The organism is Pseudooceanicola aestuarii, from assembly GCF_010614805.1.
In the GTDB taxonomy this organism is placed as follows: Bacteria; Pseudomonadota; Alphaproteobacteria; order Rhodobacterales; family Rhodobacteraceae; genus Pseudooceanicola; species Pseudooceanicola aestuarii.
In genome coordinates this window covers 2495336-2726021 of the sequence record NZ_JAAFZC010000001.1, presented here as the reverse complement: position 1 = coordinate 2726021, position 230686 = coordinate 2495336, and the positions used below count along the sequence as shown (strand labels likewise).

General features: G+C 66.5%; 201 protein-coding genes and 5 tRNA genes (2 of these 206 cut by a window edge). 95 read left to right on the top strand and 111 right to left on the bottom strand.

What is annotated here, in order from left to right; translation table 11 throughout:
• The 8 genes from G5A46_RS12890 to G5A46_RS12850 all read left to right on the top strand — a co-directional run.
• On the top strand, positions 1–76 hold the end of the coding sequence (locus G5A46_RS12890; protein ID WP_239520801.1) for an efflux RND transporter periplasmic adaptor subunit. The gene continues 986 nt to the left of window position 1, outside the view; the window shows 76 of its 1062 coding nt (coding positions 987–1062); its start codon lies beyond the left edge, outside the window; the stop codon is at positions 74–76.
• Positions 77–86: 10 nt separating this feature from the next.
• Positions 87–3143 carry an efflux RND transporter permease subunit gene (locus tag G5A46_RS12885; RefSeq protein ID WP_163849773.1) on the top strand — a complete coding sequence of 1019 codons (3057 nt, stop codon included), beginning with the start codon at positions 87–89 and terminating at the stop codon, positions 3141–3143.
• A gap of 316 nt (positions 3144–3459) precedes the next feature.
• A complete protein-coding gene (locus G5A46_RS12880; protein ID WP_163849772.1) occupies positions 3460–4401 on the top strand; it encodes a LysR family transcriptional regulator in 942 nt (313 codons plus the stop codon).
• A 65-nt stretch (positions 4402–4466) separates the two neighbouring features.
• Positions 4467–5438 carry an ABC transporter substrate-binding protein gene (locus G5A46_RS12875; protein WP_163849771.1) on the top strand — a complete coding sequence of 324 codons (972 nt, stop codon included), beginning with the start codon at positions 4467–4469 and terminating at the stop codon, positions 5436–5438.
• Positions 5435–7141, top strand: a complete 1707-nt coding sequence (locus tag G5A46_RS12870) for an ABC transporter permease (protein ID WP_163849770.1) — start codon at positions 5435–5437, stop codon at positions 7139–7141. The genes G5A46_RS12875 and G5A46_RS12870 overlap by 4 nt, the downstream gene beginning before the upstream one ends.
• Positions 7129–8205 carry an ABC transporter ATP-binding protein gene (locus G5A46_RS12865; RefSeq protein ID WP_163849769.1) on the top strand — a complete coding sequence of 359 codons (1077 nt, stop codon included), beginning with the start codon at positions 7129–7131 and terminating at the stop codon, positions 8203–8205. The genes G5A46_RS12870 and G5A46_RS12865 overlap by 13 nt, the downstream gene beginning before the upstream one ends.
• Positions 8206–8468: 263 nt before the next feature.
• Positions 8469–9854, top strand: coding sequence for an NAD-dependent succinate-semialdehyde dehydrogenase (locus G5A46_RS12860; protein WP_163849768.1), 1386 nt, complete (start codon positions 8469–8471; stop codon positions 9852–9854).
• A 542-nt stretch (positions 9855–10396) separates the two neighbouring features.
• Positions 10397–12835, top strand: a complete 2439-nt coding sequence (locus tag G5A46_RS12850) for a calcium-binding protein (RefSeq protein ID WP_239520799.1) — start codon at positions 10397–10399, stop codon at positions 12833–12835.
• A 504-nt stretch (positions 12836–13339) separates the two neighbouring features.
• Here the strand turns inward: G5A46_RS12850 and phnE (G5A46_RS12845) are convergent.
• The 6 genes from phnE (G5A46_RS12845) to G5A46_RS12820 all read right to left on the bottom strand — a co-directional run bounded on the left by phnE (G5A46_RS12845) (position 13340) and on the right by G5A46_RS12820 (position 18854).
• Entirely contained in the window at positions 13340–14152 is an 813-nt protein-coding gene (phnE, locus tag G5A46_RS12845; protein WP_163849767.1) for a phosphonate ABC transporter, permease protein PhnE, read from the bottom strand.
• Positions 14149–14958, bottom strand: coding sequence for a phosphonate ABC transporter, permease protein PhnE (gene phnE, locus G5A46_RS12840; protein ID WP_163849766.1), 810 nt, complete (start codon positions 14956–14958; stop codon positions 14149–14151). Before phnE (G5A46_RS12840) ends, phnE (G5A46_RS12845) begins: the two co-directional genes overlap by 4 nt.
• Positions 14955–15776, bottom strand: coding sequence for a phosphonate ABC transporter ATP-binding protein (phnC, locus tag G5A46_RS12835; protein WP_163849765.1), 822 nt, complete (start codon positions 15774–15776; stop codon positions 14955–14957). The genes phnE (G5A46_RS12840) and phnC overlap by 4 nt, the downstream gene beginning before the upstream one ends.
• Before the next feature lie 84 nt (positions 15777–15860).
• A complete protein-coding gene (phnD, locus tag G5A46_RS12830) occupies positions 15861–16817 on the bottom strand; it encodes a phosphate/phosphite/phosphonate ABC transporter substrate-binding protein (protein WP_163849764.1) in 957 nt (318 codons plus the stop codon).
• Between the two features lie 455 nt (positions 16818–17272).
• On the bottom strand, positions 17273–18145 hold the full coding sequence (locus tag G5A46_RS12825; protein ID WP_163849763.1) for a DMT family transporter: 873 nt from the start codon (positions 18143–18145) through the stop codon (positions 17273–17275).
• Positions 18146–18197: 52 nt separating this feature from the next.
• Positions 18198–18854, bottom strand: coding sequence for a DUF2238 domain-containing protein (locus tag G5A46_RS12820; protein ID WP_163849762.1), 657 nt, complete (start codon positions 18852–18854; stop codon positions 18198–18200).
• 37 nt (positions 18855–18891) lie between these two features.
• On the opposite strand from G5A46_RS12820, the gene G5A46_RS12815 reads away from it, so the two are divergent.
• The 10 genes from G5A46_RS12815 to G5A46_RS12770 all read left to right on the top strand — a co-directional run bounded on the left by G5A46_RS12815 (position 18892) and on the right by G5A46_RS12770 (position 30533).
• On the top strand, positions 18892–19632 hold the full coding sequence (locus tag G5A46_RS12815) for an endonuclease/exonuclease/phosphatase family protein (protein ID WP_163849761.1): 741 nt from the start codon (positions 18892–18894) through the stop codon (positions 19630–19632).
• 701 nt (positions 19633–20333) lie between these two features.
• A complete protein-coding gene (locus G5A46_RS12810) occupies positions 20334–21581 on the top strand; it encodes a cation:proton antiporter (protein WP_163849760.1) in 1248 nt (415 codons plus the stop codon).
• A 595-nt stretch (positions 21582–22176) separates the two neighbouring features.
• The gene (locus tag G5A46_RS12805) at positions 22177–23064 is read left to right on the top strand and encodes a DMT family transporter (RefSeq protein ID WP_163849759.1); all 888 of its coding nucleotides are present in this window, start codon (positions 22177–22179) and stop codon (positions 23062–23064) included.
• Between the two features lie 147 nt (positions 23065–23211).
• Positions 23212–24117, top strand: a complete 906-nt coding sequence (locus G5A46_RS12800) for a DMT family transporter (RefSeq protein WP_163849758.1) — start codon at positions 23212–23214, stop codon at positions 24115–24117.
• An 86-nt stretch (positions 24118–24203) separates the two neighbouring features.
• The gene (locus tag G5A46_RS12795) at positions 24204–25076 is read left to right on the top strand and encodes an ATPase (protein ID WP_163849757.1); all 873 of its coding nucleotides are present in this window, start codon (positions 24204–24206) and stop codon (positions 25074–25076) included.
• Positions 25077–25104: 28 nt separating this feature from the next.
• Positions 25105–26085 (top strand): homoserine O-succinyltransferase, encoded by a 981-nt coding sequence (locus tag G5A46_RS12790; protein WP_163849756.1) that lies wholly within the window; start codon positions 25105–25107, stop codon positions 26083–26085.
• Positions 26048–27028 (top strand): alpha/beta fold hydrolase, encoded by a 981-nt coding sequence (locus tag G5A46_RS12785; RefSeq protein ID WP_239520796.1) that lies wholly within the window; start codon positions 26048–26050, stop codon positions 27026–27028. Before G5A46_RS12790 ends, G5A46_RS12785 begins: the two co-directional genes overlap by 38 nt.
• Positions 27029–27112: 84 nt before the next feature.
• Complete coding sequence (gene ppk2 / locus G5A46_RS12780) at positions 27113–27982, top strand: polyphosphate kinase 2 (protein ID WP_163849755.1); 870 nt, start codon at positions 27113–27115, stop codon at positions 27980–27982.
• On the top strand, positions 27975–28595 hold the full coding sequence (locus tag G5A46_RS12775; protein WP_163849754.1) for a TetR/AcrR family transcriptional regulator: 621 nt from the start codon (positions 27975–27977) through the stop codon (positions 28593–28595). Before ppk2 ends, G5A46_RS12775 begins: the two co-directional genes overlap by 8 nt.
• 78 nt (positions 28596–28673) lie before the next feature.
• Positions 28674–30533: a methyl-accepting chemotaxis protein gene (locus G5A46_RS12770; protein ID WP_163849753.1), complete on the top strand. Its 1860-nt coding sequence runs from the start codon at positions 28674–28676 to the stop codon at positions 30531–30533.
• Positions 30534–30670: 137 nt separating this feature from the next.
• On the opposite strand, the gene rpsI is transcribed toward G5A46_RS12770, so the two are convergent.
• The 3 genes from rpsI to G5A46_RS12755 all read right to left on the bottom strand — a co-directional run bounded on the left by rpsI (position 30671) and on the right by G5A46_RS12755 (position 32237).
• Complete coding sequence (gene rpsI, locus G5A46_RS12765) at positions 30671–31171, bottom strand: 30S ribosomal protein S9 (protein WP_163849752.1); 501 nt, start codon at positions 31169–31171, stop codon at positions 30671–30673.
• 3 nt (positions 31172–31174) lie between these two features.
• A complete protein-coding gene (gene rplM, locus G5A46_RS12760; protein ID WP_163849751.1) occupies positions 31175–31633 on the bottom strand; it encodes a 50S ribosomal protein L13 in 459 nt (152 codons plus the stop codon).
• Positions 31634–31814: 181 nt separating this feature from the next.
• Positions 31815–32237 carry a PaaI family thioesterase gene (locus tag G5A46_RS12755; protein WP_163849750.1) on the bottom strand — a complete coding sequence of 141 codons (423 nt, stop codon included), beginning with the start codon at positions 32235–32237 and terminating at the stop codon, positions 31815–31817.
• Here G5A46_RS12755 and G5A46_RS12750 point away from each other — a divergent pair.
• The 6 genes from G5A46_RS12750 to gluQRS all read left to right on the top strand — a co-directional run bounded on the left by G5A46_RS12750 (position 32186) and on the right by gluQRS (position 38375).
• Complete coding sequence (locus tag G5A46_RS12750) at positions 32186–33076, top strand: enoyl-CoA hydratase (RefSeq protein ID WP_275585265.1); 891 nt, start codon at positions 32186–32188, stop codon at positions 33074–33076. The genes G5A46_RS12755 and G5A46_RS12750 overlap by 52 nt on opposite strands.
• A 240-nt stretch (positions 33077–33316) precedes the next feature.
• Positions 33317–34636, top strand: a complete 1320-nt coding sequence (locus G5A46_RS12745; RefSeq protein WP_163849748.1) for a cytochrome-c peroxidase — start codon at positions 33317–33319, stop codon at positions 34634–34636.
• Positions 34637–34677: 41 nt separating this feature from the next.
• Complete coding sequence (gene trmFO / locus G5A46_RS12740) at positions 34678–36036, top strand: methylenetetrahydrofolate--tRNA-(uracil(54)-C(5))-methyltransferase (FADH(2)-oxidizing) TrmFO (RefSeq protein WP_163849747.1); 1359 nt, start codon at positions 34678–34680, stop codon at positions 36034–36036.
• 139 nt (positions 36037–36175) lie between these two features.
• Positions 36176–36841, top strand: a complete 666-nt coding sequence (locus tag G5A46_RS12735) for a cyclic nucleotide-binding domain-containing protein (protein ID WP_163849746.1) — start codon at positions 36176–36178, stop codon at positions 36839–36841.
• A 69-nt stretch (positions 36842–36910) separates the two neighbouring features.
• Positions 36911–37522, top strand: coding sequence for a class I SAM-dependent DNA methyltransferase (locus G5A46_RS12730; RefSeq protein ID WP_163849745.1), 612 nt, complete (start codon positions 36911–36913; stop codon positions 37520–37522).
• 1 nt (position 37523) lies between these two features.
• Positions 37524–38375 carry a tRNA glutamyl-Q(34) synthetase GluQRS gene (gluQRS, locus tag G5A46_RS12725; protein ID WP_163849744.1) on the top strand — a complete coding sequence of 284 codons (852 nt, stop codon included), beginning with the start codon at positions 37524–37526 and terminating at the stop codon, positions 38373–38375.
• Between the two features lie 15 nt (positions 38376–38390).
• Here gluQRS and hisI read toward each other — a convergent pair whose 3' ends face one another.
• Entirely contained in the window at positions 38391–38750 is a 360-nt protein-coding gene (hisI, locus tag G5A46_RS12720) for a phosphoribosyl-AMP cyclohydrolase (protein ID WP_163849743.1), read from the bottom strand.
• A 57-nt stretch (positions 38751–38807) separates the two neighbouring features.
• Between hisI and G5A46_RS12715 the strand changes: the two genes are divergently transcribed.
• The gene (locus tag G5A46_RS12715) at positions 38808–39281 is read left to right on the top strand and encodes an iron-sulfur cluster assembly scaffold protein (RefSeq protein ID WP_163849742.1); all 474 of its coding nucleotides are present in this window, start codon (positions 38808–38810) and stop codon (positions 39279–39281) included.
• Between the two features lie 326 nt (positions 39282–39607).
• Here G5A46_RS12715 and G5A46_RS19865 read toward each other — a convergent pair whose 3' ends face one another.
• From G5A46_RS19865 to sciP, 5 genes are all read right to left on the bottom strand, one after another.
• Positions 39608–39730, bottom strand: a complete 123-nt coding sequence (locus G5A46_RS19865; RefSeq protein WP_275585258.1) for a hypothetical protein — start codon at positions 39728–39730, stop codon at positions 39608–39610.
• Positions 39731–39840: 110 nt separating this feature from the next.
• Positions 39841–41928, bottom strand: coding sequence for an ATP-dependent DNA helicase RecG (recG, locus tag G5A46_RS12710; protein ID WP_163849741.1), 2088 nt, complete (start codon positions 41926–41928; stop codon positions 39841–39843).
• Positions 41925–44243, bottom strand: coding sequence for an NAD-dependent DNA ligase LigA (gene ligA, locus G5A46_RS12705; RefSeq protein ID WP_163849740.1), 2319 nt, complete (start codon positions 44241–44243; stop codon positions 41925–41927). The genes recG and ligA overlap by 4 nt, the downstream gene beginning before the upstream one ends.
• A 245-nt stretch (positions 44244–44488) precedes the next feature.
• A complete protein-coding gene (gene ctrA, locus G5A46_RS12700; RefSeq protein ID WP_163849739.1) occupies positions 44489–45211 on the bottom strand; it encodes a response regulator transcription factor CtrA in 723 nt (240 codons plus the stop codon).
• 92 nt (positions 45212–45303) lie between these two features.
• Entirely contained in the window at positions 45304–45582 is a 279-nt protein-coding gene (sciP, locus tag G5A46_RS12695) for a CtrA inhibitor SciP (protein ID WP_163849738.1), read from the bottom strand.
• Positions 45583–45717: 135 nt separating this feature from the next.
• On the opposite strand from sciP, the gene mnmA reads away from it, so the two are divergent.
• On the top strand, positions 45718–46863 hold the full coding sequence (gene mnmA, locus G5A46_RS12690) for a tRNA 2-thiouridine(34) synthase MnmA (protein ID WP_163849737.1): 1146 nt from the start codon (positions 45718–45720) through the stop codon (positions 46861–46863).
• Between the two features lie 105 nt (positions 46864–46968).
• On the opposite strand, the gene lpxB is transcribed toward mnmA, so the two are convergent.
• The 13 genes from lpxB to pyrH all read right to left on the bottom strand — a co-directional run bounded on the left by lpxB (position 46969) and on the right by pyrH (position 59451).
• Complete coding sequence (gene lpxB, locus G5A46_RS12685) at positions 46969–48129, bottom strand: lipid-A-disaccharide synthase (RefSeq protein ID WP_163849736.1); 1161 nt, start codon at positions 48127–48129, stop codon at positions 46969–46971.
• Between the two features lie 13 nt (positions 48130–48142).
• Complete coding sequence (lpxI, locus tag G5A46_RS12680; protein WP_163849735.1) at positions 48143–48979, bottom strand: UDP-2,3-diacylglucosamine diphosphatase LpxI domain-containing protein; 837 nt, start codon at positions 48977–48979, stop codon at positions 48143–48145.
• Entirely contained in the window at positions 48976–49812 is an 837-nt protein-coding gene (lpxA, locus tag G5A46_RS12675) for an acyl-ACP--UDP-N-acetylglucosamine O-acyltransferase (protein ID WP_163849734.1), read from the bottom strand. Before lpxA ends, lpxI begins: the two co-directional genes overlap by 4 nt.
• Positions 49813–49817: 5 nt before the next feature.
• The gene (gene fabZ / locus G5A46_RS12670) at positions 49818–50282 is read right to left on the bottom strand and encodes a 3-hydroxyacyl-ACP dehydratase FabZ (protein WP_163849733.1); all 465 of its coding nucleotides are present in this window, start codon (positions 50280–50282) and stop codon (positions 49818–49820) included.
• Positions 50283–50392: 110 nt separating this feature from the next.
• Positions 50393–51112 carry an OmpH/Skp family outer membrane protein gene (locus tag G5A46_RS12665; protein WP_163849732.1) on the bottom strand — a complete coding sequence of 240 codons (720 nt, stop codon included), beginning with the start codon at positions 51110–51112 and terminating at the stop codon, positions 50393–50395.
• 9 nt (positions 51113–51121) lie between these two features.
• The gene (bamA, locus tag G5A46_RS12660; RefSeq protein ID WP_163849731.1) at positions 51122–53458 is read right to left on the bottom strand and encodes an outer membrane protein assembly factor BamA; all 2337 of its coding nucleotides are present in this window, start codon (positions 53456–53458) and stop codon (positions 51122–51124) included.
• A gap of 170 nt (positions 53459–53628) precedes the next feature.
• Positions 53629–53763: a hypothetical protein gene (locus tag G5A46_RS19860; protein ID WP_275585257.1), complete on the bottom strand. Its 135-nt coding sequence runs from the start codon at positions 53761–53763 to the stop codon at positions 53629–53631.
• A gap of 167 nt (positions 53764–53930) precedes the next feature.
• The gene (gene rseP / locus G5A46_RS12655) at positions 53931–55283 is read right to left on the bottom strand and encodes an RIP metalloprotease RseP (RefSeq protein WP_163849730.1); all 1353 of its coding nucleotides are present in this window, start codon (positions 55281–55283) and stop codon (positions 53931–53933) included.
• Between the two features lie 2 nt (positions 55284–55285).
• Entirely contained in the window at positions 55286–56473 is a 1188-nt protein-coding gene (gene dxr / locus G5A46_RS12650) for a 1-deoxy-D-xylulose-5-phosphate reductoisomerase (RefSeq protein WP_163849729.1), read from the bottom strand.
• A complete protein-coding gene (locus G5A46_RS12645; protein WP_163849728.1) occupies positions 56473–57279 on the bottom strand; it encodes a phosphatidate cytidylyltransferase in 807 nt (268 codons plus the stop codon). The genes dxr and G5A46_RS12645 overlap by 1 nt, the downstream gene beginning before the upstream one ends.
• Position 57280: 1 nt before the next feature.
• Complete coding sequence (gene uppS, locus G5A46_RS12640; protein WP_163849727.1) at positions 57281–57994, bottom strand: polyprenyl diphosphate synthase; 714 nt, start codon at positions 57992–57994, stop codon at positions 57281–57283.
• Between the two features lie 21 nt (positions 57995–58015).
• On the bottom strand, positions 58016–58579 hold the full coding sequence (gene frr / locus G5A46_RS12635) for a ribosome recycling factor (RefSeq protein WP_163849726.1): 564 nt from the start codon (positions 58577–58579) through the stop codon (positions 58016–58018).
• Between the two features lie 143 nt (positions 58580–58722).
• Positions 58723–59451, bottom strand: a complete 729-nt coding sequence (pyrH, locus tag G5A46_RS12630; RefSeq protein WP_163849725.1) for a UMP kinase — start codon at positions 59449–59451, stop codon at positions 58723–58725.
• 99 nt (positions 59452–59550) lie between these two features.
• Between pyrH and miaA the strand changes: the two genes are divergently transcribed.
• The 6 genes from miaA to G5A46_RS12600 all read left to right on the top strand — a co-directional run bounded on the left by miaA (position 59551) and on the right by G5A46_RS12600 (position 67849).
• On the top strand, positions 59551–60474 hold the full coding sequence (gene miaA, locus G5A46_RS12625; RefSeq protein ID WP_239520795.1) for a tRNA (adenosine(37)-N6)-dimethylallyltransferase MiaA: 924 nt from the start codon (positions 59551–59553) through the stop codon (positions 60472–60474).
• A 151-nt stretch (positions 60475–60625) separates the two neighbouring features.
• Positions 60626–61417, top strand: a complete 792-nt coding sequence (locus tag G5A46_RS12620) for an AraC family transcriptional regulator (RefSeq protein WP_163849723.1) — start codon at positions 60626–60628, stop codon at positions 61415–61417.
• Between the two features lie 254 nt (positions 61418–61671).
• Positions 61672–63324, top strand: coding sequence for an ABC transporter substrate-binding protein (locus G5A46_RS12615; protein ID WP_163849722.1), 1653 nt, complete (start codon positions 61672–61674; stop codon positions 63322–63324).
• A 120-nt stretch (positions 63325–63444) separates the two neighbouring features.
• On the top strand, positions 63445–64488 hold the full coding sequence (locus G5A46_RS12610; protein ID WP_163849721.1) for an ABC transporter permease: 1044 nt from the start codon (positions 63445–63447) through the stop codon (positions 64486–64488).
• A 12-nt stretch (positions 64489–64500) separates the two neighbouring features.
• Positions 64501–65697, top strand: coding sequence for an ABC transporter permease (locus G5A46_RS12605; RefSeq protein ID WP_163849720.1), 1197 nt, complete (start codon positions 64501–64503; stop codon positions 65695–65697).
• Between the two features lie 70 nt (positions 65698–65767).
• Positions 65768–67849: a dipeptide ABC transporter ATP-binding protein gene (locus G5A46_RS12600; RefSeq protein WP_163849719.1), complete on the top strand. Its 2082-nt coding sequence runs from the start codon at positions 65768–65770 to the stop codon at positions 67847–67849.
• Positions 67850–68122: 273 nt separating this feature from the next.
• On the opposite strand, the gene G5A46_RS12595 is transcribed toward G5A46_RS12600, so the two are convergent.
• Together G5A46_RS12595 and G5A46_RS12590 are read right to left on the bottom strand one after the other, a co-directional pair.
• On the bottom strand, positions 68123–68647 hold the full coding sequence (locus G5A46_RS12595; protein WP_163849718.1) for a hypothetical protein: 525 nt from the start codon (positions 68645–68647) through the stop codon (positions 68123–68125).
• Between the two features lie 219 nt (positions 68648–68866).
• Positions 68867–69451 carry a lytic transglycosylase domain-containing protein gene (locus G5A46_RS12590; RefSeq protein ID WP_163849717.1) on the bottom strand — a complete coding sequence of 195 codons (585 nt, stop codon included), beginning with the start codon at positions 69449–69451 and terminating at the stop codon, positions 68867–68869.
• A 203-nt stretch (positions 69452–69654) separates the two neighbouring features.
• Between G5A46_RS12590 and ssb the strand changes: the two genes are divergently transcribed.
• Together ssb and typA are read left to right on the top strand one after the other, a co-directional pair.
• A complete protein-coding gene (ssb, locus tag G5A46_RS12585; RefSeq protein WP_163849716.1) occupies positions 69655–70197 on the top strand; it encodes a single-stranded DNA-binding protein in 543 nt (180 codons plus the stop codon).
• Positions 70198–70427: 230 nt separating this feature from the next.
• Entirely contained in the window at positions 70428–72245 is a 1818-nt protein-coding gene (typA, locus tag G5A46_RS12580; RefSeq protein WP_163849715.1) for a translational GTPase TypA, read from the top strand.
• A gap of 141 nt (positions 72246–72386) precedes the next feature.
• Here the strand turns inward: typA and G5A46_RS12575 are convergent, their stop codons facing one another.
• The 5 genes from G5A46_RS12575 to recA form a co-directional block, all read right to left on the bottom strand.
• Entirely contained in the window at positions 72387–72653 is a 267-nt protein-coding gene (locus G5A46_RS12575; protein ID WP_163849714.1) for a hypothetical protein, read from the bottom strand.
• A gap of 193 nt (positions 72654–72846) precedes the next feature.
• Entirely contained in the window at positions 72847–73116 is a 270-nt protein-coding gene (locus G5A46_RS12570) for a hypothetical protein (RefSeq protein ID WP_163849713.1), read from the bottom strand.
• 326 nt (positions 73117–73442) lie between these two features.
• Complete coding sequence (locus tag G5A46_RS12565) at positions 73443–73730, bottom strand: DUF1330 domain-containing protein (RefSeq protein ID WP_163849712.1); 288 nt, start codon at positions 73728–73730, stop codon at positions 73443–73445.
• 3 nt (positions 73731–73733) lie between these two features.
• On the bottom strand, positions 73734–76394 hold the full coding sequence (alaS, locus tag G5A46_RS12560) for an alanine--tRNA ligase (protein WP_163849711.1): 2661 nt from the start codon (positions 76392–76394) through the stop codon (positions 73734–73736).
• Positions 76395–76555: 161 nt separating this feature from the next.
• Positions 76556–77623, bottom strand: a complete 1068-nt coding sequence (gene recA / locus G5A46_RS12555; protein ID WP_163849710.1) for a recombinase RecA — start codon at positions 77621–77623, stop codon at positions 76556–76558.
• 193 nt (positions 77624–77816) lie between these two features.
• On the opposite strand from recA, the gene G5A46_RS12550 reads away from it, so the two are divergent.
• A complete protein-coding gene (locus G5A46_RS12550; protein ID WP_163849709.1) occupies positions 77817–78416 on the top strand; it encodes a sulfotransferase family 2 domain-containing protein in 600 nt (199 codons plus the stop codon).
• A 13-nt stretch (positions 78417–78429) separates the two neighbouring features.
• Here G5A46_RS12550 and G5A46_RS12545 read toward each other — a convergent pair whose 3' ends face one another.
• From G5A46_RS12545 to G5A46_RS19645, 3 genes are all read right to left on the bottom strand, one after another.
• Positions 78430–80871 carry a hybrid sensor histidine kinase/response regulator gene (locus G5A46_RS12545; RefSeq protein WP_239520794.1) on the bottom strand — a complete coding sequence of 814 codons (2442 nt, stop codon included), beginning with the start codon at positions 80869–80871 and terminating at the stop codon, positions 78430–78432.
• Between the two features lie 120 nt (positions 80872–80991).
• A complete protein-coding gene (locus G5A46_RS12540) occupies positions 80992–82167 on the bottom strand; it encodes an RsmB/NOP family class I SAM-dependent RNA methyltransferase (protein WP_163849708.1) in 1176 nt (391 codons plus the stop codon).
• 276 nt (positions 82168–82443) lie between these two features.
• A complete protein-coding gene (locus tag G5A46_RS19645) occupies positions 82444–89799 on the bottom strand; it encodes an ExeM/NucH family extracellular endonuclease (RefSeq protein WP_204318734.1) in 7356 nt (2451 codons plus the stop codon).
• Positions 89800–90158: 359 nt separating this feature from the next.
• On the opposite strand from G5A46_RS19645, the gene hemP reads away from it, so the two are divergent.
• The 14 genes from hemP to G5A46_RS12450 all read left to right on the top strand — a co-directional run bounded on the left by hemP (position 90159) and on the right by G5A46_RS12450 (position 106988).
• On the top strand, positions 90159–90341 hold the full coding sequence (hemP, locus tag G5A46_RS12515) for a hemin uptake protein HemP (protein WP_420821358.1): 183 nt from the start codon (positions 90159–90161) through the stop codon (positions 90339–90341).
• Between the two features lie 10 nt (positions 90342–90351).
• Positions 90352–90894: a hypothetical protein gene (locus tag G5A46_RS12510; RefSeq protein ID WP_163849706.1), complete on the top strand. Its 543-nt coding sequence runs from the start codon at positions 90352–90354 to the stop codon at positions 90892–90894.
• A 25-nt stretch (positions 90895–90919) separates the two neighbouring features.
• Positions 90920–92194 carry an imelysin family protein gene (locus G5A46_RS12505; RefSeq protein ID WP_163849705.1) on the top strand — a complete coding sequence of 425 codons (1275 nt, stop codon included), beginning with the start codon at positions 90920–90922 and terminating at the stop codon, positions 92192–92194.
• Between the two features lie 23 nt (positions 92195–92217).
• Complete coding sequence (locus G5A46_RS12500) at positions 92218–92484, top strand: (2Fe-2S)-binding protein (RefSeq protein WP_163849704.1); 267 nt, start codon at positions 92218–92220, stop codon at positions 92482–92484.
• On the top strand, positions 92459–92944 hold the full coding sequence (gene bfr / locus G5A46_RS12495) for a bacterioferritin (protein WP_163849703.1): 486 nt from the start codon (positions 92459–92461) through the stop codon (positions 92942–92944). Before G5A46_RS12500 ends, bfr begins: the two co-directional genes overlap by 26 nt.
• Positions 92904–94475, top strand: a complete 1572-nt coding sequence (locus G5A46_RS12490; RefSeq protein ID WP_163849702.1) for a di-heme oxidoreductase family protein — start codon at positions 92904–92906, stop codon at positions 94473–94475. The genes bfr and G5A46_RS12490 overlap by 41 nt, the downstream gene beginning before the upstream one ends.
• On the top strand, positions 94475–95578 hold the full coding sequence (locus tag G5A46_RS12485) for an imelysin family protein (RefSeq protein ID WP_163849701.1): 1104 nt from the start codon (positions 94475–94477) through the stop codon (positions 95576–95578). Before G5A46_RS12490 ends, G5A46_RS12485 begins: the two co-directional genes overlap by 1 nt.
• A gap of 3 nt (positions 95579–95581) precedes the next feature.
• Positions 95582–96733, top strand: coding sequence for a DUF1513 domain-containing protein (locus tag G5A46_RS12480; RefSeq protein WP_163849700.1), 1152 nt, complete (start codon positions 95582–95584; stop codon positions 96731–96733).
• Positions 96734–96979: 246 nt separating this feature from the next.
• Positions 96980–99295 carry an acyl-CoA dehydrogenase gene (locus G5A46_RS12475; protein WP_163849699.1) on the top strand — a complete coding sequence of 772 codons (2316 nt, stop codon included), beginning with the start codon at positions 96980–96982 and terminating at the stop codon, positions 99293–99295.
• Positions 99292–100581 (top strand): acetyl-CoA C-acetyltransferase, encoded by a 1290-nt coding sequence (locus G5A46_RS12470; RefSeq protein ID WP_163849698.1) that lies wholly within the window; start codon positions 99292–99294, stop codon positions 100579–100581. The genes G5A46_RS12475 and G5A46_RS12470 overlap by 4 nt, the downstream gene beginning before the upstream one ends.
• Complete coding sequence (locus G5A46_RS12465; RefSeq protein WP_163849697.1) at positions 100581–102659, top strand: 3-hydroxyacyl-CoA dehydrogenase NAD-binding domain-containing protein; 2079 nt, start codon at positions 100581–100583, stop codon at positions 102657–102659. Before G5A46_RS12470 ends, G5A46_RS12465 begins: the two co-directional genes overlap by 1 nt.
• The gene (locus G5A46_RS12460) at positions 102656–104644 is read left to right on the top strand and encodes an acetyl-CoA hydrolase/transferase C-terminal domain-containing protein (protein ID WP_163849696.1); all 1989 of its coding nucleotides are present in this window, start codon (positions 102656–102658) and stop codon (positions 104642–104644) included. The genes G5A46_RS12465 and G5A46_RS12460 overlap by 4 nt, the downstream gene beginning before the upstream one ends.
• Positions 104645–104796: 152 nt before the next feature.
• A complete protein-coding gene (locus G5A46_RS12455; RefSeq protein WP_163849695.1) occupies positions 104797–105981 on the top strand; it encodes a phosphoglycerate kinase in 1185 nt (394 codons plus the stop codon).
• Between the two features lie 113 nt (positions 105982–106094).
• Positions 106095–106988, top strand: a complete 894-nt coding sequence (locus G5A46_RS12450; RefSeq protein ID WP_163849694.1) for a fructose bisphosphate aldolase — start codon at positions 106095–106097, stop codon at positions 106986–106988.
• Positions 106989–107254: 266 nt separating this feature from the next.
• On the opposite strand, the gene G5A46_RS12445 is transcribed toward G5A46_RS12450, so the two are convergent.
• Entirely contained in the window at positions 107255–108877 is a 1623-nt protein-coding gene (locus G5A46_RS12445; RefSeq protein WP_163849693.1) for an acyl-CoA dehydrogenase family protein, read from the bottom strand.
• Positions 108878–109151: 274 nt separating this feature from the next.
• Between G5A46_RS12445 and G5A46_RS12440 the strand changes: the two genes are divergently transcribed.
• A complete protein-coding gene (locus tag G5A46_RS12440) occupies positions 109152–109451 on the top strand; it encodes an FtsB family cell division protein (protein ID WP_163849692.1) in 300 nt (99 codons plus the stop codon).
• A 23-nt stretch (positions 109452–109474) separates the two neighbouring features.
• On the opposite strand, the gene G5A46_RS12435 is transcribed toward G5A46_RS12440, so the two are convergent.
• On the bottom strand, positions 109475–109780 hold the full coding sequence (locus G5A46_RS12435; protein WP_163849691.1) for an EthD family reductase: 306 nt from the start codon (positions 109778–109780) through the stop codon (positions 109475–109477).
• A gap of 255 nt (positions 109781–110035) precedes the next feature.
• Between G5A46_RS12435 and pdhA the strand changes: the two genes are divergently transcribed.
• From pdhA to G5A46_RS12420, 3 genes are read left to right on the top strand one after another with little or no spacing between them, the layout of a single operon-like run.
• Positions 110036–111064, top strand: a complete 1029-nt coding sequence (gene pdhA / locus G5A46_RS12430) for a pyruvate dehydrogenase (acetyl-transferring) E1 component subunit alpha (protein WP_163849690.1) — start codon at positions 110036–110038, stop codon at positions 111062–111064.
• Between the two features lie 14 nt (positions 111065–111078).
• Complete coding sequence (locus tag G5A46_RS12425; protein WP_163849689.1) at positions 111079–112467, top strand: pyruvate dehydrogenase complex E1 component subunit beta; 1389 nt, start codon at positions 111079–111081, stop codon at positions 112465–112467.
• A 12-nt stretch (positions 112468–112479) separates the two neighbouring features.
• On the top strand, positions 112480–113856 hold the full coding sequence (locus tag G5A46_RS12420) for a pyruvate dehydrogenase complex dihydrolipoamide acetyltransferase (RefSeq protein ID WP_163849688.1): 1377 nt from the start codon (positions 112480–112482) through the stop codon (positions 113854–113856).
• Positions 113857–114095: 239 nt separating this feature from the next.
• Here the strand turns inward: G5A46_RS12420 and cysE are convergent, their stop codons facing one another.
• The 24 genes from cysE to G5A46_RS12300 form a co-directional block, all read right to left on the bottom strand.
• A complete protein-coding gene (gene cysE / locus G5A46_RS12415) occupies positions 114096–114899 on the bottom strand; it encodes a serine O-acetyltransferase (RefSeq protein WP_163849687.1) in 804 nt (267 codons plus the stop codon).
• Positions 114900–114994: 95 nt separating this feature from the next.
• A complete protein-coding gene (locus tag G5A46_RS12410) occupies positions 114995–118918 on the bottom strand; it encodes a baseplate multidomain protein megatron (RefSeq protein ID WP_163849686.1) in 3924 nt (1307 codons plus the stop codon).
• A complete protein-coding gene (locus G5A46_RS12405; RefSeq protein ID WP_163849685.1) occupies positions 118918–119373 on the bottom strand; it encodes an NlpC/P60 family protein in 456 nt (151 codons plus the stop codon). Before G5A46_RS12405 ends, G5A46_RS12410 begins: the two co-directional genes overlap by 1 nt.
• A complete protein-coding gene (locus G5A46_RS12400; RefSeq protein WP_163849684.1) occupies positions 119370–120254 on the bottom strand; it encodes a DUF2163 domain-containing protein in 885 nt (294 codons plus the stop codon). Before G5A46_RS12400 ends, G5A46_RS12405 begins: the two co-directional genes overlap by 4 nt.
• Complete coding sequence (locus G5A46_RS12395; protein ID WP_163849683.1) at positions 120254–120895, bottom strand: DUF2460 domain-containing protein; 642 nt, start codon at positions 120893–120895, stop codon at positions 120254–120256. Before G5A46_RS12395 ends, G5A46_RS12400 begins: the two co-directional genes overlap by 1 nt.
• A gap of 17 nt (positions 120896–120912) precedes the next feature.
• Positions 120913–121575: a phage tail tape measure protein gene (locus G5A46_RS12390; protein WP_163849682.1), complete on the bottom strand. Its 663-nt coding sequence runs from the start codon at positions 121573–121575 to the stop codon at positions 120913–120915.
• Positions 121568–121804: a rcc01693 family protein gene (locus G5A46_RS12385; protein ID WP_163849681.1), complete on the bottom strand. Its 237-nt coding sequence runs from the start codon at positions 121802–121804 to the stop codon at positions 121568–121570. Before G5A46_RS12385 ends, G5A46_RS12390 begins: the two co-directional genes overlap by 8 nt.
• Positions 121801–122127: a gene transfer agent family protein gene (locus tag G5A46_RS12380; protein ID WP_163849680.1), complete on the bottom strand. Its 327-nt coding sequence runs from the start codon at positions 122125–122127 to the stop codon at positions 121801–121803. The genes G5A46_RS12385 and G5A46_RS12380 overlap by 4 nt, the downstream gene beginning before the upstream one ends.
• Complete coding sequence (locus tag G5A46_RS12375; protein ID WP_163849679.1) at positions 122127–122540, bottom strand: phage major tail protein, TP901-1 family; 414 nt, start codon at positions 122538–122540, stop codon at positions 122127–122129. The genes G5A46_RS12380 and G5A46_RS12375 overlap by 1 nt, the downstream gene beginning before the upstream one ends.
• 24 nt (positions 122541–122564) lie before the next feature.
• Positions 122565–122975 carry a DUF3168 domain-containing protein gene (locus tag G5A46_RS12370; protein ID WP_163849678.1) on the bottom strand — a complete coding sequence of 137 codons (411 nt, stop codon included), beginning with the start codon at positions 122973–122975 and terminating at the stop codon, positions 122565–122567.
• A complete protein-coding gene (locus G5A46_RS12365) occupies positions 122972–123307 on the bottom strand; it encodes a head-tail adaptor protein (RefSeq protein ID WP_163849677.1) in 336 nt (111 codons plus the stop codon). The genes G5A46_RS12370 and G5A46_RS12365 overlap by 4 nt, the downstream gene beginning before the upstream one ends.
• A complete protein-coding gene (locus G5A46_RS12360; protein ID WP_163849676.1) occupies positions 123304–123903 on the bottom strand; it encodes a head-tail connector protein in 600 nt (199 codons plus the stop codon). The genes G5A46_RS12365 and G5A46_RS12360 overlap by 4 nt, the downstream gene beginning before the upstream one ends.
• Positions 123904–124048: 145 nt before the next feature.
• Positions 124049–125236 (bottom strand): phage major capsid protein, encoded by a 1188-nt coding sequence (locus G5A46_RS12355; protein WP_163849675.1) that lies wholly within the window; start codon positions 125234–125236, stop codon positions 124049–124051.
• Positions 125236–125835, bottom strand: coding sequence for an HK97 family phage prohead protease (locus G5A46_RS12350; protein WP_163849674.1), 600 nt, complete (start codon positions 125833–125835; stop codon positions 125236–125238). The genes G5A46_RS12355 and G5A46_RS12350 overlap by 1 nt, the downstream gene beginning before the upstream one ends.
• Before the next feature lie 15 nt (positions 125836–125850).
• Positions 125851–126084, bottom strand: coding sequence for a GTA head formation protein, RCAP_rcc01685 family (locus G5A46_RS12345; protein ID WP_163849673.1), 234 nt, complete (start codon positions 126082–126084; stop codon positions 125851–125853).
• The gene (locus tag G5A46_RS12340) at positions 126077–127261 is read right to left on the bottom strand and encodes a phage portal protein (protein WP_163849672.1); all 1185 of its coding nucleotides are present in this window, start codon (positions 127259–127261) and stop codon (positions 126077–126079) included. Before G5A46_RS12340 ends, G5A46_RS12345 begins: the two co-directional genes overlap by 8 nt.
• 123 nt (positions 127262–127384) lie before the next feature.
• Positions 127385–128737: a DNA-packaging protein gene (locus tag G5A46_RS12335; protein ID WP_163850006.1), complete on the bottom strand. Its 1353-nt coding sequence runs from the start codon at positions 128735–128737 to the stop codon at positions 127385–127387.
• A 468-nt stretch (positions 128738–129205) separates the two neighbouring features.
• Positions 129206–130363, bottom strand: a complete 1158-nt coding sequence (gene mltG / locus G5A46_RS12330) for an endolytic transglycosylase MltG (protein ID WP_163849671.1) — start codon at positions 130361–130363, stop codon at positions 129206–129208.
• Entirely contained in the window at positions 130364–131623 is a 1260-nt protein-coding gene (gene fabF, locus G5A46_RS12325) for a beta-ketoacyl-ACP synthase II (protein ID WP_163849670.1), read from the bottom strand. It abuts the gene before it with no gap.
• A gap of 113 nt (positions 131624–131736) precedes the next feature.
• Complete coding sequence (speB, locus tag G5A46_RS12320) at positions 131737–132786, bottom strand: agmatinase (RefSeq protein ID WP_163849669.1); 1050 nt, start codon at positions 132784–132786, stop codon at positions 131737–131739.
• Between the two features lie 249 nt (positions 132787–133035).
• Positions 133036–133269: an acyl carrier protein gene (locus G5A46_RS12315; RefSeq protein WP_163849668.1), complete on the bottom strand. Its 234-nt coding sequence runs from the start codon at positions 133267–133269 to the stop codon at positions 133036–133038.
• A gap of 439 nt (positions 133270–133708) precedes the next feature.
• Complete coding sequence (fabG, locus tag G5A46_RS12310; protein WP_163849667.1) at positions 133709–134446, bottom strand: 3-oxoacyl-[acyl-carrier-protein] reductase; 738 nt, start codon at positions 134444–134446, stop codon at positions 133709–133711.
• A gap of 90 nt (positions 134447–134536) precedes the next feature.
• Entirely contained in the window at positions 134537–135478 is a 942-nt protein-coding gene (gene fabD / locus G5A46_RS12305) for an ACP S-malonyltransferase (RefSeq protein WP_163849666.1), read from the bottom strand.
• Between the two features lie 177 nt (positions 135479–135655).
• Entirely contained in the window at positions 135656–135847 is a 192-nt protein-coding gene (locus G5A46_RS12300) for a hypothetical protein (protein WP_163849665.1), read from the bottom strand.
• A 252-nt stretch (positions 135848–136099) separates the two neighbouring features.
• On the opposite strand from G5A46_RS12300, the gene rpsF reads away from it, so the two are divergent.
• Genes rpsF through rplI form a run of 3 tightly spaced genes read left to right on the top strand, consistent with a single transcriptional unit; the run spans position 136100 to position 137343 of the window.
• A complete protein-coding gene (gene rpsF / locus G5A46_RS12295) occupies positions 136100–136456 on the top strand; it encodes a 30S ribosomal protein S6 (RefSeq protein ID WP_163849664.1) in 357 nt (118 codons plus the stop codon).
• Between the two features lie 29 nt (positions 136457–136485).
• Positions 136486–136713, top strand: a complete 228-nt coding sequence (rpsR, locus tag G5A46_RS12290; RefSeq protein WP_008328567.1) for a 30S ribosomal protein S18 — start codon at positions 136486–136488, stop codon at positions 136711–136713.
• A 12-nt stretch (positions 136714–136725) separates the two neighbouring features.
• The gene (gene rplI / locus G5A46_RS12285; protein ID WP_163849663.1) at positions 136726–137343 is read left to right on the top strand and encodes a 50S ribosomal protein L9; all 618 of its coding nucleotides are present in this window, start codon (positions 136726–136728) and stop codon (positions 137341–137343) included.
• A gap of 171 nt (positions 137344–137514) precedes the next feature.
• Here the strand turns inward: rplI and G5A46_RS12280 are convergent, their stop codons facing one another.
• The 5 genes from G5A46_RS12280 to G5A46_RS12260 form a co-directional block, all read right to left on the bottom strand.
• Positions 137515–137958, bottom strand: coding sequence for a hypothetical protein (locus G5A46_RS12280; protein WP_163849662.1), 444 nt, complete (start codon positions 137956–137958; stop codon positions 137515–137517).
• Positions 137959–138125: 167 nt separating this feature from the next.
• The gene (gene tig / locus G5A46_RS12275) at positions 138126–139454 is read right to left on the bottom strand and encodes a trigger factor (RefSeq protein ID WP_163849661.1); all 1329 of its coding nucleotides are present in this window, start codon (positions 139452–139454) and stop codon (positions 138126–138128) included.
• A 121-nt stretch (positions 139455–139575) separates the two neighbouring features.
• Positions 139576–140283: a L,D-transpeptidase gene (locus tag G5A46_RS12270; protein ID WP_163849660.1), complete on the bottom strand. Its 708-nt coding sequence runs from the start codon at positions 140281–140283 to the stop codon at positions 139576–139578.
• Between the two features lie 54 nt (positions 140284–140337).
• Positions 140338–140784 (bottom strand): hypothetical protein, encoded by a 447-nt coding sequence (locus G5A46_RS12265; RefSeq protein WP_163849659.1) that lies wholly within the window; start codon positions 140782–140784, stop codon positions 140338–140340.
• A 140-nt stretch (positions 140785–140924) separates the two neighbouring features.
• Positions 140925–141009 (bottom strand) — tRNA-Leu (locus tag G5A46_RS12260).
• A 349-nt stretch (positions 141010–141358) separates the two neighbouring features.
• On the opposite strand from G5A46_RS12260, the gene G5A46_RS12255 reads away from it, so the two are divergent.
• Positions 141359–141847: a Hint domain-containing protein gene (locus G5A46_RS12255; RefSeq protein ID WP_163849658.1), complete on the top strand. Its 489-nt coding sequence runs from the start codon at positions 141359–141361 to the stop codon at positions 141845–141847.
• Between the two features lie 63 nt (positions 141848–141910).
• Here the strand turns inward: G5A46_RS12255 and G5A46_RS12250 are convergent, their stop codons facing one another.
• Complete coding sequence (locus G5A46_RS12250; protein WP_163849657.1) at positions 141911–143449, bottom strand: NAD(P)H-hydrate dehydratase; 1539 nt, start codon at positions 143447–143449, stop codon at positions 141911–141913.
• A 158-nt stretch (positions 143450–143607) separates the two neighbouring features.
• Between G5A46_RS12250 and G5A46_RS12245 the strand changes: the two genes are divergently transcribed.
• The 3 genes from G5A46_RS12245 to G5A46_RS12235 all read left to right on the top strand — a co-directional run bounded on the left by G5A46_RS12245 (position 143608) and on the right by G5A46_RS12235 (position 147047).
• Positions 143608–143946 carry a P-II family nitrogen regulator gene (locus G5A46_RS12245; protein WP_163849656.1) on the top strand — a complete coding sequence of 113 codons (339 nt, stop codon included), beginning with the start codon at positions 143608–143610 and terminating at the stop codon, positions 143944–143946.
• A 30-nt stretch (positions 143947–143976) separates the two neighbouring features.
• On the top strand, positions 143977–145383 hold the full coding sequence (glnA, locus tag G5A46_RS12240; protein WP_163849655.1) for a type I glutamate--ammonia ligase: 1407 nt from the start codon (positions 143977–143979) through the stop codon (positions 145381–145383).
• Positions 145384–146051: 668 nt separating this feature from the next.
• On the top strand, positions 146052–147047 hold the full coding sequence (locus G5A46_RS12235) for a hypothetical protein (protein ID WP_163849654.1): 996 nt from the start codon (positions 146052–146054) through the stop codon (positions 147045–147047).
• A 3-nt stretch (positions 147048–147050) separates the two neighbouring features.
• On the opposite strand, the gene G5A46_RS12230 is transcribed toward G5A46_RS12235, so the two are convergent.
• Entirely contained in the window at positions 147051–147824 is a 774-nt protein-coding gene (locus tag G5A46_RS12230; protein ID WP_163849653.1) for a heme-dependent oxidative N-demethylase family protein, read from the bottom strand.
• A 141-nt stretch (positions 147825–147965) separates the two neighbouring features.
• Between G5A46_RS12230 and G5A46_RS12225 the strand changes: the two genes are divergently transcribed.
• Positions 147966–149180: a bifunctional alpha/beta hydrolase/OsmC family protein gene (locus tag G5A46_RS12225; RefSeq protein WP_163849652.1), complete on the top strand. Its 1215-nt coding sequence runs from the start codon at positions 147966–147968 to the stop codon at positions 149178–149180.
• A 125-nt stretch (positions 149181–149305) separates the two neighbouring features.
• On the opposite strand, the gene G5A46_RS12220 is transcribed toward G5A46_RS12225, so the two are convergent.
• Positions 149306–150319 carry a LysR substrate-binding domain-containing protein gene (locus G5A46_RS12220; RefSeq protein WP_163849651.1) on the bottom strand — a complete coding sequence of 338 codons (1014 nt, stop codon included), beginning with the start codon at positions 150317–150319 and terminating at the stop codon, positions 149306–149308.
• Positions 150320–150511: 192 nt separating this feature from the next.
• Here G5A46_RS12220 and G5A46_RS12215 point away from each other — a divergent pair, with 192 nt between their 5' ends.
• Complete coding sequence (locus G5A46_RS12215; protein ID WP_163849650.1) at positions 150512–150766, top strand: DUF6552 family protein; 255 nt, start codon at positions 150512–150514, stop codon at positions 150764–150766.
• A gap of 93 nt (positions 150767–150859) precedes the next feature.
• Here the strand turns inward: G5A46_RS12215 and G5A46_RS12210 are convergent, their stop codons facing one another.
• Together G5A46_RS12210 and G5A46_RS12205 are read right to left on the bottom strand one after the other, a co-directional pair.
• Positions 150860–151453: a biotin transporter BioY gene (locus G5A46_RS12210; RefSeq protein ID WP_163849649.1), complete on the bottom strand. Its 594-nt coding sequence runs from the start codon at positions 151451–151453 to the stop codon at positions 150860–150862.
• On the bottom strand, positions 151450–151935 hold the full coding sequence (locus G5A46_RS12205; RefSeq protein WP_163849648.1) for a DUF6314 family protein: 486 nt from the start codon (positions 151933–151935) through the stop codon (positions 151450–151452). Before G5A46_RS12205 ends, G5A46_RS12210 begins: the two co-directional genes overlap by 4 nt.
• A 92-nt stretch (positions 151936–152027) precedes the next feature.
• On the opposite strand from G5A46_RS12205, the gene purB reads away from it, so the two are divergent.
• From purB to G5A46_RS12185, 4 genes are all read left to right on the top strand, one after another.
• Positions 152028–153335, top strand: coding sequence for an adenylosuccinate lyase (gene purB / locus G5A46_RS12200; RefSeq protein ID WP_163849647.1), 1308 nt, complete (start codon positions 152028–152030; stop codon positions 153333–153335).
• A 242-nt stretch (positions 153336–153577) separates the two neighbouring features.
• Positions 153578–154006, top strand: coding sequence for an OsmC family protein (locus G5A46_RS12195; RefSeq protein WP_163849646.1), 429 nt, complete (start codon positions 153578–153580; stop codon positions 154004–154006).
• A 397-nt stretch (positions 154007–154403) separates the two neighbouring features.
• Positions 154404–155087, top strand: coding sequence for a M48 family metalloprotease (locus G5A46_RS12190; RefSeq protein ID WP_163849645.1), 684 nt, complete (start codon positions 154404–154406; stop codon positions 155085–155087).
• 24 nt (positions 155088–155111) lie between these two features.
• A complete protein-coding gene (locus G5A46_RS12185) occupies positions 155112–156110 on the top strand; it encodes an LLM class flavin-dependent oxidoreductase (RefSeq protein WP_163849644.1) in 999 nt (332 codons plus the stop codon).
• Between the two features lie 160 nt (positions 156111–156270).
• Here the strand turns inward: G5A46_RS12185 and G5A46_RS12180 are convergent, their stop codons facing one another.
• Both G5A46_RS12180 and G5A46_RS12175 read right to left on the bottom strand, forming a co-directional pair.
• On the bottom strand, positions 156271–156825 hold the full coding sequence (locus G5A46_RS12180) for an RSP_2648 family PIN domain-containing protein (protein WP_163849643.1): 555 nt from the start codon (positions 156823–156825) through the stop codon (positions 156271–156273).
• Positions 156822–158021 carry an RSP_2647 family RNA methyltransferase gene (locus G5A46_RS12175; RefSeq protein WP_163849642.1) on the bottom strand — a complete coding sequence of 400 codons (1200 nt, stop codon included), beginning with the start codon at positions 158019–158021 and terminating at the stop codon, positions 156822–156824. The genes G5A46_RS12180 and G5A46_RS12175 overlap by 4 nt, the downstream gene beginning before the upstream one ends.
• Before the next feature lie 574 nt (positions 158022–158595).
• Between G5A46_RS12175 and edd the strand changes: the two genes are divergently transcribed.
• Positions 158596–160398, top strand: a complete 1803-nt coding sequence (gene edd, locus G5A46_RS12170) for a phosphogluconate dehydratase (protein WP_163849641.1) — start codon at positions 158596–158598, stop codon at positions 160396–160398.
• A gap of 59 nt (positions 160399–160457) precedes the next feature.
• Positions 160458–161099, top strand: a complete 642-nt coding sequence (gene eda, locus G5A46_RS12165; protein WP_163849640.1) for a bifunctional 4-hydroxy-2-oxoglutarate aldolase/2-dehydro-3-deoxy-phosphogluconate aldolase — start codon at positions 160458–160460, stop codon at positions 161097–161099.
• A gap of 98 nt (positions 161100–161197) precedes the next feature.
• Here the strand turns inward: eda and G5A46_RS12160 are convergent, their stop codons facing one another.
• The gene (locus tag G5A46_RS12160) at positions 161198–161467 is read right to left on the bottom strand and encodes a hypothetical protein (protein WP_338050032.1); all 270 of its coding nucleotides are present in this window, start codon (positions 161465–161467) and stop codon (positions 161198–161200) included.
• Entirely contained in the window at positions 161457–164276 is a 2820-nt protein-coding gene (locus tag G5A46_RS12155; RefSeq protein ID WP_163850005.1) for a bifunctional [glutamine synthetase] adenylyltransferase/[glutamine synthetase]-adenylyl-L-tyrosine phosphorylase, read from the bottom strand. The genes G5A46_RS12160 and G5A46_RS12155 overlap by 11 nt, the downstream gene beginning before the upstream one ends.
• 111 nt (positions 164277–164387) lie before the next feature.
• Between G5A46_RS12155 and G5A46_RS12150 the strand changes: the two genes are divergently transcribed.
• The 4 genes from G5A46_RS12150 (at position 164388) to G5A46_RS12135 (ending at position 167003) form a co-directional block, all read left to right on the top strand.
• A complete protein-coding gene (locus G5A46_RS12150) occupies positions 164388–164861 on the top strand; it encodes a YbaK/EbsC family protein (protein ID WP_163849638.1) in 474 nt (157 codons plus the stop codon).
• A gap of 101 nt (positions 164862–164962) precedes the next feature.
• Positions 164963–165421, top strand: a complete 459-nt coding sequence (locus tag G5A46_RS12145) for a DUF2852 domain-containing protein (RefSeq protein WP_163849637.1) — start codon at positions 164963–164965, stop codon at positions 165419–165421.
• A gap of 128 nt (positions 165422–165549) precedes the next feature.
• Positions 165550–166014: an RDD family protein gene (locus G5A46_RS12140; protein WP_163849636.1), complete on the top strand. Its 465-nt coding sequence runs from the start codon at positions 165550–165552 to the stop codon at positions 166012–166014.
• 173 nt (positions 166015–166187) lie between these two features.
• Positions 166188–167003: an arginyltransferase gene (locus G5A46_RS12135; RefSeq protein WP_163849635.1), complete on the top strand. Its 816-nt coding sequence runs from the start codon at positions 166188–166190 to the stop codon at positions 167001–167003.
• 249 nt (positions 167004–167252) lie between these two features.
• On the opposite strand, the gene G5A46_RS12130 is transcribed toward G5A46_RS12135, so the two are convergent.
• The 3 genes from G5A46_RS12130 to G5A46_RS12120 form a co-directional block, all read right to left on the bottom strand.
• Positions 167253–169607 (bottom strand): TRAP transporter large permease, encoded by a 2355-nt coding sequence (locus tag G5A46_RS12130; protein ID WP_163849634.1) that lies wholly within the window; start codon positions 169605–169607, stop codon positions 167253–167255.
• 14 nt (positions 169608–169621) lie between these two features.
• Entirely contained in the window at positions 169622–170515 is an 894-nt protein-coding gene (locus G5A46_RS12125) for a TRAP transporter small permease subunit (RefSeq protein ID WP_163849633.1), read from the bottom strand.
• 73 nt (positions 170516–170588) lie between these two features.
• Positions 170589–171674, bottom strand: a complete 1086-nt coding sequence (locus tag G5A46_RS12120) for a TRAP transporter substrate-binding protein (protein WP_163849632.1) — start codon at positions 171672–171674, stop codon at positions 170589–170591.
• A 202-nt stretch (positions 171675–171876) separates the two neighbouring features.
• Here G5A46_RS12120 and G5A46_RS12115 point away from each other — a divergent pair, with 202 nt between their 5' ends.
• The 4 genes from G5A46_RS12115 (at position 171877) to ilvN (ending at position 176707) form a co-directional block, all read left to right on the top strand.
• The gene (locus G5A46_RS12115) at positions 171877–173310 is read left to right on the top strand and encodes a cache domain-containing protein (protein WP_163849631.1); all 1434 of its coding nucleotides are present in this window, start codon (positions 171877–171879) and stop codon (positions 173308–173310) included.
• Positions 173311–173375: 65 nt separating this feature from the next.
• Positions 173376–174014, top strand: coding sequence for a response regulator transcription factor (locus G5A46_RS12110; protein WP_163850004.1), 639 nt, complete (start codon positions 173376–173378; stop codon positions 174012–174014).
• A 378-nt stretch (positions 174015–174392) separates the two neighbouring features.
• On the top strand, positions 174393–176132 hold the full coding sequence (locus G5A46_RS12105; RefSeq protein ID WP_163849630.1) for an acetolactate synthase 3 large subunit: 1740 nt from the start codon (positions 174393–174395) through the stop codon (positions 176130–176132).
• Positions 176133–176143: 11 nt separating this feature from the next.
• Entirely contained in the window at positions 176144–176707 is a 564-nt protein-coding gene (gene ilvN / locus G5A46_RS12100) for an acetolactate synthase small subunit (RefSeq protein WP_163849629.1), read from the top strand.
• Between the two features lie 166 nt (positions 176708–176873).
• Here the strand turns inward: ilvN and G5A46_RS12095 are convergent, their stop codons facing one another.
• Positions 176874–177272, bottom strand: coding sequence for a hypothetical protein (locus G5A46_RS12095; RefSeq protein ID WP_163849628.1), 399 nt, complete (start codon positions 177270–177272; stop codon positions 176874–176876).
• Between the two features lie 274 nt (positions 177273–177546).
• Here G5A46_RS12095 and G5A46_RS12090 point away from each other — a divergent pair, with 274 nt between their 5' ends.
• Positions 177547–178332: a helix-turn-helix domain-containing protein gene (locus G5A46_RS12090; RefSeq protein WP_163849627.1), complete on the top strand. Its 786-nt coding sequence runs from the start codon at positions 177547–177549 to the stop codon at positions 178330–178332.
• A gap of 151 nt (positions 178333–178483) precedes the next feature.
• Here the strand turns inward: G5A46_RS12090 and G5A46_RS12085 are convergent, their stop codons facing one another.
• Positions 178484–179626 (bottom strand): pyridoxal phosphate-dependent aminotransferase, encoded by a 1143-nt coding sequence (locus G5A46_RS12085; RefSeq protein WP_163849626.1) that lies wholly within the window; start codon positions 179624–179626, stop codon positions 178484–178486.
• 117 nt (positions 179627–179743) lie between these two features.
• Between G5A46_RS12085 and G5A46_RS12080 the strand changes: the two genes are divergently transcribed.
• Both G5A46_RS12080 and G5A46_RS12075 read left to right on the top strand, forming a co-directional pair.
• A complete protein-coding gene (locus G5A46_RS12080; RefSeq protein ID WP_163849625.1) occupies positions 179744–180484 on the top strand; it encodes a DsbA family protein in 741 nt (246 codons plus the stop codon).
• Positions 180481–181239, top strand: coding sequence for a hypothetical protein (locus G5A46_RS12075; protein WP_163849624.1), 759 nt, complete (start codon positions 180481–180483; stop codon positions 181237–181239). Before G5A46_RS12080 ends, G5A46_RS12075 begins: the two co-directional genes overlap by 4 nt.
• Before the next feature lie 120 nt (positions 181240–181359).
• Here the strand turns inward: G5A46_RS12075 and ispG are convergent, their stop codons facing one another.
• The 3 genes from ispG to hemA form a co-directional block, all read right to left on the bottom strand.
• Positions 181360–182490 (bottom strand): flavodoxin-dependent (E)-4-hydroxy-3-methylbut-2-enyl-diphosphate synthase, encoded by a 1131-nt coding sequence (gene ispG, locus G5A46_RS12070; protein WP_163849623.1) that lies wholly within the window; start codon positions 182488–182490, stop codon positions 181360–181362.
• 90 nt (positions 182491–182580) lie between these two features.
• Complete coding sequence (locus G5A46_RS12065) at positions 182581–183855, bottom strand: helix-turn-helix domain-containing protein (RefSeq protein ID WP_163849622.1); 1275 nt, start codon at positions 183853–183855, stop codon at positions 182581–182583.
• 264 nt (positions 183856–184119) lie between these two features.
• Complete coding sequence (gene hemA, locus G5A46_RS12060; RefSeq protein ID WP_163849621.1) at positions 184120–185346, bottom strand: 5-aminolevulinate synthase; 1227 nt, start codon at positions 185344–185346, stop codon at positions 184120–184122.
• Between the two features lie 322 nt (positions 185347–185668).
• Between hemA and G5A46_RS12055 the strand changes: the two genes are divergently transcribed.
• Positions 185669–187060, top strand: a complete 1392-nt coding sequence (locus G5A46_RS12055) for a M20/M25/M40 family metallo-hydrolase (RefSeq protein ID WP_163849620.1) — start codon at positions 185669–185671, stop codon at positions 187058–187060.
• A gap of 231 nt (positions 187061–187291) precedes the next feature.
• Here G5A46_RS12055 and G5A46_RS12050 read toward each other — a convergent pair.
• From G5A46_RS12050 to G5A46_RS12040, 3 genes are all read right to left on the bottom strand, one after another.
• Positions 187292–187368: transfer RNA gene (locus tag G5A46_RS12050), tRNA-Asp, on the bottom strand.
• Between the two features lie 364 nt (positions 187369–187732).
• Positions 187733–187809 (bottom strand) — tRNA-Asp (locus G5A46_RS12045).
• 234 nt (positions 187810–188043) lie between these two features.
• Positions 188044–188119, bottom strand: a tRNA-Val gene (locus G5A46_RS12040).
• A 48-nt stretch (positions 188120–188167) separates the two neighbouring features.
• On the opposite strand from G5A46_RS12040, the gene G5A46_RS12035 reads away from it, so the two are divergent.
• Both G5A46_RS12035 and G5A46_RS12030 read left to right on the top strand, forming a co-directional pair.
• The gene (locus G5A46_RS12035) at positions 188168–188950 is read left to right on the top strand and encodes an HAD-IIB family hydrolase (protein WP_163849619.1); all 783 of its coding nucleotides are present in this window, start codon (positions 188168–188170) and stop codon (positions 188948–188950) included.
• 51 nt (positions 188951–189001) lie between these two features.
• Complete coding sequence (locus G5A46_RS12030) at positions 189002–190222, top strand: glycosyltransferase family protein (protein ID WP_163849618.1); 1221 nt, start codon at positions 189002–189004, stop codon at positions 190220–190222.
• 138 nt (positions 190223–190360) lie between these two features.
• Here the strand turns inward: G5A46_RS12030 and G5A46_RS12025 are convergent, their stop codons facing one another.
• The 6 genes from G5A46_RS12025 to rimK all read right to left on the bottom strand — a co-directional run bounded on the left by G5A46_RS12025 (position 190361) and on the right by rimK (position 198545).
• Positions 190361–192109, bottom strand: coding sequence for a sugar phosphorylase (locus tag G5A46_RS12025; protein WP_163849617.1), 1749 nt, complete (start codon positions 192107–192109; stop codon positions 190361–190363).
• A gap of 180 nt (positions 192110–192289) precedes the next feature.
• The gene (locus G5A46_RS12020; RefSeq protein WP_163849616.1) at positions 192290–193588 is read right to left on the bottom strand and encodes an SEL1-like repeat protein; all 1299 of its coding nucleotides are present in this window, start codon (positions 193586–193588) and stop codon (positions 192290–192292) included.
• Between the two features lie 192 nt (positions 193589–193780).
• Positions 193781–193855 (bottom strand) — tRNA-Val (locus G5A46_RS12015).
• Between the two features lie 12 nt (positions 193856–193867).
• Positions 193868–194254: an HU family DNA-binding protein gene (locus tag G5A46_RS12010; RefSeq protein ID WP_163849615.1), complete on the bottom strand. Its 387-nt coding sequence runs from the start codon at positions 194252–194254 to the stop codon at positions 193868–193870.
• Between the two features lie 192 nt (positions 194255–194446).
• A complete protein-coding gene (lon, locus tag G5A46_RS12005; protein WP_163849614.1) occupies positions 194447–196858 on the bottom strand; it encodes an endopeptidase La in 2412 nt (803 codons plus the stop codon).
• Positions 196859–197147: 289 nt separating this feature from the next.
• Positions 197148–198545 (bottom strand): 30S ribosomal protein S6--L-glutamate ligase, encoded by a 1398-nt coding sequence (gene rimK, locus G5A46_RS12000; RefSeq protein WP_163849613.1) that lies wholly within the window; start codon positions 198543–198545, stop codon positions 197148–197150.
• A 94-nt stretch (positions 198546–198639) separates the two neighbouring features.
• Between rimK and tgt the strand changes: the two genes are divergently transcribed.
• From tgt to tpiA, 6 genes are all read left to right on the top strand, one after another.
• On the top strand, positions 198640–199770 hold the full coding sequence (tgt, locus tag G5A46_RS11995; RefSeq protein WP_163849612.1) for a tRNA guanosine(34) transglycosylase Tgt: 1131 nt from the start codon (positions 198640–198642) through the stop codon (positions 199768–199770).
• A 96-nt stretch (positions 199771–199866) separates the two neighbouring features.
• On the top strand, positions 199867–200229 hold the full coding sequence (locus G5A46_RS11990) for an SUF system Fe-S cluster assembly protein (protein WP_163849611.1): 363 nt from the start codon (positions 199867–199869) through the stop codon (positions 200227–200229).
• Positions 200230–200463: 234 nt separating this feature from the next.
• Positions 200464–202149 (top strand): mechanosensitive ion channel family protein, encoded by a 1686-nt coding sequence (locus G5A46_RS11985; protein ID WP_163849610.1) that lies wholly within the window; start codon positions 200464–200466, stop codon positions 202147–202149.
• 87 nt (positions 202150–202236) lie between these two features.
• On the top strand, positions 202237–202587 hold the full coding sequence (locus tag G5A46_RS11980; RefSeq protein ID WP_163849609.1) for a HesB/IscA family protein: 351 nt from the start codon (positions 202237–202239) through the stop codon (positions 202585–202587).
• A 3-nt stretch (positions 202588–202590) separates the two neighbouring features.
• The gene (locus G5A46_RS11975) at positions 202591–202998 is read left to right on the top strand and encodes a TfoX/Sxy family protein (RefSeq protein WP_163849608.1); all 408 of its coding nucleotides are present in this window, start codon (positions 202591–202593) and stop codon (positions 202996–202998) included.
• 226 nt (positions 202999–203224) lie between these two features.
• Complete coding sequence (tpiA, locus tag G5A46_RS11970; protein ID WP_163849607.1) at positions 203225–203974, top strand: triose-phosphate isomerase; 750 nt, start codon at positions 203225–203227, stop codon at positions 203972–203974.
• 830 nt (positions 203975–204804) lie between these two features.
• Here the strand turns inward: tpiA and G5A46_RS11965 are convergent.
• From G5A46_RS11965 to yajC, 5 genes are read right to left on the bottom strand one after another with little or no spacing between them, the layout of a single operon-like run.
• A complete protein-coding gene (locus G5A46_RS11965) occupies positions 204805–205158 on the bottom strand; it encodes an Mth938-like domain-containing protein (RefSeq protein WP_163849606.1) in 354 nt (117 codons plus the stop codon).
• A gap of 34 nt (positions 205159–205192) precedes the next feature.
• A complete protein-coding gene (locus G5A46_RS11960) occupies positions 205193–205933 on the bottom strand; it encodes a sulfite exporter TauE/SafE family protein (protein WP_163849605.1) in 741 nt (246 codons plus the stop codon).
• 7 nt (positions 205934–205940) lie between these two features.
• Positions 205941–206909 carry a protein translocase subunit SecF gene (secF, locus tag G5A46_RS11955; RefSeq protein ID WP_163849604.1) on the bottom strand — a complete coding sequence of 323 codons (969 nt, stop codon included), beginning with the start codon at positions 206907–206909 and terminating at the stop codon, positions 205941–205943.
• A 1-nt stretch (position 206910) separates the two neighbouring features.
• Complete coding sequence (gene secD / locus G5A46_RS11950; protein WP_163849603.1) at positions 206911–208554, bottom strand: protein translocase subunit SecD; 1644 nt, start codon at positions 208552–208554, stop codon at positions 206911–206913.
• 22 nt (positions 208555–208576) lie between these two features.
• On the bottom strand, positions 208577–208867 hold the full coding sequence (yajC, locus tag G5A46_RS11945; RefSeq protein WP_163849602.1) for a preprotein translocase subunit YajC: 291 nt from the start codon (positions 208865–208867) through the stop codon (positions 208577–208579).
• 304 nt (positions 208868–209171) lie between these two features.
• Between yajC and serS the strand changes: the two genes are divergently transcribed.
• The gene (gene serS, locus G5A46_RS11940) at positions 209172–210464 is read left to right on the top strand and encodes a serine--tRNA ligase (RefSeq protein ID WP_163849601.1); all 1293 of its coding nucleotides are present in this window, start codon (positions 209172–209174) and stop codon (positions 210462–210464) included.
• Positions 210465–210578: 114 nt separating this feature from the next.
• Positions 210579–211328, top strand: a complete 750-nt coding sequence (locus tag G5A46_RS11935; RefSeq protein ID WP_163849600.1) for a hypothetical protein — start codon at positions 210579–210581, stop codon at positions 211326–211328.
• A gap of 67 nt (positions 211329–211395) precedes the next feature.
• Here the strand turns inward: G5A46_RS11935 and der are convergent, their stop codons facing one another.
• From der to G5A46_RS11920, 3 genes are all read right to left on the bottom strand, one after another.
• Positions 211396–212886, bottom strand: coding sequence for a ribosome biogenesis GTPase Der (gene der / locus G5A46_RS11930; RefSeq protein ID WP_163849599.1), 1491 nt, complete (start codon positions 212884–212886; stop codon positions 211396–211398).
• 62 nt (positions 212887–212948) lie between these two features.
• Entirely contained in the window at positions 212949–214409 is a 1461-nt protein-coding gene (locus G5A46_RS11925) for a PQQ-like beta-propeller repeat protein (protein ID WP_338050031.1), read from the bottom strand.
• Positions 214410–214648: 239 nt separating this feature from the next.
• Positions 214649–215317 (bottom strand): hypothetical protein, encoded by a 669-nt coding sequence (locus tag G5A46_RS11920; RefSeq protein WP_163849598.1) that lies wholly within the window; start codon positions 215315–215317, stop codon positions 214649–214651.
• A gap of 260 nt (positions 215318–215577) precedes the next feature.
• On the opposite strand from G5A46_RS11920, the gene G5A46_RS11915 reads away from it, so the two are divergent.
• Complete coding sequence (locus G5A46_RS11915; protein ID WP_163849597.1) at positions 215578–216990, top strand: efflux RND transporter periplasmic adaptor subunit; 1413 nt, start codon at positions 215578–215580, stop codon at positions 216988–216990.
• Positions 216987–220607 (top strand): efflux RND transporter permease subunit, encoded by a 3621-nt coding sequence (locus G5A46_RS11910; protein WP_163849596.1) that lies wholly within the window; start codon positions 216987–216989, stop codon positions 220605–220607. The genes G5A46_RS11915 and G5A46_RS11910 overlap by 4 nt, the downstream gene beginning before the upstream one ends.
• 414 nt (positions 220608–221021) lie before the next feature.
• On the opposite strand, the gene G5A46_RS11905 is transcribed toward G5A46_RS11910, so the two are convergent.
• Positions 221022–222836 carry an ABCB family ABC transporter ATP-binding protein/permease gene (locus tag G5A46_RS11905; protein WP_163849595.1) on the bottom strand — a complete coding sequence of 605 codons (1815 nt, stop codon included), beginning with the start codon at positions 222834–222836 and terminating at the stop codon, positions 221022–221024.
• 78 nt (positions 222837–222914) lie between these two features.
• Here G5A46_RS11905 and G5A46_RS11900 point away from each other — a divergent pair, with 78 nt between their 5' ends.
• Positions 222915–223274, top strand: coding sequence for an ArsR/SmtB family transcription factor (locus G5A46_RS11900; protein WP_163849594.1), 360 nt, complete (start codon positions 222915–222917; stop codon positions 223272–223274).
• Positions 223275–223360: 86 nt separating this feature from the next.
• On the opposite strand, the gene G5A46_RS11895 is transcribed toward G5A46_RS11900, so the two are convergent.
• Entirely contained in the window at positions 223361–223843 is a 483-nt protein-coding gene (locus tag G5A46_RS11895; protein ID WP_204318733.1) for a hypothetical protein, read from the bottom strand.
• 97 nt (positions 223844–223940) lie between these two features.
• Here G5A46_RS11895 and G5A46_RS11890 point away from each other — a divergent pair, with 97 nt between their 5' ends.
• Positions 223941–225374, top strand: coding sequence for a hypothetical protein (locus G5A46_RS11890; RefSeq protein ID WP_163849592.1), 1434 nt, complete (start codon positions 223941–223943; stop codon positions 225372–225374).
• 115 nt (positions 225375–225489) lie between these two features.
• Here G5A46_RS11890 and G5A46_RS19760 read toward each other — a convergent pair whose 3' ends face one another.
• Entirely contained in the window at positions 225490–227280 is a 1791-nt protein-coding gene (locus G5A46_RS19760; RefSeq protein ID WP_239520791.1) for a LysM peptidoglycan-binding domain-containing protein, read from the bottom strand.
• Between the two features lie 120 nt (positions 227281–227400).
• Between G5A46_RS19760 and G5A46_RS11880 the strand changes: the two genes are divergently transcribed.
• Positions 227401–227943, top strand: a complete 543-nt coding sequence (locus tag G5A46_RS11880) for an LOG family protein (RefSeq protein ID WP_163849591.1) — start codon at positions 227401–227403, stop codon at positions 227941–227943.
• 98 nt (positions 227944–228041) lie between these two features.
• Here G5A46_RS11880 and G5A46_RS11875 read toward each other — a convergent pair whose 3' ends face one another.
• The 5 genes from G5A46_RS11875 to G5A46_RS11855 form a co-directional block, all read right to left on the bottom strand.
• Positions 228042–228503 carry a host attachment family protein gene (locus tag G5A46_RS11875; protein WP_163849590.1) on the bottom strand — a complete coding sequence of 154 codons (462 nt, stop codon included), beginning with the start codon at positions 228501–228503 and terminating at the stop codon, positions 228042–228044.
• Positions 228503–228733 (bottom strand): hypothetical protein, encoded by a 231-nt coding sequence (locus G5A46_RS11870; protein ID WP_163849589.1) that lies wholly within the window; start codon positions 228731–228733, stop codon positions 228503–228505. The genes G5A46_RS11875 and G5A46_RS11870 overlap by 1 nt, the downstream gene beginning before the upstream one ends.
• A 194-nt stretch (positions 228734–228927) precedes the next feature.
• The gene (locus tag G5A46_RS11865; protein WP_163849588.1) at positions 228928–229527 is read right to left on the bottom strand and encodes a superoxide dismutase; all 600 of its coding nucleotides are present in this window, start codon (positions 229525–229527) and stop codon (positions 228928–228930) included.
• A 111-nt stretch (positions 229528–229638) separates the two neighbouring features.
• On the bottom strand, positions 229639–230244 hold the full coding sequence (locus tag G5A46_RS11860; RefSeq protein WP_163849587.1) for a sarcosine oxidase subunit gamma: 606 nt from the start codon (positions 230242–230244) through the stop codon (positions 229639–229641).
• Positions 230237–230686, bottom strand: the final stretch of a protein-coding gene (locus G5A46_RS11855; protein ID WP_163849586.1) for a sarcosine oxidase subunit alpha family protein. It continues 2571 nt past the right edge of the window; only the last 450 of its 3021 coding nucleotides appear in the window; its start codon lies beyond the right edge, outside the window; the stop codon is at positions 230237–230239. Before G5A46_RS11855 ends, G5A46_RS11860 begins: the two co-directional genes overlap by 8 nt.

Sequence of the window (230686 nt, the reverse complement as noted above, 5' to 3'; positions counted from 1 at the left end):
CGAGATCGTCGCCGCCGGCGGCGCCGCACTGGAAGACGGCCAGGCCGTCCGCCGCTTTGCCGGTTTCGGAAACTGAGGCCCCTTCCATGAACATCGCACGTTTTTCCATCGGCAAGCCGTTGATCACATGGCTGATCATTCTGAGCTGCCTGCTGGGCGGGATCTGGGGCTTTGCCACCCTGGGCCGTCTTGAAGATCCGTCCTTCACCATCAAGCAGGTGGTGATTTCCACGCAATATCCCGGCGCCAGCGCCGAACAGGTCGCGACCGAGGTGTCCGAACCACTGGAATCGGCCATCCAGAAGATGGGCGAGGTCGACAAGATCACCTCTGTCAACCAGCCGGGGTCGTCGCTGATCACGGTAGAGGTCTATTCCACCTTCGGCGGCGACGAATTGCCGCCGATCTGGACCAAGCTGCGCAACCGCGTCTCCGACGCCGCGCGCGCCCTGCCCGACGGGGTGTCCGAACCCTATGTGAACGACAGTTTCGGCGATGTTTTCGGCATCTATTACGCCGTCACCGCTGACGGGTTCTCGGATGCGGAGAAACACCGGCTGGCCACCTACCTGCGGCGCGAGTTGCTGACCGTGGACGGCGTCGCCGATGTCGAGGTCAAGGGCCTGCCGGAAGAGGCGATCTTTGTCGAACCGGACATGGCCCAGGCGATCAACCAGAACATGCCGCCGCAAACGATTTCAAGCGCGCTGGCCAATGCCAATTCCGTGGTCGATGCCGGTTCCATCACCCGTGACGGGCGCGAAACCATTATCCAGGCCCCCGAAGGGTCCGACAGCGTGGAGGCCATCGCCTCCCTGTCCATCGGGTCCTCGGGGGAAGTGATCAACCTCTTCGACATGGCCCGTGTGCATCGGGACCGTATCGCGGATCCCGGCCTGCTGATGCGGTTCAACGGGCAGGATGCGTTCTCCATCGGAGTGGCCGGGCTGTCGACGGAAAACATCGTCGATGTCGGGCACCGCGCGGAGGCGCGGCTGGGCGAGATCGACAACAACATCCCCGAGGGCGTCACACTGCACCCGATCTACCAGCAGCACGAGGTGGTCGACGAGGCCTCCAGCGCCTTCCTGGTGAACCTGGCCATGTCCGTCGCCATTGTCGTGGTCGTGCTGGCCCTGTTCATGGGCTGGCGGGCCTCGGTCGTGGTGGGGGCGACCTTGCTGCTGACCGTGGTCGGCACGCTGTTCTTCATGGCGCTCTTTTCCATCGAGATGGAGCGGATCTCCCTTGGCGCGCTGATCATCGCCATGGGGATGCTGGTGGACAATGCCATCGTCGTGGCCGAGGGGATGCAGATCTCCATGCGGCGCGGCAAGGACAGCCTGTCGGCGGCTGATGACGCCGCCGGCAAGGCGCAGATCCCGCTGCTGGGGGCCACGGTGATCGGCATCATGGCCTTTGCCGGGATCGGCCTGTCGCCGGATGCGACCGGGGAATTCCTGTTCTCGCTGTTCGCGGTGATCGGGATCTCTCTGCTGCTGTCCTGGGTGCTGGCGCTCACCGTCACGCCGCTGCTGGGGCATTACTTCTTCCGCCAGGGCAGCGCCGATGACGGCGACGCCTATGGTGGCTGGATGTTCCGGGTCTATGGTCGTGTGCTGGACTGGTCGCTGCGCCTGCGCTGGCTGGTGGTGGTCGCGCTGGTGGGGATCACGGTGGTCTGTTTCGCGGGTTTCGGCCTGATGAAGCAATCGTTCTTCCCCGACAGCAACACGCCGATGTTCTTCGTCCACTACAAGCTTCCGCAGGGCACCGACATCCACACCACGTCGGACGATCTGCGCAAGATGGAGGATTGGCTGGCCAAGCGCGAGGAGGTGCAATCCGTCGCCGCATTCGTCGGCGAAGGCGCGTCGCGTTTCATGCTGACCTACGAGGCTGAGAAGGCGAACCCCTCCTACGGGCACCTGATCATCCAGACCGAGCGGCTGGACCAGATCCCGCCGCTGCGCAACGCGCTGGAGGAATTCGGCCGCAGCCAGTTCCCGGAGGCCGAGTTCCGCACCAAGCGGCTGGTTTTCGGTCCGGGCGGCGGCGCGCCGATCCAGCTGCGCCTGTCGGGCCAGGATCCCACCGTGCTGCGCCAGCTGTCGGTGCAGATGCGCGACGTGATGGAAGGCGCCTCGGACAACCTGCGCGACATGCGCACCGACTGGCGCGAGCAGGAGCTGGTGCTCAAGCCGCTTTATGCCACCGAACGCGCCCAGACCGCGGGCATCAGCCGGGAGGAGGTCGCCCAGACCCTGCGCCTGGCCACCGACGGCATCACCAGCGGCGTCTACCGGGAAGGCGATCGCCAGATCCCGATCATCACCAGGATGCCGCCGGACAGTAACCTGGGGCTGCTGGACCAGGTGGTGTTTTCCTCCATCACCGGGGCTGCCATGCCGCTGGAACAGCTTCTGGACGGGCTGGAGTTCGAACCTCAGAACACGCTGGTGCATCGCCGCAACCGGGTACCGACCCTCACGCTGGAGGCCGATATCCCCGCCGACATGACCGCGGCGCAGGTCCAGGCAGAGATCCAGGCCGCGGTTGAGGCGGTGGAGCTGCCCGTGGGCTACGACATGGAATGGGGCGGCGAATACGAAAGCTCCCGCATGGCGCAGGAGGCCCTGGGCGCGCAGATCCCGATCTCGGTGCTGATCATGGTGCTGATCTCGGTCCTGCTGTTCAACGCGCTGCGCCAGCCGCTGATCATCTGGCTGCTGGTCCCGATGTCGGTCAATGGCGTGGTGGTCGGCCTGCTGGGCACCGATACGCCCTTCACCTTTACCGCGTTGCTGGGACTGCTGTCGCTGTCGGGGATGCTGATCAAGAACGGCATCGTCCTGGTCGAGGAAATCGACCTGGTCCGCGCCGAAGGCGTGCCCCTGCGCCGCGCCATCATCCAGGCCTCGACCTCCCGTCTGCGTCCGGTGATGCTGGCGGCGGTGACCACGATCCTCGGGATGGCGCCACTGCTGAGCGATGCGTTCTTCCTGTCGATGGCGATCACCATCATGGGGGGGCTGGCCTTTGCCTCCATCCTCACGCTGGTGGCCGCGCCGGTGTTCTACTACCTGTTCTTCGCCCGCGAGGAACGGCGCGCCCAACAGGCCAAGGCGGCCCCGGCGGGGTGATCCCGCCAAGCGCCCGCGCCGCAGCCATAGGGCAAGGCCCGCGCCGACCGGGCCCGCCCGAACCGACCGGGCCGCAGGACATCCCTGCGGCCCGGTTTTTCTTGCCCAGGGGCTTCCCGCGACAGGGCAAAACCTTTGCCGACCCGCCCATCGTCGCGCGTGTTTGCGCCGCCCGCCCCGCGCACCGAGCCCGCGTCGCCTGCACCCATGCCTGTGCCTTCTGGCCCCCGTCTTTTCCACCGACCCCGGCACGCGCCGCTTGATCCCCGAGCGGAAATCGTCGATCCAAGGGGTCATTTCCCCCTCGGGACGGACCATGGATACCGACAACCTGCGCCTCTTTGTCCTTGCGGCGGAAAAGCTGAACATCAGCGCCGCGGGCCGCGCGCTTGGCATGGCGCCCGCCGCCGCCAGCGCCCGGCTGGCCAAGCTGGAACACGCCCTGGGCGCAGACCTGCTGCACCGCTCCACCCGCAAGGTGGCGCTGTCGCTGGAGGGGGCCGAATTCCTGCCCTTTGCCCGCGAAATGCTGGCCCAGGAGGACGCGGCGCTGGCCGCCCTGGGCCAGGGCCGGCTGGCCGCCACCGGCACCCTGCGCTTTACCGCGCCCAGCACCTTTGCCCAGCAATACATCGCGCCGATCCTGCCGGATTTCCTGGCCAGCCACCCCGAGGTGACGCTGGACCTGCGGCTGTCCGACGTGCGCTATGACCTGATCGAGGGCAGTTTTGACCTGGCGCTGCGCAATTCCATGCTGGAAGATACCAACCTCAAGTGCCGCAAGCTGGCCGAGGACAGCCGCATCCTGTGCGCTGCGCCCGATTACCTGGCCCGGCACGGTACCCCCCGGACCCCGGCGGAGCTGGACCGCCATGCCCTGCTGGCCTTCCGCGATCAGGCGCCGCGCGCGCTGGCAGGCCCTGAGGGCGCGCGCGCGCTCTTCGATCCGCGCGGACCGCGCGGGCGGATGATTCTGGACGACGGGATGAGCCAGAAGATCACCACATTGGCCGGGGCCGGGATCTCCATCAACTCGCTGTGGTCCGTACATCGCGAGCTGGCGGAGGGGCGGCTGGTGCGGGTATTGCCGGGCTGGACGCTGGCGGATCGGTCTGTGCTGTGGCTGGTCTATCCCAAGGCCAACGTGCTGTCGGCCAAGGTCCGGGTATTCATGGATTTCCTGCTGGATCGTATCGGCCGGGCGCCAGCCTGGCTTGAGGATCCAGACAATCACCAAACTGTCACGCAGACCCGATAGGGCAGGCCCCGTGCCTGTCGCCACCGCGCGGCCTGCCCCTGCAACCCAACCCGATCGGAGACGCCATGACCCGTTCCCTTCTCGCCGCTGCCCTGACCCTCGCCCTGCCCGGCCTTGCCGCCGCCGAGACGTTGACCCTCTACACCTCGCAGCCCAATGCCGATGCGCAAAAAACCGTCGATGCCTTCATGGCCGCCCATCCCGACATCGAGGTCGATTGGGTGCGCGATGGCACGACCAAGCTGATGGCCCGGCTGACCGCCGAAATGGCCGCCGGTTCCGCCCAGGCCGACGTGCTGCTGATCGCCGACACCGTGACGCTGGAAGGTCTGGCACAGGCCGGCGAACTGGCCGCCTACCAATCCTCCGAGGCCCAGGCCTATGACCCCGCGCTCTACAGCGCCGAAGGGTTCTACCACTCGACCAAGCTGATCACGACCGGCATCGTCTACAATACCGGCGCCGAGATGGCCCCCACCTCCTGGGCCGATCTGGCCAAGCCCGAGATGGCCGGGCTGGTTGCAATGCCCTCGCCGCTCTATTCCGGCGCGGCACTGATCCACCTGGCGACGCTGACCGAAACCGACGGATTGGGTTGGCCCTGGTACGAGGCGCTGGCCGCCAACGAGGCTCGTGCCGAGGGCGGCAATGGCGGCACGTTCAAGGCCGTCGCGGCGGGCGAGAAACCCTATGGTGTTCTGGTCGATTTCCTGGCCCTGCGCGCCAAGGCCGACGGCTCCCCCGTCGAATTCGTCTTCCCGGCAGAGGGCGTCTCCTACGTGACCGAACCGGTCGCGATCATGGCCGGCACAGACCAGATGGAGGCGGCGCAGAAATTCGTTGACTTCCTGCTGGGCGAAGAGGGCCAACAGCTGGTGACCGAGATGGGTTATATCCCCGCCCGCAACGGCGTCGCCAGCCCCGAGGGCTTCCCCAGCCGCGAGGAGATCACTCTGATGGCCTTCGATCCGGCGTCGGCACTGGCCAATGCCGACGCCAACAAGGAGAAATTCGCGGAAGTCTTCGGCGTCAAATGACCGCCGGCGCGACGAACACGGGTGGCAGCCGGTCCCGTGACCGGCTGCTGCCACTGCTTCTGCTGCCCGTGGGGCTGATTGCCCTGGGCCCGGTCCTGCGCCTGCTGCTGGAAGGGATCGGCCTTGGCAGCGGGCTGACCGGCGCCCATCTGACGGAGGTGCTGGGCCGCGACAGCACCCGCACCGCATTGGCCCATTCGCTGATTACCGCCGGTGGCGGCACGATCCTGTCGATCGCGATTGGCGGGCTTTTTGCGTTTCTCGTCGCGCTGACCGATATCCGGGGCAAGGCGGCGCTGGTTTTCTGCCTGATGGTGCCGATGATGATCCCGCCGCAGATCACCGCGCTGGCATGGATGCAGGTCACCGGCCCCTCCTCTGTCCTGCTCAAGATGCTGGGGTTGGCGCCGCCGCTGGGCAGTCCGCAGCCGCTCTACTCGCCCGGCGGGATCATCCTTCTGCTGGGCATTCAACATGCCTCTCTCGTGTTTCTGACCCTGCGGGCCGGGCTGCGCATGATCCCCGCCGACCTGGTGGAGGCCGCCCGCATGTCCGGCGCCGGTGCCCTTCGGGTCTGGGCGCAGATCGTGTTGCCGCTGTCGATGCCCGCATTGCTGGCCGGTGGGGCGATGGCCTTTGTCACCGCCCTGGGCAATTTCGGCATCCCCGCGATGCTGGGCATTCCGGCGCGGTATTCCACGTTGCCGACGCTGATCTATCAGCGGCTGGTCGGCATGGGCCCCTCTGTCCTGCCGGAGGTCGCGGTACTGTCGCTGCTGATCGGCACGGTGGCCATCGTGGGCGTGCTGGTGGCGCGCGCCGTGCTGAAACGGCAGGGCCATGGGCTGGCCGGTCTGTCAGGCGTACCGCTGGCCCTGTCGTTGGGCCGGGCGCGCGGGCCGGTGGAAATCGCGCTATGGTCCTTCATCGCGGCCATATTGGCGCTGCCGTTGCTGGCGTTGTTGGCGACCTCTCTGATCCCGGCCTATGGAGTGCCGTTGACCTGGGCCAGCGCGACATTGGACAGTTGGCGCGAGGCGCTGCTGGTGCAGCCCGTCACCCGCCGCGCCTATGGCAATTCGCTGCTGCTGGCGACTGCGGCGGCGGCAATCCTGATGGCTCTCTGTCTCCCCCTTGCCTGGCTGATGCAGCGCCGCCCCAGCCGCGCCAGCCGCCTGTTGGATACCCTTGTCGACCTGCCCTACGCGCTGCCCGGCGTGGTCCTGTCGATCGCCTGCATCCTGGCCTTCATGAACCTGCCGTTCACCGACCTGACGCTTTATGGCACGCTGTGGATCATCCTGCTGGCCTATCTGGCGCGGTTTCTGGTTGTGATGCTCCGGCCGATCCAATCCGCCATCGCCCAGCTGGACCCCGCGATGGAAGAGGCCGCCGCCAGCACGGGCGCCCGACTTGGCCGTCGCCTGCGCACCATCGTCCTGCCGCTGGCGGCGCCCTCGGCCGCCGCCGGGGCGATCCTTGTGTTCCTGACAGCGGTAAATGAATTGACCGTCTCGGCGCTGCTGTGGTCTTCGGGGACCGAAACGCTGGGCGTCGTGATCTACAACCTCGAAGACAGCGGCGAAACGGTCATGGCCTCGGCGCTGGCGATGTCCATCGTGCTGTTGATCGTGGCGCTGATGGGCCTGGTGCAGGCCGGCGCGCGACGCTTCCCCAAAGGAGTCATCCCGTGGCAGAGCTGAGCTTTTCCAACCTGACCAAGCGGTTCGACGGCGCCCCCGCGCTGGACGGGATCGACATGCGCATCGGCGCCGGTGAATTCGTCGCCCTGCTGGGCCCTTCGGGCTGCGGCAAGACCACGTTGCTGCGTCTGGCCGCCGGGTTCGAGATCCCCACCGGGGGCGAAATCCGGCTGGGCGGCGATATCGTCGCCGGGCCGGGCACCTTCGTCGCGCCGGAGGATCGCGGCATCGGCATCGTCTTTCAGTCCTATGCATTGTGGCCGCACAAATCGGTGCACGGCAATGTCGCCTACCCGCTGGAGGTGCGTGGCCTGCCCCGCGCCGAACGCGCCCGCCGCGTGGAGGAGGCACTGACCCTGACCGGGCTGGGCGCGCTGGCCGACCGGATGCCGGCGCAGCTGTCGGGCGGGCAACGCCAGCGGGTTGCCCTGGCGCGATGCCTGGTGTTCGAACCACGCGCCGTGTTGCTGGACGAGCCGCTGGCCAACCTCGATCTCGCCCTGCGCGGCACGATGCAGGAGGTCTTTTCCATGTTCCACCGCCGCACCGGCGCGACCATGGTCTATGTCACCCATGATCAGGGGGAGGCCCTTGCCCTCGCCGATCGGGTCGCGGTCATGGAGGCCGGGCGCATCCGCCAGTTCGCCGCGCCCGAGACGCTCTACGGGGAGCCGGCGGATTGCTTTGTCGCCGGTTTCGTCGGTGACGGTGCCGTGGTCTCCGCCCGGGGTCTGGGGCCTGCCGGGCCGGGCCGCATCCACCTGTCGGTGCTGGGCCAGGAGGTGACGGCCCGCAGCCGCACCGCCGATCCCACGCATGTCAGCCTGCGCCCTGAGGCGATCACCCTGTCCGACAGCGCCCCGTTGCGTGCCCGCGTCAGCGGCTGCACCTACCTGGGCGGGCGGTTCCGCCTGTCTCTGGAGGCCGAAGGCGAAACCCTGATCGCCCTGTCCCCGCAGCGTGCCCGCCCGGGGGAAACCCTGGGCCTGACCCTCCGCGACCCCTGGGCCTTTGCCGATCCGCTGGGCGGCGGCCTGCCGGCCCGCAGCCTCGCCCCCGCCTGATCTCCGGCCCCTCCGCGCCGGGGTGGTTGGGGGGGGCGGGTGCTGCCGCCCTCTGTCCTGCGCGCCAACGCAGCGCCCCGCCCCACACCAAGGGCGGAGCGAGAGCGCGCCACGCGGCACGTCCGGGCCGTGCCCTCGTCCATGCCCCCGGCCCCCGCGCTGCCGCCAGGGAAACCCCGTCCCCGTCACGCTTTCGTGCCCGCACGCCGTGGAACTTCGCCCCGCGTCCCACCGTTCCCTGCCCAAGAGAAAAGGAGTACGGAATGACCCAGATCACCACCCGCAACCCGGCCACCGGCGAGACGCTGCAATCCTATGACGTCCAGAGCGCCGAGGAGGCCTTTGCCGCGGTCGAAGCAAGCCACAGCGCCTTTCTCTCCTGGCGCGAGATCACCCATGAGGAACGCGCCCCTGTGCTGCGCAGCATCGCCGCCAAGCTGCGCGACAACGCTGACGAGCTGGCCGCGCTGATGACCCGTGAAACCGGCAAGCTGATCTCGGGCGGCAAGCAGGAGGTGGAGATCTGCGCCCAGATCTTCGACTATACCGCCGACAATGGCCCCCGCATCCTGGGCGACGAGGACCGTGTGCATGGCGATGGCCGGCGCGGCGTCGTCACCTATCAGCCGATCGGGGTGATCTATTCGGTGCAGCCGTGGAATTTCCCGCTATACCAACCCGTGCGCGTTCTGGCAGCCGCGCTGATGGCGGGCAATGGCTGTGTGCTGAAACATGCCTCCATCTGCACCGGCAGCGGCCTGCGCCTGCGGGAGCTGTGCATCGAGGCGGGCCTGCCGGAGGAACTGTTCCAGGTCGTGGTGATCGACCACGAGACATCGGACAGGATCATCGCCCATGACAAGGTGCGCGGCGTGACCATGACCGGGTCGGACACGGCCGGACAGCATATCGGCCAGCAGGCAGCCGCCGCGCTGAAGAAATCGGTGCTGGAGCTGGGTTCGAACGATGCCTACCTGGTGCTGGAGGATGCAGATATCGAGCTGGCGGTGAAAACCTCCGTCATCGGGCGGCTGTACAACAACGGGGAAACCTGCGTGAACGCCAAGCGGTTCATCGTCACCGAGAAGGTTTATGACCGTTTCGTCGATGCCTTTGCAGCGCAGATGGCCCGGATCCGCATGGGCGATCCCACCGATGACCGGACAGAGCTGGGGCCGCTCAGCTCGCAGGACCAGTTCGAAACGGTACGTGACCAGGTGGAGCAGAGCGTGAAGGCCGGTGCCACGATCCTGTGCGGCGGCCAGGTACCCGAGGGGTCCGGCGCCTTCTATCCGGCCACGGTGCTGGGCGATGTGAAACCGGGCATGCCCGCCTATGACGACGAGATCTTCGGCCCCGTGGCCGCGGTGATCCGGGCCCGCGACGATGCGGATGCGATGCGCATCGCCAATGACAGCCGCTACGGGCTGGGCGGCGGCATCTTCTCCAGGGACGAGGAACGCGCCCTGGCGCTGGCCCGCACCCATTTCGACACCGGCATGGTGCGCATCAACTCCTTTGGCGCCGCCGATCCCAACATGCCCTTTGGCGGGGTGAAGAATTCCGGCTATGGCCGCGAACACGGCGGGTTCGGGATGCATGAATTCGTCAATGCCAAGGCCGTCTACCTGACCTCCCGAGCGGCCTGACGGCCCCGGCGGGGACCGGGCGCCGCGCGGGCCACCCCCCGCGGCCCCCCCGCATCTTTGCGCCCCCCCCTTCGCGGCCCTGTGGCCGCCATCGCGCCGCGCGTGCCCCATCGGCCCGCGCGGCGTTTTTGCGTGGCACGGTGTCTTTTTGCCGCATGACCTTCTGCGTGGCGGGCCAGCCTGCGGGCGGCAGGACGCGCAGTTGCGGGACCGCCTGCGGCGGCGCGCCCCGATCCACGCAGCGGCGCGCGATTCACCCCGTGCCCGCCGACAGCCTGCACCGGCCCGACGCTGCCGCGCCAATGGCACAACATGTCGAAAACATGGCGAAATCCCGACGCAAGGAGGGCCACCCCACCCGTTTCAGGTGGGGTGGCCCCTCCCGATATGACCCGACCTATCCCTTTGGATTAGGCCAGTCGCCGCATGTGCGCGGGAAATGCAATTCCGGGTCTGCAATAACGTTTCCAGAAACGCATTCAGCGCCGGACACCATGGCAGACCGCTCCCCCCGGCCCCCGACAGAAAGTTAGGATTTCATCATGACCAGCATCTTCCGCACCTTTGAATTCATCGGCACCTCCGGCGACGACCTGATCCTGGACGGCTATGTCAACGAAAACGGCGAAGTCATCGTCGAGGCCTCGGACCTCGTCGATTTCGCAAACGGCCACATCGGCAACGACACGATCTCCACCGGTGCGGGCAATGACCTGGGCGCGGGCGACATGGTCGGCGACGAATGGAGCTATGACGGCGACCGCTGGGTTTATGACGCGGCCAAGGTCGTGGCCTCCGACGTGGCCGCGATGCGCGCCTTCGACGACCTGATCATCACCGGCGCGGGCAACGACGTTCTGCTGGGCAACGGCGGTCACGACCAGTTGTTCGCAGGCGCCGGCGACGACATCCTGAACGCGGGCTCCGGCAACGACCAGACCTTCGGCGGCGCGGGCGACGACATCCTGAACCTGGAGGCCGGCAACGACTACGCCGAGGCCGGTCAGGGTGCCGACATCGTCAACGGCGGCGCCGGCGACGACGTGATCTACGGCGACCTGAAGGGCGACAACCTGCTGGCCGACGGCGGCACGGCGACCACCTTTGACGGGCTGGCGCAACAGGGCGGCTGGACCGTCACCGATGATTTCGGCCAGGAAGTGATTTCCCAATCCGCGCAAACGGTTGCGGGCGAAACCTACACCATTTCCTTTGACCTGGCGGCCAATCTGTCCGCTGGCAAGTCCTCTGCCACTGTCGAGGTCATCTGGAACGGCGAAGTCGTGGAGACGGTGCAAACGTTCTCCGGCGCCTACCAGACCTTCGAGGTCGATGTGCAAAGCACCGGTGACGCTGGCGAAATCAGCTTCCGCACGGTGGAGGAAAGCTTTGACGCCACCTACGATTTTTCCGGGCCGATCGTCTCCTATGCCGGTACGTTGGACGTGGGCGGCGAAACGGCGGAAGTCGCGGCCTTCGCCGCCGGCCAGGCCAAGCTCTACCAGGTGATCGACGGCCACCTGCATGTCTTCGACACCGCCGCCAGCACCTACGAGGCGGTGGGCCAGGCGCCGGGCTTCAAGATCAACGCCACCGGCTTCAACGTGCAGGATGACCTGATCTACGGCGTGGCGAAATCGGGCGGCACCGACAGCCTGGGCAATGCCGTGTCCACCACCGATATCGTGGCCATCGACGCCACCGGCGCGACCTACCGCATCGGCGACGGCTTCTACGGCGATTACGTCGGCGATTTCGACGATGCCGGCAACCTCTGGACCTTCCATTCCGCGTTGAACCGCATCAGCATCGTCGATGTGGACAATCGCGACGCCGACGGCAACCCGGCCATCCAGCACCTGCATTTCGACAGCGCCATGTTCCAGGACCGCACCTATGACCTGGCCTACAACGCCGCCGAAGGCGTGTTCCTGGCGGTGGTCTCCCCCAGCTCCAACGGCGGTACCGGCAAGGTGGTGAAGATCGACGTCAGCGCCGTGGCCCAGGGCGGCCAGCCGACCTTTACCGAAGTCGCGATCACAGGCACGCTCTATGGCGCGGAAATGGAAAGCGGCATGGCCAACGGTGCCTATGGCGCGGTCTTCTTCGACGGCGAGGGGAACCTTTATTACGGGCTGAACAAGGGCGACCACGACCTGAACGGCGCCACCGACATCAGCGGCGCGATCTTCAAGGTCAACGTCGACTGGACCACCGGTCAGGCCTATTCGGAATTCATGTCCGAGGCCCCGGCCACCGGGTCCAACGACGGCGCCGTCGACCCCCGCTCGGCCGATCCCTTTGCCGAAATCGACGCCGATGCCGCCGTGCTGCTGCGCGAACCCGCCCTGGTCCAGGTCGAGGGCGGCAACGACACCCTGCGCGGTGGCGAAGGCAATGACGAGATCCACGGCAACGCGGGCGACGACGATATCAACGGCGGCACCGGCGCGGACAGCCTGTACGGCGATCAGGGCAATGACCTGGTGTCCGCCGGCAGCGGCAACGACCTGATCGACGGTGGCACCGGCAACGACAAGCTGCGCGGCGAGGCCGGCGATGACGCCATCCTTGGCGGCGAAGGCAACGATTTCCTGGACGGCGGCACGGGCAATGACCAGCTGTCGGGCGGCGCAGGCGTGGACAAGATCGTCGGCGGCACCGGCGCGGACATCATCGAAGGCGGCGCAGGCAACGATCAGCTTTGGGGTGGCAATTGGTCGGCGGATGGCGCGGCAGACACCTTTGTCTTCGCAGCAGGCTCCGGCAAGGATTTCGTCCATGACTTCGAGGCCGGCACCGACCTGATCGATTTCTCCGCGCTGAACACCGACCACGCCAGCGTCATGCAGGTCGCCGACGATCAGGGCTGGGCCACGATCATCGACATGGGCGATCTGGCCGGCGGCATGGAGGGCGACATTCTGATCCTGAAGGCCGTCGGGATCTCCGATCTGGACATGGACGCGTTCATCTTCTGATCGACCCGGACGCAAGCCCCCGTCCCCTGGCCATGGCGGGACGGGGGCTTTTGTCGTGCCGGGACTACCGGTGCGGTGGTCGCGGGCGCGCGGCCCGGTCAGCGCATGATGGGCGCGGTTTGTCCCGGCCCACTGATGGGTCACGGCGCCGCCGGTTGGTCCCTGGCAATCGTCCTCTTCGGCCTTGCGCCGCGCCTCAAGCCGGAGGCCGGGTCGGATGCCAGCGGGCGAATGCGGGAACAACCACAGGGAGAGGTCGCAGGCAGTGCAAGACATCGGCGGCGCGGGACATGGGTCGTGAAGGGCAAGCAGGGTGCCGCGGGGGCGATCGGCCAGCCCGGCGATCGGGGCGGCGGATGGCGTGGCTCCCGCACGACCGCCCGGCAAGACCGCATGCCGGATAAGCGCCCCCTCGCCTCGCCGGGGACAATACAGGGAGGCCATCGGAAGACATCAGGGAGGCCCCGAGGTGCCTGCGGGCCCGTCACCGGGCCCGCGCGCGGATCAGATGATGCCGTGGCGCACCTTGGCCGCGACCCATTCGCTGACCACTACCGTGCCCAGGATCAGCAGCAGGATCACCGCCACCTGGTCCCAGGCCAGAATGGCAAGGGAGGCATTCAGCTTCAACCCCAGCCCCCCGGCGCCGACCAGCCCCAGGATGGTGCTTTCACGGATGTTGATGTCCCAGCGGAAGACCGAAATCCCCCAGAAGGCCGGCATGATCTGCGGCACCACGCCATAGATCAGCACCTGAGCCGGGCCGGCGCCTGTGGCGCTCACCGCCTCGATCTGGCGGGGGTCCGTCTCCTCGATCGCCTCGTACAGAAGCTTGCCGACGAACCCGATCGACCGCAGCGCGATGGCCACGATCCCGGCCAGCAGCCCCGGTCCGATGATCGCCACCAGCAGCAGCGCCCAGATCAGCGAGTTGATCGACCGCGAGGCCACGATGATGAACAGCGCCACGGGCCGCAGGAACGTCACCGACGGTGTGGTGTTGCGCGCCGCCAGCAGCGCCACGGGCACCGCCATCAGCACCCCGCCGACAGTGCCCAGCGTGGCGATGTTCAACGTGTCCCAGAGCGGCTTCATCAGCTCCGGCAAGTAGCCCCATTCGGGCGGCATCATGCGCCCGCCGATATCGGCGGCCTGACGCGGCGCGTCCGAGACAAAGGCCCAGATGGTGTTTTCCGTCATGATCTGCCAGCACCAGACGAACAGCGCCACCAGCGCCAGCCATCCGGTCCAGATCATCAGGCGCAGACGCGCGCTGCGGTGGCTCCAGGCCGTGGGATAGGTGGTCAGATCGGTCATTGCAGGAACTTCCGTAGATAGCCGGAGCCGTATTCCGCCACCATGACGATGGCGATGACGATCAGCAGGATCGCCCCGGCACTGTCATATTCATAGCGGTCGATGGCGGTGTTCAGTGTCGCGCCGATGCCGCCGGCGCCGACAATGCCGATCACCGCGCTTTCACGGAAATTGATGTCCAGCCGGTAGAGCGACAGGCCCAGCAGGCGCGGCATCACCTGCGGCTGCACCGCGTAGTTCAGCAGCTGCACCCAGGAGGCGCCGGTGGCGCGGATCGCCTCGGCCTGGGTTTCGTCGATCTCCTCGATATCGTCGGCCAACAGCTTGGCGATGAAGCCTACGGTGGCGAATGTCAGGGTCAGAAACCCGGCAAAGGGGCCAAAGCCGAACATCGCCACCAGGAAAATCGCGACGATGACCTCCTGAAGAGACCGGCTGACAGCGACGATGGCGCGGCAGGTCAGGTAGATCGGGCGCGGCACCATGTTGCGCGAGGCGCCGATGCCCACCGGGATCGCGATCAGCACCCCTACCACGGTAGAGGTCAGCGTCATCGTCAGACTTTCGACCAGGCCCTGGCTGATGTCCTTCCAGCGGCTGGTGAAATCGGGCTGAAGAAAGCCCAGAACGAACCGCTGGCCGCGTTCCATCCCTTCGGCGACGCGGGTCCAGTTGACGTCGATGGTCGATCCGGCCAGCACCAGGTAGACAAGCACCCCCAGTTGCAGGGCCAGCCGCAGGCGGCGGTCCTGGATGATCTGCGGCGGGCGCCGCCAGGTCGTGGGATAACGGGTGGCGGTGGTCATGCGCCGACCCCGGCCAGCGCCTGCGCGGCGTCGCGCTCCGCCTCTGCCTGTTCCTCGTCCCCGCGGCGCATGGCGTCCCAATCCTCCGCCCCGTAGATGCGGGTCAGGGCGTCTTCCGTCAGCTTTGCGGGGCTGCCATCGAAAACCACGACCCCGGATTGCAGGCCAACGATGCGCTGCATGAATTGCTGGGCCAACGGCACGTCGTGGATGTTGACGATCGCGGGCAGCCCGCGTTCGGCGCAGATCTCCGTCAGCAGGCGCATGATCTGGCGGCTGGTCTTGGGATCCAGGCTGGCGGTGGGTTCGTCCACCAGCAGCAGGTCCGGATCCTGCGCCAGGGCGCGGGCGATGCCCACCCGCTGGCGTTGACCGCCCGACAATGCATCGGCGCGCTTGTCGGCGTGCTGCATCAGCCCGACACGGTCCAGCAATTCGTAGGCGCGCCGGATGTCGGCGGGTTCAAAGCGGCGCAGCCAGCTGCGCCAGAACGGCACGTAGCCCAGGCGGCCGGACAGGACGTTCTCCATCACCGTCAGCCGTTCGACCAGGGCGTATTCCTGGAAGATCATCCCGATCCTGCGCCGCTGCCGGCGCAACTCCACCCGGCCCAGCTTCACCAGGTCGACATCGCCAAGGCGGACTTCGCCGCTGCTGGGTTCGACCAGCCGGTTGATACAGCGGATCAGGGTGGATTTTCCGGCGCCCGACGGTCCGATCAGGCCGACGACCTGGCCCTTGGGAACCTCCAGCGACACGGCGCTCAGGGCCGCGTCACCTGTCCTGTATGTCTTGGACAGGTCAATCAGCTTCAACATGCACGTTCTCTCCGGATAAGCGACAGGCGGGATTTTCCCGCCTGTCCATGGTCTTGTGACCTGTTGTCCGAGCCTGGGCCCGGCTTATTGGCAATCGTAGGAGACGCCGTTGGCCTCGTCGATCTTGCGGATCACGGCCCAATCGTCCTTGAACCCGATCTCGATGAACTGGGCTTCGCCGCTCTTGCCGAATTCCTCGGCCAGCGCGGTGCCTTCCCAATCGAAGGAGAAGAACGCGTCCTTGATCTTGTCCTGCAACTCGGGGGTCAGGTTATGCGCCACGCCGTAGCCCGTCGTCGGGAAGGTCTGCGAGGTGTAGATCACCGAAAGCTGGTCCTCGGTGACGACCTCACGCTCCAGCATCCGGCCCTTGACCGAATTGGCGATGGCGGCGGCCGGGTAGTCCTTGTTGGCGACGCCGAGGATGGAATTGTCATGCTTGCCCGAGAAGACAGGTTCGAAATCGCGGCCCGCTTCCATGTCGAAATCCGCCTTGAGGATGGCGGAGGGGGCCTTGAACCCTGAATTCGACGTCTCGGAGGTAAAGGCCATCTGGTTGCCCTTGATGTCCTCCACGGCCTCGATGCCGGAGCCGGGGTAAGTGATGATTTCCATCTCGTAGCCGAAGGAGCCGTCCTCGGCCGCCATCATGGCAAAGGGGCGCAGACCGGCACAGGCCACGGCCAGCGGGTTGGAGCCGGTGTTGAACCCGGCGACATGCAGACGCCCGGCGCGCATCGCCTCGATCTGGGCGGCGTTGGACTGGACGGGGAAGAACTGCACCTTCTTGCCGGTCTTCTCGCCCATGTGGTCCAGGAACTCGGACCAGACCTCGGCATAGACGGCGGGATCCTCGACCGGGGTATAGGCGAAGATCAGCGTGGAGGGGTCGATCTGGTCCGCCGCATCCGAGGGGATATCCGCGATCAGATCGCCATCGGCATCGGTGTACCGGTCGCTCAGCGTGAATTCGGCGCTGGCGGGAACGGCCAGGGCCGCGGTCAGGGCGATCGCCGAAATGGCGTGGGTCAGGTAGGTCATGATGTCTCCAATATCTGCGCGCGCAGGTTCGGTATGCAGGTTGGTATGCTGGGGCACCGCCCCGAAAGATCGGGCCGGGTCATGTCTTCCCGATCGGCCCGGCACTATTTTCCTATTTCATAAATCCTTAAAGCGTCAATCGGACCGGGCGCTGTTTCACCCCGACAACCACAACATTTACGAAAACTTCACACAAGGCTTTTGAGGCCCGTACAGCCCGAAGTCGGCCCCAGACATACGCCGCCGTACGGAACACCCTACCGACGCTGCGGCCACGCATGGTCCGACAGTCTGTCCTGACCGAAGTGTCAGACGTGCCTGTGCGATCAGAACCTACGGTCCGTCCTGAAACTACAGTCGGGACTGGATGACCCGACGGAGCGGAATCGCCCGAGGGGTCTGATCCGCCCGTCCGACCAGAACCGCCAGACGGTTCGGAAACCTCCGCCGCCCCGCTATCCCCGGTTGATCAGGAATATCCCCGCCGCCACCAGCGCCAGCGCGGCCAACACACTCAGGTGCATCGGCTCGCCCAGCGCCAACCAGGCAAGTGTGACGGAGACCACCGGCGCAAGAAAGGAGAAGCTGGCAACGTTCGACGCCGGGTAGACCCGCAGCAGGTGAAACCACAACAGGAATACGAAGGTCGACACCAACAGCACCTGGAACGCCATCAACGGCAGATGGATCCAGCCAATGTCGCGCAGCATCGGCCCGAACAGCGGTGCCGCGATCAGCAGCAGCGGCGCGGAGACCAGAATCTGCCACATCAACTGCTCTTCGGGGTAGGCCTTCTGTAATGGCGAGATCCGCACCAGCAGCGCGATCCCGGCCCAGCCCAGCGCACCCACCAGCGCCAGCACATCACCCAGAAGCGAAGCCTCGCCGCCACCGCGATCGGCCATGACCACGACCACTCCCGCCATCGCCAGCACCAGACCCAGCACACGCTGGCGGGTCAGCCTTTCGCCGGGCAGAAGGAAATTCGCGGCCAGGCTCAGATGCACCGGCATGGAGTAGAAGATGATGGAGGCACGCGACACGCTGGTCAGGTCGAGCGCCAGGAACAACGCCACGAATTCCACCGCGAAAAACACGCCCAGCACCAGCCCCGGCCCCAGGGTCCGCCGGTTCACCCGGAACGGCACCCGCCGCCAGGCCATCCAGACGGCCAGCACCAGCACGGCCCCGACCGAGCGTAGCGCCACCTGGTAGACTGGCGCGATGCCACTGCCCGTCAGCTTGATCGCGATCTGGTTGGTGCCCAATATGACCGAAACCAGCACAAGCCCGGCCGCCCCGGCCAGGTCAATCCTGTCCTTGCGCATGTCTCCTCCCTCGGCGCCATGTGGACGCCGCCGCGCGCAGGAGGTCAAGTCGTTATTTCCGCTTTGCTTTCCGGCCCGTCCCGTGACGACGGAAGAACCGCGGGTTGCGTTTGACGAATTCGGCGATCAGCCCGGTCATCCCGCTCAGCTGCTGCCCCTTGAGATAGGCGAACCCCGTCAGCGCGCCCAGGCTGGCGCCGATCATGTCGACGATCAGGTCGCCCATCGTGTCCAGCAGCCCGGATTTCTGCATATTGGTGCCCAGCAGCTGGTCCATGCTGAATTCAAAGACCTCCCAGGCGGCGCCGATGGCGACGGCAAAGCAGAACGCGAACAGCGAGATCGCCCAGGGCGGCGCGGCGTAACGGTCGCCCTGAAACATCATGAACACCAGGACAAAGCCGATCAGCCCGAACCCCACGGCAGAGCCACCATGCATCGCGATGTCCCACCACCAGAACCGTTCGTAGAAATCGAATACCTCGCCCAGAAACAGCGTGCCGCCGACAAAGATCACCATCGCCGCGATGAAGGACGGCGGCACACGCACCTCTACCCAGCGCGCGACGAACAGCGGCGCCACCGACAGCCCCAGCGTCGCAAGCGACACGAAGGTCAGCGACCAGCGGCCAAGGATCAGCGAAACCGCCGCCGATATCAGCAACGCGGCCCAGATCAGGCGGGCGACGAGGGTCTGTTCACTGAACAAGATGACAACCTTTCCCAAGCATGCGAGGTCTCTCTCCATGAAAGCACCCCGCCTGCGGATCGCAACCTACAACTTGCAGAAATGTGTCGGGCTGGACCTGCGGCGCAACCCCCATCGCGCGCTGGAAGTGCTGGAGGATACCGGCGCCCAGATCGCGGTCCTGCAAGAAGCCGACAAGCGGTTGCCCCCCCGTCCTGCCGCCCTGCCGCCAGACCTTTTGCAGGCGGAGGGATGGCACGCCCTGCCCTTTGCCACCCCCGATGGCGCCGGGCCGGGCGTGTCGCTGGGCTGGCATGGCAATGCGATGCTGCTGCGGCCGGGGATCGCGGTCGAAGGGCTGGACACGCTGACCCTGCCGGGGATCGAACCGCGCGGCGCGATCCTGGCTGATCTGGACACCGTGCTGGGGCCTTTGCGCGTGGTCGGCGTCCACCTGTCGCTGCTGACCCGCGACCGGCTGCGCCAAGTGTCGGAGATCCGGCGCCAGCTGGAGCGTCACCCGATCCGCCCGACGCTGATCGCGGGCGATTTCAACCATTGGGGCGCCCCCCTGGCGCTGGCGGCAGAGCTGCGCGATTTTGATCTGCTGCCCTGCCCGCCCGGCTACCCCGCGCCGCGCCCCGTCGGCGCGCTGGACCGCTTCGCGCTCAGCAGTCAGGCCCAGGCCGCCGGCCTGCACGCCGGCCCGGTGCACGCCCACATCACCCGCCCCGCGCGCATCGCCTCCGACCACCTGCCGCTGGTGGTGGATCTGTCCCGGATAGCAGAGTCACCTTGAGGTCCGGCCACCGGAGGTGCGGTATGATCCCTACCACATCTCCAGTATCCCCGCCCGTTCCCCGACGTTCGACAACCCTTGAACGCAGGTAGCGCGATGGAGGGCAAGAAGCGGCAGGATCGCCCGACCGCTCCTCTCTCTCCATTATTCCGTCACGCCCCTTCCACACGACCTAACACCTGGTGGTGCCAGCGCATCTGGTGGGCGGCGGGATCGCCCGACACCTACCCGCCAGACCCGCCAGTTCCGATCCGTCCGCACCGGCCTGATCGGGCGCCCCCCAGGGCTGGCCTGCGTAACGGGGGAAAGGGCAATCGCGGGAAAGAAGCCTTACGACGCGCTGACATTCTTGACCCGGATCCCGCTCCGGGCCCCGCCAGCCTTGGGCCGGCTCATTGTTGCGCGGCGGGCGCGCGAGCGAGATACCGACAGGCATGGTTTGCCGTGGCGAAGTCTTCGGATCGAAGCCGCCCTTCGCCCTTCCCTGAATTTCCGCGCCCGGTCGCACCGCCCGCCTGAACGTCGCGGTCCCTTGGCGTCACAGCTCTTCCGCACCCCCAAACCGATCCGTGATGGCCCGGCGAGCCGAGGATACCTCTCACCCCTTCCCGCCCTTGTCTCTCCCCCAAACCGATCCGTGATGGCGTGACAGGGGGCGAGGTGCTATCGCGGGGCATCCTGTGCCCATGCGGAGCCTCCCGATGTCCCTGCTTCAGATCGCCTCTCTCCTGATTGTCCTTGCCGGTGCCTTTGGCGCGGTGAATTACTTCACGCTCAAGCTGCCCTCGGCCATCGGGATCCTGCTGGTGGCGCTGGTGTCGTCCTTCGCCGTGCTGGCGCTGGACCTGGTGGCGCCGGAGCTGGAGGTCGCGGCACAGGTGCGCGGGATCGTCATCGGCATCGATTTCTCCGAGGCGCTGATGGAGGGGATGCTGGGCCTGCTGCTGTTTGCCGGGGCACTGCATGTCAAGCTGTCGGACCTGCGCCGGCAATGGCGGCTGGTGCTGCTGATGGCCACCATCGGCGTCGGGCTGTCTACGGTGATCTTCGGCCTGGGCTTTGCGGCGATCTGCGGAATGCCGATCCTGGTGGCGCTGGTCTTCGGGGCTCTGATCTCGCCCACCGATCCGGTGGCGGTGTTGGGCGTCCTGCGGGAGGCCGACCTGCCCAAGACGCTGGAGACCAAGATCGCGGGGGAGAGTCTGTTCAACGACGGCGTCGGCTACGTCGTGTTCCTGGTGCTGCTGGGCATGGCCTTTCCCGGTGACGACGCCCATGGCAGCGGTCTGGCCGATGCAGCGATCCTGTTCGTGCAGGAAGCCGGAGGTGGCGCGGCCCTGGGGCTGGTGCTGGGCTGGCTGGTGTTCCGGGTGATGCGCCATATCGACGATCCCTCCCTTGAGGTGCTGATTACCCTGGGTCTGGCCTTTGGCGGCTATGAACTGGCGGTGGCGTTGCATGTCTCTGCCCCGATCATGGCGGTCTGCGCGGGGCTTCTGATCGGGGATATCGGCGCCCGCCATGGCATGTCCGAGGCGACGCGGCGTTATGTCGATGCCTTCTGGAAGCTGATCGACGAGATCCTGAATGCCGTGCTGTTCCTGCTGATCGGCTTCGAGGTCTTTGCCCTGGCCTTCGAGGACGAATACCTGCTGGCCTGCGTGCTGGCCATCGGCCTGGCGCTGGTGGCGCGGCTGGCGGCGGTGTCGGTGCCCGTGCTGCTGCTGCGCCCGTTCCGCAGCTTTGATCAGGGGACGATCCAGATCATGACCTGGGGCGGGCTGAAGGGCGGGATCTCCGTCGCGCTGGCCCTGTCGCTGCCCGAAGGGGAGTGGAAACCGCTGATCCTGACGGCGACCTATTGCGTGGTGATCTTCTCCATCCTCGTGCAGGGCCTGACGGTGGCCCGCGTGGCCAAGCGGGTCGGACGCACGCCGGAGCTGATGTAGGCCGCATCCCAGGGGCATCGCAGGGCGGGCGCGCCGTTGAACAAGCGCGCTGCTGGATGGGTCGGCACTCAGCAAAGGGTCTCGCCGGCAGGCGACACCGGGGGAGGCCAACACGGGGGAGGCCAACATGGCGGGAGACGCCGGGAACAGGTGGCGCCTGACAAGGTTGCCCCGGACAGGACAACATCGGGCGAAGCTGCCCCCGACAGGGCCAAACCGGAACGGGCGCCCGTCAGACCGGCGATGTGCGGGTCGCTGTGGCGCCGGGGCGCGCCCCGGACCGGCAGGCTGCGAACACCCCGCACGGCGCGGATCTGAGGCACACCTATCCGCCCCGCCCCCAGACCGTCCTGTCCGGGCCGCAACGCAGGGAGACACACCACCGCGCGACGCCCCCCCACATTTTTCAACCGCCAAACCGCCAAGGCGAAATGCGACGCGCCCGACCTCTCTTCTCCCGGCGGGAGGGGGTAGGCCATTGCACGGCAGCCCCCCCGGCCCCCTTCCGCCGCGCACCGCCTGCAACTGCGCCCGTGCCGCGAACGGGGCCTGAACCGGCTTGCCCTTTGGTGGCATTCGGCGCAGGACAGGTGGCATGACCGCGCTTGCCCAACCCGACCCCCGCCGCGATACGCTGCGCGCCGCCATCTGGATGATGGGGGCGGTGGTGTGTTTCCTTGGCATGGCCGTCGCCGGGCGCGCCGTTTCCGGGGAGTATGACACGTTCGAGATCATGACCTATCGCAGCCTGGTCGGGCTGGCTGTGATGATCGTGCTGATCACCGGGCGTGGCGGCTGGGGACAGGTGACGACGGCGCGGATGGGGTTGCATGTCTTGCGCAACGGGGCGCATTTCATCGGTCAGAATCTTTGGTTCTTCGCCATCACGGTGATCCCGCTGGCGCAGGTCTTCGCGATCGAATTCACCGGCCCGATCTGGGTTCTGGTGCTGTCGCCCCTGCTGCTGGGCGAGGCGATGACCCGCAACCGGATCCTGGCCACGCTGGCGGGCTTCGTGGGCATCCTCATCGTCACCCGGCCGGGGATCGAGACGGTGAATATCGGCGTGCTGGCCATTGCCCTGGGGGCCGTGTGCTTTGCCCTGACCGGCATCATGACCAAGAAGCTGACGCGGACCCTGACGACGCTGAACATCGTTCTGTGGCTGACCGTGCTTCAGACAATTTTCGGGCTGGTCTGCACGCTGTACGACGGGTCCATCGCGCTGCCCACCGCCGCAATGGCCCCCTGGCTGGTGGTGATCGGCTGCTGCGGTCTGGCCGCGCATCTATGCCTGACGCAGGCGCTGTCTCTGGCCTCGGCGGCGGTGATCATGCCGCTGGACTTCATGCGCCTGCCATTGGCCGCCATCGTCGGGATGAGCTTTTACGCGGAGCCGCTGGATATCTGGGTGGTGCTTGGCGCCTCGGTGATCTTTGCGGCCAATTACCTCAACATCCGGTACGAGACGCGCCCCAGCTAGCGCCTGTGCCGGCCGATGCCCGGGCGACCGCCGGGAGGGGGCGGCCGGGACCCCGTCCGCGCCCCCCTCTCTCATCCGCGCGCCCGGCCGCACTTTGGCGCAGGAACCGGGTTGCGCCGCACGGCGATCCGGTATCCTCTCCGCCGCATGACACCGCAAAAATCCATCTCCGGCGCCGCCTGGGGCCAGCTTCTACTGCTGGGCCTGATCTGGGGCGGCTCCTTCCTGGCGATCAAGATCGCGCTGCGCGAGGTCGGGCCGCTGACCTCGGTCCTGCATCGGACATTCTGGGCGATGCTGGCGCTGTGGATCTTCGTGCTGATCGCCCGGCTGCCGGTGCCCCGCGACACGCGGACCTGGGGCGCATTCCTGGTGATGGGGGTGATCAACAACGTGCTGCCCTTTGCGCTGCTGGCCTTCGGCACCCAGCACCTGGAAACGGGGCTGGTGTCGATCTTCAATGCCTCCACCGCCGTTTTCGGCGTGCTGATCGCGGCGTTGGTCTTCGCCGACGAGAAGCTGACCGCGCGCAAGGGCATCGGGGTCTCCCTGGGGTTCCTGGGCGTGGCCACGGCGATGGGGCTGGAATTCCTCGGAGAGATCGACCTGCGGTCGACCGCGCAGCTGGCCTGTATCGGCGCCGCCTTCTGCTATGGATGCGGCGGCAGCTGGGCGCGGGCAACGCTGGGCGGGCTGAAACCGCAGGTCGCGGCGGCGGGGATGCTGACCGGCGCGACCTTGGTGATCGCTCCGCTGGCCCTGCTGATCGAAGGACCGCTGACGCTGGACCTGGCGCCAGCGACCTGGGGGGCGATCGGCTATTACGCGCTGGTCTCCACCGCGGCGGCGTTCCTGCTGTATTACTCCATCCTGGCCAAGGCCGGATCGGGCAACCTGATGCTGGTCACGCTGCTGGTGGCGCCGGTGGCCATCGTGCTGGGCGCCGCGACACTGGGCGAGTCGCTGGAGCCGCGCCACTACGGCGGGCTGGCGCTGGTCGGGCTGGGGCTGGTGGTGCTGGACGGGCGCGCCCTGCGACGCATAAGCGTTTGACGCGGCGGGCCGGCTGACCTACCCAAGACGCCGCACGACCGGGCGCGACCGGCCGCGCCAGGACGCCCACAAGGAGACAGGCCCAGATGCGTTACCCCACCGCACAGGCGTGGCGCGACGCCCCGCACAAGCAGGTGCTGCTGTTCGGCATGTCCGGCCTGGGCAAGACCTACCTGTCCAACATGCTGCGCGACAGCGGCGACTGGTTCCATTATTCCGTCGATTACCGCATCGGCACCCGCTACATGGGCGAACATATCGCCGACAATGCCAAGCGGCACGCGATGCAGGTGCCTTTTCTGCGCGATCTGCTGATGTCCGACTCGATCTATATCGGCTCCAACATCACCTTCGAGAACCTCGCGCCGCTGTCCACCTATCTTGGCAAGCCGGGCGATCCGGCGCGGGGCGGTCTGCCCTTCGACGAATACATGCAACGCCAGGACCAGCATCGCACGGCGGAGATCGCGGCCCTGCTGGATACCGGGCATTTCGCGGAACGGGCCGGGCGGATCTACGGCTATCCGCATTTCGTTTGCGACACCAGCGGCTCCATCTGCGAGGTGGTGGACCCCGACGACCCCGACGACCCGGTGCTGGCCGCCGTCACCCGCGCCGCCCTGCCCGTCTGGTTGAAGGGCGACGACGCCCATACCGCCGAACTGGTGCGCCGGTTCGACCGGGCGCCCAAGCCGATGTACTACCAGCCCGCTTTCCTGGATGACGCATGGCGCGACTACCAGCAGGAGACGGGCCAGCGCCCCGAGGCGATCGACCCGGACGCCTTTGTCCGCTGGACCTATGCCCGGGCGCTGGCGCATCGCCAGCCGCGCTATGCCGCCATGGCGCGGCGCGGCGTGACCGTCACCGCCGACGAGGTCCAGCAGGTGCGTGACGCGGCGGATTTCACCGACCTGATCGCCCGCGCCCTTGAGCGTCGCGCCCAAGACCCTATCTGACCCCTTCCAATCAGCCGAGGCCCAGACCATGCCCATCAAGATCCCCGCCGACCTGCCCGCCTTCGAGGTTCTGACCCGCGAAGGCGTCATGGTCATGGCGGAGGAAAACGCGGCCCGGCAGGATATCCGCCCGTTGCGCATCGGATTGCTGAACCTGATGCCCAAGAAGATCCAGACGGAGAACCAGTTCGCCCGGCTGATCGGTGCCACGCCGTTGCAGATCGAATTGTCGCTGATCCGGATGAGCGAACATCAGGCCCGCAACACCGCGGCCGAACACATGGAGAATTTCTATCGCTCCTTCGCCGAGGTGAAGGCCAGCGGAGAGAAATTCGACGGCTTCATCATCACCGGCGCCCCGATCGAGCATATGGATTTCGAGGACGTCACCTATTGGGACGAGCTGCGGGAGGTGATGGACTGGACCCGCACCCATGTGCACATGACCTTTGGCGTGTGCTGGGGCGGCATGGCCATGGCCTGGCATTTCCACGGTGTGCCCAAGCATATCCTGACGGACAAGGCCTTCGGCTGTTTCCGGCACCGCAATCTGGCGCCGGCCAATCCCTATCTGCGCGGGTTCTCCGACGATTGCGTCATGCCGGTGTCGCGCTGGACGGAGATGCGCCAGGAAGATATCGACCGGGCCGGGCTGACCACGCTGCTGACCTCGGACGTGACCGGGCCCTGCCTGGTGGAGGATCCCGAAAACCGGGCGATCTACATCATCAACCACCTGGAATACGACAGCACCACGCTGAAGGACGAATACGACCGCGATGTCGCCGCCGGCACCGCGATCAAGGTGCCCGCCAATTACTACCCCGACGACGATCCCGCCCTGCCGCCGACCAACCGCTGGCGCAGCCATGCGCATCTGCTCTACGGTAACTGGATCAACCAGATCTACCAGACCACGCCGTTCGACATGGCGCGGATCGGGGCGCAACCCGGGGAGCCGGGCCAGGAAGATGGGCGCCCTGATGGCGGAGGCCGGAACATTGGTTAAGGCGCTGACCCTGCTTCTGATCCTGCTGACCGCCTTCGGTGCCGCAACCTGGTGGCGCGCCAGCCGCCGCGCGGCAGAGGCCGAGGCGGCATTCCCGCCCCAGGGCCAGATCGTGACGGTCAACGGCCACCCGGTGCATTTCCAGCAGATGGGAACGGGACCGGACCTGGTGCTGCTGCATGGCGCCTCCGGGAACACGCGGGATTTCACCTTTTCCCTCGCCGGCCGGCTGGCGCAGGACTACCGCGTCACGATCTTCGACCGGCCCGGTCTGGGCCACACACCCCGGCTGGCGCCGCGCGGCGTGACGATCCGCGACCAGGCGGCGCTGTTGCAGGCCGCCGCCGCCGCGCTGGACCTGCACCGGCCCGTCGTGGCGGGCCAAAGCTTTGGCGGCGCCGTGGCGATGGCCTGGGCGGTGGATCACCCCGGCACCCTGTCGGCCGTCGTGGATATCGCCGGAGCCACCTACCCCTGGCCCGGTGATCTGAACATGCTTTATGCCACCATGGCGCGGCCGGTGATCGGCCCGGCGCTGGCCTGGACCCTTGCCGCCTGGGTGACGCCCGGCTATGTCGCGCGCGCGCTGGACGGTGTCTTTGCTCCGCAATCCGCCCCCGAGGGCTATGCCGACCATATCGGCACGCCGCTGATCCTGCGCCCGCATTCACTGATGGCCAATGCCCAGCAGCGCACCGACCTGCGGGCCGAGCTGCGCGACCTGGCACCGCGCTATCCCGCCCTGACCCTGCCGATCGAGATCGTGCATGGCACCGCCGACACCACCGTCGATCTGGACATTCATTCGCGCGCGCTGGCCCGCGATGTGCCCTCGGCCAACCTGGTGGCACTGGACGGGATCGGCCACATGCCCCACCACGTCGCCCAGGAGGCCGTGATCGCCGCCATCGACCGCGCGGCCACCCGCGCCGGCCTGCGCTGACGGCGGCGCGGGGACCGTCCGCCACCCGCCCCCGATTGCGCAACGGCGTCCGCCTGCCCATATTGTACGAAAAGGATCGACCGCATGGACCTGCCCTTTGACGGCGCGATCAGCGCCTTCTACCGCAACGATGCCCCCGATGAGGTGCGCAACGCGATAAAACGCGCCGACAAGGGCGACATCCTGAACCCCGGCTACCCCTATGCCGAACGGATGCCGCGCAAGGCCTACGAAAAAGAGCTGGAGGCGCTGCAAATCGAACTGGTCAAGATGCAGGCCTGGGCCAAGGCCACCGGCGCCCGCGTCGTCTGTCTGTTCGAGGGCCGCGACGCCGCCGGCAAGGGCGGCACGATCAAGCGGTTTCGCGAGAACCTGAACCCGCGCGGGGCGCGCAACGTGGCGTTGCCCAAGCCCTCGGATACCGAGGCCGGGCAATGGTATTTCCAACGCTACGTGCAGCACCTGCCGACCGCCGGGGAAATCGTGTTCTTCGACCGCTCCTGGTACAATCGCGGCGTGGTCGAACATGTCTTCGGTTTCTGCAGCGATGCCCAGCGGGAGCATTTCTTTGCCCAGGTTCAGGATTTCGAGAAGATGCTGGTGGAGGACGGGATCCACCTGTTCAAGTTCTGGCTGAACGTCGGTCGTGCCGAACAGCTGCGCCGGTTCCTGGAGCGGGAGGGCGACCCGCTGAAGCAATGGAAGCTCAGCTGGATCGACGCCGAGGGGCTGAAGAAATGGGACGCCTATTCCGACGCCATTTCCGAGACTCTGCGCCGCAGCCACAGCGACCATGCCCCCTGGACCGTGGTCCGTTCGGATGACAAGCGTCGCGCGCGCCTCGCCGCGATTCGCCAGGTGCTGACCGCCCTGCCCTATGACCGCCGCGACGACAAGGCCCTGGGCCGGATCGACCCGGCCGTCAGCGGTGGCCCGGACATCTGGGATGCCTAAGAAACGCGGCTATCACCACGGCAACCTGCGACAGGCGCTGGTGGAGGCCGCGCTGTCCCTGATCGAAGCCAAGGGCCCCACCGGCTTCACCCTGTCGGAGGCGGCGAAACAGGCCGGCGTCACGCCCGCCGCCGTCTATCGCCATTTCGAGGGCCGCGAAGACCTGATCGCCGAGGCCGCGCGCCAGGGCTACGAGATCTTTGCCGACGTGATGGAATACGCCTATCACAAGGGCCAGCCTTCCGCGCTGGCCGCGTTCGAAAGCACCGGCCGCGCCTATCTCGCCTTTGCGCGCAAATATCCCGGCCATTACATCGCCATGTTCGAAAGCGGCGTGTCGGTGAACCGCAATCCCGACCTGGCCGTCGTCGCGCGCCGCGCCTGGGATGTGCTGGAACGCGCCGCCGAAGACCTGTCACAACAGATCCCCGAGGGAAAGCGCCCGCCGGCGTCGATGTTTTCAGCCCATATCTGGGCGATGTGCCATGGGGTGGTGGAACTTTTTGCGCGCAATTCGCCCGGTCGGCAAAGCCCGTTTCCGCCCGAAGAGCTGCTGGAAAGCGCGATCGGCGTCTACCTGCGCGGTCTCGGTCTGATCGAGGCGGATCGCTAGCTGCGGGTTTTTTGTCAGTGTTAAAGCTACGGTAAGACCTCTGGCATAGGAGGGATGTGGAACAGATAGGACCGCATCATGCCCCCCCTTGCTGACGCCACTGCCCCGCAGCCCGACGCCGCTCGCGACCTCGCCCGGCAGCCCGCCGATCCCCCCTCCGCGCCACATTCTGGCCTGGTCCATGGCGCCGCGCCCGACCCCATGGCCCGGCTGAAGGCGCTACAGGATTACAGCGGCCAGTTGAATTGCCATGCCTACGCCGTCTTTGGCGTGCTGCCCGGTCTGGCCGCCCTGGCCATCGGGCGACCGCTGCTGTGGCCGGCGGTCTTCGGATTGCTGCTCGCGGCCGTCGCGCTGGTTTCCGCTCGCCTGCCACGCGTCGCGCGCTGCTATGGTGGGGCGCTGGCGCTGATCGGGCTGACCTTCACCTTTCAGGCCACGCTGGCCGGACACCCGGCCCAGGCGGACAGTCACGTCATCTTCATCGTCGCCATGACCGCCATCGCCACCATGGCCCATCGCGGCGCGTTGCTGGCCAGCGCGGCGATGCTGTCGCTTCAGGTGCTGATCGCGGCGCTGGCCCTGCCCGCGCTGCCGGGGGGGCCACCGGCGCAGGGCGGATTGCTGCACGCGACTTTCCACCTGTTCTGGATCTGGTGTGCCACCGGCTGCCTGCTGCTGGCCGTATGGGTGCGCGAACGACAGACGATCACCGCCGGGCGGCGGCTGTTCCGCGCCCTTCAGGCCGAAGACCAGGCCCGCCGCGCCGGTGCAGATGCCCGCCGCGACCAGCTGGCCGCCGAACAGGCCCGCCAACGGGCGGAGGATGCGGTACATGCCGCCGCACTGGCCCGATCCGGCGCCGAATCCGCGCTGGAGGAGGCGCGCACCAACGCCGAAATTGCCCGCGCGGCGGAGGCTGATCGCGAGGCGCTGCGCCTTGACCATGCCCGCGCCGTGGAAGAGGTGATCACCCTTTTCCGCGACAAGTTCGCAGAGCTGGCACAGGGCAACCTGACCGCGCGGGTCGAAACGCCGCTGTCCCCCGACTACGCCGATCTCGCCCTCAGCTTCGACCGGGCAGTCGCCCGTCTGGAAACCACCTTGCAGCACGTTCTGGCCGAAACCCGACAGATCCAGACCCTGTCGGGCGATATCAACGACGCCGCCTGCGACATGTCCGATCGCACCGAACACCAGTCGGAGACCCTGACCGGCATCGCCGCCACGCTGAAGCAATCGACCGCCTGGCTGCACAGCGTCGCCGAAGACACCGCCCGTGCCCATTCCCAGGCAGAGGAGGCTCGCCAGAAGGCCGCGCGGGGGGGCGAAGTCATGGGCCGGGCGCTTGGCGCAATGGACGGGATCGCCGCCGATGCCGGCGTGGTACGCAAGATCGTTTCGGTGATCGAGGATATCGCCTTCCAGACCAACCTGCTGGCCCTCAACGCCGGGGTGGAGGCTGCCCGCGCAGGCGATGCCGGTCGCGGTTTTGCTGTTGTCGCGGCGGAGGTCCGGGCGCTGGCCGGCCGCTCTTCCGAGGCCGCGCGGGAGGTCGACGCCCTGGTCGCCGCCTCCTCCGCGCAGATTGTCGAGGGGGTGCAGCTGGTCAAGGATTCGGGCGCCGCGCTGGACGGGATCGGCGCCGCGATCGAGGATATCGCCATCCGCATGACGACCATCGCCGCTTCTACCGACCGCCAGTCCCGCGACGTGGAGGGCATCAGCCTGTCGATCGACCAACTCGACGATGTGACGCGCAAGAACGCCACGCTGTTCGGCGAGACACTTGATGCCAATGCCCGGCTGGCGCAGAAGGCGCAGACCCTGTCGCTCACCGTCGGTGGGTTCACCCTGTCACCGCTTCCCCCCAGTGACGACCTCACCTCCTTGCTGCCGATCAACCTGGCCACCCGGCGTGAACAGCGCACCGGATGACCGCGCCGCTTGGCCAGGCGGGGGTCTTGCCCTTGCGGCCAAGTTCCGAAAAATCCGCTGCATCCGGTCAAGCAAAAAGGCCGCCCCAGCGGGACGGCCTTTCCGAATTCCTGTCGCGAAACGCGATCCGCAGGGGATCAACGCTTGGAGAACTGGAAGCTCCGACGTGCCTTCCGGCGGCCGTATTTCTTCCGTTCCACGACCCGGCTGTCGCGGGTCAGGAAGCCGGCGGCTTTCAGCGCGCCGCGCAGGCTGGGATCGTAGAGTTGCAGGGCTTTGGAAATCCCGTGCTTGACCGCGCCGGCCTGACCGGACAGGCCGCCGCCCTTGACGGTCGCCATGACGTCGAATTCCCCTTCGACACCGGCAACGGTGAAGGGCTGGCGCAGGATCATCTGCAGAACCGGACGGGCGAAATACTTGTCCATTTCCTTGCCGTTCACGGAGACCTTGCCGGAGCCCGGCTTGATCCAGACCCGGGCGACCGCGTCCTTCCGTTTGCCGGTCGCGTAGGAACGGCCCAGCTCGTCCCGGACGGGATCGCGCGGTTCGTCAGCCTCGGCCGTTGCCGCGACGCCGCCGATATCCTCGGTCACGGCGCCCTTCAGCTCTTCGAGCGAATTGAATTGATCGGCCATCTATCAGCTCCGCGTGTTCTTGGAGTTCATGGATTTCACATCCAGCACGTCGGGCGATTGCGCCTCGTGCGGATGCTCGGCGCCAGCATAGACGCGCAGGTTGGTCATCTGTTGGCGCGACAGCCGGTTGCCCGGCAGCATACGCTTGACCGCCTGCGTGACCACGCGTTCGGGATGCGCGCCTTCCAGGATCTGGCCGGTGCTGCGGCTCTTGATGCCGCCCGGATAACCGGTGTGCCAGTAGTTCGGCTTGTCGCGTTTCTTGCCCGTCAGCTGCACCTTGTCGGCGTTGATGACGATGACATTGTCGCCCATGTCCATATGGGGCGTGAAGGTGGCCTTGTGCTTGCCACGCAGCCGCATGGCGATGATCGATGCGAGACGGCCCAGAACGATGCCTTCGGCATCGATCAGGATCCATTTCTTGTCGATATCCGCCGGGGTCGCAGAAAAGGTTTTCATATCGGGTGCCCTTTGAATTTGGCAGCCCGGCGATCCCATGGGGACACCGGGCGACGTGATGGGCGGGTTATACAGGCGACAGCGCGCCAGTCAAGCGCATCATATCCGAATAAATCACGCAAAAACAATAACTTGAATTTTCGGTATAATAATACCCCATTCTCGGAACGCCCCGCCTGCCCTACCCTTCGGGCGGGATCGCGTAGGTCAATGTCGCGCGGGCCACCGGGTCGGGAACGCCTTCGGAATGGATCAGCACATCGCCCACCGCCAGCAACCGCCCCAGCTTCAGCAGGCGGCAGGTGGCAAGCAGATCCGCGCCGTTGGCCGGTTTGCGCATGAAATCGATGGAGCAATTGGTCGTCACCGCCAGAGCGCGCGGGCCGATCATCGCCAGAACCGCCAGGTAGACGGTCACATCCGCCAGCGAGAACATCGTCGGCCCGGACACCGTGCCGCCCGGCCGCAGGTGACGGGTCTCGACCGCCAGACGCACGGTGACCTCACGCTCGGCCACCCGCTCGATCACGAAATCACTGTGCACCTGCGGGAATTCCCGTTCCAGAAACGCGGCCAGCGCCGTGGCATCCATGCGTACAGACATGCTTTCCTCCCTGTCATTCGGCGCCTAGAGTTCGGCAAACAGCGCGGAGGTACAAGATGGCAATTCTGGAACGGCACGACACCGGGGCGATCGCGCGGTTGCATCTGAATGCCCCCGCCAGCCTGAATGCGCTGAGCGATGCGATGCTGACGGCCTTGTCGGAGGCTTTGGATAAACTGGCCGGGGACCGCGCGATTCGGGTGGTGATCCTGTCCGGTGCCGGAAAGGCATTCTGCGCCGGCCACGACCTGAAGGAGATGCAGGCGGCGCGCCAGGCCGCCGATGGTGGTGCTGCCGCGTTCGGCGACCTGTTCGACCGCTGCACGGCAGTGATGCGCCAGATCCGCACTCTGCCGCAGCCGGTCATCGCCCAACCGCACGGCATCGCCACGGCCGCGGGCTGCCAATTGGTGGCCACCTGCGACCTGGCAGTGGCGGCGCAGGACACGCGGTTCGGGGTCAACGGGGTCAATATCGGGCTGTTCTGCTCGACTCCGATGGTCGCGCTCAGCCGGAACGTGCCGCGCAAGCAGGCGTTCGAGATGCTGACCACCGGCGCCTTCATCGACACCGATCGCGCCGTGGAAATCGGCCTGATCAACCGCGCCGTCCCGGCGGAGACGCTGGAGGCCGAGACGATGCAGCTGGCCGAAACCCTGGCCGCGAAATTGTCCAGCGCGGTGCGCGTCGGCAAAGCTGCGTTTTACGCGCAGGCCGAATTGCCGGTAGAGGAGGCCTATGCCCTGACCGGCCAGGTCATGGTGCAGAACATGCTGGATGCCGAAACCGACGAAGGCATCACCGCCTTCCTGGAAAAACGCCCGCCGGATTGGGGTTGAGGCAAACTTGCGCCAAACGGAATTCGGGCGGAAATGTGGCGGCAGACGTCAGATAGCGCCAGAAGTTCGCGAATTGACGCGAAATCGATATCGCCATTTCATCGGCGCACCTGAAGAAACCTGCTGAATCGCGTGGATTTGTTTCCGGATCGAGATCAGTCTGGTTCTAGTCCGGTCGCTTTTTTGCCTCATTTTCCTTTGCTAAACATATCGAATTAGAGTTAAAAGGTTTCAAAGACGATGCGAGCGTGGGTCACCGTCGGCATATTGTCCCTCCAGGCCAATCTCTCTCTGGCCGCCGACCTGCCTGATGCGGTGACCCCCTCGGATTTCTTCCCCCTCGATCCCGAAGTCGTGATGCTGGGCCGTGACCTGTTCTTTGATCCGGTCCTGTCGGGCAATCGCAACATCGCCTGCGCGACCTGCCATCATCCCAGCCTGGCTTCGGGCGACGGTGTCTCTCTCGGGCTGGGCGAAGGGGGGCGGGATCTGGGACTGAACCGGCGGCTGGACATGGCCACCGCCCCCAGCCACCGCATCCCGCGCAATGCACCGGCGCTGTTCAACCTGGGCGCGCGCGAATTCGGGGTGATGTTCCACGACGGGCGGGTGCAGACTGACAAGGACGCACCGTTCGGCATCCGCATGCCGGACCGCGCGGCGCTGGAACGGCCCGTGCCCTCGGCCCTGGCGGCTCAGGCGATGATGCCCGTCACCTCGGCCGAGGAAATGGCCGGGCATCCGGGCGAGAACCTGATCGCCGACCTGGCGCGGGACCAACGGTTCCAGGGCGCGGGCGGGGTCTGGGACGTGCTGTGCAAAAGGGTGGAGGCGATCCCCGGCTACAGCACCCGTTTCGCCAGGATCATCGGGCCTGACCGCAGCTTGCACTTCACCGATGTCGCCCGTGCTCTGGCAGAGTTCATCGCCTTTGAATTCCGCGCCACGGCCACGCCATTTGACGCCTACCTGGCCGGGGACGCCACCGCGCTGGATGCCGCGCAGCGACATGGGATGGATCTGTTCTACGGCCCTGCCAATTGCGCCAGCTGCCATTCCGGCACGTTCCAGACCGACCACGGGTTCCACGCCATCGGGGTCCCGCAGCTGGGTCCGGGGAAGGTCGCGGACAGCGCCTATGACTACGGGCGCGGCGCGGTGTCGGGCGACGATCCCGACCGCTACAGGTTCCGCACGCCGTCGCTGCGCAACGTCGCCAAGACTGCCCCCTATGGCCATTCCGGCGCTTTTGCCACGCTGGAGGGGATCGTGCGGCATCACCTGGATCCCATTCGCTCCCTGGCCAGTTATGATCCGGCAGAGGCGGTGCTTCCGGACCTGGGGGGCGACACCGGCGATTGGGCGGTACTGCACGACCAGGAAGAGCTGATCCGCATCGCCGCCGCCGTCGAAATCACCCCGGTAACGCTGAGCGATACGCAAGTGGCCGATATCCTGGCCTTTCTCGATGCTCTGACCGATCCACGCGCGACCACCGGGCGGCTGGGCGCCCCGGACAGCGTGCCCTCTGGCCTGCCGATGGACATGATCGCGCGCTGACCCCTCTTAACAACCGCGCGGCGATGGCCTAGATGCGCTGCATGAGTGACGAATTGCATATCATCGGCGGCGGAATGGCCGGATCCGAAGCGGCGTGGCAAGCGGCGCAGGCGGGCGTGAACGTGGTGATCCACGAGATGCGGCCCAATGTGGGCACCTTTGCCCATCGCACGGGCAACCTGGCGGAGATGGTCTGTTCCAACTCCTTCCGCTCGGACGACAACGAGCAGAACGCCGTGGGCCTTCTGCATTGGGAGATGCGGCAGGCGGACGGGCTGATCATGCAGACGGCCGACGCTCATCGCCTGCCGGCCGGCGGCGCGCTTGCGGTGGATCGCGATCCCTTCTCCGAAGAGGTGACCGCCCGGTTGCAGGCCCATCCGCGCATTCGGGTCGAGGCCGGAGAGATCGACACCCTGCCCGAGGACGGGCATTGGATCATCGCCACCGGGCCGCTGACCTCGCAAGGTCTGGGCACTGCCATCGCCGCCGAAACCGGGGCGGAGGCGCTGGCCTTTTTCGATGCCATAGCCCCCATCGTCTATGCCGACAGCATCGATATGGGCACGGTCTGGGCCCAGTCGCGCTATGACAAGGGCGAGACCGAGGCGGAGCAGAAGGCCTACCTGAACTGCCCGATGACCCGCGACCAATACGAGGCCTTTATCGATGCGCTGCTGGCCGCCGACAAGACCGAGTTCCACGAGGGCGAGACCGCCGGCTATTTCGACGGCTGCCTGCCGATCGAGGTGATGGCCGAACGCGGCCGTGAAACGCTGCGCCACGGGCCGATGAAACCCGTTGGCCTGACCAATGCGCACAAGCCCGAGGAAAAGGCCTATGCCGTGGTGCAGCTGCGCCGCGACAATGCGTTGGGCACGCTGTTCAACATCGTCGGCTTCCAGACCAAGATGAAATACGGCGCCCAGACCGAGGTGTTTCGCATGATTCCGGGGCTGGAAAACGCCAGCTTTGCCCGGCTGGGCGGCATCCATCGCAACACGTTCCTGAACTCTCCGACCTTGTTGGACGATCAATTGCGCCTGAAATCGCGGCCCCATATCCGCTTTGCCGGGCAGATCACCGGCGTCGAGGGCTACGTCGAAAGCGCTGCGATGGGTCTGCTGGCCGGGCGCATGGCCGCCGCGCAGATCCAGGGCCGGACCCTGCCGCCGCCGCCGCCCGAAACCGCGATGGGTGCGCTGGTTACGCACATCACCGGCGGCGCGGAGGCCAAGACCTTTCAGCCGATGAACGTGAACTTCGGCCTCTTTCCCCCGGTGGCGGGGCTCAAGGGTGGTCGTCGCGGGCGCAAGGACCGCTACAAGGCCTATACCGACCGGGCCAAGAGCCTGTGGGCTGACTGGCTGGCACTGGCACCCACCCTGCCGGCGGCCTAGGTCAGCGGCCGGGCGCGTCGCGGCACGATCCGCCGCGCCCCCGCCGGGATGAGAAACCTGTACACAGCAGGCGGTTTTTCCTTTCTTTTCGCCTCTGCCCTGCCCATCCTGCCAGACGTTTCAGGTTTGAAGGGATGTCATGACGTTGTTTATCGAAACGCTCGGCTGGCTTGCTGCCGGGCTGACCATCGCATCCTACGCGGTCAAGACGATGTTGCCGCTACGCGTCATGGCGATCCTGTCCAGCCTCTTTTTCGTCACCTATGCCATGCTGGAACAGCTTTGGCCGATGGTGCTGATGGAACTGGTGCTGCTCCCGTTCAACAGCTACCGGCTGTGGGAAATCCTGTCGCTGCGGCGCCGGCTGACCGCCGCCCCGACCGAGGGGCCGCCGGATTTCTCCGTCATCGCGGATTACGCCCCCGCACGCAATGTGGCCGCGGGCACCCAGGTATTTGCCAAGGGCGACGCCGCCGATGGGCTCTATTACATCGCCTCCGGTGAGATCCTGATCGAGGAAATCGGAATCACCATCGGCGCCGGGGAAATCTTCGGCGAAATCGCTTTTTTCACCGATGCCGCGCAGCGCAGCGCCAGCGTTCGCACGACCTGCCCCGCGCGGCTGCACCGGATCGACGAGAAGACCTTTCTCAGGCTGCATTTCCAGGATCCCGTTTTCGGCATGGCGGTGATGAAGACCCTGACCCGGCGGTTGATCGACGGCATGGCGCGCAACCCCGCCACCTATACCGACCTGATCGCCGTGTCCGAAGATGTGGCATCCGGCGCTCTCGCCGCAGGTTAGCCGCGCCCCACCGGAACATAACCCGCGCAGGCCCTTTGCCTTTGGCGCGGCGCGTGCTCTACTCCCGCCATGACAGAAGAATTCCTCAAGGGCGTCTACGGCCTGACCGACCCCAAGGCGCTGCGCGACCATTATGACCGCTGGTCGCATTCCTATGACGACGACCTGCGACAGGCCGGATATGCCACCCCCACCCGCGTTGCCCAGGCGTTGAAGGATGCCGGCGGCAGCGGCCCGGTGCTGGATTTCGGCTGCGGCACCGGCCTGTCCGGCGCCGCCTTGCACGCGGCCGGGTTCGACCGGATCGACGGGCTGGACGTCTCCGCCGAGATGCTGGAACGGGCGGCGGACAAGGGCATCTACCGGCGCGTGATCCACGTCCGCCCGGACGACGACCTGCCCGTTCAGCGTGGCGATTATGCCGCCATCGTCGCCACCGGCGTGATCGGCGCCGGGGCCGCACCGCTGTCGGTGTTCGATGCACTGCTGGCGGTGCTGGGCACCGGCGCGTTGCTGGCGTTCTCGTTCAACGATCACACTCTCGAAGACCCCGATTACGAGGCCCGCGTGACCGCCGCCTGCGAGGACGGCAGCCTGCGCCTGATCAGCCGCGAGGCCGGTCCGCACCTCCCCCAGGAGGGCATCGGTGCCGTGGTCTACGTGGCCGAAAGAACCCGCTGACGTGACAGTCACGCGTTTCGCGCCGTCTCCCACCGGACCGCTGCACCTGGGCCACGCCTATTCCGCGCTTCTGGCGCAAGATCTGGCCCAGACCGCCGGCGGCCGTTTCCTGCTGCGGATCGAGGATATCGACCGCGCCCGCGCCCGCCCCCATTGGGAAGCACAGATTTACGATGATCTTCAGTGGCTTGGCCTGTCCTGGCCGGAACCCGTGATGCGCCAATCCGACCGGCAGGCCGCCTATGACGCAGCGCTGCACCGGTTGTGGGAGGCCGGGCTGCTTTACCCTTGTCGCTGCGCCCGCCGCGACATCGCCGCCGCTGTCAGCGCCCCGCAGGAAGGGGCACCGCCGCCACACGGCCCCGATGGTCTTGTCTATCCCGGCACCTGCCGCCCGGCAACGCCCCCCACCGGCCCCATGCCGCAAGACGTCGCCCTGCGACTGGACATGGCCCGGGCCCTGGCGCTGCGTGGCCCTCCTGTCTTTGCCGAGGAAGGGCCCGATCACGCCGGCCAGATCACCCCCGGCACCGACCACATGGCAACCGCCATCGGCGATGTGGTACTGGCGCGGCGCGACATGGGCACCTCCTACCACCTGTCGGTCGTGGTGGATGACGCAGCCCAAGGCGTCACCCTGGTCACCCGCGGCGCCGACCTGTTCGAGGCCACGGCAATCCACGTCCTGTTGCAGGCCCTGCTGGACCTGCCCCGCCCGCGCTATCACCATCATCGCCTCATCCGCGACGCAGCCGGCAAGCGGCTGGCGAAGCGTGACGACGCCCGTGCCATCGCTCTCTACCGGGAGGGTGGGCAAAGCCCGGCGGATCTGCGCCGCATGATCGGCCTCTGATGCGGGTCGCGCGCCTCAGACCATGGGTTTCATCAGCTCGACCTCCGCCCCCTCCTGCACCTCGGTGTAGAAACAGCTGCGACGGTTGGTATGGCAGGCCGGCCCCTCCTGATCCACCAGGACCAGCAGGCAATCGCGGTCGCAATCCACCCGGAACGCCCGCAATTTCTGCACATGGCCCGAGCTTTCTCCCTTGACCCAGAATGCCTGCCGCGAACGGGACCAATAGGTCACGCGCTCCGTCTCCAGCGTGCGGGCAACGGATTCGGCGTTCATCCAGGCCATCATGAGGACCTCACCACTCTCCGCATCCTGTGCGATGGCGGGGATCAGCCCCTTGGCGTCGTATTTCAGCGTGGCAGGATCGAAGGACATCGGGCATAACCTTTTGCATCATGGCGGCTTGCGCCTATCTAAGGCATAACCCAGCGAATGACAGTGCCGAAAGGATCCGGTTTGGCCGATAGCGATCTCATCAAGCTTTACTCCGAACGTATACTGGCCCTTGCGGCGGATATTCCCCGCACCGGCCGGCTGGACAGCCCTGCCGCCAGCGTGAAACGCCGGGCGCCGCTGTGCGGATCGACCGTGACCGTGGATGTGCAGGTCGCCGACGGGCGGATATCGGATTACGCGCAGGACGTGAAGGCCTGCGCCCTGGGCCAGGCAGCCGCCAGCGTCGTCGGCGCGCATGTGATCGGCGCCAGCCGGGACGAAATTCACGCCGCCCGCGACGCGTTGAAGGCGATGCTGAAGGACGACGGCCCGACCCCGCCCGCCCCGTTCGGGGGGCTGGAAGTTCTGCGCCCGGCGCAGGAGTACAAGAACCGCCACGCTTCCATTCTGCTGTCTCTGGACGCCCTGTCGGAAGCAATGGATATCGCCGCCCGATCCGACTGCGCCTGAGCGCCCCGGCGCGGACTGCCCGCCCGCAATCCCAAAGATCGGCCACAATCCGCGCCGCAGGGCACACCCGTATCGCCAGCGGTTCAGCCGGCGCGCCAGGTGGCAGAGCATCGCACCCATTCGTCCCGGTCGGCTTCGAAACATTCCAGACAAGTTTTCACGAAAAAAACCGCCGCATCCGGGGAGGATGCGGCGGTCAGTAATAGCGTTCCAATGCGGGACTCCAGATCCCCGAACGGGGCATGAGGCAACCCCTAAAGCCGGATCAGGCAAGACCGGGCCGCTGGGACAGCGGGGGATCCAGTCACTGGAACGCGGGCAGAAACTCATCCGAAACCGGGAAGAAACAGACAGGCAAGCAGCAGTACCATCAGGGCGACAACGCCCAGAAGATCCTGCACCAACGTCCGGCGGGACCGGCTCGCCACGGTGATGATTTGTGTCAGCATCTGTTCGCCCTTCCTGTGTTCCGTCTCGTGTTGCCTCTTTGTTCTCATACCGCTTACGTCATGTAAAGAACTTTTTGGGAACATTTGCGAACAAACCGGATATTCTTCGGCTAACCCACTGATATCAAACGTATCGCTTCGTCCTGGCCCATCAGCCACAACAGCAGCCGCGCCGCCTTCCCCCGGGGTGTCTCCAGGGAGGGATCCTGTTCCAACAGCAAGCGGGCGTCCTGTTGCGCGATCTGCATCAGCCCACCGTGACGCTCCAGATCGGCAATGCGGAACCGGGGCAACCCGCTTTGCGCGGTACCGATCAGATCCCCGGCACCGCGCATGGCCAGATCCGCCTCCGCCAAGCGGAAGCCGTCCTCAGTTTCCCGCAGCAAGGACAGCCGCTGCTCTGCGGTCTCGCTCAGCGGCGGCTGGTACATCAGAAGGCATGTCGATTGCGCCGCGCCGCGCCCCACGCGGCCCCGCAATTGGTGCAATTGCGCCAGGCCGAAACTGTCCGCCCCCTCGATCACCATGATGGAGGCATTGGGCACGTTCACCCCGACCTCGATCACCGTGGTCGCCACCAGAACATCCGTCTCCCCGGCGACAAAACGGGCCATCGCGGCGTCTTTTTCCTGGGGCGGCATCTGGCCATGGACCAGACCCACGCGCGCCTCCCCCAGCACCCCGCGCAGATGTCGGAACCGCGTCTCGGCTGAGGTCAGTTCGCTGACGTCGCTCTCCTCGACCAGCGGACAGACCCAATAGGCCTGCTGCCCGTCGCGCGTTGCCCGGTCCAGATGGGCGGTCACCTCCGCGATCCGCGCGGCGGAGGTGACGGCCGTGTTCACCGGTTTCCGTCCGGGCGGTTTTTCATCCAGCACCGACAGGTCCATATCGCCATATTGCGCCAGCGACAGGCTGCGCGGAATCGGCGTGGCGGTCATCACCAGGATATCGGCCAGCCGGCCCTTTTTCCCCAGTTCCAGCCGCTGGCGCACGCCGAACCGGTGTTGTTCATCGACCACCGCCAGCCGCAGATCGGCAAAGACGACATCCGCCTGGAACACCGCATGCGTGCCGACCAGAATATCGATCTCTCCGGCGGCCAGACCGGCCAGCTTGCGTGCCCGGTCCGCACCCTTGTCCCGGCCGGTCAAGATCTCCAGGCGGACCGCCGCACTGGTGGCAAGTTCTTGCAACCCTTCGAAATGTTGCCGGGCGAGGATCTCCGTCGGAGCCATCATCACGCCTTGCCCCCCGGCCTCCACCGCAATCAGCAACGCGAGGAAAGCCACCAGCGTCTTGCCCGATCCGACATCGCCTTGCAGCAGCCGCGACATCCGGTCCGGCGCGGCCATGTCGGCGGCGATTTCCGCGACCGCCCGGTTTTGCGCCCCGGTGGGCTGATAGGGCAAGGCCGCCAAGACCCTGTCACGCCGCTGACCCGTGGCGCGGCTGGCCCGCCCCCGCGCCTTGCGCTCCCGGCGCCGCGCCAGGGCCAGGGTCAGCTGATGGGCCAACAGCTCGTCATAGGCCAAACGCTCCCGATCCGGCGCACCCGGCGCCGTCGCGGCAGTGCTGTCGGGGTCATGCGCGGATGCAAGCGCGGCGCGCCAATGAGGCCAGTCAGAGGTTGATTTCTGCACCGGATCCACCCATTCCGGCAGATCCGGGCAGCGGGCCAGCGCGGACTGCGCGGCCTTGAACATGGTTTTTTGCGTCAGCCCGGCGGTCAATGGATAGACCGGTTCGAATTCGGGCAGGTCGCCGGCCTCCTCCGGGGGCAGGACGTGATCAGGATGGGTCATCTGCAAGCGGCCGTCGAACAATTCCACCTTGCCGGACACGACCCGCCGCGCGCCCGGCGGCAGAAGGCGTTCCAGATACGGTGCGCGGGCGTGGAAGAATACCAGATCAAAGCCGAGGGCTGCATCCTCCACCAGCACCCGGTAGGCGCCCCGTCCGCGCGGCGGCCGGTGGGCCTGAACCTCCACAGTCACGGTTGCGGTGGCAGGCAGCTCCAGCCCTTGCACCGTCTCCCGGCGGCGCCGGTCCACCACCGCGTGGGGCAATTGGAACAACAGGTCGCGAGGATAGTGAATATCCATCTGTTCCAACAGCTTGGACGATTTCGGGCCGATCCCGTCCAGCGTTTCGAGCCCCGCGAACAGCGGGAACAATGGCTCAGGCCGGGTGCTCACCCCGCCGGTCCCGCACCGATCAGGGCCAGCCAGCTGTCTTCGTCCATGGTGGTCACCCCCAGATCCGCCGCCTTCTTGGCCTTGGCCCCCGCACCCGGCCCGGCGACAAGGATATCCGTTTTCGCAGAGACGGAGCCGGAGACCTTGGCGCCCAGGGATTCCGCCCGCGCCTTGGCCTCATCCCGGGTCATCTTCTCCAACTTCCCCGTGAAAACAACGGTCTTCCCGGCAACTGGGCTGTCGCTGTCCTGCGGCCCGGCCTCCTGCGCGATGCGCAATTGGGCCGCCAGGGCGTCGATGGAGGCACGTTCGGACGATTGCGCGAAACTCGCCGTGAGGGAGGCCGCCACCGTAGCGCCGATGCCATCGATTCCGACCAGGTCTTCCCACGCGGCGCGCGCGGCGGGCGGAATGTCAGGCGCCTCCGCCCAGATGGCGTCACGGACCGGTTTGATGCGGGCGCGGCGGCCCTCACTCTGCGCCGTTGCACGCTCCGCCTCCTCCGCCGCGTCGGCTGCGCGATGACGCAGGGCGGCAGGGGCGGCCTGATCAACGGCTTCCAACAATGCAGCCCAGGAACGGTAGTGCCGCGCAAGGTCGGCGGAGACGACCTCCCCCACGTGGCGCAGGCCAAGGGCAAAGATCAGCCGGCGCAGAGGGATGTCGCGCTTTTCCTCGATCGCGGCAAAGAGGTTGTCGGCGCTTTTCTCGCCCCAGCCTTCGCGGTTCTTGACCTGTTGCATGCCGCTGCCATAGCGCGTTTGCAGGGTAAAGATGTCGGCAGGTTCAGCGATCCAGCCGTCGCGGTAGAATTGCTCGACCTGCCGGGCGCCCAGCCCTTCGATATCGAAGGCGCCGCGCGACACGAAATGTTTCAATTTTTCAACAGCTTGAGCCGGGCAAATCAAGCCCCCGGCGCAACGGCGTATGGCGTCACCCGGCTCGCGCACCGCGTCCGATCCGCATTCCGGGCAAGTCGTGGGAAAGGAAAAGGGCACCGCCTCCTCGGGGCGCCGCGACAGGTCGATATCGGCGATCTTGGGAATCACGTCACCGGCGCGATAGACCTGCGCCCAATCGCCGACGCGGATATCCTTGCCGCCGCGAATGACCTCTCCGCGGCTGTCGCGCCCGGCGATGTAATCCTCGTTGTGCAGCGTCGCGTTAGAGACGACGACACCGCCGACCGTGACCGGGTGCAACCGCGCCACGGGGCTGAGCGCGCCAGTCCGGCCGACCTGGATATCAATGGCCTCAAGCCGGGTCCAGGCCAGTTCGGCGGCGAATTTATGCGCGATCGCCCAGCGGGGGGTGGTGGCGCGAAAGCCGAGCCGCTCTTGCAGATCCAGGCGGTTGACCTTGTAGACGACGCCGTCGATGTCATAGCCCAAGGTGGCGCGCTGATCCTCGATCCGGCGGTATTGGTCCAGCATCTCCTCCGGGCCGTCGCACAGCCGGGTCAGAGGATTGACCTGAAAGCCGAACGCGGCCAGGCGTTCGATCGCACCGATCTGGGTTTCGGCCAGCGGAGCGGAGGTCACGCCCCAGGCATAAGCGAAGAATTTCAAGGGCCTGGACCGGGTGATCGCGCTATCCAGCTGGCGCAGGGAACCGGCGGCGGCGTTACGCGGATTGGCGAATGTCTTGGCCCCCGCCTCCGCCTGGCGGATGTTGAGCGCGGCAAAATCCGCGTGGCTCATGTAGACCTCCCCCCGGACCTCCAGCCGGTCGGGCGCGCCCTCCAGCCGGGGGGGGATATCGGCGATGGTGCGGGCGTTGGCGGTGACGTTCTCCCCGGTTTCGCCATCGCCACGAGTGGCAGCGCGGGTCAGCTCCCCCCCCTCATAGAGCAGGGACAGGGAGAGCCCGTCGATCTTCGGTTCCGCGGTGAAGGGAAGCGGATCCAGCGGTGCCAGGTTCAGGTAGCGGCGGATCCGGGCGTCGAACTCGACGATATCGCTGTCCTCGAAGGCGTTGGACAGCGACAGCATGCGCTGCGCGTGCCGCACCTTGCCGAACCCTTCCGCAGGCGCGGCGCCGATCTGGTCACTGGGGCTGTCGGGTCGTTTCAACGCGGGGAACCGCGCCTCCACCGCCGCGTTGCGCCGTTTCAAGGCGTCATAATCCGCATCGCTGATCTCGGGCGCGTCATCGTGGTGGTAGGCGGCATTGGCGCGGGCGAGCAGGTCAGCCAGTCGGGCGAGTTCGGCACTGGCCTGATCCTCGGTCAGGGCGGCGGGATCGGTCTGCGCAATATCCGGCCCCGGCCGGGCCCCGGCCTGCCCCTGGTCCCTGCTGTTGTGCGATCCCGACATTCTGGCGCCCCCTTTTCCCTGCCGCCCGGCTGGCGGACGGGAAAAGTGATAGGCGCGCAACCCGCCATCGTCCAGCCGCGAAAGCCGCTCAGGCGGTTCTTCGTCCCGCTGCCGTGACGCCCCCTGCCCGCCAACCGGCCTGCCCGCCAACCGGCCTGCCAGGCTGAAAGACGACTCCTGTGGCAAGGCTGCCTTGGCCAGTGCCGGTCACAGCCCGGTCAGCCGCGCGGAAGGTTTGGCGCGCGTCAACCGATGACGCCGACGGCCAGCATCTGGTCATCCACCTGCATCGGCAGGGGATCGCGCAGCACGTAGCCCCGGCCCCAGACCGTTTCGATGAAGTTCTGCCCGCCAGTCGCGGTGCTGAGCTTCTTGCGCAGTTTGCAGATGAAGACATCGATGATCTTCAACTCCGGCTCGTCCATTCCGCCGTAAAGATGGTTCAGGAACATCTCCTTGGTCAGGGTCGTGCCCTTTCGCAGGCTCAACAATTCCATCATCTGGTATTCCTTGCCGGTCAGATGCACGGGTTGGCCGCCCACATCGACGGTCTTGGCGTCCAGGTTGACCTCGATCTGGCCGGTGCGGATCACCGATTGGGAATGCCCCTTGGACCGGCGGATGATGGCGTGAATGCGCGCGACAAGTTCTTCCCGGTGAAAGGGTTTGGTCAGGTAATCATCGGCGCCGAAACCGAACCCCCTGATCTTGTTCTCGGTATCGTCAGAGCCGGAAAGAATCAGGATCGGCGTTTCGATCCGGGCGAGGCGCAATTGGCGCAGAACCTCGTGCCCGTTCATGTCGGGAAGGCCAAGGTCCAAAAGAATAAGATCGTAATCATAGAGCTTTGCGAGATCGATCCCCTCCTCCCCCAAGTCGGTCGTGTAGACATTAAGGTTCGCATGGGACAGCATCATCTCGATGCTTTTGGACGTCGTCGGGTCATCTTCTACCAGCAAAATACGCATACCGTTCTCTCCGTTACGCCTTTCGTCAGAGACCAACCTGACCCCAAAAGGTTAATTGCAGGTTACCCATTCCCGCCCCGTTGTCCAACTGTTCACGAATGGCGGTAGCGTTTCAGGGAGGTGACCTTCAACGCCTCCTCCCCGTGGTTGGAGACGGCGCGGACCCATTCCAGGAATTCTTCCGCGCTCAGCCCATAGGTGGCCAGCGCCTCTTCGCGGGTGATGAGGCCGTGCTGCACCCCCTTGATCACCGCAGCCTTGCGCGATGCTACCCACCGGTGAGTCTCCGCAGGCGGCAGATCCGCGCGCGTAAGGATGCTGCCGTCGGGCAGGTTTATCGCCCTGGGACCGGGCACTTTCTTCAGATACATGGCCAAACCTCGCTTTCCCGGCCTTTCTGAGCCAAGGAATTTAACGAGGGATGAAACCGCCCCTTGAGAATAGATTGCATTTTCCTATATCTGGACCCCTTTCCCACGCCGCAATCTCCCCTGATCGGAGGCCCCATGGCGCTTGATGATACCAAAGGTTTGAATTCGCTCGGTTTTGCCAAACCACCCTCGGAGACGCGCGTGGTGGTTGCCATGTCGGGCGGGGTCGACAGTTCTGTCGTGGCCGCGATGCTGGCCGAAGAAGGCTATGACGTCGTCGGCGTCACGCTTCAGCTCTATGACCACGGCGCCGCCCTGGCCAAGAAGGGCGCCTGCTGTGCCGGGCTGGATATCCACGACGCCCGCCGCGTGGCCGAGGAGATGGGTTTCCCCCATTACGTCCTGGATTATGAAAATATATTCAAGGACGCCGTGATTGACGAATTCGCCGACAGTTATCTGGCCGGCGCCACGCCCGTGCCCTGTATCCGCTGCAATGAACGCGTGAAATTCAAGGACTTGCTGGAAACCGCGCGGGATCTGGATGCAGATTGCATGGCCACCGGCCATTATATCCAGCGCAAGATGGGCGAAACTGGCGCGGAATTGCATTCCGCAGCGGATGCCAATCGCGATCAGAGCTATTTCCTGTTTTCAACCACAGCGGAACAGTTGGATTACCTGAGATTTCCCCTGGGGCACTTGAAATCAAAGGATGAAACCCGCGCCCTTGCGGCGAAATACGGGTTGGCCGTGGCGGACAAGCCCGACAGCCAGGACATCTGTTTCGTGCCCAACGGCAATTATGCCTCCGTCATCGAGAAGCTGCGCCCCGGCGCCGCCGAACCGGGCGAGATCGTGCATTCCGACGGCCGCGTGCTGGGCCGGCATGACGGGGTGATCCATTATACCATCGGTCAGCGCCGAGGCCTGGGCATCGGCGGCCTGTCAGAGCCGCTTTACGTGGTGAAGCTGGACGTGGACAGCCGCCGGGTCATCGTCGGCCCCAAGGACTTGCTGGCCACGCGCACCATCCCGGTGCGGGAAATCAATTGGCTGGGCGACGGCTCCTTTGACGCCGGGGCGGAGCATCACGTCCTGGTCAAGGTCCGCTCTACCCGCCCCCCGCGGGAGGCGATCATCCGCCCCCTCTCCGCCACCGAGGCGGAGGTGGAATTGTTGACCCCCGAGGAAGGCGTTTCCCCGGGGCAGGCCTGCGTGTTCTACGAAAGCACCGGCAGTCGCATCCTGGGTGGCGGCTGGATCTGGCGCGGGCATTAAGGCCCCCGCGCGCGGGGGGGGGGCAATGCGCGGGCGTCCCGCGCCACGTTGCCCCGATGGGCCGTCCGACGCACGGTGCCGAAATCCGCAAGCAGCGGCCGGTTCCTAGCCTGTCGGAAGTCGGTCCAGGATGGCGCGGGCGGCGCGCAGGCCGGGGGCCTCGCCGTCGCGGCCCAGACGCGCCATTGTCAGATCCATCGCCTGGGCCTGAACCTGGGGCGCCTGCAACGTTTCTGCCACGGCGGGGGCGATCAGCTCGGCGCGGCAGCGTTCGCCCAGGAATTCAGGCACCGCGCGGGTGTCGGAGACCAGGTTGACCAGCGTCGTGGTGTCGGTGATCAGCATCCGGCGGATGATCTGCCGGCTCAGCCAGCTCATGTCATAGGCGATGACCATCGGCGTGGCCGCGGCCGCCAGCTCCAGCGAGACGGTGCCAGAAGCCGCGACCGCCACATCAGCCGCGCGAAAGGCGGCGCGTTTCTCCGCCGCGAAGGCCACCGGGATGGTCTCGCGCGGGTCGAGGATCAGCGGACGTTGGACCCAGTTCGCCGTCAGCTCCGTAACCAGCCCGGCCACCGGCGCGGCGGCGGGCAGCACGAACCGGGCGGCAGGCACATGCTGCAACAGCCGGGCACAGACATCGCCCAGCACCGGCGCCAGCCGCGTCACCTCCGCCCGGCGCGACCCCGGCAGCACCAGCACCAGCGGCACGTCGCCCAGCCCGTGCGCCAGGCGAAAGGCGGCGGCCTCGGCCTCGCTTGCCGCCGGATCGGCCACCACCGGATGACCGACGAAATCGCATTGCATTCCGGCGGCTTGCATCAAAGGCGGTTCGAACGGCAGCAGGGCCAGAACATGGTCGATGACCTGCGCCATCTTCGCCGCGCGCCCCGGACGCCAGGCCCAGACAGTCGGCGCGACGTAATGCACGGTGCGAATGTCCGACGCGGCTTTCACCTGCCGGGCGACGCGCAGACAGAAATCCGGACTGTCGATGGTCAGCAGCAGGTCCGGCGGGTCGGCCAGGACCGCGTCTGCGCATTCGCGGATGCGGCGCTTGAGGTGAAAATACTTCGGCAGCACCTCGGCGATGCCCATCACCGACAGCTCATCCATCGGGAACAGGCTGTCCATGCCCTTGGCCATCATGCGCGGCCCGCCGACCCCGGTGAAGGTCACGCCCGGCGCCAGCTGTTGCAGCCCGGCCATCACCGCCGCGCCCAGAGCATCGCCGGACGGTTCGCCCGCGATCAGAAAGACACGCATCCCCGGCCTCCCGTCATTGCGCCCAAAGGCTGATCCCGGCGGCCTGTGCCGCCGCCAGCGTTTCCGCCCGGTTCAGGATCACCACGCCGCGCGCCGCGATGCAGATCCCCGCCAATCCGGCGGCCCGCGCGCCGGCAATCGTGTCGGGCCCGATGGCGGGCATGTCGACGCGCAGATCCTGCCCGGCCTTGGGCCGCTTGCAGAAAACCCCGCCCTCTCCGCGCAGATGCGCCGGCGTCCGCGCCACGAAATCCAGCAGCGCGTCGGTGCCCTGCAACGTCTCGATCCCCAGGCACAGCCCCTGCGCCACCACGCAACCCTGGCCCACATCCACCGGTGCCAGCGCGTCAAGGATAGCGGCGCCGCGCGCGGCATCGGCAAGGGCGCGATCCAGGACCACCGGCCCGGCCAGGTGGCCGGCGGCTGCGGTCAGCTCAGGCAACAGCTCATGCGCGCCTAGCACGGCAAAGCCTTCGGCCTCGAATACGGCGACGACCAGCCGCAGCAGCGTGTCGTCGCCGCCCTGCATGGCCGCCAGCAGACGCGGTGCCAATGCCTGCATCACCGGGTCCAGCGCGGCGGGATCCAGCGCCGGGCGCGCCATGGCGCCGGCCAGCACCACGCGGGTCACGCCGCCGGCGCGGAGCGCGTCAAAGACGCCGCCCAGCCGTTCGATACGATGGCGGAACAGGCGGTCCTCCGGCAGGGCGACATCGGCGCCCTCGAAGGCGATGCACAGCGCCTGCGGATCGGCGGCGGCCAGCGCGGCGGGCAAGGCGCCCGCCCCCGCGATCACGCCCAGCCGCCCCGCGCCCGCGCCCCCAACACCGGCTTCGGGATCGGCGGTCACGTCCCGCCTGCCTTCCCGCCCGGCGTCAGGAACGACCGGTCGCTGGCTCCGGTGACGAAGGTCACGATCTCGCGGACGTATTCGCTTTCGGTTTCCTCGCCCAGGCGGCGGGCGCGATCCTGAAAGGCGCCCTCCCCCTGTGCCAGCATCTGGAACGCCGCGCGCAGGGCCGTGATGTCCGCCCGCGCCACACCGCGCCGTTTCAGCCCGACCAGGTTCAACCCGTCCAGCGCCCCGCGCGGCGCGGCGACCAGCCCATGGGGGATGACATCGTTGGTCACCATGGTGACGGCGCCGATGATCGCGCCGCGCCCGATGCGCACGAATTGATGCACCCCCGACAGCCCGCCTACGATCACCTCGTCCTCGATCACGCAATGCCCGGCCAGGGCCGAGTTGTTGACGATCACCACATGGTTGCCGACCTGGCAATCATGGGCGACGTGGCAGCCGGCCATGAACAGGCAATCGTCCCCCACGCGGGTGACCCCGCCGCCACCGTCGGTGCCGGCATTCATGGTGACATGTTCGCGGATCCGGTTGCGGGCGCCGATGACCAGTCGGGTTTCCTCGCCCTTGAATTTCAGATCCTGGGGAATGCCGCCGATCACCGCGAAGGGATGGATCAGCGTGTCTTCCCCGATCTCGGTGACGCCCTGCACCACCACATGGCTCATCAATTCGACGCGCGGGCCGATCACCGCCTTGGGGCCGATGTGACAGAACGGGCCGATCCGGGCGCCCGCCGCGATCTGCGCCCCCGGCTCTACCAGCGCGTGGGAATGGATCTCCGCCCGGGGCGAAATCGCGTCGGCATCATGGGCGTCGGTCATGGGCGTCACTCCTTGGGCAGGTCCATCATCGCGGTGAATTCGCATTCACAGGCCAGCTCACCCTCGACGGTAGCCCGGCCGCCAAAGCGCCAGACCTTGCCGCCCGGCTTGCCGCGCAGCGTCGTCACCTGCATTTCCAGCACGTCACCGGGGACGACCATGCGGCGGAACTTGCACTTCTCGATCGCCATGAAATAGACCAGCATGTCGCGGTCCTCCATGCCGATGGCGGTGCCGACCATCACGGCCGAGGTCTGGGCCATCGCCTCCACGATGGTGACACCGGGCATGATCGGCTTGCCGGGGAAATGGCCCTGGAAATGCGGCTCGTTCATGGTGACGTTCTTGATCCCCTTGGCGGATTTGATCCCGTCGATTTCCACCACCTTGTCGACCAGCAAGAAAGGGTAGCGATGCGGCAGGATGCGCTGGATGCGGTCGATATCGGCGCTGAGGAGGTCGTCGGTCATGTCATCTGTCCTTGGTCTCTGCCACGGGGGCGCGGTCACGGAGCGCGCACCGAAGCGGGCGCAGATCTGGATTGCCTAGCAACTCCCCCATGGCGGGGCAAGCGCGGGCCTCATTCGGTGGCGGATCCCGTCTCGCCGTCCGGGGCGTTGTCCTGGGTGGGGCGCGGCGTGGGTCCGGGCTGCGGCGGCTCTGCCGTGCCGGGCAGGACCGGCGCGTTGAACGGCGGCGCTGGAATGGCAGAGGGCGTGCCCGGCGTGGCGGGACCGCCTTCCGGGTCGCCCTCCGCCGGCGTCTCCAGCCCGGCGGCGGCGTCGATGCGGCGCACGGCCTCCTCGGTGATGTCGACGGAATCGACACTCAGGAAAGTGGTGCGCCGGTCCAGCACGACAGCGGCGCCGGCCTCCCGCATGATCGCCTCCAGCGCCGGCTGGGCGCTGACCAGGAACTCGCGGCGCGCGGCGTCGCTGTCGGCGCCAAAGGTCCGGGCCTTCTGCTGCTGTTCGTTGCGGATACGGGTGACCTTTTCGTCGAAGCGGTCGGCCAGCTCCCGGAATTCCGCCGCTGGCATCTCAGCGCGCCGGGCGGTCAGGGCCTTCTCTTCCTCGGCCAGCTCAGCCTCGATCCGGCGGTTCTCCGCCGCCAGTGCAGAGGCCTCCGCCTCGATCTGGCGGGCGATCTGCGCCCCCAGCCCGGAGCGTCCGAACAGCTGTTCGGTATCGACGACCAGCACCGGGCTGCGCGGCACCGCTGCGTCCTGCTGCGCAAGCACCGCCGGGCCCGCCGCGAACAACAGGCCCAGGGCAAGAGTGACAGATCGCCAGAGGCGCATGATCCCGACCTAGAAATCCGTGCGGATGGTCAGGTCAAAGGTCTGCTCCTGGTCGAAATCCTCCTTCTGGATCGCCTTCGACCAGTTGAACCGCAGCGGCCCGATCGGCGTCGACCAGAAGACCGACAGGCCAACCACCTGGCGCACCACGGAATTTTCGTAGATCACGTCGGAATTGGTCTGATCCAGACCCCAGACTGACCCGATATCGTAGAACAGACCGCCAGTGATCCCGTATTCCTCGGGCAGGCCCAGGGGGAATTCCGCCTCGAATTGCGCAACGGCGAAGTAATTGCCGCCAAGCGCATCATCGGAAGAGGAGGTGATTTCCCGCGGGCCGATCCCGTCCGGCTCGAACCCGCGCATGATCGAATTGCCGATCAGGTAGCGGTCGGTGACGCGGGTGTTGGATCCGTCCAGCGAATTGACCGCACCGCCCTGCAAGGTGGCGCGCAGGGTGACTTCCTCGTTCAGGATCTTCGTCTGGGCGATCGCCTTGGCCGAAGTGCGGATGTATTTCACATCCCCCCCCAACCCGGCGAAATCCTGACCGAATTGCAGCAGCACGCCCGCATTCGGGTTCAGCCCCGAGATCCGGCTGTCGTAGCTGTACTGATAGCCCAGGTAGGACGTGATCAGATCGCCCTGCGCCGCCTCCGCCGTGATCAGAGCCCCGGTAGAGCTGCCGGAGGGGATGGAGATATCCGTGCTTTCCAGCCCGTAGGTCAGCGACAGCGTCGAGCGTTCCGCCAGCGGGAAGGTGAACCCGTTCTGGAAATTGATGATCGTGGTGTCGTAATTGGCGTAATCGCTTTCGGTTTCTCGGTAGCCCAGGGCAAAGTTGTAGGCCACGTCCCGCCCGAGGAAGGCCGGTTCGGCAAAGGTGATGCCATAGACCTGGTTCGAATCCGCCCCCGAGAAGGAGAAGGAGAACCGCTGACCCCGGCCCAGGAAGTTCTCTTCCTTGAAGGTCGCGGCCAGGCCGAAACCACTGGTCGTCGAATAGGTGCCGCCAAAGGACAGCGACCCGGTCGTGGTTTCCTCGACGTCGACATCCACAACCACCTGATCGGACCGGGACCCTTCGCGCGCGTTCACCTCCGCATTGGCGAAGAAGCCAAGCGCCCGGATGCGTTCCGCGGCCTCGCGGATGGCACGGGGGTTGAAGGGATCGCCCTCGACACTGTCGAACTGGCGCCGGATCACGCGATCCATGGTGGTGGTGTTGCCCTCGATATCGATCCGCTCGACAAAGACGCGGGGGCCACGGGTCAGGACGAATTCCACATCCAGCGTCAGGTCGCGCTCGTTGCGGGTAATGCGCGGCTCCACCCGCAGGAAATCCAGCCCCTTGCGCAGGGCCAGCCGTTCCAGCCGGGCGATTTCGTTCTCGACCAGCGCGGGCGAATAGGTCACGCCCTCACGGATCTTCAGCACCTCCTGGAATTCCGCAGGATCGGCGCCGTCATAATCGCTGGTCATGGTGATCCGGCCGAAATCGAACTGCTGACCTTCCTGGATGTTGAAGGTGACGAAATAGCCGTCCCGCTCCTGCGCCAGCTCGGCGTTGACGCCGGTGGTGCGGAAATCGACATAGCCGCGGGAGAAGTAGAAATCCTGTAGCACCTGCTTGTCGAATTCCACCCGGCCCTCGACAAAGGTGTCGCGCTTGAACAGCACGCGCAGCAGGCCCGCCTGTTTCGATTCCAGCACGCGCCGCAGGCGCCGGTCCGAATAGACGGTGTTGCCGACAAAGGAGATCCGCTCGACCTCCGTATTGCCGCCTTCGAAAATCTCGAACACCAGGTCGACGCGATTGTCGGAACGGCGGATCACACGCGGCGTCACACGGGCGGACACGCGGCCCTGTTCGGCATAGGCCTCGGAGATCAGGGCGGCATCGGCCTCCACTTCGGAGGGGTTCAGCACCAGCCGCTGCTTGGTGTTGATCAGGCCCGACAGCGCCTCGTCATCGATGCGGCGGTTGCCTTCGAAATTGATGCGATTGACGGTCGGGAACTCGGTGACCTTGATCACCAGCGTGCCGCCCTGGGGCACGATATCCACCGTTTCGAAAAGGCCGGAGTTCTGAATGCGCTGATATGCGGCGTTCAGATCGCCCGCCGATACTGTCTGCCCCTGCCCGATTCCGGCGTAGGACGCGACGGTCCCGGCCTCGATCCGCTGGTTTCCTTCGACGCGCACATTGTTGAACCTGTAGCTCTGCGCCGAGGCGTCGCTGGCCAAGGACAGGAAAACAGATGAAAAAACTGCGACGGCAACGCCGCTCATCAGACGTGCGCGGCGGGTGCGGGTGGCAGCCCCGGTTCCGTGTTCTCTTGTCATGTTCCAGACCCTGTCAGACATCCCTTTCATGGGTGAGTATCTGGAATGCCACGGCTTGTCAAAATGGCAATGCGCGCAATCCCTTGTGGGTTGCGCGCATGGCTCTGCCTGATGTGGTGATTTATCCACAGATTTCCGCGCCCCTGGCAGCGGGGCCGCCGCAGGTCCGGTCAGACCAGTTGCAGAAGGACCGCCCCAGCCGACAGTCCCAAGGCAAGCACTCCGCCCATCAGAAAACGATCGAGGGTCATTTCGACCAGCAGCGCCATGCCACGATAACCATCAAGAAAAAGTTTCATATTCACGGCCTTTCTCCTCTCCCACGTCGGAATAAACGTGGGTGGATCGTAAGGTGGCAGCCGAATGCGCGGGTTTGAGGGCCGGACTTGGGCGAAAACGTGGCGCTCGTGCCACGTTCCACGGGACCGCCGCGCAAGGCTGCCCCGCGCTTCGGCGCCGCGCCGCGCCCGGATCAGGGGCAGAAGATATCGTTGGTCAGCGCAAACACCATCAGCGACAGGATCAGCGCCAGGCCAATCCCCATCAGCACCCGCAGCGCCCGGTCCGAAGGCGGGCGGCCGCGCACGGCCTCGTAGGCATGAAACACCAGATGGCCGCCATCCAGCACCGGCACCGGAAACAGGTTCAGCAGTCCCACCGCCGTGGACAGCGCCGCGACAAACCAGATGAAACTGGTCGCCCCCTGGCTGGCCATCGCGCCCGAAGTCTGGGCGATGCCGATCGGCCCGGTCATGTTGCAGGAGGAAATCTTGCCGGCGACCATGTGATACAGCCCCGAGATGGAAGAGGACACGATGCGCCCGGTCTGGGCGACCCCCTCTCCCAGGCTGGTCAACAGGCCGGCGCGTTCGGTCGCCAACTCGAACGCCATGCCCCCGGCGATGCCGATGCGCCATTCGGTGCGGAACCCGCCTTCGGGGTCCGGCTCGTCGACGCGGCGCGGGGTCAGGGCGAATTCCAGCGTCTCCGCCGTGGCGGGGCGCCAGACATCCAACAGCAACGGCGCGCCGTTGGAGGCCTCCACCCGGGTCTTCAGCTGGCTGAAGGCGATGATCGGCGCGCCATCCACTGCCGTAATCACGTCGCCCTGTTTCAGGCCGATGGAATAGGCGGCGGATTTTGGCGCCAGCTGGGTGATCAGCGGCGGGAAGGGATAGGGCCCGGTGACCGACACCGCCTGCCCGTCGCGCAGCACGTCATAGGGCAGCGTGGCGCGGATCGGCAGCGCCTCCGGGAAGGCGGCGGGGCTCTGCGCGCCCTCCCCTTCCGGCAGCGGAACCCCGGCGATGGCACGGATGGCGTCGCCCTCTTCCAGGGTCACCACCTGTTCGGCGGCGGGCAGCGGGCGCAGATCGCCTACGGTCAGCGGGTCCGCGACTTCGCCGCGCAGCTGGAAGATGGCGCCGAAAATCAGGATCGACAGGACAAAGTTGAATACCGGGCCGGCCGCAACCGTCGCCGCGCGCGCCCAGAGCGGGGCGCCATGCATGGTGCGGCGCCGTTCCTGCGCGGACATCCGGGCGATCGCCTCGCCATCCGTCCCGGCAGAGGCGGCATCGCTGTCGCCCAGAAATTTCACGTAGCCCCCGAACGGCAGCGCCGCGACCTGCCAGAGCGTGCCGCGCCGGTCACGGCGGCTGAACAGCACCGGTCCGAACCCGAGAGAGAAGACCTCCGCATGGATACCGGACCAGCGTCCGATGATGTAATGCCCGAATTCGTGGATCGCGACGATGATCGACAAGGCGACGACGAACGCCAGAAGTGTCCAGAGGACGCCACCGAACTGGGGCAAGAATTCCATGTTTACCTACCTGTATTGTCTCGGCTTGCGGACGCAACATCGTCCCGGGCCGTTTTTCGTGCGAACCGGTCAGCCCTTAACACGTTATCCAGCGAAAACGGGGCATCAATAAGGCCCGATTCGGCCTCTGCCACGTCAAGAACGCGTGAGACCGTGTCGGCCATCGCCGTGAATCCGATCCGGCGCGCCAGGAATGCGTCCAGCGCCGTCTCCTTGGCCGCGTTCATCACCGCGCCGGCCAGCCCGCCCCGCGCCATCACCGCGCGCGCGATGCGCAGCGCGGGAAACCGCGCCAGATCCGGCGCGCGAAAGGTCAGCGCCCCGGCCGCGGCGAGATCCAGCCGCGGCACCGGCAACGGCGCGCGGTCCGGCCAGTTCAGCGCATAGCCGATAGCATGGCGCATGTCCGGCGCGCCCAGATGCGCAATGGTGCCGCCATCGACATGGGTGACCAGCGCATGCACCAGGCTTTCGGGATGGATCACCGCGTCGATCCTGTCGGGCGGCAGGCCGAACAGCTCCCGCGCCTCGATCATCTCAAGCGCCTTGTTGAACATCGAGGCGCTGTCGATGGTGATGCGTTGGCCCATGTCCCAATTGGGATGGGTCGCCGCCTGTTCGGGCGTGGCGCGGGCCAGGTCGGCCAGCGGCCAGTCGCGGAACGCCCCGCCCGAGGCGGTCAGCGTCACCGACTCCACGCTGGAAATGTCCTCGCCCAGCAAAGCCTGGAAGATCGCCGAATGTTCGCTGTCCACCGGCAGGATCGTGGCCCCGCGCGCGCGGGCCTCCGCCATGATCAGCGGGCCGGCGCAGACCAGCGTTTCCTTGTTGGCCAGCGCCAGCACATTGCCCTGTTGCAGGGCGGCCAGCCCCGGTTCCAGCCCGGCGGCGCCCACGATGCAGGACATCACCCAGTCGGCGGGCCGTGCGGCCGCTTCGAGCAGGGCGGCGCGCCCGGCGGCCACGGCGACGCCGCTACCGGCCAGCGCGGCGCGCAGATCCTCCAGCAGATCGTCGCGGGCGGTGACGGCCACTTGCGCGCCCAGCCGCCGCGCATCCGCCGCAAGCTGCGTGATATTGGCCCCGCCGGTCAGCGCGACCACCGCATAGGCGCCGGGATCGCGGGCGATCAGGTCGATGGTGCTTTGCCCGATAGACCCGGTCGCCCCCAGAATGGAGATCCGGCGCATCAGCCGCCCAGCCCCGGCAGCGTCGCCGCCACCGGCAACGCACCCAGCGGCCGCGCCACCAGCAGCAGCAGCGAGGCGCCCAGCATCCCGTCAAACCGGTCCAGCAAGCCGCCATGGCCGGGGATCAGGGTGGAACTGTCCTTGACCCCGATGCGGCGTTTCGTGGCGCTTTCGGCCATGTCGCCCATCTGCGCGGCCATGGACAGGCCGACGGAAATCCCCACCAGCCAGACACCGCTGCCGGTCAGCGCCCCGAACAGAAGCCCGGTCAGCGCCGCCCCGACCCATCCCGCGACGGTACCCGACCAGGTCTTCTTGGGGCTGACGCGCGGCCAGAATTTGGGCCCGCCGATCAGGCGCCCGGCGAAATAACCCGCGATATCGGTCACCACGACCACGGCCACCAGCCAGGCCATCCAGACCAGGCCCATGTCGTTGCGCAGCTGGATCATGCCAAACCCCGCCAGCAGGATCATCGCGGTGAAGGTCAGGAACATCGTGCGCTTGTGCGGGACCAGCGACAGCCCCGCCATCGACGGCGCCAACAGAAGCGGCAGCGCGAAACTGGGCGGCACCAGCGTGGCGATCAGCAGACAGCCCGCCGCCACCGCCGCCAGTTGCCAGGCCACCGCCGGCCGGTCCGGCGCGATCAGGCGAAGCAATTCCCAGACCATGCCGCCGCAGATCAGCGTGATGCCCAGGCGCCACCAAAGGCCGCCCGCCCAGATCAGCGCCAGCCCCAGAGCCACCATCACCAGACCCGAGATCAGCCGGGGCGCCAGGTCAGACCAGTTTCGTCCCGCCATCTCAGCCCTTCACCGCGCCAAAGCGGCGATCACGCCCGGCATAGCTGGCCACGACATCGGCAAAGATCTCCTTGCTGAAATCGGGCCACAGCGTGTCGATGAACTCATATTCCGCATAGGCCGATTGCCACAGCAGGAAGTTCGAGATTCGCGCCTCTCCCGAGGTTCGGATCACCAGGTCAGGATCAGGCAAAACGTAAGTATCCAAATACCTTGGAAGGGTTTCTTCATCCACTTTGTGAGGATCAAGCCGCCCCTCGGCCACGTCCTGCGCCAGCCGGCGCGTGGCGCGTGCGACCTCGTCCCGGCCGCCGTAGTTCAGCGCGATGGTCAGGTTGGTACCGGTGCAATCCTCGGTCATCTCTTCCAACTCGTCCATCTGCGCCTGCAACTTCTCGTCCAGACCCGGACGGTCGCCGATGAACCGGACACGCACGTTCTGCGCCCGCAGCGCCCGCGCCTCCCGACGGATATAGGAGCGGAACAGCGACATCAGCCCGGCGACCTCGATCTGGGTGCGTTTCCAGTTCTCCGTCGAGAAACCGAATATGGTCAGATATTCGACCCCCAGATCCGGGCAGGCCTCCACGATCTCGCGCACCCGCCGGGCGCCGGCATGGTGCCCGAACAGGCGCGGCCGGCCGCGCATGCTGGCCCAGCGTCCGTTGCCGTCCATGATGATGGCCACATGTGCCGGGCCGCCCGATCCGCTCATGTCCCTGCGCCTCCTCCCGGCTCAGACCTGCATGATCTCCGCCTGCTTGCCCTCCAGGGCCTTGTCGACTTCGGCGATGTAATTGTCGGTCAGGTCCTGAACCTCGGTCTCCCAGAACTTCTGGTCGTCCTCGGACATGCCGTCGGATTTCGCCTTCTTGATCTGGTCCATGCCGTCGCGGCGCACATTGCGCACCGACACGCGGGCATGTTCGGCATAGCTGCCGGCAACCTTGGTCAATTCGCGGCGACGTTCCTCGTTCAGCTCGGGGATCGGCAGCATGATGATCGTACCGTTCATCTGCGGGTTGATCCCCAGGCCGGATTCGCGGATCGCCTTCTCAACCTTGTTGACCAGGCCCTTGTCCCAGACATTGATGGTCACCATCCGCGGCTCCGGCACGTTGACGGTGCCGACCTGGTTGATCGGCGTCATGGATCCATAGGCATCGACCATCACCGGCTCCAGCATGGAGGCCGAGGCCCGTCCGGTGCGCAGAGAGGCGAATTCCGTCCGCAGATTGGCCATGGCGCCATCCATGCGGCGTTTCAGGTCGTCAGTGTCCAGTTCGAAATCTTCAGACATGGGCTATCCGTTCGTTTCTTGGCCGTTCGTTTCCGTGATCAGCGCGGTTCTATGCCAGCGGCCCGCAATTGTATAGGGACGCCGTGGTACGCCGCCCCGTGCCCCGGATCGCGGCGGCGGCCTGCCCCCACCGCGCTGTGGGCTCAGTCATGCACCAGCGTATAGGTGCCCTTGCCCGCCAGGATACCGCGGAACCCGCCCGGCTCATCCAGGGAAAAGACGACGATCGGCTTGCGATTGTCACGCGCCAGCGCGATGGCGGAGGCATCCATGACATTCAGATGCTGGGCCAGGACCTCGTCATAGGTGACGCGGTCATAGCGCACGGCGTCATCATGTTTGGCCGGGTCCTTATCATAGACGCCATCGACCTTGGTTCCCTTGAAGATCGCCTCGCAAGCCATTTCATTCGCTCGCAAAGTTGCCGCCGTGTCGGTGGTGAAATATGGGTTCCCGGTGCCAGCGGCAAAGATGCAGACGCGCTTTTTCTCCAGGTGGCGGACAGCACGGCGGCGGATGTAGGGTTCGCACACCTGGTCCATCGGAATGGCGGAGATGACGCGGGTGAACACGCCCAGCCCCTCCAGCGAGGCCTGCATCGCCAGCGCGTTCATCACCGTGGCCAGCATGCCCATGTAATCGGCGGTGGTCCGCTCCATCCCCTGGGCGGACCCTTGCAGGCCGCGAAAGACGTTGCCGCCGCCGATGACCATGCAGATCTCCACCCCCAGGTCGTGAACCGATTTGACCTCCTGGGCGATCCGTTCCACCGTGGGCGGGTGCAGCCCGTAGCCCTGGTCGCCCATCAGCGCCTCTCCGGATATCTTCAGAAGGACGCGCTTGTACTTGAGTTCGGACGCGGCATCGGCCATGGTGCGTTCCTTCCGGCTGGGGCATGGGATTTCGCGCGCAAAATGTCGGAAAACGGTGCAAGGTTCAATGCGGGAAAGCGGCCAATTGGAGACAGCGCGATGATCCCGGCGCAAACCGCCCCCGCGATCGTCCGGACCGATGGCTGGGATGCCGTGATCCGGGGCCTCGGTCGCGACCGCCCGGTCCTGATCGCCGGCCCCACCGCATCGGGGAAATCCGCCCTGGCGCTGCGCATCGCCGAGAGGTTGGGCGGGGTGATCGTCAATGCCGATGCGCTACAGGTCTACGAGAATTGGCGCGTGCTGTCCGCCCGCCCCACAGCGGAGGACGAGGCCCGCGCGCCGCATGTGATGTTCGGCCATGTGGCACGGGATCACGCCTATTCGACGGGCGCATGGCTGCGCGCGGCCAAACTTCATCTATCACATGAAGAGCGGCCCATTTTCGTTGGCGGAACAGGGCTTTACTTTCGATCCTTAACAGAAGGCCTTGCCGAAATTCCGGCCATACCGCCGCAGGTCCGGGCAGAGGCCGACGCCCTGTTGCGGGACGCCGGCACCGGCCCGATGATCGCCGCGCTGGACCTGGCCACGCAGGCCCGTCTGGATCTGGCGAACCCGGCGCGGGTGCAGCGCGCCTGGGAGGTGCAGCGCGCCACAGGCCGGGGCCTGGCCGCCTGGCAGGCCGACACGCCGCCGCCCGCCCTGCCTCTGACGGCGGCGCATCCGCTGGTCCTGGATGCCGACCGCGACTGGCTGGCCGAGCGTATTGCCCGGCGGTTTGGCCAGATGCTGCGCGGCGGCGCGCTGGAGGAGGCGCGCGCCAACCTGCACGATTGGGATCCTGCCCGCCCGTCCTCACGCGCGATTGGCGGACCCGAGCTGATCGCTCATCTGCGTGGCGAGATCACGCTGGAGGAAGCAGAGCGCCTGGCCGTGATCGCCACCCGCCAATACGCCAAGCGGCAGCGCACCTGGTTCCGCGCCCGGATGACGGGCTGGCAGGCCGTCGCACGCCCGTGATCCCCCAGTGTCGGATGACACCGTGCCCCTTTCCCAAGGCTGAAGATCGCCGGAACGTGAAAAGATCTGTTTACGTTTGGTGACCTTTCGGTCAAGTTGATACACTATATTTGCTGAATTTCTTTACGTTTCTCGATCTTTCCAGGATGCGATGCCCACACCGGAAACCACCCGCTGCCTAACGCTGGCGCAATTCCTTCGCGGTGCCGATTGGCGCCTGTCCCTGCCCCATGGGCGCCCCTATGCCCTGTTCCTGTGGATCACGCGGGGCCAGGGACGGGTGACCTTGCTGGGACGGCGGCACGGCTTTGGCGCCTGGTCCGCCATCCTGATCCCCCCTGGCACGCTGGCGATGATGGATTTCGGTGCCCAGGCCCTGGGATACGCGGTCATGATCCCCGCCGATGCCGTCGACATCCTACCGGCAGAGCCGCATTTGCTGCGGGTGCGCGAGACCCTCTCGCAGGCAGAGCTGACCGCCGTGATCGACGCCATGCAGCGCGAGCAATCGACCCACCGTCCCTTCGGGGAGGAAGCGCTGCTCGCCCATGCCGGGCTGCTCTCTGTCTGGTTGCGGCGGGCCTTGTCCAACGAGGCGCCCGCCCCGCCGCCGCGCGCGGCCGAACGGCTGGCGGCGGCCTATTGCGCCCTGATCGAACGGGATTTCCGCAACGGCGACAGCATGGCCGACCACGCCGCCGCGCTGGGGGTCACGCCGACCCACCTGTCCCGCACCTGCCGCCAGACCGCCGGGCTGACCGCCGCCGACATCCTGACCGGGCGCGTCCTGCACGAGGCTCGCGTCCGCCTGGAGGACGGAGACGCCCCGGTGCGCGATGTGGCAGAAGGGCTGGGATTCTCCAGTGCCGCCTATTTTACACGCTTTATCCAGAAACATACCGGCGCTGCCCCTACGGCACTTCGACGTCGCGCTCATCAATAATGTGAAATTTGGCCCGCAGATCGGAATTCACCGTTGAACCCGAGGCCGATGTCGTTTTTGCTTGGGGAGAGTGTCGCTTTTTGACATCGCAACCGCGAAGTGAAGAATTGACGCAAGGCCCGGCTTCGTGCCGAATGAAGCGATGTTCCATCCACGCGCCGATCCACGCAGCAATGTTGCGGCAGGGCGCGCAGGGATAGATGCACGGATAGATCAAGGGTCCGGGTCGAACCCCGGGCCGGAGTCACAGGGAGATGACCATGAAGGACGAAATCCAAACTGGCGCGGGGGTCCACCCGGCGGCCAGGATGTATGCCCAGGAGTTCCGCGCGGGCAAGCTGAGCCGCCGCGAATTCCTGACCCGCGCCTCGGCGCTGGGGGTTGCCACGCCGATGGCCTACGCGCTGGGCGGGCTGGACGCCCCCGTCGCCGCCGAAAGCCACATGGAGCCGCAGCGCGGCGGCACCCTGCGGGTGCAGATGGAAACCAAGGCGCTGAAGGATCCGCGCAATTTCGACTGGTCGCAAATGGCGAATTTCAGCCGCGGCTGGCTGGAATACCTGACCGAATACAACCGCGACGGCAGCTTTGCCGGCATCCTGCTGGAAAGCTGGGAAGCCAACGAGGACGCCACTGAATACACCCTGAACGTCCGCCAGGGCGTAACCTGGAACAACGGCGATCCCTTCACCGCCGAAGACGTGGCCTTCAACATCAATCGCTGGTGCGAGACCAATGTGGACGGCAATTCCATGGCCTCCCGCATGACCTCTCTGATCGACGAGGAAACCGGCATGGCGCGCGAGGGTGCGATCACCGTGGTGGATGATCACACGGTGAAACTGGTCTGCGCCTCCCCCGACATTACCATCATCCCCGGCATGGCCGACTACCCGGCGGCCATCGTGCATCAATCCTATGCCGGCGGCGATCCGGCGGATGATCCGATCGGCACCGGCCCCTTCCTGCCGGAGGTCAACGAGGTCGGCGTGCGCCAGGTGCTGGTGCGCAACGAAGATCACCAATGGTGGGGCGAAGGCGCCTATCTGGACCGGATCGAATTCATCGATTTCGGCACCGACATGGCCGCCTGGGTCGCGGCGGCGGATGCCGACGAGATCGACATGACCTACCAATCCACCGGCGAGTTCATCGAAGTGCTGGACGCGCTGGAATGGACCAAGTCGGAGGCCGTCACGGCCTCCACGATCTGCGTGCGGTTCAACCAGAACCACGAGCCCTACAATGACGTGAAGGTCCGCAAGGCGCTGCAAATGGCCGTTGATCCCGCCATCGTGCTGGAACTGGGCTATGCCGGGCTGGGCACCGTGGCCGAACATCACCACGTCTGCCCGATCCACCCCGAATACGCCGAGATCCCCAAGGTCGAGGTCGATCCCGAAGCGGCGGTTGCCCTGCTGGAAGAGGCGGGCCATGCCGATACCAGCTTCGAGCTGATTTCCATCGACGACCAGTGGCAGTCGGAAACCTGCGATGCCGTGGCCGCGCAGGTCCGGGACGCGGGCATCAACGTGCAGCGGTCGATCCTGCCCGGCTCCACCTTCTGGAACGACTGGCTGGTCTATCCCTGGTCCGCGACGGAGTGGAACATGCGGCCCCTGGGCGTGCAGATCCTGGCGCTGGCCTACCGCTCCGGCGTGGCCTGGAACGAAACCGCGATGTCGAACGCGGATTTCGACGCCAAGCTGGCCGAGGCGATGTCCATCGCCGACGCCGACGCCCGACGCGAGGTGATGGCGGACCTGGAGCAGATCATGCTGGACGATGGTGTGATGATCCAACCTTATTGGCGGTCCCTGTTCCGCCATTACAAGCCCACCGTACACGGCACCGAGATGCACCCGACTTTCGAAATGCATCACTACAAATGGTGGAAAGAGGCCTGATCGGGCCCTGCTCCCCTCATTGACCCGGGGGGCCGCCATGGTGCGGCCCCCTTACCGATCTCAGCGGCGCGATTGCAGAGGCGGCGAACGCCCGGCCGCGCGGCCAGACAGGGAAAAGATATGCTCCTCTTCCTTCTGAAAAGGACAGGGACGATGATCCTGACGGCGCTGTGCCTCAGCTTCATCGTGTTCTTCTTCACCAATCTAGAGCCGAACCTGGAAAAGATCGCGAAGTTCGAAGGCAACAGCCGAATGAGCGACGAGCAGGTCGCCAACTGGCTGGAAAACAACGGCTTCAACCAGCCGATGCCGATCCGCTATGGCGAATGGCTGGGCGTCTGGCCGGGCTGGACCTCCGACACCGCCAACGGCTATCGCGGGCGCTGCGTCACACCCGGCATGACGGCCGAGGAATCCGCCACCTTCTGCGGCATTCTTCAGGGCCAATGGGGCGAAAGCCGCGTCTTCCGTGAAGAGGTCGTCACCATCGTCGGCACGCGACTGGCGCTGACGGGCAAGCTGATGTTCTGGGTCATGATCCTGATGGTTCCCATGGCGCTGACGATCGGCGTGCTGGCGGGTATGCGCGAAGGGTCGCGGCTGGACCGGGGGCTGTCGACCTTCTCCATCGCGACGACGGCGACACCGGAATATGTCTCGGGCGTGATCCTGATTGCGGTCTTCGCCTCCTCCGCCGTGGGACTGAAATGGTTCAAGGGCACGGCGACGGCGGCGATGAACGATGCCACCTTCGAGAACTTCTTTCTGCCGGTGCTGACCATTGCGCTATACGGCATGGGCTACATCGCCCGCATGACCCGCGCCTCCATGGCCGAGGTGATGACAGCGCAATATGTCCGCACCGCCCGGCTGAAGGGCGTGACCTTTCGAAACATCGTGCTGAAACACGCGCTGCGCAACGCGCTGATCGCGCCGTTCACCGTGATCATGCTGCAATTCCCGTGGATCCTGAACGGCGTCGTCATTGTCGAGACCCTGTTCAATTACAAGGGTCTGGGCTGGGCGCTGGTGCAGGCCGCGGGCAACAACGATATCGACCTGCTGCTGGGCATCTCGGTGGTGTCGGTCTTTGTCGTGCTGATGACCCAACTGATTTCGGATATCGGGTATGTCTACCTCAATCCGCGCATCCGGATCTCGTAAGGGGGAACAGGAATGGAACCGTTGACATGGGGGGAGATCATTCCCCGCGTTCTCTACCAGTTCACGCCGGTCTGGATCGCACTTCTGCTCACCTTTGCACTGTCGATCCTCTACAAGCGACGGCTGGGGCTTTACGGCAAACTCTTTGACAACATCATCGGCATGGTGGGCTTCGGCCTTGTCATGTTCTGGGTCTATACCGGCCTGTTCGTCGGATTGTTCGACTGGATTGTCACCCACGATCCGCTCAGCGCCGCGACGGGAATGAAGAACAAGGCCCCCGGCACCCCCCTGCGCGGGGCGGAGGCGGGCGATTATCCCTATTACCTGCTGGGGGGCGACACGCTGGCGCGGGACGTCTTTTCGCGCATGGTCTCGGGCAGTTGGGTGGTGATCCGCATCGCGCCGCTGGCCACTGTCTTTGCCTTCATGGTGGGGATCACGCTGGGCCTGCCGGCGGGATATTTCGGCAAGCGGCTGGATACGGTGCTGTCCTTCCTTGCCAACCTGATCCTGGCCTTCCCGGTGATCTTGCTGTTCTACCTGCTGGTGACGCCGGAAATGGTGGCCACGGGGATCCCGGGCTACATGGCGGTGGTGCTGTTCCTGTTCCCGATCATCTTCCTGACGGTGCTGATCAATTCGCGTTACCACACGCAGCCCGCGCGCCGCACGATATTGCTGTCGGTGCTGATCATCGGGCTGGGGTGGCTCTACCTGTCGTTGATCAACGATCCCGGCACGCCGATCAACTTCCTGCCCGGCGCGGTGGACCTGTTCGACATTCCCGGCGGCATCCTGATCGTGTTTGTCGCCGTCGTCTTCGTCAACGCGCCCACGGTGTTTCGGATCGTGCGGGGGCTGGCTCTGGACATCCAGACCCGCGATTACGTCGCCGCCGCCCAGACCCGGGGCGAAGGGCCGTGGTACATCATGCTGTGGGAGATCCTGCCCAATGCGCGCGGCCCGCTGATCGTCGATTTCTGCCTGCGCATCGGCTACACCACCATCCTGCTGGGCACGCTGGGCTTCTTCGGGCTGGGTCTGCCACCGGAAAGCCCGGATTGGGGGACGACGATCAATCAGGGGCGCAAGCTGCTGTCGATCTATCCGCATCCCGCGATCGTGCCCGCCATGGCGCTACTGTCCATGGTGCTGGGGCTGAACCTGCTGGCCGATGGCCTGCGCGAAGAAAGCCTGAAGGATTGACGCAGATGAACAACGCCTTGCACATCCCTGATTTCGCCAGCTTTTGGCCACGCCACGCAGGAGTCTCCGCATGAAACGTCCTGACCACGACGGCCCCATCCTGGAGATCGACCAACTGTCGATTTCCTTCTTCACCCGCCTGCGGGAGATCCCGGCGGTGATGGATTTCTCCGTTAACGTCCAACCGGGAGAGGCCGTCGGCCTGGTTGGGGAATCCGGCTGCGGCAAATCCACCGTCGCCCTGGGGGTGATGCAGGATCTGGGCGTCAACGGTCGCATCGTCGGCGGCAGCATCAAGTTCAAGGGCCGCGATCTGAACGAGATGTCCGCCGAGGAGCTGCGCGACATTCGCGGCAACGAGATCGCGATGATCTACCAGGAGCCGATGGCCTCCCTCAACCCGGCGATGCGCATCGGCAAGCAGCTGATGGAAGTCCCGATGATTCACGAGGGCGTCAGCGAGAAGGAAGCCTATGCCCGCGCTCTGGAGGTCGTCACCGATGTGAAACTGCCAGATCCCAAGCGGATGCTGCAAAGCTATCCGCACCAATTATCGGGCGGGCAGCAACAGCGGATCGTCATCGCCATGGCGTTGATGGCCAACCCCGCGCTGCTGATCCTGGACGAACCCACCACCGCGCTGGACGTGACGGTTGAGGCGGCGGTGGTCGAGCTGGTCCGAGACCTGGGCAAGAAATACGGCACCTCCATGCTGTTCATATCCCACAACCTCGGGCTGGTGCTGGAAACCTGCGACCGGATCTGCGTGATGTATTCGGGGGAAGCGGTGGAAACCGGCTCCATCGAAGATGTGTTCGACAAGATGCGTCACCCCTATACGCAGGCGCTGTTCCGGTCGATCCCGCTGCCCGGAGCGGACAAATCCGCCCGCCCGCTGGTGGCCATTCCGGGCAATTTCCCCCTGCCCCACGAGCGCCCGCCAGGCTGCAATTTCGGCCCGCGCTGCGATTATTTCGTCGAAGGCCGCTGCGACGCCACCGATATCGCGATGTTCGACGTACCGGGCGATGCGCGCCACCGCTCCCGCTGTTTGCGGTTCGAGGAAATCGACTGGTCCGCCCCGCCGCAGAATATCGCACGCAAGGAAAAGCCCCGGCCCGGCGCGCCGATCCTGCGGATCGAGAACCTGCGCAAATATTACGAGGTCGCGGCCTCTGCCCTGTTCAGCGGTGGCGAGAAGAAGGTGGTGAAGGCCAACGAGACCCTCACTTTCGAAGCGCGCGAAAGCGAAACGCTGGCCATCGTTGGCGAATCCGGCTGCGGGAAATCCACCCTGGCCAAGGTGCTGATGGGGCTGGAGACGGCGACCGACGGGAAGATTTTCCTCGACAATCGGGAGATTCAGGACATCCCGATCGAGAAACGCGGCGCCCGCACCATCGCCGACATTCAGATGGTGTTCCAGAACCCGTTCGACACGCTGAACCCGTCGATGAGCGTCGGCCGCCAGATCATGCGCGCGCTTGAGGTCTTCGGCATCGGCGACACCCCGGCAGAGCGCCGCGAGCGGATGCTGACCCTGCTGGACCTGGTTAAACTGCCCCGCGCCTTTGCCGACCGGATGCCGCGCCAGCTGTCGGGTGGCCAGAAACAGCGCGTCGGCATCGCGCGGGCCTTTGCCGGCGGGGCACGGATCGTGGTGGCGGATGAACCCGTTTCGGCGCTGGATGTGTCGGTCCAGGCGGCGGTGACCGATCTGCTGATGGAAATCCAGCGCGACGAGAAGACGACGCTGCTGTTCATCTCGCACGATCTGTCCATCGTGCGCTATCTCAGCGATCGGGTCATGGTGATGTACCTGGGTCACGTGGTGGAGCTGGGCACCACGGAGGAGGTCTTCTCTCCGCCTTATCACCCTTATACGGAGGCGCTGCTGTCCGCCGTGCCGATCGCCGACACCAGCGTGGAGAAGACGCATATCGTGCTGGAGGGCGACGTGCCTTCGGCCATGGCGCCACCGCCGGGCTGCCCGTTCCAGACGCGCTGCCGCTGGAAATCCGAGGTGCCGGGCGATTTGTGCGAGCGCGAGGTGCCACCGATGCGCGATTTCGACGGCCACCAGATCAAGTGCCACCTGTCGGACGCGAAATTCCGGGAGATGGCGCCGGTGATCCAGATCGCCGCCGAGTGACGGCGGGGCCATGGCCCCGACCTCGCCCAAGGCCCTGCCAGATTGCCCGGGCAAGCCGCGCGGACGGGTTATGCGAACACCAAAACGGCCCGCCGAGAGAGTGGCGGGCCGTTTTCACGTCCGGAGGGATGGACGTATTCGGTGACGGCGCGGCCCGCGCGTGGCGGGATCAGGATCGGGACCGGTCGCGGCGGCGCGCCTTTGGTTCAACCGTCAATTGACACCTGTGATCGCCCCCGGCCCGGTTCAACCCCGGTCCGGGGACAAGCACGATCAATTGTCCGACATGTTCGCTTCGGGTTCGGGGGCGGGCAGATCGGCCAGCTTGTTCTGTACCCCTTGGGCAAAGGCATCCAGCATGGCGACATAGTAGTCGCCCTCGCCCGGCATCAGGTTAACTGCACCCGCGACGCTGTCACCGGCACGCGCATTGACCGCGATCGGAAAGGTGCCGGCGGGATTGTCGGCGCCGTGGAACGTGTAGACGGCAATGCCTTCGATCTGGTTGAACTCGCCCTGGGCGCCCATTGGCCCGCCGTCTAGTTGCAGGGACGTCACCTTCACGTCGATCTCGAACCCGTTGGAGCCGTCGGTCATCGGGTTCTCCACCCGGTCCCAGATGGCGCGGGCCAGATCGTCATTGAAGGCGGGATAATATTCGGTCACGTCGCCGACTTCGACCCCTTCGATATTGGTGGTCACCTCGACATCGGAGACGGGATAGGGGGTGGTCAGGGCCAGCGCAGGGGCGGCCAGCGCCGCAAAGAGCGCCAGTGCGGCGGTGGTTGTCTTCAGCATGGTATCACTCGCTTTCCAAAACGCCCGTGCGCGACCTGGGGGAGGGCCAGTCGGCGGCACGGGCCGGACGTCGGGACGCGTCCGTCATTGGCAGAAGAACCCCGCAAGAACTGATTTGGTTCCGCGTCAATCCCGCGTCGGGTGGCGATAACCCGCCGGTTCGGTCCAAGCGCACCACGGAGCGCCCGGCGGACCGGTCCTGCGCGGCAGGGCCCGGGGCTATTCCCCCCAGATCACCCGAACGTAATCCTGCGTCTCGGCATAGGGGGGCACGTCGTTGTATTGCCGCACCGCGCCGGGCCCGGCGTTGTAGGCCGCCAGCGCCAGCCGCCAGGAGCCGAAATCGCGGTATTGCTTCGCCAGGTAGCGCGCGCCGCCGTCCAGGTTCTGAAAGGGATCCTGCGGATCCACGCCCAGCCGCGCGGCGGTGTCGGGCATCAGCTGCGCCAGCCCGATCGCCCCCTTGTGCGACAGGGCGGTGGGCTGCCAGTTGCTTTCCTTTTCCACGAGACGCAGGAAAATCCCCTCGGGCACCTCGTGGCGCAGCGCGGCCGAACGCGCCATGTCCAGAAACTCACCCCGGTAGCGCCCGGTATAGGCCGGATTGGACCATTTCGTTGGCGTGTTCACGCTGGGCGGCTGCAACCGCACGGAGGTGTTGTACTGCTGCGAGGCGCGCCGGTCCAACAGGCCGGTCTGGCTGCGAAACGCGGTCTTGCGCGCCTTTGATCCCAGCACATCCGCCTGCGCGTCCGTCAGGGTCACGGCCCCGATCAGCAGGGCGCCGAACGCCGCTTTGCACATGTGGTGTCCCCCGCCTTGCAACAACCGCAGGCAATATAGTCGGTCGCAGCGCGAAATGCACCCCCCGGCGGTGGCGGTCCTGCCCTGCGGTCAGCGGACCCGGCGCGCGCGGGAAAACTTTACCTTTTCCTCACGCTCTGCTGTAACCCTGCCTCACAGAGCGCCGGATTCGAGGCGCGCCACATTCAGACAGGGAGAGCATCATGGCAGGTTCCGTCAACAAGGTGATCATCATCGGGAATCTGGGCCGCGATCCCGAAGTCCGGTCCTTTCAGAACGGCGGCAAGGTGTGCAACCTGCGCATCGCCACCTCCGAGAACTGGAAAGACCGCAACACCGGAGAGCGGCGCGAACGCACGGAATGGCATTCCGTCGCCATCTTTTCCGAACCGCTGATCCGCGTGGCGGAGCAATATCTGCGCAAGGGCTCCAAGGTCTATATCGAAGGCCAGCTGGAAACCCGCAAATGGCAGGACCAGTCCGGGCAGGACCGCTATTCCACCGAGGTCGTGCTGCGCCCCTACCGGTCGGAGCTGACCATGCTGGATGGCCGCGGCGAAGGTGGCGGTGGCGGTGGCGGTGGCTCCTACGGGGGCGGCGGTGGCGGCGGCTACGGTGGTGGTAGCGGCGGTGGCGGCTACGACGATCGCGGCGGCTATGACGACCGGGGCGGCAATGGCGGTGGTCGTGACGGCGGCGGCGGCGGTGCGCCCTCCCGCGATCTCGACGACGAGATCCCGTTCTGAACCACGCGGCACGACAACCGGCCCCAGCGGCGCCCCCTTGCCCCGGCGCCCGGCGCGGGGCCTGATCCCGACGCCCCGGCGCATGGCCCAATGCGCCCGCCGCAAACGCGGGCCGCCTACGCCCGCTTCCTCCCCCCGGCAGAGCCTTTCCGCCGGGGGTTTGCCGCTTTGGACTGGTATTCCGGGCCGGACCGCGTTAGGCGGGCGCCGACCCCTGAACGAGAGATCCCATGGACCTGCGAAATATCGCCATCATTGCCCACGTCGACCACGGCAAGACCACGCTTGTCGACGAGCTTCTGAAACAATCCGGCGCCTTCCGGGACAACCAGGCCGTGGCCGAACGGGCCATGGACAGCAACGACCTGGAGCGGGAGCGCGGGATCACCATCCTGGCCAAGGCCACCAGCGTCGAATGGAAGGGCACCCGGATCAACATCGTCGACACCCCCGGCCACGCCGATTTCGGTGGCGAGGTTGAGCGGATCCTGTCCATGGTGGACGGCGTGGTCCTGCTGGTCGACGCCGCAGAAGGGCCGATGCCGCAGACCAAGTTCGTGACCTCCAAGGCGCTGGCCCTGGGGCTGCGCCCGATCGTGGTGCTGAACAAGGTCGATAAACCCGACGCCGAGCCCGATCGCGCATTGGACGAATGTTTCGACCTGTTCGCCAATCTGGGCGCCGATGAGGACCAGCTGGATTTCCCGCATCTCTACGCCTCCGGCCGCTCCGGCTGGGCGGATGCGGAACTGGACGGCCCGCGCCAGGATCTGACCGCGCTGTTCCAGCTGGTGGTCAACCACGTTCCCAAGCCGCGCCAGATCGCCCGCCAGGACGAGGATTTCCGCATGCTGGCCGTCACCCTCGGCTCGGACCCGTTTGTCGGGCGCCTGCTGACCGGCCGTGTGGAATCCGGCAAGCTCAAGGTCGGGCAGACCGTGCAGGCGCTGTCCCGCATCGGTCAGAAGATCGAGCAATTCCGCGTCACCAAGATTCAGGCCTTCCGTGGCTTGGGGCAACAGGACATCGACGAGGCCATCGCCGGCGATATCGTCTCCATCGCCGGCATGTCCAAGGCCACCGTGGCCGACACGATCTGCGCCCTGGCCGTCGATGACCCGTTGGACGCCCAACCCATCGACCCGCCCACCATCACCGTGACCTTCGGCATCAACGACAGCCCGCTGGCCGGCCGGGACGGCAAGAAGGTGCAATCGCGCGTCATCCGCGAACGCCTGCTGAAGGAAGCCGAATCCAACGTCGCTATCCGCGTTCAGGACACCCCCGGCGGCGAGGCCTTCGAAGTCTCGGGCCGGGGCGAACTGCAGATGGGTGTGCTGATCGAGAACATGCGCCGCGAAGGGTTCGAATTGTCGATCTCCCGCCCGCAGGTGATCATGCGCGACGGCGAAACCGGCCGCGAGGAGCCGGTGGAAGAAGTCACCATCGATGTGGATGACGAATATTCCGGTGCCGTGATCGAGAAGATCACCGGCGCCCGCAAGGGCGACCTGGCCGAAATGAAACCGGCCGGCGCCGGCAAGACCCGCATCGTGGCGCATGTCCCCTCGCGCGGGTTGATCGGCTACCACGGCGAGTTCCTGACCGACACGCGCGGCACCGGGGTGCTGAACCGCGTGTTCCACGGCTGGACAGCGCACAAGGGGTCGATCCCCGGCCGGCGTGCGGGTGTCCTGATCTCCATGGAGAACGGCGAAACGGTGGCCTATGCCCTGTGGAACCTCGAAGATCGTGGCAAGATGTTCCTGGGCGCCCAGGCGGCCGTTTACCAAGGTATGATCATCGGCGAACACAGCCGGGAGAACGACCTGGAAGTGAACCCGCTCAAGGGCAAGAAACTGACCAACGTGCGCGCCTCCGGCACGGACGAGGCCGTCCGCCTGACGACGCCGATCACCCTGTCGCTGGAAGAGGCCATCGCCTATATCAACGATGACGAGCTGGTCGAAGTCACGCCCAAGGCGATCCGCCTGCGCAAGCGCTATCTGGACCCGCATGAACGCAAGCGGATGGCGCGCGGCGCCTGAACCCGCGTTCGATCATTGGACGGGGGGCGCCATCGCGGCCCCTGCCCGTGCACGGCGATCCTGACATGCAAAAAAGGCGCCCGGGCCAAGCCTCGGGCGCCTTTTCCTGTCGAGATGCGCCCAGCCCTGGCGGGCCGGACCTCAGTGACACGGAATCGGCCGCATCACGTAATGTTCCGGCTCGACCACCTTGCGCTGTTCCTTGTACAGCGGCGGGTAGTCCACCAGTTCGATCCGCCCGTTGCGGTGTTCGTACTGCTGTTTGCCGTCCTTGATCTTGATCTTGGTGACGCTGTATTTCGCAGGTACCAGGACCTTGTTGAAACAGGCGACCGTCTTGCCTTCCCAGGCCAGCGCGGGGCTGGCAAGGGCCGACAGGACAAGGCCCGCAACCAGGATGCGTTTCATGTGGAAACCTCCGTCCTCAATATCGCACGAGACAGGCTTGACCTGCCTTTGCGTCCTGCGGAGGGGCAAAACGGGCTGAATTTGTGGCAAAAGTGCTGAAAAAAGGGTCCGGCGCGAAAATACGCAGCGGCGCCGGACCGGGATGCGCGGCCCGAAGGCCGCGCAAAAGCCGTGATGGAGAATTCCGATCGCCTTAATGGCAGTGGGATTTCTTCATGATATAATGGCCGTTGGTCAGCTGGGTCTTCACTTCCTTGTAGACCGGCGGATACCAGACTTCGACGACGTGATGACCGCGATGTTCATATTTCTTGTGGCCATCCATGACGAGAACTTTGGAGACCTTGTAGCTTGGCTGGACCCAATGTTTCTTGTAGCAGGCGACGACCTTGCCGTCCCATGCCATCGCCGGGGCGACGGACGCGATAGCGAGAAGACAAGCGGTAATGATGGTTTTCTTCATAACATCCTCCAGGTTAAAATGCAGGATAAGGGTATCATCGCCGAAATTGTCATAGCCACCAAAAAGGCTTGTTTTCGCCACAATGCCCGGGTTTTGCAGAAGAACCGAGGGTTTTCCCCCTCTCACCTTCCCGAATCCGGGAGGGTGGGTGGAATTGTAAATAAATCATGAAAAATCTTTTGTTTCTCAATGCATTGCAATCGCGACAAAATGTCGGGATTTGGCAATTATGCGAAACAATCACGGCGAATCGATTCTCCGTGATGGGCGGTCCAGCGGGCCGAAACCGGCCCGCCCCCTGAAGTTTTCAGCGCCCGCGCGCGCCGTCAGACCCCTTCGAGGATCAGCAGATCCCGTTCGGAGGCGTCGCGCGCATGGCTCAACGCCTCCTGGTATTCGGGCGAATGATAGCAGGCTTCAGCCGCTTCCAGACTGTCGAACACGGCCAGTACATTGCGGCTGCGGTCCCGGCCTTCCAGCTGCACGTAGCGCCCGGCGCGGGCCAGGAATTCCCCCCCGTGCTTGGCGATGGCAGGGCCGGCCAGCGCGGCGTAGCGTCCATAGGCTTCCTCGTCCGTGACGCGGACATTGGCGATCCAATAGGCTTTGGGCATGGTTTATCCTTCAATGACCTTACGAGCGGCGGCGATGGCGGCGGGTGCGTTGGCGGCATCCTTGCCACCGCCCTGCGCCATGTCGGGACGACCACCGCCGCCCTTTCCACCCAGTTCCGATACGGCGGCACGCACGATGTCAACCGCGCTGACATCACCTGCCAGATCGGCTGTGACCCCAGCGGCGACGGCGGCCTTGCCATCCGCGTCGGCGATCAGCAGCACGATGCCGGTACCCAGCTTCTCCTTGTGGGCGTCGATCAGCGCGGGCAGGTCCCGGCCAGAAACGCCGGTCAGAACCTGCGCCAGGAACGCACGGCCGTTTACGTCTTCGGCCTCCACCCCGGCGCCGGTCGCGCCACCGCCGCCCATCGCGATCTCACGCCGCAGCTGCGCGACCTCGTTGCTCAGCGCCTTGCGTTCATCCATCAGCGCCCGCACCCGCGCCACCGCGTCGCCGCCGGAGGATTTCAGCAGGCCCTCGACCTCGCCCATGCGCTGGTCACGCTCCCGCAGGGCGTCCAGCGCCGCCTGCCCGGTCAGCGCCTCGATCCGCCGCACCCCGGCGGAGGAGGCGCTGTCCGACATCAGCACAAAGGCCCCGATATCTCCGGTGCGCCGCACATGGGTGCCGCCGCACAGCTCGATCGAATAGGTGCTGCCGTCCTGGCCCTTGCCGGTGGCCTTGTCGCCCATCGAAACCACACGCACCTCGTCGCCGTACTTCTCCCCGAACAGGGCCTGGGCGCCCAGGGCGCGGGCGTCGTCGGGTGTCATGATGCGAGTTTCGACCGGAGTGTTCTGGCGGACAAAGCCGTTCACCTCCGCCTCGATCCCCGCGATCTCCGCCGCGGAGAGTGCGGCGGAATGGCTGAAATCGAACCGCAGCCGGTCCGGCGCATTCAGTGACCCGCGCTGCGCGACATGATCGCCAAGCGCCTCGCGCAGCGCCTCGTGCAGCAGGTGCGTGGCCGAATGGTTGGCCCGGATGCGCGCGCGGCGGTCATGATCCACGCGCAGCTGCGCCGCCGTTCCCGGCGTGATCGGGCCAGACGCGACGGTGCCGATATGCAGGAAAACGCCGGCCACCTTGCGCGTGTCCGTCACGGTGAATTCCGCATCGCCCAGCCGTATGGTGCCGGTGTCGCCCACCTGGCCGCCCGCCTCTGCGTAGAACGGCGTCTGGTTCAAGACCAATGTGACCGCATCGCCTTGATCCGCCTGGGGAATTTCCACGCCATCCTTGACGATGGCCAGCACCTGGGCCTCCGCTTCCTCGGTGTCGTAGCCCAGGAAATCGGTGGTGCCGTGGCTGTCGGCAATGTCGTACCAGACGGTCGCATCCGCGGCCTCCCCCGATCCGGACCAGGCGGCGCGGGCCTTGGCCTTCTGCTCGGCCATGGCGGTGTCGAACCCTTCGGTATCGACGCTGCGTCCCTTTTCCCGCAGGGCGTCCTGCGTCAGGTCCAGCGGGAAACCGTAGGTGTCGTACAGCTTGAACGCCGAGGCGCCGGGCAGCGCGGCATCCTCCGGCAAGCCGGACAATTCGTCGTCCAGCAGTTTCAAGCCCCGGTCCAGCGTCTGGCGGAAGCGGGTTTCCTCCAGCTTCAGCGTCTCCTCGATCAGGGGTTGGGCCTGGCGCAGCTCCGGATAGGCCTGGCCCATCTGGCGCACCAGCTCCGGCACCAGCCGGTGCATCAACGGATCTTTCGCGCCGACCTGGTGGGCATGGCGCATCGCACGCCGCATGATCCGGCGCAGCACGTAGCCCCGCCCGTCGTTGGAGGGCATCACCCCGTCGGCCAGCAGGAAGGACGTCGACCGCAGGTGATCCGCGATCACCCGGTGATGGGTGCGGCCCGGCCCGTCGGGCTCCGTGCTGGTGGCATGGGCAGAGGCCTCGATCAGGGCGCGCATCAGGTCGGTGGCGTAATTGTCGTTCGTGCCCTGCAACAGCGCCGCGACCCGTTCGATTCCCATGCCGGTGTCGATGCTTTGCGCAGCCAGTTCGCGGCGGGTGCCGTCCTCGAATTGTTCATATTGCATGAAGACGAGGTTCCAGATCTCCACGAACCGGTCGCCATCTTCCTCCGGCGAGCCCGGAGGGCCGCCCCAGATATGGTCGCCGTGGTCATAGAATATCTCGGAACAGGGGCCGCAGGGGCCGGTCGGGCCCATCATCCAGAAATTGTCCGAGGTGGCGATGCGGATGATCCGGTCGTCGGACAGGCCCGCGACCTTCTTCCACAGCTCCGCCGCCTCGTCATCGGTATGGTAGACGGTCACCAGCAGCCGGTCCTTGTCGATGCCCAATTCACCGGTGATCAGCTCCCAGGCAAAGCGGATGGCATCAGCCTTGAAATAGTCACCAAAGGAGAAATTCCCCAGCATTTCAAAGAACGTATGGTGCCGCGCGGTATAGCCGACATTGTCCAGGTCGTTGTGCTTGCCGCCCGCGCGTACGCATTTCTGCGCGGTTGTGGCGCGGCTGTAATCGCGGGTCTCGACCCCGGTGAACAGGTTCTTGAACTGCACCATGCCGGAGTTTGCGAACATCAACGTCGGGTCGTTGCGCGGCACCAGCGGGCTGGAGGGCACGGCCCGGTGGCCCTGTTTGGCGAAGTAATCAAGGAAGGTGGAGCGGATATCGTTCAGCGTCTGCATGGGCGTGCTCTGGCCTTTCGGAGTGGCGTCCGTCCCGATTTAGCGATGCGCGAAAGCAGTGTCCACCGGCTGCGGTCTCCGCGCGCAACGCAAACGGGCGGCTCGTTTCCGGACCGCCCGTCGAATGCGTTCTCCCCCGCCCGCGCGGGGGGTGGCATCACTCATTCCGTCAGGCTGTCGTCCGGGCCAAGTCCATCGCCGAATTCCAGCCCGTGGGCGGCGCGGATCTTGTCCTCGATCTGGTAGGCGGTGTCGGGATTGTCCTTCAGGAAGGTCTTCGCGTTCTCCCGCCCTTGGCCGATCCGCTCGTCCCCGTAGGAATACCAGGAGCCGGACTTGTCCACCACACCGGCCTTGACCCCCAGGTCCAGCAATTCGCCGGTCTTGGAGATGCCTTCGCCATACATGATGTCGAATTCCACCTGTTTGAACGGCGGCGCAACCTTGTTCTTCACCACCTTGACGCGGGTGGAATTGCCGACGACCTCGTCGCGGTCCTTGATCGCGCCGATCCGGCGGATGTCCAGCCGGACGGAGGAATAGAACTTCAGCGCATTGCCGCCGGTCGTCGTCTCGGGGGAGCCGAACATGACGCCGATCTTCATCCGGATCTGATTGATGAAGATGACCATGCAATTGGACCGCGCGATGGAGCCTGTCAGCTTGCGCATCGCCTGGCTCATCAGGCGGGCATGCACCCCGACGGAGCTGTCGCCCATGTCGCCCTCAAGTTCGCTCTTGGGGGTCAGGGCGGCGACCGAATCGACCACCACCATGCTGACCGCGCCGGAGCGGACCAGCGTATCGGTGATCTCCAGCGCCTGTTCGCCGGTGTCGGGCTGGGAAATCAGCAATTCGTCCAGATCGACGCCCAGCTTGCGCGCGTATTGCGGGTCCAGCGCATGTTCGGCGTCGACAAAGGCGCAGACGCCGCCCTTTTTCTGTTCCTCGGCCACGCAATGCAGCGTCAGCGTGGTCTTGCCCGAGCTTTCGGGGCCGTAAATCTCGATAATGCGGCCCTTGGGCAGACCGCCGATCCCCAGGGCGATGTCCAGCCCCAGCGACCCGGTGGAGGTCGCCTCGATATCGCGCAGGGCATTGTCGCCGCCCAGCTTCATGATGGACCCCTTGCCGAACTGCCGTTCGATCTGGGCCAATGCGCTGTCCAGGGCCTTCTGCTTGTTCGCGTCGCGTTTGCTGTCCATGGTAAGAAGATCTGCCGTTGCCATTCTTGGCTCCTTATTTCACACCCGCTGCGGGGCGGCAATGATTGCCAATGTTCGCCTCTTGTTCCAGTCAGTTATGGGGGCAAAAGAAGAACACTTCAAGATCCTTCTTCGCTTTCACCACTGTCTTGGAAATAGATTAAGGAGTGGTTAGGATAAGAAAATTATCTGAAGATGCCGTCAGAAAGGTCTGACAATGCTGGTTTTTTCCAAATCTCGCCTGGTCTTTCTGTCCGTCCCCAAGACCGGTACCACCGCCTATGAAAGGGCATTGGCGCCGCTGGCCTCCATGGTCGTCACCGACCCGCCGGAGCTGAAACACGCGCCGGTCTATCGCTACAACAGGTTCTTTCGCCCGGTTCTGGAGAAATTCGTCGCCGAACGGATGGAAACCCTGGCTGTCATGCGCGAGCCGATTTCCTGGCTGAACAGCTGGTATCGGTACCGCCAGCGGCCATTCATGCGCGGCCATCCGAATGCCACACATGACATGGATTTCGACGCCTTCGTGCAGGGATATTGCAAGGGCGACCGGCCCGGATTTGCCAATGTCGGCAGTCAGGCCCGGTTCCTGGAACCGCGGCCCAACGGCACCCGTGTCGATCATCTGTTCCGCTACGAGGATCAGCCGGCGCTGCTGGCCTTTCTGGAGGCCCGGCTGGAGACCCGGATCATCCTGACGCGGGAGAATGTCTCTCCCCCCGGCGTGGCCGAGCTGTCCCCGGAGGTAGAGGCCAAGCTGCGCCGCAAATGCGCCGAGGAATTCGAGCTTTACGACGCGATTCCCGCAGCCTGAGCCGCACCGCCTGTCACCCCGCGCTCAACCGGGCCTGCACCGTCTCCGTCAGCTGCGCGAGGGAGAACGGCTTGGGCAGGAAAACGGAATTGGGAATGCTGGCGCTGGTATCGTCGAAACTTTCCTGCGCATAGCCGGAGACAAAGACCACCTGCGTGCCGGGGCGGTGGGTCAGCGCCTCCTTGACCCAGGTGGGGCCGTCCATTCCGGGCATGATCACGTCGGTGACGAAAACGTCGATCTTGGTGGCGGCGTCCTTGAGCAGTTCCAGCGCCGCCTCCCCGCTGCCGGCCTCCAGTACGGTGAACCCGCGCATCCGCAGCGCGCGGGAGGCAAAAGCGCGTACCGGAGCCTCGTCCTCCACCAGCAAGACCACGCCGTCGATCACCCCCGGCACCGCCGCGCCGGGGGGCACACCGGGACGTTGAAGCGCGGTGCCGCGGGGCTGCATCTGCGCGGGCAGCAACATGGTGAACGTGGCACCCTGCCCCATCACGCTGTCGGCGAAGATGAAGCCGCCGGTCTGCTTGATGATGCCATAGGCGGTGGACAGGCCCAGCCCGGTGCCCTCTCCCACGCGCTTGGTGGTAAAGAACGGCTCGAACACCTTGGGCAGCTTGTCGGGCGGGATGCCGGTGCCGGTGTCGGAGACCGTGACGCAGACATATTCCCCCGCCGCAACCGTCGCCCGGTCGCGCCGCAACGCCGAATCAAGGAACATGTTCTCGGTGGAGATGCGGATTTCACCACTGCCGGACATGGCATCGCGGGCATTGACCACCAGGTTCATCAGCACCTGTTCGAACTGCCGCTTGTCCGCGCGCACCTGCGACAGCAACGGATCGTGGGACAGGGACAGGGTGACCTTTTCGCCCACCAGGCGGTTCAGCAGATGGGTCAGATCCGACAGCGTGTCGCGCAGATCCAGCGTTTCCAGCCGCAGCGTCTGCTTGCGCGAGAAGGCCAGCAACTGGCCCACCAGCGCCGCAGCACGATTGGCGTTCTGGTTGATCTGCACCAGGTCGGCGAAATCGGGATCGCCCTCGTCATGGCGCAGCAGCATCAGGTCGCAATGGCCGGTGATGGCGGTAAGCAGGTTGTTGAAGTCATGCGCCACGCCGCCGGCAAGTTGCCCGATTGCCTGCATTTTCTGGCTTTGCACGAATTGCGCTTCCAACGTCTTCAGCTCGGTCGCGTCGCTGAGAACGGCGATCAGGCCCGGCTTTTCGCCGAACTCGACACGGCGCAAGGTCATCTGGACAAAGGCCTCGTTCTCGGATTTGGACAGACGCAGGAATTCGGGCTGCGGCGGCGTGCCGGTCGCTGCCTCCTCCACCCAGTCGCTGACGGAACGGCCCAGCCCCTCCGTCAGGCTCGCCAGGCTGACGCCGGGCTCGCGCGCCACGGACAGCAATAGTTGCGCGTGGCGGTTGGCCAGCTCCAGCTCTCCCCGCAGGTTCATGCGCAACAGGGCGACGGGCAGCTGGTCCAGCGTGTCCCATATCCCGGTCGGCTGGGCATCCGCCCCGGCGTGCGGCGGCACGGCGGAGGGCAAGGCGCCGGGCGGGGGCAGCAACAGGATTGCCCGCCGGCCGTGCATATTGGCGATTTCGGTGAACAGGCGGGTCTGGATGCCCTGGGCGGTGTGGATCCGCTGCGGGCCCTCCGGCAAAGCGCCCGGAGCAGCACCCGCCCCGTACCCGCTATCAGACACGTACCCGGTATCAGACCCGTACCCGCTATCAGACCCGGACTCGGATCCGGCATCGGGCGCGGCCTCCGGCGGGGGATTGGCCAACAGGTCGGTCAGCCGAACCGGGCGGCTGCCGATCAGCTTGCGCGCGGAGGTGTTCATGAACAATATGGAATCGCCCCGTCCAACGGCGATCAACGGCACCTGCGCGGTCTCTTCCCCGATGGCGGCGCCGCCGAAATCCTCCATCCGCCACAGGATGCGGCCCCGGCCCATGTCGCGGACCGACAGCCGCAGCTGGCCCTGCGGGCCGATGCCATCTTCAGCCACCGGACCATGGCGCAGGGCATGGTCCTGAAGCCGCTGAACCATCGCGGCGGAGGAAAAAACCGCCTGTTTCAACAAGGCCTTGACGGTGCGTCCTGCGGGCGGGCCCAACCGGGCCTCCGCCGCGGGGTTGAGGCCCAGCACCTCCCCCTCCGAAGCGGCGAGGAACTGCGGCACCGGATCGTCCCAGGCCAGGTCCAGGATCGCGTCGGAGGACGCCGGCCCGGTCAGCCGGGGCACCAGCCAGGTCAGCACCAGCATCATCAGCAACAGCGACAGCCCGCTGACCGCCAGGATCGCGGAGACCGGGCCGGCGTCCAGCGCCCACCCCGCCAGAAGAAGCATCCCCGCCACCGCAAAGGCCCAGGTCCGTATCAGCTTTGGCCTCTGGCGCGGGCCCCGGATCGGATCGGGCAGGTCGGTGGTGGTGCTCATCATCGCGGGGTTCTTCGTCTCTGGCCTTTCTGACGTCCCCTTTGTCATGCGAACTAATTAACCATTCCCTAACAGCGGACAGCTTCGCGACGTTTTTCGCCCCGATGGTCCGCCCAGGGGTCAAGTCTGCCCGGCGCGCCCCAATATTGCCAAGAAGAATCCATCCCCACCGTCCAGCGGGGTAAAACGCAGGCGCCTCTCGGCCTGCCAGTCGGGATGGCGCGCGACGAAGGCCTCCACCCTGGCGTCGTTCTCCCGGGTCAGCAGCGAACAGGTGACATAGGCCAGCCTGCCGCGCGGGGCGACCAGCATGCGGGCCTCCTCCAGGATACTGTCCTGTATCTCGGCCAGCGCTTCCAGACGCGCCGGCGTCAGCAGCCATTTCCCGCCCGGCGCCCGGCGCCAGGCACCGCTGCCGGAACAGGGCACATCGCAGAGCACCAGGTCAAAAGGTCCGCGCCCCGGCAGGGCGGCACGGTCGGCGGTGGCGATGCGCAGCCCGGCGCGTTCGGCCCGGTTGGGCAGGTCACCCATCCGGGCGGGGTTGGCGTCATGGGCGGTGATCTCCAGCCGGTGCGCGGCCCCCATTGCCAGCGCCTTTCCGCCGCCCCCGGCGCAGTAATCCAGCACCTTCATCCCGTCGGACAGCGGCAGGGCGGCACAGATCGCCTGGCTGGCGGCATCCTGCAATTCGACCAACCCGTTGGCAAAGGCGCGGCTGCCGGCGACCTTGCGCGGGCCTTCGGTGACCTCCAGTGCGGTGGCGGCCAGCGGATGCGGGCGGGTGGCTATTCCCTCCTCTGCCAGGGCGGTCGCGGCCTCTGTGACGCTGGCGCGGTTCAGATTGACCCGCAGGAACAGGGGGGCGCGATTGCGCATCGCCTCGGCAATCGGGCGGGCATCGGCGCCCTGCGCGTCCACCAGCGCGGGCCAGAGCCAGTCAGGCATGTCGGCCGCCTCCGCCGGATCGGCGGGGGGGCGACCTGCGGCGCGCTCTGCCTCCGTCAGGGGGGCGGGGCCGTAGCCCGCGCCGGAGAAGACGTCATCGACATCCCGCCCGGCACCGCGCAGCAGGCCCAGTACCAGCGCACGCCCCGTCTCCCCGCCGCCCAGGGCGGCACAGCTGCGCCAGCGCCTCTGTACGTCGAAGACGTGATCTCGGATCGCCGCCCGGTCCCGCGACCCGGCAAAGCGCGAGCGCCGCGCCCAGTTGGTCAGCGCCTTCTCCGCCGGTTGTCCGGCGGTGATGTCGTCCAGAATGTCGATGGTGGCCGCAAGGCGCGCGTCCGGGGTCATGATCCGCTCCCGATCCCTGGGGCACCCCGACGGCGCCCTTTCCGACAATCTGCATAGGGCAGCGTGGCGGGAAACGGAACCGGGCGCGTGGTCGGGGCGGAAGCCGACGCCCCCCTGCCCCGCGCCTGGCGTCCGGGCACGCAAAGGGGCGGCGCATGATGACGCGCCGCCCCTCCTGTCCATCCCGGCCCAGGATTGTTATGCCCCGGTAGTTTGCTGACCCCTGGGGTCTTCCGGCCCGGCGCCGCAGCAGCGGTCCGGGCCGGGGCAAGCCGCTCAGTACAGCTCTGCCTGGCTGAGACCGACGAACTCCACCAGCAAATCACCCGTCTCACCGTCCAGCGCATCGGCATAAAGCTCGGCGATGGCCTGAGTGGCCTGATCGCTGCCGGAGGTCTCGAACGTGGTCATCACCGATTGCGCATCGGAGACGTCGGTCAGGCCGCGCGTCCAGGCGTAATCTCCGGCGATATCGACCTTGGCGTCCAGGTAGGCGGCATCGGCACTGCTGCCCGAGGCGGCCCTGGCACCGTTGATCAATGCCAGCGGGAAGACGCTGGCCGCGATCTGGCCATTGTCGACCTGGTCGATCCAATAGGCCTTGCCCGCCGTGTCGGAGGCCCGGCCCAGCACCGCCTGGTATCCGGCCTCCACGAAGGCGGCGGTGCTGGCGTGGCTGCCGAACAGGGCCTGCCCCTCGGTCGAGAGGAAGAAATTCTTGGCAATCTCCTCGATCGACATGCCGTCCCGCGCCTGACCGATCCAATAGGCCAGGCCCAGGGCGTCGGGGGCACGGTCGAGGTAACCGATATAGAGTTCGGTCACCGCTTCCACCAGCGCCGGGTCGGCCCCGGCTGCGCCGTCGAACAGGTGCAGCGGGATGGTGCCGTCGGCAAAGGACAACGCCTCGATGGAGGTCAGACTGTCGGTGCCGTCGCCCAGGTCGCGCCGGTCCTCGATCTCCACCCCGTCGGGGGTGAAGCGCAGGGTATGGCTGTCCATCGCGCCGGACATCATCGCCAGGTCGAACCCGGTGCCGCCGTCCAGCGCGTCATTGCCAGAGCCGCCCATCAGACTGTCGTTACCGGCGCCACCCGTCACGCTGTCGGCCCCGCCTGCCCCGGTGAACATGTCATGCCCGCCCAGCAGATCGATCGTGTCCGCCTGGGCGGTGCCCATCAAAACGTCGTCGCCCTCGGTCGGGACCAGGCCGGAGCCCAGATCCAGACCCACCACGATGGGATCGTGATCCGACCCGCGCGCCGGGCTGTCACCGTCGAACAGGCCCTGATCCTCGGGGCGCATCGTGTCGGTATAGGTGCCGTCGGTGTTGTAATCGTAGAACACCGGCGCATCGGAATTGACGTTCCAGGCGGTGGCCCCGGTGATCTGCTGGGCCATGGTGGAATTGGCCAGGATGTAATCCAGCGTCCCGATCTGCCCGCTGAAGCGGTAGGAATAGACGTCATCCCCCTGGAAGGCACGGGCCAGATCGACATAGCCGCCCGCCTCCAGCGTGGTGATGGGCGTCTCCATCGCATAGGCGTTCAGATCCCCCAGGATCAGCACGTCGCTGTCGCCCGAGCCGGTGGGATCGGTGGCCAGCCAGTCCAGCAGCGCCTGCACAGAGGCCTCGCGGGTGGCATTGTTGTTGCCCGCACCGTCACCCTGATCGGCATCCGCCGCCGCCCCGGTCAGGGAACCCTTGGACTTCAGATGGTTGACCACGGCGGTGAACTCCTCGCCGCTGGCCTTCTCGCGGAAGGTCTGGGCCACGGCCGGGCGGTTGAATTCATCGCCATTGGGGGTTTCGTCGCCATTGCCGTCTTCGCCGTCATCCAGCGGGTCAAGGAATTCGGGCGTATCCAGAACCGCCGTCGCGCCGACCAGCTCCACCGTCTGGCTGTTGTAGATGAACGCCGTGGAAATCGCATCGCCGCCGACAAATTCCATGCCCGGATCGACAAAGGCCCAGGCCATCGTGCCGGCAGCGGCATTCACCGCGCTGACGAGGGTCGCAATGGCGAAATCATCCCCGGCAAAGTCGTTTTCGATCTCCATCAGGCCGATCACATCCGCATCCATGGACAGGATCGTCTGCACCAGCTTGTCCTGCTGGCGGGCCAGCTCTTCGGCGGTGGTGGCGCCGCGCGGGTCTTCGCCCACGTCGGTGGTCCCCTCCAGCGTGGTGAAGTAGTTCAGCACGTTCAGGCTGCCCACCTTCAGGCTGCCGCCCACATCCTGCGGCACCTCCGGATGCGGGTTGGATCCCGCGTCCGGCATCAGATCGGCCAGTTCGGGGATGCGCAGTTTATATTCGCCAAAGGAGTAATCCATGATCCCCAGCACGTCCGAGAATTCCTGCCCCATCCGCACCATGTCATCAAAGGAGATCGGCGTGCCGTCGGGCCAGTAGATCGGCGCGCCATCGACGCGGGCCCCGTTCAGCCCGTCCTCGATCACGATGGAGCGGTCGGCCATCTCTTCCAGCCAGGCCGCATTGCCGTCGCTGTCGGGGGTGTTGGTCTGGCTGTACTGATACAGCGGCCCACCGGCGGTGAACAGCGCCTCCCCGAAATCCTCGTAATCGAAACTTTCGGAGAAGGTCAGCGGCTCGTCGATATCGAGCAACATGCCCTCGACGGCTTCCCGGTCCTCGACCGCAGGCAGCGCCGTGGTCACGGCCAGATCGGCCAGATCGGTGACAACGCCGGTGTCCACCACGGTGACGGCGGTGACCTCGATCGTGGTCATGCCGAACCGTTCCACCACGGTGCCGGTGACGCGCACCTGATCGCCTTCGGCCACATCGACCAGCAGATCGCCCGCGCCCTCGTAGGCAAAGATCCCTTCGGAGGTGGCATCATTGCCATCACGGTCGGCTTGTTCCTCCATCAGGTAGAAGCCGCCCAGCTCCCGCGTGGCATCGGCATCGCCGTTCTGGAAGTCGCCCGAAACGATGGCCTCCACGATCACCGTCTCGCCCACCATGGCCGAGGCATCGCCGCTGCCCTGGATGTCGCTGATCCGGGTCGGGGCGTTGAACTCGATGGTGGACAGGGTGTTGCTGTCCTCGTTGGCGATCAGCAGCGTGGCGATGCCGCTGGGGCTTTCGCTGGCCGACAGGAACTTCAGCCCCTCCGGCGCCACGTCGCCCTCCACCCAGATGAACTGGTCATAGACCGGCGCGGCGGGGTCGGTCACGTCATAGACCATGACGCCCCCGGTACGTTCCAGCCCGATGAAGGCATAGATTGTGCCGTCGACCTCACCCAGGACGACCGATTCCGGCTCGATCCCCTTGGCGTCGGACCGGGCATCGGTGTCGGTCGGGTCGGCATCGTTGGCGTTGAACAGGTCCGGCATTTCAGTGGCGATGATCCGGGCGAATTCGCTGCCCGAATCCCAGACCAGATTGCCGTCCTCGTCCCAGATGGTGAAGGACCGCGCGCCATAGCTGTAGAGCACGTCGATATCCCCGTCGCCGTCGATATCGCCGTCGATGGAGGACACTTCCAGCCGGCCCAGCACCTCGTCCGCCTGAAGGGCGACCGCATCGGGGAAGGCGGTGGGATCGAGGGTCAGATCCTTGACCCGCTCGTCCTCGCCCTTGCTGTCGCCTTCGTTGGCGGTGATGAAATAGGTCTTTCCGCCGACGGTGTAGGACGCCATGCCATCGGGCATGAACATGCCCTGCACCGGGTGCAGGCCAAGGTTGATGCCGTCATCGCGGTCCGAGGGGTCGATCTCGTTGCCCTCGACGGAATGGTCCTTGGTGCCCAGCGGCAGGATGTCGTCGATGGTGAAGGGGGACGGGTTGGTGATGTCCTCGATCACCGCGACGGCATTGTTCTCCTGAAGCGCGATGAAGGCCTTGTTGCCCTCGATCGTGATGTATTCCGGCTCCAGATCCGCAGCGGCGGAAGGCGCGTCAGGGTTCAGGCGCACGCCCTTGTCCGTCAGGGCCTGCGCGGTCAGCGATGCATCGGTGAAGCCCAGGTTGGTAACGGTGGCCGCGTTCACGCCACCGGACAGGTTGATGATGGAGACAGAGCCATCGGGGTTGGGCGTGACGGCGGGATCGTTGTCGTCATCCGCGCTTTCGCCCTCGTTCGCGACGACCAGATATTGGCCACTGGCGTCGAAGGTCAGCATGTCGGGCAGCGCGCCCACTTCGACGGATCCCAGGAAAGCGCCGGATGTGTCGAAGAAGACGACATCGCCCGCGGCAGTCTTGTCCGCGTCGGGCAGCGCCACGGCGACGATGCCGCCCGCCACCGCGACAGAGGTCACATCGTTGGAATTGAAGCCGTGGTCCATTGGCGCCAGCAGGGTAATCACCGGGCCGTCCGCACCGCCCGTGATCATCTGCACCCCGTCAGAGGACGTGACGTAGATGGTGCCCGTCTCGGTATCCACATCGACGATTTCCGCCCCGGCCAGACCGTCTAGCGTGTCGGCGTGGCGCACGCTCAGGGTCTTGGCGCCCGCAACCGGGGTGATCGCATCGCCGCCGGTGCCGCTGTCCACGCCCTGCACCAGAATGTTGTCAAAGGCCATCGCCTCATAGGGAAAATCGGTGGTGAAGGTCAGGGTCAGCGTCTCGCCCGCGCCGGTCAGATCGGTGCTGAATGTGTCCAGCTGCCCGGTCAGGTTGGAGGAGCGGTCCAGGAAGGTGTCATCCACGATCGCACCGGTATCGGCATCGGTCTTCCACACGGTGCTGTCGCCGCTGACGTTCAGAACGCCCGCCTCCTCGACGTCGGTGCCGCTGTCCATGGGGCGGTATTCGAACCCGCCCAGATCGGTCTGCGGCGCCAGCGAGAAGGCTGTCATCTCCTCGCCGCCGTCGATGGAATAGGTAAAGGCGCCCGATTGCGCCGCGTAGCCGCCGAACGCGCTGTCGGCCATGCCGCCCAGGTCGATGCTCAGCAGCAGATCGTCGGCACCGGAGATATTGAAGGTCCAGCTGACCGTCTGCGCCGCGCCGAATTCGTCGCTGTCGGAGACCGCGAAGAATGTGTTGTCGCCATCGGCGTTCCGTCCGAAGACGCCTTCGCTGTCGGCGGCAAAGGGGCTGTCGCCGCTGATGCCCACGGCGCTGTCATCGGCCAGACCAAAGGGCACGCCACCGCTGGCGGGCCAATCGTTCAGGCTGCCGAACCCGAAAGCGTCACCGCCCCCGCCATCCAGATAGAAATCGGCAGTGGGTGCATCGACCACATTGATCTGCGTGCCGTCGAAATCGTCCATCGCGATGGTGGTCAGATGGGCGGTGTCGTCGCGGAATTCGGTCTGCTGGATCCTGGTGTCGCCCTCGGGGCCGGTATCCACCATGTCGAACCCGCGAACGGCATGGGTGTCGTCCAGATATTCGGCCAGCGCATCCTGTTCCGTGCCGTCATCGGCAAAGGTCGCGTCGCCGCTGCGCGCCGCCGTCTCCAGATCCACGCGGTTCACCGCGTCACCGCTGGGGAAAGGATAGCCGTCCCCGCCTTCAGCCAGGAAGCCCAGGGTGACGATCCGCACCTCGCCCCCCGCATCGCCGACCAAAGCGCCGTCCTGCACCAGACGGTCGATCATCACGCCGTTCTCGTCCACGATCACCGCGTTCTGGATCCGCGATCCCGCCTCGGCCGTCGCGTCAAAGGACAATTGCACCCCGGAGACGGACACAAAGCTGCCCGCCGCCGTTGGCGCCGTGCTGACACCATGTTCCAGAACCTGCACCAGCTCGGCCCGGGTCAGGGTCAGCAGGGTCAGATCGTTGTTGAAGGCCAGTGTCGTCTCGATATCGGTCTGGCTGATGCCGCCTGCGGGCTTGATCACGTTGCCGTCGCTGTCGGTGATGCCCTCGTTGGCGGTGCGGGTCGCCTCCGTGTCGCCGGGCAGAACCGTGTTCTCCCCGATGGAGGCGCGGATGCCGCCGCCGTTCTTGATCGACACCAGCACCGTGTCATCCACGTCCCGCGCGGCGGCCAGGTTGGCATCGGCGGTCAGATTGCCCAGGTTGGTCTCCTGCGTGCGCACACCGTCGGGATCTTCGGCTGTGCCGGTGCCCGAGCGATTGGCATTCAGATAAACGAGGGAAGAGCCGAACACATTGCTTTCGGTGGCGATCACCTGCGCCTCGATCTCTGTCGCGATCTGGGCGATTTCGGGGTCGATCAGGGCGCCGATGGTGGTGGCGCCGTCCAGCGCGCTGAATTCCACCTGCCCGCGCAGCTCTCCGCCCGCATTGTCGGCGGTGTGCAGGTTCACATAGGTCTCCCCGCGCATCAGGGCCACGGCCTCCCCTTCGGTCAGCGTGAAGGTGCCGGTGAAGCTGCCAGAGGTCGCATCCGCCTCCGTCACAGTGAAATTGCGCAGGATGCCGCCCGTCTCGCCACTGGCTCCCAGATGCAGGTGAATGGCGGATTGGGCGTTGCCCTCCGCATCCGCCGCGCCCACCGGCGCCAGGCCCGAGGTCAGGCCGGAATAGCTGCCGGTGATCGTCACCTCCAGCGTTTCGGGATCAAAGGCGGTGACATCGAAACTGCCGGTCGCGGCGGTGTCGGCCACGCCCTGGGGCTGCTGCGCCTCCGACATCTCCAGCCCCTCGGGCAGGCCGTCGGAGACGTTGAACAGCCCCGCTGCATCCGTCGCCCAGGCGCCGGAAACCGCCGCGTCATAGCTTTCCGGGATGATGTGGCCGTTCTCGTCGAAATCGATGACCAGCCGCCCCAGATACTTGTAGGATCCATCGGTATTCACCACCACGGTCTGGGTGCCGCCCGCGTTCTCGATGAACATCGGATAGGTGCCTTGATCGCTGTCGCCCGCGCGGATGTGGTCATCGGCGTCGAACAGCCGCGTGTTGGACCCGCCCGCGACGATGATGTCCACATCGGTCAGCCGCGCGGCCAGAGCCTGTTCGATGTCGATCCGCTGCATATGCGCCAGCAGGATGACCTTGTTCATCGCCGGGTTGTCGGCCAGCAGGCTGTCCACCTCGGTCTGGATTTCGGCCGCCAGGGCGTCCAGCTCCGCCTCTGTCGGGTTGGTGCCGAAGGCGCCCGGCGCGATGCCGATGTCACCGGGGCTGGAAATCCTGTCCAGCGTGGGCGTGGTGGCCCCGACCACGCCGATCAGCGCGCCGTTTTCCTCCAGCACGATGGAGGAGGTCACGCTGTTGGCCTGCGGCGCGCCGCCGCCCGCGACCTCCAGCCCGGCCATGTTCGCATCGGTGGAAAAGTCCAGGTTCCCCGACAGATAGGGGAAGAGCGCACCCTCGAAATCCGCGCCCAGGATGCTGCCCGGAGCGGAGCCGTCGATCAGCGCGGCCAGATCGGCGGTGCCAAAGTCGAACTCGTGATTGCCCAGGGCGATCGCCTCGATCCCCAGCTCGTTCTGGATCACGATATCGGCGATCCCACCCGCGCCGTAGACCGCCTCGGAAGCGGAAAAGAACAGGCCGGGAATGAAGGCATCGCCGGAGGACAGGGTCAGCGTGTTGTCGACGATCCCGTCACCGCCCAGATCCGCGTCGCGCAGCGCGTTGAGGATGGCGGAGAAGTTCGGCGCATCCACGATGGCCCCGGTGGAAGCCTCCTGATCGGCGACGTGAAACAGTTCGAGAGTGTAATTGGGCATGAGGAAACCTGTTCAGCATTCGAATTGGGAATCGCTCCGCCGCTGGGACGGACGTCTTGGCCCCCGACAAACCAGCCCGATGTAACACCGCGGTGAAGCTTCGAGGCGCGAATGCGCCTTGTGTCGCAGGCCGTCGAAGGGCCCGCCTATTCCCGAGTAAAAAAATCGGATTGACAATTCCTAGTGTTTCACTCAGTTTTTGCACCATTGCCGGGCGCGCCACGACAGACGCGGCCTGCCCCTGGAAACTGCGTAAAAAACGGAACGATATCATGGATATGGGAGACAGAGGCAATCGCGGAGCACCCGTGTCCTTCGGGTCCGGCAGCAGCGACCGCCCCGCGACAGGAACCAAGGACATGCCGATGACCAGCCCCCAGCCCACGCCGCAGACCACGCCGCAGCCCCAGGCCACCGATGCTCCGCCGCGCCACATCGCGCAGAATCTGACCGAGGGCGGCCAGCTGGCCCATATCCTGCACGGCGACCAGACCTATGTCCTGCGCATCACGCGCGCCGGCAAACTGATCCTGACCAAGTAGGGCCCGCAGCATGACCGCATCTGCCACCACCCCCCACCGCGGCGGCGCCCCGGTCGGCTACCTGCGCGAACTGGGCCCGGTAGAGGCCGGTGCCGTACTGTACCTGCGGCTGTGGTGCGACGGGCTGAATGGCGCCGCCGCGCAGGCCGGCGCCGACGGGAGTCGCGCCGCCCCTGCCCCGTCCGGCCCCGCGACGCCGGGCGCCCGGATGCAGGCGGATTTCCACGCCTCCCTCGATCCTGAAAGCGCCCGCATCGCCACCTCCTCCTTCGAGGAGCTGTGCCGGATGTGCCTGGCCTACGGCCGTCGCCCGTTGTGGCGCCACCATGTCGATTGCGCCTGCGTCGGAGCGGATGAAAGCTGTTTCGCCAATTTCGTCGCCTATGCCACCGACGGCGCGCGCGAGGACGCGATGCTGATGGCCAGCCTGCTGGTCCGCGCCGACATGGCCCCCTGTCTCGTTTCCCTGGCCGAAAGTTTCGGCCTCGCGCTTCGGCGCATGTCTCTCGCCACCGAAATGCCGGACGGGCGCGCCCCGGCCCGGCTTCACTAGCAATAGCCAAAGGACAGTGACCCACATGAAGACCACCCGCCTTTCGATCAGCCTGGCCGCCCTTGTGGCAGGCCTGGGCAGCACCGCCTTCGCCGCCGCGCCGGAAAAAACCGAGGTTCTGGGCACCTATGCCGATATCGCCCTGGCCGGCTATACCGACAGCCTGACCACCGCGCAGACCCTCAAATCCGCCGTCGAGACGCTGATCGCCGAGCCGTCGGACAAGACGCTGAACGCCGCGCGCGCCGCATGGCTGGCCGCACGCGTGCCTTATCAGCAGACCGAAGTGTTCCGTTTTGGCAATGCCATCGTCGATGACTGGGAGGGCAAGGTGAACGCCTGGCCGCTGGACGAAGGGCTGATCGACTACGTCGACACCAGCTATGGCGGGCCGACGGATGAAAACGAGTTCGCCGCGCTGAACGTGGTGGCCAACCCGCAGTTCACCCTGTCCGGCACCGAAATCGACGCCACCGAGATCACGCCCGATCTGCTGTCCGGCACGCTGCACGAGGCCGACGGGGTGGAGGCCAATGTCGCCACCGGCTACCACGCCATCGAATTCCTGCTGTGGGGTCAGGATCTGAACGGCCATGACCACGGCGCGGGCGACCGGCCCTGGACCGATTTCGCCACCGGCGCGGATTGCACCGGCGGCAATTGCGACCGCCGGGGCGACTACCTGGCGGCGGCGACGGATCTGCTGATCTCCGATCTGGAATGGATGGCCGGCCAATGGGCCGAGGGTGGCGAGGCCCGCCAGACCCTGCTGGACAATCCCGACGCCGGGATCTCTGCCATGCTGACCGGGATGGGATCGCTGTCTTACGGCGAACAGGCGGGCGAACGGATGCGCCTGGGCCTGATGCTGAACGATCCCGAGGAAGAGCATGATTGCTTCTCCGACAACACCCACAACAGCCATTATTATGACGGGCTGGGCGTGCAGAACGTCTATCTGGGCGAATATGTGCGCGCCGACGGCAGCGTCGTTTCCGGCGCCTCCCTTTCGGAGCTGGTCGCCGCCAGCGATGCCGATCTGGACGCCGAGCTGACGGCGAAACTGGCCGCCACCATGCGCGCATTGGGCCAGATCAAGACGGCGGCCGAGGCCGGGTTCTCCTACGACCAGATGCTGGAACGCGGCAATGCGGCCGGCGAGACGCTGGTCATGGGCGCGGTCGACGGGCTGATCGACCAGACCCGCAGCATCGAACGGGTTGTCGCCGTGCTGGGCCTGGACGGGATCGAATTCGAAGGCTCCGACAGCCTCGATGATCCCGAGGCCGTCTTCCAGTAACTCCGTCCAGGGAGGGATCCGCCGTGATCGTCTGTCATTGCACGAATATTTCGGACACCGATATTCATTCCGCGATCGACTGGATGCGGGCGGCGGATCCCTATACGCTGATCACACCCGGCAAGGTTTACCGGGCTCTGGGCAAGTCTCCTGATTGCGGTGGTTGCATGCCGCTGTTCCTCGCGTCTATGAGGACGAACGAGAATCTGGAGGTGCCGGCAGAGCTGCGCAACCTTCGGGTCGGGCGACACGAGGAAGACGATCATGCAAGGCGACACGAAAGTCATTGAATACCTCAACCGCGCATTGCGCAGCGAGTTGACGGCGATTTCCCAGTATTGGATCCACTTCAAGCTTCAGGACGACTGGGGCCTGACGCACATGGCCAGGAAAAGCCGCGAGGAAAGCATCGAGGAGATGCACCACGCCGACAAGCTGATAGAGCGGATCATCTTTCTGGAAGGGCATCCCAACCTTCAGAAACTGGACCCCCTGCGCATCGGCCAGACGCCCAAGGAAACGCTGGAATGCGATCTGGCCGCCGAACAGGAAGCCCGCGCCCTCTACAAGGAGGCGCGCGAATATTGCCACGAGGCGGGCGATTACATCTCCATGAAACTGTTCGAGGAACTGCTGGGCGATGAGGAAGGTCACATCGACTTCCTGGAAACACAGATCGACCTGCACGATCGGCTCGGAGCGGAAAACTATGCGCAGCGCAATTCTGCGGCCATGGACGAAGCGGAGTAACCGCCTGGCACTGGGCGTGGCAGCGGCCCTGGCCGTTGCCGCGCCGCTGGTGGCGGATCCCGCCACGCCCACCGTCCTGAATGACCTTCACCTCGACTTCCTGCCCCGCACCGATGCCGAACGCGCCCGCATCGCCGCCGTCACCGCGCCACCCCGCGCCTTTGACGCGCCGCAGCGGTTCGAGGAACTGTCGGCCGGCGCCGCCACCGTGCGGCCCCGGGCCAATGCCGATGCGTTTTCCCATCCCTCGGGCAACATCTCCTTCGAAGGGGAGCTGGATTTCAAGGTCGGCAATGGATTGTTCAAGAAGATCTGGGTGTCCGCGCCGTCCTCCACCCTGGCCTCTGACGGGCTGGGACCGCTGTTCAACGCCCGCTCCTGCCAGCGCTGCCACCTGAAGGACGGGCGCGGCCATGTGCCGGAGGGGCCGCAGGACACCGCAATTTCCATGTTCCTGCGCGTGTCGATCCCCGACCCGGCGCAATCCGCCGCTCAGGCGGAGATCGCCGGCTACCTCGCCACCCTGCCCGATCCGGTCTACGGCGCCCAGTTGCAGGATTTCGCCCTGCCCGGCCACGCGCCCGAATACCGGCTGGGGATCACCTATGCCGAACGTCCCGTCGCCCTGTCGGGCGGGGAGACCGCCAGCCTGCGGGTGCCCAGCTACACCGCCGAGGATCTGGGCTACGGCCCGTTGCATCCCGACGCCATGCTGTCGCCCCGCGTGGCGCCGCAGATGATCGGCCTGGGCCTGCTGGAGGCGATCCCCGCCGCCGATATCCTGGCGCTGGCCGATCCCGAGGATGCCGATGGCGACGGGATCTCGGGCAAGGCCAATATTGTCTGGTCACCTGAATTCGAGGCGCCGATGCTGGGCCGCTTCGGGCTGAAGGCCGGGGTGCCCACCGTGCGCCACCAAAGCGCGGCGGCCTTTGCCGGGGATATCGGCATCTCCTCGCCGCTGTTTCCGGCCGGGCACGGCGAATGCACCCCGGAACAGACGACCTGCGTCGCCGCGCCCCATGGCGACGGCGATGACCGGGTGTTCGAGGTCGATGCCGAGGGTCTGGACCTTGTCACCTTCTATTCCCGCAACCTTGGCGTGCCGGCGCGGCGCGACGTGGATGACCCGGAGGTGCTGCGCGGCAAGCGGGTGTTCCACGACACTGGCTGTGCCTCCTGCCACCAGCCCGCATTCGTCACCCACCGGCTGGCGGACCAGCCGGAGCAGAGCTTTCAGCTGATCTGGCCGCATACCGACATGCTGCTGCACGACATGGGGCCGGGACTGGCCGACAACCGGCCCGAGGTTCTGGCCGATGGCCGCGAATGGCGCACCGCGCCGCTGTGGGGGATCGGGATGACCGAACGGGTTTCGGGGCACACCCAGTTCCTGCACGATGGCCGCGCCCGCTCCCTGCTTGAGGCGATCCTCTGGCACGGCGGGGAGGCGCAGCCCCACCGCGACGCCGTGATTGAGATGCCCCCCGAAGACCGCGCCGCGCTGATCCGTTTCCTGGAGTCGATGTGATGTTCAAACCCCTTGCCACCCTTGCCCTGCTGTCCCTCGCACCGCCGCTCTGGGCGCAGGATGCGGGCGACGGCGGGTCTGTGCCACCGCCTGCCGGGGCCACGGCGACCGGCGCCGCCACGGCTGCCACGGCTGCCACGGTCAATGCCGCGCCGCTGGTGGCCGCCGCCGTTTCGGATCACGTCCTGCCCGGCTATGACCGGCTGGCGCGCACCAGCCGGGCGCTGGCCGACACAGCCGGCCGCCATTGCACGCCGGAGGATGCCGATCTGCGCAACGCCTACGGCGCCGCCTTCGACGCCTGGATCGCGGTCAGCCACCTGCGGTTCGGACCGGCAGAGACCGCCAACCGCGCCTATGCGCTGGCCTTCTGGCCCGACAGCCGGGGCGCCACGCCCAAGGCGCTTTCGGGGTTGATCGACGCGCAGGATCCGGTGATCGACAGCGCCGACAGCTTTGCCGATGTCTCCATCGCCGGGCGCGGGTTCTACGCGCTGGAATACCTGCTGTTCGACGATCGCATCGCCGCATCGGGCGACGCCGCCTACCGCTGCGCGCTGGTGCGGGCCGTGGCCACCGACATCGCCCGGACCAGCGCCGCGATCCGCGACGATTGGCAGGCGGAATTCGCCGAGACGATGCGCAGCCCCGGCCCCACCGCGCGCTACCGCAGCGCGCAGGAGGCCGCGCAGGAGCTGTTCAAGGCGCTGGCCACGGGGCTGGAATTCACCGCCGACACCCGGCTGGGTCGTCCGCTGGGCACCTTTGAGCGGCCGCGCCCCAACCGGGCGGAGGCCCGACGCTCCGGTCGGTCGCTGCGCCACGTGATGCTGTCGCTTCAGGCCACCCGCGACCTGGCGCTGCTGCTGGCGCAGGGACAGCCCGGCGTGACCTCCAGCTTGACCGCCGCCTTTGACACCGCGCAGGCGAATGCGGCGGCGCTGGCCGAAGACCCGGTCTTTGCCGGGGTCGATGACCCCTCGCGGCGCCTGAAGGTGGAGATCCTGCAACAATCCATCGGCCATATCCGCGATATCGTCGCGCAGGAGCTGGGCCCGCATCTGGGGGTCGCGGCGGGGTTCAACGCGCTGGACGGGGATTGAGCCATGCCGTCGCGCCGTGGTTTTCTCGCCGGACTGCTGGCTGCGGGTGCCCTGCCGGGCGCCAGCTGGGCCGATGCGGGCAGCCCGGCCTACCTTTCGGCGGCACGGCGGGCTGACGGGCGTTTTGCGCTTTACGGGCTGGGCGGGGATGGCGCGCTGTTGTTCTCCCTTCCGCTGCCGGGGCGCGGCCATGCCGCCGCCGCTCACCCCCGTCGGCCGGAGGCCGTGGCCTTCGCCCGCCGGCCGGGAACCTTCGCCATCGTGCTGGATTGCGCCAGCGGGCAGGAGCTGACCCGCCTGACCGCACCGCCGGGGCATCATTTCTACGGTCACGGCGCCTTTTCCGCCGACGGCGCGCTGCTGTTCACCACCGAGAACGCCTTCGAGGACGCGCGCGGCATGATCGGGATCTGGGACGCGGCGCGGGGCTACCGGCGGCTGGGCGGTTTTGCCAGCCACGGCATCGGCCCGCATGAGATCCGGCGCCTGCCGGGGCAGGAGGTTCTGGTCGTCGCCAATGGCGGGATCGAGACTCATCCCGCCTCTGGCCGGGCCAAGCTGAACATCCCGACCATGCGCCCCTCCCTCGCCTATCTGGATTTCGGTGGCGCGCTGCTGGACCAGGTGGCGCCGGAGACACCCCTTGCCCGCAATTCGCTGCGCCATCTGGCGATTTGCCCCGACGGGCGCGTCGCGGTGGCGGCGCAATGGCAGGGCGACATGGCAGAGGCGCCGCCGCTGCTGGCCCTGCACCGGCGGGGCGCGGCGCTGCATTGGCTGTCCGCGCCGGAACCGCTGCACCGCGCGATGCGTGGCTATGCCGGCAGCGTCGCGGCAACGGCGGCGGCTGGCACGGCGGCAGTCGCGGGCGACAGCCCCGCAGCAGGGACCACAACGGGGGCCACGACTGCGGCCACAAGCGCAACCGGACAGGTCGCCATCACCTCCCCCCGCGGCGGGCTGGTGCAGGTTTTCGATCTGGACGGCACGGGCTATGCCGACAGCTGGCGCCATGCGGATATCTGCGGCATCGCGCCCGCGCCGCGCGGCTTCCTGTTGACCGCGGGCACCGGCGATGTCGGCGGCATCGGCACCGACGGCTGGTCGCGCCACCCGGTCGCCTGGGACAACCACCTGGTGCCCGTCGGCACCTGATGAGGGGCACGGCGGCTCTCGCACCGTAAACGCCTCCCGCACAGCGGTCCCGCAGGGGCTTCCCCGGCCCCGCCGATGGTCCGGGTGGACCTGCACGGCCCGATACGCACCCCGGTCCGACGCGCCGCGCAGGGCCGCCGGCCCCACCCCACCGACGCCATGCCGCCGCCGCGTCACCCCCCCCCGGCCCCAATCGTCACGGAACACATCCCCCCCTGCCACGTTGGCAAGGCAGGAGGGACCGCCATGTCATTTCGCCGCGATCACATCACCAAGCCGATCCACCGCTGGGCCAAGGGCGCCCTGCCCACCCTGTCCGCCACCGAAGCCGAAGCGGTGGAGATCGGCGACACCGACTGGGAAGCACAGGTCTTCTCGGGGCAACCGGATTGGGACGCGCTGCTGGCCACGCCGCCCAACCGCCTGACAGAGGCCGAACAGGCCTTCCTCGACGGGCCGGTACGGCAGTTCTGCGACATGCTGGACAGCTGGGCGATCAACCACGAAACCGGCGACCTGCCCCCCGAGGCCTGGAACTTCCTGCGTGACAACGGCTTCTTCGGCATGATCATTCCCGAGGAATACGGCGGCCTCGGTTTCTCGGCCTGGGCGCATGCGGAGGTCGTGCGCTACATCTCCTCCCATTCCGTGGTTGGCGCGGTCACGGTGATGGTGCCCAATTCGCTGGGCCCGGGGGAGCTGATCCTGCAATTCGGCACGGACCGGCAGCGCGACGACTGGCTGCCGCGACTGGCCTCCGGGGCGGAACTTCCCGCCTTTGGCCTGACCAGCGAGGATGCCGGCTCCGACGCGTCGGCCATGACCGACGACGGCGTGATCTGCCACGGCACCTGGAACGGGGAGGAGGTGCTGGGCATCCGCCTGAACTGGGCGAAACGCTATATCACCCTGGCCCCGGTCTGCACCGTGCTGGGCCTGGCGTTCAAGTTGCGCGACCCCGACGGGCTGCTGGGCGACACGCCCGACCTCGGGATCACCTGCGCGCTTGTCCCGACCGATCTGGACGGGGTGGAAACCGGGCGGCGGCACCTGCCATCCTCCACCATGTTCCAGAACGGGCCGACCACCGGGCACGATGTCTTCGTTCCGCTGGATCACATCATCGGCGGGCCGGAATACGCCGGGCGCGGCTGGATGATGCTGATGTCGGCGCTGGCCGCCGGGCGCGGGATCTCCCTGCCGTCGCTGTCGGGCGCAGCCCTGGGGTCCGCCGCCCATACGACCGGCGCCTATGCCCGCATCCGCCAGCAATTCGGCCTGCCGATCGGCCATTTCGGTGGCGTGCAGGAGCCGCTGGCCCGCATCGCCAGCGATGCCTATGCCGTGGATGCGGCGCGCCGGCTGGCCTGTTCCGGCCTTGACGCGGGCAAGAAACTGGCGGTGATCTCCGCGATCCTGAAATACCACGCCACCACCCGGATGCGCGACGGCATCAACGATGCCATGGACGTGCATTCCGGCAAGGCGGTGATCGACGGGCCGTCCAACTACCTGCAACAGCATTACAAGGCGATCCCCATCGGCATCACGGTGGAGGGCGCCAATATCGTGACCCGCAACCTGATCATCTTTGGCCAGGGGGCGATCCGCGCCCATCCCCACCTGCTGGACGAGATGATGGCCCTTCAGGATCCCGATCCCGAAAGCTCGCTCGACAAGTTCGACGCGCATTTCTGGAAACATGTCGGCCATTCCACCCGCACTTTCTTCCGCGCCACCGGCCGGGCCTGGTCGGGCCGGGGGCCGGCGCCGGATGCGGGGGCTGCGAGGCCGCTCTATCGGCGGTTGTCACGCTGGTCCGCCGCCTTTGCCATCACCGCCGATATCGCGTTCCTGACCCTGGGCGGCGCGCTGAAACGCAAGGAGATGATCTCGGCCCGGCTGGGCGACGTGCTGTCGGAACTCTTCATCATCTCCGCGGTGCTCAAACGCTGGGAGGATGACGGCCGCCCCGCCGACGACCTGCCCATCGTGCGCCACGCCGCCGAGGCCGGGTTTGCCCGGATCTCCGCCGCGCTGGATGCGGTGATCGCCAATTTCCCCGCCCGCTGGCCCGGCTGGCTGCTGCGCCCGGCGATTCTGCCACGCCACGGCTCGCGCGGCCCCTCCGACGCGCTGACAGAGCAATGCGCCCGGCTGATGCTGGAACCCTCTCCCGCGCGGGACCGGATCACGGGCCGCCTGCACCCCGGCGCCCCGGAAACCGGGCTGGGCGATCTGGAACGGGCCTTTGCCCTCGTCACCCGTGAGGCACCGCTTTACAAACGCCTGCGCCAGTTGAAGAAATCCCCGCAAGAGGCGCTTGAAGCCGGTGTCCTGTCGCAGGTGGAACATGACCGCATCGCGGAGGTCGAGGCCGCCATCGACCGCGTCGTGGCGGTGGATGATTTCACCCCCGAACAGCTGGCCCGGCACTTCCCCCATATGGCCCCGCCGACCCCGGCCGGAACCTCTGACCCGTCGGCCAGCGGCGCCAGCACCCGGACCGAAGCCACGGACCCCGACATCGCCCGATCCACCCCCAGGGAGGCCGCAGAATGAACCAGAACCAGCCCGTCTACCTTGTCGATGGCGCCCGCACCCCGTTCCTGAAGGCGCGGGGCAAACCCGGCCCCTTCACCCCCGTGGACCTGGCCGTGCAATGCGGGCGTCCGCTGCTCATGCGCCAGCCGGTGCCGCGCGACGCCTATGACCTGGTGATCCTGGGCTGCGTCAACGTTCTTCAGGACGAGATGAACCCGGCCCGCGTCGCGGCCCTGCGGCTGGGCATGGGACAGGAACAGGTTGCCTTTTCCGTGCAGATCAATTGCGGCTCGGGGATGCAGAGCATCGACACCGGCTATCGCTACATCCGCGACGGCTCCCACGACCTGATCCTGGCTGGCGGGGCGGAGGCCCTGTCGCGCGCGCCGCTGGTATTTCGCGAAAGCGCCGTGGAATGGTACGGCGACATGGCCCGCGCCAGGGGGCCGCTGGACAAGGCGCAGGCGATGGCCGGGATCAAGCCCGCCTTCTTCGACCCGATCGTCGGGCTGGAACGCGGGCTGACCGATCCGATCACCGATCTGAACATGGGCCAGACCGCCGAAGTGCTGGCCCATCGCTTCGGCATCGACCGCACCACCGCCGATGCCTATGCCGTCGACAGCCACCACCGCCTGGCCCGTGCCCAGGACAGCGGCGCGCTGGAGGGCGAGGTGGTCCCGGCCTTCGATCGCGAGGGCACCGCCCATCGCCACGACGACGGCGTGCGCCCGGACAGCAGCCTGGACAGCCTGTCCCGGTTGTCGCCCGCGTTCGAGAAACCCTACGGCAAGGTCACCGCCGGCAATGCCAGCCAGATTACCGATGGCGCGTCCTGGGTGATCCTGGCCTCGGAACGCGCCGTCAAGGAACACGGTCTGACGCCAATGGCCCGCATCGTCGACAGCGAATGGGCTGCGCTGGACCCCTCGATCATGGGGCTGGGGCCGGTGCTGTCGGCCACGCCGATGGCGCAGCGCCACGGGCTGCGGGCCGAGGATGTCGACCTGTGGGAAATCAACGAGGCCTTCGCCGCGCAGGTGCTGTCCTGCCTTTCCGCCTGGCAGGATCAGGCGTTCTGCCGCGACGTGCTGGGACTGGACGCGCCCTTTGGCCGGATCGACCGCGACCGGCTGAACATCGACGGCGGCGCCATCTCCATGGGGCACCCGGTGGGCACCAGCGGCAACCGCATCGTGTTGCACCTGGCACGCGCGATGCAGCAGCGCGGGCTGACCCGTGGCATCGCCACCGAATGCATCGGTGGCGGGCAAAGTGGCGCAATGATGCTGGAGGCCGCGTGATGAGCGTTCTGGATGAAATCACCCCCGACACGATGACCACCGCCCCGGTCTTGCCGGACCTGCACCATTGGCGGATGGCGGAGAGCGACGGCTTGATCCACCTGTGGCTGGATCAGCGCGACCGGGGCACCAACGTGATCTCCCGCGCGGTTCTGGAAGAACTGTCCCACCTTGTCGCCCATGCCCGCACCCGAGGCCCGCGCGCGCTGGTTCTGCGTTCGGCCAAGCCGGGAGGATTTGCCGCCGGCGCCGATATCGACGCCTTCGGCGCAATGCGCGGCCCCCAGGCGCAGGAGATCCTGGAACAGGGCCATGCCGTACTGGATGACCTGGCCGCCCTGCCCTGCACCACCATCGCCGTGACCCATGGCGCGGCCCTGGGCGCGGGGTTCGAACTGGCGCTGGCCTGCGATCACCGCATCGCGGTCGAGGGCGCCAGCTTCGGCTTTCCCGAGATTCGGCTGGGCCTGCATCCGGGGCTGGGCGGGACGTTCCGCCTGACCACGCTGATCGACCCGGTGGAGGCGATGACCCTGATGCTGACCGGCAAGACCGCGCATACCGACAAGGCGCGCAAGCTGGGGATTGTCGATGCGGTGGTGCCTGAACGCCATGTCGACGCCGCCGTGACGGCCGCTGCGGCGGGCCGGCTGGACAGCGAAAGCCCCGGCTGGACCTCCGCCGCGATGCGCACCCGCGCCGCCCGATCCCTGGCCGCCACCCGGATGCGCGCCGCAAGCGACCGGCAGATGCCGCGCGCCCATTATCCCGCCCCCTATGCGCTGATCGACCTGTGGGAGGACCACGGCGGCGACCGCGCCGCGATGCAGCAGGCCGAGATCGCCTCCTTTGCCGCGCTGCTGGACAGCGCCACGGCGCAGAACCTGATCCGGGTGTTCCACCTGCGCCAGCGGCTGAAATCGGCTGGCAAGGGCGTCGCCGATCACATCAGCCATGTCCATGTCATCGGTGCCGGTGCCATGGGAGCGGAAATCGCCGCCTGGACGGCGTTGCAGGGCAAGTCGGTGACGCTTGAGGATATCGCGCTCGACCCGCTGGGCGCCGCGATGCGCAGGGCGGCCCGGATCTGCGAGGGCGCCCATGCCACCGGCATTGAAACCCGCGACACGCTGGACCGGCTGATGCCCGATCCCGACGGGCTGGGCCGTGCCCGCGCCAACCTGATCATCGAGGCGGTGCCCGAGAAACCCACCCTGAAGCGCAAACTTTATGCCGAGCTGGGCCAACAGATGCGGCCCGATGCGATCCTGGCCAGCAACACCTCTTCCCTGCGGCTGGCAAAGCTGGTGGAGGACGCGCCCGCCCCCGACCGCTTTGCCGGACTGCATTTCTTCAACCCGGTGTCGAAGATGCAGCTGGTGGAGGTCGTCTCCCACCCCGCCGCCGGGGCAGAGACCCTGGACCGGCTGGCGGCGTTCTGCACCGGGGTGGACCGCCTGCCTGCGCGGGTGGCCGATCATCCCGGCTTTGTGGTGAACCGCGTGCTGACACCCTACCTGCTGGAGGCGATGATGCTGCTGGACGAGGGCCACAAGCGCGAGGAGATCGACCGCGCCATGCTGGATTTCGGGATGCCGATGGGGCCGTTGGCCCTGGCCGACCAGGTCGGGCTGGACATCTGCCTGCATGTCGCCGACAGCCTGGCCGCCAGCCTGGACCGGCCCATCGCCGAGGTGCCCGATTGGCTGCGCGAGATGGTCGAGGCCGGAGAGACCGGCAAGAAGGCCGGGCGCGGTCTGTACGATTGGTCCGACGGCACGCCCCATCCGCCCGAAAGCGGATCGGACGACGCGCCGCCACAGGACATGCTCGACCGGCTGGTCCTGCCGATGTGCAACGCCGGGGTCGAATTGCTGCGCTGCGACGTGGCGCAGGATGCCGACATGATCGATGCGGCGATGATCTTTGCCACCGGCTGGGCTCCGTTCCGGGGCGGGCCGATGCACTACGCGGCCACGCTGGGCCGGGATGTCGCCCATGACCGGCTGACCCGGCTGGAGGCCGCGCATGGCCCGCGTTTCGCCCCCGATGCAGGCTGGCAGCACGCCCGTCCATGACGACCGAAGACACGCACCGCCCCGCCGGAGGACCGCGCGCCAGCGCCGGACCGGCGGGCAAGAGGGCCGCGCCGGCCCCTGTGCCTGCCCCCGATCCCGGCGCCGATACAGGCACCGATACAGGCACCGATCCCGACCCGGCGGCCAACACCACCGACCCCCAGGCCGAGGCCATCGCCCGCGACCTTCTGGACCGGCTGGACGGCGACATCCGTCTGGCCCTGCCGCTGGGCCTGGGCAAGGCGCTGCGCCTGACCAATGCGCTGACCGACCTGGTGGCGCGCACCCCAGGCGCCCGGCTGTCGATCCTGACCGCGCTGACGCTGGAACGCCCCGCGATGTCCACCGGCATGGCCGCGCGGTTCCTGCGGCCCGCCGCCGACCGGCTGTTCGGCGACTACCCCGAACTCCACTATGCCCGGATGCGCCGCGACGGCACCTTGCCCGCCAATATCGAGCTGCGGGAGTTCTTTCTTCTGGCCGGGCGCTGGCTGTCCGTCCCGACGATGCAGCAGGATTACATCGCCGCCAATTACACCCATGCGCTGGACATGCTGCGCGACTGGCGGCCCAATCTGCTCCTGCATCTGCTGGCAGAGGACGACGCGGGCCAGTTGTCACTGGGCGGCAATACCGACATCACCGCCGATCTGCTGGCCGACCGCCGCGCCGGGCGTCAGGATTTCATCCTGGTGGGTGAGGTCCATCCCGACCTGCCCGTCATGACCGGCCCCGACGCCAGCCTGCCCCGATCCGAGGTCACAACGCTTTACCGCGCCGAGCGGCCCTATGATCTGTTCTCGGTCGTGAAACGGCCCGTCGGCCGCGCCGAACACGCCATCGGGCTGCATGTCTCCCGGCTGGTGCGCGATGGCGGCACCTTGCAGATCGGCATCGGCGCCATCGGCGACGCGGTCGCCCATGCGCTGATCGTCCGCCAGAACGGCCGCACCCGCGCGATCTCGCGGGCCTGCCCGTTCGCCCCTGACGATTTTTCCGCACCCCCCGCAGCCGAACACGAGCCGTTCGACATCGGCCTTTACGGCGTGACGGAAATGCTGGTGGACGGGATGCTGCAATTGTTCGAGGCCGGTATCCTGCGCCGGGAGGTCGAGGGCGCGGCGATCCATGCCGGGTTCTTTGTCGATTGCCGCGATTTCTACGCCCGGCTGCGGGCCCTTGCCCCCGCCGATCGCGCCCGGATCCAGATGCGGCCGGTGTCCTTCACCAATGCGCTTTACGGGCAGGAGGACGCCAAGCGCGCCGCCCGCCGCCACGCCCGCTTCGTCAATTCCGCGATGCAGGTCACCGCCCTGGGCGGCGTGTCCTCGGACGCCGTGGACGACGGGCGCGTGGTCAGCGGCGCGGGTGGGCAATTCAATTTCGTCGAACAGGCCTTTGCCCTGCCCGAGGCGCGCGCCATCATCACCCTGCCCGCCACCCGCCGCAGCAAGGGGCGCGTCAGCTCCAACATCGTCTGGGACCGCCCGCATGAAACCGTACCGCGCCAGTATCGCGATATCGTGGTGACGGAATACGGGATCGCCGATCTGCGCGCCCGGACCGATGCCGAGGCGATCCGGCAGATGTTGCGGATCACCGACAGCCGGTTTCAGGAGGATCTGCTGGCGCGGGCCAAGTCGGCGGGAAAACTGCCGCGGGACGCCACCCTGCCCGAGGCCTGGCGTCACAATACCCCGGAGGCGCTGCGCCGCTGGCTGGCGCCACAGGATCTGCCCGATTTCCCCTTCGGTACCGATTTCGACGCACAGGAGCGTGCGCTGTTGCCGGCGCTGGCGGAACTTTCCGCCGCGCAGGGCAGCCGCAGGGCGCTGGCCGGGCTGCTCTGGCAGGGGCTGAGCGGCCGGCCCGCCAAGGGCGAGGACGCCGCGCTGGCCCGGCTGTCTCTGGCCCCTCCGCGCGATCTGTCGGACCGCGTGCAGGCCCTGGCCCTGCGCGGCGCATGGCGCCGATCGCGGGAGTGACCGGTCCTGCCCCGCTCGCCCTGCGATATCCGGCCCCGCCGCGCCTGACCCGCCCCCAGACCACCCGGCACCGAGCTGATCGGTTGACCCCCGCCCCCGGACGCTTATGAACGGCGGCAACGCACAAGGCACCAACGGATACGGAGGCTGAAATGGGCTGGAAATCGCTCGACGAGATGGACCTGAACGGCAAGACGGTGCTGACCCGCGTCGACATCAACGTCCCGACCGAGGACGGGCGCGTCACCGATGCCACCCGCATCGACCGCATTGTGCCGACGATCGAGACGATCCTGGAAAAGGGCGGCAAACCGATGCTGCTGGCCCATTTCGGCCGCCCCAAGGGGCGCGTGGTGCTGGACATGTCGCTGCGCATCACCCTGCCCGCGCTGGAAAAGGCCCTGGGCCGCAAGGTCGCCTTCATCGAAACGCTGGAGGCCGCCGAAAGCCCGACGGACGAACAGCGCAACGCCGATGTGATCCTGGTGGAGAACGTCCGCTTTTATCCGGGGGAAGAAGCCAACGACCCCGATTTCGCCCGCCGCCTGGCCGGGCTGGGCGATATCTATTGCAACGATGCCTTCTCCGCCGCGCACCGCGCGCATGCCTCCACCGAAGGGGTGGCGCGGCTGCTGCCCGCCTGCGCCGGGCGCCTGATGCAGGCGGAACTGGAGGCGCTGGAGACCGCCCTGGGCGCCCCGAAACGCCCGGTTGTGGCCGTGGTCGGCGGGGCCAAGGTCTCGACCAAGCTGGACCTGCTGGGCAACCTGGTGGAAAAGGTCGATCGCCTGATCATCGGCGGCGGCATGGCCAATACCTTCCTGGCCGCGCAGGGGGTGGATGTGGGCAAATCCCTGGCCGAACATGACCTTACGGAGACCGCCAAGCAAATCCAGCTGAAGGCGCTGGATCTGGGCTGCCAGATCATCCTGCCCTCCGACGTGGTGGTGGCCCGCGAGTTCCGCGCCGGTGCCCCGCACGAGACGGTGCCGGCCACGCAATGCCCCGCCGACGCCATGATCCTGGATGCCGGCCCCGACAGCGTGGCCCGCATCGGCGCCGCCCTGTCCAACGCCAAGACCCTGATCTGGAACGGCCCATTGGGCGCCTTCGAGATCCCGCCCTTCGACACCGCCACACTCGCCGCCGCGCGGGAGGCCGCGCGGCTGACGGCGGAGAACGGGCTGATCTCCGTCGCGGGCGGTGGCGACACGGTCGCGGCGCTGAACGCGGCCGGGGTGGCCGGCGATTTCACCTATGTCTCCACCGCCGGCGGCGCCTTCCTGGAATGGATGGAAGGCCGCACCTTGCCCGGCGTCGCGGCACTGGCGGGCTAATCGCCAGCCGTTAGCGCCACCGCGATTGCAAGGGCCTTTCCCCTCCCCTAGAGAAGGGCCAAATCGCCGGGTGCCATACCGGATCCGGCCGGACCAGATCATGAGGGACACACATGACCAACAGCGCCCAGGCCGAGCGTATCCGCACCGGCAACGGTTTCATCGCGGCCCTGGACCAAAGCGGTGGCTCCACCCCCAAGGCCCTGAAACTCTACGGCATTTCCGAAGATGCATATGCCAATGACGCCGAGATGTTCGGCCTGATCCACGACATGCGCGCGCGGATCATCACCGCGCCTGCCTTCTCCTCCGGCAAGGTGCTGGGTGCGATCCTGTTCGAACGCACGATGGAGGGCGAGGTTCAGGGCAAACCGACCGCGCAATATCTGTGGGAAGATTGCGGCGTGGTCCCCTTCCTCAAGGTGGACAAGGGCCTGGCTGACGAAGAGGACGGCGTGCAGGTGATGAACCCCATGCCCGAGTTGGGCGCCCTGCTGGACCGCGCGGTGGCCAAGGGGATCTTTGGCACCAAGATGCGCTCGGTGATCTCTGCCGCCAACGGGCCGGCGATCGACCGCGTCGTCGCCCAGCAATTCGAGATCGGCCAGCAGATCCTGGCCAAGGGGCTGGTCCCGATCATCGAGCCGGAGGTGACGATCTCCATCGCCGACAAGGCCGAGGCCGAAACCCTGCTGCGCGACGCCCTGCTGGCGGCGCTGGACGCCCTGCGCGATGACCGCCAGGTGATGCTGAAGCTGACGCTGCCCGAGGTCGACAACCTGTACAAACCGCTGGTGGATCACCCCCGCGTGCTGAAGGTCGTGGCCCTGTCCGGCGGCTATGCCCGCTACGAGGCCAACGCCCGCCTGGCGCGCCAGTCCGGCATGATCGCCAGCTTCTCCCGCGCGCTGACCGAAGGGCTGTCGGCGCAACAGGACGACGCTGCGTTCAACGACGTGCTGGCGCAGGGGATCGAAGGTATTCACGCCGCCTCCGTCGCCGGTTAGGCCCCAGGGAACGGATCGGCTGGGCGCCCGCGGGAGGGAGTGTCGGCCAGGTTTCGGGCCAGCGCCGTTTCGGCACTCCGGGATCGAAGCGGCCCCGCCGGGATGGCCCAGGGGTCTGACAGGGAGGGGGCGCCGCCCCCTCTTGAGCCTGCGGCTCAATTCACCCGCGCGGTATTTCGGCCCGAAGGACGCCCGCCCGCGTGCCATTCGACCATCCCGGGCAGAAGATCGGGCGCGGGCAGGATTTCGGGCCGTCGTGTCGTGGCCTACCCGGTGAGGCGGGCCAGCAGCGCGGCGCTGTCCAGGCCGCCGGTGGCGCCGGCAAGGCGCCCGCGCGGGGCGCCCAGACGGGTGGCGCAATAGCCGTCCGCCACGGCGGCAGGGGCATGGCGGATCAGCTCTGCCGCGGCCAGAAGCTGCGCCAGGCTTTCCGCGAACCACCGGGCCTCTGCCTCTGTCGGGCCCTTGGGCCAGCGCTGAAGATGATCGTCAAGCGCCGCGTCGAAATGGCGGTCGGCCCCTTTGGCGGCGCGCAGCCGTGTCATCAACGCCTCCGCCCCGGCGGGATCGCGGTGCAGGCTGCGCAGGATATCCAGGCAGATCACGTTGCCGGAGCCTTCCCAGATGCCGTTCAGCGGCGCTTCGCGGTAGAGCATCGGCATCGGGGTCTCCTCCACGTAGCCCATGCCGCCCAGAACCTCCATCGCCTCGACGATGACCAGCGGGCACAGCTTGTTCGACAGGTACTTCGCCAGCGCCACCGCGATCCGGGCAAAGGCGCGGTCCTCCGCCCCCACGCCGTCAAAGGCCGCCGCCGCCGCCATGCCAAGGGCGGTCGCCCCCTCCTGATCCAGCGCCAGATCGGCCAGAAGCGCGGCCATCAACGGCTGGTCGATCAGCGTTTTCTGGAACACCCGGCGCGAACCCGCCCACCACGCCGCTTCGGCCAGTGCCGCGCGCATCAGCCCGGCGGGGGCCAGCGCGGTGTCCAGCCGGGTGTGATGCACCATTTCGATGATCACCTTGACGCCTGCGCCCTCCTCGCCCAGCCGGTAGGCCAGCGTGTTGTCATACTCGATCTCGGCCGAGGCATTGGCCCGGTTCCCCAGCTTGTCCTTCAGCCGTTGCAGACGCAGCGTGTTGCGTGTGCCCTCCAGCCAGCGCGGCACCAGGAAACAGGTCAGCCCCTCGGGCGCCTGGGCGAGAGTCAGGAACCCGTCCGACATCGGGGCGGAGCAGAACCATTTGTGCCCTGTCAGGCGGTAGTGATCCCCCTCGCGCACCGCTTGCGTGGTGTTGGCGCGCACGTCCGATCCGCCCTGCTTTTCCGTCATGGCCATGCCCAGGGTGACGGCGGATTTCCCTGCCGCCGGAAGGGTGGCGGGATCATGGTCGCGCGCGGCCAGCCGGGGCTGCCAGATGGCAGCCAGCGCGGGCGTGGCGGCCATGGCGGGATGGGCGGCATAGGTCATGGTCAGGGGGCAGCAGATCCCTGGCTCTACCTGCGACAACATGTAGACCAGCGCAGCGTGGCCCGCATGGCCGCCCGGCGCCCCCTCCCAGGGCAGGGCCGTGTAGCCCTCCGCGCGGGCGGCGCCCATCAGCTGGTGATAGGCAGGCGCGAAATGCACTTCGTCCAGGCGGCGACCCGTGCGGTCGAAAGGCACCAGCCGGGGCGTGTCCCGCCGCGCCTCGCGCCCCGCTTCAAACAGCGCGGCACCGCCCAGCCGGGCGCCGGCGCCGGCCAGGGTGTCGCCGGGCGCGCCCGCCACGTCGCACCAATGGCGCAGGACCGGATCGCCGGCCCAGAGATCGCGGCCGGCGGGGGGCACCGGTTGATTGAGAACCTCGTGGGTGGACAGATGGGCGTGCGGGTCGCTGGTCGGCATGGTGAAATTCCTCCTGCCGGCAGGATGTCAGCGCACGCGGCCCGGCGCCAGCCACGCGCGGCGTTACGTTGCGATCTGCCTGCCAGGCGCGGTCTACGGCAAAGGGATCACATTTGCGGCGGCGGGCGTCACGGGGGATTCCCTTCCCGAATCACCTGTGGCAAGATGGCCGGACCGTCCGCAAGAGACGAGACCCGAAAGTGACAGGGGTCCGAAAGTGACGGGGGTCCGAAAGTGACAGGGGCCCGGAAGTGAATGGGGAACAAGGCCGATCATGCGTAGCGACACACGCCCGACCCTGGGCACCCTTTTCTGTATTTCCGGTGCCCTTGTGGCCGGGCTCTACTTCTCCTTTGCGGCGGTGCAGGGCGAATTCGGCCTGTTTCGCCGCGCCGAGGTGGAGGCCGAGAGCGCGAAGATGCGGCAGCAGCTGGCCGAGCTGGAGGCCCGCATCACCGACATGGAAAACCGTACACAGCGCCTGTCCGACGATTTCCTGGACCTAGACCTGCTGGACCAGCAGGCCCGCGACGTGCTGGGCCTGCTGCGTGGCGACGAGATCGTCATCCGCTGAGGGCCACGCCCCGGCGCCGGAGATCAGAGCAGCTTTTCCCCGATCAGCACCTGCGCCCGCGCCCCGGTATAGAAATTCGCGATATCCCCCATCAGCGGCGCCGAATTGCCCAGGGCCGTGTCCAACGCGGCACGGTCGGTGAACTCCATCGTCACGATGACGTGGAATGGCGCCTGAGGGTCCAGCCCGGCATCGGCAGAGACCGCCACCCCGGCGACCCCCGCGCCCCAGGTGTCCCGGACCAGCGCCATGTGGCGGTCCAGGTAATAGGTCATGTCAAACGTGGTATCGGCGGTCTTGGGATAGGCGACCTGCAATGTATGGGGCATCTGTTCCTCCCTTTGGCAATGCCGCGCCCTATGTGCCACGATGTGGCGGGGACCGCATGGATTTTCGGCCCGCGCGACGTATCTTGATCCGTGCGGCCCCCGGAACGGGCCATCCGAACGCGGCACGGACCCTTGCGAAACCGGGTCCGGGGGGCGGGGCAGAAAATCCCCCTCGCATCGCGGGCGGAAATCCGATATGGATAGTTTAACACTAAACTATCTCTGACAGAGAGTTGTTTTTCCGGAGGAGGACGCATGGCGACCCGCAAATCCACAGCCAAGCCGAACGTATCGGCGGACGAGCTGAAAACCTATTACCGTGACATGCTGCTGATCCGCCGCTTCGAAGAAAAGGCCGGCCAGCTTTACGGCATGGGCCTGATCGGCGGATTCTGTCACCTCTACATCGGTCAGGAAGCCGTCGTCGTCGGGTTGGAAGCCGCCGCGAGCGAGGGCGACAAGCGCGTCACCTCCTACCGCGATCACGGCCACATGCTGGCCTGCGGCATGGATCCCGACGGCGTCATGGCCGAGTTGACGGGCCGGGAGGGCGGCTATTCCAAGGGCAAGGGCGGCTCCATGCACATGTTCAGCCGGGAGAAGCATTTCTACGGCGGGCATGGGATCGTCGGCGCCCAGGTGCCGATCGGCGCCGGCCTGGCCTTTGCCGACAAATATCTGGAAAACGACCGCGCGACCTTTGCCTATTTCGGCGATGGCGCGGCCAACCAGGGCCAGGTCTACGAGACGTTCAACATGGCCGCGTTGTGGAAGCTGCCGGTGATCTTCGTGATCGAGAACAACCAGTACGCCATGGGCACCTCGCAGCAGCGTTCGACATCCACCGCCGATATCTACAAGCGCGGCGAACCCTTCGGCATCCCCGGCGAGATGGTGGATGGCATGGACGTGCTGGCGGTGAAGGCCGCCGGCGACAAGGCCATCGCCCACTGCCGCGCCGGCAAGGGCCCCTATATCCTGGAGGTGAAGACCTATCGCTATCGCGGGCATTCCATGTCCGACCCGGCGAAGTACCGCACCCGAGAGGAAGTCCAGAAGATGCGGGAGGAAAAGGACGCCATCGAACATGTGCGCGACCTTCTGCTGGCCGGCAAGCACGCCAGCGAGGATGACCTGAAAGCCATCGACAAGGAGATCAAGGACATCGTGAACAAGTCCGCAGATTTCGCCAAGGAAAGCCCCGAACCTTCGGTCGACGAGCTTTACACCGACATCTATTCCGCCGATCTGCCCCAGGGCGCGGCCATCGACGAAGACGCCTGAGGGAGGATCACCATATGCCCACCGAAGTATTGATGCCCGCCCTCTCTCCCACCATGGAAGAAGGCACGCTTGCCAAGTGGCTGGTCAAGGAAGGCGACAGCGTCTCCTCCGGCGATATCCTGGCGGAGATCGAGACGGACAAGGCCACCATGGAATTCGAGGCCGTGTACGAAGGCACCATCGGCAAGATCCTGATCGCCGAAGGGACCGAAGGCGTGAAGGTCAACACCCCCATCGCCGTGATGCTGGAAGAGGGTGAAACCGCCGACGATATCGGCGCCACCTCCGCCCCGGCAGAGTCCGGCGATGCCGCCACCGCCGAGAAAACCACCGCAGCCCCGGCCCCCGCTCAGGCGAAACAGGCCGAAGACGATCAGCCCCCCCGCCCCGACCAGACCCCCGACTGGCCCGAGGGGACGGAGATGAAATCCCAGACCGTGCGCGAGGCCCTGCGCGACGCCATGGCCGAGGAAATGCGCGCCGACACCAATGTCTACATCATGGGGGAGGAGGTCGCCGAATATCAGGGCGCCTACAAGGTGACGCAGGGCCTGCTGGACGAATTCGGCGCCAAGCGCGTGGTGGACACGCCGATCACCGAACACGGCTTTGCCGGGTTGGCGGTCGGGGCGGCCTTTGGCGGGCTGCGCCCCATCGTGGAGTTCATGACCTTCAACTTTGCCATGCAGGCGATCGACCAGATCATCAACTCCGCCGCCAAGACGCTGTACATGTCCGGCGGCCAGATGGGCGCCCCCATGGTCTTCCGCGGCCCCAACGGCGCCGCCGCCCGTGTCGGCGCCCAGCACAGCCAGGATTACGCCGCCTGGTATGCCCATATTCCCGGGCTGAAGGTGGTACAGCCCTATTCGGCCGCCGATGCCAAGGGCCTTTTGAAAACCGCGATCCGCGATCCCAACCCGGTGATCTTCCTGGAGAACGAGATCCTCTACGGCCGTTCCTTCGAGGTGCCGATGCTGGAGGATTTCACCATCCCCTTCGGCAAGGCCCGGATCTGGCGCGAAGGCTCGGACGTGACCATCGTGTCCTTCGGGATCGGGATGCAATACGCGCTGGAGGCCGCCGACCGCCTGGCCAAGGACGGGATCGAGGCTGAGGTGATCGACCTGCGCACCCTGCGCCCGCTGGATTACGACACGGTGCTGGCCTCGGTCCGCAAGACCAACCGCTGCGTGACCGTCGAAGAGGGCTTCCCCGTCGGCGCCATCGGCAACCACCTGTCGGCCACGATCATGGAACGCGCGTTTGACTACCTGGACGCCCCGGTGATCAACTGCACCGGCAAGGACGTGCCCATGCCCTATGCCGCCAATCTGGAAAAACTGGCGCTGGTCACCACGGACGAGGTCGTCGCGGCCGTGCATAAAGTCACCTATCGGTAAGGAGTGCGGAGAATGCCCACGGAAATCCTGATGCCCGCGCTGTCCCCCACGATGGAGGAAGGCACGCTGGCGAAATGGCTGGTCAAGGAGGGCGACACCGTCTCCTCCGGCGACTTGCTGGCAGAGATCGAGACGGACAAGGCCACCATGGAATTCGAAGCGGTGGACGAAGGCACCATCGGCAAGATCCTGGTTGCAGAAGGCAGCGAAGGGGTGAAGGTCAATTCCCCCATCGCAATCCTGCTGGAAGAGGGCGAAAGCGCGGATGACCTTCCCGCCGGCTCCGGCGCGGACGCGGCCAGGGCCAATCCCGAGGAGACCGGCGAAACGTCCGCCACCCCGCAAGAGGCCCAACCCCAGAAGGATGCGCCTCGGAAGGCTCCGTCGCAAACGGCCAACACCCCGGCAGAGGCGAGCACGACCAAGGCCCCCGCCGCACCCAGGGATGCGGATGGCAACCGTATCTTCGCCTCCCCCCTCGCCCGGCGCATCGCGGCGGATCGCGGTGTGGACCTGACGGCGCTGGAAGGCTCCGGCCCGCGCGGGCGGATCATCCGTGCGGATGTCGAGTCCGCGAAAACCGGCGAAGCGGCGAAACCCGCCGACGCCGCCGCGGCCCCGGCGGCCCCTGCCCCGGCTGCGGCGTCGGCTCCCGCCGGCCTGTCCACCGAGGTGGTGCAGAAGATGTACGCCGACCGCCCCCATCAGGAGGTCAAGCTGGACGGCATGCGGCGCACCATCGCCGCGCGTCTGACCGAGGCCAAGCAGACGATCCCGCATTTCTACCTGCGCCGGGACATCCGTCTGGACGCGCTGCTGGCGTTCCGCTCCCAGCTGAACAAGCAGCTTGAATCGCGGTCGGTGAAACTCTCGGTCAACGATTTCATCATCAAGGCCTGCGCCCTGGCCCTGCAATCCGTGCCCAAGGCCAATGCCGTCTGGGCCGGCGACCGGGTGCTGGAGCTGACCCCCTCGGACGTGGCCGTGGCCGTGGCCATCGACGGCGGGCTGTTCACGCCGGTGCTGAAGGACGCGGATATGAAATCGCTCTCCGCCCTCTCGGCGGAGATGAAAGACCTCGCCACCCGCGCCCGAGACCGCAAACTGGCACCGCATGAATATCAGGGCGGCAGCTTTGCGATTTCCAACCTGGGGATGTTCGGCATCGACAATTTCGACGCCGTGATCAACCCGCCCCACGGCGCCATCCTGGCCGTTGGAGCAGGGGTGAAGAAACCCGTGGTCAATGACGCGGGCGAGGTCGAGGTGGCCACCATCATGTCCGTCACCCTGTCCGTCGACCACCGCGTGATCGACGGCGCATTGGGCGCCGATCTGCTGAAAGCCATCGTGGAGAACCTGGAAAACCCGATGGTGATGCTGGCCTGATCGCTGACCCCTAGCGGGGGTTTTCAGGACAAAACTTGCGCGTGGGGGGCTTTGCCCCCCGCCGCCCTGCGGGCGTCTCCCCCCAAAGTATTTGGGAAGACAAAGATGATCTCAACCTTTCGGTAAGGTTTTCGCGTCACATTGCCGGGGCGGTACAGGCGGAAGCGCCGATGACCGCAGACGAAGATGCCCCCCGTCGGAAACGGCGGGGGGTTTCGCAAAGGTGGCCCCGCACGGGCCTACATGTTCAGAAGCTGATCCATGGAGCGGGAGGGCTGATCGCACCCCGCCTCCCCGACGATTTTCGCGGGCACGCCTGCAACAGTCTTGCAGGGCGGCACGTCATGCAAGACGACGGACCCGGCCGCGATGCGGGAACAATGGCCGATGCTGATATTGCCCAGCACCTTGGCGCCGGCCCCGATCAACACGCCGTCGCCGATCTTGGGGTGACGGTCCTCGTCCTCCTTGCCCGTGCCGCCAAGGGTCACGGAATGCAGCATGGAGACATTGTTGCCGACCACGGCCGTTTCGCCCACGACGATGGAATGCGCATGGTCGATCATGATCCCGCGCCCGATCCGGGCGGCCGGGTGGATATCGACGCCGTAGATCTCCGACGCGCGCATCTGGAAGAAATAGGCCAGATCGCGCCGCCCCTCCTGCCACAACCAATGAGCGATGCGTTGACTTTGAACTGCCTGGAACCCCTTGAAATACAGCAAAGGTTGCAGGAACCGATGACAGGCCGGATCGCGATCAAAGATAGCCGCGATATCGGCGCGGGCGGCATCGGCAATCGTCGGATCGCTGCCATGCGCCTCGTCGCAGATCTCCCGCAGGATCTGCACCGACATCTCGTCGCTGGCCAGCTTCATCGACACGCGATAGGCCAGCGCGCGTTCAATCGACGGATGGTGCAGGACCGAGGAATGCACCAGCCCCCCCAGCACGGGTTCATCCGCGATGGCGGCGCGCGCCTCGCGGGTGATTCGGTCCCAGACCGGGTCGATTTGGGCAAGCTGCAGGCGGGCGTCGGGCATGGGTGTCTCCGTCTCTGGACCGTCAGCTTACCAGATAGGAGGGCAGGACAGAAACGCAAAGCCGTGATCACCCGCATTTCGGCAGGTGATCTCTCTCAGCTTGCCGTGATCAGCCGGGCGAAATCTCCGGCGCCGAAACTGGCAGACACCTGCGCCACCCGCAATTCCACCAGCCCCGAGACCCCGTCCGACAGCCGCGCCGCCAACGGATAGGTCCAGTCGGACGCAGTCACGATCTCCTGCCGTTTCAACGTGTTGGCGTGATAGACCTCGACCTGATAGCGCTCTGTCTCCTCGCCCAGCGGCACCTCCGGCTGATCCCAGCCGTCGCCATCAACGCGGGTCTGCCGGATCCAGCGCAGGCGCAACGTATCATCGCCTTCGAACTCCGCGCGCAGGTGACAGGGCCGCCAGGGCCGCAACCCGACCCCGGCAAAGGCCAGCGCGTGATGGCTGTAGGACGGGTCATCCGGCGGTTTCGCCGCCGGGCCGACCCGGTAGTGCCGCGTCACGCCGCGGGCCTGCGGCGCCAGGCCGATCTGCTCGGGCACGCCGTTCATTGCCACCACGTAGCTGCCCGCCGGCCAGTTGTCGGGCATCGCCGCCCCGCTGCCCTGCTGCCCGCGCAGCCGTTGCGACAGATCGTAAACTCCCGGCGCCACCAGATCCGCCGTGCCGAATTGAAACAGCTCCCAACCGCCGGGATCGCCCGATCCGATCGCCATCAGGTTCGCCCCGGACAACAGCGCCGCCCGATCCACAGAGGCCAGCGTGCCCGAGGTCAGGCGCACCCGCAGCGCCGGCCCCGGATCCGTCAGGCCCACCCGCGCACGCGGCAGAGCGTTCAGCGTCACCCCCAATGTCGCCCGTGCCCCGATCCGGCGATCCAGCGCATAGCCGGCATCCCCCGCCGCGTGATACAGCGCCGCCGCACCCGGCCATGGCTCTGCCGTCACGGCGACATGCGGCGCGTGGGGCACCTCGTCCCCGCGCATCAGGGGCAAGTCCAGGAACAGCGGAAAGACCGGCGAGGGCGGAGTGTAGTTGCGGCCCGGTCCGGGCACCTCGCGCAGATCCGGCGGGCCATAGATCCGGGGGGCGATCCGCACCGCCTCCACCAGCGATCCCAGCCCGTGCTCCACCCGGTCGATCCGGTACAGCCCCGCGGTTCCGCCGCTGTCCACCACCCGCATCACGTCACCGGCGCCCAGCGCCCGGCGCGACGGCGGCAACGTCAGCCGCAGACGGTCCCGCGACACCCGCGCCTCGCTCAACCAACGTTCCAGCACCTCCCGCCCGGTGCCGCGCGGCATGGCCAGCGCCATCTGCGATCCGGCCACCGCGCCACTGTCCATGTCCGGCAGGATCGCCTCTTCGGCGATGACATCGAAATCGGCATCCGCCTCGACGAACTTCAGCCGCAGACGGCCGGACAGTTCCGCCTCCGGCTCCCGCGTCTTTTCGATCCGCGCATCCAAATCCGGCGACAGCGCGACCTGGGCCTCCGTCACCTCAGCCGCGACCGGCCCGCCGCGCATGACGAACCGCACCAGACCATCGCGCTCCACCGCGTCAAAGGCATAGCGCGTCATCAGCGGTTGCAGCCGCTCCCGCGCGCTGACCGTGTCTTCCGCCAGATAGCCGCTGACATAGCCGTGAAGCCCGCTGACATCATATCGCGTCAGCCCGGCGGCCGTGCAGATCTCTGCCACCAGCAGCGCCAGCGACCGGCCCGACGCCCGGCCGGTGATCCAATGGCCGGCGCGGTAGTTCGGCCCGTCCGACCACAGCGCGTCATTGCCGGGAAACCACGGAAACGGCCGCGCATCCCAGGCCCAGACAAAAGCGCGCGACATGTCCAGCATCCGCCCCTCATACAGGTCCGAGGCCGGGTTATGCACCGGGTCGGACCAATATTCATGCATCGCCCGCAGGTATTCCATCTGAATCAGATCGTCGCGCCGCCCGGTGGAAAAATAGGGCATCGCCGATTCCGAGGATTTCGGATCCAGGAACTTGTTCGGCTGATTGGTGCCCTTGTCGATCGCCGCGCAGCCCAGTTCCGTGAACCAGATCGGTTTCGACCGCGGCAGCCAGCCGGTGGGATCGGCCCGCCGCAAGCCGTCGATCCGCTCGTGATGAAGCTGGCCCCACCAATTGCGGATATCCTTCACCCGCCAGATCCAGGGCTCCCCGTGGGCACCGTCGGTAATGGGCGTGCGAATCTGCGCCGCCCGCGCCCCGGCAGAGGCATAATACCAATCGTAAAGCTCCCCCCCTTCGATATTTCCTTGCAGGTACAACGGGTTGTAGATGCTCTCGTAATCCGCATCCGCATGGTCCTCGCCGTCCCTCCAATCCGACAGTGGCAGGTAATTGTCGATCCCGATGAAGTCGATCTGCGGATCGGACCAAAGCGGGTCGAGGTGGAAATACCGATCCCCCGGCGCATCGGGCGGTTGGTAGCCGGAATATTCCGTCCAGTCGGCGGCATAGCCGATCTTGCAATCAGGCCCCAGGATCGCGCGCACCTCTCCGGCCAGATCGCGCAGCGCGGCCACGGCGGGAAAGCTGTGATCGACGCCCCGGATCGTGGTCAGCCCAACCATTTCGGAGCCGATGCAGAAGCTGTCCACGCCCCCCGCCGCACGGGCCAGCGCCGCGCAATGCAGGATGAATCGCCGGAACCGCCATTCCTCCGGCCCGCTATAGGTCACTCTGTCCGTTTCCACGTCGAAATCGCTCGCCTGTGCGGTGCCGAAGAACGCCGCCACCTCAGCCGCCGCCTGCGCAGTGCCATCGGGACTGCCGGCGCGGCCCGGTGCCTCAGACAGGGTGATGCGCCCCCGCCAGGGCAATTGCGGCTGGTCCTCCGCCTCCGAATGCGGATCGGGCAAGGCGTTGCCCGGCAATTGATCCATCAGGACAAAGGGGTAGAACATCACCGCCTGCCCCGCATCCCTTAGCGCGCGAATCGACTGGATCACCGACATGTCCGCCGGCGTCGCGCCGTAGACCGGGCGGTCCTGCGCCATCGCAACCAGCTCCGCCTCCGCCCGCGCGACGCCCGCCACGGTCCAGGGCATTTCCGCCCCGTCCAACTCCCGCTGTTCGACCTTGGGCCGGATTTCGCAATTCCCGCAGCGCAGGTCGTTGCCGAACCAGCTCACGATCAGGGATGTCGCCGCGCAATTGGGCAGGCTGGCCTCCAGCTGATCAAGCGAGGTCAGCAGATCCGCCTTGTCCGACGGCGAATTCACATTGGCCACGCTCACCACACCGGCGCCCTGATCGTAATGCACCGGCGTGCTGGCCAGCGCATATTCGCCGCTGCCCGGCATCAAGGCCACGCCCCGGATCGCATGGGCCGGTTCGAACTCCGCCCCCGCCAGCGCCAAAGGCGCAGGGCGCAGCACCTCGAAATTGAACTGGGGCACCCGGTTGCCGAAGCTCTCCAGCGGCAGATCCTCCAGCACCACATAGGCCACGCCGCGATAGGCGGGCACCTGGCCCGCGCCCTCCACCGCCTCCATCGTCGCGTCGGGTAACTGATCGGCCGCGCCGGTATGGACCCGCAGGTTCAGCATATCGGGCGCAACTTCCTTGCCATCCGCCCAGACCCGCCCGATGCCGGAAATCTCCCCTTCGCACAGGGCGATGGCCAAACTGACGCTGTAGCCATAGGCGCGGGTGCGTGGACTGGTCGGCGCACCCTTGCCGCCGCCGCTCTCGCTGACGCTTTCGCGGAACCGGCTGGCCCAGATCACCTGCCCGCCGACTCGCATCCGCCCGAACAGGCGCGGGATCGGATCGCCCTCTCCCGCGCCGGTAATGCGGTAGCGGTCCAGGCGTCCCGTCTCCACCGGGGCCGAACCGGCGCCCAGCAGCCGCGTGTCGATGCTGCGTCCCAGGGCCGCACCGGCGAACCGGCCAATCGCCGTCGCCGACAGGCCCAACACCGAACCGCCGACCGAAGATCCGATCGCGGCCCCCGCCGCCGAAAGCAATATGGTCGCCATCAGATCCCCTCCTTCGGGCCAACATGTTCAGGAAAGGCGAACCGCGCCACGATCCGCCGCGCCCAGGGCCGGGACAACGGGCTTTCCACCACGCCATGCCCGGCATAGGCATGCACGAAGCTGGACCCCGCGCCCACGCGCGCCGCCAGTCCAAGGTGCTTTGCCACGCTTCCCGCCCGCATGCGAAACAACAGCACATCGCCCGCCGCCGCCTGCAACAACGGCTTTTCGCGCAGATGCCGCCGCGCCGCCCGCCACAACCGTTCGTCGCGCTGCGGCTCTGCCCAATCCGGCGTGTAGGGTGGGATCGGCTCGGGCTCCGCCCCCAGAACCTCCCGCCAGACCCCGCGCAAAAGACCCAGGCAATCCGCCCCCGCCCCCCGGGCCGAGGCCTGATGCACATAAGGTGTGCCGATCCACCCCCGTGCGGCGCGTACCACCTGCGGCGCGCTCATGTTCGACGGCTCCCGCCATCGGTCTCGCCGGATTGGACCGGCAGGACGGTCAGCCAATCATCACCTGGAATGTCCGGAAACCCCTGAAAATTCAGCGCATTGTCGAATTTCTCCCCGCAGGTGCCGAACCGCTTGTCGCAGCCCGCGATCAACCGCAGCGCCGTGCCGGGCTGCGGTGCGACCGGCAGGGGCGTCCAAAGGGTCAGCACCCGCCCCGCAGGTTCCGCCCGATCCCATTGCACCAGCCCTGTCAATCCGGCCGCCGGTCCCGCCCGGACCTCCACCCGGCCGCGCGCGAACCAGCCCTCCGGCGCCTCCAGCCCGGCAAAGACCAACCTTTGCGCGCCCTCCACCGCCACGGGCGCCGCAACGACCGTCAGCTCTGGATCGCCCAGATCCACCCCGCAGGCCGCATCCCCCAGAACCGCGCCGCAAGGCTTCTGGAATACGCGCCCGGTCGGCTGGTTCAGCGCCTCTGTCAGCCCGCGCAATTCCGCCCGGAACGCGCCATCCGCGCGCTGCACCTCGCCCAGCGTGCCACGAAACACCAGTTGCCGCGCCTTGGGCGCCGCCCAGTTGACCAGCCAGGCCGTCACTCCGGCCCCGTCCAGCCGACCCGCGTCGATATCGGCCTCGGTCAGAGCGGCATGGCTCAGCGCGCCGGAGGCCTCCGTGTTGTCCACCGCAAGGCCCGTGCCCTGCTGCAACGCCATCGCGCTCAGCCCGCTGTCGGCGTGAAAGGTCACTCCGCCGAACCGCAGATCCCGGTCATGATCGGTAAAACCCAGCACCTGCCCGTCCCGCCGCCGGATCTCCCAGGCATGGCACAATGTCGTGACGCCCGTGGCCAGGTGCCGCGCCAGCTCCGTGTCAAAGCCCATCAGATCCGCACCTCGACCACCGGCACGCTGGGCACGTCACCCGCCCGGAAGGCCGCCACCGATGTCGCCAGCCGGTCGGTATCGAATCGCACCGGCACGTCGAACTCGAACCCGGCGGTGACCTCCATCCCCTCTTTCGGCGCCTCGGCAAAGGTGACCAGCCCGGTGGTGATGTCGACCTCGTAATGCAGCCCCGCGACCAGCGCATCCTCCGCCACGCCGACCCGCACGCTGCCGGCCACCGGCTTGGTGATCGGGCGGGTATAGCCTTGCAGCCCGGACCGGTAGGTCTTGGCGAGAGGCCAGACATCCGTCACCCCGTCGCCGATCGCGATCACCTGGTCGCGAAAACTGACCTGCGCCGAAGGCAGACAGGATTTGCAATCCGACCAATCCTTCCACCGGAACCCGTGCATCTGGCCGCGCCGGGCCTCGAAAAAGGCGATCAGCACCTCGATATCGTCCAGAGACCGCAGCGCCACCCCGGCATCATACCGCCGCCGCGAATGGGCCCAGGGGGAGTTGCGCTCCTCGAAGCCATTGGCCAGCGTGACGATATCGGTGCGCCGCTCCGGCCCCCCGGAAGAGCCAAAGCTCAGCGTCGCGGGAAACCGGGTTTCGTGAAAAGTGCTCGTGCTCATCTGGTGATCCCTTCATGTCAGCGGTTGCGGCGGCCCATGGACAGGGCGCGGCTCATCTGTGCGGCGACCTGGCTTTGCGAGCGGCGGAAGCTTTCGGCATCGGGCGTCCGGATGTTCATCACCACGTTCACTGTCCGGCCACCGCCGCCCGCCTGCACCCCCAACCGCCCGTCGGCGCCCCGGGTCAGCGGCAGGATCGCTTCCGGCCCGGCCTCGCCCATCACTCCGACGCCGCCGCGCATCGGGAATTGCACCGGCCCGTTCACCACCCCGCCCCCCGCAAAGGGCCGCACCCGCCCCTGCGAGAACGCTCCCCCCCGGGCAAAGGGCAACACCCCCTGCATCAACGACCCCACGCCCTGCGCGATCATGCCGCCGAAATGCGACGTCACCGGTTTCGCCGCCGCCGACCAGGCCGTCGCGGCCACCGATTGCGCCACGCTGCGCAGCGCATCCGACGCCTTCATTCCGTCAAACAGCACCCCGTCCAGCGCGCGCCGCAATCCCCGGCTCAGCCCGCGTTCCAGTGTCTGCATGTCGCGGCCCGTCTCGGCGAAGGTACCGCGCAGGCGGCGCATCTCGCCCTCGAACCCCGCCGCCATCCCGGCTGCCTGTCCCAGCCCCTGCGACAGCCCCGCGACCTGGTCCTGCATTTCCTCCAGCGCATCATTCTCATCCATCCTCGGATCCTTTCGTGTTTCCCGCATCCCGCGCGGCTCCGGCGGTGGCCGCGTCGGGGAACCGGGCCAGCATCTCCTCCAACCGATCGCGCCCCATCGCCGCAGACGGCGCGCCCGCGCCCAGCAGCAGCCGCAGTTCCGCCGGGGTCAGCGCCCAGAACCGCGCCGGGTTCAGCCCCAGGGTCTGCATCCCTGCGCGCATCAGCCCCGGCCAGTCGAACCCGGTCATCCCCCTGCCTGCTCCGGCAGGGCGAAGGCCCGGGCCAGCAACTCCCCCGCCCGCCGGGCTGCCTCCACCGGGCCGCCCTCGATTTCGGCCGACAGCAGATCCTCCGTCCGGCCCTGCCAGCCGCCACCCCGCAATCCTGCAACCAGCAATGCCAGGATGTCGCCGGCCGCGAACGCACCGGTCTCGAACCGCTCCACCAGCGCGACCAGGCTATCTTCGCCCAGCCCCGCTTCCAGCTCCGCCAGAGCGCCCAGCGTCAGCTTCATCACCCGCCGCTTGCCGTTCACAACGATCGCGACCTCTCCGGCCCAGGGGTTCGCCATCAGATCGCCGTGAAGCTCAGCGCCCCGGCCGAGGCCAGCGACAGCTCATAGGTCGCCTCTCCGTCATGGGCACCCGCATATTCGATGGCAGTCACCTGGAATGGCCCCTCCACGATCCCGAACCCGGGGATGACAACCTGAAAATCAGGCACTTCCCCGTCAAAGAAGATCTGCCGCGCGCGTTCGTCGCTGCCCGCGTCCTTGAACACCCCCGCCCCGGATATCGCAGCCGACCGCATGCCCGCCCCCGCCAGCAGCTCCCGCCACCCGTTCTGGCTGTCCAAAGACGTCACATCGACACTTTCAGCGTTAAAGCTCAGCCGCGTCGCGCGCAGCCCTGCCAGCGTTTCGAACTGACCGCTGTCGGTCATGTCCACCTTGATCAACAGATCCTTGCCGTTCTGGGCCGCCATCGCGGACCTCCTTTCGGATTGAGTTCAGTCGTCCTGCACGAAGGCGCGGAATTCCAGGTCGATCCGGCGCAACTGCCCGGCTTCGTCCCGCCGTGCCCGCGCCCGGCGAAAGTTCAGGGCCACGACGTAGCCGCGTGACATCTCCGGGACCGGCCCGGACAGCGCATCGCACAACGCGCCCGCGATCTCCTTGGCGGCGCGGAACCCGGCTGCGGTGGTCACCACCGAGACGGTGAAATCATGCACTGCGCCTGCCCCGCCCTTGTCCGACCGATCGCGGACCCTTTCCGGGCCAAGCGCGACATAAGTCGGTGGCGGGTGCCCGGTGGGCGGGGCGTCAAAGATTTTCCCCTCCGTCAGGGCCGCGACCGCCGCATCGCCTGAAAGCCTCGTGAAAACAGCCTCTTGCAAACCACTAGCCAGGGCATAGCTCATCCTGCGACCTCCTCCACCGCGAAACAGACCAGGTGCCGACCGTCGGGGTCGCTCTCCGCCACGCCCTCCACCGCGTAGATCCGGGCGCCCTCGGCAAACCGGTGTCCGGGGCGCGGCCGTCCCGGCGATCCGTGCGGCACCGCCCGCAGGGTGATTTTCAACCCCTGGCGATAGATCCCGGCGGCGCCCTTCTCCATCGGGCGGGCCGTGCGCGGCGTGATCTCCGCCCAATGGGTGCCCCGCGCCGCCCAGCTCTGCACAATGCCACCCGCGCCATCCGCGACCCGCACCGGCACCTGGAGTTCCAGCCGGCGGTTCAGACGCGGGATCATGCGCCCGCTCCGAAACCCACCCGCAGTGGGCGGTATTTCTCGATCAACGCCGAAGTCCCAAAAGGCATGCAACCCTCGCCCAACGCCGTCTCGTTGCGGTATTCGTAGTAATGCGCCGCCAGCAGCATCACCGCCTGGCCCAGGTCGCCGGGCAGATCGGACCAGACCGCGCCCAGCCCGGCGCGCAGGGAGATCTCGGCGCGCCCCTGCGTCGGGATCGCAGGCAACCCGGCGGCGCGCGGGGCCAGCACCGGCATGTGGCGGTCGTGGATCAGCCGGTAGCGCTCAGCCGCGACCACCTGTTCCGCCCCGGTCGCGTCGACCAACCGCAACGCCGTGACCTCCTGCACCGGGGCCAGGGGCAACGCCTGGCCAGCGGGGTCGCGCCACGCTGTCACCTGCAAAGTAAAGTCCCGCAGGATCAACGCCTTGGAGATCCGCGCCTCCACCGCCGCCAGCGCCGCCCTCAAGAAGCCCTCCAGCAGATCGTCCTGCAAATCCTCCGCGGCGAACCCCGTGCCCAGTCGCAATTGCGACTTGAGCCGTTCCAGGGGAAGCACTGCCAGCGGCACGCGGGTGGTTTCCGTCAACATCATATCTTGGCCTCCGATCTTCACGCTGCGCTTGCGTCCCTTCGGCGCGTGTCACGCCACGTTGCTCGGACGAAGGGAGCAGCTGGACAACGCGGGAACATGACACGCACCCGGCCGGACCTCATGGCCCGGCCGACCCGCCACCCCCTCAGGAAGCGGCGAATTTCAGCAGCTTGATCGCCGCGAAATCGCTGACATCGCCGCCCACCCGCTTGGTCGCGTAGAACAACACGTGCGGCTTGGCGCTGAACGGATCGCGCAACACCCGCAGGTCCGGCCGTTCCGCCACCGTGTAACCGGCGTGGAAATCGCCAAAGGCGATCGCCGCCGCATCCGCCGCGATATCCGGCATGTCCTCGGAAATCAGCACCGCGTAGCCCATCAGCCGCGCCGGTTCGCCCGCCGCCAAGCCATCGGCCCACAGGAACCGCCCGTCGTTGTCCTTCAGCTTGCGCACCGCCCCGGCGGTCCGCGAGTTCATCACGAAACTCGCATTGGCGCGATAGCGGGCCTCCAGCGCGTAGACCAGATCGATGATGGCATCGCCCGGATCGGTGGGATCCCACCCGCCCGAGGCACCGCTGACGACGTAGCCCAGCGAATTCCACGCCCAGGACGCATTGGCGACCTGGGGATGCGTCAGAAAGCCCGTCGGCTTGTCCACCCCGTCCCCCGAGATGAAGGCCGCCGCCTCCGAACGGGCGAACTTGTCCGCGATGCGCTCCGCCAGCCACCCCTCGATGTCGAAGGCGCTGTCGTCCAGCAACCGTTGCGAGGCTTTGGGCATGGCCGACAATTCGAACAGCGGGATGGAAATCCGGTCGATGGTCGGCGTCGCGGTTTCGGCCACGTTGCTTTCGTCGTTCCAGCCCGCGCTGACATCCGTCGTGTCGATCAACACGTCGAACGATGTCCCCTCCACATGCACCACATTGGCGATCTGGCGGATGGACGCGGTGCTTTTCAGGACCGCGTGGATGCTGTCCGCAGTCTGCGGATCGACCAGGTAGCCACCGTCGCCCGCCACCGCCGTGGACATCGCCTTGCCCTCCAGCTCCAGCCCTCGCAGCCCGTCGTCGCAGCCCGTGCGCAGATAGGCGCCAAAGGCCTTCAGATGCGGCGCCGAGGTTTCCGCGGCGCTGGCGAGAACGGGGCGCGCGGCGCTGTGATATCTCCGGTCAATCTTGGTCATCTTGGTTTCCTGCTGTTCAAGTCTTGCTTCAAGATCGTCGCGAAACCCATTGAATTTGATCATGAATTCTGCGACGGCATCCGCAACCTCCCTGACCGGTGACATCACTGCCCCGGTCTGGTCCGGCCTCTGTATCGTTCCCATTAGTTCCTCCTCCTATGGCTCTGTTCGGGCACAGCCGTGGTCGGGCGCAGCGCCGCCCCCGCCCGGCGGATCGCCTGTGCCAACTGGCGCATTCCAGGATCTGCCTCGGCCACGGTGCCGGACTTGCCGGCCACGCGGGCTGTCGGCAACATCGGGAACGTCACCAACGACACCTCCCACAGCTCCAGCTCAGTCAGCAGTCGCCCACCGCTCTCGGCTTTGGTGGCCCGGCGGGTGCGGTAGCCGATGGACAGCCCGTCGATCGCCCCGGCCCCGATCAGCGCGGCGGCCTCCCGGCCCCGGGTCACCTGCTCCAACAGCCGCCCGCGCACCCACAGCCCGGTCGCATCCTCACGCATCTCCTCCCAGATTCCGATCGGCTGTGCGGGGTCATGCTGCCACAACATCTTTACCCGCCGCCCCTCAGCCTTCAGCGCGGCGAGAGAGGCCGCATAGGCCCCCGGTGCCACGCGGTCGCCGCCCTGGTCCGCCACGCCGAACCGAGAGGCATAGCCCGCAATCTCCAGCCCGTCCGACAGGGTAAGCGCCTGCTCAGGCCGGCAGAATTTCGTCTCCAGTTCCGAGGTCATCACATCCATCCCGTTCTCCTTCGCTCAGGGCAATTGTCCGATCAGCGATTGAAACGCCTGCGCCAGGATCACCCCGACGATGCCGTAGACCGCCAGCCACAGGCGCCGGTCCAGCCGCGCGATCATTTCCTCGATCCGGGCCAGGCGCGCGTTCATCGCCGCGACTTGCAGATCGGTCAGCCGCTCATGCGCCTCCAACCGCAAGCCGGGCGCGCAGGTAAACGGCTCGAACGCCTTCAGCGGGGTGGGATCAGCCATCGGAATCGCCCTCCAGCACCGGCAGTCCCAGCAGGTGGCGTTTCTCCGCCTCGGTCAGGAAATCGGCCGTGCTGACCCGTTGCCACTGTGCGTCGCGTTCCGCCGACAGGGCCGGCACCTGATCCAGATCGGGTTTCAGCACAACGGCCTCTCCCGCCAGCCGCGCCAGCCAATCCGACACCCGTGCGGCCACACGCGTGGCCAGCGGCAGCACCGTCAGCCGGTAAAAGGCGCGATGGGCTTCCTGATAATTGGCATAGGTCGCGTCGCCCTGAATTCCCAGCAGCATCGGGGGCACCCCGAAGGCCAGAGCGATCTCCCGCGCGGCGGCCTCCTTGGTCTTCTGGAACTCCATGTCCGAGGGGCTGAACCCCATCGGTTTCCAGTCCAGCCCGCCTTCCAGCAACATCGGCCGCCCGGCATTGCGCGCGCCTTGGTGATGGGTCTCCATCTCGTCGACCAACCGCGCATATTGATCGGCGGTCATGGTACCGTCGCCGCCTTCCCCCCGGTATACGATGGCCCCCGACGGGCGCGCCGCGTTGTCCAGCAGCGCCTTGGACCAGCGCGAGGCCGAATTATGCACGTCGATCGCCTGGGCGGCGGCCTGAAGGGGCGACAGCCCGTAATGATCATCCTGCGGGTGAAAGCTCTTCAGGTGGCAGATCGCTGGCGCCTCACCGGAGACATCGAATCGATGCTTGCGTCCGCCCACCGTATAGTCGAAGGCCACCGGCCAGCCATCCGCGCCGGGCACCAGCGCCATCCGGTCCGAGCGAAGCACATGCAGTTCCACCGGCAGGCCGTCATCGGGGGCTACCCCCTCCAGATAGGCATTGCCGGTCAGCAACAGCTGTCCGAACAGCGCCTCCATCAGCTCCGCCCGGCCTTGCACCGGGTTCGGTGCCTGGATCAGCGCCAGCACCGGGTGGCTGTCATAGCGCCGGGCCTCTCCTTCCAGCACCAGCGGCAGGGCGGCGGCGGCCTCGGCGATCATGCGGACGGCGCGAAACCCCACCGGGTTGCCGGCAAATCCCGTGCGCGTCAGCGTCACCATGTCCCGCGCGGTCCACGCCACCCGCCCGGCGCTCTGCACCGCGATCACCCGCGCCGCAGCCGAGGCTTTGGCCTCAGGCGCCGCCTGCGCCTCCCGGCGGAAATAGTCGATGACGCCCATGTGCCCCTCCTCCCGTTGCCGCGCCGCGTCCAGGGACGTGCGCCTGTCACGAAAGGACTATGGGGAAGAAGGGTTAACCCCCGCCTCGAGCACCGTTACGGCGCCCGAGGCGGGAATGGGGGCTCACAACGACCGCATCCGCGGCTGCCGAGCGGGCACATGAGCGATCAGCAATTCGTGCAGTGCCCAGACCAGCGCGTCCAACCGGTCCGGGCTGCCGCGTCCCTGCCAGCCCAGCATGGTCATCTGCACCAGCTGGTCCTCCAACCCCGACAGACCCGGCACATGCCGCACCCGTCCCTGTTCATATAGCGCCGCCACCGGTTCGGCCCGCGCCGCTTTTCCACGGCTGGCGCGCACCTGCTTCAACGGCACCTGCGGATCGACCTGGCGGATCACCGCCTCCACCAGGTCACCACCCTGGTTGACCTCCGCCACGATGCGGTCGGCGCCGTGGCGCGCCATGGCGGCGATCGCGGCCTCCGCCCATTGCGCTGGGCTGGCGGCGTGGACGGTCGCGTCTTCCAGCACATAGGCCCGCCAGCTTTGCACCGGGCCCTCTGCCAGGACGCCCGCGACGATGATGCCGCATTCGTCCGATCCCGCATGGCCCGTCACCGGCGGGTCCACCGCCACCACCACCCGGGTCAGCTCCGGCACCTCGACGACCACGGCGCGTTCCAGCATCGCGGCGCTCCACAGGGCGCCTTCGGCGGCTTCCATCATTTCCCCGTCCAGTTCCTGCCGCCCAAGCCGCGTCCCGGCATAGCGGGCGCGGACTTCCTCCAGGAAACTGTCGGCCAGGTTCGCGCGGTTGGCCTCTGTCGGCGCCTGCGTCACCACGGTCGAAGGCCGGTCCAGCAAATCCTTCAGCAACGGTACGTCACGCGGCGTCGTGGTCACACAGACCTGCGGCCGGTCGCCCAGCCGCAGCGCGAATTGCAGCATGTCCCAGGCCGCGCCCGCGCGTTTCCACTTGGCCAGCTCGTCCACCCAGGCGGCGTCGAATTGCGGCCCGCGCAGCGCCTCCGGGTCATGGGCTGAGAACACCTGCGCCTCCGCGCCGTTGGGCCAGACCAGCCGCTTGCGCCCGGCCTGCCATTCGGGCCGCCGGTCGGGCGGCGAACAGGCCAGGATGCCGCTTTCGCCGAAAATCATCACCTCCCGCGTCTGGTCCACCGTTTCCCCCACCAGTGCGACCTTGCGGCAGCGCCCCGGATCGGCGGCGCGCGCACCCTCGACCTGTGCGCGCACCCATTCGGCGCCGGCCCGCGTCTTGCCCGCGCCGCGCCCGCCCAGGATCACCCAGGAGCGCCAGTCCCCCGCCGGCGGCAATTGATGCGGCAAGGCCCAGAACTCGAACAAAAAAGGGAGAGCGCCAAGCTCTCCCTCATCCAGTTCATCCAGGAACCTGGCCTGAAGATCCGCAGTCCCGGAGGCGATCCAGCTTGCACCGGATCGAAGCCCGCGCAGCATCGAGATCGATTGCCCCTGTCCCGCAATATCCCCCTTCCCGCTGTCGTCGTTCATCTAGCTTCGCCTCCGTTTCCAATGCGAATTTCATCCAGTGCCGGATCTCCGCGATCTTGCCCAGGCAATCCTTCACCGCATCCACATCGCCCGCGCGCAGCCTGCCCTGCAACGCGGCCAATTCCGCCGTGATGTCCCCAACCTGTGTTTCGACCGTGTCGATCGTCCTACCCAACCGCATGACGTGTTCGTCATTCGTTATAATTGTCATTGATGCAGCCTCTTGCGACATGGGTCTTCGTCCGCGCAAAAGAAAAACGGCCGGTCGCAACTGCGCCCGACCGTCCGTCATGTTCACCAGCTTGCCGCGCCATCCTTACAGAACAGCAGGGGAAAGTCAATATTTCTCCAGCAAAATCAACGCTTTATCGTAACGCCCCGTTAACCAGATCTTAACCTGTCGCGCAATGAGGGCTATTGATTGGCGCGTTCCGCCTCGATCTTGCGCCATTGGGCGACGTTGCTGTTATGCTCTTCCAGCGTCCTGGCAAAGGCATGTCCGCCCGACCCGTCGGCCACGAAGAACAGGAAGTCGCTGTCGCCGGGATTCACCGCCGCCGCGATGCTGGCGCGGCCGGGATTGGCGATCGGCGTCGGCGGCAGCCCCGCGATCACGTAGGTGTTGTAGGGTGTCTCCCGGTCCAGTTCGCTCCGCCGAAGGCCACGGCCCAGAACGCCTTCCCCGTTGGTGATGCCGTAGATCACCGTCGGGTCGGTTTGCAGGCGCATCCCCTCGCGCAGGCGGTTGGTAAAGACGCTGGCGACCTGGCCACGTTCTTCGGGCACGCCGGTCTCCTTCTCGATGATCGAGGCCAGGATCAGCGCCTCTTCGGGAGAGGAGATCGGCAGGTCCGGCGCCCTGTTCACCCAGGCCTCCCGCAGCCGCTCGGATTGCGCATCACGCATCCGGTCGATCACCGATTGCCGGCTGTCGCCCTCTGCCACCTCGTAGCTGTCGGGGGCCAATGACCCCTCCGCCGGCCGCTCCGCGACATCGCCGTCCAGCACGTCGATCCGGCTCAGCGCGTCGACCACCTGCCAGCTGGTCACACCCTCGGCCATGGTCACGCGATAACGTGTATCGGCCAGGTCACGAACACGGGTGAATTCCTCCGGCGCGGCGGTGTCCTCCTGTGGTACGAACTTCGCCTTCTCGACAAAGCGCGAGGTTGCCGGGTCCAGCTCCCGCACCACCACATCGGCGCTGTTCACGCCGATCCGGTACAGGATTTCAGTCCCGCAGGTCGACGCCCCGCCCCGCGTCACGATATCCACGATTTCCTCGACCGACGACCGTTCCGGCACCAGAAACGCGCCCGCCTTCAGCTCATCCGACTTGTCCGTGTAATCCGCCCCGATCCGCATGATCGCGGCAGACCGCACCGCGCCCTGATCCTGAAGATTGTCGGACACCCGCGTCATGTTCGCCCCCGAAGGCACGCGCACGCAGATCGCCGCTTCCAGCGGTCCTTCGGCCGTATACTCCGACTTCCCCCACAGGATCAGACCCGCCAGAAGAAAGGCGGCGACGATCAGCAGGGTGAACCCGTTGGACGCGACGGCGCGCCACATTCAGCGTTCCTTTCCGAAGATGATGGAGGCGTTCGTGCCGCCAAAGCCGAAGGAATTGGACAGCGCCACGTTCACTTCCCGATCCCTCCGGGCATTGGGGGCCAGGTCCAGCTTGGGCTGAACGGCGGGGTTGTCCAGGTTGATCGTCGGCGGTGCCACCTGATCGCGCAGCGCCAGGATGGAGAAGATCGCCTCGATCGCGCCGGCCGCGCCCAGCAGATGCCCGGTGGCCGACTTGGTCGATGACATCGTCACCTTGGACGCGTGATCGCCCAGCAGACGCTCCACCGCGCCCAGCTCGATCGTGTCGGCCATGGTGGAGGTGCCATGCGCATTGATGTAATCCACATCCTCCGGCGACAGCCCGGCGCGTTTCAGCGCAGCGACCATGGCACGGTAACCGCCATCGCCATCCTCGGACGGGGCGGTGATGTGATAGGCATCGCCCGACAGGCCATAGCCCAGGTATTCGCCATAGATCTTGGCGCCGCGCGCCTTGGCGTGCTCGTATTCCTCCAGCACGACGATCCCGGCGCCCTCACCCATGACAAAGCCGTCGCGATCCGTGTCATAGGGGCGCGAGGCGATTTCCGGAGTGTCGGCATATTTCGTCGACAGCGCCTTGCAGGCGTTGAACCCGGCGATCCCGATCTTGCAGATCGCCGCCTCGGCGCCGCCGGCGACCATCACGTCCGCATCGCCCCACTGGATCAGCCGCGCGGCGTCGCCGATGGCATGGGCCCCGGTGGAACAGGCGGTCACCACCGAATGGTTCGGCCCCTTGAAGCCATAGCGGATCGACACCTGGCCGGAAATCAGGTTGATCAGCGCACCCGGCACAAAGAACGGCGAGACCCGGCGCGGGCCGCGTTCTTCCATGACCAGGGCAGTGTTGGCGATGGAGTTCAGCCCCCCGATGCCCGATCCGATCAGAACGCCGGTGCGCTCCAGATCCTCGGTTCCGGTGGGGGTCCAGCCCGCATCTTCCACCGCCTGCTGCGCGGCGGCCATGCCGAACAGAATGAAGGTATCGACCTTGCGCTGTTCCTTCGGCTCCATGTAGGCATCGGCGTTGAACGTGCCATTGCTGCCATCGCCGCGCGGAACTTCGCAGGCATAGGTCGTGGTTAAACCCTCAGGATCGAACTGCGATATCCGGCCACCGCCGGATTTTCCGGCCAGAATCCGCTCCCAGCTTTCTTCGACCCCATCTGCCAAAGGCGTCACCAGCCCCAGACCCGTTACGACGACACGACGCATTGCCTGCCCTTTCCACACGTATTCTTGCGTCCTGCTCTTAGCCTGTCCCGCCCGGTCTGAGCAAGAGCAACCCCACGCGGAACAACGCCGACCCGGCGCTGCGGCGCCGTATTTCAGCGTCCGCGCACCGCATAAAGCGACAGCAATTCGAACAGGATCTGCGCACCGGCCTGGGCGGTGTTGCTGGTCGGATCATAGGACGGGGCGACCTCCACGACATCGCCACCGACCATGTCGATCCCGGCCATGCCGCGCAGGATCGCCTGAACCTCGCGCGGGGTCAACCCGCCAACCTCCGGCGTGCCGGTTCCGGGGGCAAAGCCCGGGTCGAGCGAATCCACGTCGAAACTGACATAGGTCGGCCCCGCGCCCACGACTTCGCGCGCGATGGCGATCACGGCATCCACGCCGATCTGCGCAACCTCCTCCGCATGAATGACCCGCATTCCGCTGGCAAAGGAGAATTCCCAAAGGTAATCGCCGCCGCCCCGGATGCCGATCTGCACGCAGCGCGTCGGGTCCAGCGATCCCTCCAGCACCGCCTGCCGGAACGGGCCGCCATGGTGGAACTTGGCGCCTTCGTAGACGCCGCTGGTGTCGGCATGGGCGTCGATATGCACCATGCCAACCGGCCCGTGCCGCGCCGCCAGCGCCGCCAGTATCGGCCGCGAGATCGAGTGATCGCCCCCCACCGCCAAGGGCGCCACGTCGCTGGACACCAGCGCGGTAAAGAACCCCTCGATATCGGCGTGACAGGACGCCAGGTCGTAGCGCGATCGCATCGGCACATCGCCGATATCGGCCACCCGCAGCCTGTGCAGCGGCGCGACATCCAGCACCCGGTTCCAGGGGCCGATCCGCTCCACTTCGCGTACCGCCTTCGGGCCGCGCCGCGATCCGGCGCGGTTGGTCACGCCCAGGTCCATGGGCACGCCCACCAGCGCCACGTCCAGCCCGTCGATCCGTCCGCCCTCGGACAGCCTGTCGGCCAGCTCCGGCGCGGGGCGCGCGTCCAGGAGGGTGGAGATCCCGGCAAAGGGCCAGGCCCGTCGCCCACCGACGGCAAAGACCTGGTCGGCCACCGCCTTCATCCGGGGATCGTGAAAGGCGGTGCCCTTGTCGTTGCCGTACAGGTCGCGCAATTCGCTCAGGCTCTTGGGCATGGGGCTCTCCGTGGCTGGGTTGGTCCGGCCCATCACAATCCGCACCCGACCACCTTGGCAAGAGGCAATCCCCCGCGCTGGCCTGACCCCGGCCAACGTCCGGTCCCCGAGGTCGCCGACAGCCCAGTGGCTGATCGGCACGTCCCGCGCAAAGCAAAAGGCGCGGGATCTCTCCCGCGCCTCTCCCGCCGTCAGGCGGTAAATTCTCTGGTCCGGCCAGTCATCCCGGCCCGGCACCGATCCGACGGATCAGGCGGCTTCCTTGATGAAGTTCACCGCGTCGCCGAAGGTCTGGATGTTCTCGGCGGCGTCATCGGGGATCTCGATGCCGAACTCTTCTTCGAACGCCATGACCAGCTCGACCGTGTCCAGGCTGTCGGCGCCCAGGTCGTCGATGAACGAGGCGTTCTCGGTCACCTTGTCCTCTTCCACGCCCAGATGCTCAACGACGATCTTCTTCACGCGCTCTGCGACATCGCTCATAGGATTTCCCCTCACGTTCCTTTGGGCGCTTGGCCCGTTACTTTGCCATGCCCCGGCGGGCCTGATACTGCTGCCCAGCCGGGCGGTCTCTCCCCGGAAAGGCCGAGGCACCAAAGGCCCCGTAACGGGATGCCTTCGGAAAATCTGCGCCGCCTATAGCATATCGATCCGCCTAGGCAAACGCTTTCGCTAGATGGGGCAGCATGGTCCAGATCGCAAGTCCATGCAATGGGGGAAATCCCCCCAAGCACCTGAAATCCGGCCCCTTTCCGCCAATTGTTCCGTCGCGTCGCGCGTGCCGTCAACCCCTTGGAAATGGCGGAGAAAGCCACCGCACGCGCCGCGTCACCGCGCCTGGGCGGCAGCCCGCGGCGGGCGGCAATCCGAATCTCCCCTGCCGCCGATGGCGGCCACGAAGGACCGGATCGCCGGGCGCATCTTACAGCATCGCCATGCCGCCGTTCACATGCAGCGTCGCGCCGGTGACATATCCCGCCTCCGCGCTGGCCAGGTACAACACGGCGGCGCCGATCTCCTGGCCCTTGCCCATCCGGCCCATGGGCACCTGGCCCAGAATGCCGGATTTCTGGTCATCGGTCAGCCCGTCGGTCATCGCCGTCTCGATGAAACCCGGCGCCACGCAATTGGCGGTGATGCCCCGGCTGGCGACTTCGTAGGCGATGGACTTCGTCATCCCCACCATCCCTGCCTTTGAGGCGGCATAATTCACCTGGCCGGGATTGCCCGTCGCCCCGACGATGGAGGAGATATTGACGATCCGGCCCCACCGGGCCTTCATCATCGGACGCATCACCGCCCGGCACAGCCGCATGGTGGAGGTCAGGTTGACCTCGATCACCTTGGCCCAATCGTCATCGGACATGCGCATGAAGATCTGGTCGCGGGTGATGCCCGCGTTGTTCACCAGGATATCCAGCCCGCCCATCGCCTCGATGGCGCGTTTCGGCAGGCCGTCCACGGCTGCGGCATCCGACAGATCGCAGGGCAGCACATGGGCGCGCTCTCCCAGTTCCTCCGCCAGGGCCTGCAAAGGCGCCTCCCGCGTGCCGGAGAGGCCGACCACGGCCCCCGCCCCATGCAGGGCGCGCGCGATCTCGCCCCCGATGCCGCCGCTCGCGCCGGTGATCAGCGCCGTCTTTCCCGTCAGATCGAACATCTTCGCCTCGCTGCGGACGGCCCCGCGCGCCGTCCCTGGTCTGTCAGAATTCGATGCGGGGGCCGGGCATCGCCTGGCCGCAGGATGGGATCAGCCTTTCAGCGCCGTGGCAGCGGCGGTGACGTCATCGGGCGCGCCGACGTTGCGGCAGGCGACCGACCGGTCGATCCGCCGGATCATGCCCGACAGCGCCTTGCCGGCGCCGATCTCCCAGATCTCCGTCACGCCCTGCCCGGCCATCCAGGTCACGCTTTCGCGCCAGCGCACCGATCCGGTGACCTGCTCCACCAGAAGCTGCTTCAGCTCCTCGGCGGCCTGCACGCCCTCGGCGCGGACATTGGCGACCACGGGCACGCTGGGCGCGGCAAAGTCCACCTGGGCCAGCGCCTCGGCCATGACTTCGGCGGCGGGGGCCATCAAGGCGCAATGGAACGGCGCGCTCACCGGCAGCAGCACGGCGCGCTTGGCGCCCTTCGCCTTGGCGATGTCCAGCGCGCGTTCAACGGCAGCCTTGTGGCCCGACACGACGACCTGCGCGGGGTCATTGTCATTGGCGGCCTGGCAGACTTCCCCCTGGGCAGCCTCTTCCGCGACGGCACGAGCGGTGTCGAAATCCAGCCCCAGCAGCGCGGCCATCGCGCCCTGGCCTACCGGCACGGCCTCCTGCATGGCGCGCCCTCGGATGCGCAGCAGCTTGGCCGCGTCGGTGACGCTCAGCGCGCCAGCAGCGGCCAGCGCGGAATATTCCCCCAGCGAATGCCCGGCGACAAAGGCGGCATCGGTGATCGCCACCCCCTCGGCCTCCAGCGCGCGCATCGCCGCCAGCGATGTGGCCATCAGCGCCGGCTGTGCGTTCTGCGTCAGGGTCAGCGTCTCGGCATCGCCCTCCCAGATCAGGTCCGAGAGCTTTTCACCAAGCGCCGCGTCGACCTCGTCGAAGACGGCGCGCGCCGCCGGATAGCTGTCGGCCAGGGTGCGCCCCATTCCGATGGTCTGTGCGCCCTGTCCCGGAAATACGAATGCCCGGCTCATGAAGCCCTCCTGAGGTTGCGTCTGTGGCTATTTTGTTGTCAGGCGGGATAGCGATTGCGCCGTGGAATGGCAATCTTTCCCTCCGGCTTTCCCTCGAACCTGCCCTTTGACCTGCACTCCGGCTCTCAGGCTGGCCTGCCCTCTCGCACTGCCCGCCGCCCCGCCTGTCCCCGGCGTCTACCGGGGCGGCAGCGCGCCCCAGCCGCCGACCGCCAGGATCAACCCCGTGGTCAGCACCCCCGCTGACAGGGCCAGCGGACCGGGCTGCAATCCCGACAACGGCACCAGCACCAGCCCCGCGGTAATCCCGGCCACCGCCAGTATCCGCATCCCTGCCCGCGCCAGCATCCCGTCCCACGATCCCCGCATCTTTCCCGCTCCCGGCCTTGTTGCACGGCCAGATCATCCCGGCGGCACGGCAAATTGATGGCAGGGCGGCGGCACGCGCGGGGAAACAGCGGGGCGTCACCACGCCCCGTCGCCCGCCCTTGCGCCCTCAGGACTTACCGCCTATAGGAGCGGTTCCTTCCGCACGGAAATCGAACCGCGCAGACTCTCGTGGAGGGGCCGCGGAAGGTCAGGCCCTCCTATGAAATGCGCCTAGATAGAAATGGAGTGCACATGCCGCTTTACGAGCATGTTTTCATCTCGCGCCAGGACCTGTCCAACACGCAGGCCGAAGGGCTCATCGAACATTTCGGCACCGTGCTTGCCGATAACGGTGGCAAGCTGATCGACCAGGAATACTGGGGCGTCAAGACGATGGCCTACAAGATCAACAAGAACCGCAAGGGGCATTACGCCTACCTGCGGACCGATGCACCGGCCGATGCCGTGCAGGAGATGGAGCGTCTGATGCGTCTGCATGACGACGTCATGCGGGTTCTCACCATCAAGGTGGACACCCACGAGGAAGGCCCCTCGATCCAGATGCAGAAACGTGACGACCGCGACGATCGCCGTCGTGAACGTCGCTGATCCCGTCTTGAAGAAAGGAGCCTGAACCCATGGCTGCAAAACCGTTTTTCCGTCGTCGCAAAGTGTGCCCCTTCTCCGGGGACAACGCACCCAAGATCGACTACAAGGACACGAAGCTGCTGCAACGCTACATCTCCGAGCGTGGCAAGATCGTGCCCTCCCGCATCACCGCCGTCTCCGCCAAGAAGCAGCGCGAACTTGCGCGCGCGATCAAGCGTGCCCGCTTTCTCGCCCTGCTTCCCTACGCTGTTAAGTAAGGAGCAGAACCAATGGACGTGATCCTTCTTGAACGCGTGGCCAAGCTGGGCCAGATGGGCGACATCGTGTCGGTCAAGCCGGGCTTTGCCCGCAACTACCTGCTGCTGCAAGGCAAGGCGCTGACCGCCTCGAAAGAGAACATCGCCCGCTTCGAAGCCGAAAAGGCACAGCTGGAAGCGAACAACCTGGAAACCAAGAAAGAGGCCGAAGCCCTGGGCGAGAAGCTGGATGGCGAGACCTTCGTGGTGATTCGCTCCGCTTCCGATGGCGGCAACCTCTACGGCTCCGTCACCCCGCGTGACGTCGCCGCCGTGGCCACCGAAGGCGGCTACACGGTCGAGCGTAAACAGGTCATCATCCCGCTTCCGATCAAGGAACTGGGCCTGCACAATGTCGACATCTACCTGCACCCGGAAGTCGAAGTTCAGATCACCCTGAACGTCGCGCGCTCCCCGGAAGAGGCAGAGCTTCAGGCCTCCGGCAAATCCATCCAGGACGCCGCAGCCGAAGAAGAAGCCGCAGCAGAATTCGAGATCGCGGAGCTTTTCGACGATCTCGGCTCCGCCGCATCGGATGACGACGACCAGCCCGCGCCCCGCGCCGAAGCGCAAGGCGACGACGAAGACTGATCCCCGGCGGATCGGCCTTTCGGCGCGTTGAACAGATCGAAACGGGCCGCATCTCCGGATGCGGCCCGTTTTCGTATGGGTATGGTGTGGCAATGCTGCTATCCGCCCCTTGGCGCTCCGGCGGCACCGCCGCCATCAGGCGCCCGCCGCTCCTCCCGCCAAGGGCGCCCGTCAGGTTCTGCAGAACGGCAGGCACAGGTTGCGGGCCTTCAACTCGTTGATCATCGACCGCGCCCGCACCAGCGCGTTGCGCCGGACAAAGCAATCGCCCTCGAACCCACCGCCCGGCAATTCGCGGGAGATGCACTCCACCAGGGGCGCGCGCAGCATGGTTGTGATCACGAATTTGGCCTCCCGGCCTTCCTCGGTGGAGAAGTCCGGGCAATCCATGCCCGCCAGATGAATGGGCTGTCCCTGAAACAGGACCAGATTGCCGCGCAGCGCCTTGGTCTGCCCCTTGGGCAGGCCATTCTGCCCCTGCCCCTGCGGCGGGACAGCCGCGCCGTCCTGCGCCCGCATCGTATCGGGCAGGGCCAACAGCGCCGTCACCAGCGCCACCACCATCACCCCTGCCCGCGCCGCGCCGGCGCCGCTTTGCCATCCGCTCCCGCCCATGCGATCCGCCTCCCGATCTCCGACGCAGACTAGCCGCCCGCCCCCGCCCTGCAAGCGGCCGGGGCTGCGACATGCGGTCCCGGAGGAGGCGCGGAAGCCGGTCGCCGCCACGAAAAAGGCCGCCCCAAGAAGGGCGGCCAATTCTCACTCCGATACGTGGGAGAGGATCACTCCTCGTCCAGCGCCTCGACAGCTTTCTGAAGATCCTCGCGGGAGGTTTCTTTCTCGGAAACCTCGGCCAGTTCGAAGATGTAATCGACGACCTTGTCCTCGAACAGCGGAGCGCGCAGCTGTTGCTGCATCTGTGCGTTTTGCTGCACGAATTCAAAGAACTGACGTTCCTGACCCGGATATTGACGCGCCTGCGTCAGGATCGCCTGGGTCATCTCCTGGTCGGTCACTTCAACCTCGGCCTTCTGGCCCAGCTCCGCCAGCAGCAGGCCCAGGCGCACGCGACGCTCCGCCAGTTTCACATGTTCTTCGGTCGGCTCGACCTTGTCATGATCGTGGCCTTCGACGTCGGGGTTTTCCTCGTGCCACAGCTGATGCGCGATCTGGCCCGCTTCGGCCTCCACCAGGCTGGGGGGCAGTTCAAAGCTGACAACATCGTCCAGCTTGTCCAGCAGGTCACGCTTCATCACCGCGCGGGCGGCACCGGCATATTCGGCCTCCAGGCGCTCACGGATCTGGTCCCGCAGGGCGTCCAGCGACTCGGCTCCGTATTTCTTGGCCAGCTCGTCGTTCAGCTCTGCGGCCTTGGGGGCCTTCACTTCCTTGATCGTGCAATCAAAGGTGGCTTCCTTGCCGGCCAGATGCTCCGCACCGTATTCCTCGGGGAAGGTGACCGTCACGGCCTTTTCCTCGCCCGCGGTCACGCCGGTCAGCTGCTCTTCAAAGCCGGGGATGAAGGAGTTGGACCCCAGCACCAGCGGATAATCCTCGGCAGAGCCGCCTTCGAAGGCCTCGCCGTCGACCTTGCCGACGAAATCCATGACGACCTGATCGCCCTCTTCGGCGGCGCCGTCCTTGGCGTCGAAATCCTGTGCGCTTTCGGCCAGGTTTTCCAGCGCTTCGTCAACGGCGCTGTCCTCGGCTTTCACGGTCATCTTCTCAAGGCTGACGGCCTTCAGATCGACTTCGGGGATCTCGGGCAGGGCTTCGTAGGACATGTTGACGACGACATCGTCGCCCTCTTTCCATTCTTCGCCGGCCTGCATCTCCATCGCGGGCTGGGCCGCAGGGCGCTCGCCGCTGTCCTCGAAATGCTGGGCCATGGCACCGTCCACGGCTTCCTGCATGGCTTCGCCCAGCAGACGCTGGCCGAACTGCTTCTTCAGCAGCGCCATCGGCACCTTGCCCTTGCGAAAGCCCTTCATTTCCACGTCGGGCTGGGCTTCGGCCAGTTTTTCGTTGACCTTGCCGTCCAGTTCATCCGCCGTCACGGTGATCTGGTAGCCGCGTTTCAGGCCGTCTTTCAGGGTCTCGGTGACCTGCATGTTGCGTCGTCCTTTTATCTCGGTCTCGGCCGCGCGGGCGGCGTTGTAAATCAGACGCCCTTCTATGGGCGCCTGTTGGCTGTTGCAAGGGCTAAACCCCGCCCCAGCGGCGCGCAGCCGGTCAATAGACCGGTGTCAGCCCCTTCGGCTTGAACGACGGCAGCACGATCACCGACGCCCCGTGCACCGACCTGTCGTGCAGGTGGATGACATCCTGGTCCAGCATGCGGATACAGCCCGAGGACACCGACCGCCCGAGTTCCTGCGGCACCGCGTCACCATGCACACGGTACAGCGTATCGACACCGTTCTGGAACAGGTAGAGCGCCCGCGCGCCCAGCGGATTGTCCGGCCCCGGATCCATGCCGCCATTCGCCACCGAATAGGGCTCCAGCTCCGGTTGGCGCGCGATCATGCTGGCCGGCACCTTCCAGCGCGGCCAGTCGCGGGTGAATTGCAGCCGGGCCGTCCCCTCCCAGTCGAAACCGGCAGCGCCGACACTGACGCCAAATCGGGTGGCGGTCTGCGCGTCCTCGACAAAGAACAGCAACGCTTCGTCCGGGTCCACGACGATGGTGCCATGCGGGTGCTGCGGCCAGGGGTTGGTCACATCCTGGCGCCAGTATTTCGGGGCCAACGACCCTTCGGCGATCGCGGGGATGGGAAAGGGTTCGTCATCGATCGCGCCGTAGAACTCCGGCAGCGGCGGATATTTCGGAGCGGGCGGCGTGGCCGGGGCGGCGCGGGTGGCGGCCTCCGGCGCGGGACGGGTACAGGCGGCAAGACCTGCCGCCGCGCCCAGGGCGACGAAACTGCGTCGGGTAAACATGTGGGGTATCCTTGTTGGTCTGATCACGGGGGGCCTTGCGGGCCGATGGCGGGATCAGGACCGGCGCGGCGGATCGCGCGGCGGCGCGGGGTCCAGCGCGGCCACAAGTCGGTCATTGGCCGGCATCGGCAGCCGGGCGCGCCCCGGTTCCAGCCGCGGCGGAAGCGGCGCGCTCAGCGCCGCGTCGGGCGGACAGGGCACGCCCGCAACCGCCGCCACCGTACAGCGCCGCGCCTTGGCCCGCAGATGCCCGCCCGTTGGCGCGGCCTCGGGCCGGGCGATGCCGGCGTCCGGGACAGCCAGGCCCATGTTGACCTGCCCCGTGTTGATCGGCGCCGTGTCGGCCCTTGGCATGGGGGCATGTGGCGTGACGGACGATTGCTGATGCTGCGCCTGAAGCCGCGCAACCTTCGCCGCCGCCGTCATGCCGCCCAGCGGCAGCAGAAGCAGCGCCATCAGGACCAGGACGGCCGGGCGAAGGATCAGGGCGAAACGCGACATCCCCCCTCAATTACGCCTTTTGCGCGCCAAGCCAAACGCGTTCCCCCGACCCGGCAGGGAAAAAGCGGCCACGGCAGATCACATGATCGCGAGCCGCCCGGCCCGAAGACACCGAGGCCCGGCATTGGGAATTGAAAAAATGGTGCGGGTGAAGGGACTTGAACCCCCACGCCTTGCGGCGCCAGAACCTAAATCTGGTGCGTCTACCAATTCCGCCACACCCGCACGTTCCGGGGCGATCGCGCCGCCGGTGCAGCGCTGAATATCAAAGTGCTGCGCGGGTTGCCACGGGAAAAATCCGTCGGACCGTTGCTTCTTTACCGGCTGTTAACACTTGCGCGCATACAGTCCGCAAAGGCCAGGGAGAGGAGGAAACAGGTTGACACTTTGCGACAAAGCCGGGCGATGGGGCCGCATCCGGGGCAGTCTTCGCGCGGTTTGAGGGTGATTTGGGGGTGAATTGTGGCCAAAACGGGGCGCGGACTGCCCCAATGCCCCCCAATTTTCCGGAAATATACCCAATTCCGCCGTATTGGGACGAAAGGATAGGTCCAGTGATCAAGAGGATATGACTATGAAGGCCCTTGCCAAACTCCGTGGCCTCGCAAATGTTCCCGCCAAACCGGCAACGCCCGCCTCGGGCCTGACGGTCGGAACCCATGTCCTGACCCTCGATGGCGAGCTGCCGGTCCAGTTCCTGTCCGCCGGTGACCGCGTGGTCACCCGTGACAGCGGCATGGCCCTGGTCCGCGGCCTCCGCCGGCGCAAGATCACATGCGACACCGTGCAGATCACCGCCGGCTCCCTGGGTCACAAGCGCCCCGAGGGCGACACCCTGCTCCCCGCAGGGCAGAAGGTGTTGGTCCGGGATTGGCGCGCCCAGGCGCTCTTTGGCAAGAAATCTGCCCTGGTGCCGGTGTCGCGCCTGGTCGACGGCGAATTCGTCAAGCTGATGGGACAGCAGGTCCTGGACGTCTACGAGATCATCTTTGACCGTGATCACGTGCTATATGCCAGCGGCCTGGAACTCGCCGCCGAAACGCCCGCGACGATATCGCGCTGACAGGTCAGGATGGCGCACGGGATCGGCTGACCCGACCGCTCCACTCCCCCAATTCGGTTGCCGCTACTGCACGCCCAATCCGGACATGACCGCCGGCAGGGCCTCTGGCAGATCCTCCGCAATCAGTCCCGGCCCGACCTGGCGCGCGGCGCTGACATGCAGCCACGCCCCGGCGCAGGCAGCTTCGAAGGGATCGACACCCCGTGCCAACAGACCAGTGATCATCCCCGCCAGTACGTCGCCAGCCCCCGCCGTCGCCAGCCAGGGTGCCGCCCGGTCATAGCGCGCCGCGTTGATCCGAACCTGCCCATCTGGCGCCGCGATTACCGTGTCCGGCCCCTTCAGCACCACCACCGCACCCGTGCGCGCGGCCGCCATCTGCGCCGCCCCGGTCCGGGACAGCGCCGAAGGAGCCTCCGGGCCTTGTTTCAGCCGCGCCGCCAGGTCCGGGAACAGCCGGGCGAATTCGCCGCCGTGGGGCGTCAGCACCACGGCCCCCGGACGGTCGGCGAACAGCGCCGCCCCCTTCTGCGCCAGCGCGCTCAGGGCGTCGGCATCCAGAACCACCGCGCGCTTCGCGTCCTGCACCACGGCCAGCAGCTCCGCCGCCCGCGCCACGCCCAGTCCGGGACCCAGACACAGCGCGTTGATCCGGGCGTCCTGCAACATTGCCTCGAACGCCGCCGCATCGTCGATCCGGGCCAGCATCAGGGCGGTGATCTGGGCCGAAACCTCGAACATCGCGGCACCGGGTGCGCCCAGCGTCACCAGCCCGGCACCGATGCGCAGGGCGGCCCGGGCGCTCAGCCGCGCGGCACCTGTGCGCCCGGCGCCCCCGGCCAGCACCAGCGCATGGCCATGCCCGAACTTGTGCGCAGCACCCGATTTGCGCAACAATCCGGGGTCCGGCGCGCAGGTCATCCCGATGGCCCCGCCCTGCCCCGCAAGGCCCAGATCGACCACCGCCACCTGCCCGCAATAATCCGGGCCGTCCTCCAGGTAATGTCCCGGCCGCGGCGCCTGGAACGTCACGCATAGATCGGCGGCCAGCGCCGCGCCGCCGGTCCCGACGCCAAAGACGCGCCCCGTTTCGGCGCACAGGCCGGTGGGCAGATCCACGGCCACCACCCGTGGCCCCTCGCCCCTCCGCCGCAGTGCCGCCAACCCGGCAAACACTGCGCTCGTCACCGTAACCGGCCGGCGCAACCCGATCCCGAACACGGCATCCACCACCAGGTCGGCGCCCTGAACCGCTTCCACCGTGCAGGCCTCCAGTGCGGTGATCGGCCCGTTCCAGGCCGCGCGCATCGCCGCCGCATCGCCAGACAGCGCGGCCACGTCGCCCAGCAGGTAGACCGTGACCGCCCATCCCCGCGCCCGCAGCAGCCGCGCCACGACGAATCCGTCTCCGCCATTGTTGCCCGGCCCGCACAGCACAGCCGCCCGGCGCGGGCCGAAGGCCAGCACCGGCCAGCGCGCCAGCAGCGCCCTGACGACGCCTTGGCCCGCGCGGTCCATCAGTGCCGCGCCGGTGGTCGCACCGCGTGCGATGGCGGCGGTTTCCAGGTCTCTGATTTCGCGACAGGTCAGCAATACTGTCATGTTTTTCTCAAATCGCCCAATTCTTATGCGATGCGCCTATTTATCGTGCGACGCCTTCGCCCGCATCCGCCGCCGCACCCTTTCGGAGACGTTAGCCAATTGTGGCTGGTGGGGGAAAGTGATCTGACCGGGGGCGACGTATCTGCGAGGAGTTTCCGATGAAAAAGATCGAAGCGATCATCAAGCCGTTCAAGCTTGATGAGGTGAAGGAGGCGCTTCAGGACGTTGGAGTCCAGGGTCTCTCTGTCATCGAAGTCAAGGGCTTCGGCCGCCAGAAGGGCCATACGGAGCTTTATCGCGGCGCCGAATACGTGGTGGATTTCCTGCCCAAGGTGAAGATCGAGGCCGTGCTGGACGACGATCAGGTCGACAGCGCCATCGCCGCGATCATCGAGGCTGCGAAGACGGAAAAGATCGGCGACGGCAAGATCTTTGTCACGCCCGTGGAACAGGCCATTCGCATCCGCACCGGGGAAACCGGGCCGGACGCGCTCTGACATAGAAAATCAACGAAGGGATAACAAAGCATGAGCAAAGACAAGGTTCTCAAGCTTATCAAGGACGAAGACGCGGAATACGTGGACATCCGGTTCACCGATCCGCGCGGCAAGCTTCAGCACGTCACCCTGATGTCCGATCAGGTGGACGAGGACTTCCTGGAAGAAGGGTTCATGTTCGACGGGTCCTCCATCGCCGGGTGGAAGTCCATCGAAGCCTCCGACATGAAGCTGATCCCCGACACCGAAAGCGCCTATGTCGATCCGTTCTATGCGGAAAAAACCGTGTGCATTCACTGCTCCGTCGTGGAGCCCGACACCGGCGAGGCCTATGACCGCGATCCGCGCGGCACCGCCGAGAAGGCCGAGGCCTACCTGAAATCCACCGGCATCGGCGATGTGGCCTACATGGGTCCGGAGGCGGAGTTCTTCCTGTTCGACAATGTGAAGTTCTCCAACGCGATGAACAAGGTCTCCTACGAGGTCGACGCGCTGGACGCCTCCTGGAACACCGACACCGATTACGAGATGGGCAACACCGGCCATCGTCCCGGCGTCAAGGGCGGCTATTTCCCCGTCAACCCGATCGACGACGCGCAGGACATCCGGTCCGAGATGCTGTCGACGATGAAGCGTCTGGGCATGAAGGTGGACAAGCACCACCACGAAGTCGCCTCCTGCCAGCATGAGCTGGGCCTGATTTTCGACAGCCTGACCAAGCAGGCCGACGAGCTTCAGAAATACAAGTACATCATCCACAACGTCGCCCAGGCCTATGGCAAGTCCGCGACGTTCATGCCCAAGCCCATCGCGGGTGACAACGGCACCGGGATGCATGTGAACATGTCCATCTGGAAGGACGGCAAGCCGCTGTTCGCCGGGGACAAATATGCCGACCTCAGCCAGGAGGCGCTGTATTTCATCGGCGGCATCCTCAAGCATGCCAAGGCCCTGAACGCCTTCACCAACCCCTCGACCAACAGCTACAAGCGGCTGATCCCCGGGTTCGAGGCGCCGGTGCTGCGCGCCTATTCCGCGCGCAACCGTTCGGGCTGTGTCCGGATCCCCTGGACCGAAAGCCCCAAGGCCAAGCGCGTCGAGGCCCGGTTCCCCGATCCCTCGGCCAACCCCTACCTGTGCTTTGCCGCGCTGCTGATGGCCGGCATCGACGGGATCAAGAACAAGATCGACCCCGGCGAGGCGATGGACAAGAACCTGTACGACCTGCCCCCCGAGGAACTGGCCGACATTCCCACCGTCTGCGGCTCCCTGCGCGAGGCGATGACCGAGCTGGAGGCCGACATGGACTTCCTGCTGGCCGGCGACGTCTTCACCAAGGACCAGATCGAAGGCTATATCGGCCTGAAGATGGAAGAGATCGAGCTGTACGAACACACGCCGCACCCGGTGGAATTCCAGCTGTACTACAGCTGCTGATCCCCGCCGGATCGCGACAGACCCGAAAGGCGCCCTGCGGGGCGCCTTTTTTTATGGCCAGCAGTCGGGCGCATTTCCCCCGCCTGCCCCCCCTGGGACTGCCCGGTCGCTACTGATTGCTCCGCGCCCCCACCTTTGGTGCGTTCCGCCCGGGGCCCGGCGGCCGCAGATCCCTGACCTGACAGCCATCCCATCCGTCAATGCCCCCGCCCGCCATGCCATCACGGCAACCGTATCAGCAGACTGAAACGATATCGGTCAAATCGTCTGGTTGCGCGAAAACGTTTCCCTCCTGACACAATCTGTGTCACGCCTGTCACAGTTTCTTCACATTCCCATAAGAAAGCCACGGAGTGGCCCGAAACCCGCGCAAACCGCCGCAACATTCATCGATTTCCGCAAGGAGGGCCCCTTGATCTTTGCAACAGGCGATTCGAAGCAACTGCCGTTTTCGGGGCCGATTGACCCGCCAATCAATCGACAAGGGCGGAAATGTGGCTTTTCGCCCTCTGACCCAGCGCCCCCGCCCCATTCCCGGCACAATGTGGCGATCGAAAGGCGTACCGCCCTGAAAAGACCTCGAAGTCTTAACTTTAGCGGGTGTGACGACCAATTTTCTCCCTAAACGGGTGTCATGTTCGAAGCATGGGAACAAACAGGACAGCAAAATGTCTCGCACCTTCGAAGCACTGAAATCCTTCTCGGCCAAATCGGCCCCGCAGGTGTATCAGGCCGGACTTATCTTCACTGACGAAAGCGACGTTGCGATTGCGCAGCTCACCTACCCGATCCTTGCCGTTATGCAGGCGTTCGGCCAGGAAGCGCAGGCGGAACCCGAGCTTGATTTCGATCGCATCCGCATTCAGGGTGCCACATTGGATGTCGAGGCGCAGATCTTCGACAGCCCCGAAGCGGACCCCGACACGCATTGCGTGGTCCGTCAGGACAAGAACACCCACCTGGACGCGGTTTCGCGCCAGGCGCTGGAAAACCCGACCTTCTGGTTGCACGTCACGATCAAGGAACATGGTCGCGCCGAGGGCCAGCACCCCGAAGCGTCCAAGGCCATGCTGGCGGAACTGCTGCACCATTGCATCGCCGCCACCGGCGCACCCTTCGTGCAATGGCTGAACGGCGACACGGTGCTGACCTCACGCCGGTTCCAATCCGCCTTCTCGCCGATCCTGATGCCCGCTGACGAAGCCTTCGTCGACGAGATCGACATGGATACCGAGGACCTGGACACCCAGGCCGCAGGCGATGCGATCTTCCCCGAGATCGAGGAAAACGCCCTCGATGCCCGCTTTGCGGCGCTGCGGGACGAGGCGCGTCAATCGGCCCGCCAGGCCAACACCTGGGTCGGCACCGATCCGGCCCGCGTGGCCACCCGCTCCATGCGGGAGGAAATGGCCTCCCTCGCCGAGGTGTTCCGCACCACGCCCGAGGAAGAGGAAGAGGAGCGCCCGATCGAGGCGCGGTTGGCCACCTGGACCGTGAATGCCACGGTTGCCGTGATCAACCCGCCGGTCGCTGCCACCCTGGCCGCCTACAACCTGGTCAAGGGCGAGGATTTTCGCATCTCCACCCATGCGCTGACCCTGACCGCGGTCTTCGCCGGGCTGGGCGGAACGACGGCCAACGCCGCCAGCTTCCTGTTCTTCTGACCCTCAGTCCTGTTCTGCGTCCCGGCGCAGGACAAAGGTGTGAATCCCAAACACGACCGCCCGAGAGGAAGGCAGGCGCCACAGCGTCTGCCTTTCGCTTCTCAGGTATTTCATCTTTTCGCGCCGCGCCCGCGCCGGGTCGATCGGCGCCCCTTCCCGCCGGGGTTGGAACAGCCTGAAATCCTCGTAGGGCAGATGGTTGAACCGCCACAGCGGCCGCCCCGTCTGCACCCCGTCGAACAGCCGCTGCACCCGCTTGGCGATATTCTCGTCATACGAATCCACCGGGCGGTGAATGCGCACCAGTGGATGGCCGATCTTTTCCGCCAGCGTCCAGCTGGAGGGAAAGCACAGGACAGCGCCGGTCAGCACATGCTCCGCCGCCCCTTCGGGTTTTTCCAGCAGGCAGAAATCCTGTTGCACAAGCCGCCCCAGCGTGATCAGCGGCAGCGTCGGATCCAGCGCCACGATCGTCCCGTCGGGCCGGGTGATCCGCGTGCCCTCCCGCACATAGCCGGGATCGCGGCACAGCAGGTTCAGCACCTCCTCCAGCAGCTCCTGCGCGGCAGGAAGCGCGCCGGGACGCAGGTCCGTCACAGCCGCGCGGTGGTCCGCCAGCAGCCGGTCGCGCAGCGCCATCTGCGGGGCATGGGCCTCGTCGCGCAGGATCAGCTCCGCCTCTGCCAGCGGGGCGATGCCGGGCAAGGGGCGCAGGCCGTCCGCATCATAGGGCAGACGGGTCTGAAGGATCGGGGCGGGTTGCACATGCGGGTCCATGATCGAACCCTAGCCGGGCGATCACCCGGCCTCAACTCCGCGTGACGCGGGCGACATGGGGTTGCCCGCCGTGCCACCGGGCGTCACCTTCCCGCGACATCCCGCCCGCCCCGTCACGCCCCTTCGCACAGGTCCGTCCCCATGCCCACACAACGCATCACCTTTCCCGGCCGCGACGGCCTGAAACTTGCCGCCCGGCTGGACATGCCGGACGGTCCGGTCCTGTCGGCGGCGCTGTTCGCCCATTGCTTCACCTGTGGCAAGGATATCGCGGCGGCCAAGCGGATCTCGCAGCGGCTGGCATCGGCGGGCTTTGCCGTGCTGCGGTTCGACTTCACCGGGCTCGGCCATAGCCAGGGGGAATTCGCCAACACCACCTTCCACAGCAATGTCGAGGATCTGCGCCTCGCCGCCCGCTGGATGGAGGAGAACGGCCATCCCCCCGCGCTGCTGATCGGCCATTCGCTGGGCGGTGCGGCGATCCTGCGCGCCGCCGGCGATATTGTCCCGGCCCGGGCCGTGGTGACCATTGGCGCCCCCGTCGATCCCGCCCATGTCACACATAATTTCGGCGACGCGCTGGAAGAGATTCGCCGCGAGGGCAAGGCGCGGGTGCAGCTGGGGCCGCGCGCCATCCATATCGGCCGCGACTTCCTGGACGACATCGCGCAGGCCCGGCTGGAACCCGCCATCCAGGGGCTGCACCGGGCGTTGCTGGTGCTGCATGCACCGCTGGATGACGTGGTGGGAATCGACAACGCCACCCGGATCTTTCAGGCCGCGCGCCATCCCAAGAGCTTTGTCACCCTCGACGACGCAGATCACCTGGTCAGCCGCGCCGCCGATGCCGATTACGCGGCCGAGGTCATCGCCGCCTGGGCCGGCCGCTATCTGGACCTGTCGCCGCCGCCCGCGCCCCCCGGCGCGCCGGAGGGCGTCACCCGCATCAGCGAGGCCGATCCCGGCGGCTTCCTGCAGGACATCACCAACGGGTCGCATCACCTTGTCGCCGACGAGCCGGAGGCCTATGGCGGCACCAATCGCGGGCTGTCCCCCTACGGCCTGCTGGCCGCCGGGCTGGGCGCCTGCACCTCCATGACGATCCGCATGTACGCCCGGCGCAAGGGCTGGCCGCTGGATCATGTGCAGGTCGACGTCACCCATGACAAGGTTCACGCCCAGGACGCCGCCCCCGGCCATGCCAGCCGCGCCGACAGCTTTACCCGGCTGATCCGGTTCGAAGGCGCGCTAGACGCCGAGCAACGGGCCAAACTGCTGGAAATCGCCGATAAATGCCCGGTCCACCGCACGTTGGAGCAAAGCTCTCACATCCAGACCCGGCTGGTAGAGGACTGAGCCGCCTGCCAGCAGCCGACCCCTTCGCGGTGCGCTGTCCGCGGAAACCGGCGCGCCGCTGGCCGGCCCGGACGTTTCAGCGCGGGGTCCGCGCGCAGCGGTCCGCACCAGCTCAGATGTGCGCCCTATGCCTCGCCGCCCTCCGACCGGGCCATGCGCAGCAGCCAGTCGCGCACAATGGCCTGCGCCTCACCGGTTGCGGCGCGGGGCGCGATCAGGTGGAAATCCTGCACACCCGACAAAACGTGATCCACCGGACTGGCCAACCGGCCCTCCGCCAGGTCGCGACGCACCAGGAACCGGCTGGCCAATGCCACGCCCTGCCCGGCCAGCGCGGCGTCCAGGCACAGCGATGTCTGGCTGAACCGCAGCCCCCGCGTGCCGCGCGGCATGCCACCTGCCAGCCCGTCGAAGAACACCGGCCACAGCCCATGCGTGTCATGCAACAGCGTCATCCCCGCCAGCGCCCGCGCCCTCAGCGGCAGGCGTTGTCCGGCCAGAAGATGCGGCGCGCAGACCGCGACGACCTGCTGGCGAAACAGCAGATCGGCGCGCAGGCTGGCGCCAAACGGCGGCTCGGACTGGCGGATCGCCAGGTCGACGGCATCCGCATGGAACCGCTCGACCCGTTCCGTGGCCGAGATCCGCAGATCAATGCCGGGGTGGCGGGCGGTGAAATCCGCCAGACGCGGGATCAGCCATTTTGACGCCAGCGTCGGCGTGACGCTGACGGTGACCCGCGCAGGCTCCGGCCGCAGCTCGGCCGTGGCGCGGGCGATGCGATCCAGCGCATCGCTGATTGCTCCATGGTAGCGCCGGCCCGCATCGGTCAGGGTCAGCCCCCGCGCCCGACGCAGGAACAGGGCCAGGCCCAGCCGCGCTTCCAGCCCGCGCACCTGCTGCGCAACGGCGCCCTGGGTGACGCCCAGTCCCTCCGCCGCCGCACGAAACGACCCGGCCCGCCCGGCGGCGGCAAAGGCCCGCAGCGCGGTCAGTGGCACATCGCCAAGGTTCGGATCAGGGTCTGCCTGGCCAGCAGCTGCCCCCTCGGCGGGCGCCGCGCCCGCCAGCCCGTCCGATTGCGCCTGATCCGGGATCCCCGGACCGGCCCCCACCGGTTCGCGGTCCTGACCTGCCATCACCCTCACCTCCGCATCCGTCTGCGTCGGCAGCGGCCCTGGCCCCGGCGGAGCGCCCTTCTCAGACACGATAGTTTTCCTGCACCCTCATGACATCCCTTCTGGCTGGTCACCACAGCCTAAGGCACCTAGCTGCTGTTTCACAAGCCTCACGCCCCATACCCAGCCCCAAACACAAGGACCCCCGGCATCATGGCAATAGAAAACCTGACACCCGCCGTCGCCACACAGGCACGGCTGGCATTTGTCGTAAAATGGGTCGCCTCCGCCATCCAGATCGCGGGCTACGCGGCCACGGGGTTCGGCTGGACACCGGCGAACCTCTACCTGTTCCTGGTGGGCGTGCTGGGGTGGTTCGCCGTGGGCGTGCTGTGGAAGGACCGCGCCATCATGCTGGTCCACCTGGTGGCGCTGGCGGCAATGGTCGCGGGAATGCTGGGGCGATAGCCCCCAGCGCCCGGCCCCGTCGCGCGGCGCCGCACACAAAAAGGGGCGCGGCCCATGGCGCGCGCCCCTTGCCTGTTGTCCTGTCCCGCGCGGTCAGGCGCGGGCGGTACCGATCAGCTTCCACAGCGCCGGCAGCAGCAGCGCCGCCAGCGCCAGTTTCATCGCGTCGCCCACCAGGAAGGGTGTCAGCCCCCAGGCCAGGATCGGCTTGTCCAGCCCGTACAGGAACGCCAGCCAGGCCAGCCCGGGAACATAGAGCACCACGTTGCCCAGCAACATCGCCGCGCCCATCCAGCCGACATTCCGGTCCCAACCGCGCCGCGCCAGCACACCCAGAAGCACCGTCGCCATGACATAGCCCACCAGATAGCCGCCGGTGCCGCCCAGCATGTAGTCGATGCCGTTCACCTCGGCGGTGGAGCTTTGGAACACGTCGAACCCCAGCATCCCGATCAGCATGTAGCCCATGATCGTCACCAGCCCCAGGCGCGGGCCATAGGCGGCGCCGACGGTCAGCACGGCAAAGGTGCCCATGCTGATGGCCACCGGGGACGGCGGGATCGGCAGCTTGATCTTGGCCATCACACTCAGCAGGGCGATACCCGCCACCACCAGAACCGCCTGTTTCAGCCGAAGCGCCACGCCTTCGGACGGCCCGAAGGCCTCGCTCAGAACCTGTGTCGTCATTGTCCCTCCTCCTGTTCGGAACTGTTGTTGACCCCGATTTCTGCCCCAGCCGTCGCACCCTGGCAAGCATTGCTTGCAACCGGCAGGAGATGAGAACTCATGCAATACGCCTTGCGCGGGCCATGCACACGCCAGGTGACCCGCCATTCCGGCCAGGCCGACAGGTCATAGGTCACGGCGTAGCTGTCGGGCGGGCAATCGTGATGGGCCGTCGGATGATCCTGCGCGGGATCGAAGGCGTGGAAAAACCGCCCGTCCGCGAAATCCACGCGGATCAGCCCGGCCTGCGCCCGCCAGTGATATCGGCGGGTGGCGCGCATCTGCTGGCCCGCCATCCGCATCACGCCGTCCTCTGCCTGCCACAGCCCGCCGTCGCCTGCGGTGAACCGCACCTGCCCGGCGAACCGCGCGTCCGGCCCGGCGGAATTCTCCACCATCCGGTCGATCCGCCACAGCCCCGCGAAATCCCACAGCCCCGGCATTCATACCTCCTGCCTGCAACCGGGGCGCGCGCCCTTGCCGCCCCTGCCCTGCCGCAGTAAGGACCAGCCCAACCGGAGTAAAGGAGCCGCCGATGATCCCGCGTTATTCCCGTCCCGACATGGTCGCCATCTGGGAGCCTGCCACCAAGTTCCGCATCTGGTACGAGATCGAGGCCCACGCCTGCGATGCCATGGCCGATCTGGGCGTCATCCCCCGCGAAAACGCCGATGCCGTTTGGAAGGCCAAGGACGTGGAATTCGACGTCGCCCGCATCGACGAGATCGAAGCGGTGACCAAGCATGACGTGATCGCCTTTCTCACCCACCTGGCCGAACATGTCGGCAGCGAGGAGGCCCGGTTCGTCCATCAGGGCATGACCTCCTCGGATGTGCTGGACACCTGTTTCAACATCCAGCTGACCCGCGCCGCCGACATCCTGCTGACCGGGATGGACCGCGTTCTGGCCGCGCTGAAGACCCGCGCGATGGAGCACAAGGACACCGTTCGCGTCGGCCGCAGCCATGGCATCCACGCCGAACCCACCACCATGGGCCTGACCTTCGCGCGCTTCTACGCCGAGATGGACAGGGGCCGCGCCCGCCTGCTGGCCGCGCGGGACGAAATCGCCACCGGCGCCATCTCCGGCGCGGTCGGCACCTTTGCCAATATCGACCCGGCGGTCGAAGAACATGTCTGCAAGCAGCTGGGCCTGACGCCGGAACCGATCTCCACCCAGGTGATCCCGCGGGACCGGCACGCGATGTTCTTTGCCACGCTTGGGGTCATCGCCTCCTCGATCGAGAATATCGCCGTGGAAATTCGCCACATGCAGCGGACCGAGGTTCTGGAGGGCGCGGAATTCTTCTCCATGGGGCAGAAGGGGTCTTCCGCCATGCCGCACAAGAAGAACCCGGTGCTGACGGAGAACCTGACCGGGCTGGCCCGTCTGGTGCGCATGTCCGTGATCCCGGCGATGGAGAATGTCGCCCTCTGGCACGAGCGGGACATCTCCCATTCCTCGGTGGAGCGCGCGATCGGACCCGATGCCACGGTGACGCTGGACTTTGCCCTGCACCGGCTGGCCGGCGTGGTGGAGAAGATGCTGATCTTCCCCGATAACATGTTGGAGAACATGAACAAGTTCCCCGGCCTGGTGATGAGCCAGCGGGTGCTTCTGGCCCTCACCCAGGCCGGTGTCAGCCGCGAGGATGCCTATGCCATGGTGCAGCGCAACGCGCTGAAGGTCTGGGAAGAGCGCGTCGATTTCCAGGAGCAGCTTCTGGCCGATGCCGATGTGGTCGCGGCTCTCGGCAAAGACGGCATCAAGGAGAAATTCGACATGGGCTACCATACCAAGCATGTCGATACGATCTTCAAACGGGTCTTCGGCGACAGCTGAGTCTCCTTGCCGGGCGGAGCACCCGCCCGGCCCCCCACCCGCGTCGCCCCGCGCCCGCCCGCATTTGCCAGCGCCAGCCCGCCGCGCGCACCCGGTCCGCCCTCTGCCTTTTCAACCCTTGCGCAGCTTTGCCCCCTCCGGCTTGCCCCCTCCGGCTTGCCCCATTCGTCGCGCGGCTTACCTGTCCCTCCACTCCGGCCCGCACGGCCGGGTCCATGCGATCCGCAAGGAAAGGACAGAAGATGATCAAGAAACACGGCTCCGCCCATTGGTCCGGCTCCCTCAAGGAGGGCAAGGGCACCGTCTCCACTGAATCCGGGGCGCTGGACAGCCAGCCCTATGGCTTCAACACCCGGTTCGAGGACCAGCCCGGAACCAACCCCGAAGAGCTGATCGGCGCGGCCCATGCCAGCTGCTTTTCCATGGCGCTGTCGATGATCCTGGGGGAAAAATCGCTGGAAGCCACGGCGATCGACACCCGCGCCACGGTCCATATGGACAAGGATGACAACGGCTTTTCGGTCAAGCGGGTGCATCTGGACGTCACAGCCACTATCCCCGGCGCCGATGCCGCCGCCTTTGAAGAGGCTGCCCAGACGGCCAAGGCGAATTGCCCGATCTCCCGCCTGCTGACCGGCGCGGAAATCACGATGGAGGCGCGCCTGTCCTGATGGTGCGCCTGTTCTGATGGTGCGCCTGTCGGGGTGTCACCGGCACCGTCGCCCTGGCCGATGCCACGCCCCGCTTGCCTGACCTGCCCCCCGGTGTGGCAAGGGGCCAGCCTTGCGGTCGGGTGCGGCGCCCGTGGATGAGGCGCGGCCTCAAGCCAGGGGGGCGGGACAGGAACGCAGCATCGCCAAGGTTCACAGGAAAGCAAGGGGGGGCGCTGCCCCCTCTTGAGCCTGCGGCTCAATTCACCCCCGCGGTATTTCGGCCCGAAGGGGGCCGCGTGGCACGCCGGGCCAGGAGGATTTTGCCCATCCTGCCACACTCCGACGCACAACCGATGCCAGGGCCGGTGCGGGCGCGCCCCTTGCGGTGGCGGGCGGGCGGGCGCATATCCGTTGCATGCTGAAGTTCACGCCGATCCTTCTTGCCCTGCTCTATGGTCTTGTGGCCTACCGCTTTTCCGCCTGGCGCACCCGCAAGGAGCTGGACGAGAACTCGGCGGAACTGGCCGACCCGGCCTTTCGTCCGGTGCTGGAGCGGCTGGCCGCCGCCCTGGACCTGCCGCGCATCCGCGTGCATCTCTACGAGATCGCGCCGGTGAACGGGCTGGCCGCGCCCGATGGGCGGATCTTCCTGACCCGTGGCTTTTACACCAAGTTCACCGAAGGCGAGGTCACCGCCGAAGAACTTGCCTCTGTCGTGGCGCATGAGCTGGGGCATGTGGCCCTGGGCCATTCGCGGCGCCGGATGATCGATTTTTCCGGCCAGAACGCCCTGCGCACCGCCATCGCCATGGTGCTGAACCGCATCCTGCCCGGACTGGGCCACCTGGTCGCCCATGGCGCCATGAGCCTGTTGGCCGCGCGATTGTCGCGGGGCGATGAATACGAGGCCGACGCCTATGCCGCCGCCCTGCTGACCAAGGCCGGCATCGGTACGGAGCCGCAGATTACCCTGTTCCGCAAGCTGGAGGCGCTGTCGGGCGGCCGCGCCGGCAGCGCCCCCGCCTGGCTTTTGTCCCACCCCAAGACCGACGACCGCATCGCCGCGATCCGGCGCCTGTCGGACGGGTGGCAGGGCTGAACCGACATCACGAAACGGATCCCCATGCATTACTCTCTTCTCGACCTCGCCCCCATCCCCGAGGGGCAGACCACCGCCGACGCGCTGCGCCATTCCGTCCGGCTGGCCCGCGCGGCCGAGGCGGCGGGCTACCACCGTCACTGGCTGGCCGAACATCACAACATGCCGGGCATCGCCTCCTCGGCCACGGCGGTGGTGATCGGCCATGTCGCCGCCGCGACCAGCCGCATCCGCGTCGGCGCGGGGGGCATCATGCTGCCCAACCATGCGCCGCTGATGGTAGCCGAACAATTCGGCACCCTGGCCGAATTGCACCCCGACCGGATCGACCTGGGGCTGGGCCGCGCGCCGGGCACCGACATGGACACCGCCCGCGCCCTGCGTCGCAACATGGCTGCCGGCGATACCTTTCCGCAGGATGTGATGGAGCTTCAGGCCTATCTCGGCCCGGCCACACCGGATCAGCGCATCCGCGCCGTGCCCGGCACCGGCACCCAGGTGCCGCTGTGGATCCTGGGATCGTCGCTGTACGGTGCGCAGCTGGCGGCGCATCTGGGGCTGCCCTATGCCTTCGCCTCGCATTTCGCACCCGCCGCCCTGGATCAGGCGGCCGAGGTCTACCGCCAGACCTTCCGCCCCTCCGCTCAGCTGGAGGCGCCCTATTTCATGCTGGCCGCCAACGTCTTTGGCGCCGACACGGAGGCGAAAGCGCGCTATCTGCGCAGCTCTGTCCAGCAGGCCTTTGTCCGGCTGCGCACCGGGCAGCCCGGTCCCCTGCCGCGCCCGGTTGAGCGGATCGAGGACCACGTGCCCCCGCACTACCTGTCCGCCGTGGAAGAAGCCCTGTCCGTCACCGCCATGGGCACGCCGGAACAGGTCCAGGCGGGGCTGAAGACGCTGATCGACCGTTACCAACCGGACGAGCTGATCCTGGCCAGCCAGGTGCATGACATCGATGCACGGATCGAATCCTTCGAGATCGCGGCCAGAGCGATGCAGGCCCTGGGCGGCACGGCGGCCTGAAGGCAGAAAGCTCGGGGGCGCTGCCCCCGCTTGAGCCGTAGGCTCAATTCACCCCTGCGGTATTTCGGCCCGAAGGGGGGCGACAACGCGCGATCTGCCTCCCTTCGGGCGACAAATACCGTCGCGCGCAGCGCGTCGCCCGGAACGGGCGTCCGCAGGGCTATCCGTCTTCCAACCGGGCGAGCGTCTTGCCCAGACGCGGCAATCGGGCCTTGCGCATCAGGGCACGGATCTGCCAATCCTCTCCCGACAGGGCGCGGGCGCGGTCGCGCACCGCCTGACCCACCCGCAGTATCGCGTCCGGGTGATGGCTGGCAAATCCGGTCAGCAAGGCGTCCGGGTCGACCCGCGCCAGCCCCTCTTCTGCCAGGGTGTTGCGCGGGAAATCGCGGGCATTCACCGTCACGATCACATCCGCCGACCCCGCGATGGCCGCCGCCAGCACATGGATATCCGCCGGGTCGGGCAGCCAGAGACGGCGCTCGACCGCCTCTGCCGGCTGCACCTCGGCCTTGGGCCAGTCGCGGCGCAGGGCGGCGATTTCGGCCCGGGCAATGGTTTCTCCCTCCGGACCGATCTTGCGGGTGGCACGGGCCCATTCCTCCAGCACGCGGGGCGACCACAGCGGGGTGAACAACCCCGCCGCCGCCGCGCCCAGCAGCACCTCCCGCATCACCGTGGGATATAGCACGCAGGCATCGAGGAACCCTTTCAAAGCGCGAAGGCCAGCGCCTTGAGGTAACCGCTTTCGGCCAGCTGCGGATGCATCGGATGGTCCGGTCCGGCGAACCCGGTGTGAATCAGCGCGCCCTGCCGACCGGCGCGGCCGATGCCCCGGATGCAGGCGGCGCGGAACTTCGCCAGATCCGCCGCGTGGGAACAGGAGCAGAGGACCAGCGCGCCCCCCTGCGCCACCAGCGGCGCGGCCAGGCGCGCGACGCGTTCATAGGCGCGCAGCCCGGCCTCCATCGCCTGTTTCGACGGGGCAAAGGCCGGCGGGTCACAGATCACCAGCTCGAAGGTCTCCCCCTCCTGGGCCAGGGCCTCCATCACCGCGAAGGCATCGCCGCGCCGGGTGGCAAAGCGATCCGCCATGCCGCCCGCCTGCGCCCCGGCCTGCGCAAGGCTCAGCGCCGGTTCGGATCCGTCGACGGCCAGCGCCCGGGTCGCGCCCTGTGCCAGTGCCGCCAGGGCAAAGCCGCCGACATGGGAGAAGACGTCCAGCACGCGCCCGCCGCGTCCCAGCGGCGCGGCAAAGGCGTGGTTCGGCCGCTGGTCATAGAACAGCCCGGTCTTCTGCCCCCCGGTCAGGTCGGCCATGTAGGTCGCGCCGTTCATCGGCACCGGCACCGGTGCGTCCGGCGCCGCGCCCGCCAGCACGGCGGAGACATCGTCCAGCCCCTCCAGCCCGCGGGCGCGGCCACCGGCATTCTTCAGCACGTTGGTTACGCCCGTGACCTGCACCAGCGCGGCGCACAGCGCCTCCAGCCGGGCATCGGCCCAGGCGGCATTGGGCTGGATCACCGCCGTATCGCCGAACCGGTCGATGATCACACCCGGCAGGCCATCGGCCTCGGCATGGATCAGCCGGTAATAGGGTGCGTCGAACAGCCGGTCGCGCAGGGCCAGCGCCCGGCCCAGGCGGGCGGCGAACCAGGCCTGGTCCGGCTCTGCCGCGTCGGGATCGTCCAGCACGCGGGCGATGATGCGGCTTTCGGTGTTCACCGTCACCAGCTTCAGCGGCTGGCGGTCGGCATCTTCCAGCACGGCCAGCGCGCCGGATTCCAGCGCCTTGGTGCGCCGGTCGGTGACAAGCTCGTTTGCATAAACCCAGGGAAAGCCGTGACGGATGCGTCTTGCATCGGTTTTCGGTTTCAGCCGGACGGACGGAAAAAAGGAGGATGGTCGCATGGCCATCCTCCTATAGTCTTCCCCACGTCGGGGGAAGTCGGGAACGTCTCGGCAGTGACAAAGCGGCTGCACGACCCGCTGGGATGTCCGTAACGTGGACCTTCGGTCTGGGAAGGGTCAGGACAGGAAGACATTGCGCATCGGGACGCGGCACGATCATCGGGATCGGCGGCCCCTGGCGCGGTTCAACCCAGGCGGTGACCTTCGGAGGCAAGGCCCCTGTCGGTTCGACCGATGCCCGGCGCGGTGGCAGGGGGCACTTCTCGGCTGCTCGGGCATTGGCCCGGTTTGTCATTCCACATTTATCTACCCTTGGCGCTTCTGCGCTCTGTGACGCTTCTGCGCCGTTGCGTTGTTCGCCTGTCTGGTATGGCGGGGAATCGGGGCCGAAATTGGGCGGCTCTGCGGCCTCCCCGCGAAGTTTCCCTGCACGTCAGCATTTGGCAGGCCCGCCTGCGATGCGCCCTTCGACCGGGCCTGGCAAACGCCCGGCGAGGGCGCTCGCGCCAAACGCCCGTTGTTAGCGCTAAACCAACATGATATCCTGCGCGCAAATCCCATCAGGAGACGCGTCATGAGCCTGAATGCCACCGTCGAACACGTCACCCACCGGATCATCGACCGGTCCCGCCCCGACCGGTCCGCCTATCTCGACCGGATTCGCCGCGCGGCGGAGGCCGGGCCGGTCCGCGCGCATCTGAGTTGCGGCAATCAGGCCCATGCCTATGCCGGGGTGCCCGCCGATCAGGACGCGCTGGCCAAGGGACGGGCACCCAACCTTGGCATCGTGACCGCCTATAACGACATGCTGTCGGCGCATCAGCCGTTCGAACATTACCCCGACCTGATTCGCGCCGCCGCCCGCGCCCGCGGCGCCACCGCGCAGGTGGCCGGCGGGGTGCCCGCCATGTGTGACGGCGTCACTCAGGGTCAACCGGGGATGGAACTGTCGCTGTTTTCGCGCGACGTGATCGCCATGGCCGCCGGGATCGCCCTGTCGCACAATTGCTTTGACGCCGCGCTGTATCTTGGCGTCTGCGACAAGATCGTGCCGGGGCTGGTGATGGCGGCGGCGACCTTTGGCCATATCCCGGCCGTGTTCCTGCCCGCCGGGCCGATGCCCTCGGGCCTGCCCAATGACGAAAAGGCCCGCGTGCGCCAGCAATTCGCCGCCGGAGAGATCGGCCGCGATGCGCTGATGGAGGCCGAGATGGCCTCCTACCATTCACCGGGCACCTGCACCTTCTACGGCACGGCGAATTCCAACCAGATGCTGATGGAATTCATGGGGCTGCACCTGCCCGGCGCCTCCTTTGTCAATCCCGGCACGCCGTTGCGCGATGCCTTGACGGAGGCCGGGACCGCCCGCGCGCTGGAAATCACCGCGCTTGGCAACAGCTTCATCCCGGCGGGCGAAATTCTGGACGAAAAGGCCTTTGTCAACGGGATCGTGGGGCTGATGGCCACCGGCGGCTCCACCAATCTGGTGCTGCACCTGCCCGCCATGGCCCGCGCCGCCGGGATCACCCTGACGCTTGAGGATTTCGAGGATCTCTCGGCCGCCACCCCCCTGATGGCCAAGGTCTATCCCAACGGTCTGGCCGACGTGAACCATTTCCACGCCGCCGGCGGGCTGGGCTACCTGATCGGCGAATTGCTGGAAAACGGGCTGCTGCATCCCGACACAAAGACCATCACCGGCGAAGGGCTGGCCGCCTATACCCGCGAGCCCAAGGTCCACGACGGCCGCGTCACCTGGGAGGCAGAGCCGCGCCGGAACCACAATGACAAGATCCTGCGCCCGGCCAGCGATCCGTTCCAGCCCACCGGCGGGTTGAAGCAGATGCGCGGCAATCTGGGCCAATGCATGATGAAGGTCTCCGCCGTTGCCCCCGAACGCCATGTGATCGAGGCGCCGGTGCGCATCTTTCACGATCAGGACAGTGTGAAGACAGCGTTCAAGGCCGGGGAATTCACCGCCGACACCATCGTCGTCGTCCGGTTCCAGGGACCGCGCGCCAACGGGATGCCGGAATTGCACGGGCTGACCCCGACGCTGGCGGTGTTGCAGGATCGCGGGCTGAAAGTCGCGCTGCTGACAGACGGGCGGATGTCCGGCGCGTCGGGCAAGGTGCCCGCCGCCATCCACCTGACGCCGGAGGCCGCAGATGGCGGCCCCATCGCGCGGCTGCGCGACGGCGATATCGTCCGTGTGGATGCCGTTGCCGGGACCGTGCACACCGATGTCGATCTGGAGGCCCGCGCCCCCGCCACGCCCGATCTGTCGGGCAATTCCCACGGCATTGGTCGTGAATTGTTTGAAAACTTCCGCCAAAACGCCGGTGCAGCCACCGCAGGCGCCTCCAACGTCGTCTGACCCCTCCTCTCTCGAACCTGCCCGCCGATGGCGGAATACAGTTGCAAAGGATCTCGCCCATGACCCCGGAACACGCCAGCGTCGAAGCTGCCCGGCTCTGCGCCCTTGCCCCGGTGATCCCGGTGCTGACGGTCCATGACGCCGCCACCGCCGCCGATCTTGCCGCCGCCCTGGTCAAGGGCGGGCTGCCTGTTCTGGAAATCACCCTGCGCACCCCCGCCGCGCTGGATGCGATCCGGGCCATGGCACAGGTAGAAGGCGGCGTGGTCGGCGCGGGCACCCTGCTGACCCCCGACAACGTCCGCGACGCCGTGGCGGCGGGGGCGAAATTCGGCGTGTCCCCCGGTGTGACCGATCGCCTGCTGGACGCGGCGGAGGCCGCGGATCTGCCGATGCTGCCCGGCGCCGCCACGGCCAGCGAATGCATGGCCCTGCTGGAGCGGGGCTATAGCGTGCAGAAGTTCTTCCCGGCCGAGGCCGCAGGCGGCGCCCCGGCGCTGAAATCCATCGGTGCGCCGATCCCGCAGGTAAAATTCTGCCCCACCGGCGGCGTCACGCCGCAGAATGCGCCGACCTACCTGGGGCTGTCCAACACGCTGTGCGTCGGCGGCTCCTGGGTTGCGCCCGAAGGGCTGATCCGCGCCCGCGACTGGGACGCGATCACCACGCTGGCCGCCCAGGCCGCCGCCCTGCCCCGCTGATCGGATCGTCCGGCCAAGCCGACCGGGCCACGTCCCCATCATGGGGATACGCAGGTATCGCGACAGAAGGAGCTGCGCGGGCGGCGGGGGAGCCCCTCTCAGTGACGCAGGCGGGCATTGCGCCCCCCGCGACGGCCAAGGTTGGTTGGCGCCTCCATCCCGGCACGCAGCAGCGCGGTCATCGGATGGTCCGGCGCCGTGGTGCCGTGCCGGTCCACCAGGGTCTCCAGCGCCGCACGCTGACTGATCCCCTCCGGCAGGCTCAGAGCCCAATCCACCAGGATCGACCGGCATTCATCGTCGGAAATCCCTTCTATCGCATAGGCCTCCCGGATCAGGGCCTTGGGGTCAATGGCGTCACCCTTCATCATCTGTCTCCTGTCCTCGGGCCAACCCGGCCGTCATGGCCTGCTCTGCCTCGGTGGTGCGGTCCTGCAACAGCGCCTCCAGCGCGGTCACCTCCTCCATGCCCGTCTCGCGCAACAGCAGCGCACGCCCGCCTTCGCCGATGGCGTCGGGGTCCAGCGCGCCGGGGGTCAGCAACTTGCCAACCTGCCCGACCTGCCACAGAAGCCGATAGGTCTCCTTCAGGCTGGTCGCTTCCTCGGCGGTCAGCCAGCCGCCATCCGCCAGCCTCTCCAACCCCTCCGAGATCCCCCCGTCCGGGTGCCCGGCAATCAGCAGCCCGGCCTGGGCCAGCAGCTCGATCTCCTGGTTGCGGCCGGGGCCGGTCTTCACGTCCCAGCGGCCGGTCCCGCCCCGCGCCCGGGCGATGCGGGCGCGCATCTCCGCGACCTGGCGCAGAACGCTGGCGGGCGCGCGGTCCTGCGACAGGATCTCGCAACGGAACGCCGCCACGTCACCCGACAGGCCCGGCGGGCCGGTGATCACCCGCGCTCGGGTCAGCGCCAGGTGTTCCCAGGTCCAGGCCTGATTGCGCTGGTAATCGCGGAACGCCGCCCAGGAGGTCGCGACCGGCCCCTGGTTGCCCGAGGGGCGCAGCCGCATGTCGACCTCGTACAGCCGCCCCTCTGCCATCGGCGCCGACAGCGCGGTCACCAGCGCCTGCGTCAGCCGGGCGTAATATGTGCGTGCGGCCAAAGGCTTGCGCCCTTCCGAGGCCTCGACCCCGTCGGCGTCGTAGATCACGATCAGGTCCAGATCCGATCGGGCGTTCAGCCGTTGCGCCCCCAGCGACCCCATGCCCACCACCACCGCGCCGCGTCCCGGTGCAGGGCCGTGGCGGGTGGCGAAATTGTCCTGCACAACGGGCCAGAGCACCCGCAGAACCGCATCCGCCAGATCGGCATATTGGCGCCCCGCCTCGCGCGCGGTGATCAGCCCGCGCAGATGATGCACGCCGATGCGGAAGTGCCAGTCCTTGACCCAGCGGCGGGCGGTGTCCAGGCGCGCCTCGTAATCGGCCTCTCGCCTCAGGGTGGCCGACAGCGCCTCGACCAGCGCCGCCTCGCCCGGCCAATCGGCAAAGAAATCCCCCGCGATCACCGCATCGAACACCGAGGCATTGCGACTGAGATAACGCGCCAGGTCCGGCGCCGTACCGACGATATCGCCCAGCAGCGCGATCAGCTGGGGGTTGGCCTCGAAGAGAGAGAATAACTGCACCCCCGCCGGCAACCCGGCCAGAAAACCGTCAAAGGCCATCAGCGCTTCGTCGGGATGTGCCGCGCGCGACAGCGCCGACAGCAGATGCGGGCGCAGCCGGTCGAAGATCTGCCGCGCCCGGTCAGAGGACAACGCCGGGTAGGACCGCCAGCGCGCCACCAGTTCGGCGTCAAAGGCGATGTCGGGCGCGTCCGGCGTGGTCCCGACTTCCGGAGCGGCGCCGCCGGGTCCGCCGGGGGCAAAGAACTCCTCGGTCACCGCATGCACGGCTTCCAGCCGGTCCGACAGTTCCCGCCGCAAGTCGGCCGTGTCGCGATCCATCATCGCCGCCAGCCGGGCAAAGCCGTCATCGGTCTGCGGCAGGTCGTGGGTCTGGCTGTCATGTACCATCTGCACCCGGTGTTCGACCTCGCGATGGGCGCGGTAATGGCCGGTCAGCTCCTCCGCCGTCTCTGCCGGGATCCAGCCGCGTTCGGCCAGCATCGCCAGACTGTCCACCGTACCGCGCAAGCGCAGCGCGGGATCACGCCCGCCGGCGATAAGCTGATGGAATTGCGTAAAGAACTCGATCTCGCGAATGCCGCCGCGCCCCAGCTTCATGTCGTGGCCCGGCAGGGTGATCGCGCCGTGCAGCCCCTTGCTGTCGCGGATCGCCAGGCGCACGGCATGCGCGTCCTGGATGGCGGCGAAATCCAGGTGCCGGCGCCAGATGAACGGGCGCAGCGCCTCCAGGAAGGTGCGCCCCCCCGCCACGTCGCCCGCGCAGGGCCGAGCCTTGATATAGGCGGCGCGCTCCCAGGTGCGGCCCAGCGATTCGTAATACCGCTCTGCCGCCTCCATCCCAACGCAGACCGGCGTGACCGAAGGGTCGGGCCGCAGCCGCAGGTCGGTGCGAAACACGTAGCCGTCGCCGGTGATGTCGTTCATCAGCCCGGCCAGCTTGCGCGTCGCCCGGATGAAGGCCGGCCGCGCCTCAAGGAAATCGTCAGGGTCGAACCGGGTTTCGTCGAACAGCGCGATCAGATCGATATCGGAGGAAAAGTTCAGCTCTCCCGCGCCCATCTTGCCCATCGCCATCAACACCAGCCCGGCACCGGTTTCCAGATCGTCTTCGGTGGCGCCGGGAATCTTGCCGCGCCGGATCTCCGCCGACAGGGCGGTGCGCAGGGCCAATTGGCAGGCGGCATCGGCGAACCGGCTGAGGTGACCGGTCACTTCCTCCAGGCGCCAATGGCCGGACAGGTCTGCCAGCGCGATCAGCAGGGCCATGCGGCGCTTGCCCTGGCGCAGGCCCGACGCGGCCTGGTCGGCCGCCAGCGCGGCGATCCGGGACAGTTCCGCGTCGAAGGCCGCTTGCGGATCCTGGACCGCCTGCACCACCCAATCGCGTTCCTTGGCCATGAGACCCAGCAGGTAGGGGCTGCACCCGCCGGCGCCCTGCATCAGGTCGGCCAGCGGGGCGGGCAGATCGGGGAACAGGGCGCGCGCCTCTCCTCCCCGGTCGGAATCGAAGGGGCGCGGCATACGGGTGGGGGTCAGGATCGTGCTCATCGCGCGGAAGGTGCGCCGCCGCGCGGCGGGGGTCAAGATGTCGCCGCGCCGCGCCCCCTCTGGTCAGCCGCGCCCGAGGCTGTCATTCAAGGCCCAAGGAAAGGACATACCATGAGCAAGAGCAAGGCCCGCGTCGCCCGCGCGTTGGAAGACGCCGGCATAGAGACCCGCATCGTGGAGGCCGGGCAGGCCCGGACCGCACAGGAGGCCGCCGACGCGGTCGGCTGCGACATCGACCAGATCGCCAAGTCGATCATCTTTCGCGGCGAGACCAGCGGCGATGTCCTGCTGTTCCTGACCGCCGGCGGCAACCGGGTGGATGACACGCGCGCCGCGACCGTCGCGGGGGAGCCTCTGGGCCGGGCCGACGCGGCGCTGATCCGCGCGCGCACCGGCTTTGCCATCGGCGGCGTGGCCCCGGTGGGCCATCTGAACCCGATCCGGGCCTTCCTGGATCCCCGGCTGCTGGATTTCGCCGAAATCTGGGCCGCGGCGGGCACGCCCCGGCATGTCTTTGCCATGAATCCGCAGGAGCTTCCGCGAATTACGGGCGCGCAAATAGCTGATTTCACGTCGGTTTCCTGAAAAATGTAAAATACCTTCACATACACCCTTGCAAGGGCGGGGCCGGATGCCAATCTATTCAATGTGAAAGACATTCACATACCCAAGCAACGGAGAGACAGATGACCCCCGCAACCGCAGATCTCTATAGCCAAAGTTCCCGGACGCGCCCGTCCTGGCTGGCCCGGTCCGAGGCCTGGCTTGACCGCAAGGGCAAAGGCGCGTGGATCGCCGCGATGGTCCTCGGCTTTGTCTTCTTCTGGCCTGTCGGCCTTGCCCTTCTTGCCTACATGATCTGGAGCAAACAGATGTTCAGCAAATCCTGCCGCCACTCCCGCAGCCACGACATGCGCCGTACCGGCATGGCTGCGATGAAACCCTCGGGCAACAGCGCCTTCGATGCCTACAAGACGGAGACGCTGCGCCGCCTCGAAGACGAACAGGCCAGCTTTGAATCCTTCCTGGAGCGTCTGCGTGAGGCCAAGGACAAGGCCGAATTCGACCAGTTCATGGACGACCGTGCCCACCGTGCCCGCAGCGAGAACCGCCAGGACGAGGACGACGCCCGCCAGGACGCCTGATCCCGCACGCCCCGGCGCCCCCCCCGGAAGGGGGCGCCGTCTGCGGCAAATGCCCTGGCAAGCCGCACCGCATTTCCGCGCCAGCCCATTTTTTCATCCCTTTCCCGACACCTGACAACGAGGCCCCCATGTCCGCCCTGCGCCAGCCCGACTTCACCACCACCGAGTTGCCCGACCCGGAGCAATTTCCCGAACTCTACGACAGCGTGCCGGTCAAACGGGCGATCGCCTGGGCCGTGGACGCTGCGGTGATCTGGTTGCTGACCATGGTGGTGGTGATCTTTACCGCCTTCATCGGGTTGTTTTTCCTGGGCTTCCTGTTGCTGATCGTGTCCTTTCTCTATCGCTGGAGCACCCTCGCCAACGGATCGGCGACCTGGGGGATGCGTCTGATGTCGATCGAACTGCGCGACGCGGAGGGTCGCAGGTTCGACGCCACTCAGGCCTTCCTGCACACGTTGGGCTACAGCCTGTCGCTGGCCTTTGCCCCGGTGCAGATGATTTCGGTGGTTCTGATGGCCGTGACGGCGCGGGGCCAGGGCGTCACCGACCACGTGCTGGGCAGCTCGGCGCTGAACCGCACCCTGGATTGAGCCCGGCGCGCCGACCGGCCGCGCCATCTGGCGGCACGGGGTCCGGCATCCATCGCCCACCGGCCCCACAGCCCTGCCCCGCGTGGGGCCGTTCGGCGGCGAGGTGCCGAACCGGGCTTGGCGTCCCGCAGATCCCTTGCTATCGTCGCGCGGTCCAGAGAAGTGTTCCGCCCATGCGCCACACCCTACCGCTTGCCCCGCAATTCTACGTGACGGCTCCGCAGCCCTGCCCTTATCTTGAGGGGCGGATGGAGCGGAAGTTGTTCACCGCATTGCAGGGCGACACGGCTGAACAGCTCAATGACAGCCTGTCCAAACAGGGGTTTCGGCGCTCGCAGAACGTGTTGTACCGGCCCAGCTGCGCGGATTGCGCCGCCTGCCTGTCGGCCCGGGTCAACGTGGCCGCCTTCTCCGCCTCCCGCTCGCAACGCCGGGTGTTGAACCGGAACGCGACGCTGCACCGGCGCGTCACCTCCCCCTGGGCGACAGAGGACCAGTACGAGCTGTTCCGCCGCTACCTGGACGATCGTCACGCCGATGGCGGCATGGCCGACATGGACGTGTTCGAATTCGCTGCGATGATCGAGGAAACGCCGATCCGGTCGCGGGTCATCGAATATCTGGACGCGCGTGAGGAGCTGACCGCCGTCGCACTGACCGACGTTCTGGATGACGGTCTGTCGATGGTCTATTCGTTCTTCCGCCCCGATCTGCCGCGCCAGTCTCTGGGCACTTTCCTGATCCTGGACCATATCCGCATCGCCCAGGAAACCGGCCTGCCCTATGTCTACCTGGGCTATTGGGTGCCCGGCTCGCCCAAGATGGGCTACAAGAGCCGTTTCGCGGGGCTGGAACTCTTTGTCGGCGGCAAGTGGCAGAAGATGCGCGATCCGGCGGATTACGACAGTTCCACCCATCCGCTGAAGACCGATCCGATTGCCGAACAGGTGGCCAATATCTCTCTGCCGGACGCGCGCAACGCCAGGTAGCTGGCGCGGGACGCGTCGGTCGGGGGGCTGAAAGGCCCGCCTCCTGCGGGTGTTGTGCCCTGTCCTCTGTTTTCAGGAAAATGGTGAACACACTGGACCGCCCGTGCCGGGCGGTGCGCTCCGCGCGGCGGTATTTTCACGCCCGAAGGGAGGGGGGCCATGCGCCCGGAGGATCGGGGAGAGCGCGCAAGCGTCGCGTTGCGGAGGAAGGAACGGAAACCGCCGGCCCCGTAAGGCCGGCGGTTAAGGTTAATTGCCGATCAGGTCCGGGACGATGGTCACGATGCCCGGCACGAACCACAGCAGGGCCAGCCCCGCGACCTGTATCCCCACGAACGGGATGATGCCGCGGTAGATATGGCCCGTCGTGACCGAGGGCGGCGCCACCCCGCGCAGATAGAACAGCGCAAAGCCGAAGGGGGGTGTCAGGAACGAGGTCTGAAGGTTCACCGCGATCATGATCGTCACCCATTTCGGATCGAAGGTGCCGCCATAGATGACAGGGCCGACGATGGGAATGACGATATAGATGATTTCAAGGAAATCGAGCACGAAGCCCAGGATGAACAGCACCAGCATCACGATCAGGAAGACCTGGAATTCGCTGTCGAAACTGCGCAGGAATTGCTGGATGTAATGTTCCCCACCAAAGGAGATCACCACCAGGTTCAGCAATTGCGAGCCGACAAGGATGGTGAACACCATCGATGTCACCTTGGCCGTTTCGCGCACCACCGGGGTCAGCACCCCGCCGCGCAACAGCACCCAGCCCGCGTAGCCCAGCCCAAAGGCGGCGAAGGTGTAGACGCCGTAGGTCAGCAGGTAGGCGATCCAGGTTTCAGCCGTCACGACCTCCTGATTGACGCGCAGGTCGAAGTTCATCCCCAGCAGGATCATCGCCATCACGGCCAGTGTCGCATAGGTGATGACCCAGGGGTCGCGCCCTTCGTCGCGCAGCCGGCGATAGGCGGCCAGCATGATCGCCCCGGCCGCGCCAAGCGCGGCGGCGGGCGTCGGGTTGGTGATGCCGCCCAGGATGGAACCGAGCACGGCGATGATCAGCACCAGAGGCGGGAAGACGACGCGGATCAGCTCGTTCTCCGCCAGGCGGATGGCGGCGTGGCGACAGGCCCAGAGCGCCACCAGAAGCGGCAGCGCCAGGATCAGCACCCGCACCCCGTCCGAGGTGAAGGGCGTGACGAACAGCGCATCGCACAGTGCCGCCGCCGCCAGGGCCACCCCGCCGATGACCAGCGGCCGCGGCGTTGCCTCGGGCTTGACCCCGCGGGCGACGATCAGGGCCAGGCCCAGCAGCACGATGATCGTCGCCAGCCCGGTGCTGACCGGGGCGGCGGCGTCGGCCTTGGTCACGATGGCCTGCTGGATCTCCTCGTCGGTGAGCGCGACGCTTTGCTGCGCGGCGCCCCCGGAGGCCAGGTCGGCGGTCTGCTGCACGGCCGCGTCCCATTTCGCCTGCCCATGCAGGTCGATCATCGCGGCCTGGCATTGCTCGGACACGTTGGTGCGCAGGGCGGCGCGTTCCGGCATGGCGGAGAACTGGCTGACGGTGATGTCCTGCGAGCCGACGATCCCGACCTTGCCCAGCCCGACCACGGCGCCGATCAGCACCAGCGGCAGGATGACGAACCACATCCAGTTGTTGCTTTTGCCGGAGGGACCGGCGGCATCGGCCTGCGCGGTCACGGCGGGGGCCTTGGACGGGTTCACCAACGCATAGCCAAAGGCATAGAGCGCATAGAGCAGCGCCAACAGGATGCCCGGCAGCAGCGCCGCCTGGAACAATGTGCCAACCGACACGACCGCCGGGCGGCCCAGGTAGGTCAGCGCGTCGGAACAGCCGACGGTCTGGGCGCGGGCCTCCTGCGCGGTGGAATAGAGATCCCCCGCCAGCGTGCCCAGCAGAACGATCACGATCGACGGCGGGATGATCTGCCCCAACGTGCCGGAGGCGGCGATGACGCCGGTCGACAATTCGGGCGAATAGCCGTTGCGCAACATCGTGGGCAGTGACAGCAGGCCCATGGTCACCACGGTCGCCCCCACGATCCCGGTAGAGGCGGCCAGGAATGCCCCCACCACCACGACCGACACGGCCAGCCCGCCGGGCAGCGGCCCGAAGACCCGCGCCATGGTGGTCAGCAGGTCATTGGCGATCTTGGACCGCTCCAGCGTGATGCCCATCAGCACGAACATCAGCACAGCCAGCAGCGTCTCGATCGACTGGCCGGCAAAGACACGTTCGTTCATGCGGTTCACGATGAACGACAGGTTGCGGTCCATCGCCATTTCCCAGCCCCGGTCGAACACCGGCTGCTCCAGGCGCGGCAGGTCGGGATAGCGGAACAGCGATATCGAATCGCGGTTGACGCCGCTGTTGACCAGGTCGCGATAGGCCTGGCTGCTTTGGTCGATGGCCTGGTGGATCAACAGGCCGTTGGCGTCCAGGTAGGCGATCACGGCAAAGGCAAACAGCCCGGCGCCGGGGATCGCGAAGGCGACAGGAAAGCCCGAGAGAATTCCCGCGAAAAGCGAGAGAAAGACGATAATCAGGCCGATCTCGACGCCATCAAGTCCGAATAGCATGGTTCATCCGCCCCTTAATGCGTGCCTTCAAAGGCTTCTTCGCCCTCGCCCAGCGTATCGCGGTCGAGGTATTTGCCTGCACTTTCCTCGCCCTCGCGGAATTCCAGCCAGGAACGGTAGAAGAAGGCCACCGCCTGAAGGAACACCAGCGCGACGAAACACAGGATCAGGATCTTGAACAGGAAATAGGCGGAAAACCCGTCCGGCGAGAAGCCGATGGTTTCCACGTTCCATTTCACGATCTTCGATTTGCGCAGCATCAGGTCCAGCTTGTCGCTGGCCGAAACCTTGGGTGTGATCAGGTGCCGCCACAGGAAGTACCACGAATACATCCACGCCAGCACGACCACCGGCACCATGAAGAACAGCGCGCCGAACATGTCCACCACGCGTTTCGCCCGGTGGCCGATGGCGGCATAGACCAGATCGACCCGCACATGCCCGCCCTGCACGAAGGTGTAGCTGACGCAGAGCGCGACCACGGCCGCGTTCCACAGCTTCAGCCCTTCGGAGAACCAGCCCACGGATTGGGTGAACCCGACGCCCAGCGGGGAAATCGTGATCTCCCCCAGGCGAAAGATCGATTGCAGGAACACCACCATGGTCTGTTGCGCGACCATCAGCAGCCCCGCCCAGGCGGCGGTGCGCCCCACGGCATTCGCGAACCCTTCCAGCACCCGGACGCAGCCCCACATGAAAGGGCGCCAGATGAAACCGGCCAGCGTCACGACAAGAAAGATGTCGAAAACCGCGAAGAAGAATTCCTGAGAACCGCCGTAATAGATGAACCGGATCAGGGATTCCTTGTTCGACCAGTCCAGCCACAGACCCGGATGGGTCGCGGCATAGACGATGTCATAGAACCCCGCCCCGATATTCGTCAGCAGCCAGATGAGACCGTCCAGCATCGCCTCTCCCCTTGGCAAAGGGCTGCGCACCGTCAGGATGCGCAGCCCGATTTCGTTTCGCGTCAGGCGGGGATTACATCCCGTTCACGCGCGACCGCTGTGCGGTATAGGCCCCGTCGGAGCGGGAGACCCAGCCGGCGGTGCTGGCCATGGATTCGTCAACCGCCGTGCGGATCTTGGCAAAGATCTCGTCATCCATGAAGCCATCCAGAACTTCCTTGGACGCCGCGCCAAAGGCATCCCACACGTCGTCGGTGAACTCGTGCACCTGGGTGCCGCCCTGTTGCAGACGCGCCAGCGCCGGGCCGTTGTTGGCGATGAACAGCGCGTAATTGTGCTGGTGCGCATCGGCGGCTGCGACTTCGATGATCTTCTGATGCTCCGGCGACAGGCCGTTGAAGACATCCAGGTTGCAGCCGACGGACAGGGCCGCGCCCGGCTCGTGGAAACCGGCGGGGTAGTAATGATCGCAGACCTCTTGCAGACCCAGGCGTTCGTCGGACCAGGGGCCGATCCACTCGGTGCCATCCAGCGCGCCGGTGGACAGCGCCTGATAGATTTCGCCGCCGGGAATGTTCTGGACCGATGCGCCCAGCTTCGCCAGCGCCTGGCCGCCCAGGCCGGGCATGCGGAATTTCAGGCCCTTGAAATCGTCGGCGGAATTGATCGGATTGCGATACCAGCCACCGCCCTGCGCGGCGGTCTGGCCGGCGATGAACGGCTTGATCCCGAAGACTTCGCCCAGCTCGTGGTGCAGCGCCATGCCGCCCTGAGCATAGTACCAGACCATGATTTCCGGCGCGGTCATGCCCAGCGGCACGGCGGTGAAGAACGCCCAGGCGGGGTGCTGACCGACCCAGTAGTAATCGGCGCCGTGGTAGATATCCGCCTGCCCCGAGGTCACGGCGTCAAAGCTTTCCAGCGCGCCGACGAGTTCGCCACCGGCCTTGGCGTCGATGGTCAGCGAACCGCCGGACATCTCGTTGACATTGTTGGCGAAACGTTCGACCGAATCCCAGACACCAGCCAGCCCGCGCGGCCAGGTGGTGACCATGGTCAGCTGCGTCATGCCCTGCGCGATGGCGGGCGCGGCCAGCGTGGCAGCCGCGGCGGCTGTACCGCCCAATGCGGAATTCTTCAGAAAAGAACGACGATCCATATATTTTCCTCCCGGTTGACGATATGCGCCGCCCTCCCCGGGGCGATGCGGATCGCTTCAAGTGGCGCTGACCCTAGCCGCGGAATTCCTGTCGCGAAATACCAAAGAATACGTATATAAGGGTCTGAAACCGCAGGAAGTGCGCTCTGCCGACGCTGCGGCAACTGGTAAAGTGGTCCGCCGTTACATAGAAACCCGCCCCATGCGACGACTGCCCTCCCGGTTCCTTCCCAGCTATGGCCAGAAGCTGTTCCTCCTGGCGACGCTGCCGCTGATTCTGGCGGTGACGGCGATTTCCCTGCTGGTCGCCCATCAGTCGCGCGACCTGGCGGAGCGCGAGATCGCGGCGCTGGAACGCCAGCTGATTGCCGCCAAGAAAGCCGAGCTGCGCAATTACGTGACCCAGGCCCGCAACGCCTTTCACTTCATCTACGGCAATGCCGACCCCACGGACGAGACCGCCAAGACCAAGGTGAAACAGATCCTTGCCGCGATGATCTACGGCGACGAAGGGTTCTTCTTCGTCTATGATTACGAAGGCACGAATTACGTCTCGCCGCGCCAGACCCGAATGATCAACCGCAATTGGTGGGATCTGGAGGACGGCAACGGGCAGAAGGTGGTGCAGAATTTCATCGCCACCGCCCGCCAGGGATCGGGTTGGGTCAGCCACCTCTGGCCCAAGCCGTCCACCGGCGAGGAGGCGCAGATGGTGTCCTTTGTCGCAGCTTTGCATTCGTGGAACTGGGTCGTGGGCACCGGGGTTTTCATCGACGACGTGCTGGCCACCACCGCCGCCGCCCGCGCCGATGTGGAGGCCCGCGTGCGCCGCACCTTCGTCTATATCGGCGCGATCACGGCTGCGGCACTGTTTCTGGTCTTCGCCTCCGGGTTGATCATCAACATCCGCGAGCGCCGCCTGGCCGACGCCAAGCTGAAGGAGCTGACGCAGCGCGTGTTCGACGCCCAGGAAGAGGAACGTGGCCGCGTGGCGCGGGAATTGCACGACGGGATCTCGCAACTTCTGGTGGCGGTACGCTATGCTCTGGACAGTGCCCGACGCCGGCTGAACACCGGCGATGCGCGCGCCGGTGAAACGCTGGATCGCGGCGTCGACAGCCTGGGCGAGGCGATCCAGGAGGTGCGCCGCATTTCCCGCGATCTGCGCCCTGGCGTGCTGGACGATCTCGGGCTTGGCCCGGCGCTCAAGGCGCTGGTCGCCGATTTCGGCACACGCACCGGGATCGAGACCGAATTCACCACCGTCCCGTTCCGCAACCGGCTGGACGGCGACGCCAAGATCGCGCTGTACCGGATCGCGCAGGAGGCGTTGACCAATGTCGAACGCCATTCCGGCGCGACCCATGTCAGCGTGGATGTGCGCGGCCACCGAAACGGTGCCACCATGCGCATCGCCGATGACGGCTGCGGCATCCAGACCGCGCAGGGCCGGCGCCCGCCCGCAGGGCTGGGCCTGCGCAACATGCAGGAACGGATGGAGCAGATGGACGGCACCCTGCGCATCCTGTCCGCCCGCACCGGCACCGTGATCGAGGCCCGCGTGCCCCTGACCCACCTTCTGGACCCCGGCAGCGGGTCCGACCTATCGGAACTCACCGGAAAGGAAAGCGCATGACGCTTCACTCCGCACCCCCGGCCGCAGCTGGCCTTGAAAAAGCCGGCGCAGACACGCCCGAGACCATGGCCGGGGCGATCCGTGTCGCCATCGTGGATGATCACCCCATGGTCGCCCAGGGGATCGAGGCGATCCTGGAAAGCTTTGACGACATCGTCGTGGTCGGCACCTACGGCACCGGCCGTGCCATCATCGAGGCGGTGGAGCAGATCACGCCCGATGTCATCCTGCTGGACCTCAACATGCCGGAGATGGGCGGGCTGACCGCCTGCGAAATGCTGCTGGAGCGCCATCCCGACCTGCGCATCCTGATCCTGTCGATGCATGACAGCCCGGAATATATCTCTACCGCGCTGGATCACGGCGCCATGGGCTATGTGCTGAAGGACGTGCCCACCGACGAGATCAAGCGCGCCATCGACGCGGTGATGCAGGGGGAGCGCTACCTCTGCACCGGGGCCAAGGGTTCGCTGGCGCCCCGGCGCGGCGCCGGGCAGCTGACGAACCGCGAACAGACGATCCTGTTGCAACTGGCCCAGGGCAAAAGCAACAAGGCCGTGGCCCTGGCGCTGGATATCTCGGTCCGCACGGTGGAGACGCATCGCAAGAACATCAAGAAGAAGCTGGGGATTTCCTCCACCGCAGGTTTGACGCTGTATGCGATGGAACATGGCGTGTTGCAGGGGACGGGGCGGCAATTCTGATCACCGGACCGGCGGCATTGGCCGCGCGGGCCTATTCGCGGACAGGCCCCCCTACCCCGGTGCACTGGTGACACGCGGGCCCGGCAGCACGGCGCCGTTGCGCCGGATCGGGGCTGCGCGCAAGAAATGGAAAGAAAATTGGGGCACCGCGACAGATTCGCCCCATATTGGCGGTTGACCTTCGGCAAGGCAGCCCATAAGCATCCTTCATGACCAAAGGGATCCCGCACGTGACCGCACTAGTAATTATCGTAGAGGAATGGCGCATGGGCCGGTAAGCACCGGAACCCCAGTACGGACCCATGCGCCCCCGGACTTCCCGCCGGGGGCTTTTTTATTGCGACAGGTCGCGCCGCGGCCGCAGACGGAGAGAGAACGATGGCAGCTCAGATGACCGGAGCGAAAATGGTGGTCCAGGCCCTGAAGGATCAGGGTGTGGACACGGTATTCGGCTATCCCGGTGGCGCCGTCCTGCCGATCTACGACGAGATCTTCCAGCAGAACGACATCCGCCATGTCCTGGTCCGGCACGAACAGGGCGCCGTGCACGCGGCAGAGGGCTATGCCCGCTCCACCGGGAAACCGGGCGTGGTGCTGGTGACCTCCGGCCCCGGGGCCACCAATGCGGTGACCGGGCTGACCGACGCGCTGCTGGACAGTATCCCCATCGTCGTGCTGACCGGCCAGGTCGCCACCTTCCTGATCGGCACCGATGGGTTCCAGGAGGCGGATACCGTCGGCATCACCCGCCCCTGCACCAAGCATAACTGGCTGGTCAAGGACACGGCAGAGCTGTCCGACGTGATGCACCAGGCCTTCCACGTCGCCACCAGCGGCCGCCCCGGCCCGGTGCTGGTCGACCTGCCCAAGGATGTGCAGTTCGCCGAGGCCGCCTATACCCCTCCCGCCAAGGCGCGGACCTCTCATTACCAGCCGCAGGTCAAGGCGCCGATCGCCGAGGTCACCCGCCTGGTGGAGATGATCGAACAGGCGGAGCGCCCGATCTTCTACACCGGCGGTGGCGTGATCAATTCCGGCCCGGCGGCCTCGCAACTCCTGCGCGAGCTGGTGGCGGCGACAGGCTTTCCCGTGACCTCCACCCTGATGGGGCTGGGCGCCTATCCGGCCTCCGGCCCGCAATGGCTGGGCATGTTGGGGATGCATGGCCTTTACGAGGCCAACATGGCGATGCACGGCTGCGACCTGATGATCAACGTGGGCGCGCGGTTCGATGACCGGATCACCGGGCGGTTGCAGGACTTCTCGCCCAATTCGCGCAAGGTGCATATCGACATCGACCCTTCGTCGGTGAACAAGATCGTGCGAGTCGACCTGCCGATCATCGGCGACGTGGCCCATGTGCTGGAAGATGTGCTGAAAGTCTGGAAATCGCGCGGCCGCAAGACCGGCAACACCGGCCCATGGGCGGAGCAAATCGCCCAGTGGAAGCAGGTCCGTTCCCTCGCCTACACCCCGTCGGAAAAGACGATCAAGCCGCAATACGCGCTGGAACGGCTGGAGGCGCTGACCAAGGATCATGACCGCTACATCACCACCGAAGTCGGCCAGCACCAGATGTGGGCGGCGCAATTCCTGGGGTTCGAGGCTCCCAACCGCTGGATGACCTCCGGCGGGCTGGGCACCATGGGCTACGGCTTCCCGGCTTCCATCGGCGTGCAGATGGCCCATCCCGAGGCGCTGGTGATCAATGTCGCGGGCGAAGCCTCGTGGCTGATGAACATGCAGGAGATGGGCACCGCCGTGCAATATCGCCTGCCGGTCAAGCAGTTCATCCTGAACAACGAACGCCTGGGCATGGTGCGCCAGTGGCAGGAATTGCTGCATGGCGAACGCTACTCCGCCTCCTGGTCGGAGGCCCTGCCCGATTTCGTCAAGCTGGCCGAAGCCTTCGGCGCCAAGGGCATTCTGTGCTCAGACCCGGCCGATCTGGACGATGCCATCATGGAGATGCTGACCCACGACGGGCCGGTGATCTTCGACTGCCTGGTGGAGAAGCACGAGAATTGTTTCCCCATGATCCCGTCGGGCAAGCCGCATAACGAAATGCTGCTGGCCGCCGAAACCGAAGCCTTCGTCGGTGGCGGCGCGCTGGTCTAAGGAGAGAAGTGATGTCCGCACTGAAAATCGAACAGGGTTCGTCCAGCCATTCCGTCTATGCGCTACGCGACCCCAACAGCGACGTGATCGAAAGCCACACGCTGACCGTGCTGGTGGATAACGAGGCCGGCGTGCTGGCCCGCGTCATCGGCCTGTTTTCCGGCAGGGGCTACAATATCGACAGCCTCACGGTGGCCGAAGTCGACCACACCGGCCATCTGTCGCGGATCACCGTGGTGACGCGCGGCACGCCGCAGATCATCGAACAGATCAAGGCCCAGTTGGGCCGGATCGTTCCGGTGCACGAGGTCCACGACCTGACGGTCGAAGGGCCGTCGGTCCAGCGCGAACTGGCGCTGATGAAGGTCGAGGGTGAGGGCGAAAAACGGGTGGAGGCACTGCGCCTGGCGGATATCTTCCGTGCCAATGTTGTGGATTCGACGCTGAGCAGCTTTGTCTTCGAACTGACCGGCCCGCCTGAGAAAATCGACGCCTTCGCCGACCTGATGCGCCCGCTGGGCCTGGCAGAGATGGCGCGCACCGGCGTCGCCGCCCTGGCGCGCGGCACGATCTGACCGCTCCCCCGGGGGGGGGCTGGGGCGCGGCGATTCCGCTGGATCGAAACAGCACGGGGCGTCACCGCAGCAGCGGGGCGCCCCGTCTTTTTTCCGCGCGCCGGATCGCCCGGCGCCTCGGGCGCGGACCGGCGCGCTGCGCCCCTTCCATCCGGGCGACAGCGGGTCAGGCGAAGGGCACGACCTTGCGCCCGCGCGGCGGCTGCTGCGCCTTCGCGTCACGGGAGGTTTCGCGGCGCGGCAGGCGGATGGCATTGGGTGTGTCGGGCACGACGCGCAGCGGCGGCTGCTCTGCCTCCTGGGCCTCGTGCGCCTCCAACAGGCGGTGAACCAGCGTCGGGCAAGGCTCCGCCGCGACGCGGCGCGGGTTGAGCGCCCGCCGGAAGGAGATATCGGCGCTCAGCTCGAACTCCACCAGATCGCCGCTGTCCAGGGGACATTTCTGCAAACTGGTGTCGGCGCTGTTCCCACAGCCGCCGTCTACATAGGCCAGCCCGCGGTGATCTTCGCACCAGATCACGGCTTTACAACGGGCCGGGTCGCTCCATAACACGATACCAAACATGGAAAATTTCCATTGTTCCGCGGTTAGCATTGGACAACGATAATCAGTGAGACTCCGCAAAAAGAGGATTCCCGAAATCGCCTACAGTCAGTCAATTTTTGTGTCGCATCCCTAAAGGATTGACGTAAGATAGCAGCATTATTGACGCGAACAAGCACCAGATCCAGAGAAAAATTCGCAGTCAACTGCGGAAAGAAGGTAAGGACCTATGGACACACTTGCAGCAGGGGGGACGGTCGGCGCCAAACGGCGAACGAAATCCGGACAATACGATATGCAGCCTGACGAAATCAGAGGTATCTTCGGTAGCAACCTGCGGTTGCTGAGCAGCCGTTTTCCATCCATCGCCGGGCTTTGCCGGGAACTGGGGATCAACCGCACGCAATACAATCGCTACCTCTCCGGGGAGAGTTTCCCCCGCCCCGACGTCCTGCACCGGATCTGTCAGTTCTTCGACACCGATGCACGCATTCTGCTGGAACCGGTGGGCCAGATTACCCCGGCTCAGTTCGATCTGCTGAACCATCCCGAAATCGCGGAATATCTGGGCGCCAACGCGACCGAGGTCGGCGAGGACACGCTACCCTCGGGCTTCTACAGGTTCTCCCGCCGCTCCTTCGTGGACGAAACCATGGGCATCATCGGGCTGGTCTACGTGTTCCGCCGCGACGGCTGCACCTTCGTGCGCGGCTACGAGGCCCGCGAGGCGATGCGCCAACAGGGGCTGGACGACGCGCCGGAGGCCCGCGAATTCCGCGGCATCTTCATCAACCAGGAAGACGGCGTTGCCGCGCTGATTTCGCGCAAGCGGGCGATGACCTGCACGTTCAACTTCCTGGCCCGCGTGCCCTCCTTCGACAACAATTTCTGGGAAGGCTACGTCACCCGCACGGTGCGCGACGCGATCACCGGCCCCCGCGTGACGCGGATGGTCTACGAGCATCTGGGCGGCAATGTGGGTGCCATCCTCGACACGGCCCGGCGCGGCGGGCTGGTCTCGCAAGAGGATCTGACGCCGTTCCACCGCCGCCTGCTGCGGCTGGACCAGCCGTTTCGCTGATCCGTATCGGCCGGGCGCCCCGCCCCGGCCGATACCGCCTGTCCACACGGGGGCGATGCGTGACCCCGTTGTTCGCCCCTGCCCGACCTTTGCGTCCAGATCCATGCCGTCGGTGCGCGCCTGTCACCTGCTCCCCGGTGCGCGCGCCGACCTACGCCCGCCCCAGGTGGCGGGCGATGCGGTCCAGCCCCTCCGTCAGGTCGGCGGTCGCGGCGGCATAGGAGAACCGCAGCGTCCGGCGTCCGCGTTCAGCATCGAAATCCAGGCCGGGCGTGACCGCCACCCCCGCCTGGTCCAGCAGCTCCATCGCGAAGGCAAAGGAATCGTCGGTGAGCTCCGAGACATCGGCATAGATGTAGAACGCCCCGTCCGGCGGCGCGATCCGGTCGAACCCGATCTGCGGCAATCGCTCCAGCATCAGGGCGCGGTTGCGGGCATAGACCTTCAGGTTCTCCTCCATCTCGGCGCGGCACTCCAGCGCGGCCAGCGCTGCCACCTGGCTGGCGTGAGGCGCGCAGATGAACATGTGCTGGGCGATGCGTTCGACCCGCTGAACGTGATCCTCGGGCACCACCATCCAGCCGACGCGCCAGCCGGTCATGGAAAAGTACTTTGAAAACGAGTTGATGACGTAGACGTCATCGGTGATTTCCAGCGCCGTGGTCGCCCGGGTCTCGTAGGTCAACCCGTGATAGATCTCGTCCGAGATGAAGGCGGTGTCCTCCGCCGCCGCGGCCCCGATCAGCGCCGACAGCGCCGCGTGGTCCAGCATGGTGCCCGACGGGTTGCCGGGCGACGCGACGATCAACCCGTCCAGCCCCTGCCCCGCGATGTCCTGCGGCCCCGGCTGGTACCGCGCCGCCGCGCTGGTTTGCAGGACCACCGGGTCCATGCCCATCGCACGCAGGATCTGCCGGTAGGAGGGATAGCCCGGCGCCCCCATGCCGACCCGCGCACCGCTGTCGAACAGCGAGGCAAAGGCCAGCGAAAACGCCCCCGAGGCGCCGGAGGTCACGATCACCCGGCCCGGATCCAGATCCACGCCGTACCAGTCGCGATACAGCGCCGCGATCCCCGCCCGCAATGCCGGCAGGCCGCGCGCCACCGAATAGCCAAGCGTGCTGTGATCCAGCGCCGTGGTCAGCGCCGAGCGGGCGCCCGATGGTGCGCCGGTGCCGGGTTGGCCGACCTCCATGTGGATGATCCGGCGGCCCTGGGCCTCGGCCTCGGCGGCGCGGCCCAGAATGTCCATCACAATGAAGGGATCGACGGTTCCGCGGGTTGAAACTCGCATGATGTTCTCCGAAAGTGGCGGCGTTCGCCCGGGTGTCACAGGATGGCCCGCAAAGGTCAATCAACGAAGCCTGCCCCCGGCACCGGGCCACCCCTCTCCCAACGCATGAGACGTCGCATGAACTTTCGCCAGACCGCCCTTGCCGCCACCGCAGCCCTTGCGTTCACCCAGCCCGCCGCGGCGGAGATGACCGATGCGGAGCGGGAGACGTTCCGCGACGAGGTGCGCGCCTACCTGATGGAACATCCCGAAATCATCATCGAGGCCGTGCAATCCATGGAGACACGGCAGGCCGAACAGGCCGCCGCCAATGACGTCAACCTGGTTCGCGCCAATGCCGATGACATCTTCGACGACGGCCATTCCTGGGTTGGCGGCAACCCGGAGGGCGACGTGACGCTGGTGGAATTCATGGATTACCGCTGCGGCTATTGCCGGCGCGCCTACGAGGACGTTGAAAAGCTGATCGAGGAAGACGGCAACATCCGGTTTGTCCTCAAGGAATTTCCGATCCTGGGCGAAGCCTCGACTCTGTCGTCACGCTTTGCCGTGGCGACCCAGCAGGTTGCCGGCGACGATGCCTACAAAGCCGTGCATGACGCCCTCATGAGCTATGACGGGGCCTATGACCCCGCCGCCCTGACCCGCCTGGCCGAAGGGCTGGGCCTGGACGCCCAGCCCATCCTGGCCGAGATGGACAGTGACGAGGTGAACCGCATCCTGTCGGAGAACCACGCACTGGCGCGGCGGATGCAGGTCAATGGCACGCCGACTTTCATCCTGGATGACCAGATGCTGCGCGGTTACGTGCCCTATGACGGGATGAAACAGATCGTGGCGGAGATGCGCGCCGAATGAGAACCGCCCTGGCCGGGCTGGCGCCCTCTCTCCTGACGCTGGGGGCGCTGGCGCTGACCGTGACCATTGCCCCGGCGGACAGCCAGGGTGAGGAAACGCCCCCACGCGACGAACTGGGGCGCGAATTGCGCGCGCTGTTCGCGGCGGAACCGGACTTGATCACCGATGCCCTGCACCGGGCCGAGGCGGCGCGGATCGCGGCCGCAGAGGCCCCGTTGGCGGCAGAGATCCGCGAGGACCGCGCCCGCATCGCCGTGCTGTCCGAGCGACTGTTCGCAGCTGCGCCGCTGGGCTTTGGCGCCGCTGATCCAGAGGCGCGAGTGACGCTGTTCACCGCAGCGGGCTGCGCCGCCTGCCAGCGCGCCGAACGCGCCCTGCGCGCCATGGCAGAGCGCCTGCCCGACCTGCGCGTCGATCTGCGCCCGGCTCGTGATACGCTGGCAGACCGCCTGTCGCTGGAGATCGCGGCAGAGCACGGCACCGAAACCGCCCTGACCTTTCGCGCCGCAATCCCCGAGGGCCGCGCCGGCGATGCGGTCGTGCTGGCTCGTGTCATGGCCGGGCTCGGCCTGCCCGAGACCCTCATGCAAAACGTGAGGAACGCCGCAGAACATGCTGAAATCGCAGAATTTACACTGATCATGTCAACGCTGAACCTGGACGTATTGCCCAGCTATGTCCTGCCCGACATGATGTTCCGAGGCGAGATGCCCGATATCGTGCTGGCCCGCTATCTGGGAACCGCGCCGGAGTGATCCGGCCCGGAAGGCGGGTCAACCGGCGGGCCGGTCTTTGACCTGGCGCTGGCGTGCCCACACCTGGGCAAAGGCACCGTTCAGCCGCGACCCATACAGGGGGCGGCGCCATCGCTCCGGCTATTCTGCCGCCGGGCGCGCGGCCTCTTCTTCTTCGAGGACAGCGGCGCGGGCTTCGACCTGTTCGACGATATGGTCGATCATCTGGTCATTGGACATCCGGTGCGATTGCTTCCCGGCCAGGTAGACCATGCCGTTCCCGGCACCGCCGCCGGTAAAGCCGACATCCGTCATCAGCGCTTCGCCGGGGCCGTTGACAACGCAGCCGATGATGGACAGCGACATCGGCGTCTTGATATGCTCCAGCCGCCGCTCCAGGATCTCCACTGTCTTGATCACGTCGAACCCCTGCCGCGCACAGGAGGGGCAGGAGATGATGTTCACGCCGCGATGGCGCAGGCCCAGAGACTTCAGGATCTCGTAGCCGACCTTCACTTCCTCCACCGGGTCGGCGGACAGCGACACGCGCACCGTGTCGCCGATCCCCATCCAGAGCAGATTGCCCAGGCCGATCGCACTTTTGATCGTGCCGGCGGTCAGTCCGCCCGCCTCCGTGATACCCAGGTGAATGGGCGCATCCGTGGCCTCGGCCAGGGCCTGGTAGGCGGCGGCGGCCATGAAGACATCCGAGGCCTTCACCGAAATCTTGAACTCGTGAAAATCGTTGTCTTGCAGGATGCGGATGTGGTCCATGCCCGACTCGACCATCGCGTCGGGACAAGGTTCGCCGTATTTCTCCAACAGATGCTTTTCCAACGACCCGGCGTTGACCCCGATGCGGATCGAACAGCCGTTGTCACGCGCAGCGGCGATGACGTCACGCACGCGGGTTTCATCCCCGATATTGCCCGGATTGATCCGCAGGCAGGCGGCACCGGCTTCGGCGGCCTCGATCGCGCGTTTGTAGTGGAAATGGATGTCCGCGACGATCGGCACCGGGCTTTCGGCGACAATTTCGCGCAATGCGCGGGTCGCAGCCTGATCAGGCGTGGAGACGCGGACGATATCTGCGCCCGCCTCTGCCGCACGCTGCACCTGCGCGACGGTGGCCGCCACGTCGGAACTGTCGGTATTGGTCATCGTCTGCACCGAAATCGGTGCGTCCCCGCCCACGGGAACAGAGCCGACCATGATCTGGCGGCTTTTGCGGCGGTAGATGTTACGCCAGGGGCGGACGTGGTTCAGGGACATGATCGGTCCTCCGGCATCGCTTGGCCGACAGGTAATCCCCTTGGCGCCATCATGCAATGCGGCATTGCGGCGACGGCGCCCTGCGGCGGATCACTCCTGCGGGAGGTCTGAGATATCGCCCAGCTCCGCGAACACCCGTTCGGCGACGGGATCGGCGGTGACATCTGCGACGGTATAGGCGCCCTTGACCGCGCCGACGGACAAAGCGACATCGCGAATGGTGGAGGATCCGGCACCGGCGGGGCCGTAGAGCTGGCCCTCCACCTTGAAATAGAGCGACCCGGACATGCCCGCGCGCAGCACGGGCGGTTCTTCGGTCATGGGCAGGTCATAGGCCTCCCCCGCGTCCAGGATCTTCTCGAAGATGACGGTGCCATTGGCGCCCCGCACCCGCACCCAGGCGGGGCGCACGGCGACGATGGACACCCCCGGCTTGGGATCTGCAAGAACCTGCGGCACCTGCGGCTGATCGCCGGTGTCGAGCCCCGCCAGCGCCAGCGCGACGGCCCGGTCCTCGGCGGAACCGACAGCGGGGGTGGCAATGTCCAGACGCGGCGCGGCGGGGCGCAGCGTGTCGGCATGGGCGGTAAACGTCCCCATCTCCGCCGGGTCAAGGGTGGAGATCGGCGCATCGCGCGACACCAGCACCGGAACATCCAGCGCCTGCGGGCGATAGAGACGGTCCAGCGCATCGGCAGGCGGGGTAAAGACCCCGGCGCTGGCGACCTGCGGGACCGGGTCCTCGACGCTGCGGGTCACCCCGTCCAGCGGATCGAGATCGGCCAACACGTCGGGCGTGTTCTCCACCGGGGCGACCTGCACCCGTTGAATTTCGTTCAGAACCGCCCAGCCGCCGTAACCGATGGCCCCGATCAGCGCCAGCAGCACCAGACCGGAGCCGATGGCCTTCGGTTCGATCCCCGAAAGAACGGAATCGCCCGCCGGGATGAACGGCGTGTTGGGCGAGGTAAAGGGATCCTTGTCCTTGACCGCCTTGGGCTTTTCCAACGCGACCTCGACCTTGCGGGAGGACGCCTCGGCGGACATGCCATGCGCGGTGGTAAAGCCGCTTTCCTTGCAGAACAGGGCAAAGGTGTGGTCGGGATCAAGGTTCAGGTAGCGCGCATAGGACCGCACGTATCCGGCGATGAAACCGGGCGTGTCGAATGCCTCCGGATCGGCATTTTCAATCGCTGCGATATACGGTGCCTTGATGCGCAACTCGCGCTGGACGTCCAGCAACGATTTGCCCATTGTCGCGCGTTCCCCGCGCATGAGGTCCCCTAGCCGGAGTTCGAAATCGTCGAACCCTTTCGGCGAGTCCTCGGCCTGCGTATAAACAGGCTTCGCCTTGCGCCCAATCATCTCAATCGCTGCCCCATTTGCGAATGATGACCCGTTACCACCGGAACCCCGTCGATTCGAGCCATGCCCTTTTCTTTACAATAGCCTATCACGTTTCAAGGCGATTTACACAAAAAGGAAGCCACGGGCGATTGATCGCCGGAAACTGGTCATTTCCCGAGACGATACCACCCATTTATGGAGCATTGGTTACCAGCGAAGCCCGCGATGGTTGCACAGGACATCGCCGAAACCCCAATGACGCGGTATGCAATTCGCTGTACGCTAGCCGGCCAGCTCTGCCCGGTTCAGCGCGCAATGCGACCACAGCGCATCCATGGCCCGTACCAGCCGGTCCATTTCATCCGGCCCATGCACCGGCGACGGGGTGAAACGCAGCCGTTCGGTGCCGCGCGGCACGGTGGGGAAGTTGATCGGCTGCACGTAGATCCCGTGATCCTCCAGCAGCATGTCCGACAGCAGCTTGGTGTGCACCGGGTTGCCCACGATCACCGGCACGATATGCGAGCCGTGGTCGATGATCGGCAGGCCCATCCCCTTCAGCCGCAGCTTCAGGATGCCGGCCTGTTGCTGGTGCAGGTCGCGCAGCGCCTGGTCCCGCTTCAGATGTGCGACCGAGGCCGCGGCCCCCGCCGCCACCGCCGGCGGCAGCGACGTGGTGAAAATGAAGCCCGGCGCGTAGGAGCGGATGGCGTCACACATCTTGGCGGAGGCCGCGATATAGCCGCCCATCACGCCATAGGCCTTGGCCAGCGTGCCGTTGATGATATCGATCCGATGCGCCAGACGGTCGCGTTCGGTCACGCCGCCGCCGCGCGGGCCGTACATGCCCACGGCGTGCACCTCGTCGATATAGGTCAGCGCGCCGAATTCATCCGCCAGATCGCAGATCTCCTCGATCGGGCCGAAATCGCCATCCATCGAATAGACGGATTCAAATGCGATGATCTTGGGCGCCCTGGAATCGTCCGCTTCCAGCAATTCGCGCAGATGGGCCAGATCATTGTGACGGAAGATCCGCTTGGCCCCGCCATTGCGGCGCACCCCCTCGATCATGGAGGCGTGGTTCAGCTCGTCCGAATAGATGATCAGACCGGGAAACAGCTTGGGCAGGGTGGACAGCGTCGCGTCATTGGCGATGTAGGCCGAGGTGAACAGCAGCGCCTGTTCCTTGCCATGCAAATCCGCCAGCTCCGCTTCCAGCTGCTTGTGATAGAGCGTGGTGCCCGAGATGTTGCGCGTGCCGCCCGACCCGGCGCCGGTGGTGTCGATTGCCTCGTGCATCGCCTCCAGCACGACAGGGTGCTGCCCCATGCCCAGGTAGTCGTTGCCGCACCAGACCGTCACGGGCCGTTCGCTGCCATCCGGGCGCTTCCAGGTGGCGTGCGGGAACTTGCCCTTGTGGCGAACGATATCGATGAAGGTGCGATAGCGCCCTTCGTCATGCAACTTGCCGATCGCGTCGTCCAGTCTGGCCTCGTAATAGGTCACGGGCGGTCCCTTTCTTGTCTTCGGCCCCGGCGCGGCGGGACCGGGATGTGCTAGCACCCCGTCATGGAAATTGGAACCGTTATAAGTCCGGCGGCTCCCGAAGCGGAGGTTACAAATTGCCGCCCCCCTGCCCTTGATCCAGGTCAAACATGTATCGCCAGTTCCGGATTTTCCGAAACGCGGCACGGCGGCGCGTTTCGGCGCCGGACCACTGCCCGTCCCGGGGCCGCCGCAGGGGCAGGCCTGTGCCGCTCTGGACCTTTGCCACGCGCCTGCTAGGCTTTGGCGAAGCCACGTTTCCCCACCCCGAGGAGCAGTCACCATGTCCACCGACGCCGTCCTGACCCATGTCGATTCCCAGCTGGGCGCCGCCACCGAACGCCTGATGGAGCTGTTGCGCATACCCTCCATCTCAACCGATCCGGCCCATGCCGAGGCCTGCCAGCACGCCGCCGACTGGCTGGTGGCCGATCTGGCCTCCCTGGGTGCGGAGGCGTCGAAACGTCCCACCCCCGGCCACCCCATGGTCGTCGGCCACATCACCGAGGGCGTCGACAATCCAGACGTGCATGTGCTGTTCTACGGCCATTATGACGTGCAGCCCGTCGATCCGCTGGACCTGTGGGACCGCGACCCGTTCGATCCGCAGGTGGAGGACACACCGCGCGGCAAGGTGATCCGCGGGCGCGGTGCCTCGGATGACAAGGGTCAGTTGATGACCTTCGTGGAGGCCTGCCGCGCCTGGAAGGCGGAGCGCGGCACCCTGCCCTGCAAGATCACCTTCTTCTTCGAAGGCGAGGAAGAATCAGGCTCCCCCTCCCTGATCCCGTTCATGGAGGACAACGCCGAAGAGCTGAAATCCGACATCGCCCTGATCTGCGACACCGGATTGTTCGGCACCGAGACGCCGGCCATCGTCACCATGCTGCGCGGCCTGCTGGGAGAGGAAGTGACCATCACCGCCTCCTCGAAGGATCTGCATTCGGGCATGTATGGCGGCATCGCGATGAACCCGATCCGGGTGCTCTCGCGGATGATCGCGGGGCTGCATGACGATCAGGGCCGCGTCACCGTGCCGGGCTTTTACGATGGCGTCCCCGAGTTGCCGCAGGACATTCGCGACCAATGGGACGGGCTGGATTTCGATGCCACCGGTTTCCTGGGCGAGGTCGGGCTGTCCGATCCGGCGGGCGAAGCCGATCGCACCGGGCTGGAAATGATCTGGTCCCGCCCCACCTGCGAGATCAACGGCATCACCGGCGGCTACACCGGCGAGGGCTTCAAGACGGTGCTGCCGGCCAAGGCCAGCGCCAAGATCTCCTTTCGGTTGGTGGGTCAGCAGGATCCGCACCGGATCCGTGAAAATTTCCGCGCTTACGTGCAATCCAGCCTGCCCGCCGATTGCGAGGTCACGTTCCATGGCCACGGCGCCAGCCCGGCTGGCCAGATGTCCACCGATGACCCGATGTTCGAGGCCGCCCGCCAGGCGCTGTCCCTGGAATGGCCGCAGGAGGCCGCTTATGTCGGCTGCGGCGGGTCCATCCCGATCGCGGGATATTTCAAGTCGATCCTGGCGATGGACGCGATGCTGATCGGCTTTGGCAAGGATGACGATCAGATCCATTCCCCGAACGAGAAATATGACCTCGACAGCTTTCACCGCGGCATCCGGTCCTGGGTCCGCGTGCTGGAGGCATTGTCCGCCAAGGGCTGATGTCCGCTCTCTGCCCCCGCGTGCGGGGAGGGGGGCGCCACGGCGCCCCCGCTTTCATCGCCGGATGTGGCGCGCGCGGCAGACGGCCAAACGCCGCCACGCCACCGGCCCGGCCATGATGCGCCCTGCGCGCCACAGGCAGCCCGGTTCAGGCGCAAATCAAATTTTCGAAAGGTCGAGCCGAGTTCGTGACAGGCTTGAAACAACAGGATCGAAACAAGGGGGGGGAAGTGGCGCGGTTGACGGGGCTCGAACCCGCGACCCCCGGCGTGACAGGCCGGTACTCTAACCATCTGAGCTACAACCGCGCGTGGGGGGCGGGATAGAATAGCGCGACGCGGGCGTCAATACGAAAATACCTCCGCGCGCCGTGCTTTGTGCCCCGCGCCACGGCTTGCGCCGCAGCCGGGGCGCCCTGCCCGCGCCAAGCGTTGCGCCACCCGCGTCGTCGGTGGCGCCCTGTCGGACAGAAGGCCACGCGAAAGCCACCCCGCAACATCCCCCCAAAGCCGTCGCAGCCGCTTTCCGCCCTGTAAGCCTGCCGGCCTTTAGACCGCCCCCCCTGCAAACCGACCGACCGGTGCCCCACTGATCCGCAACCCCCGGCCCGCAACCCCCGGCCCGGAAACGACAAAAGCGCCCCCCGAAGGAGGCGCTTTCGTTTGACGGCAGTGGCGCGGTTGACGGGGCTCGAACCCGCGACCCCCGGCGTGACAGGCCGGTACTCTAACCATCTGAGCTACAACCGCGCAGCTGCCGTGAGGGGCCTTCTATGGCCCCCCCGCGACGGCGTCAAGCGGGAAAATCCACCACTTTTCGTGCTGTCCCGCAGGCGCCGCAACGTAAAGCACGAACCGGCGACATCATGACAGTTGATCCCGCGACCCTTTGCGTGTCTGATGGGGGGCGAACACGGAAAATCGTGCAAATATCCTTGCCCCGTCAACGGCTTCGGCTAAAACGACGGACTGGGGCTGCAATCATGGTGGGTGATGAGAGACTCGAACTCCCGACATCTTCGGTGTAAACGAAGCGCTCTACCAACTGAGCTAATCACCCGCCGAAGGCCCCTTTACCGCATGGCCACCACAGGGCGCAAGGGCTGACATGAAAACTCCTCCCTTCATTGTTTTCACCGATCTGGACGGCACGTTGCTGGATCATCAAAGCTACGATTACGCCCCCGCCCTGCCCGCCCTGTCCCGGCTGCGCGCCTACGGGGTGCCGGTGGTTCTGGCCTCCTCGAAGACGGCAGCGGAAATCGCGCCGTTGCGGGCCGAATTGCGCCTGACCGCTTCGCCCGCCATCGTCGAGAACGGCGCCGGATTGCTGCCGCCCAACAGCCCGGCGGAGGATAAGGGCGATGTCTACGACCGGCTGCGCGCCTGTCTTGATCAGGTCAGCGCCCCCCTGAGGGAGAAATTCCGCGGCTTCGGAGATCTGGGCGCGGGTGCCGTGGCGCTGGATTCCGGCCTGTCGCCGCAAAAAGCCGAACTGGCCTGCAAGCGGGCGTTCTCGGAACCGGGGCTTTGGTACGGCACGGCGGTGGAAAAACGTGAATTCATCGCAGAACTGGCCGAATTCGGCGTCACCGCCCGGCGTGGCGGGCGCTACCTGACCCTGACCTTTGGCGGAACAAAGGCCGACCGCATGGACGAGGCCGCCGCCCTGTTCGGCAACCCGCACCGGATCGCCCTGGGCGACGCGCCCAACGATATAGAAATGCTTGAAAATGCCTCTGTCGGGGTGGTGATCCGCAACGACCACGGCGCCCCCCTGCCCAAGCTGAAGGGCGAGGCCAGCGGCCAGATCCTGCGCAGCACCAAACCCGGCCCGGCGGGCTGGAACGAAATGATGATGTCGCTGATCTCGCGCCTGACTCCGCATTGATTCCCTGCGGCCCTGCCCGCCCGAGACCGCACCGAACAAGGAGACAGCCAGGTGGCCGATTTTCACCAGAACGGCAATATTGCCACTCTTCACAACCTGCGCACCACCTCGACCGAGGCGCTGACGCGGGAGCTGACCAATTTCGCCACCACGCGCAAGATCTCCCTGGTGCTGCCCTCCCTCTATTCCGAGCTGGAAGGCGACGCCCTGCCCAACATCGTGCGCGAACTGGCCCAGGTGCCCTACCTGCACCGGATCGTCATCGGGCTGGACCGCGCTGACGAGGCGCAATACCGCCATGCACGGGAATTCTTCTCTGCCCTGCCGCAAAGCCACGTGGTTATCTGGAACGACAGCCCCCGGATGAAGACCATCTTCGACCGGCTGGACAAGCTGGGCCTGGCGCCCAACGAACCAGGAAAGGGCAAGAACGTCTGGGGGTGCCTGGGCTTTCTGATCGCCTGCGCCGACAGTTCGGTGGTGGCGATCCACGATTGCGATATCGTCACCTATGAAAAGGACCTGCTGGCCCGCCTGGTCTACCCGGTGGCCAATCCAAATTTCCCCTACCAGGTGGCCAAGGGCTATTACGCGCGCATCGGCGACAACAAGATCAACGGCCGGGTCAGCCGGATGCTGGTGTCGCCGATCCTGATCGCGCTGAAACGCACCATCGGCGACCGCGATTACCTGGATTACCTGCGCGCCTTCCGCTATCCGCTGTCCGGCGAGATGGCGATGCGCACCGGTATCCTGCCGGATCTGCGCATCCCTTCGGACTGGGGCCTGGAAATCGGTGTCCTGTCCGAAGCCTGGCGCAACCTGGCGCCGAAATCGGTCTGCCAGGTGGAAATCGCCGATCACTACGATCACAAGCACCAGGTATTGTCGCCCGAGGACAAGTCCAAGGGACTGTCGCGCATGTCGATCGACATCAGCAAGGCCCTGTTCCGCAAGCTGGCCGCCGATGGAACAGTCTTTTCGGAGGAGGTGTTCCGCACGCTGAAGGCGACCTATTACCGCTCGGCCCTCGACCTGCTGGACAGCTATTACAATGACGCCCGGATGAACGGTCTCTGGGTGGATCGGCACCAGGAGGAAACGGCGGTGGAACTCTTCGCCGAAAACATCGTGGAGGCAGGGCGGATGTTCCTCGACAACCCGTCGGAAACTCCCTTCATCCCGACCTGGAACCGCGTGCATTCCGCCGATCCCGACCTGATGTCCGACATGCTGAAAGCCGTCGCCGCCGATCTTCAGGACTACGCCTGACCCCGACCACCGGCAAGTTTACAGGCGGAAGGGATGTGCGGAATTTGCGGGAACCGATGCCCCGCGATCGTGCCGCAGCCCGTCCGGGGCGATCTCCGCGCGCTGCCCCTGTGCCTTCGGGACAGCGGGTCCGGGACGCTACCCCCGGTTGGTGATCCAGCGGCATTGATAGGGCGCGAAATGGATCGGCGGGCCGTCGGGGTCGATCATTTCTCCCGACAGAAGATCCTGCCAGACCTCTCCCGCGATCAGGTTGATCTGCCACGGCTCGATCTCCACCGCGCTGTCGGAGACATTGTGCAGGGCAAAGATCGATTGGTCACGGTCCAGACTTTGCCGCCAGAGGCCGAAGATCCGGTCATCCAGTTGCAATGTGAATTGCGTCGCGTTGGGGTGGAACGCGCGCTGCCGGCGGCGAATCTCGATCCGGCGTTTCATTTCCTCCAGCACCTGGTGCTGCGGCGTCTCGGGATCGGCCAGCAGCATCTGCAAGCGGTCGTATTCCCAGCGATGGCGATTGATGGCGCGGTTGTGGCCGGTCTTTTCCACGCCGTCCTCGTCATTCGGGGTGGCCAGCAGGGAATGGATATAGAAGGCCGGAATCCCCTCCAGCGCCATGACAAGGGTCTGAGAGGTCAGAAACCGTTCGATCCAGGTGTCCGGCGCGGGGCCGTCGAAGGTACCCTTCATCGCCTCGAACCAGGTGATGTTCAGCTCGTAGGGGGCCTCTCCCCCACCGGGAAGCGCCCGCATGGAGACGCGGCCGCCGAAATCACGCACCGCGCCGATCACGCGGGCCGTATCGGCCGGGGACAGGATGCCCTCTGCCGGGCGCATGCCGATGCCGTCATGACTGGCGGTGAAGTTCAGGTAGGCACAGCCCAGCTGCGCCGGAGGCATCCCGCCCTGCCAGCGGATCAGCCCGCGCGCGCTGCCCGACAGCATCGCGTGCAGCACCAGCGGCGGCAGAGAGAAATTGTAGACGGCATGGGCCTCGTTCCGGTTGCCGAAATAGGACAGGTTCTCGGCATTGGGCACATTGGTTTCGGTCAACAGGATCAGCGGCTCGGCGGCGAAATCGGCCAGCAGCCGCATCAGCCGCACGATCGCATGGGTTTGCGGCATGTGGATGGAGCGGGTGCCGATCTCCTTCCACAGGAAAGCCACCGCATCCAGCCGCAGGATCCGCACGCCGTTGTCGACATGCAGCCGCGTGACGCGCAGGAATTCCATCAACACCTCCGGGTTGCGGAAATCCAGATCGACCTGGTCATGGGAGAAAGTGCACCAGACATGGCGCACCCCGCGGGCGGTCTCCACCTCCCTCAGCAGCGGGTGAGTGCGCGGGCGCACCACATCCGACAGGTCATCCTCGGGCGTGGCCTCGAAAAAGAATTTATCATAGGGCTCATGCCCTTGCAGGTAGTCGTTAAACCAATTTGACTGGCTGGAGACATGGTTCAGCACCAGGTCCGACATCAACAGGAATTCCGACCCGATTCGCCGGATATCGGCCCAGTCGCCCAGCACCGGGTTCACCGCGCGGTAATCCGACACGGCAAACCCGTCATCCGACGTATAGGGAAAGAACGGCAGGATATGCACCCCGTTCACCACCCCCGCCAGGTGCCGGTGCAGGAAATGGCGCAGCAGGTCCAACGGCTTGTGCGCGCCGTCGACGATGGAATTGCCGTAGGTGATGACCATGGCGTCCCGCTCCGACCATTGCCGGTTGCCCGGCACGCGGCCCCGGCGGCGCATGGCCGCCCCGTCGGGCCAGAAGGCCGCGACGATGCCCTGAGCCAGGGCATCGGCATCATGGTCCGGGTAAATCTGCCGCAGCAGCGCCGTCAGCCGGTTCCGAAAGGACGAATTGGGGTCTGACATGGGGTCCGCTCCGTTCTCTACTCCCCTCCCTTCCAGATCGCCCCCGGCTTTTCAAGCCGTCAGCGGCGCCTCTGCCCGACCTTGGCCTCTTCTGCCGCCGTGCCGAGGGCAAACTGCCCGCAAACGGGCAACCGGCACCGTCATCGGGCGGCCTGCCCGCGCCCGTCCCGCGGCGAAATCTCAGGGCCAGCTGGTCACGTCACCGGTGCCGAACAGCGGGGTGCCGGGCGTCCAGTCCTGGGCGAGCGCCTCGGCCTCGGTGCGTTGCGGGCGTGTCAGGTCGGCGGTGAACGCGGCCATCACCGCCGCGTCCCGCTCCGGCGTGTCCGGGGTCTCGTAGGCCAGGGCCAGGCTTTGAAAGGCCAGCGCCAGCACGGGGTTGCGCGCGACGCCCTCGCCCTGCGCATGCAGCTTCGCCAGCTTTGCCAGGGCGCGCGGTTCCGCCTGTTCGGCAGCCGCGCGATACCATTGCGCCGCCTCCGCCGGATCAACCTCCTGCCCCTCCCCGTTCTCGAACATCAGCCCGATGTTGAAAAAGGCAACCGGCTCCCCGTTCTGAGCGGCCTGTTGGTACCAGGCCATGGCCTGTGCGTCGTCTTGGGGTACGCCACGGCCCAGGTGGAAATGTTTGCCCATGTTGATCTGCGCCGCCGGCACGCCGTTGCGCGCGGCCTGGTGATACCAATCGACGGCCTGCGCATCGTCCTGCGGTACGCCGCGCCCTTCGGCATACAGATTGCCCAGGTTGATCTGCGCCGCCGCATGGCCGGCCTGCGCCGCGCGCTGATACCAGGCGGCCGCCTGGGCCGCATCCTGTGGCAGGCCGCGCCCGGAGTCGGACATCCAGCCCATCATGTATTGCGCATCGGACAGCCCCGCCTGCGCCGCATCGGCAATCCAATCGGCGGCGGCCTGCGGATCCGCGGCTACATCGCCGCCCTGCAACAGGATCATGCCGATCCGGTATTGCGCCATGAGATCGCCCTGCCCGGCGGCCTTGCGGTACCAATCCAGCGCCCGCTGCTGGCTTTGCGCCGTCCCCTCGCCCAACTCGTGCATATTGGCCAGGCTGAACTGCGCCTTGGCGAACCCTTGCTCCGCGGCCTGGTGGAAATAATCCAGCGCGGTTTCCGGCTGCTCCGGCACCCCCTGACCAAAGCGGTAGGAGACACCCAACGAGTTCTGACCGCAGGGATTGCCCTGTTCCGCCGATTTGGACGCCCATTCGACGGATTTGCTGTAACTCTGGGCGAACGCCTCTCCGCCGCGATAGAACAGGCGCCCGACCTGGCATTGCGCCTCGGCGTTGCCCTGTTCGGCCAAGGGCAGGTAGATGCGGAAGGCGGCGTCGAATTCGCCCCGCTCGAATGCGGCCTGGCCCTCGGCCATGGTCGAGGTTTCGGCTTGCGCCGCCAGCGGCATGATCGCGGCCAGAACGGTTCGGCCGAACCACGAGCGTTTCGAATTTCGTGCACCCATGCGTCATCCCTTTCATCGCAATTGACAGGCCAACGCGTTGAAAACACATGGCCTTGGGAGGCGCCTACCTGCTCTGCGAAGAAGATGACAGCGCCAGCCTGGCGATGTGCGAAGACCCGCCAACGGCGGTCGTCCCTGACCCTGAGTGGACGCAAGACATCTAAGCGGTGCAATGAACGGGACAGAGGAGAGTGGTGGGTGATGAGGGATTTGAACCCCCGACATCTTCGATGTGAACGAAGCGCTCTACCACTGAGCTAATCACCCGTGACGCGCTCTTTACCGCTCCTCGTCGGGGTTCGCAAGCCGGTCTTTGGAGGAATTTTCGCCGCCCTGCCCCGGCGCCGGTTCGTCGGGTGCATCACCCCCGGGCACGGGGGGCATATCCTGCCGGATGCGGGCAACCACCACGCGGGAGGCCGGGCTATCCTTGATCCGGTTGACGCGCAATTTCCCGAAACCGGGCAGCTGCATCGGACGGCCGGCGGCCAGCGCATCGCCAAGCTCGGCCAGCAGCGCCTCAACCACCGGTTTTGCGTCACGCTTGCGGATACCGGACCGGGTGACGACGCCCTCCAGAAGCTCCTTCTTACGCAAAAGCTCCGGTGCTTCGGCGGGGCGGTTTTCCTGGGTGACGACGGGATCGGGCGTTTCGGGATCACTCATGTGACCGGTTGTATCAGATCGGGTGCCCGACGGACAGGGGGCCCAGGGCCGCAGGCGATACCGGCCTCATGAAAAACATGAAGACCGGATCGCAACACTTTGATTTAAAATATTTCTCTAAAAAAATGGCCGCCGCACCCGATGGATGCGGCGGCCCGGTCTCTTTGCTTCAACGCGCCTGGGCGCGCCGGATCAATGGGCGGTCTTGCCGGTCACATTGCCTTCACCGATGCTGGCGCGGGCTGCAGCGGCGGCTTCTTCCGCCTCCTCGTCCCACTCGATCGGTTCAGGTTGCGAGACAAGCGCCTGTTCCAGAACCTCCCGCACATGGGTGACTGGAATGATCTTCAGCCCGTCCTTCACATTGTCCGGGATGTCAGCCAGATCCTTTTCGTTCTCTTCCGGGATGAAGACGGTGGTGATCCCGCCGCGCAGCGCGGCCAGCAACTTCTCCTTCAACCCGCCGATGGGCATGGCGTTGCCCCGCAGGGAGACCTCCCCCGTCATGGCGACATCCTTGCGCACCGGGATCTGCGTCAGCACCGAGACGATGGAGGTCACCATCGCCAGACCGGCCGACGGCCCATCCTTGGGCGTGGCGCCATCAGGGACGTGGACGTGAATGTCCAGCTTGTCGAACTTCGGCGGCTTCACCCCGATCTGCGGCGCGATGGACCGTACGTAGGAGGATGCGGCGTCGATCGATTCCTTCATGACGTCGCCCAGTTTCCCGGTCGTCTTCATGCGGCCCTTGCCCGGCAGGCGCAGCGCCTCGATCGACAGGAGGTCCCCACCGACAGAGGTCCAGGCCAGGCCGGTGACGACACCCACCTGATCCTCGCGTTCTGCCAGGCCATAGCGGAACTTCTTCACGCCCAGGTAATCATCCAGGTTGTCGGCCGTCACGCTGACATGGCTGACCTCTCCCTTGATGATCTGGGTCACGGCCTTGCGCGCCAGTTTCGCCAGCTCACGCTCCAGGTTCCGCACGCCCGCCTCGCGGGTGTAGCGGCGGATCATCTCGTTCAACGCCTCGTCGGTGATCTCGAACTCGCCCTTGCGCAGGCCGTGGTTCTTCACCTGTTTCGCCAGAAGATGCTGACGCGCGATTTCGCGTTTCTCATCCTCGGTGTAGCCGGCCAGGGTGATGATCTCCATCCGATCCAGCAGCGGCCCGGGCATATTGTAGGAATTCGCCGTGGTCAGGAACATCACGTTGGACAGGTCATATTCGACCTCCAGGTAGTGATCGACAAAGGTGCCGTTCTGTTCCGGATCCAGCACTTCCAGCATGGCAGAGGACGGATCGCCGCGGAAATCCTGCCCCATCTTGTCGATTTCATCGAGCAGGATCAGCGGGTTGGTCGTCTTCGCCTTTTTCAGCGCCTGGATGATCTTCCCAGGCATGGAGCCGATATAGGTCCGGCGGTGGCCCCGGATCTCGCTTTCGTCGCGCACGCCGCCCAGGGAGATGCGGATGAACTCGCGCCCCGTCGCCTTGGCCACGGATTTGCCCAGGGAGGTCTTGCCCACGCCCGGCGGACCGACAAGGCACAGGATCGGGCCCTTCAGCTTCTTGGAGCGTTGCTGAACCGCCAGGTATTCGACGATCCGTTCCTTCACCTTTTCAAGGCCGTAATGGTCGTGATCCAGAACCTCTTCGGCATTGGTGAGGTTCTTTTTCACCCGCGACTTCACGCCCCACGGGATCGACAGCATCCAGTCCAGGTAATTGCGGACAACGGTCGCCTCCGCGCTCATGGGCGACATGTTCTTCAGCTTCTTCAGCTCGGCCTCGGCCTTTTCGCGGGCCTCCTTGGACAGCTTGGTGGCGGCGATCTTCTCTTCCAGCTCGGCCAACTCGCCTTCGCCGTCCTCACCGTCGCCCAACTCCTTCTGAATGGCCTTCATCTGCTCATTCAGGTAATATTCGCGCTGTGTCCGCTCCATCTGGGATTTCACGCGGGTCTTGATCTTCTTCTCGACCTGAAGGACGGACATCTCGCCCTGCATCAGGCCATAGACCTTCTCCAGCCGTTCGGAGACCGACAGCGTTTCCAGAAGTTCCTGTTTCTGCACCACTTCGATGCCCAGGTGCCCGGCGACCAGGTCGGCCAGCTTGGCCGGCTCCGCGCTTTCGGCGACGGCGCTCAGCGCCTCTTCTGGGATGTTCTTCTTGACCTTGGCATAACGCTCGAACTCCTGCCCGACAGAGCGCAACAGCGCCTCGATCGTGGCGGTATCGCCGGTTTCTTCCTCCAGCAGCTCCGCCCGGGCTTCGAAGAAGTCATCGTTTTCGAGGAATTCGGTGATCTTCACGCGCTGCTGCCCTTCGACCAGCACCTTCACGGTGCCGTCGGGAAGTTTCAACAATTGCAATACGTTGGCCAGAACGCCGGCGCGGTAGATATCCTCAGCCTCGGGATCATCCTGGGCCGGGTCCACCTGGCTGGACAGCAGAATCTGCTTATTGTCGGCCATCACCTCTTCGAGGGCGCGGACCGATTTCTCCCGTCCCACGAAAAGCGGCACGATCATGTGGGGGAACACCACGATATCGCGCAACGGCAATACGGGATAGGACGGATTGAGGGTGGTTTCCATGCTCTTTCCTTGATCTTGGGCAGTGATCCCCGGCCCCATTCTTCGGCGGCGCAGGGATACTCCTGTTCACGGCTGATTAACTTGGGGCCGCCATGGCCCCGATTCAACCTGTTTTGCGCATCCTGCCCCCCCGGCGCGGGCCGGACAAGGCGGATAAAGCTTCAAACTCGATGTTTCCCGCCCCTGCCAGCGCAAAGGGCACAGGCCCCGACCGCCGCATCATCGGCGCGCACCTCGTGCCGCAGGGGTGCGAAGGGATGCGAAGGGACGCCCCCCCCTCCCGCGCTCCTCAGACCGCAGGTTTGCGGCGTCGCACCGGTGCGGGGCGGGCGCGGCTTTCGATCTCGTCGAACAGGCGGCCGACGATATCCTTGCTGGTGGCCTTCTCCACCCCTTCGAACCCAGGGGAGGAATTGACCTCCAGCACCTTCGGTCCGGTATCCGAGCGCAGCAGATCGACCCCGGCCATGTTCAGCCCAAAGGCTCGCGCCGCGCGCAGGGCGGTCTCACGCTCGTCCTTGGTGATCCGCACCGGCGTCGCCTTGCCCCCCAGATGCAGGTTCGACCGGAAATCGCCGCCCTCGGCCGTGCGCTTGATCGCGGCCACGACCTTGGTCCCGATGACCAGACAGCGGATATCCTCGCCCGCCGCCTCCTTGACGAATTGCTGCACCAGGAAATTGGCCTTCAGCCCGCGAAAGGCGGAGATGACGGATTCCGCCGCCTTCTTCGTCTCGGCCATCACCACGCCCCGGCCCTGGGTGCTTTCCAGCAGCTTCACGATCAGTGGCGCCTGGCCGACCAGACCGATCAGGTTGCCGGTGTCCTTGGGCGAATTGGCGAAAGCCGTCGTGGGCATCCCGATGCGATGCCGCGCCAGCACCTGATGGGCATGCAGCTTGTCCCGGCTGGCGGTAATCCCCGCGCTGCCGTTCAGGCAGAATGTGCCGATCGTCTCGAACTGGCGGATCACGGCGGTGCCATAGGGCGTGATGGAGGCCCCGATGCGCGGCACCACCGCGTCATAGCGCGGCAGGCGCTGGCCGTCGTAATGCACTTCCGGCGACAGCGCGTTGATCGCCATGTAGCAGCGGGTGGTGTCGATCACCTCCACCACGTGGCCGCGCGCCTCGCCAACCTCCACCAGGCGGCGGGTGGAATAGTTGTCCTCCCGGCTGAGAACCGCGATGCGCAGCACCCGGTTGGGCGCGACCTGGCGTACCCTCTTGGAATGGTAGACGTCGTAGCTCAACTCCGGCTGGCAGAACCGTTCGGACGGAACGATGGAGACATGATCGCCCAGGGCCTGGCGCCCCAGCAGCATATGCGACTGCATCCCGCGCCGATCGGTCAGGGTCACTTCTATCGGCCAGGCGCGGCCACCGATCTCCAGTGTCGTTTCGATGACATACCGCATCTCCGCCTCCCCGTTGGAGGAGGTGACCTCCCGACGGTCGACAATCCGCGCCGAGCAGGGGATCGCCAGATCGTCGCGGCCGGGGATCGGATGCACCATGAACCGCACCCGGGGCTGCGCGGCGGAGCCGAAGCTTTCGATCTCGGTCGCATGCAGGGCCGAGGTCCGCGCCCCGGTGTCCACCTTGGCCTTCAGCGCCGGCAGGCCCAGATCAGGCAGGCTCAGCCATTCTTCCCAGCCAAATTGCAGCGGCTCGTCATCTTGGGGCATCGATTCTCCTTCCGGACGGGTGAGACTTGCGCGTAGCGCGGGACGTCGTACTTGCATATAGCATTCCACCACGATTGGCTGTATCGCCGCGCCCATGTCGCAGAACTTTGCCTTTTCCCTTGCCGCCACCGACGGCACCGCCCGCACCGGAGAGATCCGCACCCCGCGCGGCACCATCCGCACGCCTGCCTTCATGCCCGTGGGCACCGCCGCCACGGTCAAGGCGATGATGCCCGAAAGCGTGGCCTCCACCGGCGCCGACATCCTGTTGGGCAATACCTATCACCTGATGCTGCGCCCCACCGCCGAACGGATCGACGCCCTGGGCGGGCTGCACCGGTTCATGAACTGGGACAAGCCGATCCTGACGGATTCCGGTGGGTTCCAGGTGATGTCGCTGGCCTCCCTGCGCAAGCTGACCGAAGACGGGGTGACCTTCAAATCCCATATCGACGGGTCCGAACACCGGCTGACGCCCGAACGTTCGATGGAGATCCAGCGCCTGCTGGGGTCCGACATCGTGATGTGTTTCGACGAATGCCCCGCCCTGCCCGCTGACCGTGCGCGGATCGAGGAATCGATGCGCCTGTCCATGCGGTGGGCCGCCCGTTCCCGCGCGGCGTTCGGCGACCGGCCGGGCCATGCGCTGTTCGGGATCCAGCAAGGCGGGCTGGAGGAAGACCTGCGCGCCGAAAGCGCCCGCGCCCTGCGTGACATCGGCTTCGAAGGCTATGCCATCGGCGGGCTGGCGGTGGGCGAGGGTCAGGAGGCGATGTTCTCCGTTCTGGACTACGCGCCCGGCCAGTTGCCGCAGGACAAACCGCGTTACCTGATGGGTGTGGGCAAGCCCGACGATATCGTGGGCGCGGTAAAGCGCGGTGTGGACATGATGGATTGCGTGCTGCCCTCCCGCTCGGGCCGGACGGGGCAGGCCTTTACCCGGCGCGGGGTGGTCAATATCAAGAACGCCCGCCACGCTGACGATCCCCGCCCGCTGGATGCCGATTGCGGCTGCCCGGCGTGCCGCAACTACTCCCGCGCCTATCTGCACCATGTCTTCCGCTCCGGAGAGATGATATCGGGGATGTTGCTGACCTGGCACAACCTTCAGTATTATCAGGATCTGATGCAGGGCATGCGCGACGCCATCCGCGCGGGGCGTTTCGCCGACTGGGAGGCGGAGTTCCACGCCAACCGGGCCGGCGGCGATATCGCCCCGCTGTAACGCCCGCCGCGACGTGGCGCCACCGGCACCGCGGGGCCTCTGGATAAACGGGACCGGATTTCCTATATATTCGGTCAGGAAACAGGCAGGACAGACATGAACGACCAGCCCGAACCGCTTGAGGGGGCACCCCTCATTGCCCCGTCCACCACGGATCACCCGCTTTACGACGGTGTGGTAGAGGCATGCCGCACGGTCTATGACCCGGAAATCCCGGTCAATATCTATGACCTCGGCCTGATCTACACGATCGACATCTCGCCCGAGAACGAAGTGAAGATCGTGATGACCCTGACCGCCCCCGGCTGCCCCGTCGCGGGCGACATGCCCGGCTGGATCGCCGATGCGGTCGAGCCGATGGAAGGGGTCAAGCAGGTCGACGTCGTGCTGACCTGGGATCCGCCCTGGGGCATGGACATGATGTCCGAAGAGGCACGGCTGGAACTGGGCTTCATGTAAGCCGCCGCCACGCCGCGCGACCGCGACCGGACCGCCCCGGGGGCAGCCCCCGCACGGGTCGGGGCGCTGCCCTTTTTCACGACTGCCGCGTTCGCCGCCCCTGACACGTCCGGCATGATGGGCGTCTCGCGCCAGACGGGGCAGCCCCCCCCTGCCCCCCCCCCGTGCCTGCCCCCATGGCGGAACCAACCCCGCCACCCCGCGTTCACCGGCATGAACGTGGCGCAGGAACCAGTGACATCGCCCCCCCGGCGGGGCTTGCGGCCGGTGCTGGCCGCGCTGGTCCTGCTCCTTGTCTCGCTGCTGGCCGCCGTGCTGCCTGCCGCCGCGCAGGACGGCAAGGCGGGGCTGTGGTTCGAACGTGACACGCTGAACGCCGGCCTTGGGCCCACGCCCGAAATTGTCCGCCGGGAGACACCGCAATCGGCGGTGGAGAGCTTCCTTGCCCTCACCGCCGCAGGCGAGGACGCGGCAGCGGCGCATATCCTGGACCTGTCGCATCTCAGCCCGGAAGAACGGCGCGAGTCCGGCCCGGCTCTGGCCGCCGCGCTGAAAACAGTGATCGAACGGCGGGTCATCCTGGACTGGCACCGCCTGCCCGACACGCCTGATGCGGTCTCCCCCCAGCCGACGCAGAACGACCCGCTGGCCGGAGAGCCGCGCCGTTCCCTGCGGCTGTGGATCGTGGAGCGTGACGACCGCCCCGTCTCCCTGCGCCTTGACCGGATCAAGGTGCCGGGCGCCGACCCGGTCTGGGTCTTCTCCCGCCAGTCGGTGGAGAACATCCCCGCGCTCTATGACCTTTACGGCCCATCTGACCTCGAACGCGCCCTGCCCGAGGCACTGCAACGCGAAACCATCTTCAGCCTGCGCGGCTGGGAGCTGATCGCCCTGCCGCTGCTGATCCTGGCCTCCGGCGGGCTGGGCTGGGCGATCAATCGCGGCCTGAGCATCGCCGCCGCCCGCAGCCGGCGCGACATCACCACTGAAATCCTGCGCTCCCTGCGGACACCGGCGGTGATCTTCGCGATCACCTTCGTCATCGGGCTGACCACCGAACGGGTCTTTGTCTTCTCCGGCCGGATCTCCACCATGCTCAGTCCGGCGGTGATCACCGGCTACGTGCTGGCGGCGCTGATCTTTCTGATGAACGTGGTGGACGTGCTGGTCGATCGGCTGGTGGTCAAGCAGGACGAAGACCTCTCCTCCCGCGAGCAGGAGCAGCGACGGGGCCTGGCCACCCATGTCACCGCCTGGCGGCGTGGGTTGTCGGTGGTGATCTTCCTGGCTGGCGTCGGCTTCATCCTGACCTCGGCCAACGTGTTCCGAACGCTGGGCTTTTCCCTGATCGGCACAGCCGGGATCGCCACCGTGATCCTGGGCTTTGCCGGGCGGGACATCCTGTCCAACATCCTGTCCTCGATGCAGATCGCCCTGAACCAATCGGCGCGCATCGGCGATACGGTGTTGTTTCGCGGCTATTGGTGCGTGGTCGAACGGATCAATTTCACCTATGTCCAGCTGCGCGTCTGGGACCGCACCCGGCTGGTGGTTCCGGTCCGTCAATTCGTCGACGAGCCGTTCGAGAACTGGACGATGATGACCCAGGAATTGCACCGCACCATCAAGTTGCGCCTGGGCCACAGCGTCGATCTGGACCGCCTGCGCGAATTGTTCTGGTCCGTCGCGATGGAGGAGGATCAGGGCGACCTGCTGGACGACACCGAGGCGCTGAATGTCTACATGGCCGATCAGGACGTGCATGGGGCGGAAATCTGGTTCATCCTGCCGTGCAACGACGCCAACACCGCCTGGCAATACACCTGTCGGGTCCGCGAGCGGCTGATGCGCGGCATCGCCCGGATCGAGGAGACCGACCCCGGCTATCTGCCGCAGGTGCCCGCCTCGGCCGAAACGTGATCGCCCGCACACGGCGGCGATGCCACACGGGCTTGAGACACGCGACCTGCGGGACTATGTAGAGAGGCAGCGCAAGAAAGGCAGAACATGTTTGGAATTCCCGGCAAACAGGCGGTCTCCATGACCCCCAAAGCGTCCAGCCAGATCCGAAAGCTGATGGAACGCGATGGCCATCAGGGCCTGCGCATCGGCGTCAAGAAGGGCGGCTGCGCGGGCATGGAATACACCATGGACTACGTCGAGGACGTCGACCCCAATGACGAGGTCGTAGAACAGGATGGCGCGCGGGTGATGATCGCGCCAATGGCGCAGATGTTCCTGTTCGGCACGCAGATCGATTACGAGACCACGCTGTTGGAAAGCGGCTTCCGCTTCAACAACCCCAACGTGACCGAGGCCTGCGGCTGCGGCGAATCTATCAAGTTCGCGGAAAGCTGAGCCATGGCCGTCGCGCCCGAGATGGTCGCGCATCTTCGCGACCTTTTCGCCGGGCTGGGGCGGTTGCGCACGGGGCGGATGTTCTCGGGAGTGGCGTTCTACGCCGAGGATGACGCGATGTTTGCCATGATCGCGGCCTCCGGCGAGGTCTACATGAAATCCGACGACAGCACGCGCCCCATCTTCGAATCCGCCGGCGCGCGCCCGTTCACATATTCCCGCAAGACCGGAGAACGGCAGGTGCTCAGCCTGATGTCCCTCCCCGACAGCGCCTTCGAGGATCCCGACGAGGCATTGTACTGGGCGCGGCTGTCCCTGCCCCCGGCTCGCGCCGCCGCCGCCCGCAAACGCGCGGAGAAGGCCCGGCGCGCCCACCGCGCGGCCCAACGTCAGGGTGGGACACCCGGCTGAGCGGGGGCATGCGCGGCCTCCTGTTCCCGGTGCCATGCTCCTGCGCGCGGGTGCGCCAGCCTGCGCGCGTCCCGAAACAGAGGATCGCCTGCCTCGGCGGCGGGGGCTTGACGCCCGGGCCATGGCCAGAACAATACCCCGGACCCAAAGGGCCATCCGGCCCGCGCCCCGCCCGCCCCCTCGGGATGCGGTGCGGCGCGATGACAACAGGAAAGACGGACCTCCTATGCGCAGAAAACTGGCCGCCGGCAATTGGAAGATGAACGGCGACAAGGTGGCCCTGGCCGAACTTGATACCCTCGCCAACACGCCCGAGGCCACGGAGATCGACATCCTGGTCTGCCCCCCCGCCACCCTGATCGACGCTGCCGTCACCCGGCTGGGTACGGCGCCGGTGGCCGTGGGCGCTCAGGATTGCCATGCGGAGACAACCGGCGCCTATACTGGCGACCTGTCGGCGGCGATGCTGGCCGATGTCGGCGCCACCGCGGTGATCCTGGGCCATTCCGAACGCCGCGCATTGCACCACGAAACCAGCGAAGCGATCCGCGAAAAGGCCCGCGCCGCCCAGGCGCAGGGGCTGATGGCGATCATCTGCCTGGGCGAATCGGAGTTCCAGCGCGAGGCGACCAACACCCTGGACATCATTGGCGCGCAATTGTCCCTGTCTGTGCCCGACGGCTCCACCGGGTTGAACCTTGTGGTGGCCTACGAACCCGTCTGGGCCATCGGAACCGGACGTGTGCCCCACCCCGACCAGATCGGCGAGGTGCATGATTTCATCCGCGCCCGGCTGGAACGCCGCTTTGGCGCCGGTGTGGGCCGGTCGGTGCGCCTGCTCTATGGCGGGTCGGTGAAACCGGCGAATGCGGCGGATATATTTGCCGTCTCCAACGTCGATGGCGCGCTGGTCGGCGGCGCCAGCCTGACTGCCGGCGATTTCCGCCCGATCATCAGCGCCTTGGCCCAGGCCTGACAGCGCGCTCTCGCCCGGGTATGCCGCACCGTCTCCGAACGGCCAGGCGTGCCGCGACCTGACCCCGACATAGTCCGCAGCGCCCGCGCCGCGGCCGGAGGGCCACGCTCCCGCCTGAGGTTTGCCGCAGCCCCCCCAGCGGGGGCGTGACGGCCGCGCCTTGGTCCCGGCACAGCGCGCTATACCCTGGGGACCGGCGCGAAGTCCGCATCCGGGGTCTCGTGAGGCCGTACAGCGGCATGAAACCGTGCCCGACAGTTTGCCTGTGCCCGAAGGTTGCCCGCGCCCGTTGGCCAGCGCCTGCGGGACCGGGGTTGGCTGCGGTACGGTGCCCCCCAGCGGAAACAGGCTGCCGTTCAGATCGCCGTCTTGTCCAGGTGCATCCGACCAACCGTAGCCGGAACAGCCCGGTGGCGCCATCTTCTACGGCATCCGGCGCGCGCCCCCGCACAGCCGAGACGGCATGCTGGCGCCCTCGGCAGGACGCTTTGGGCACGCGACTGGCCGCCATGTGGCCTCTCACCACCCATCGCACCTATGCCGCCCCGTCATCCGCGCCTGTGTGGGGTGGCTGGCCCTGTCCGCCTCCGGCGCCGGTATTTGGGCCCGAAGGGAGGGAGCGTTGCACATCGGCCCTGTGTCGCTGGCAGGAACGCCCCGCCTGTCGCAGGCGAGGCGCCCACTTCGGGCGCGGTCATCGGCTCCGCAGCCTGTACCGCGAGATCAGTGCTACAGCCTGAAGTTTAAGAAAGACCTAACATCCTTCGGGCAGAAATACCGCCGCCGGAGGCGGTCGCGCGGGCCGGGATGTCCCTGCCCGGTGGGCAAGGTCACACCGGGTTCAGCGCGGCGGCGACGCGCCGGCCTTCGGACAGCAGGACGTTATAAGTGCGGCAGGCGGTGGCGCTGGCCATCGGGTCGCAGGCGATGCCCGCGGCCTCCAGCTGGTCCTGCAGGGCCTTGGGAACATGGGTCATTTCAGCGCCGGTGCCGTAGAACAGCACATCCACCTGACCCGCAAGCGCCAGCAGCGGCGCGGGATCCTGCGGACCGGCCCAGGACGTGGCGCGGTCGGCGGTGACCAGCACGGGACCGTGGATGACCTTCCCCCCCACGCGAAAGAACCCGGGGCCGTAACCGTCGATCGGACGGGCATTTGCGTAGTCGATTTCATACATCTGCATGGCGCTCTCCTGTCTGTATGTCTCGCGTGGCGCGTCAGTCGAAAAGGGGCAGACCGATTACCACGGCGACCCCGATCAGCAGGTAGGCGGCGAGGCGGTAGCCGGCCTCCCCCTCGGGGCGAAACAGCGCGTGACCGATCACGGTTCCCAGCCCGTAGGGCAGCAGCATCACCAGCCCCAGCCCCACCGCCTGTGCGGTCAGCAGCCCTTGCAACGCCATCACCGGCACCAGCGCCAGGCTGGTCACCGTCAGGAACACCAGCGCCGTGGCGCGGCTGCGGGCGATGCTGTCACGGCCGGCGAGCTGGAACAGCACCATCACCGGTCCCAGCAATCCGGTCGCGCCGCCAACAAAGCCGGTGGCCAGACCGACCGCCGCGCGGGTGGAGTCGCGCGGCGCCGTCCGGTAGCGCCAGCCCGACACCAGCGCCAGCAGCGTCACCGCCGTCACCCCGATCACCGCCCAGCGAAGCCCGGTGACATCCGCCACCCGCAGCACCCAGACCCCGGCAAAGGATGCCAGTGTCGCGGTGGCGATCAGGATCGTCACACCGCGCCGGTCCACCAGCGGCACCGCGCGCGGAACCACCGTGACCAGCGATGACAGGGCGGAAATGGCAAAGGCCGCCACGGCGACCTGGGGTGGCAGGATGCGCACCGCGACGGGCATGAAGATCAAGGCGGCGCCGAACCCGGCAAAGCCGTAGACCACCCCCGCCACCAGCACCGTTCCCAACAGCAGCAAGAGGCCCGCCGGGTCGGTCCCGGCAGGCATCAGGGTTTCAAGCATCGATATTGGCGAACTGGTTGCCCTTGTTCTTGTCGGACTTGCTCCAGTCACGCTTGATCCCCAGCCGCAACAGCATGGCAGAGGCCACGAAAATCGACGAATAGGTGCCCACGATCACGCCCCAGGTCATCGCGAAGACAAAGCCCCGGATCACGTCGCCGCCCAGGACCATCAGCGCGATCAGCGCGATCAGCGTGGTGACGGAGGTCATCATGGTGCGCGACAGCGTCTCGTTGATCGACAGGTTCAGCACCTCGCGCAGGGGCTTTTGCTTGTACTTGCGCAGGTTCTCCCGCACCCGGTCAAAGACCACCACGGTGTCGTTCAGCGAATAGCCGACGATGGTCAGCAGCGCCGCGATGATCGCCAGGTCGAACCGGATCTGGAGCTCCGAGAAGATCCCGATGGTCAGGGCCACATCATGCACCAGCGCCACGACCGCCCCCAGGGCGAATTGCCATTCGAAGCGGAGCCAGATGTAGATCAGCACCGCCGCGATGGCGAGGACCACGGCGATCACCGCCGTCTGGATCAGCTCGCCCGAGACCTTGGGCCCCACGCTTTCGACGGAGACGAACTTGATGTCCGGGATCACCGCGCTCAGCGCGTCCTCGACTTGCTGGATGGTGTCGGCGGCGACACTTTCCTGGCCGTCCTGGGCCTGGATACGGATCATCGCCACGTTGCGGTCATCGCCGAAAGTGGGGTCGAAGACCTCGGTGATGGTGATATCGCCCAGCTCCAGCGTCTGGATGGCCTCGCGGTAGACACCGATATCGACCGATTGGGTGCTTTCGGTGCGGATCGTCGTGCCGCCGCGGAAGTCGATGCCGAAGTTCAACCCTTGCAGGAAGAAGCTGACCAGCGACACAACGATCAGCAGCCCGGAGATTCCCAGCCACAGCTTGGAGCGGCTGAAGAAATCCCAATTGGTGTTCTGGGGAACGAGTCTCAGGCGCATGTCACACCTCCAAAGTCTTGGGACGGCGACGGGCGAACCAGGTCGCGATCAGCAGCCGTGTCACCCAGATCGCGGTGAAGACCGAGGTCAGGATGCCCAGCCCCAGCGTGATGGCGAAGCCCCGGACCGGGCCGGAACCCATGACATAGAGGATCAGCGCCGTGATGAAGGTGGTGATGTTGGCGTCCACGATGGCCGACAGGGCCTTTTCGTAGCCCAGCTCGATCGCGCGGGCCGGGCCCTTTGCGGTCTTCAGCTCTTCGCGGATACGTTCGAAAACCAGCACATTGGCATCCACCGCCATGCCCACCGTCAGGACGATCCCGGCGATGCCCGGCAGGGTCAGCGTGGCCCCGATCATCGACAGCAGGCCGAAGATAAGCCCGACATTGATGATCAACGCGATATTGGCGAACACCCCGAACAAACCGTAGGAGGCGACCATGAAGGCCAGCACCGCGACGAAGGCCACGATGGTGGCGATCTTCCCGGCCTCGATCGAATCGGCGCCGAGTTCCGGGCCGATGGTCCGTTCCTCAAGAAAATCCAGCCCGGCCGGAAGCGCGCCCGCGCGCAACAGCACCGCCAGGTTGGTCGATTCCTCCACCGTGAAATTGCCGGTGATAATGCCGGACCCGCCCGCGATATGGGCCTGGATCACGGGGGCGGAGATCACCTCTTCGTCCAGCACGATGGCGAAGGGGTTGCCGATGTTCTGCGCGGTATAATCGCCGAACTTGCGCGCGCCCGAGGGGTTGAACCGGAAGTTGACCGCCGGGCGGCCGTTCTGGTCAAAGGCCGGCTGCGCGTCGACCAGTTCTTCGCCGGTGACCACGGGGCTTTCGTCAAGCACGTAGAAGGTGCCCGTCTCGTCAAGCGAGGGCAGGACTTCCTCGCCCACTCCGGCGCGGGTGTCGCCATCGGCGGTCCGGGAGGTGACGGGCTGGAAGGTCAGCTGCGCGGTGGTGCCGATCAGCTCTTTCAGTTCGGCCGCCGATCCGATGCCGGGCACCTGGATCAGGATCCGGTCCGCGCCCTGGCGCTGGATCGTCGGTTCGCGGGTGCCGACCTCGTCGATACGGCGGCGGATGATTTCCAGCGACTGGCGCACCGTCCGGTCGTCGGTGGCGGTCATTTCCGCCTCGCTCAACCCGATGATCAGGATATCCCCCTGCGAGGACACGACCAGATCGGTGGTCCCTGCCCCGGTCAGACTGGCGACCGGCTGGGCCAGTCCACGCGCGATGTCCATCGCACGGGCCATGCCGTCTGCCTCGCCGATACGGATGCGCAATTGCGCCCCGTCACCGGGTTGCAGCCGAATGGCGCCGACCTCTTCGCGCGCATCGCGCAGGGCGTTGCGAACTTCGGGCCAAAGGCTCTTCATCCGGGCCTCGTAGACGTCCTCGACCTTCACTTCGGCCAGAAGATGTGCCCCGCCGCGCAGGTCCAGCCCCAGGTTCACCAGCCCGGAAGGCAGGTAAGAGGACCAGCCCGCGACGCCGGTGGCGTCGCCGCCCTGGGCGGCGACGGTATCATTGTAGCTTTCGACCTTCGAGTAGAAGGCGTTCGGCATCGCCAGCAGCAGCCCGATCACGACGAGCCCCCAGATGACGACCCGTTTCCACAGCTCGATTTGCAGCATGGGCGCCGCCTTTCGCTTGGACTTACTCGGCCTTGGCCGGTTCCGTTTTCGACACGACGTTGGCCAGCGTGGACTTGATGACCCGGATCTTCACGCCTTCGGCGATCTCGACCTCGACTTCACCGTCGTCGCGCACCTTGGCGACCTTGCCGACGATACCACCCTGGGTGATGACCTGATCGCCGCGGCGCACCGCCTCGACCATGGCCTGATGTTGTTTGACCTTCTTCTGCTGAGGCCGGATCAGCAGGAAATACATGATCGCGAAAATCAGGATCAGCGGCAGAAACTGCGCCAATGCGTTCCCATCCATGGGCGGGCGTCCTTCTTCTTGTGTGTCGGGGGCGCGAAACGCCCGGCGGAATTGGCCGGAACCTATGGTCGGCAGGGTGGGATTGCAAGGCGGAAGGCCGCGTGGCGTGGGGTCGCGGCGGCCGGGTCCGGCGGGCGCTGGCGGCGCGAAATCGCGCCCGCGTCCCGCGCATGGACGGCGGCACAGGCCCCCACCCCCGGTGCCGGGCCGCGCCGGTCCCGGTGCGCCGGCGAAAACCACAGTTACCAACAGCGGCGAAATCCGGCATAACCCGCGCGAATCCACATGCGACGGAGGAAGACCAATGCATGACATCCGCCTGATCCGCGAGAACCCCGAAGGTTTCGATGCCGCCCTGGCACGGCGCGGTGCATCTGCAATGTCTTCCGAAATCCTGTCGCTGGACGAGGCGCGGCGCGCCCGCATTCTGGCGGCGGAAACCGCGCAGGCCGAACAAAACAAGGCCTCCAAGGAGGTCGGCCGGGCCAAGGCTTCGGGGGACGAGGCGGAGTTCGAACGCCTGCGCGCCCTGGTGACGGAGAAAAAGGCCGCCATCACCGTCCTTCAGGACGAAGCCAAGGCGCTGGATGCACAGCTGAACGACCTGCTGATGGGCATTCCCAACCGGCCCCATGACGACATCCCCGATGGCGCCGACGAGGCCGACAACGTCGAGATCAAACGCCACGGCACGCCGCCGGCGCTGTCCTTTGCCCCGCTGGAGCATTACGACCTGCCCGGCGTCAAACCCGGCATGGATTTCGAAGCCGCGGCAAAGCTCTCCGGCGCACGATTTGTTGTACTCAAGGGCGCGGTGGCACGGCTGCACCGGGCGCTGGCGCAGTTCATGCTGGACACCCATGTCGACCGGAACGGTCTGCTGGAGACCTGGACCCCGGTCCTGGTGCTGGAGGAGATGATGCGCGGCACCGGCCAACTGCCCAAGTTCGGCGAAGACAGCTACCAGACCCGCGAAGGCTGGTGGCTGGTGCCCACGGCAGAGGTGACACTGACCAACCTCGTCAACGGGGAGATCGTGGACCAGTCCACCCTGCCCCGCCGCCATGTCGCCCATACCCAGTGTTTCCGGTCCGAAGCCGGCAGCGCCGGCCGCGACACCGCCGGCATGCTGCGCCAGCACCAGTTCGAGAAGGTGGAGATGGTCTCCATCACCCATCCCGATCACAGCCGGGCAGAACTGGACCGGATGACCGCCTGCGCCGAAGGCATCCTGGAGGCGCTCGGCCTGGCCTATCGCACAATGGTCCTGTGTACCGGCGATACCGGCTTTGGCGCCCGGCGCACCCATGACGTCGAGGTCTGGTTGCCGGGGCAGAACACCTACCGGGAGATTTCGTCGATCTCCGTCTGCGGCGATTTCCAGGCCCGGCGCATGAACGCGCGCTTCCGGCCCGAGGGCGGTGGCAAGCCGGAATTCGTGCACACGCTGAACGGGTCCGGGCTGGCCGTGGGGCGCTGCCTGATCGCGGTGCTGGAAAATGGCCAGCAGGAGGACGGATCGGTCATTCTGCCGGAGGTTCTGCATCCTTATCTGGGCGGCAAGTCCCGGCTGACAGCGGCGGGCGAGCTGGCCTGACGCCCCGCCATCCCGTTGCGCCAACCGGGCGCCGCCATCCCCCGCGATGGCGGCGCCCTTTCAATTTTCGCCACCCCCACGAAACCGGCGGGCCGGCTCGTGCGTATAGTTCGCATGATGAAGACCAAGGCCATCCTGACCCTCGCCGCCGCCCTGGGCTTTGCCCTGTCGCCGCTGTTCGTACCCGGTTTCGGCGGGTTCGACCCCGACAGGTTCCCGATCCCGCAGGTCGATCCGCCGATCCAGCCCGCCGGATGGGCGTTTTCCATCTGGGGGGTGATCTATCTGTGGCTGCTGGGCTCAGCCCTGTTCGGGGTGCTGCGGCGGGCGCAGACCCCGGCCTGGGACCGGGTGCGCTGGCCGCTGATCGTCTCCCTGGGGCTGGGCACGGCCTGGTTGCCGGTGGCGATGATGTCGCCGATCCTTTCCACGGTGCTGATCTGGGTAATGCTGGCCGCCGCGCTGGTCGCGCTGGACCGGGCGCCAGACGAAGAATGGCTGAAACTGCGCGCACCGATCGCGCTTTATGCGGGATGGCTGACGGCGGCCTCCTGCGTGGCGACGGGCATCCTGGCCACGGGCTACGGTGCACAGCCGGTGACGCCGGTGCACGGCGCCTTTGTCCTGCTGGCCCTGGGGATCGCAATCACCATGCTGCGCCGCCGGCCCGATCCGGCCTATGCGCTGGCGCTGATATGGGCGCTGGTGGGGATCTTCGTGGCCAACCTGACCGGCGGGGGAACGGGCAGCGGCTGGGCCTTCCTGGTCCTGATCGCCGTCGCCCTGGGTCTGCTGCTGCTGCCGCTGATCGCCGGATTGCGGCGCGAGGCAAGCGCCCTGACGGCCACCGCTGCCGAGGGCTGATCGCACCGGGGGGGGGCAAGCGTCCCCGGCGCGGCGGCTGCCCCGCAGACGGCCCGGCGCCGGTTGGTCACTTGTCTCCCGGACCCTTCTTGCCCAGGTGCTTGCGCAGCCGCGACGGGGTGGACCGCTTTTTGGCCTTGTAGGGGTTCTGATCGTTCTGCGACCGCATGGTCAGGCGGATCGGAGTGCCGGGCATGTCGAAATCAACCCGCAGCCCGTTCACCAGATAGCGGCGATAGCTGTCGGGCATCTTGTCGGGATGCGAGCACATCACCACAAAGCCCGGCGGCCGGGTCTTGGCCTGGGTCATGTAGCGCAGCTTGATCCGCTTGCCCTGCGGTGCGGGAGGCGGATGCGCCTCCAGCATGCCGGTCAGCCAGCGGTTCAACCGCCCGGTGGAGACGCGGCGGTTCCAGACCTCATGCGCCTGCACTACAGCATCGCGCAGCCGGTCCAGACCACGCCCGGTGCGGGCCGACACGGTGATCAGCGGCGCGCCGCGCAGCTGGGGCAGAAGACGCTCGAAGCTCTCCTTGAGATCGCGCAGTTTCTCCTGCTTTTCCGTCTCGATGTCCCATTTGTTCACCGCGACGACCACGGCCCGGCCTTCGCGTTCGGCCAGATCGGCGATGCGCAGATCCTGCTGTTCGAACGGAATGGCCGCGTCCAGAAGGACCACGACGACCTCGGCGAATTTCACGGCGCGCAATCCGTCAGAGACGGACAGCTTTTCCACCTTGTCCTGAACCTTGGCTTTCTTGCGCATCCCGGCGGTGTCGAACATGCGCACCGGCAACCCGTCCCAATCGATGGAAAGAGAAATCGAATCGCGCGTGATCCCCGCCTCGGGCCCGGTCAGCAGCCGGTCATCGCCCAAAATCTTGTTGATAAGGGTGGACTTGCCCGCGTTTGGCCGGCCCACCACGGCCACCTGCAACGGGCGCGCGGCGGTGGGTTTCCATTCCTCCTGCGCGGCGGCGGCCTCGTCCTCGGTCACCTCCTCGGTGACGGAGACGCCGGTGCGGGGGGCCTGGGCCTCCGCGATGCGGGCCGATTCCGCGAAGGCATCGGCCAGCGGCATCAGCATGGCATGCAGCTCGCTCAACCCCTCGCCATGTTCAGCGGACAGGCGCAGCGGTTCGCCCAGCCCCAGGCTCCAGGCCTCGATCACACCGGCATCCGCGGCCGCGCCTTCGCCCTTGTTCGCCGCCAGGATCACATGGGCGGCGCGTTTGCGCAGGATCTCGGCAAAGACCTCGTCGGTGGGGGTCACGCCGGTGCGGGCGTCGATCATGAACAGGCAGATATCGGCCATGTCCACCGCCCGTTCCGTCAGTTTGCGCATCCGGCCCTGAAGACTGTCGTCCGTGACTTCCTCCAGCCCGGCGGTGTCGATCACGGTGAATTTCAGATCGCCCAGCCGCGCATTGCCTTCGCGCAGATCGCGCGTGACACCCGGCTGGTCATCGACCAGCGCCAGACGCTTGCCGACAAGCCGGTTGAACAGGGTGGACTTGCCGACATTGGGCCGGCCCACGATGGCGAGTGTAAAGGACATGAGCCTCTCCGCACAGGGTAAGACCGGGCGGATATACCAATTCGGCCGCGCGGGAAAGCGCCTTAGCGCCAGGCGTGCAGAACGCCCTTGGCCGACACGACATAAAGTGTGCCTCCGGCGACCACCGGTGCGGTCGTGGCGCCGCCCGGCACCTCCAGCCCGCCGGTTTCCGCGCCCGAAACCGGATCGTAGAACCGGATCAGCCCGTCGTTGGAGGCGACGATCACCCGTCCCCCCGCGACGATCGGGCCATGATGGGCAAAGATTTCCTTTTGCTTGCGGGCGCGCGACTTGACGAAGAACGGCAGCTCCGTGCCCCAGATCCGTTCGCCGGTTGCCGCGTCCAGGCGCAGCAGCTCGTTCCGGTCGGAGATCACGAACAGCGAACCGCCCGCCGGCCAGACGGCCGAAGCGGCGCCTTCCTTTGCGGTCCAGCGCGCATCGCCATCGTCGATGGACAGCGCGGCCAGACGCCCGGAATTGTTGGAGACATAGACCGTGTCGCCGACAACCACCGGATCGCCGGTGATGTCGCCCACGTTCGCGCGGGCAAAACCGAAACGACGCCCGACCACCGGCGTGTTCCAGCGCGCCAGCCCGCCCTGGCGGAACGTGCCCTGCACCACGCCCGAGCCGAAGCCGAATACGGCGTAGGTATCGGTGACCGCAGGGGCTGGACCGCCGTTGATGTTGTTCACGTCGGGCGCGGCATTCACCTGCCAGCGGATCCGCCCGGTTTCGGCGTCCAACGCCATGCCCAGCCGGTCGCCCGCGACCAGATAGACCAGATCGTCATGCACCGTGGGGCTGGCGTTGCCGGTCATGCCCAGATCCTGCTGCCAGACCTGCCCCCCGGTGGCGGGGTCCAGCGCGGTCAGGGTGCCAAAGGCCGAGGCGACGTAAAGCTTGCCCCGGCCATAGGCCAGACCGCCGCCCGAGGCATCGCCGCCATTGTCCTGCGGCGGTACCAGCGAAGTCTGCCACAGCAATTCGCCGGAGGGCGAGACCGCGCTGACTGTCGCTTCGCTGTCGAGGGTGAAGACCCGGCCACCGCCCACCACCGGATCGGCGGTGATGCGGGCCTTGCGCTGGTCGCCCTGGCCGATCCCGGTCGAGAAGATCCGCTGCGGCTGTGCGCCCAGGGCGGGATGCGCCACGCGGGTGGCGGGGGTACCGGCCCGCTGGGTCCATTCGGCATTGGCCTGGGCGGCGGGCAGCGCGATCGGTGCGCTGCGGTCCTGCGGGGCCTCGGTCACGTCGCCGGGCTGCTGGTCGGACATGACGGCGCGCAGGTCTTCGCGTTCGCCGGGAAGGATCACCTCGCGGGTGTCGCAGCCGGCCAGCACCATGCCGGCCACCCCCGCCAGCAGCAGGCCGCGCATCGCACCGTGCCGCCCGGCACCTCGGGGCTGCGCCTGCCGGTCGCCTGCCTGCGGGTCATTCGCCCGACGGTCGTCTGCCCGACGGTCCGTCCCCTGCATTTCGCCGGTCATCCGCCCGTTCCGCATCGTTGCCATTGCCATGCCTGCGTCGCCCCCGTCCGGCCGCAACCGGCCTTGTCCTTGTCCGTTCCCGTGGCCCGGACCCTGCCCGTACCGCGGTTCAATCCTCTGGCGCGCCCATCCGGGCGCTGCCGCTTGCGGATCTTCCGGCCCGCCCTTCGGGGGCCGGCCACGATCCGTGGTCCCGGCATCTGTCCGCCAGGCGGCCTGCCCTGCCGGGCGGGCGCCTGCCGGCTTTCAGCCGCGCGGGCCGCCGCGTCTCACTCCGCCGCCGCCTCCGCCTCCGGCGTGCCACCGAGGGCAACAATCAACTGTGTTGCGCGCTGACGCAAGCCCGACGTCACATTCGCATCGACCAGGATGTCGCGCAGCACGGCTATCGCCTCGTCGGGGTTGCCCTCTTCGACATGGGTCAGCGCGATCTGTTCCTCCGCCAGCAGCCGGGTCATGGCGCCGGGGGTGGCCATCTCGCGATAGGCCTCGCGACGGGCGGCGGGGTCCATCGTCTCCGCCCGCTGGGTCAGCGCCTTGAACGCGGCCAGGGTGCGGTATGCGGGGTCCAGCCCCTCGATCCCGGCGACGCGGTCCAGCATGGCGGCCGCCTCTTCGCGGTTGCCGTTGGCTCCGGCCTCCGACGCCTGAAGGAAGATCCGCAGGGCCTGGGCCTCTGGCGTGCCCGTCGCCACCCCGTCCAGCGCAGCGATCCGGGCCTCCGGCGTCTCGGCCTCCAGCGCGCTCAGCAGGGCGTCACCCGTTTCCTGCGCGGCGGCGGTGTCGCGGGCGCGGGCATATTCGCGCCACGCGGCGCCCCCCACCAGCAGCAGCACGATCAGGATCGCGATCCATCCGTAACGGCGAAGCATCGCATAAAGGCGGTCGCGGCGGACCTCGTCGTTGACTTCGTCGATGAAACTGTCGGTATTGCTCACACCGGGCTCCCGTGGGTCGTTTCGGCCCTCTTATCGCAGCACCCGCCCCCTGCCAAGCACCCAAGGCTTCGCGAATGGCCGCGCCCGTTCCTCATCACCGCCATGACCCTGCCCCATATGGCGGCGAAAGCGTTGCCGCGCGTTGCAGAAATGCCTAAAGTCGCGGCGCGGTCACGGCCATTGCGCCCCGGTCTCTTGCATCCTGCGGGCGCGTCGCTAAGTGCGGCACAACTTCTTTCCCTCGCGGCAGGTGATTTCATATGCGCATCGTCCCCATTATGACCGCCATTCTGGTCGCCTTTGTCCTTTATATGGTCATCCTGCAACGGGATACGCTGCGCACCTTTGCCAATGGTGGTGGGTTGGACCGGGCCATCGCCGTCGCCCGTGGCGAGGCGGAACCGCTGCTGCGCGGCAGCGGAGACGCGGGCGCGGACGCGGAAAAGGTGGGCGACACCCCCCGGACCAGCGCCGATGCAGACCCTGCCACCACGTCAGACGACACCGCGAACACGCCCCCGCTGACCGGGGCGGAGATCGACGCCGCGCTGGATGCCGCCGAAGCCTCGGACAGCGCCAGCGATCAGCCCGCGCGCAAACCCGTCGGGGTCGTCGCCGTGCACAGCACCGCGCGCCAGATCGACAGCGCGGTGATCCTGCGCGGCCAGACCGATGCCGCCCGACTGGTGGAACTGCGGGCAGAGACAACCTCCCGCGTGGCCTCTCCGCCGCTGCCCAAGGGCACGATGGTGGAGGCCGGCGACCTGCTGTGCGAACTGGATCCCGGAACCCGCGCCACCGCCCTGGCAGAGGCCGAGGGCCGGCTGGCCGAGGCGGAGGCCGCCGTACCCACCACCCGCGCCCGGGTGGCGGAAGCCAAGGCCCGCCTGAACGAGGCGGAGATCAATTTCAACGCCGCGACCAAGCTGTCGGCGGACGGCTTCGCCTCCTCCACTCGCGTGGCGTCGTCGGAGGCGGCAGTGCGCGCGGCGGAGGCCACGATCGCCCAGGCCGAAGCCGGGCTGACCAGTTCCCGCGCCGCAATCCAGTCGGCGGAAGCCGCCGTCGCCGCTGCCCGCAAGGAGATCGAGCGGCTGGAAATTCACGCCCCCTTTGCCGGACTTCTGGAAAGCGACACGGCGGAACTGGGGTCGCTGCTTCAGGCCGGCGGATTGTGCGCCACGGTGATCGGTCTGGACCCGATCAAGCTGGTGGGTTTCCTGCCCGAAGCGCAGGTCGAACGGGTCAAGGTCGGCGCCCGCGCCGGCGCCCGGCTGGCGGCCTCGGGCCGGGAGGTCGTGGGCAAGGTCACGTTCCTCTCCCGCTCCGCCGACGCGACGACGCGCACCTTCCGGGTGGAGATCGACGTGCCCAACCCCGACCTGGCGATCCGCGACGGCCAGACCGCCGAAATCGGGATCGAGGCCGACGGCGTCCTGGCCCATCTGCTGCCGCAATCTGCGCTGACGCTGAACGATGACGGCGACCTGGGCGTGCGCATCGTCACCGCGCAGGACACCGCCGATTTCGTCCCCGTCACCCTGCTGCGCGACACCGCCGACGGAATCTGGCTGACCGGTCTGCCGGACCAGGCGGATGTCATCATCATCGGACAGGAATACGTCATCGCGGGCGTTCCTGTCGCGCCCAGTTACCAGGAGCCGTCGCAATGACCGGATTGATCGACTGGGCCGCCTCCCGCGCAAGGATGATCCTGGCCTTTATCGCCGTCTCGCTGCTGGCGGGCGGATATTCCTACGTCAGCCTGCCCAAGGAAGGCGAGCCGGACATCGAGATCCCGGCGCTGTTCGTCTCCGTCCCCTTTCCCGGCATCTCGGCCAGCGACAGTGAAACCCTGCTGGTCAAGCCGATGGAAACCGAATTGTCGGATCTGGACGGGCTGAAATCCATGACCTCCACCGCCGCCGAAGGCTATGCCGGGGTAGCGCTGGAATTCGAATTCGGCTGGGACAAGACCAAGATCATGGCCGATGTCCGCGACGCCATGTCCAAGGCGGAGGCCAAGTTCCCCGAAGGCTCGGACACCTATACGGTGAACGAGATCAACTTTTCCGAATTTCCGATCCTGATCGTCAATCTGACCGGACAGGTGCCCGAACGCACCATGACCCGCGTCGCCAAGGAATTGCAGGAACGGGTGGAGGGCATCGACGCCGTGCTGGAGGCCGGGATCGCCGGCAACCGCGAAGAGATGGTCGAAGTGCTGATCGACCCGCTGAAACTGGAAAGCTACAACGTCACCGCCGGTGAATTGCTGACCGTGGTGCAGAACAACAACCAGCTGATCGCGGCGGGCGAGATCGACAGCGCCCAGGGCGCCTTTGCCGTCAAGATCCCCGGTTCGTTCAAGGATGTGCGCGACATCTACAGCCTGCCGGTGAAGAAGAACGGCGACCGGATCGTCACGCTGGGAGAGCTGGCAGAGATCCGCATGACCTTCGAGGATCGCACCGGCACCGCGCGGTTCAACGGGGAGACGACCGTCGCCTTGCAGGTGGTCAAGCGCAAGGGTTTCAACCTGATCGACACCGCCGACGAGGTAAAGCGCGTGGTGGCCGAAGCCGCCGACGATTGGCCGGATGAACTGAAGGCCGCCGTGCGCGTCGGCACCTCCAACGATCAAAGCCGCGTCGTCGGCTCCATGGTGGCGCAGCTTGAGGGATCGGTGCTGACCGCCGTGGCCCTGGTGATGATGGTGGTGCTGGCCGCCCTTGGCCCTCGCCCTGCCCTGCTGGTGGGCTTTGCGATCCCGACGTCCTTCCTGCTGTGCTTCGTACTGCTGGGGGTGATGGGGATCACCATTTCCAATATCGTCATGTTCGGCCTGATCCTGGCCGTCGGTATGCTGGTGGATGGCGCCATCGTCGTTGTGGAATATGCCGATCGCCGCATCTCCGAAGGGGTCGGCCCGATGCACGCCTATGTAGAGGCCGCCAAACGCATGTTCTGGCCGGTCATCGCCTCCACCGCGACGACGCTCTGCGCGTTCCTGCCGATGCTGTTCTGGCCCGGTGTGCCCGGCGAATTCATGGGAATGCTGCCGGTCACGCTGATCTTCGTGCTGGCCGCCTCGCTGATCGTCGCGCTGATCTATCTGCCAGTGATGGGCGGGGTCACGGGCCGGATCTCCCGCGGTTTTTCCCGAGGGTCGGACCTGCTGCGGCGCAATCTGCCCTGGCTGGTCCGCGCGGCTCTGGTGCCGGTCACGCTTTATGCGATGTTCCTGGGCGCGATGCAGGTGATCAACCCGTCCTACCTGCTGGATGCCAGCGGATTGCCCGGCCCGATGGCCGCTCTGCCCGGTGTGGTGCTGTTCCTGGCGGCGGCGGCGGCATCCTCTGTCACGCTAGGGGCGGCGCGGATCACATGGACACGCAGCCGCATCCGCGCGGGCCATCGCCGCACGCTCTTTGGCTGGTTCATCACGATGATCGCGGGCAACCCGATCATGCCGGTGGTGACGGCCGTGGCGGTCGGGGCCTTCGTGGTCATGACCTTCGGCTATTTCGGCGAGAACAACAACGGCGTCGAATTCTTCACCGAAAGCGAACCGGAACAGGCCATCGTCTATGTCCGCGCGCGGGGCAACCTGTCGCTGGACCAGAAGGACGCCCTGGTCCGCGAAGCCGAAGACATCGTCCTGCGACACCCCGGCGTGCTGAACGGTTTTGCCTTCGCCGGAGAGGGCGGGCTGAATTCCAACACCGGCGGCGCGCAACCGCCGCTGGACACGATCGGCCAGATCCAGCTGGAGATCGTCCCGTGGGAGGACCGCAAGGACCAGCCCGAACTGGACGGCGATATCGTCATCGCGGAGCTGACCGAACAGCTGGACTCCATCCCCGGCATGCAGGTGGAAATCCTGTCGGCCAACATGGGCCCTGCCTCTGCCAAGCCGGTGCACCTGCGCCTGAAGGGCGACGATTGGGACGCCCTGACCAAGGCGACGGCCCTGGCCCGCGCCGAATTCGACCGCACCCGCGGCCTGCGCCTGGTGGAGGATACGCTGCCCCTGCCCGGTATCGACTGGCAGATCGACGTGGACGTGGAAAAGGCCGGCCGCTTTGGCGCCGATGTCGCCACCGTCGGCGCCATGGTGCAGCTGATCACGCGCGGCCTGCTGCTGGACACCATGCCCGTCGACAGTTCCGACGAGGAGGTGGAGATCCGCGTGCGCCTGCCCGAGAAGGACCGCGTGCTGTCCACCCTCGACACCCTGAAGGTGCGCACCGCGACCGGCCTGGTGCCCCTGTCCAACTTCATCACCCGCGAACCGGTGGCCAAGCTGGCGGAGATCAAGCGCGTCGACCAGACCCGCTATTTCGACGTCAAGGCGGCGGTGCAGGAAGGGCTGACCTCCCCCGCTCCCGACGGCAGCGGCGACGTGCCCCTGACGGCGGCTGAACGCATCGCCGAAATCACCCGCTGGCTGGAGACGGACCCCCTGCCCGCCGGCATCGCCTGGGAATGGACCGGCGACCAGGAGGATCAGGCGGAATCCCAGACCTTCCTTATGTCGGCCTTCTCCGCCGCGCTGGCGCTGATGTTCATCATCCTGCTGGCGCAGTTCAACAGCTTCTACAACGCGGTTCTGGTACTGTTGGCGGTGGTGTTGTCCACGGCGGGCGTGCTGATCGGGATGCTGGTGATGGGTCAGGCGTTCTCCATCATCATGACCGGCACCGGGATCGTGGCGCTGGCCGGGATCGTGGTGAACAACAACATCGTGCTGATCGACACCTACCAGGAATATTCCGCCTACATGCCCCGGATCGAGGCGATCATCCGCACCGCCGAGGCCCGGCTGCGCCCCGTCCTGCTGACCACGGTCACCACCATGGCCGGGCTGGCGCCGATGATGCTGGGCCTGTCGCTGGACTTCTTCGGCGGCGGCTATTCCATCGACAGCCCGACCGCGCTGTGGTGGAAACAGCTGGCCACTGCGGTGGTGTTCGGGCTGGGGATCGCGACGGTGCTGACGCTGGTGTTCACGCCCTCGATGCTGGCGATGCGGGTCTGGGCGGGCACCTATGTGCGCTGGATGGCACTGCTGCTTCGCAAACTGTCCTTTGGTCGGGGCAGTCGGGCCGCCCAGGACTGGGCCCTGCGCCGCGCCGCCCGCCGCACCCGCGTCCGGGACCTGGTCTGGCCGCTGGAAGACGACACCGCGTTGCGCACCCCGACAGAGGCCACCCCCGATCCCGCCGAAAATGCCCACCGCCGCCGCTACCCAGACCCTTTTGCCCGGCCGCTGGACGCGGCGGAGTGAGCCGGGACGGAAATTGTGAGACAGACGAAAAAAACGCCGTCCCGAAGGGGGCGGCGTTTTGCCGTTGCGACGGGAAAAGCCCATGACATTGCCCAGCTAGAAAGATGCATGGATGGGTTGGCTCTGCTTGGCCCGAAGTGGTCGTTGGTCTGACATCCGTGTTCCTGTAGCGCGGTGCCTAATTTCGAACTTCCGTTGCAGTTGATCCAACCATTGCAGACCGCGCGGCAAAACCCCGAGGTGCCAGGCACATGCACTCTCTTGGAAGACCCACGCATGTCACGTCTTTTTCCACCTGCAATCCAGTTGCCCCTGAGGACGCCGCCTCCTACAGCTCAGTGATGATTAGATTTTTTTTGAGAGCATTGTTCAAACCGCCCTCGATCTTTTCTGCCAGGCAACGCACATCTCCCGCTACGCCGCCTCCGCCTCCTGACGGCGCCACAGGGCGGCATAGCGGCCACCGCGCGCCAGAAGGTCGGCGTGGCGGCCCTCTTCTGCGACGCGGCCGTCTTCCAGCACCACGATCCGGTCGGCATCGGCGATGGTGGACAGGCGGTGCGCGATGACAAGGACGGACCGCCCCTCGCCAGCGCGGCGCAGGGCATGCTGGATCTCGGCCTCCGTCTCGGTATCGAGGGCGGATGTCGCTTCGTCCAGCAGCAGCAGCGGCGGATCTTTCAGCAATGTGCGGGCGATGCCGACGCGCTGTTTCTCCCCGCCTGACAGTTTCAACCCGCGTTCCCCCACCGCCGTGTCATAGCCCTCCGGCAGAGAGGAGATGAAATCGTGGATCTGGGCGGCGCGGGCGGCGGCCTCCACCTGGGCCTGGGTGCTTTCGCCGCGGCCATAGGCGATGTTGTAGCCGACGCTGTCATTGAACAGCACCGTGTCCTGCGGGACCATGCCCAGGGCGGAATGCAGGCTGTCCTGGGTCACCGCGCGCAAGTCCTGACCGTCGATGCGGATCGCGCCGTGATCGACGTCGTAGAACCGGAACAGCAGCCGCCCGATGGTGGATTTCCCCGACCCGGACGGGCCGACAATGGCCACCGTCTCGCCGGCCGCAACGCGCAGTGAAACCCCCTTCAGAATCGGGCGGGAGGCGTCATAGCCGAAATGCACGTCGTCCAGAACGATTTCGCCCTTGGACACTTCCAGACGCCGGGCGTCGGGGCGGTCCTGAACCTCTGCCGGCTGGTCAAGCAGCTGGAACATCTCCCCCATGTCGATCAGCGCCTGCCGGATCTCCCGGTAAACGGAACCCAGGAAATTCAGCGGCAGGGTGATCTGGATCATGTAGGAATTGACCATGACGAAATCGCCCACGGTCAGGCTGCCATCCTGCACCCCCATCGCCGCCATGACCATCACCGCCACCAGCCCGATGGTGATCAGCAGCGATTGCCCGAAATTCAGGAACCCCAGCGACCAGGCGGTCTTCAACGCCGCCTGCTCATAGGCGGCCATCGCCGTGTCATAGCGCCGGGCCTCACGGGCTTCGGCGCCGAAATACTTGACGGTTTCGAAATTCAGCAGGCTGTCGATCGCCTTCTGGTTGGCGTCGGTGTCCTGGTCATTCATGATCTTGCGCTGCGTGACGCGCCATTCCGTCACCCGGAAGGTGAAGATCGTGTAGACCACGATGACGCCGGCAACCACGGCCAGGTACCAGATGTCGAATACCGCCGCGAGGACGACGGCGATCATCAACAGCTCCAGCACCAGCGGACCGATGGAAAACAACATGAAGCGGAGCAGGAATTCCACGCCCTTCACGCCGCGCTCGATGATCCGGCTCAGCCCGCCGGTCTTGCGTGTCAGGTGATAGCGCAGGGACAGCCGGTGCATATGGGTGAAGGTCTCCAGCGCCAGCTGCCGCAGCGCCCGCTGGCCGACCCGGGCAAAGATCACGTCGCGCAGTTGCTGGAACCCCACGCCCATCAGCCGCGCCATGCCATAGGCCACCGTCAACCCCACGGCACCATAGGCCAGCAGCCAGGCGGCGCTGTCGCCCTCCTGCGCCAGTGCATCCACCGCCGCCTTGTAGAGGAACGGCGTGCCAACCGCGACCAGCTTGGCCAGGAACAGCACGGACAGCGACAGCACCACCCGCCGCTTGACCCACGGATGTTCGCGGGGCCACAGGTAGGGCAGGACGCGCGTCAGGATACGGCGCCCGTTCGCGGGCATCTGGGTGTCGGTGATGGTGCTGGGACCACGGCGCATGGGCGTCTCCGGGTTGCCTGGCTGCGCGAAACCGCGTATCAGGGGATATCAATTCAAGAGTTCATGAGTAATTGAGCAATGACGGAAGCACAAGTCCTGCAATGCCTGTCTGCCCTGTCGAACGAGACCCGGCTGGCGATCGTGCGACTGTTGCAGCGTCGGGGCGCGGAGGGGATCTGCGCCGGGGGGATCGGGGCGCGGCTGGGGGCCAGCGCCTCCCGGTTGTCGTTCCATCTGAAGTTGCTGGAACAGGCCGGGCTGGTCACGCAGGAGCGCAGTGGCCGCCATGTCCGCTATCGCCTGGCAGAGGATCGCATGCGGGGTGTCGTGGGCTACATGCTGGCCGATTGCTGCGGCGATTCAGACGGCGCGCGCCGCTGTTGCAAAAGGGACCGCCCCGTTACGGCCGAACGGTCGGAACTGTCGACGGGCGGGTGAACCGCGCCCTCTTTCGCACTTGCTTCCCGGCGCTTGTCGCACGCGCCGCCTGCCCCACGGGGCGGGGGCGAACCGCCCCGTGCTGATCAGGAGGCCCGGCGCATGCGCCTGCCCCGATGATAAAGCAAGGCGCGCCCGAAAAACACCGCCAGCGCCGCCCGGTCATAGCCCGTTCGCAGCAACACGCCACGCCGCCCGGACGTGGCCAGGACGCCCGGCTGCGTTGCCTCAAGCTCGGCGATCAGGGAGGTGCGGCAATTGACCAGCGCGGCGGGGCATTCCTCCACCATGGCCAGACGCAGGGTGGTTCCCGATTTCGTCGCCGCCGTCAGATAGGCAGGTTCCCCCCATTTCAAACATTCGTCCAGCGGGCCCGCGCCCGATTCCGACGCGACCTGGAAAAGCAGCTTCCGTGCCTCCGCCAGCACTGGCTGCGCCTGAGGCGGCATGGCGGCATAGGCGGCCGCCACCGCCTCGGGCACCGCAGGCGGTGCGACATGCGGTTTGCCCGTCGATGCGACGGGGGCATTCGGCGCGTCGGCGGTCAGGTCGGTCATTTGCGGCGCCATGCGACATCCCCCCTCGGGCCAGCCTGTCCTGCGGGTGCGCGGCTGTCAACGGCGCGCGGTCCCTTGTGCGCGGCGGCCCTGCGACGGTAGATAGGCCATGCGTTCGCCCTTGCCCCGCCTTGCCCCCCGGCTCCCGAGGCTGCTGGCCACCCTCACCGCCAGCGCCGCCCTGCCCCCTGGCACCGCCCTGGCCCATGCGACCGAGGGCGGCTTTGTCCTGCTGCTGCCCACCGATCTCTATATCGCGGGTGGGGTCGGCAGCGTGGCGGTGACGGTGTTGCTGATGGCGCTGATCCCCGACGGCTGGCTGGTTCGGCTGCTGCGCCCGCGCGGCCTGTGGCGGCCCGCTCCATTGTCGGGCAAATCCCGCCTGCGGGCCCTGTCGCGCACTCTGCTGCGACTGCTTGCCTGCGCCCTGTTCCTCGGCGCTGTGGCTGAGGGATGGCTGGGGCAACAGGATCCGACGCGCAACCTGATGCCACTTTACCTATGGACTGGGGTCTGGCTGTTTCTCGTGCCGCTCCAATCGCTTGCGGGTGATCTTTGGGCTGGGCTGTCACCGTTTCGCGCACCGCTTGACCTGCTGCAACGCATCGGCTGGCGCGCGCCGCTGCGCTGGCCGGCCCGCTGGGGCCAGGGGGCGGCGGTGCTGTCCTTCCTGGGCTTTGCGATGGTGCTGCTGGCTCATCCCGCACCGGCGGACCCGGATCGGCTGGCGCGGATGGCGCTGCTTTACTGGGTGGTGAACCTTGCGGCGCTGGCCCTCTTCGGTCCGCGCTGGCTGATCCGGGGCGAAGGGCTGACCGTGCTGATGCGCGCCTATGCCCGACTGGCACCGCTGCGCCGCGCCGGGAGAGGGCTGCGGCTGGGCCTGCCCGGCTGGCGCATCGCGGCCGGGCCGGTGCCGGGCGCGGCGGCGGCGCTGTTTCTGGTCGTCGTCCTGGGGATCGGCAGTTTCGACGGGGTCAACGAAACCTTCTGGTGGCTGGCCCGGATCGGGGTGAACCCGCTGGAATTTTCCGGCCGCTCGGCCATCGTGGGGGTCAGCATGGTCGGCGCCCTGGGCTATTGCGTGGCGCTGGCGCTGTGCTACGCGCTGGCGGTGGAGGGCGGTCTGCGCCTGAGCCTGCCGGAAGTCGATCTGTCGGCCCGGCGCGGCCCGGCGCTGCGTGCTTTTGCCCCCGCGCTGCTGCCTATCGCCTGGGCCTATCATGTCGCGCATTACCTGGTTGCCGGGCTGATCGACGGTCAAGCGCTGCTGTTGCGCCTGACCGCGCCGTTTCGCGACGGGCCGGGCCATGTCACCACCGGGTTTCTCAGCAATCGCGACGGGGTGGAGGCGATCTTTCTCACCCAGGCAGGGGTCATCGTTCTGGGCCATGGGCTGGCCATCCTGCTGAGCCACCGGATCGCGCTGCGCCTGTTCGGGCCGGGCCGCGCGGCATTGGCGGGGCACCTGCCGCTGGCCGTGTTCATGGTGTTCTACACCTTGCTGGGCCTGTGGCTGCTGGCCGCCCCACGTGGCGCATGATCGGGGCGTCGCGATCATCACCAGGCGCGGCCTCCTGCCCTCTGGCCCCTGACCCCTGACCCTGACCCTGACCCTGACCCTGACCCTGACGCGAATTCGACGCGTCGACGGGCGGTCAATCCCGCGCCGGCATGGCAAAGATCTGGCCGGGATAGATCAGATCCGGGTTGCGGATCAGATCCTTGTTGGCCTCGTAGACGCTGACATACAGCGTCCCCTCCCCGTAGGTGTCGCGCGCAATCGCCCAAAGCGTATTGCCCGGCTGCACGGTGATCTGGCTGATCCGAGGCGTGGCGACGGCTTCGGCGGCGATGTCTTCCTCCACCCGTTCAAAGGGGGTCTCCACCCGGCTTTGCACCACGCCCTGGGCATCGACCTCGTCAACGCGCAGGCGGTAGACGCCGGTGTCCACATTGGGCAGATCGGTGCGCCAATTGCCGCGCGCGTCCACCGACAGGGTCGCGGCGGGCCGGTCGTCCAGGTAGATCCGCACAAAGGCGCCAGATGTGCCTCTCCCGGCCAGCAGAACATCGCCCGCGCTGGAATAGGTGATCGTGTCCAGCGCGACGTTTTCCGACGTTTCCGGTGTGGGTGCGCCGCGTTGCAGAACCTGAACACCATCCTCGTTCGCCAGCAGAACCGTCATGCCCGGCCGCGGCTCGGGGGCCGGGGCGGTGTCCGCCGCGGGGGTCTTCTGCGGATCGGCGGCGGCGGGCGCGTCGGGGGTGACGTTGCTGGAAGCCGGGGGCGTGGCCTCGGTGACGGGCGTCCTCTGCGCGGTACCTGCGACCGCCGTGGGAGCAGCGATTTCGGTCGGCGCGGCGGTTGCCACCGGCGCGGTCAGGATGACCTGGGGCCGATCTTCGGCCTGTGCGGATGTTGTCGCCGCCTGCGGAATTGTGGCATCGGAAGACCCCGACATGTCAGCAACGCCTGCCGCGACGGACGGATCAGCCGTTTCGGCTACGCCTGTCGTGTCCGAAGTTTCGATGGTTACGGAAAGGTCGGAGGTTTCCGAATCTTCGATCCCGTCAGACGTTTCGATCCGGTCAGTCCCCTGCGCCATGCCGCCCGTTACCGCCGCCGTCGCGCGGGCGGTCTCCGACGCCGGGGGGGCTGCGGGGGTGGTGGACGGGGCGATATCGGGATCCTGGGTGATTTCGCGTTGTCGGGTCTTGTCGGGCGTCTGCGGCGTTTCGGGCGCCGGGGCCAATGCGGCGATCTGGTCCGGTGCTTCGGTGGCGGCGGGGGCTCGGGTCGTGCCGGCAACGCGGGTGACAGCCTGCGGCGCGGCCTCCGCGCCCGAGGTTGCCGCAACCGCGACAGGCGAGGCAGGCGCCAGGATCACCTGGTCGGAGGAGGCGACTTCGCCCTCTCCTTCGGGTCCATACATGACCAACGTCATCACGCGGGGCCTGTCGCTGGCCGGCAGTTCGAGAAAGGCCACGAACTTGCCATCCGATCCGGCGGTCTGGCGGCCCATTTCGGAACCGTCCAGCATCACCGCGACAGGCCAGCGCGCGGCGGCGCGACCGGCGACCAGGGTGGTTCCGTCGGGTTCGACGCGCACGATATCGAACCGTGGCGGCACGGGGGTCTCAGGCAAGGCATCCGCATCGGGCGCAGGTGCGGAGGTCGCCTCGGGCACCGGCGCGGGTTCCGTGTCTGCGGCACCCTTGCCTCCCGTCTCCGACGCCGCCCCGGCAGGCGCGCCCGCCACGGGCGCGCGGGCCGGCCCCTGGCCCTGCGGCAATGCTGCACGCTCTGTCTTTTCGGGCGCCGTCGCGGACCCGGCAACGCGGCCGGGCAGATAGCCCGTGTACCACGCGGCAGACGCCACGCCTGCCGCCAGGATTGTCACCCCGGCCACGACGCCGGGCCAGCCTCCCAGACTTGCCAGTTTCACGCTTGCGTTCCTTTTCGAGGCGCTCCCACAGGGGAAGTGTTGAGCACGTATATCAACACGGATAACAACGGTCAAAAGAGCTTTCACCCCTTCCCTACCCCATTGACAGGAACCAGTGCCATGTCCGTCACCTCCGTTTGCGTCTATTGCGGCTCCCGACCGGGGGCGCGGCCCGCCTATGCGCAGGATGCCGCCGCCCTGGGCCGCCTGATCGCCAACGAGGGCTGGCGGCTGGTTTACGGCGCTGGCGATGTCGGGCTGATGGGCGAAGTGGCGCGCGCCACCCAGACCGCCGGTGGCGAGACCTTCGGCGTGATCCCCACCCACCTGATGCAGGCCGAGGCCGGCAAACGCGACCTGACCAGTTTCGTGGTCACCGAGACCATGCATGAACGCAAGAAAGTGATGTTCATGAATGCCGATGCCATCGTGGTCCTGCCCGGCGGCGCGGGGTCACTGGACGAATTGTTCGAGGTTCTGACCTGGCGGCAGCTGGGCCTGCATGACAAGCCGCTGTTGCTGTTGGATACCGAAGGCTATTGGCGGCCGCTGCTGGCCCTGCTGGATCACGTCGTGGCCGAAGGCTTCGCCGCGCCAAGCCTGCGGGAACTGGTGACCTCCGCCGCTACGCCGGAGGAGGTCATCGCCCTGCTGCGCGACTGACGAGCAGACGCCATTCAGCGCCGGAACACCGAAGGGGCAGGACCGTCACCGCCCTGCCCCGTTTCCTGCCGCCCGTGCCAGGCCACGCCGCCACGGGGTCAGGCGGCGATGTCCGACAAGTCGGCTTTCACCTGTTTCTCGATCTCGTCGACGGGATGGTTGGTCAGGGTCTTCGGCACTTCGGCGATGACCTTGGCCGTCACCTCCTGATGCAGCGTCTTGCGCAATTCGGCCAGGATCTTGGGCGGGGCGACGATCACGAGGTGATCGAACGCGCCCTGATGCACGCGCTTGTACAGGATCTCTGCCAGTTCGTCGGCAAAGCGTTCCTTGGCCAGCTCGTGCCAATCGGTGTCATCCATCGCAGACCGTTGCTGCACACCGCCGTCCTGCATCCGGCCGGGACGGTTGGCGGATTGGTCGATATCCTTGGGATTCTCCTGCTCTTCCTTGCGGATCACGTCGAGATAGGGATCCTCTCCATCGGTGATGTTGCGCAGGAAGAGAGCCTTCTCGCCATCGGCGATCACCACCCAGGCGTCATGGGGAAGCTCTGCCATCACACGTCCTCCTTGTCGCCGGAACGGTTCTTGTCCTGACCGGTGGCATCGGTGTTGCCCACGGTGGAGGGATCGTGGTCGGCCTCCTCGACACGGGTGCCGACCTTGCGCTGCAACTCTCCGCCCTTGCGGCCCTGCTGGCCCGGCGCGGGCTCCATGTCCTCGGGGTTCTGGCCCAGAACCTCTTCGGTTTCCTTGCGTCCGTCCTGCGATTTCACACGGGTCGCCATCTGCGCCTCCTATCATTTGCGTTCCAGGGAAAACGCGAGGGGAGGCGCGGCGGTTCCGTGGTCTTCGGGGAATAGGCGGGCGTTTGTCGGTCACATGTCGGGCGGGGTGCGGGCCAGAGGACAGGCCAGCGGGCGGGAAAGAAAAAGCCCCGCCGGATCGCACCGGCGGGGCCTGTATCACGCGGTCGCCGCACTTACATGCGGGAGGCGACGTTTTCCCAGTTCACCAGCTTTTCCAGGAAGTTGTCCAGGTAGGCGGGGCGCTTGTTGCGGAAGTCGATGTAGTAGGAATGTTCCCACACGTCGCAACCCAGCAGCGCGGTCTGGCCAAAGCACAGCGGGTTCACGCCATTCTCGGTCTTGGTGACCTTCAGGCCGCCGTCAGTGTCCTTGACCAGCCAGGCCCAGCCAGAGCCGAACTGACCGGCGCCGGCGGCCTTGAAGTCTTCCTTGAACTTGTCGACGGACCCGAAGCTGTCGGTGATCGCCTTCTCCAGCTCTCCGGGCATGGCGGTCTGGCCGGGGCCCATCATTTCCCAGAACTGGTTGTGATTCCAGAATTGCGACGCATTGTTGAAGATGCCGTTCTGGGCAACCGCATTGGCATCATACGTGCCCTTGATGATTTCCTCGACGGATTTGCCTTCCCACTCGGTGCCGGTCACGGCCTTGTTGCCGTTGTCGACATAGGCTTTGTGGTGGATGTCGTGGTGGTATTCCAGCGTCTCGCGGCTCATGCCGAGATCGGCCAGCGCGTCGTGGGAATAGGGAAGATCGGGAAGTTCGAAAGCCATGTGGGCCTCCCTTGTTTGGTGGAAATCTCTCAGGGCATAGATGGTATGGCGCCGACCGGAAGGTCAAGGGGCCGTGGGCGAAGAGATGCCCTTGCGGCGCCCTGCCTCCGGTCACTCAGGCGCCGCGAACAGCCCCGTTTCCCCGCCATCGGCGGCGGCGGTGGTCAGGATCTCCTGCACGTAGCCCGCGACAGAGCGGAAGCAGACCAGCCGGACCTCCCCCGCCTGCGGCATCCAGAACGCCGCCGGAACCTGCGCCAGGCGTGTCCGGCGCAGCTCGCCCGGTTCGAACCGGCCGGGGGCCATGTCCACCGGCGCCAGCTTGGCCAGGGTCTCGCGGACGGCCGCGTCGGGGCCGGTCAGCGCGAACAGGGCGCGCGCGTGGCTGACATCCACCGCCGTCAGGAACATCCCGGCAAAGGCGCGGCCCAGCTTGTCCATCGCCTGGGGCAGATCGGTCAGCGGCAACAACAGCAAAGCCTCGTCCGGGGACATCCAGGCGATGGCGCGGTCGCCTTCGGACGATATGCCGCGCCGCTCGGGCATGTTGCGCCCGGTCAACCCGGTGGCAGCGGCACGCAGGGCCGGATCGGCCAGGTCGCCACGCAGGGTAATCATCCCCTGCATCGGCAATTCGCGTAGCGTGGCCCGGCCCTGCGTCTGCGCACCGCCCAGGGCGGGCACGGGGGCGGGTGTGGCGATCAGGGGGTCAGACATCCTGTTTCTTCCCTTCCTTGTCGTAGAACACCGGATCGGTAATTCGCGCCTTGACCGCGCCACCGCTGATGCGCGTCACCTCGACCTCCTCTCCCATCCGGTCGGGGCCGCGATGGACCAACGCCATCGCGATCCCCCGCCCCAGCGTGGGGGAAAAATAGGTCGAGGTCACGCGCCCCTGCATGTTGCGCTGATTGTTGGCGTTGTGGCCGTCGGCCAATACGTAGGCGCCGTCCTCGATCACTGAATTGTCCAGCGTCTCCAGTCCGACCAGTTTCCAGCGGTCGGGATCCTGCATGTGATCGCGCGCCTGGGCGCGCTTGCCCAGAAAGTCGTCCTTCTTCTTGGAGATCGCCCAGTTCAGCCCCAGATCCTGCGGGATCACGGTGCCGTCGGTCTCGTCCCCGATCATGATGAACCCCTTCTCGGCGCGCATCACATG

Coding starts and splice junctions, on each gene's coding strand:
- G5A46_RS12885 (WP_163849773.1), top strand. CDS start 87: ATGAACATCGCACGTTTTTCCATCGGCAAGCCGTTGATCACATGGCTG.
- G5A46_RS12880 (WP_163849772.1), top strand. CDS start 3,460: ATGGATACCGACAACCTGCGCCTCTTTGTCCTTGCGGCGGAAAAGCTG.
- G5A46_RS12875 (WP_163849771.1), top strand. CDS start 4,467: ATGACCCGTTCCCTTCTCGCCGCTGCCCTGACCCTCGCCCTGCCCGGC.
- G5A46_RS12870 (WP_163849770.1), top strand. CDS start 5,435: ATGACCGCCGGCGCGACGAACACGGGTGGCAGCCGGTCCCGTGACCGG.
- G5A46_RS12860 (WP_163849768.1), top strand. CDS start 8,469: ATGACCCAGATCACCACCCGCAACCCGGCCACCGGCGAGACGCTGCAA.
- G5A46_RS12850 (WP_239520799.1), top strand. CDS start 10,397: ATGACCAGCATCTTCCGCACCTTTGAATTCATCGGCACCTCCGGCGAC.
- phnE (WP_163849767.1), bottom strand. CDS start 14,152: ATGACCGATCTGACCACCTATCCCACGGCCTGGAGCCACCGCAGCGCG.
- phnE (WP_163849766.1), bottom strand. CDS start 14,958: ATGACCACCGCCACCCGTTATCCCACGACCTGGCGGCGCCCGCCGCAG.
- phnC (WP_163849765.1), bottom strand. CDS start 15,776: ATGTTGAAGCTGATTGACCTGTCCAAGACATACAGGACAGGTGACGCG.
- phnD (WP_163849764.1), bottom strand. CDS start 16,817: ATGACCTACCTGACCCACGCCATTTCGGCGATCGCCCTGACCGCGGCC.
- G5A46_RS12825 (WP_163849763.1), bottom strand. CDS start 18,145: ATGCGCAAGGACAGGATTGACCTGGCCGGGGCGGCCGGGCTTGTGCTG.
- G5A46_RS12815 (WP_163849761.1), top strand. CDS start 18,892: ATGAAAGCACCCCGCCTGCGGATCGCAACCTACAACTTGCAGAAATGT.
- G5A46_RS12810 (WP_163849760.1), top strand. CDS start 20,334: ATGTCCCTGCTTCAGATCGCCTCTCTCCTGATTGTCCTTGCCGGTGCC.
- G5A46_RS12805 (WP_163849759.1), top strand. CDS start 22,177: ATGACCGCGCTTGCCCAACCCGACCCCCGCCGCGATACGCTGCGCGCC.
- G5A46_RS12800 (WP_163849758.1), top strand. CDS start 23,212: ATGACACCGCAAAAATCCATCTCCGGCGCCGCCTGGGGCCAGCTTCTA.
- G5A46_RS12795 (WP_163849757.1), top strand. CDS start 24,204: ATGCGTTACCCCACCGCACAGGCGTGGCGCGACGCCCCGCACAAGCAG.
- G5A46_RS12790 (WP_163849756.1), top strand. CDS start 25,105: ATGCCCATCAAGATCCCCGCCGACCTGCCCGCCTTCGAGGTTCTGACC.
- G5A46_RS12785 (WP_239520796.1), top strand. CDS start 26,048: ATGGGCGCCCTGATGGCGGAGGCCGGAACATTGGTTAAGGCGCTGACC.
- ppk2 (WP_163849755.1), top strand. CDS start 27,113: ATGGACCTGCCCTTTGACGGCGCGATCAGCGCCTTCTACCGCAACGAT.
- G5A46_RS12775 (WP_163849754.1), top strand. CDS start 27,975: ATGCCTAAGAAACGCGGCTATCACCACGGCAACCTGCGACAGGCGCTG.
- G5A46_RS12770 (WP_163849753.1), top strand. CDS start 28,674: ATGCCCCCCCTTGCTGACGCCACTGCCCCGCAGCCCGACGCCGCTCGC.
- rpsI (WP_163849752.1), bottom strand. CDS start 31,171: ATGGCCGATCAATTCAATTCGCTCGAAGAGCTGAAGGGCGCCGTGACC.
- rplM (WP_163849751.1), bottom strand. CDS start 31,633: ATGAAAACCTTTTCTGCGACCCCGGCGGATATCGACAAGAAATGGATC.
- G5A46_RS12755 (WP_163849750.1), bottom strand. CDS start 32,237: ATGTCTGTACGCATGGATGCCACGGCGCTGGCCGCGTTTCTGGAACGG.
- G5A46_RS12745 (WP_163849748.1), top strand. CDS start 33,317: ATGCGAGCGTGGGTCACCGTCGGCATATTGTCCCTCCAGGCCAATCTC.
- trmFO (WP_163849747.1), top strand. CDS start 34,678: ATGAGTGACGAATTGCATATCATCGGCGGCGGAATGGCCGGATCCGAA.
- G5A46_RS12735 (WP_163849746.1), top strand. CDS start 36,176: ATGACGTTGTTTATCGAAACGCTCGGCTGGCTTGCTGCCGGGCTGACC.
- G5A46_RS12730 (WP_163849745.1), top strand. CDS start 36,911: ATGACAGAAGAATTCCTCAAGGGCGTCTACGGCCTGACCGACCCCAAG.
- hisI (WP_163849743.1), bottom strand. CDS start 38,750: ATGTCCTTCGATCCTGCCACGCTGAAATACGACGCCAAGGGGCTGATC.
- G5A46_RS12715 (WP_163849742.1), top strand. CDS start 38,808: ATGACAGTGCCGAAAGGATCCGGTTTGGCCGATAGCGATCTCATCAAG.
- G5A46_RS19865 (WP_275585258.1), bottom strand. CDS start 39,730: ATGCTGACACAAATCATCACCGTGGCGAGCCGGTCCCGCCGGACGTTG.
- ligA (WP_163849740.1), bottom strand. CDS start 44,243: ATGTCGGGATCGCACAACAGCAGGGACCAGGGGCAGGCCGGGGCCCGG.
- ctrA (WP_163849739.1), bottom strand. CDS start 45,211: ATGCGTATTTTGCTGGTAGAAGATGACCCGACGACGTCCAAAAGCATC.
- sciP (WP_163849738.1), bottom strand. CDS start 45,582: ATGTATCTGAAGAAAGTGCCCGGTCCCAGGGCGATAAACCTGCCCGAC.
- mnmA (WP_163849737.1), top strand. CDS start 45,718: ATGGCGCTTGATGATACCAAAGGTTTGAATTCGCTCGGTTTTGCCAAA.
- lpxB (WP_163849736.1), bottom strand. CDS start 48,129: ATGCGTGTCTTTCTGATCGCGGGCGAACCGTCCGGCGATGCTCTGGGC.
- lpxA (WP_163849734.1), bottom strand. CDS start 49,812: ATGACCGACGCCCATGATGCCGACGCGATTTCGCCCCGGGCGGAGATC.
- fabZ (WP_163849733.1), bottom strand. CDS start 50,282: ATGACCGACGACCTCCTCAGCGCCGATATCGACCGCATCCAGCGCATC.
- G5A46_RS12665 (WP_163849732.1), bottom strand. CDS start 51,112: ATGCGCCTCTGGCGATCTGTCACTCTTGCCCTGGGCCTGTTGTTCGCG.
- bamA (WP_163849731.1), bottom strand. CDS start 53,458: ATGACAAGAGAACACGGAACCGGGGCTGCCACCCGCACCCGCCGCGCA.
- rseP (WP_163849730.1), bottom strand. CDS start 55,283: ATGGAATTCTTGCCCCAGTTCGGTGGCGTCCTCTGGACACTTCTGGCG.
- dxr (WP_163849729.1), bottom strand. CDS start 56,473: ATGCGCCGGATCTCCATTCTGGGGGCGACCGGGTCTATCGGGCAAAGC.
- G5A46_RS12645 (WP_163849728.1), bottom strand. CDS start 57,279: ATGGCGGGACGAAACTGGTCTGACCTGGCGCCCCGGCTGATCTCGGGT.
- uppS (WP_163849727.1), bottom strand. CDS start 57,994: ATGAGCGGATCGGGCGGCCCGGCACATGTGGCCATCATCATGGACGGC.
- frr (WP_163849726.1), bottom strand. CDS start 58,579: ATGTCTGAAGATTTCGAACTGGACACTGACGACCTGAAACGCCGCATG.
- pyrH (WP_163849725.1), bottom strand. CDS start 59,451: ATGGCCGATGCCGCGTCCGAACTCAAGTACAAGCGCGTCCTTCTGAAG.
- miaA (WP_239520795.1), top strand. CDS start 59,551: ATGATCCCGGCGCAAACCGCCCCCGCGATCGTCCGGACCGATGGCTGG.
- G5A46_RS12620 (WP_163849723.1), top strand. CDS start 60,626: ATGCCCACACCGGAAACCACCCGCTGCCTAACGCTGGCGCAATTCCTT.
- G5A46_RS12615 (WP_163849722.1), top strand. CDS start 61,672: ATGACCATGAAGGACGAAATCCAAACTGGCGCGGGGGTCCACCCGGCG.
- G5A46_RS12610 (WP_163849721.1), top strand. CDS start 63,445: ATGCTCCTCTTCCTTCTGAAAAGGACAGGGACGATGATCCTGACGGCG.
- G5A46_RS12605 (WP_163849720.1), top strand. CDS start 64,501: ATGGAACCGTTGACATGGGGGGAGATCATTCCCCGCGTTCTCTACCAG.
- G5A46_RS12600 (WP_163849719.1), top strand. CDS start 65,768: ATGAAACGTCCTGACCACGACGGCCCCATCCTGGAGATCGACCAACTG.
- G5A46_RS12595 (WP_163849718.1), bottom strand. CDS start 68,647: ATGCTGAAGACAACCACCGCCGCACTGGCGCTCTTTGCGGCGCTGGCC.
- G5A46_RS12590 (WP_163849717.1), bottom strand. CDS start 69,451: ATGTGCAAAGCGGCGTTCGGCGCCCTGCTGATCGGGGCCGTGACCCTG.
- ssb (WP_163849716.1), top strand. CDS start 69,655: ATGGCAGGTTCCGTCAACAAGGTGATCATCATCGGGAATCTGGGCCGC.
- typA (WP_163849715.1), top strand. CDS start 70,428: ATGGACCTGCGAAATATCGCCATCATTGCCCACGTCGACCACGGCAAG.
- G5A46_RS12575 (WP_163849714.1), bottom strand. CDS start 72,653: ATGAAACGCATCCTGGTTGCGGGCCTTGTCCTGTCGGCCCTTGCCAGC.
- G5A46_RS12570 (WP_163849713.1), bottom strand. CDS start 73,116: ATGAAGAAAACCATCATTACCGCTTGTCTTCTCGCTATCGCGTCCGTC.
- G5A46_RS12565 (WP_163849712.1), bottom strand. CDS start 73,730: ATGCCCAAAGCCTATTGGATCGCCAATGTCCGCGTCACGGACGAGGAA.
- alaS (WP_163849711.1), bottom strand. CDS start 76,394: ATGCAGACGCTGAACGATATCCGCTCCACCTTCCTTGATTACTTCGCC.
- recA (WP_163849710.1), bottom strand. CDS start 77,623: ATGGCAACGGCAGATCTTCTTACCATGGACAGCAAACGCGACGCGAAC.
- G5A46_RS12550 (WP_163849709.1), top strand. CDS start 77,817: ATGCTGGTTTTTTCCAAATCTCGCCTGGTCTTTCTGTCCGTCCCCAAG.
- G5A46_RS12545 (WP_239520794.1), bottom strand. CDS start 80,871: ATGAGCACCACCACCGACCTGCCCGATCCGATCCGGGGCCCGCGCCAG.
- G5A46_RS12540 (WP_163849708.1), bottom strand. CDS start 82,167: ATGACCCCGGACGCGCGCCTTGCGGCCACCATCGACATTCTGGACGAC.
- G5A46_RS19645 (WP_204318734.1), bottom strand. CDS start 89,799: ATGCCCAATTACACTCTCGAACTGTTTCACGTCGCCGATCAGGAGGCT.
- hemP (WP_420821358.1), top strand. CDS start 90,159: ATGCCGATGACCAGCCCCCAGCCCACGCCGCAGACCACGCCGCAGCCC.
- G5A46_RS12510 (WP_163849706.1), top strand. CDS start 90,352: ATGACCGCATCTGCCACCACCCCCCACCGCGGCGGCGCCCCGGTCGGC.
- G5A46_RS12505 (WP_163849705.1), top strand. CDS start 90,920: ATGAAGACCACCCGCCTTTCGATCAGCCTGGCCGCCCTTGTGGCAGGC.
- bfr (WP_163849703.1), top strand. CDS start 92,459: ATGCAAGGCGACACGAAAGTCATTGAATACCTCAACCGCGCATTGCGC.
- G5A46_RS12490 (WP_163849702.1), top strand. CDS start 92,904: ATGCGCAGCGCAATTCTGCGGCCATGGACGAAGCGGAGTAACCGCCTG.
- G5A46_RS12485 (WP_163849701.1), top strand. CDS start 94,475: ATGTTCAAACCCCTTGCCACCCTTGCCCTGCTGTCCCTCGCACCGCCG.
- G5A46_RS12480 (WP_163849700.1), top strand. CDS start 95,582: ATGCCGTCGCGCCGTGGTTTTCTCGCCGGACTGCTGGCTGCGGGTGCC.
- G5A46_RS12475 (WP_163849699.1), top strand. CDS start 96,980: ATGTCATTTCGCCGCGATCACATCACCAAGCCGATCCACCGCTGGGCC.
- G5A46_RS12470 (WP_163849698.1), top strand. CDS start 99,292: ATGAACCAGAACCAGCCCGTCTACCTTGTCGATGGCGCCCGCACCCCG.
- G5A46_RS12465 (WP_163849697.1), top strand. CDS start 100,581: ATGAGCGTTCTGGATGAAATCACCCCCGACACGATGACCACCGCCCCG.
- G5A46_RS12460 (WP_163849696.1), top strand. CDS start 102,656: ATGACGACCGAAGACACGCACCGCCCCGCCGGAGGACCGCGCGCCAGC.
- G5A46_RS12455 (WP_163849695.1), top strand. CDS start 104,797: ATGGGCTGGAAATCGCTCGACGAGATGGACCTGAACGGCAAGACGGTG.
- G5A46_RS12450 (WP_163849694.1), top strand. CDS start 106,095: ATGACCAACAGCGCCCAGGCCGAGCGTATCCGCACCGGCAACGGTTTC.
- G5A46_RS12445 (WP_163849693.1), bottom strand. CDS start 108,877: ATGCCGACCAGCGACCCGCACGCCCATCTGTCCACCCACGAGGTTCTC.
- G5A46_RS12440 (WP_163849692.1), top strand. CDS start 109,152: ATGCGTAGCGACACACGCCCGACCCTGGGCACCCTTTTCTGTATTTCC.
- G5A46_RS12435 (WP_163849691.1), bottom strand. CDS start 109,780: ATGCCCCATACATTGCAGGTCGCCTATCCCAAGACCGCCGATACCACG.
- pdhA (WP_163849690.1), top strand. CDS start 110,036: ATGGCGACCCGCAAATCCACAGCCAAGCCGAACGTATCGGCGGACGAG.
- G5A46_RS12425 (WP_163849689.1), top strand. CDS start 111,079: ATGCCCACCGAAGTATTGATGCCCGCCCTCTCTCCCACCATGGAAGAA.
- G5A46_RS12420 (WP_163849688.1), top strand. CDS start 112,480: ATGCCCACGGAAATCCTGATGCCCGCGCTGTCCCCCACGATGGAGGAA.
- cysE (WP_163849687.1), bottom strand. CDS start 114,899: ATGCCCGACGCCCGCCTGCAGCTTGCCCAAATCGACCCGGTCTGGGAC.
- G5A46_RS12410 (WP_163849686.1), bottom strand. CDS start 118,918: ATGGCGACCATATTGCTTTCGGCGGCGGGGGCCGCGATCGGATCTTCG.
- G5A46_RS12405 (WP_163849685.1), bottom strand. CDS start 119,373: ATGAGCGCGCCGCAGGTGGTACGCGCCGCACGGGGGTGGATCGGCACA.
- G5A46_RS12400 (WP_163849684.1), bottom strand. CDS start 120,254: ATGGGCTTTGACACGGAGCTGGCGCGGCACCTGGCCACGGGCGTCACG.
- G5A46_RS12395 (WP_163849683.1), bottom strand. CDS start 120,895: ATGAGCACGAGCACTTTTCACGAAACCCGGTTTCCCGCGACGCTGAGC.
- G5A46_RS12390 (WP_163849682.1), bottom strand. CDS start 121,575: ATGGATGAGAATGATGCGCTGGAGGAAATGCAGGACCAGGTCGCGGGG.
- G5A46_RS12385 (WP_163849681.1), bottom strand. CDS start 121,804: ATGACCGGGTTCGACTGGCCGGGGCTGATGCGCGCAGGGATGCAGACC.
- G5A46_RS12380 (WP_163849680.1), bottom strand. CDS start 122,127: ATGGCGAACCCCTGGGCCGGAGAGGTCGCGATCGTTGTGAACGGCAAG.
- G5A46_RS12375 (WP_163849679.1), bottom strand. CDS start 122,540: ATGGCGGCCCAGAACGGCAAGGATCTGTTGATCAAGGTGGACATGACC.
- G5A46_RS12370 (WP_163849678.1), bottom strand. CDS start 122,975: ATGAGCTATGCCCTGGCTAGTGGTTTGCAAGAGGCTGTTTTCACGAGG.
- G5A46_RS12365 (WP_163849677.1), bottom strand. CDS start 123,307: ATGATCCCGCGTCTGAACCGCCGGCTGGAACTCCAGGTGCCGGTGCGG.
- G5A46_RS12360 (WP_163849676.1), bottom strand. CDS start 123,903: ATGATGTTGACGGAAACCACCCGCGTGCCGCTGGCAGTGCTTCCCCTG.
- G5A46_RS12355 (WP_163849675.1), bottom strand. CDS start 125,236: ATGGGAACGATACAGAGGCCGGACCAGACCGGGGCAGTGATGTCACCG.
- G5A46_RS12350 (WP_163849674.1), bottom strand. CDS start 125,835: ATGGATGTGATGACCTCGGAACTGGAGACGAAATTCTGCCGGCCTGAG.
- G5A46_RS12345 (WP_163849673.1), bottom strand. CDS start 126,084: ATGGCTGATCCCACCCCGCTGAAGGCGTTCGAGCCGTTTACCTGCGCG.
- G5A46_RS12340 (WP_163849672.1), bottom strand. CDS start 127,261: ATGGGCGTCATCGACTATTTCCGCCGGGAGGCGCAGGCGGCGCCTGAG.
- G5A46_RS12335 (WP_163850006.1), bottom strand. CDS start 128,737: ATGCTGCGCGGGCTTCGATCCGGTGCAAGCTGGATCGCCTCCGGGACT.
- mltG (WP_163849671.1), bottom strand. CDS start 130,363: ATGTGGCGCGCCGTCGCGTCCAACGGGTTCACCCTGCTGATCGTCGCC.
- fabF (WP_163849670.1), bottom strand. CDS start 131,623: ATGCGTCGTGTCGTCGTAACGGGTCTGGGGCTGGTGACGCCTTTGGCA.
- speB (WP_163849669.1), bottom strand. CDS start 132,786: ATGCCCAAGAGCCTGAGCGAATTGCGCGACCTGTACGGCAACGACAAG.
- G5A46_RS12315 (WP_163849668.1), bottom strand. CDS start 133,269: ATGAGCGATGTCGCAGAGCGCGTGAAGAAGATCGTCGTTGAGCATCTG.
- fabG (WP_163849667.1), bottom strand. CDS start 134,446: ATGTTCGATCTGACGGGAAAGACGGCGCTGATCACCGGCGCGAGCGGC.
- fabD (WP_163849666.1), bottom strand. CDS start 135,478: ATGAGCCGGGCATTCGTATTTCCGGGACAGGGCGCACAGACCATCGGA.
- G5A46_RS12300 (WP_163849665.1), bottom strand. CDS start 135,847: ATGCGGGGATCGTGGGACGGGATGCTGGCGCGGGCAGGGATGCGGATA.
- rpsF (WP_163849664.1), top strand. CDS start 136,100: ATGCCGCTTTACGAGCATGTTTTCATCTCGCGCCAGGACCTGTCCAAC.
- rpsR (WP_008328567.1), top strand. CDS start 136,486: ATGGCTGCAAAACCGTTTTTCCGTCGTCGCAAAGTGTGCCCCTTCTCC.
- rplI (WP_163849663.1), top strand. CDS start 136,726: ATGGACGTGATCCTTCTTGAACGCGTGGCCAAGCTGGGCCAGATGGGC.
- G5A46_RS12280 (WP_163849662.1), bottom strand. CDS start 137,958: ATGGGCGGGAGCGGATGGCAAAGCGGCGCCGGCGCGGCGCGGGCAGGG.
- tig (WP_163849661.1), bottom strand. CDS start 139,454: ATGCAGGTCACCGAGACCCTGAAAGACGGCCTGAAACGCGGCTACCAG.
- G5A46_RS12270 (WP_163849660.1), bottom strand. CDS start 140,283: ATGTTTACCCGACGCAGTTTCGTCGCCCTGGGCGCGGCGGCAGGTCTT.
- G5A46_RS12265 (WP_163849659.1), bottom strand. CDS start 140,784: ATGTCGCGTTTCGCCCTGATCCTTCGCCCGGCCGTCCTGGTCCTGATG.
- G5A46_RS12255 (WP_163849658.1), top strand. CDS start 141,359: ATGAAGGCCCTTGCCAAACTCCGTGGCCTCGCAAATGTTCCCGCCAAA.
- G5A46_RS12250 (WP_163849657.1), bottom strand. CDS start 143,449: ATGACAGTATTGCTGACCTGTCGCGAAATCAGAGACCTGGAAACCGCC.
- G5A46_RS12245 (WP_163849656.1), top strand. CDS start 143,608: ATGAAAAAGATCGAAGCGATCATCAAGCCGTTCAAGCTTGATGAGGTG.
- glnA (WP_163849655.1), top strand. CDS start 143,977: ATGAGCAAAGACAAGGTTCTCAAGCTTATCAAGGACGAAGACGCGGAA.
- G5A46_RS12235 (WP_163849654.1), top strand. CDS start 146,052: ATGTCTCGCACCTTCGAAGCACTGAAATCCTTCTCGGCCAAATCGGCC.
- G5A46_RS12230 (WP_163849653.1), bottom strand. CDS start 147,824: ATGGACCCGCATGTGCAACCCGCCCCGATCCTTCAGACCCGTCTGCCC.
- G5A46_RS12225 (WP_163849652.1), top strand. CDS start 147,966: ATGCCCACACAACGCATCACCTTTCCCGGCCGCGACGGCCTGAAACTT.
- G5A46_RS12220 (WP_163849651.1), bottom strand. CDS start 150,319: ATGGCAGGTCAGGACCGCGAACCGGTGGGGGCCGGTCCGGGGATCCCG.
- G5A46_RS12215 (WP_163849650.1), top strand. CDS start 150,512: ATGGCAATAGAAAACCTGACACCCGCCGTCGCCACACAGGCACGGCTG.
- G5A46_RS12210 (WP_163849649.1), bottom strand. CDS start 151,453: ATGACGACACAGGTTCTGAGCGAGGCCTTCGGGCCGTCCGAAGGCGTG.
- G5A46_RS12205 (WP_163849648.1), bottom strand. CDS start 151,935: ATGCCGGGGCTGTGGGATTTCGCGGGGCTGTGGCGGATCGACCGGATG.
- purB (WP_163849647.1), top strand. CDS start 152,028: ATGATCCCGCGTTATTCCCGTCCCGACATGGTCGCCATCTGGGAGCCT.
- G5A46_RS12195 (WP_163849646.1), top strand. CDS start 153,578: ATGATCAAGAAACACGGCTCCGCCCATTGGTCCGGCTCCCTCAAGGAG.
- G5A46_RS12190 (WP_163849645.1), top strand. CDS start 154,404: ATGCTGAAGTTCACGCCGATCCTTCTTGCCCTGCTCTATGGTCTTGTG.
- G5A46_RS12185 (WP_163849644.1), top strand. CDS start 155,112: ATGCATTACTCTCTTCTCGACCTCGCCCCCATCCCCGAGGGGCAGACC.
- G5A46_RS12175 (WP_163849642.1), bottom strand. CDS start 158,021: ATGCGACCATCCTCCTTTTTTCCGTCCGTCCGGCTGAAACCGAAAACC.
- edd (WP_163849641.1), top strand. CDS start 158,596: ATGAGCCTGAATGCCACCGTCGAACACGTCACCCACCGGATCATCGAC.
- eda (WP_163849640.1), top strand. CDS start 160,458: ATGACCCCGGAACACGCCAGCGTCGAAGCTGCCCGGCTCTGCGCCCTT.
- G5A46_RS12160 (WP_338050032.1), bottom strand. CDS start 161,467: ATGAAGGGTGACGCCATTGACCCCAAGGCCCTGATCCGGGAGGCCTAT.
- G5A46_RS12155 (WP_163850005.1), bottom strand. CDS start 164,276: ATGAGCACGATCCTGACCCCCACCCGTATGCCGCGCCCCTTCGATTCC.
- G5A46_RS12150 (WP_163849638.1), top strand. CDS start 164,388: ATGAGCAAGAGCAAGGCCCGCGTCGCCCGCGCGTTGGAAGACGCCGGC.
- G5A46_RS12145 (WP_163849637.1), top strand. CDS start 164,963: ATGACCCCCGCAACCGCAGATCTCTATAGCCAAAGTTCCCGGACGCGC.
- G5A46_RS12140 (WP_163849636.1), top strand. CDS start 165,550: ATGTCCGCCCTGCGCCAGCCCGACTTCACCACCACCGAGTTGCCCGAC.
- G5A46_RS12135 (WP_163849635.1), top strand. CDS start 166,188: ATGCGCCACACCCTACCGCTTGCCCCGCAATTCTACGTGACGGCTCCG.
- G5A46_RS12130 (WP_163849634.1), bottom strand. CDS start 169,607: ATGCTATTCGGACTTGATGGCGTCGAGATCGGCCTGATTATCGTCTTT.
- G5A46_RS12125 (WP_163849633.1), bottom strand. CDS start 170,515: ATGCTGGACGGTCTCATCTGGCTGCTGACGAATATCGGGGCGGGGTTC.
- G5A46_RS12120 (WP_163849632.1), bottom strand. CDS start 171,674: ATGGATCGTCGTTCTTTTCTGAAGAATTCCGCATTGGGCGGTACAGCC.
- G5A46_RS12115 (WP_163849631.1), top strand. CDS start 171,877: ATGCGACGACTGCCCTCCCGGTTCCTTCCCAGCTATGGCCAGAAGCTG.
- G5A46_RS12110 (WP_163850004.1), top strand. CDS start 173,376: ATGGCCGGGGCGATCCGTGTCGCCATCGTGGATGATCACCCCATGGTC.
- G5A46_RS12105 (WP_163849630.1), top strand. CDS start 174,393: ATGGCAGCTCAGATGACCGGAGCGAAAATGGTGGTCCAGGCCCTGAAG.
- ilvN (WP_163849629.1), top strand. CDS start 176,144: ATGTCCGCACTGAAAATCGAACAGGGTTCGTCCAGCCATTCCGTCTAT.
- G5A46_RS12095 (WP_163849628.1), bottom strand. CDS start 177,272: ATGTTTGGTATCGTGTTATGGAGCGACCCGGCCCGTTGTAAAGCCGTG.
- G5A46_RS12090 (WP_163849627.1), top strand. CDS start 177,547: ATGCAGCCTGACGAAATCAGAGGTATCTTCGGTAGCAACCTGCGGTTG.
- G5A46_RS12085 (WP_163849626.1), bottom strand. CDS start 179,626: ATGCGAGTTTCAACCCGCGGAACCGTCGATCCCTTCATTGTGATGGAC.
- G5A46_RS12080 (WP_163849625.1), top strand. CDS start 179,744: ATGAACTTTCGCCAGACCGCCCTTGCCGCCACCGCAGCCCTTGCGTTC.
- G5A46_RS12075 (WP_163849624.1), top strand. CDS start 180,481: ATGAGAACCGCCCTGGCCGGGCTGGCGCCCTCTCTCCTGACGCTGGGG.
- ispG (WP_163849623.1), bottom strand. CDS start 182,490: ATGTCCCTGAACCACGTCCGCCCCTGGCGTAACATCTACCGCCGCAAA.
- G5A46_RS12065 (WP_163849622.1), bottom strand. CDS start 183,855: ATGATTGGGCGCAAGGCGAAGCCTGTTTATACGCAGGCCGAGGACTCG.
- G5A46_RS12055 (WP_163849620.1), top strand. CDS start 185,669: ATGTCCACCGACGCCGTCCTGACCCATGTCGATTCCCAGCTGGGCGCC.
- G5A46_RS12035 (WP_163849619.1), top strand. CDS start 188,168: ATGAAAACTCCTCCCTTCATTGTTTTCACCGATCTGGACGGCACGTTG.
- G5A46_RS12025 (WP_163849617.1), bottom strand. CDS start 192,109: ATGTCAGACCCCAATTCGTCCTTTCGGAACCGGCTGACGGCGCTGCTG.
- G5A46_RS12020 (WP_163849616.1), bottom strand. CDS start 193,588: ATGGGTGCACGAAATTCGAAACGCTCGTGGTTCGGCCGAACCGTTCTG.
- G5A46_RS12010 (WP_163849615.1), bottom strand. CDS start 194,254: ATGAGTGATCCCGAAACGCCCGATCCCGTCGTCACCCAGGAAAACCGC.
- lon (WP_163849614.1), bottom strand. CDS start 196,858: ATGGAAACCACCCTCAATCCGTCCTATCCCGTATTGCCGTTGCGCGAT.
- rimK (WP_163849613.1), bottom strand. CDS start 198,545: ATGCCCCAAGATGACGAGCCGCTGCAATTTGGCTGGGAAGAATGGCTG.
- tgt (WP_163849612.1), top strand. CDS start 198,640: ATGTCGCAGAACTTTGCCTTTTCCCTTGCCGCCACCGACGGCACCGCC.
- G5A46_RS11990 (WP_163849611.1), top strand. CDS start 199,867: ATGAACGACCAGCCCGAACCGCTTGAGGGGGCACCCCTCATTGCCCCG.
- G5A46_RS11980 (WP_163849609.1), top strand. CDS start 202,237: ATGTTTGGAATTCCCGGCAAACAGGCGGTCTCCATGACCCCCAAAGCG.
- G5A46_RS11975 (WP_163849608.1), top strand. CDS start 202,591: ATGGCCGTCGCGCCCGAGATGGTCGCGCATCTTCGCGACCTTTTCGCC.
- tpiA (WP_163849607.1), top strand. CDS start 203,225: ATGCGCAGAAAACTGGCCGCCGGCAATTGGAAGATGAACGGCGACAAG.
- G5A46_RS11965 (WP_163849606.1), bottom strand. CDS start 205,158: ATGCAGATGTATGAAATCGACTACGCAAATGCCCGTCCGATCGACGGT.
- G5A46_RS11960 (WP_163849605.1), bottom strand. CDS start 205,933: ATGCCTGCCGGGACCGACCCGGCGGGCCTCTTGCTGCTGTTGGGAACG.
- secF (WP_163849604.1), bottom strand. CDS start 206,909: ATGCGCCTGAGACTCGTTCCCCAGAACACCAATTGGGATTTCTTCAGC.
- secD (WP_163849603.1), bottom strand. CDS start 208,554: ATGCTGCAAATCGAGCTGTGGAAACGGGTCGTCATCTGGGGGCTCGTC.
- yajC (WP_163849602.1), bottom strand. CDS start 208,867: ATGGATGGGAACGCATTGGCGCAGTTTCTGCCGCTGATCCTGATTTTC.
- serS (WP_163849601.1), top strand. CDS start 209,172: ATGCATGACATCCGCCTGATCCGCGAGAACCCCGAAGGTTTCGATGCC.
- G5A46_RS11935 (WP_163849600.1), top strand. CDS start 210,579: ATGATGAAGACCAAGGCCATCCTGACCCTCGCCGCCGCCCTGGGCTTT.
- der (WP_163849599.1), bottom strand. CDS start 212,886: ATGTCCTTTACACTCGCCATCGTGGGCCGGCCCAATGTCGGCAAGTCC.
- G5A46_RS11925 (WP_338050031.1), bottom strand. CDS start 214,409: ATGGCAATGGCAACGATGCGGAACGGGCGGATGACCGGCGAAATGCAG.
- G5A46_RS11915 (WP_163849597.1), top strand. CDS start 215,578: ATGCGCATCGTCCCCATTATGACCGCCATTCTGGTCGCCTTTGTCCTT.
- G5A46_RS11910 (WP_163849596.1), top strand. CDS start 216,987: ATGACCGGATTGATCGACTGGGCCGCCTCCCGCGCAAGGATGATCCTG.
- G5A46_RS11905 (WP_163849595.1), bottom strand. CDS start 222,836: ATGCGCCGTGGTCCCAGCACCATCACCGACACCCAGATGCCCGCGAAC.
- G5A46_RS11900 (WP_163849594.1), top strand. CDS start 222,915: ATGACGGAAGCACAAGTCCTGCAATGCCTGTCTGCCCTGTCGAACGAG.
- G5A46_RS11895 (WP_204318733.1), bottom strand. CDS start 223,843: ATGGCGCCGCAAATGACCGACCTGACCGCCGACGCGCCGAATGCCCCC.
- G5A46_RS11890 (WP_163849592.1), top strand. CDS start 223,941: ATGCGTTCGCCCTTGCCCCGCCTTGCCCCCCGGCTCCCGAGGCTGCTG.
- G5A46_RS11880 (WP_163849591.1), top strand. CDS start 227,401: ATGTCCGTCACCTCCGTTTGCGTCTATTGCGGCTCCCGACCGGGGGCG.
- G5A46_RS11875 (WP_163849590.1), bottom strand. CDS start 228,503: ATGGCAGAGCTTCCCCATGACGCCTGGGTGGTGATCGCCGATGGCGAG.
- G5A46_RS11870 (WP_163849589.1), bottom strand. CDS start 228,733: ATGGCGACCCGTGTGAAATCGCAGGACGGACGCAAGGAAACCGAAGAG.
- G5A46_RS11865 (WP_163849588.1), bottom strand. CDS start 229,527: ATGGCTTTCGAACTTCCCGATCTTCCCTATTCCCACGACGCGCTGGCC.
- G5A46_RS11860 (WP_163849587.1), bottom strand. CDS start 230,244: ATGTCTGACCCCCTGATCGCCACACCCGCCCCCGTGCCCGCCCTGGGC.